Raw genomic sequence first — 229,284 nt, forward strand, 5'->3', positions numbered from 1 at the left:
TACGCCAGTATCCGCTGATACGTCAGGTAATGAGCTGGGCGGGCGTGCTGTGGCTTTCCTGGATGAGCTGGCAGCTGTTTAGCGCCCCGGCCGCGAATCTCTCCTCCAGACGCCATGTCCGGTTTACCGCGCGGGCGGCGGCGTTATTACAGGTTGTAAACCCAAAAACGTGGATGATGGCCCTGGCAGTTGTCAGCCTGTTTGCTCCGGCAAGCGACCATGCATTTCGGGATGTTGCGCTGATGGCGCTATGGTTTCTGGCGATCTCCGTGGCTTGTTTGTTGTGCTGGGCGTGGCTGGGGAAGGCGGTGAACCGGATTTTCCGCACCACCGTGGCGATGGTGCGATTTCAGCGCGCGATGGCGCTGTGCTTGTTTATTTCCGTCTGGACGGGAATGCTGGCTTAGGTCAGAGCACCACCCATACGACACTGCGCAAACCGCAAAATATCTTCCGCCAGACGGTGCGCTGTATCCACATCCGCCTGGCTACGGTTCACCAGCATGCGGCTCAGGCAACCTTCCAGCACCAGCTCCATCTGCTTCGCGACCATTGCCGGGTCATCCACTTCAAGCGTGGTCAGCAGCTCGTGTGTGAACTCGTGCGCGGCACGTTTTTGCTGATCTGCCAGTTGATGGATGGGGTGCCCGGGATCCGGATAGTAGGTGCAGGCGGCAATAAACAGACAGCCTGGGTAACGGTTGTTGGTTACACACTCCGTCAGTGCGGTATAGCGCGCCAGCAGCTTTTGCTCGGTGGTCAGCTCTTCATTCAGCATCAGCTGCCTGCGCCAGATATCCACCTGCTGGCTGAGATAGCGCAGGGCATCATACAGCAGCGCCTCTTTATCCGGCCAGAAGCGCTTAAGTTCATCCAGAGGGTAATCGATACGGTCGGCGACCATCTCAAGCGTGGTGCTGGCGATCCCTTGAATCTCAAGCAATTGCAGGGCTTGTCCCAGTACGTCTTCGCGTTGCACGGTTATCTCCTCCGCTATTCCCAACGGTTTGTCCCGTCTAAAGTGTTGTTTACGGTTGGCGATTGCGCAAATGCGTGTTGAATGTCGTCGCGTCCATAAACCCGGTTACACGCTGCGTCGGCTGTTCTTCCCCCTGTTCATTGAAGAACAGGATGGTAGGCAGCCCGAGCACATTAAGTTGCTTCAGCAGAGCCTTATCCTGCGCGCTGTTGGCGGTAACGTTCGCCTGGAGCAGAACGGTATCGCTCAGCGCATGTTGTATCTGCGGATCGCTGAAGGTGTATTTTTCAAACTCTTTGCAGGCCACGCACCAGTCGGCGTAGAGATCGAGCATGACCGGTTTGCCTTTCGCCTGCGCCAGGGCGCGGTTAAGGTCATCCACGTTCTTAATCTGTATAAAATTCAGATGAGCCTGCGTTTGACCTGCCGGGGTGCCAAACGCCCAGTCCTGTAGTGGACGGACGCTCACCAGTGCGGCCGCCAGCAGAAGGATCTGTAGCAGGCGCATCCACGGTTTCTTCGCCCCCAGACTCACGATAAACGCCCAACTGAAGAAGGCCACGCCGAGCATCGCCCACAGACGTATACCCCACACATCACCAGTGATGCGCTCAAGCAGGAATACCGGTAGCGCCAGAATGATAAAACCAAACGCGGTTTTCACCGTCTCCATCCACGGTCCGCTCTTCGGCAGCAGACGATTGCCAAACACCGTCACCAGGATCAGCGGCAGGCCCATGCCGAGCGCGTAGAGGTACAGCGTGCCGCCGCCGAGCCACAGGTTGCCGCTCTGAGCAATGTATAACAGGATGGCGCTCAACGGCGCAGTGGTGCAGGGGGAGCAAATCAGCCCGGCGATGGCACCCATGGCGAACACGCCGCCCGCAGAGCCACCCTGCTGACGGTTGCTCATTAGCGTCAGACGGGTTTGCAGGGAAGAGGGCAGTTGCAGGGTGAACAGGCCAAACATCGACAGCGCCAGCAGAATAAACACCGCTGACAGACCGATAAGCACATAAGGGTGCTGAAGGGCGGCCTGGAACTGCAATCCGGCAGCAGCGACCACGAGGCCGAGCGCCGTATAGGTTAACGCCATGCCCTGCACATAGATAAAGGCCAGCAACAGCGCGCGGGTAGTGGAAAGGCGTTGTTTACCGCCCAGCACGATGCCAGAGATAAGCGGGTACATGGGCAGTACGCAGGGCGTAAAGGCGATGCCGATACCAATCAATAACGCCCAAAGCGCTGAGAACGGAAGGTCTGAAGCGGCTTTGCCTTCACCCCTCACCCTGGCCCTCTCCCCTGAGGGGTGAGGGGAGGCCGCCGCTTTCACTTCGCTAAGCGGAACGACCTTTGTTTCAGGGGGATAGCAGAAGCCCGCATCGGCGCAGCCCTGATACGTCACCGTCAGGGTAGCGCCTTTATCCGCCTGATTCACCGTGACGGGCACGCTTAAGCGCTGACGATAAATTTCACTCTTACCGTAGAACTCGTCCTCGTGCCACTCGCCAGCGGGCATCTGCAATGCGCCGACGTTCGCCTTTGCCGGCGTGATGCTGACCTGCTTGCGATAGAGGTAGTAACCCTCTTTCACCTGCCAGGTGAGACTGAGATCGTGCTGGTTTTGCTGAAAGTCGAAAACAAACGCCTGGTCGGCAGGAATAAAGTTCGAACGGCCGGGTGCGTCAAACAACCCGGCAAAAGCTGACGTGCTGCACAGCAGCAGGATCAGCGTAATGAAGCGTTGAGCCATGAGAGATAATCGTTATCGCCGTGGACCACTGGCAGAACCAGCAGCTCCGGGGTTTGGTATGGATGATGAGACTTGAGGCAGTCGAGGAGCGCCTGCTGGTTTGTCAGGTTGGTTTTGAGCAACATCTGGACTTCGTACTCTTGCTCCAGCTTGCCTTCCCAGTAATAAAGGGAGGTGGCGCCGGGAAGAAGTGTGACACAGGCAGCCAGTTTTTCGGCCAACACTTTGGCGGCCAGATCCTGGGCAGAAGCTTCATCAGGGGCGGTGCACAGTACAACAACAGCATCAGGCGTGTTCACAAGTCGACCTCCTCATCACGAAAGTCTTCACTATATCACGCAAGGCGGTTGGTCATTAATGAAACGGGCCGCAGAGCGGCCCGATTTTAACTATTTTTACAACGGCTAATCGTTTACAGCACAATGCCGCCGATGATAAAGCCGAGGATCACGCAGAGCGTAATCGCCACCACACCCGGGATCAGGAACGCGTGGTTAAACACGTATTTACCAATACGGGTTGAGCCGGTGTCATCCATCTCAACCGCGGCCAGCAGGGTTGGGTAGGTGGGCAGAACGAACAGGGCGGAAACCGCTGCAAAAGAGGCAATCGCCGTCAGCGGCGTCACGCCCAGCATTAGTGCCGCAGGCATCAGCGCTTTGGTGGTCGCAGCCTGGGAGTACAGCAGCGTCGCGGCAAAGAACAGCACTACCGCCAGCAGCCACGGATAGTTGTGCAGCAGGTCGCCTGCAACGGTCTGGATATCGCTGATGTGCGCTTTCACAAAGGTATCGCCGAGCCACGCCACGCCCAGCACGCACACGCAGGCGCTCATACCGGATTTGAAGGTGCTGGCGTTCAGCACTTCGCTGGTGTCGATTTTACAGGTGATGCTGATCAGCGTCGCGATGGTCAGCATAAACACCACAATGGCTTCGTTACGCGGCAGAACCGGGTTCTGGATCAGACCTACCGTATCGCTGATGGCTGTCGCGTAGAACATCACGGCGACGATACCAATCAGGAACAGCAGCACGGAGCGTTTTGCATGCGGCTTCAGCTCGAAGACCTGGCTACCGCGCAGGCTCACTTCACCTTTTGCCAGACGCTCCTGGTAAACCGGATCGTCTTTCAGCTCGGCGCCGAGGAAGTTACACAGTACGGCAGTGATCATTACCGCAATCAGCGTGACCGGAATACAGATTGCCAGCAGCGTCAGGTAACTTACGCCCATCGGCTCAAGGATACCCGCGAAGAAGACCACCGCCGCGGAAATGGGCGAGGCGGTAATCGCAATCTGGGAGGCGACCACGGCAATAGAAAGAGGGCGAGACGGGCGAATACCCTGTTCTTTCGCCACTTCGGTGATTACCGGCAACGTGGAGAAAGCGGTATGGCCAGTACCGGCGAGAATGGTCATAAACCAGGTCACCAGCGGGGCAAGGAAGGTGATGTATTTCGGATGGCGACGCAGCATTCGCTCCGCCAGGCTCACCAGGTAGTCCATGCCGCCTGCGACCTGCATAGCCGCGATAGCAGCAATAACCGCCATGATGATTTCGATAACGTCAAAAGGGATTGCGCCGGGTTTAATCTGAAAGATCAGGGTAAGTACAAGCACTCCGAGACCGCCAGCAAAACCGATGCCGATACCCCCGAGTCGTGCGCCCAAATAAATCGCCAACAGGACGATGACGAGTTCTGCTCCAAACATAAAGACCTGCCTTGCTCATTAACAAGTTGATACTGAATTGTTGTGTTTTGGTAACGCCCATAAAGAAAAAAGGCACGTCACAAGTGACGTGCCTTTCGGAAGCTTAGCCTGAACGGTTACTGTTCGCTTTCATCGGTATATCGTTTCGCTTTATATGCCGGGTGCATCAGGTTCTGGGCGGAGAAGATATCGTCCAGTTCGGCTTCGGTCAACAATCCTCGCTCGAGAACAACCTCACGCACGCTCTTACCGGTTTCGGCACAAATCTTCCCGACGATATCGCCGTTGTGGTGGCCGATGAACGGGTTGAGGTAGGTGACGATGCCGATGGAGTTATAGACGTAGCCTTCACACACTTCTTTATTCGCGGTGATGCCGTTGATGCATTTTTCCAGCAGGTTGTAGCAGGCGTTGGTCAGAATATGGATAGATTCAAACATTGCCTGGCCAATCACCGGCTCCATCACGTTCAGCTGGAGCTGACCGGCTTCGGAGGCCATGGTGACGGTCGTATCGTTACCAATAACCTTGAAGCACACCTGGTTCACCACCTCTGGCACCACCGGGTTCACTTTAGCTGGCATGATGGATGAACCCGCCTGCAACTCTGGCAGGTTGATTTCATTCAGGCCAGCGCGCGGACCGGAGGAGAGCAGGCGCAGGTCGTTACAGATTTTGGACAGTTTCACCGCCAGACGTTTCAGGGCGCTGTGTACCATCACATAGGCGCCGCAGTCTGAGGTAGCTTCAATCAGGTCTTCCGCAGGCACAACCGGCAGGTTGGACACTTCAGCCAGCTTCTGTACCGCCAGCTGCTGATAGCCATCTGGCGTGTTCAGGCGTGTACCGATGGCGGTTGCGCCCAGGTTAACTTCCAGCAACAGTTCGGACGTGCGCAGCAGGTTTTTCGTCTCTTCATTCAGCAGCACGTTAAACGCGTGGAATTCCTGTCCGAGGGTCATTGGCACCGCGTCCTGCAACTGGGTACGGCCCATTTTCAGGATGTCCTGGAACTCTACGGCTTTACGCTGGAAGCCATCGCCCAGCTGATTAATCGCGTCGACCAGTTTAACGACAGAGGCATACACCGCGATGCGGAAGCCGGTTGGGTAGGCGTCGTTGGTGGACTGACATTTGTTAACGTGATCGTTCGGGTTCAGGTACTGGTATTCACCTTTCTGATGACCCATCAGCTCCAGGCCGATGTTTGCCAGCACTTCGTTGGTGTTCATGTTGACGGAGGTGCCCGCGCCGCCCTGATAGACGTCAACCGGGAACTGATCCATGCATTTACCGTTGTTCAGCACCTCATCGCACGCGGCGATAATCGCATTTGCAGCGCTTTTAGGAATGGTTTGCAGCTCTTTGTTCGCCAGAGCCGCGGCTTTTTTTACCATCACCATGCCACGCACAAATTCAGGGATGTCGCTGATTTTGCTGTTGCTGATGTAGAAGTTTTCAATCGCTCTCAGAGTGTGAACACCATAGTAGGCATCCGCTGGAACTTCCCTGGTACCCAACAAATCTTCTTCGATACGAATGTTGTTTAACATGTGAACCTTCTTTTCAAGCTGCCGATGGATTGTACTAAACACACAGTATATATGTGGTTTTGAATATTTTATGACCGACGATTATTCCCTCAATCGGCCAGATGTTCGAGATCATATGCTGATGATAGCGAATTGCCGTAAGCTGGATCACTTATTATCGACCCGATTTCATGATAATTATTAATCTGTGAAATATGTCACCGCTTTAATATTTCCAGAAAAAATATCCGTGCAAACCGATTGAATTTTGGCTAATCGTCACCATTTCTTATCTACGCGCTTCGCGAACACATTCAGTCAGGGGCCTGAAGGCACCTGCCACACAGGAGATGCCAGTGCGCTGGATACCATTTATTGCTTTCTTTCTTTATGTTTACATTGAGATTTCGATTTTCATTCAGGTTGCCCATGTGCTGGGCGTCCTGCTGACGCTGATTCTGGTGATCTTCACCTCCGTCATCGGCATGTCGCTGGTGCGCAATCAGGGTTTCAAAAATTTCCTGTTAATGCAGCAGAAGATGGCCGCAGGCGAAAGCCCGGCAGCCGAGATGATCAAAAGCGTGTCGCTGATTATTGCTGGCCTGCTGCTGATCCTGCCTGGTTTCTTCACCGACTTCCTCGGCCTGCTGTTGCTGTTGCCGCCGGTGCAGAAGCATCTGACCATGAAGCTGCTGCCGCACCTGCGTTTCAGCCGTATGCCAGGCGGTGGTTTCAGCACCGGCCCGGGGGATACCTTTGAAGGGGAATATCAGCGTAAGGATGAGCAGCGCGACCGGTTAGATCATAAAGACGATCGGTGAGTTTGTGGCCCGGTGGCGCTCGCTCACCGGGCCTGCGGCTTTTGCCGCTTCGGTAAAAACACCCACAGCCCCGCCAGCATGACGATGGCGTACACACTCTTCCATCCCACCATCGCCAGCAGCATCAGGCACAGGACACACCCGACAGCCGCCAGCGCCTTAAAGCGTCCTTTCAGTAGCCGACAGCCCGCCAGCATGCACAGCAGGTAGATCATGATGAAAATACCGTTGGCGTAGACAATCAGCGCGTCAAGGTTGATGTCGAGGAGATAAATGGCCAGGGAACTCACCACGCAGCAGCCCAGTACGCTATTCAGCGCATTCACCGGAAGCTGACGCTTTGACAGGCGTGAGAGGGGGCTGTCCGGTTTATAAAGAGCCTGAGACCACACCAGCCGGGCGAAGCTCTGAATATAGATGTTGAGGCTGGCAAAGCAGGCGAGATAGCCAATCACGCAGGCTACCCACAGGGCCTTAACGCCAAACAGCTGCACCACGATGCCTGGCAGCGACGCGGCGGCGGCTTTCTCTTCACCGAACGCGTTGAAGTGCAGCACCAGTACGGTACAGGCCCAGTACACGGTACCCGCCAGCAGCAGGCCAATCATCAGGGCGCGGGGGAAATCACGCTCGGGCTGTTTAAACTCGGATGCCAGATGAGCGAACGCCTCCAGACCGACGAAACACCAGAACATGACGGATAGTGCAGCGAAAAGGTGTGCGTGGTCGATGTCGTTAATCGCGGGGAAAGGAATATCCGCCACGGTAATGTCACCCGCAAACCAGATGGCGACGATCAGCGCGACAATTAACACGGCGACCAGCGTTTGCAGATTGGCGCTGGAGCTGGCCCCGCGTGAGCCTACCCACCAGACAATCGCCAGCGTACCGAGTTCAGCCAGCAGCAGCTGTTCATCGTGCCAGCCAAACAGCGCCTGTCCGAAGCCGGTTGCGATATGCAGGGCTGCCGGAAGGCCAACGGGTATCACCGACAAAAATAGCCAGCCGGTGACGCGCTCCATTCGCGGCCCAAACGCCATGCCGACAAAATGCGCTACGCCGCCTGCGCTCGGGAAGTGCCGCCCGAGTATGGCAAAAACAATCGCCACCGGAAACACCAGCACGATCAGCACCGGCCATGCCCAAAGACTGTTATTGCCGGCAACCAATGCCGCCAGCGCGGGAACCGCAAATACCCCCGTGCCTAATAAAGACGTTGAGAGTAAGCCAATGCCCTGCGCCAGCCCCAACTCCTGCCTGAGTCCACTCATTTACCTCGTCCCGCCACCATCAAAAGAGAGTGGATGGTAACACTTTCGCAAATTTTTTTTCGATTACCCCTTGAAGGGGTAAAAAGCTATCCCCATCTCTCAGGGCACTAGCCGGAAAACCGCATGCGGACCGGCGTCATCCATAACTGATAATGACTTTCTCAAAGGAGAGCTATCAATGAGTATTCGTCCGTTACATGATCGTGTGATCGTCAAACGTAAAGAAGTTGAAACCAAGTCTGCTGGCGGCATCGTTCTGACCGGTTCAGCAGCAGCAAAATCAACGCGTGGCGAAATCATCGCTGTCGGTAAGGGCCGCATCCTGGAAAACGGAACTGTGCAGCCACTGGACGTTAAAGTTGGTGACATCGTCATTTTCAACGATGGCTACGGCGTGAAATCCGAGAAGATCGACAATGAAGAAGTGTTGATCATGTCCGAGAGCGACATTCTGGCAATTGTTGAAGCGTAATTAACGCACGAAACTGTACGAATTTGAGGAAATAAGAACATGGCAGCTAAAGACGTAAAATTCGGTAACGACGCTCGTGTAAAAATGCTCCGCGGCGTAAACGTACTGGCAGACGCAGTGAAAGTCACTCTGGGCCCGAAAGGCCGTAACGTAGTGCTGGACAAATCCTTCGGCGCGCCAACCATCACCAAAGATGGTGTTTCTGTTGCACGTGAAATCGAGCTGGAAGACAAGTTCGAAAACATGGGCGCACAGATGGTGAAAGAAGTTGCCTCTAAAGCGAACGACGCTGCCGGTGACGGCACCACCACCGCGACCGTACTGGCGCAGGCGATCATCACCGAAGGCCTGAAAGCCGTTGCTGCGGGCATGAACCCAATGGATCTGAAACGTGGTATCGACAAAGCTGTCGCCTCTGCTGTTGAAGAACTGAAAGCGCTGTCCGTACCGTGCTCTGACTCTAAAGCCATTGCTCAGGTTGGTACTATCTCCGCTAACTCCGACGAAACCGTAGGTAAACTGATCGCTGAAGCGATGGATAAAGTCGGTAAAGAAGGCGTGATCACCGTTGAAGACGGTACTGGTCTGGAAGACGAACTGGACGTGGTTGAAGGTATGCAGTTCGATCGCGGTTACCTGTCTCCATACTTCATCAACAAGCCAGAAACTGGCGCTGTTGAGCTGGAAAGCCCGTTCATCCTGCTGGCTGACAAGAAAATCTCCAACATCCGCGAAATGCTGCCAGTGCTGGAAGCCGTTGCGAAAGCAGGCAAGCCGCTGGTAATCATTGCTGAAGACGTTGAAGGCGAAGCGCTGGCGACTCTGGTGGTTAACACCATGCGTGGCATCGTGAAAGTGGCAGCGGTTAAAGCACCTGGCTTCGGCGATCGTCGTAAAGCGATGCTTCAGGATATCGCTACCCTGACTGGCGGTACCGTGATCTCCGAAGAGATCGGTATGGAGCTGGAAAAAGCGACCCTGGAAGACCTGGGCCAGGCGAAACGCGTTGTGATCAACAAAGACACCACCACCATCATCGACGGTGTGGGTGAAGAAGCTGCTATTCAGGGCCGTGTTGGTCAGATCCGTAAGCAGATCGAAGAAGCAACTTCCGATTACGACCGTGAAAAACTCCAGGAGCGCGTAGCGAAACTGGCAGGCGGCGTAGCGGTAATCAAAGTCGGTGCGGCTACCGAAGTTGAAATGAAAGAGAAGAAAGCACGCGTTGACGATGCCCTGCACGCGACCCGTGCTGCGGTAGAAGAAGGCGTGGTTGCTGGTGGTGGTGTCGCGCTGGTGCGTGTAGCCGCTAAACTGGCTGGCCTGACTGCTCAGAACGAAGACCAGAACGTGGGTATCAAAGTTGCGCTGCGCGCGATGGAAGCTCCTCTGCGTCAGATCGTGTCCAACGCCGGTGAAGAGCCGTCTGTGGTTGCGAACAACGTGAAAGCGGGTGAAGGTAACTACGGTTACAACGCGGCAACTGAAGAATACGGCAACATGATCGACTTCGGTATCCTGGATCCAACTAAAGTGACCCGTTCTGCACTGCAATACGCGGCATCTGTAGCTGGTCTGATGATCACGACCGAGTGCATGGTGACCGACCTGCCTAAAGGCGACGCGCCTGACTTAGGTGCTGCTGGTGGTATGGGCGGCATGGGTGGCATGGGCGGCATGATGTAATCATGTTGTTCTGAACCTCTCAGAACGAACCCCGGGCAGCAATGCCCGGGGTTTTTTATTGTCTTCTACTCAAACGTGCCTTTCACGCACACAACGCCTCCACTCACCATCTGGCGGCCTTTCGCCCAGACCTCGCGGATCTTCAGATCATCGGTCAGCACCAGGACGTCGGCATCGCATCCGGGCGCGATCCGCCCTTTATGCTCCAGGCCGAGAAATTCCGCCACGTTACGCGTAAACGGCAGAAGCGCCTCCTCCAGCGGCAGGTGATACCGGCCGACCAGCTGCTGTAGCGTCTCAAGCAGGGATTCAAATCCCGCCACGCCAATGCCAACAAGATTACCATTTGCGTCAAAATTCGGCTGGCTGCCGTTGCCATCCGAGCTGAGCGTGAGCCGGTTAAACGGCACCTGTGCTTCACGGGCCGTCGCGATAGCGGTGGCGGCATCAACAGGTTCGCTGATGCTGGTGGTGATGTCGATGTACCCCCCTTCGCGGGCATAGTCCAGTGCGGCGTGGAACAGTGCCTGGGCGCGGTTGACGTGAGTTGGCAGCAGCTTCGTGCGGGGCACGTCGGCGTTATTCAGGATGTTAAGCAGCGGCTCCAGCAGTTTCGGGCTGTTGCCGAGGTGAAACACGGATATCCCCGCTTTGGCACCCAGCAGCCCGCCGACGCGTGACTGGGCGGCTATATTCGCGAGCTGGTCATCTGCCGGAGCGGAAGAGCGATGGTCGGAAATCGCGCATTTCACGCCAATGATTTTATCAATCAGCGCCACATCCTTTTCGATACTGTCGGTAATCGTCGGAGAAGGCAGGCCATACGCGCCTGTCAGCATCCACGCGCTGATCCCTTCATGCTCAAGCGCCCGCGTTTTCGCCAGCAGCGACTCGGGATGGCGGGTCACGCCGTCGGTGCCCAGCAGGCCAACAACGGAGGTGATGCCAGCCGCCACCAGCGCAGACAATCGCACCTCTGGCGTCCGGGTGTGGGGACCGGCTTCACCGCCGCCGCCAATCAGGTGTACATGCTGATCGATAAACCCCGGACAAACCACCGCTCCGGCGAGATCGCTTTCAGGACAGTCTGGCCTCGTTGTGGCGTGGCCCGCTTTTTCGACTGCGACGATTTTTCCTCCGGCAATCAGCAGATCGCAATGCCCAAGATCCTCGGGAGCGTAAAGCTGCGCATTGCGGAAAAGGTGCGGTTCCAGCACTGAAAAATCCATTTTTATCTCCTCAGAAGAGTAGCTGCATCACCCACATTGAGAGCAGGGCGTTAATGACGCAGATAGTGATGATGTGCGGATAATACTTCGGGTTGACGCCTGCGGTGCCAAGGCAACGGCCCGTGTTTTGCACCGGATTACCCATCAGATAGATGGCGGGCAGCAGGATGGTGGCATCGTGACCGTTGAGCGTGCCGGCAGCGACCAGACTGGCGCAGACCCCCACACCGCCGCCCATGCTCATTACCGAGGCCAGAAGAACCGTTGCCGCCGCACCCGGAAGCCCCCACAGGGCCATGATGGGCTCGCATACCCTGCCGACAATATCCAGCAGGCCGGTTACCTTGAGCGCCTGAATGATGACAAACGCCATGACCACGTTCGGCAGCAGGCTGGTGGTGGCGATGGTAAAGCCGCGGCGGGCGCCATCGATAAACAGGTCCATGATATTTTTACGCGGCTGGGCGATCATCTTTCCTCCTGAACGCGGCGAACTTCCATGTGGGCGATCCACAGTCGCAGGAAGTTCGCGCCAACAAATTTGAACACCAGAATGACGGCAAGCGGCGTGATCACCGGGACGGTAATAAAGGTAAAGAGTGCGGCACCGGAAGAAAAATAGTTGGTAATAATGGCGCTACCGCTGGTCTGGAAGGTGGCGAAAATGGCGCGTTCATGGTCAGTAATCGCCCCTTCGTCAGTCAACTCTTTGGTCATCCCTGCGGCTGCATCGGTATTTTGCAGGTTGGCGATAAGCGCCAGAGAGCAGATGCCCGGCACGCCGAGCAGCGGGCGCAGAATGGGCGTCATGAGCTGTTGTGCGGCGCGCAGCCCGCCCAGCCCCTCGGTAACGGCAATGATCCCGAGCGATAAAATGACCGAGGGCGCCAGTTCAAGGGCAAATAAAAAACCGTCTTTCGCTCCTGTGCCGCCCTCACCGCGAAACGTCAGCGCGCCGTTCACCGGTCCAAAGCTGCCGTTCAGGACGGTAAAATCCAGCACGCGCCACCATTCGGTACTTTTGGCGAAAAAACCTGAGAAAAATACGATGGTGAGCACGAACGCCAGATAGCCCACCCAGGTTACTTTTTCCTCTCCTGAGGATGATGCACTCATGAAACCCCCTTTTTTGAGTCGCGTACAAAAGTTGTACGTCGCATCACTAAAAACGATCGGGGGCTAAAACACGATATCCCAAAGGTTATTATCAGAATTCATTTAAGATGTCGGAGGAGTGCGAGCGGAATCTGGCTCGCAGAAATGCTCAGCATTTTTCTTTTGGTCATCTTTTTAGTATAAGGTTTACACGCGGACAACTACTGTCCAGCTTATTGAAAACGAGGAATAACATGCGCATAAAAGTCTGTGCAGGGATTGTAGGTGCAGCATTGCTGCTGGCGGGTTGTAGCACCAGCAATGAGCTGACGGCAGCGGGTCAGAGCGTTCGCTTTGTGGAAGATAAGCCGGGCAGCGAATGCCAGCTGTTAGGCACCGCCACTGGCGAGCAAAGCAACTGGATGTCGGGGCAGCACGGCGAAGAGGGCGGCTCTATGCGCGGTGCGGCCAATGCCCTGCGTAATCAGGCTGCGGCAATGGGCGGCAACGTCATTTACGGGGTGAGCAGCCCGACGCAGGGGATGCTGTCCAGCTTTGTGCCAACCGCCAGCCAGATGAACGGCCAGGTCTATAAGTGCCCGAACTGATATAACTTTTTGATGGCGCTGCCGCTTTATCTCCAGGGCAGGTAAGCGTAGCGCCACCTGCCTTTTTACTGCTGCCGCAGCTGCAAATCCAGCGGCGTCTTACTCGGCTCTCCGCCAATCTCACGTGCCAGCTTCGGCACCATATAACCCGAAACCAGCGTTAACAGCTCGCGCATAATCTTCCGGGCCTCTTCATCCGTCACCATGAAGTGCGCCGCGCCCTGGACGCGATCCAGAACATGCAGGTAATAGGGCATTACGCCCGCATCAAATAAGGCATTGCTGAGATCGGCCAGCACGCGGGCGCTGTCGTTCACGCCGCGCAGTAATACGCTCTGGTTGAGCAGCGTCACGCCTGCCTTTCGCATACGCGCCATCGCCGCACGAAAGTCCGCGTCAATTTCATTCGCGTGGTTGATATGGTTCACCAGCAGCACCTGCAAACGGGACTGATCCAGGCGCGTGACCAGGGCGTCGGTGATACGCGCCGGGATGACGATCGGTAAACGGCTGTGAATGCGCAGACGCTTAATGTGCGGGATGGTCTCAAGCTGAGTCAGCAGCCAGTCCAGCTCATGATCTTTTGCCATCAGCGGGTCGCCGCCGGAAAAGATGATTTCATCCAGCTCCGGGTGCGCCGCGATGTAGTCCAGTGCCACCTGCCAGTTGCGTTTATTGCCCTGATTTTCGGCGTACGGGAAGTGGCGACGGAAGCAATAGCGGCAATTTACCGCGCAACCACCCTTAACCAGCAGCAGGGCGCGATTACGGTATTTATGCAGCAAACCCGGTACGACACTGTTTTGCTCTTCCAGCGGATCGGTGCTGTATCCGGGGGCGGTAATAAACTCATCCTGAGAGGTAAGCGTTTGTTTTAATAATGGATCATCAGGGTTACCCTTTTCCATTCGGGCAACAAACGCGCGGGGAACGCGCAGGGCGAAAAGGCGCTTCGCCTCACGACCTGCACGCAACGCTTCGTGCTGTTCGAGGTCTAAAAGACGCAGCAATTCATCAGGACTGGTGATTACATCGGCAAGTTGCGATAACCAATCTTCTCTGGACGGGGTGTTTAGGGTTACAATATGCGCCATTTTGTGGCTTAGCTACCAGTTAACAAATTTAGAGGGCCTTATGGCAACGTACTATAGCAACGATTTTCGTGCTGGTCTTAAAATCATGATGGACGGCGAACCGTACGCGGTTGAAGCCAGCGAATTCGTTAAACCAGGTAAAGGCCAGGCATTCGCACGCGTTAAGCTGCGCCGCCTGCTGACCGGTACCCGTGTTGAGAAAACCTTCAAATCTACTGACTCCGCTGAAGGCGCTGATGTTGTCGATATGAACCTGACTTACCTGTACAACGACGGTGAGTTCTGGCACTTCATGAACAACGAAACCTTCGAGCAGCTGTCTGCGGACGCGAAAGCGATTGGCGACAACGCCAAGTGGCTGCTGGATCAGGCTGAGTGCATCGTTACCCTGTGGAACGGTCAGCCTATCGCGGTTACGCCTCCGAACTTCGTTGAGCTGGAAATCGTTGAAACCGATCCAGGTCTGAAAGGTGATACCGCAGGTACTGGCGGCAAGCCTGCCACCCTGTCTACCGGCGCGGTGGTTAAAGTGCCACTGTTCGTACAGATTGGTGAAGTGATCAAAGTGGATACCCGCTCCGGCGAATACGTATCCCGCGTGAAGTAATTTACGTCATGATTAAAGGCGCAGCGCCCGCTGCGCCTGATTTTGCAGGCAGGGAAGATGAAACGTACCGTTAAAATTCTGCTTCTGTTAGCGTTCTCCAGCGCAATTCTCTCCGGTTGTAACACCGCGCGTGGCGTGGGCGAAGATATTCAGGATCTCGGCCATATCATTTCCCATGCGGCCAGCTAATTCCGTCTAATTTTCCTAAAAATTCTTCCTTTTCCGTCAAACGACAAGATCTTGTCTATTCTTAAGTTGCTATACACAAAATAACTTTGGCTATAAAAGGAAGATATTATGGTTAAGAAAACAATTGCAGCGATCTTTTCTGTTCTGGTGCTTTCTTCGGTACTGACTGCATGTAACACCACCCGTGGCGTAGGGGAAGATATCTCCGACGGTGGTAACGCGATTTCTGGCGCAGCAACTAAAGCTCAGAACTAATGAAAGCGACGGTACGGCAGCTAACTTCACCGTACCGTCAATTCTCCACTTCCTGTAGCGATAAAAACGGGGAGTAACGCGTATCCATATGAAGCTTCATGCGGATATTGCGTTTGTACGTATACACCGTTTTTCCGTTAATGCGCAGATTGCTGGCAATTTTCTGGTTGCTCGCACCATCCATCCACAGGGTCAGTACTCTCTCTTCCTGACGCGTCAGTAACGGTGCCGCCATTTCCGGAAGCTCCGCGCTTGCGCATGTCGTTAGCGCGTCGTTTATCACCGCCGCCAGCCCTTCCAGATCGGTATTTTTGGAGAGTGAAGCCCATATCGGGAACTGCGCCAGATAATCTGTCATCTCCTGCTCCTGCCCCGATTGCAGCATAATAAAAGGCAATGTTTCGCTGGCAATAAGCAGGGAAGATAGCTGCTGAAAATGGTGTAAATCCTGCCGGAAGCCCGATAAATCAGCGATGACCAGCGCAGGTTTCCATTGCAGGATATGCTCTCTGGCGAGGAAAAGATTATTTACCCCGGTTACGACGAAATGACCCGAAAACAGGTCTGAATGATTGAGCCAGGCTTCAAATCCCGTGCGGGTGAAGTGACAACGGTCAATCAAAAGAATTTTGAACATATAATTTTCGCAGTCGGCTAGTGGTTTGGCTTCCTGCCATCAGAAAGCCTATCATCATAGAGAAGTCGGATGAGTCATAAATGCCTGAACTCCGTGCCTTACTGAGGCTATTTCTTGCCTTAACGTGTTCAGCAGAAAAAGTTTGAAAAAAAATTCCATGCTAACCAAAATATAAGGCGCAACCTCAGCCTTGCGGGACGACCCGTAAGCGCTTCATTCATCGGGGACGGCCCCAACTTGTCGTTAAGTTAAGGAGCCTGATATGTCCTGGATCGTTCTTGTTATTGCCGGTTTGCTCGAAGTGGTATGGGCAATTGGCCTGAAATATACCCACGGTTTTACCCGCCTGACGCCCAGCGTCATCACTATCGCCGCAATGATTGTCAGTATCGTCATGCTGTCATGGGCGATGCGAACCTTGCCAGTCGGAACGGCTTACGCTGTCTGGACTGGAATTGGCGCGGTAGGGGCTGCCATTACCGGCATTCTGCTGCTGGGGGAGTCTGCGAGTCTGGCGCGTATCGCCAGCCTCGCGTTAATCGTCGCGGGTATCATCGGGTTAAAACTCAGTACGCACTAATGCAGCTGTTTTACCCAGATTAATTTCGTCACGTCAAACCCTTGCCGGGTCGCTATGTCCAGCATCTGCTGTTTCATTTCCGTCGAGATCGTTGGCGTGCGGGAGAGGAGCCACAGATAGTTGCGATCCGGCCCACACACCAGCGCATGGCGGTACTCTCTGTCCAGCGCAATGACGTTATACCCGCCGTAGAATGGGCCGATGAAAGAGATTTTCATGGCCGCGCGGTTAGACGCGCCGGTGAAATAGGCCTGACCAACTGACTGCTGCCACATCTGGCGATCCGGGTTATAGCCGCGGTTAATGACCCGGATCCCGCCGTCATCCATCGCGCTGTAGCTGACCGTGACTTTTTCTAAGCCCCGTTCGAACTGATGGTCCATTCGGGCGATTTCATACCAGGTGCCGAGGAAGCGCTGTGCGTCGAAATTACTGACTACCATAACGCCAGGCGGAGGAGTAGGGGAACTGCAAGCAACCACTAAAAACGCGGCTGTTACTGCGGCAATAACAGGCAGAATGCGCATAGGAGTTTCCTTACTGTTTTTTGTTAAGTGTAGATGACAGCAAGGAAAATGCGGGAGATTGTGCAGGGTGTTTTGCCGGGTGGCGGCTTCGCCTTACCCGGCCTACAAAGTTCACGCGTTGTATAGGCCGGGTAAGCGCAGCGCCACCCGGCAATGTTTTACTGTAGCGCCTCGAGGATATGGTATGCCGCCTCAACGCGTGCCGGGTTCGGATAGCTTGTATTCGCGAGCATCACAATACCGATCTGCTTTTCAGGAATAAAGGCCACGTAGCTGCCAAACCCGCCAGTAGAGCCCGTTTTATGGACCCAGGACGCTTTGACCGGGGGAGCCGGTGGATTCACTTCTGCCACGGGCAACGGCGCCAGCGCTACCTTACTGTCGCTGCCCTCGACCACCGTGTTGGCCTCCACGGGCCAGTTGAGCATCTCCCAGCCCAGACCCTGATACATTGACCCGATACGCCAGTAGCGCGACTGCGCCAGCGCGATGCCCTGCTTAAGTGAGGCATCAGCAACGTTCTCCGGCGCCATGTTTGCCATGACCCAGTTCGCCATATCCTGCACGTTGGTTTTCACGCCATAGGCTTGTGCATCCAGCATACCCGGCGAAACGCGCACCGCTTTACCGTCACGATAGCCCCAGGCGTAATGCGCCTCTTCCGCTTTCGGCACGTTAATCCAGGTATGGTCCAGCTTGAGCGGCTTAAGGACCCGCGTCGTCATGGCCTGCTCATAGGGCATGCCAGAAGGTTTGACCGCCAGCGCACCAAAAAGACCGATGCTGGCGTTGGTGTAAAGACGCGTTGTGCCAGGCTTCCATTGCGGCTGCCAGTTTTGATAAAAGCGCAGCAGGGAGGCGTTATCCGTGACCTCATCCGGTACCTGTAGCGGCAGGCCGCCAGCGGTGTAGGTGGCGAGATCCAGCATACGAATACCCTGCCACTGCTTGCCCGTCAGCTGTGGCCAGTATCTGGTCACCGGATCGTCCAGCGAAATTTCACCGCGAGCAATGGCATCCCCACCTAAAACGCCGGTGAAGGTTTTACTTATAGAACCCAGCTCGAACAGGGTCTGAGGCGTAACGGGTTTATTCGCCGCGATATCGGCCTTGCCAAACGTGTAATAGTGCGGTTTTCCCTGATAAATAACGGCCACCGCCATGCCTGGAACAGACTGGGCTTTCATCAGCGGGGTAACCGTATTCGCGACCACCTCCGCCAGCTGTTTTTCTGACACTGGCGTGGCGAGAGCAGAGCAAGAGATGCCGAGCAGCAGGGCGCAGCAAAGGGATTTTTTCATCATCAGTAATCTTCCGTAATAGCGAGTCAAGGGGATGTCCGGGCCCGTCAGACAGGCGTAGTCTGTTGGATTTGACTGTGCCTGACAAACGGTTAAATTTAGCATTAGCTGTTAATTTTTCTAACGGAAGCGACCATGACGCGAAGCTATCTACCCCTCAATTCGCTTCGGGCTTTTGAGGCCGCCGCAAGACATCTCAGCTTTACGCATGCGGCCATTGAACTGAACGTGACGCATTCGGCTATTAGCCAGCATGTGAAAACGCTGGAGCAGCACCTGAACTGTCAGCTGTTCGTTCGCGTGTCGCGCGGGCTGATGTTGACTACCGAGGGCGAAAATTTACTGCCGGTGCTGAATGATTCGTTCGATCGTATAGCCGGAATGCTGGATCGCTTCGCTAACCATCGTGCGCAGGAGAAGCTGAAAATCGGCGTGGTGGGTACGTTTGCCACCGGGGTCTTATTCTCGCAGCTGGAGGATTTTCGCCGTGGCTATCCACACATCGATCTTCAGCTTTCCACCCATAACAACCGCGTTGATCCGGCTGCCGAAGGGCTTGACTATACGATCCGCTACGGTGGCGGGGCGTGGCACGGCACCGAGGCTGAATTTCTTTGTCATGCGCCGCTCGCGCCGCTGTGTACGCCTGATATCGCCGCCAGTCTGCACAGTCCGGCCGACATCCTCAGGTTTACGCTGCTGCGCTCCTACCGACGCGACGAGTGGACCGCGTGGATGCAGGCGGCCGGCGAGCATCCCCCTTCGCCAACGCACCGCGTGATGGTATTTGATTCGTCCGTGACCATGCTGGAGGCCGCTCAGGCAGGGGTGGGCATTGCTATTGCGCCTGTCGATATGTTTACCCATCTGTTAGCCAGCGAGCGCATTGTGCAGCCCTTTGCGACGCAGATTGAGCTCGGCAGCTACTGGCTGACCCGATTGCAGTCCCGGGCAGAAACGCCAGCCATGCGCGAATTTTCCCGGTGGCTGGTGGAGCAGATGAAAAAGTAAAAAGCCCGCCGGATGGCGGGCCTGTTCAGTCAGATGGTGACCACGGCAATCAACGTGACGACCGTCAGAATGGTCGCCAGACCGTAGAAGACCCATTTACCGCTTGGCACATGGATTTTCAGATCGTGCATCGCATGGTGGATACGGTGCAGACCACACCACAGCGGCAGGACGATCATCAGGAAGATGAACACGCGGCCAATAAAGCTGCTCGCAAAGGCCAGTACGCGCTCATAGCTCAGCGCATCGCCCGGGAACAGCCCCAGCGGCAGCATGATCCCGACCAGCAGGATAATGACCGGGGCAATAATGGCGCTCCACATGCCGCCTGCGCCAAACAGCCCCCAGAAGACCGGCTCGTCTGAACGTTTTGGATTTGGATTGATCACAGTAGTCTCCTTACCAGAACAGTGCGACAAACAGAATGACCACAGAGACAACTGCCGTCACTGCCCAGAGCCCTTTAATGACCGGCTCTGGCCCCATTTTTTCGCCTTTTACAATGATGTTCGCTGCTTTTGGCGCCAGTTCAAACCAGGTTTTGGTATGAAGCAGCGCGGCGGCGAGCACAATCAGGTTCAGCACTACGATGATTGGGTTTTGCAGGAAGCCCACAAAACTGGCCCAGGCTTCCGGGCCGTGCTTGAGGGCATAAACCCCGTACAGCAGTTCGAGGCTGAACCAGACCGCGGGAACAGCCGTGCCTTCACGCAGCATATAGAAGCGATAAAACGGCAGTTTTTTCCACCAGGTGGACGGCATTGGTCGCACGTAGGCTTTGCGTTTAGTCGTCATCTTGCACTCCTTAGCGTGGTTTCAGGGTAGCGATAAGAAAGTCTTTCGAGCTTTCCACCTTACCCTGCTGAATGGCGGCAGCCGGGTCGACATGCTTCGGACAGACTTCGGAGCAGTAACCGACAAACGTGCAGGTCCAGACCCCGTTCTGGCTGTTCAGCTGGGCCATACGTTCTTTTTTGCCGTGGTCGCGGCTGTCTTCGTTATAGCGGTGCGCCAGGGTAATGGCGGCCGGGCCGATAAACTCAGGGTTCAGGCCAAACTGCGGACAGGCGGCGTAGCACAGGCCGCAGTTGATGCAGCCGGAGAACTGATGGTATTTCGCCATCTGCGCGGGCGTTTGGGTGTTTGGCCCCTGATCCGGCGTGCGCGGGTTGCCGATGATGTACGGCTTAATCGCTTCGAGGCTTTCGATAAAGTGGGTCATGTCGACCACCAGATCGCGCTCAATCGGGAAGTTGCCCAGCGCTTCAACCTTGATACCTTTGGTGTAATCACGCAGGAAGGTTTTACACGCCAGCTTTGGCACCTTGTTGACCATCATGCCGCAGGAGCCGCAAATTGCCATGCGGCAGGACCAGCGGTAACTCAGGTCTGGGGCCAGGTTATCTTTGATATAGCCGAGCGCATCCAGCAGGGAGGTTTGCTCGTCGTAAGGGACTTCATAGAAAGCGCTGTGCGGCGCGGCGTCCACTTCCGGATTGTAGCGCACCACTTCAATTTTCAGTTTTTGCATCTCAGCCATTCGCCTTCTCCTTCTTATCGGCGGCTTCTGCTTCTGCACCGTACACGCGTTTCGCCGGTGGCAGCGTGGTGATTTTCACGTCGCTGTAGTCCAGTCGCGTAGTGCCATCCGCATCGCGCCAGGCGAGAGTGTGTTTAAGGAAATTGACGTCGTCACGTTCGGTGCAACCCTCATCCAGGCGCTGGTGCGCGCCGCGGGACTCTTTACGCGCCAGGGCGGAATGGGCCATACATTCTGCGACGTTCAGGCCGTGGCCCAGTTCAATGGTATAAAGCAGATCGGTATTGAAGACGCTGGAGGTGTCGGTGACACGCACGCGCTTGAAGCGTTCCTGGAGTTCCGCCAGCTTGTCGACGGTTTTCTGCATCAGCTCTGGCGTACGGTAGATCCCGCAGCCTTCTTCCATCGACAGCCCCATTTCGTCGCGGATCTTCGACCAGTTTTCGTTACCTTCCTGGTTCACCAGGTCTTTCAGGCGTTTTTCGACGTCTGCAACCTGCGCATCCAGCGCCGCGCTGTTAGCTTCACCTGCCGTTGCGGCACGCTCCATCGCACGTTCGCCCGCCATGCGACCAAAGACCACCAGCTCAGCCAGCGAGTTCGAGCCCAGACGGTTTGCGCCGTGCAGACCGACGGAGGAACACTCGCCCACCGCAAACAGCCCTTTGATGCGGGTTTCGCACTGCTGGTCGGTTTCGATACCGCCCATGGTGTAGTGCGCGGTTGGACGCACCGGGATCGGCTCTTTCACCGGATCGACGCCCACATAGGCTTTCGCCAGCTCGCAGATAAACGGCAGACGCTCCAGCAGTTTCTTCTCGCCGAGATGACGCAGGTCGAGATGCACCACGTCGCCGCGCGGCGTTGAGATGGTGTTGCCTTTGCGCCACTCGTGCCAGAAAGCCTGAGAAACTTTGTCGCGTGGGCCGAGTTCCATGTATTTGTTTTTCGGCTCGCCAAGCGGGGTTTCCGGACCCATGCCGTAATCCTGCAAATAGCGATAGCCGTTTTTGTTGACCAGAATACCGCCTTCACCGCGGCAGCCTTCCGTCATCAGTATGCCGGAGCCCGGCAGGCCGGTTGGGTGATACTGGACGAACTCCATATCACGCAGCGGGACGCCGTGGCTGAGCGCCATGCCCATACCGTCACCGGTGACGATGCCGCCGTTGGTGTTGTATCGGTATACGCGACCCGCACCGCCCGTTGCCATCACCACCGCCTTAGCGCGGATCTGGACAAGCGTGCCTTCCATCATGTTCATCGCCACCAGTCCGCGCGCATGACCGTCGTCGACCAGAATGTCGAGAACGAAATGTTCGTCAAAGCGCTGGATTTGTGGGAACTGGAGGGAGGTCTGGAACAGGGTGTGCAGCATGTGGAAGCCGGTCTTATCGGCGGCAAACCAGGTGCGTTCGATCTTCATGCCACCGAAGCGGCGGACGTTGACGCTCCCGTCCGGACGGCGGCTCCACGGGCATCCCCACTGTTCCAGCTGGGTCATTTCCGTTGGGCAATGGTGCACGAAGTAATCAACGACATCCTGTTCGCAAAGCCAGTCGCCCCCTGCAACCGTGTCGTGGAAATGGTATTCGAAGCTGTCATGATCCTGCGCGACGGCGGCGGATCCTCCTTCTGCGGCTACCGTGTGGCTGCGCATCGGATAGACTTTTGAAATCAATGCGATTTTAGCGTTCGGATTGGCTTGTGCCGCAGCAATTGCAGCGCGTAATCCAGCCCCGCCAGCGCCTATTACGGCAAGATCGGCTTGAAAAGTTTGCACGACATTCCTCCAGATTTTTGTTTTCCCGCAACGGGATGAACTAAAGGACGTTCACCTGCCCGAACGGGCGATTGCGGAAGCGATTCCACTGCTCCTTTATGGGTAAAACAGTATAACCGCGTAGAAGTGAGGGAAATTTGACGTGTTCGATTTTTTTGCTGTTCTGTGCGGTGATTTATCATCGTGATTAATGAATGGCGTCACAGTATTTCTCTGTGCAATGAAAAAGGACTTTTACTGTGCAAAATTTGTCTCTGCCCCGGCTTACGAGTAGACTTCGTGCCCTTGTCTGAAAACGGAGAAATAACTCATGAGCGAAACGGCCACCTGGCAGCCGAGCGCATCCATTCCAAACCTGCTAAAGCGCGCAGCAATTATGGCGGAGATCCGCCGTTTCTTTGCCGACCGCGGCGTCCTGGAGGTGGAAACGCCGTGCATGAGTCAGGCGACGGTCACGGATATTCATCTGGTCCCGTTTGAAACCCGTTTTGTTGGCCCAGGCCACTCTCAGGGCATGAATCTGTATCTGATGACCAGCCCGGAATACCATATGAAGCGTCTGCTGGCGGCCGGGTGTGGTCCGGTCTATCAGCTGTGCCGTAGCTTCCGTAATGAAGAGATGGGCCGACACCATAATCCGGAATTCACCATGCTGGAGTGGTACCGCCCGCACTACGACATGTATCGTCTGATGAACGAAGTTGACGATCTGCTGCAACAGGTGCTGGATTGCGCGGAAGCTGAAACGCTCTCCTATCAGCAGGCCTTCCAGCGCCATCTGGAAATCGATCCACTGTCGGCTGATAAAACACAGCTGCGTGAAGTGGCGGCAAAACTGGATCTGAGCAACGTGGCGGATAATGAAGAGGATCGCGACACGCTGCTGCAACTGCTGTTCACCTTTGGTGTTGAACCGCAGATTGGCAAAGATCGTCCGACGTTTGTCTATCACTTCCCGGCCAGCCAGGCCTCACTGGCGCAGATCAGCACCGAAGATCACCGCGTGGCGGAGCGTTTTGAGGTGTATTTCAAAGGCATCGAGCTGGCGAACGGTTTCCACGAGCTGACCGACGCGCGCGAACAGCAGCAGCGTTTCGAGCAGGATAACCGCAAGCGCAACGCGCGCGGTCTGCCGCAGCAGCCGATTGATACTCATCTGCTGGAAGCGCTTAAAGCCGGTCTGCCGGACTGCTCCGGCGTGGCGCTGGGTGTGGATCGCCTGGTCATGCTGGCGCTGGGTGCCGAGCACCTGGGCGATGTGATTGCCTTTACGGTCGATCGCGCCTGAAAAAATGCCGGGTGGCGCTGCGCTTACCCGGCCTACTCGGTCATTTAACTCTGCCACATTAAAAACTGCTCATTTCTCTCTATACGGGTCTTTTTCTTAATTTGACTCGGATAGCCACATTGTTTGTCTGGTCATCTGCTACCATCCGCGCAGTTTAATTCCGTTTCGGATGGTTATATGTCTCACTCACTCAAAAAAATGACCCTTACTGGGCTCATTCTGATGATTTTTACGTCAGTCTTTGGCTTTGCCAATAGCCCGTCCGCGTTTTATCTGATGGGCTACAGCGCGACGCCGTTTTATATCGTTTCCGCTCTGTTCTTCTTTATCCCGTTTGCGCTGATGATGGCGGAGATGGGCTCGGCGTACAGGAAAGAAGAAGGCGGCATCTATTCGTGGATGAACAACAGCGTCGGCCCCCGTTACGCGTTTATCGGTACGTTCATGTGGTTTTCATCCTACGTCGTCTGGATGGTCAGCACGGCGGCCAAGGTTTGGGTGCCGTTCTCAACGTTTCTCTTCGGTGCGGATAAAACGCAAGTCTGGTCTCTGGCGGGGCTGAGCTCCACGCAGGTGGTCGGTATTCTGGCAGTGTGCTGGATGGTGGTGGTCACCCTGGTGGCCTCGAAAGGCATCAACAAAATTGCCCGTATCACTGCCGTTGGCGGCATTTCCGTGATGTGCCTGAACCTGGTGCTGCTGCTGGTCAGCATCGCTATTCTGTGCCTGAACGGCGGGCATTTCGCACAGGAAGTCAACTTCGTTTCATCGCCTAATCCGGGTTACCAGTCCGGGCTGGCCATGCTCTCCTTCGTGGTGTTTGCCATCTTTGCTTACGGTGGAATTGAAGCCGTGGGCGGGCTGGTCGACAAAACCGAAAATCCGGAAAAGAACTTCGCCAAAGGTATTATCTTTGCCGCCATCGTCATTTCCATTGGCTACTCACTGGCGATTTTCCTCTGGGGCGTCAGCACCAACTGGCAGCAGATGTTAAGTAATAACACCACCAACCTCGGCAACATTACCTACGTGCTGATGAAAAGCCTGGGGGTGACGCTGGGCAACGCCATGGATCTCGCGCCGGAAACGTCGGCCACCCTGGGGATCTGGTTTGCGCGGATTACCGGTTTGTCGATGTTCCTCGCCTATACTGGCGCATTCTTCACGCTGATCTACTCGCCGCTGAAAGCGATTATTCAGGGGACGCCAAAGGCGCTGTGGCCCGCACGTATGACGCAGCTGAACGCTGCCGGTATGCCTGCCAACGCGATGTGGATGCAGTGCCTGCTGGTGTGCGTGTTCATTCTGCTGGTGTCCTTCGGCGGTGATACCGCGTCGGCGTTCTATAACAAGCTGACCCTGATGGCGAACGTATCGATGACGCTTCCGTATCTGTTCCTGACCCTGGCGTTCCCGTTCTTTAAGGCGAAGCGGGATCTGGAGCGGCCGTTTGTGATCTTCAAAACCCGCGCGGCGACGCTGCTGGCGACCACTGTTGTGGTGCTGGTCGTCGCGTTCGCCAACATCTTTACCGTCATTCAGCCCGTGGTTGAGGCAAATGACTGGAACAGCACGCTGTGGATGGTTGGCGGACCGATCTTCTTCTCGCTGCTGGCAATGGGGATTTATGAGCATTACCGTCGTCGCTCGACGGCCTGTGTAGCAGAAGTGGCGTAAAGGATTGACCCCCTCCCGACGGGGAGGGGGAAAGGATTACAAACTTCCCGCCGGGCGCGTACGCGCCGCTGACGTCAACGTTCTTCCCGTCTTACGTCCGTCCAGCGTTTCCAGACGCATCTGGAACGGCGGGAACGGCATATCAATTCCGTGCTCGCGGAAGCCAGCCAGGATCAGCTGGTGGATCTCATGGCGCAGCGGCATACGGTGTCCCATCTCGGCGGCGTAGATACGCAGCTCGAAAATCTGGATCCCCTGCTGCAAATCAACCAGGAATACTTCCGGCGGCGGGTTGTCGATTACCAGCGAACAGCGTTCAGCAGCCGTATAGAGGATCTGCGTCACCTCTTCGCTGTTGGCATCCGACGGAGCGGGTACGGTCAGCACCACACGCGTGACGGAGTCGGACAGCGACCAGTTGATAAACTGCTCGGTAATAAACGCCTTGTTCGGGACGATGATCTCTTTACGGTCCCAGTCGCTGATGGTGGTGGCGCGGGTGTTGATCCTGGTGACGCTGCCGGTGAGATCGCGGATGGTCACCGTATCGCCAATTCGAATCGGCTTTTCAAACAGAATGATCAGACCAGAAACGAAGTTGGCAAAAATCTCCTGTAAACCAAAGCCCAGGCCTACGGTCAGGGCGGCAACCAGCCATTGCAGTTTCGACCATTCGATACCAATCATCGAGAAGCCAACCAGCCCACCAAACAGCATGATTAAATACTTGGTGATGGTGGTGATCGCATAGCCTGTGCCGGGGGTTAAATCCAGATGCTGCAACAGCGCCAGCTCCAGCAGGGCAGGGAAGTTACGGATCAGCTGCGTGGTGATGATCAGCACCAGAATCGCAATCAGCACGGCCCCTAAGGTGATGGGCTCTAAGCTTTCGACTCCCTGCACCGTGGACGTCACATCCCATAAAGAGATGTTCTCCAGGAAGCCAAACGCGGAGTGGATTTCCGACCACAGGAAGATCACCGACAGCAGGGCAACCAGCATCAGAATTGAGCGTACCAGCCGCAGGGACTGGGTACTGATCGCATCCAGATCCAGTTCGACGTCATCGGCGTCTGTGGTCCCTTCGGTGCTGTTGACGTGGTTCGGCTCTTCCTCACCCCGCGCGCGCTGGGCCAGAATTTCTGCGCGACGGTGTTTGGCACGGTCAAACGCCAGACGACGACGCTGGATCAGCATGCCGCGGCGAATAACATGGTAGACCACCAGCAGCAGGAACCAGATAGCCACCGACGTTTCCAGTCGGGCGAGCAGCGCCTGCGCCGTGGCGAGATAACCGACCGCTGCCGCCAGCATCGCCGCCAGCGGCGCGCTGAGCAGCAGGTTCCACAGCAGACGGTTAAACATGTTATCACCGCTGCCGGTCTTGTCGAGATAGAGCGGGATCCCGGCGCGTTTCAGGCTGAGCGTCACTACCGCTAACGCCCCGCAGATCAGCATAAAGCACAGCCGTCCCAGCGAGCCGGAGAACTCCCGGTCATTGAGATTATCGAACATGATCAACGCCATAATCAGCGGCACAATCAGCCCGATACTCATCAGGTAGTAACGCATCGCCCGCGCAACGCGATTACGCGGCCAGCCAAAGTGAGCGATGAACAGACCATTTGGCCGCGCAAACGTGGCGCAAATCATCACCACCCACAGCAGCGGAACGGTGGCGGTCACGCCATCGCCAATCGCGACGGCAAGCGGGTAGGGCCAGGCTTCACGCAGGCCGTATCCGAGCGTCATCCACAGCACCGGCAGCGGAGACGCGACCAGAATTGACCAGAACACAGTACGCAACGTCAGCCAGAAGTGATCCTGGGTTACTTTTCCCACTCGGGCGCTGGAGCGCTCAAGGAAACGGGTGAAGTGACGACGGGAATAAATACTGAAGCCCACCAGAATCAGCGCCCCCAGCAGCGGGAAGATGGTCTCCTTGCTGGTTATCATCATTACGCTGGCGAGGCCCAGCTGGCTGAAGGTGTCCAGCGAAATGAGGCGGCGCAGATCCTGCACAATCTCAATCGGCCAGGCGAAGGTCATCGGCCGCACGTCGGACGTCCAGAAAAGGTAGCGGTGCGTGGCTTCGTTGACCTCTTTCAGCGCATCCTCCAGCTGGCTATTCGAGACTTTCAGCTTGGTCAGCTCAAGGATCAGCGTATCGCCTCCCTGCAACAGGGAATTGAGCAGTTCGCGTTGGGTGCGCAGCTGCGCTTCCAGAATACGACTTTGCTCGCCGGTGAGCGGCTGTCCGTCAGCCTGACGGATCTGGCGGATTTGCGGCTGCTTGTTGAGGAGATCTTCATAATGAAGACGCTGAACGCGCAACTGCGCCATCTCCGTATCAAGCTGCTGCGGTTTTGGCATCTCTGGCAGACGAGCCACCTGCGCGCGTAACGCTTCGCCCAACAGGTTAGACGAGCCAAGCCACTGGGACTGTTCACGCAGCGTGTTGAGCGCCTGACGAACCTGGAGGGTTTGATTGGTGGCCTGACGCTGCTGCGAGGCCACCAAATCCATGCGCTGCGCCTGCTGATTCAGCGCGGCAGAAAGCTCGCGGTTAACCTTAAACTGGGCGACGATGCTGTCGGGCAGGTTAGCACTGTTTTCGGCCAGTAACTCGGTGCTTTCCAGCGCACGTTCAGCTTCACGCTGACGCTGGCTGTTGAGTTGATTTCTCAGCGCCTGGAGATATGCATCCAGCTGCTGGCTCTGCTTCTGCGCCAGCTCGGAACGCATCCGGGACAGTTCCTGGCGGTTGTTAGCGGAAAGCTGCGCCAGCTCCAGTTCATCAACCAGCGCTTTTAGTCTGGCGGATTCCGCCTGTAACCCAAGATTTTGCGCCTGATTCTGCGGTGTGCTGCCTGTCTGCGTCCCGATGCGGCGTTCCACCTCATTTAACTGACGGCGGGCATCGGTTTGCTGCTGTGGAAGCTGACTGAGGGAATCGGCAATTTCACGCGCCCGTTCCTGCTCCTGCTGCGCCAGACGGCTTTTTTCCAGCAGCTGGCTGCTGACTTGCAGGATCTCCTGATTCAGCGCCTCGGACGTCATCCCCGCGGGGACCTGGCGTGGTTCATCGCGCAGGTTGTTTAGCTGCGAGCGCAGGGTCTGAGAGAGTTTGGGGAAGTTGTCGATAACCTGCTGATACTGCTGCGCGCGCTCAAGGGAACCCTTTCGTTCCTCAAGCGCGTTCAGTGCAGACTGGAGTGACTCAACGGTCTCCGGCTGAGCGGGTTTCGCCGCTTTTGCCTGCTCCAGCTCCTGGGTTATCTGTTTGGCGTCGGGGGCCGTCGCTGCGTACGCCCCCATGCTGAGGCACCAGGCCATCAGTAATACGATAATCGGGCGCACGTCAGCGATCCTTCTGTTGTTAGCCTTCGTCTTTTTTGTCGTCAACCAGCGGGCTGGCGTCGTGCTCGGCTTTGATCTCTTCTTCCGGCAACGGGGCAGGCGCAACCTCTGGCGTCACAAAGTCCTCCGTCGATACTGCCAGAGGCTGGCCGAGTTTGGTCACGGACAGGCTTTCCAGCTCGTCGACCAGGTTAACTTTGCCCGGTGCGAACAGGTTGATGACCGTTGAGCCCAGCTTGAAGCGGCCCATTTCCTGACCTTTCAGCAGGGCCACAGAACCTTCTTCTTCGCCGGCAGGCCAGGTCCAGCGCTTGATCACGCCTTCGCGCGGCGGCGTAATGGTGCCCGCCCAGACGGTTTCGATGCTGCCTACAATGGTAGCACCCACCAGAATCTGCGCCATTGGGCCAAACTCAGTATCAAACAGGCAGATGACGCGCTCGTTACGGGCAAACAGGTTAGGAACGTTTTGCGCCGTCAGGTGGTTTACAGAGAACAGATCCCCCGGCACGTAGATCATCTCGCGCAGAATACCATTACACGGCATATGCACGCGGTGGTAGTCGCGCGGGGAGAGATAGGTGGTCGCGAAAGTCCCGTTGCGGAACAGATCGGCCATTATGTAGTTACCGGCCAGCAGCGCTTCCAGGCTGTAGTTATGGCCTTTCGCCTGCAAAATCTTGTCGTCTTCAATTTTACCCAGCTGGCTGATCACGCCGTCCGCTGGCATCACCAGCACGTTCGGGTCGGTATTCAGCGGGCGCACTTCGTCGCGCAGCGGACGCACAAAAAATTCGTTGAAGGTGCGGTAGCTTGCCGTATCCGGCTTCTGCGCTTCTTTCATGTCGACCTTGTAGTATTTCACGAACAGGTCGATGACCAGTTTAGTCAGCCAGCCCGCTCGTTTGCTCGCGCCCCAGCCCGCCAGGCGAGTGAGCCACAGTTTCGGCAGAATGTATTGAAGCGAAAGTTTAAATGAGTTTAACAAGGTAGCCTCCAGGCCATTGTTTTGTCGTTCCTGATCCGGCATTACGCTGCCGGAACCTGAAAAAGGGGACGATTTTAGCGACGCTTAGCTTAGTTGTCAGTTATCAGAATCAGAAAAGTTTTTACGCGTTTTTACCTGGTCCATGCTTTCGAGAATACGGTGGTAATTTTCGAAACGGGTTTCCGCAATTTCTCCGTTCTCTACCGCTTCGCGGATGGCGCAGCCCGGATCGTTGTCATGTTTACAGTCGCGGTATTTGCAAGCGCCTAAATAGTCATGGAATTCGACAAATCCGTTAAAGATTTGTTCCGGCTCGAGGTGCCAGAGACCAAATTCACGCACGCCTGGGGAGTCAATCACATCGCCGCCGTGCGGGAAGTGATAGAGACGTGAGGCGGTGGTGGTGTGCTGGCCCAGGCCCGAGACGTCAGACACATCGTTGGTCAGGATCTCCTGCTGAAGGCCGAGCAGGTTGTTAAGCAGGCTCGATTTACCTACGCCGGACTGCCCCGCAAAGATGCTGATGCGGTCGGTCAGCGCATCTTCTAACGGCTTCAGGCCATCTTTGGTGCGGCTGGAAACCATCAACACGCGATAGCCAATGTTGCGGTAAATATCCATCTGCTCATTTACAAAGGCCATGGCCTCGTCATCCAGCAGATCGATTTTATTCAGCACGATGAGCGGCTCAACCTGTAGCGTTTCGCAGGCCACCAGATAACGGTCAATAATATTGAGCGAAAGCTCAGGCAAAATCGCTGAAACGATCACTATCTGGTTGATGTTGGCGGCAATAGGCTTCACGCCGTCGTAGAAATCCGGACGGGTCAGAACCGACGTGCGTTCATGCACGGCTTCAACGATGCCTTTAACCGTTACCCCTTCCGCCGCCTCTTTGCCTGGACGCCAGACCACGCGGTCACCGGTCACCAGGGAACGGATGGTGCGACGGATATTGCAACGGTGGATATCCCCGTCGGCGGATTCGACATCGGCGTGCATGCCGAAGCGGCTAATCACAACGCCTTCTGTCGCTTCGCCAAACAGGTTATCGTCGTAATCGGGCTTCTCCGTAGTGGTTTTAAGACGGCGCTGGTGATTTGCATTCACGCGGCGCTGCTGCCCTTTGGAGAGTTTATTTTTACTCAATCGCGCTGGCTCCTGGTCGCCCGTAGCGGGCAAAACCTCTATGATACACTCTAATTAATACTAGTTAACCTGCTACTGCCGGTTATGCGAGAAGGGTGGAAAATAACATGAGCGCGGACGAAAACAACCTGATTTGGATCGATCTGGAGATGACCGGCCTGGATCCCGAGCGCGATCGCATTATTGAGATCGCCACACTGGTCACCGATGCCAATCTCAATATTCTGGCGGAAGGCCCAACGATTGCCGTTCACCAGTCCGATGACCAGCTTGCGCTGATGGATGAGTGGAACGTGCGTACCCATACCGGCAGCGGACTGGTGGAACGCGTGAAGGCCAGCTCCCTGGGCGACCGCGAAGCGGAGCTGGCGACGCTTGAATTTCTGAAGCAGTGGGTGCCAGCAGGAAAATCGCCTATCTGTGGCAACAGCATTGGTCAGGATCGTCGTTTCCTGTTTAAGTACATGCCGGAGCTGGAGTCCTACTTCCACTACCGCTATCTGGATGTGAGCACCCTGAAAGAGCTGGCCCGCCGATGGAAACCGGAAATTCTCGACGGCTTCACAAAGCAGGGGACGCACCAGGCGATGGACGACATCCGTGAGTCTGTTGCGGAGCTGGCGTACTATCGCGAAAACTTTATTAAGCTCTGATTTTGCGATCCGGCGCCTTGCGTGGCCGGGTTTTTGTCGCTAAATTGTTCAGCTTGCCGATTAAATAAGCACTTGAACTGAATTTCAAAAAAATCGCTTTGAGGGGGGTTGCAGCTAAACGGATTTCTCGTATAATGCGCCTCCCGTAACGACAGAGAATTACACGTTACGACAGCAACAAAAGCAGTACAGATTTGCGGGAATAGCTCAGTTGGTAGAGCACGACCTTGCCAAGGTCGGGGTCGCGAGTTCGAGTCTCGTTTCCCGCTCCAAAATTTGAAAAGTATCGCAAGATACGCCAGCACCAGAACACCCAAGCGGGAATAGCTCAGTTGGTAGAGCACGACCTTGCCAAGGTCGGGGTCGCGAGTTCGAGTCTCGTTTCCCGCTCCAAAATTTGAAAGTATCGCAAGATACGCATAGCACCAGAACACCCAAGCGGGAATAGCTCAGTTGGTAGAGCACGACCTTGCCAAGGTCGGGGTCGCGAGTTCGAGTCTCGTTTCCCGCTCCAAATTCTTCTTCATCTCCAGATTATCCACAGCGAAGTGCTTCGTTGGGGACGTTTTCTATTATGTCTGAAATACTCTTGTGAACAGAGTTATCCACAGAAACCGTGTTAAAACCAGTCTGTACGAAATGTTAGCAGGGTGAATAATATCTTCGTAATGCACTGTAATTTATGAAGAAAATTTGATTTCAAAATGTTATTGAGATCACTTGACCTGTTTGCCAGAGCTGATGGCGCCTGAATTCTTATTTTTATTCACAGCCTGTGAATATATCACACATCCCGCGGCAGCCCTTTTTCAATCACCCTGACCAGGCGCTGTTTCTTCGGTAACTGCACTTCAACCACGCCGGCATTTCGCTTCTCAATTTGCTGCGCAATCGCCCATTCTATGTGCTCATCAAGAAGTGGGTGCTCACCTCTGCGGCTTTCGAGCGCCTGAAGATTTGCTTCATCCCACGGGGCATTCCCCAGCGCAACGGCCACATTACGCAGCCAGCGCAGGTGGCCGATACGACGTATGGCGGAACCCTCCGTCACCTTCAGGAACCAGGCTTCGCTCCAGGCGAACAGTTCGATCAACTGCGGGGCATGTAACGCCTTGCGCGGACTGAAGTCTTCTTCGTCCGTCAACTGTGAATAACGGTTCCACGGACAAATCAGCTGACAGTCATCACAGCCGTAGATGCGGTTGCCGATAAGCGGACGAAATTCCTCTGGAATGGCGCCTTCCAGCTCGATAGTGAGATAAGAGATACAGCGGCGCGCATCAACGGTATACGGTTCGACAATAGCGCCCGTTGGGCAGATGGTCATACAGGCCACACAGCGACCACAGCCTTCTTCCACCGGACCGTCTACCGGCAGGGGTAAATCAATCAGCAGTTCACCCAGGAAAAAGAATGAGCCCGCGTCGCGGCTTAAGATAAGTGAGTGCTTACCTGTCCAGCCGAGCCCGGCTTTTTCGGCGATCGGGCGCTCAAGAATAGGCGCAGAATCGACAAAGGGTCTAAAATTCAGCGAAACACAGTGCTGCTGAATGGTTTCCCCGAGCTTTTTTAGACGGTTGCGCAGAAGTTTATGGTAGTCACGTCCCAGAGCGTATCGGCTGACGTAACCCAGCGAAGGATTTTTTAGCGTGCGCGCAAAGGCCGCGTTAGCAGGCAGATAGTTCATGCGTACGCTAATAACGCGCAGCGTACCCGGCAACAGCTCGTGGGGGCGGGCACGCATCATACCGTGACGCGCCATCCACTCCATTTCGCCGTGGTATTGTTTATCCAGCCATGCCTGGAGCTTAGGCTCGCTGGCAGAGAGGTCGGTGTCAGTAATACCGACCTTCTGGAAGCCCAGTTCAGCACCCCACTGTTTTATTTTTTGCGCTAATTCATTGAGATCGAGGGGCTGTGACATGACGGACCATACTGTGAAGAAAAACCCCGCAAGTATACCACATTCCATCTGGCATGCGGATGACCTCCGTCGGGCCGAGAAAGAGGCCGCAGATAGCCTGGGCATTACCCTTTACGAACTGATGCAGCGCGCGGGCGAGGCGGCGTTTAACGTGGCGCGTACGGCTTATCCGGAGGCTTCGCACTATCTGATCCTATGCGGACACGGCAATAACGGTGGCGATGGTTATGTGGTGGCTCGTCTTGCGGTGGCGGCGGGGCTGCGCGTCACCCTGCTGGCGCTGGAGAGCGACAAGCCGTTACCGGAAGAAGCGGGCATGGCGAGAGAGGCCTGGCTGAATGCGGGGGGCATTATTCATGCGCCTGATATCGTCTGGCCCGAGGATGTCGACGTGATTGTTGACGGTCTGCTGGGGACGGGACTGATGCGCGCGCCTCGCGATGACGTCGCCGCGCTGATTACGCGCGCTAATGCGCACCCCGCCCCGGTGGTAGCGCTGGATATTCCCTCCGGCCTGATGGCGCAAACCGGCGTGACGCCGGGCGTGTCGATTGAGGCGGCGCGCACCGTGACCTTTATCGCCCTGAAGCCGGGTTTACTGACCGGTAAAGCGCGGGATGTCGTGGGCACGTTACACCACAACGCCCTGGGGCTGGAAAACTGGCTGGCCGGACAGGATACCCACATCACCCGCTTTGATGCCTCCCTGCTTGCACAGTGGCTGCCGCCGCGCCGTCCCACGTCCCATAAGGGCGACCATGGCCGACTGCTGATTATCGGCGGCGATCGCGGCACGGCAGGTGCGATTCGTATGACCGGAGAGGCCGCGTTGCGCAGCGGCGCCGGATTAATACGCGTGCTGACCCGTAGCGAAAACATCCCGCCCATTATTACCGCGCGGCCGGAGCTGATGGTCCACGAGCTTACCCCGCAGGCGATTGAAGAGGGTCTTGAGTGGGCGGACGTGGTGGTCATTGGTCCGGGCCTGGGTCAGCAGGAGTGGGGTAAACAGGCCCTGCAAAAGGCCGAGAATTTTCGTAAACCGATGCTCTGGGATGCCGACGCACTTAACCTTCTGGCAATAAACCCGGATAAGCGTCACAATCGCATTCTGACGCCGCACCCCGGCGAAGCCGCACGGCTGCTTAACTGTAGCGTGGCAGAAATTGAAAGCGATCGCTTACTTTCAGCCCAACGTCTGGTAAAACGTTACGGAGGTGTTGCCGTTTTGAAAGGGGCGGGGACCGTTATCGCCAGCGATGGTGCGATGGGCATCGTTGATGCCGGTAATGCAGGCATGGCGAGCGGCGGCATGGGCGATGTGCTCTCTGGCATCATTGGCGCATTGCTCGGACAGAAACTTCCCCTTTATGATGCAGCCTGTGCCGGCTGCGTGGCCCACGGTGCGGCGGCTGACAGGCTGGCTGCTTGTTACGGAACGCGCGGTATGCTGGCCACCGATCTTTTTTGCACGCTGCGGCGTGTTGTTAACCCGGATGTGATTGACGTAGAAAATGACTAATCGAGCGATTCCTTTACCTGATGAACAAGCCACTTTAGATCTCGGCAAGCGCGTGGCGCAGGCCTGTCAGGGGGCGACCGTCATTTATCTGTATGGTGATTTAGGCGCGGGTAAAACAACCTTCAGCCGTGGCTTTTTGCAGGCGTTAGGCCATAACGGGAACGTAAAAAGCCCGACCTACACGCTGGTAGAACCGTACACGCTTGAAAATATCATGGTGTACCACTTTGATTTATATCGTCTTGCGGATCCTGAGGAGCTGGAATTTATGGGGATCCGCGATTACTTTGCCAACGACGCCATCTGCCTGGTGGAGTGGCCGCAACAAGGTGCGGGTGTGCTGCCTGACCCGGATGTCGAAATTCACTTAGATTACCAGGCACAAGGGCGTGAGGCGCGCATCAGTGCGGTTTCCTCATCAGGCTGTTCCTTACTGGCGCGTTTAGCCGGTTGAGCGTAGGGATAACGGGATGATTAATCGCGTTAAAGGTTGGGTGCTGGCTGCCACGGTCCTGCTGTGCGCGCAGGCCGGGGCGGCCAGCCTCTCGGATATTCAGGTGTCGAATGGCGATAGCCAGGCCCGTATTACGTTCAGCTTTATGGGCGATCCTGAATATGCTTTCTCACAAATCGACAGCCGCAGCGTGGCGCTCGATATTAAACAGACCGGGGTGATCCAGGGGCTGCCGCTCCAGTTCAGCGGCAACAATCTGGTGAAAAGCATCCGTTCGGGGACGCCGAAGGATGCGCAGTCTCTGCGTCTGGTGGTCGATCTCACCGAAAAGGGCAAAACGAAGGCGGTTAAGCAGCAAAACGGCGCCAATTATACGGTGGTCTTTACCATTAATGCTGATGTTCCGCCGCCGCCACCGCCTGCACCTGTTGTAGCAAAACGCGTGGAGGCACCGGTTTATACCCCAAGGCCGTCTGAGCCAGCCCGTAATCCGTTTAAATCACAAAATGACCGACTTACCGCCGTGACCAGCAGCAACACGGTGACGCGTCCGGCGGTCAGCGCGCGGCGTACGCCGGTCAGTGGCGACAAAGTGATTATCGCCATCGACGCCGGACACGGCGGGCAAGATCCTGGCGCGATTGGCCCGGGCGGCACGCGGGAGAAAAACGTCACTATCGCCATTGCCCGTAAGCTGCGTGCGCTTCTGAATGACGATCCGATGTTTAAAGGGGTCATGACCCGCGACGGAGATTACTTTATTTCAGTGATGGGACGCTCGGATGTGGCGCGTAAGCAAAACGCCAACTTCCTGGTGTCGATTCACGCGGATGCTGCGCCGAACCGTAACGCCACCGGCGCGTCGGTATGGGTGCTGTCGAACCGTCGCGCCAACAGTGAAATGGCGAACTGGCTTGAAGAGCACGAGAAGCAGTCTGAACTGTTAGGCGGGGCAGGCGATGTGCTGGCAAACAGCCAGGCCGATCCGTATCTCAGCCAGGCGGTGTTGGATTTACAGTTCGGTCATTCTCAGCGCGTCGGGTATGATGTCGCCACTAACGTACTGAGCCAGCTGCAAAGCATTGGATCGCTGCATAAGCGTCGCCCTGAGCATGCAAGCCTCGGTGTCCTGCGTTCGCCGGATATTCCGTCGATTCTGGTAGAGACGGGCTTTATCAGTAACAACGGCGAAGAGCGCCTGTTGGGCAGCGACAGCTATCAGCAGCAAATTGCCGAAGCGATTTATAACGGTCTGCGTAAATACTTTGACGCGCATCCGCTTCAGTCTGCGCCGCAGGGCGGGGCCGCCCAGACGGCAAGCGCCGCGCTGCCGGGTGAGATGACCGCGACTAATTAAGGAGAGTTCATGCCGATTCAGGTTCTACCGCCGCAGCTCGCGAACCAAATCGCCGCCGGTGAGGTGGTGGAACGCCCTGCGTCGGTGGTGAAGGAACTGGTGGAAAACAGCCTCGATGCAGGGGCGACCCGCATTGATATTGATATCGAACGCGGGGGCGCAAAGCTTATCCGCATTCGTGATAACGGCTGTGGCATCAAAAAGGACGAGCTGGCGCTGGCGCTAGCGCGTCATGCCACCAGTAAAATTGCCTCACTTGACGATCTGGAAGCGATTATCAGCCTGGGTTTTCGCGGCGAAGCGCTGGCCAGTATCAGCTCCGTTTCCCGCTTAACGTTGACCTCCCGCACGGCCGACCAGCAGGAAGCCTGGCAGGCCTACGCCGAAGGGCGTGATATGGACGTCACGGTTAAACCTGCGGCGCACCCGGTAGGCACCACGCTTGAAGTGCTGGATCTCTTCTATAACACGCCCGCCCGGCGCAAGTTTATGCGAACCGAGAAGACCGAATTCGGACATATCGACGAGATCATCCGCCGCATCGCGCTGGCGCGCTTTGATGTCACCCTCAACCTCAGCCATAACGGTAAGGTGATGCGCCAGTACCGCGCGGTGGCGGAGGGTGGACAAAAGGAGCGTCGGTTGGGCGCCATCTGCGGCACACCGTTTCTGGAAAAAGCGCTGGCCATTGAGTGGCAGCATGGCGATCTGGCCCTGCGCGGCTGGGTTGCCGATCCGAACGCCAGCAGCGCCGCGTTCGCAGAAATCCAGTATTGCTACGTCAACGGCCGCATGATGCGCGACCGCCTGATTAACCACGCTATTCGACAGGCCTGCGAAGATAAGCTCGGCGCCGATCAACAGCCCGCCTTTGTGCTTTATCTGGAGATCGACCCGCACCAGGTTGACGTTAACGTGCACCCCGCCAAGCACGAGGTGCGTTTCCACCAGTCGCGCCTGGTGCATGATTTCATCTACCAGGGCGTTGCCGCTGTATTGCAGCAGCAGGCAGAGCCAGAGTTGCCGCTGGCAAAAGAAGAGCCCGCGCCGCGCCCACTGCCGGAAAACCGCGTGGCGGCCGGGCGTAACCATTTTGCCGAACCGGCGGTCGCGCGCGAGCCGGCTGCTCCACGTTTATCCCCGGCGGGCAACGCGCCGCGACCAACCGGTGCCAACTATCCCAACGCTCAGCCGGGCTACCACAAACAGCAGGGGGCGCTGTACCGCAAACTGCTGGATACGCCGGCGGTGGAGCATAAAGAGCACATCACGGTTTCAACCCCCTCTCTGGATGGGCATAGCCAGAGTTTTGGTCGGGTATTGACCATTATTGCTCCCGACATGGCGTTGCTTGAACGCGAAGGTAAACTGCTGTTGCTGGCGCTTTCCGTGGCGGAGCGCTGGCTCAAACAGGCGCAGTTAACCCCGGGGGTGAATGCCGCCTGCGCGCAGCCGCTGTTGATCCCCGTTCGCCTGAAAATATCCCCTGAAGAAACAGGGGTTTTGCGGCGCGTGCAGACGCAACTGGCCGAAATGGGGATTGAAATCGTACTGGACGCGCAGCATGTGACAATTCGCGCAGTGCCTTTACCCTTACGCCAACAAAATTTACAAAACTTGATTCCTGAACTGATAGGCTACCTGGCGCAGCAAACGACGTTTGATGCCGCCGATACCGCGCAGTGGATCGCCCGCCATTTGGCCAGCGAGCATGCACCGTGGAGTATGGCGCAGGCGATTACCGTTCTGGCGGAGGTGGAGCGCCTCTGTCCACAGCTGGTGAAAGCGCCTCCAGGTGGTTTGTTACAACCTGTTGATTTACAAACGGCGATGACCGCCCTGAAACATGACTGATGTAAGTAAGGCGAGCCTGCCAAAGGCGATTTTTTTAATGGGGCCAACGGCCTCCGGTAAAACGGCGTTAGCCATTGAGTTACGTAAAGTTTTGCCAGTAGAGTTGATTAGCGTTGATTCAGCCCTCATCTACCGAGGGATGGACATCGGCACGGCGAAGCCCAACGCAGACGAACTGCGTGCGGCACCGCACCGTTTACTGGATATTCTCGACCCGGCACAGGCTTACTCCGCGGCAGATTTTCGCCGCGACGCCTTAGCCGAGATGGCCGAGATTACCGCCGCGGGACGCATACCGCTGTTAGTTGGCGGCACGATGCTCTACTTTAAGGCGCTGCTGGAGGGGTTATCGCCTCTGCCATCGGCCGATCCGGAAGTGAGAGCGAAGATTGAGCGGCAGGCGGCAGAGCAGGGGTGGGACGCTTTGCACAGGCAACTGGAAGAGATTGATCCGGTTGCCGCAGCGCGGATCCACCCAAACGATCCGCAAAGGCTTTCCCGGGCACTGGAAGTTTTTTTCATTTCGGGTAAAACTTTAACGGAACTGACGCAAACGTCAGGAGACGCTCTGCCGTATCAGGTGCATCAGTTCGCCATCGCCCCGGCGAGCCGTGAACTGCTCCATCAACGAATTGAGCAGCGTTTTCATCAGATGTTGGCTTCAGATTTTGAAGCAGAAGTGCGGGCGCTTTTTGCCCGTGGAGATTTGCATACGGACATGCCTTCCATTCGTTGTGTGGGATACCGCCAGATGTGGTCGTATCTTGAAGGTGAGATTTCATACGATGAAATGGTTTATCGAGGTGTTTGCGCCACGAGACAGTTAGCGAAGCGCCAGATCACCTGGTTACGCGGTTGGGAGGGTGTTCACTGGTTAGACAGTGAAAAACCACAACAGGCGTTAAACGAAGTGATTGAGGTTATTGGTGATATCGCTGACTGAATGTGTACAATTAAGCCGTATCGTGCGCAATTTTTCAGAATCGCAAGGTTCTAAGTACAAAACAAGCATATAAGGAAAAGATAGAATGGCTAAGGGGCAATCTTTACAAGATCCGTTCCTGAACGCATTGCGTCGGGAGCGTGTTCCAGTTTCTATTTATTTGGTGAATGGTATTAAGCTGCAAGGTCAGATTGAGTCTTTCGATCAGTTCGTGATCCTGTTGAAAAACACGGTCAGCCAGATGGTCTATAAGCACGCGATTTCTACTGTTGTTCCGTCCCGTCCGGTATCTCATCACAGCAATAACGCTGGCGGCGGCACTGGCAGTAACTACCATCACGGCAGCAACGCGCAGGGTTCTTCAACACCAGCGCAGGACAGCGAAGAAACCGAATAAGGTTTTGGGCTGTTATCCACACGGGGAGCCAGGGATCCTGCGTTCCCCGCTGATCTTTTTAGAGAGGTTTACGCTTGTTTGACCGTTATGACGCCGGTGAGCAGGCGGTGCTGGTACACATCTATTTTTCGCAAGACAAAGATATGGAAGACCTCCAGGAGTTTGAATCTCTGGTCTCTTCCGCCGGTGTCGAAGCAATGCAGGTGATTACCGGTAGCCGTAAAGCGCCGCACCCGAAGTACTTTGTTGGTGAAGGTAAAGCAGTTGAAATTGCGGATGCCGTAAAAGCAACCGGCGCATCCGTTGTGCTGTTTGATCATGCGCTGTCTCCGGCTCAGGAACGTAACCTGGAAGCTCTCTGCGAATGCCGTGTAATCGATCGCACGGGGTTGATCTTAGATATTTTTGCTCAGCGTGCGCGTACCCACGAGGGTAAGTTGCAGGTTGAGCTGGCGCAGTTGCGCCATCTGGCGACGCGTCTGGTGCGTGGCTGGACACACCTTGAAAGACAAAAAGGCGGGATTGGTTTGCGCGGCCCGGGTGAAACCCAGCTCGAAACCGACCGCCGTTTGCTGCGTGGGCGTATAACCCAGATCCTTTCACGTCTGGAACGTGTAGAGAAACAGCGCGAACAGGGGCGTCGGGCGCGAACGAAAGCCGATATCCCAACGGTGTCGCTGGTGGGTTATACCAACGCCGGTAAATCCACCCTGTTTAACCAGATAACCGAGGCCCAGGTGTATGCCGCAGACCAGCTGTTTGCGACCCTGGACCCAACCCTGCGCCGTATTGACGTCGCAGACGTGGGTGAAACGGTGCTGGCGGATACCGTAGGGTTTATCCGCCATCTGCCGCACGATCTGGTCGCGGCGTTTAAAGCGACGTTGCAGGAGACGCGTCAGGCGACCCTGCTGCTGCATGTGATTGATGCGGCTGACGTACGCGTGCAGGAGAACATCGACGCGGTGAACGTGGTGCTCGAAGAGATCGACGCCCACGAAATTCCAACCCTGTTGGTGATGAACAAGATCGATATGCTGGACGATTTCGAACCGCGTATTGACCGAGACGAAGAGAACAAACCGATTCGGGTCTGGCTGTCTGCTCAGGCCGGGATTGGTGTGCCACTGCTTTTCCAGGCTTTGACAGAACGTCTTTCCGGTGAGGTAGCTCAGCACACGCTGCGACTGCCGCCACAGGAAGGCAGGCTGCGCAGCCGGTTTTATCAGCTTCAGGCGATAGAAAAAGAGTGGATGGAGGATGACGGCAGCGTGGGGATGCAGGTGCGTATGCCGATCGTTGACTGGCGTCGCCTCTGTAAACAAGAACCTGCGCTGGCGGACTATATCGTCTGATCAGAAAGGGGAAGCCTGAAAAATTCGCCCTTGCATAACAAATATGGAGCATATACATGGCGTGGAATCAGCCCGGTAATAACGGACAAGACCGCGACCCGTGGGGAAGCAGCAATAATCAAGGCGGCAACTCTGGGGGAAATGGCAACAAAGGTGGTCGCGAGCAGGGGCCGCCGGATCTGGATGATATCTTCCGCAAACTGAGCAAAAAGCTTGGTGGCCTTGGCGGAGGAAAAGGTTCTGGCTCGGGTGGCAATTCCACTCAGAGTCCGCGCCCGCCAATGGGTGGCCGCGTGGTGGGCATTGTCGCCGCTGCGGTGGTAATCATCTGGGCAGCCAGCGGGTTCTACACCATTAAAGAAGCAGAACGCGGCGTGGTCACCCGTTTCGGTAAGTTCAGCCATCTGGTTGAACCGGGCCTGAACTGGAAGCCGACCTTCATTGATGACGTGACCGCGGTTAACGTGGAGTCCGTCCGTGAACTGGCCGCCTCTGGCGTGATGTTGACCTCTGACGAGAACGTGGTGCGCGTTGAGATGAACGTACAGTACCGCGTGACCGATCCGGAACGTTATCTGTTTAGCGTGACCAGCGCCGATGACAGCCTGCGTCAGGCGACCGACAGTGCCCTGCGTGGCGTGATCGGCAAATACACCATGGACCGTATCCTGACCGAAGGTCGTACCGTTATTCGTAGCGATACCCAGCGTGAGCTGGAAGAGACCATTCGTCCGTACAACATGGGTATCACCCTGCTGGACGTCAACTTCCAGGCTGCACGTCCGCCGGAAGAGGTGAAAGCCGCGTTTGACGATGCGATTGCCGCGCGTGAAAACGAACAGCAGTACATCCGTGAAGCGGAAGCGTACACCAACGAAGTTCAGCCGCGTGCAAACGGTCAGGCGCAGCGTATTCTGGAAGAAGCGCGTGCGTATAAGACCCAGACCATCCTGGAAGCACAGGGTGAAGTGGCTCGCTTTGCGAAGATCCTGCCGGAATATAAAGCCGCGCCGGAAATTACCCGTGAGCGTCTCTATATCGAGACCATGGAAAAAGTGCTGAGCCATACGCGTAAAGTGCTGGTTAACGACAACAAAGGCGGAAACCTGATGGTCCTGCCGCTGGATCAGATGCTGAAAGGCGGTTCTGCACCGGCAGCAAAAGACAACAGCGGTGCGAACAACCTGCTGCGTCTGCCACCGGCCTCGTCTGGCAGCGCCAGCGCGAACACAACGCCTTCTTCGAACGATGGTGACATTATGGACCAACGCCGTGCTAACGCGCAGCGTAACGACTACCAGCGTCAGGGGGAATAAGGATGCGTAAGTCAGTTATTGCGATCATCATCATCGTACTGGTCGTGCTCTACACCTCCATCTTTGTGGTGAAAGAGGGCGAGCGTGGGATCAAGTTCCAGTTCAGCAGCGTCGTGCGTGATGGCGACAAGCGTCCGGTGATTTATGAGCCGGGTCTGCACTTCAAGATCCCGTTCATTCAGTCAGTGAAAACGCTCGATGCGCGTATCCAGACCATGGATAACCAGGCCGATCGTTTCGTGACTAAAGAGAAGAAAGACCTGATCGTTGATTCCTATATCAAATGGCGCATCAGCGATTTCAGCCGCTACTTCCTGGCAACCGGGGGTGGCGACGTTTCTCAGGCAGAAGTGCTGCTGAAACGTAAGTTCTCTGACCGTCTGCGTTCTGAAATTGGTCGTCTGGATGTGAAAGACATTGTGACCGACTCCCGTGGTCGTCTGACGCTGGAAGTGCGTGATGCGCTGAACTCCGGCTCTGCGGGCACCGAGGATGAAGTTGAAACCCCGGCGGCAGACGATGCGATTGCCAAAGCGGCTGAACGTGTTCAGGCTGAAACCAACGGTAAAGTGCCGGTGATCAACCCGAACAGTATGGCGGCGCTGGGCATCGAAGTGGTTGATGTGCGCATCAAACAGATCAACCTGCCAGCGGAAGTGTCCGAGGCGATCTACAACCGTATGCGCGCCGAGCGTGAAGCGGTAGCCCGTCGTCACCGTTCACAGGGTCAGGAAGAAGCGGAAAAACTGCGCGCGGCAGCGGACTATGAAGTCACCAAGACGCTGGCGGAATCTGAGCGCCAGGGTCGTATCCTGCGCGGTGAAGGTGATGCCGAAGCGGCTAAACTGTTTGCTGATGCATTCAGCCAGGATCCAGACTTCTACGCCTTCATCCGTAGCCTTCGCGCTTACGAGAATAGCTTCAAGAGCAACCAGGATGTGATGGTGCTCAGCCCGGACAGCGATTTCTTCCGTTATATGAAGACGCCGACCAACGCAACGCGATAAACTCAGGCTCGTTTGAGTATTCAAACCACCGCTCTTCACGGAGCGGTGGTTTTCTTTTATAAGGATGAAAAATGAACTCCACGATCTGGCTCGCACTGGCCCTGGTTTTGGTGCTGGAAGGCCTCGGCCCGATGCTCTATCCGCGCGCATGGCGCCGGATGATCGCGACAATGAGCCAACTCCCGGACAATATTTTGCGTCGTTTTGGCGGTGGTCTTGTGGTTGCCGGTATCGTTATCTACTACATGTTGAGGAAAACGATTGGCTGATCAAAAACTAACCGCAATTGGCATATTTTAGGGTCAAAAAGTGCTGTATATCTGAAAAAGCGATGGTAGAATCCATTTTTAAGCAAACGGTGATTTTGAAAAAATGGGTAACAACGTCGTCGTACTGGGCACCCAATGGGGTGACGAAGGTAAAGGGAAGATTGTTGATCTTCTGACTGAACGGGCTAAATATGTTGTACGCTACCAGGGCGGTCACAACGCAGGCCATACTCTCGTAATCAACGGTGAAAAAACCGTCCTCCATCTTATTCCATCAGGCATTCTTCGCGAAAACGTCACCAGCATCATCGGTAACGGCGTTGTGCTGTCTCCCGCTGCGCTGATGAAAGAGATGAAAGGTCTGGAAGACCGTGGTATCCCTGTTCGTGAGCGTCTGCTGCTCTCCGAAGCCTGCCCGCTGATCCTGGATTATCATGTGGCGCTGGACGTGGCGCGTGAAAAAGCGCGTGGCGCGAAAGCGATCGGCACCACCGGTCGTGGTATCGGCCCGGCTTACGAAGATAAAGTGGCTCGTCGCGGTCTGCGCGTGGGTGACCTCTTCGACAAAGCGACCTTCGCTGAAAAACTGAAAGAAGTGATGGAATATCACAACTTCCAGCTGGTGAACTTCTACAAAGCCGAAGCCGTTGACTACCAGAAAGTGCTGGATGACGTCATGGCGATTGCTGATATTCTGACCGGTATGGTTGTTGATGTGTCCGATCTGCTGGACCAGGCGCGCAAGCGTGGCGATTTCGTCATGTTTGAAGGTGCGCAGGGTACGCTGCTGGACATCGACCACGGTACCTATCCGTACGTAACGTCCTCTAACACCACCGCGGGTGGCGTGGCAACCGGCTCCGGTCTGGGCCCGCGTTATGTCGATTACGTTCTGGGCATCATCAAAGCGTACTCCACTCGCGTGGGTGCAGGTCCATTCCCGACCGAACTGTTTGATGAGACCGGCGAGTTCCTCTGCAAGCAGGGTAACGAGTTTGGCGCGACCACCGGTCGTCGTCGTCGTACCGGCTGGCTGGACGCCGTTGCCGTACGTCGCGCAGTGCAGATCAACTCCCTGTCTGGCTTCTGCCTGACTAAGCTGGACGTACTGGACGGCCTGAAAGAAGTAAAAATCTGCGTAGGCTACCGTATGCCTGATGGCCGCGAAGTGACCACCACTCCGCTGGCTGCTGACGACTGGGAAGGCATTGAGCCAATTTACGAAACCATGCCGGGCTGGTCTGAGACCACATTTGGTGTGAAAGAGCGTAGTGGCCTGCCAAAAGCCGCGCTGGACTACATCAAGCGCATTGAAGAACTGACCGAAGTGCCGATCGATATTATTTCTACCGGCCCGGATCGTACTGAAACGATGATCCTGCGCGACCCGTTCGACGCATAATCTTCGTGACTGCTGGCCTGCGGGGAAACCCGTAGGCCGGATAAGCGCAGCGCCATCCGGCGACCGCTCCTGGATCTCCGCTTTTTCGCCCCGTCTGTCAAATAAATTAGCCGCTAACTATCTGGCTGGTTTATCATCATTAATGAATATCTCTGCGGTTTGACCGCGTTTTCCCTTTTTCCTGAGGTTGATGTGCAGTTAACAAGTTTCACCGATTACGGCTTACGTGCGCTGATTTACATGGCGTCGTTACCCGATGGGAAGATGACCAGCATCTCTGAAGTGACAGAGGTGTACGGTGTGTCCCGTAATCATATGGTCAAAATAATCAATCAACTTAGTCGTGCCGGATACGTTGCTGCCGTCCGTGGGAAGAATGGAGGGATCCGTCTCGGTAAACCGGCGCAGAGTATCCGTATTGGCGATGTGGTACGTGAACTGGAGCCGCTCTCTCTGGTGAACTGTAGCAGCGCGTTCTGCCACATTACGCCCGCTTGCCGCCTGAAACAGGCGCTTTCAAAGGCCGTGCAAAGTTTTCTCAAGGAACTGGATAACTACACGCTGGCCGATTTGGTTGAAGAGAATCAACCGCTTTATAAATTATTGCTGGTGGAATGAAGAAAATTTCCACCGGAGCTGACAACGGAGGAACCGACATGTCACAAGATCCTTTCCAGGAACGCGAAGCCGAAAAATACGCGAATCCTATCCCCAGCCGCGAGTTCATCATTGAACACTTAACAAAACGCGAAAAACCCGCCAATCGTGAAGAACTTGCCGTTGAATTAAACATTGAAGGTGAAGAGCAAATTGAAGCCCTTCGCCGCCGCCTGCGCGCCATGGAACGTGACGGGCAACTTGTCTTTACTCGTCGCCAGTGCTACGCGCTGCCAGAACGCCTCGACCTGCTGAAAGGCACCGTTATTGGTCACCGCGATGGCTTCGGCTTCCTGCGCGTGGAAGGGCGTAAAGACGACCTGTACCTCTCATCCGAACAGATGAAGATGTGTATTCACGGCGACCAGATCCTGGCGCAGCCGCTGGGTGCAGACCGTAAAGGCCGCCGCGAAGCGCGCGTGGTCCGCGTGCTGGTGCCGAAAACCAGCCAGATCGTTGGCCGTTACTTTACCGATGCGGGCGTAGGCTTTGTGGTGCCGGACGACAGCCGTCTGAGCTTCGACATTCTCATCCCGCCTGAAGAGGTGATGGGCGCACGCATGGGCTTTGTGGTGGTGGTGGAACTCACCCAGCGCCCAACCCGTCGCACCAAAGCGGTGGGTAAAATCGTCGAAGTGCTGGGCGATAACATGGGCACCGGCATGGCCGTCGATATGGCGCTGCGTACCCATGAAATTCCGTATGTCTGGCCGAAAGCGGTTGAAGATCAGATTGAAAACCTGCGTGAAGAAGTGCCGGAAGAGTCCAAAGCAGGCCGCGTGGATCTGCGCGATCTGCCGCTGGTCACCATTGATGGTGAAGACGCCCGTGACTTCGATGATGCCGTATATTGCGAGAAAAAACGCGGTGGCGGCTGGCGTCTGTGGGTGGCCATCGCGGATGTGAGCTATTACGTGCGTCCACACACGCCGCTGGATAACGAAGCGCGCAGCCGCGGTACGTCGGTCTACTTCCCGTCGCAGGTTGTACCGATGCTGCCAGAAGTGCTCTCCAACGGCCTGTGTTCCCTCAACCCGCAGGTGGACCGCCTGTGTATGGTCTGCGAAATGACCATCTCCAGCAAGGGACGTCTGACGGGCTATAAGTTCTACGAAGCGGTGATGAGTTCTCATGCGCGCCTGACCTATACCAAGGTCTGGCATATGTTGCAGGGCGATCAGGATCTTCGCGAACAATACGCGCCGCTGGTCAAACACATCGAAGAGCTGCACAACCTCTACAAAACGCTGGATCAGGCGCGCGAAGAGCGCGGTGGGATCTCGTTTGAGAGTGAAGAGGCGAAGTTTATCTTTAACGCTGAGCGTCGTATCGAGCGTATCGAACAGACTCAGCGTAACGATGCGCACAAGCTGATTGAAGAGTGTATGATCCTGGCGAACATCTCGGCGGCACGTTTCGTTGAGAAAGCCAAAGAGCCTGCGCTGTTCCGTATTCACGACAAGCCAACCACGGAAGCCGTAACCTCGTTCCGCTCCGTGCTGGCTGAACTCGGCCTGGAGCTGCCTGGCGGTAATAAGCCTGAGCCACGCGATTACGCCGAGCTGCTGGAATCCATCAGCGATCGTCCTGACGCGGAAATGCTGCAAACCATGCTGCTGCGCTCCATGAAGCAGGCGATTTACGATCCTGAAAACCGGGGCCACTTTGGTCTGGCGTTACAGTCGTACGCGCACTTTACCTCGCCGATCCGCCGTTATCCGGATCTGTCCCTGCACCGTGCGATCAAGTATCTGCTGGCGCACGAGCAGGGTCATAAAGGCAACACGACCGAAACCGGAGGGTATCACTACTCCATGGACGAGATGCTGCAACTGGGCCAGCACTGTTCCATGACCGAGCGTCGTGCGGATGAAGCAACGCGCGACGTGGCGGACTGGCTGAAGTGTGACTTTATGCTGGATCAGGTAGGTAACGTCTTTAAAGGCGTGATTGCCAGCGTCACCGGCTTTGGCTTCTTCGTGCGTCTGGATGAGCTGTTTATCGACGGTCTGGTGCACGTTTCCAGCCTCGATAACGATTACTACCGCTTCGACCAGGTCGGACAACGTCTGATCGGCGAATCCGGTGGTCAGACCTACCGTCTGGGCGATCGGGTGGAAGTGAAGGTTGAAGCCGTGAATATGGACGACCGTAAAATCGACTTCAGCCTCATCTCCAGCGAGCGTGCTCCGCGTAACGTCGGGAAAACCGAGCGTGAGAAAGCGAAAAAAGGCGGTAACGGTAAAGCGGGCGGTAAGCGACGTCAGGCAGGTAAAAGAGTAAACTTTGAGCCAGACAGCGCTTTCCGTGGCGAGAAGAAACAGAAGCCCAAGGCGGCGAAAAAAGACGCTCGTAAACCGAAAAAACCGTCGACCAAGACCCAAAAAATAGCGGCCGCGACCAAAGCGAAGCGCGCGGCGAAGAAACAGCAGGCGGAGTAATTTCCCCTCACCCTGACCCTCTCCCCAACGGGAGAGGGAAAATATTTATTACGAGAACCATCAATGAGTGAAATGATTTACGGCATCCACGCGGTGCAGGCCCTGCTGGAGCGCGCGCCGGAGCGTTTTCAGGAAGTTTTTATTCTGAAAGGGCGTGAAGACAAACGTCTGATGCCGCTGATCCACGCGCTGGAAGCGCAGGGCGTAGTGATCCAGCTGGCGAACCGCCAGTATCTGGATGAAAAAAGCGAAGGTGCTGTACACCAGGGCATTATCGCGCGCGTGAAGCCAGGCCGTCAGTATCAGGAGAACGATCTGCCGGATCTGATCGCCGGGCTGGAGAACCCGTTCTTCCTGATCCTCGATGGCGTAACCGACCCACATAACCTGGGCGCGTGCCTGCGTAGCGCCGATGCAGCAGGCGTGCATGCGGTGATTGTGCCAAAAGATCGCTCCGCGCAGCTTAACGCTACCGCTAAAAAAGTCGCCTGCGGCGCGGCGGAAAACGTCCCGTTAATCCGCGTGACTAACCTGGCGCGCACCATGCGTCTGTTGCAGGAAGAAAATATCTGGATCGTAGGAACAGCCGGTGAAGCGGATCACACCCTGTACCAGAGCAAAATGACCGGCCGGATGGCGCTGGTGATGGGAGCGGAAGGCGAAGGTATGCGTCGTCTGACGCGCGAGCACTGCGATGAGCTGATCAGCATCCCGATGGCGGGCAGCGTATCGTCCCTGAACGTTTCTGTTGCGACGGGTATCTGCCTGTTTGAAGCGGTGCGTCAGCGCGGGTAGCCTGTTGTGCCGGGTGGCGGCTTCGCCTTACCCGGCCTACAAAAGCATGGTACCGTAGGCCCGGTAAGCGTAGCGCCACCGGGCAACAATCTCACTCCTCTAACGACCGTAAATGGTCATCCTTTCTCAGCGTCATCAGCGCGAAAATACTCACCACCGCCGTTGCCATCACGTAGTACGCCGGAATATCCAGATTGCCCGTCTCTTTAATCAGCCCGGTAATGATCAGCCCCGCACAGCCCGAGAAGATCGCATTCGACAGAGAATAGGCCAGCCCCAGCCCGGTATAACGCACGCGCGTCGGGAACATCTCAGACAGCATTGCCGGCCCCGGCCCTGCCAGCATCCCAACCAGACCCCCCGCAATCAGCACCACAATCGCTTTGACTGCCAGCGTACTGGATTCCGCCTGCAAAATTTTCAGCAGCGGCAGGGCGAGGATCAGCAGGAGCACGGTGGCGATAATCATCACCGTGCGCCGCCCGATCCTGTCGCTCAGCATGCCCGACGGAATGATCGTGAGCGCAAACCCAATGTTAGAAATCACCGCAATCAGTAACGCCTGGTTAAAACCGGTGTGCAGCGCAGATTGCAGATAGGTCGGCATAATCACCAGATAGGTATAACCCGCCGCAGACCAGACCATCACGCGGCCAATGCCCATCAGGATGGTTTTGAACGTGGCGGCGGTGCTGGCCTGAGTAACAACCGGTTTTTCCCGTTGCTGTACAAAGCTCGGCGTCTCTTCCATGCTCACCCGCAGCCATAGCGCGACCGCACCCATCGGCAACGCCAGGAAGAACGGAATGCGCCAGCCCCAGTCGTGCAAGGCTTCAGGGGAGAGAAGGGCAGAGAGCAACGCGACAATGCCTGCGCCCGCTAACAGCCCGAGCGCCACGGTAAAGGACTGCCATGCCCCGTAAAGACCGCGCTTGCCGCGCGGGGCGAACTCCGTCATCAATGAGACCGCACCGCCATACTCACCGCCCGCGAACAGTCCTTGCAGAATACGCAGGAGCGTAACGATCAGCGGCGCGGCAATCCCGATACTGGCGTAGACCGGCACAATACCGATGGCAGCGGTGGCGAGCGTCATCAATACCAGCACTATAATCAGCGTCGGTTTGCGGCCAATCCTGTCGCCAATGCGGCCAAAGACCACCGCACCCAGCGGACGGAAGAAGAAAGCGATGGCGAACGAGGCCCAGGTGAGGATCAGGCTGGTGAGCTCCGCTTCCCCCTCAAGCTGGAAGAAGTTTCTGGCAATCACCGTTGCCAGAAAACCGTAGACCGCAAATTCATACCACTCGATGAAATTACCGATGGAGCCTGCAATTAATGCACGCTTGTGCGCATCCTGTTGCATAACGATCCTCACAAAAACGGGGTAAGAATAAATTATTCAGCATTAGTGAAGTAATGAAATAGTTTATTCTTATGTTCTGTGAGCTATTTCACGAATGATATCAACACGATCGTCATCGTGTGACCCCCCTCCCATGCAGCGTGCATGCCCTCTGTCCATACTTACCTTTATTGCCAATGAAAGGAGGGAGACAGCATGCACTGGCAGACACATACCGTTTTTAATCAACCTGCACCGCTATCGAACAGCAACCTTTTTCTCTCTGATTGCGCCCTGCGCGATGCGGTAGCGCGCGAAGGGGCTGAGTGGGATGTGGATCTTCTTGCCAGCATCGGACAGCAGTTGGGTACGGCGGAGTCGCTGGAGCTGGGCAGGCTGGCGAACGTTAATCCGCCGGAGCTGCTGCGTTATGACGCCACGGGAGCGAGGCTGGATGACGTCCGCTTTCATCCGGCATGGCATCTTCTGATGCAGGGGCTTTGCGCCAACCGGGTGCACAACCTGGCGTGGGAGGAGGAGGCGCGGAAAGGATCGTTCGTCGCCCGGGCCGCGCGTTTTGTGCTGCATGCTCAGGTGGAGGCGGGAACGCTATGCCCGGTGACCATGACCTTTGCGGCCACGCCGCTGTTGCTACAGTCGCTGCCCAAACCGTTTCACGACTGGTTAACGCCGCTGATGAGCGATCGCTACGATCCCCATCTCGCACCGGGGGCGCAAAAGCGCGGCCTGCTGATCGGCATGGGGATGACGGAAAAGCAGGGCGGTTCGGACGTACTCAGTAATACCACCAAAGCAGAGAAATGCCGTGATGGTAGTTACCGGCTGGTGGGGCACAAATGGTTTTTCTCCGTGCCGCAGAGCGATGCGCATCTGGTGCTGGCGCAGGCGAAGGGCGGGCTTTCCTGCTTTTTTGTTCCGCGGTTTTTACCCGACGGGCAACGTAATGCTGTGCGCCTTGAGCGTCTGAAGGACAAGCTCGGTAACCGTTCAAATGCCAGCAGTGAGGCTGAGTTCCTGGATGCTTACGGCTGGCTGCTGGGCGAAGAGGGTGAAGGTGTCCGGCAAATTCTGAAGATGGGCGGGCTGACGCGCTTTGACTGCGCGCTTGGCAGTCACGGACTGATGCGCCGTGCGCTCTCGGTGGCGCTTTATCATGCCCATCAGCGGCAGACCTTCGGCAAAAATCTGATCGACCAGCCGTTAATGCGCGACGTGCTAAGCCGTATGGCGCTGGTGCTGGAGGGACACACGGCACTGCTGTTCCGCCTCGCCCGGGCGTGGGATAACCGCACCGACCCGCAGGAGGCCGCATGGGCGCGGCTATTCACTCCGGCGGCAAAATACAGCGTTTGCAAAGCGGGCATACCGTTTGTGGCAGAGGCAATGGAGGTGCTGGGCGGCGCAGGCTATTGCGAAGAGAGTGAGCTTCCACGGTTGTACCGTGAAATGCCCGTCAACAGCATCTGGGAAGGCTCTGGCAATATTATGTGCCTGGATGTACTGCGCGTGCTGGCGAAGCAGTCGGGCATTCTCGACCTGCTCGCCGATGATTTCGCGCAGGTCAAAGGCCAGGACAGGCATTTCGATCGCAGCTGGCGGCAGCTACAGCAGAAGCTGCGTAAACCGCAGGAAGCGCAGGGCAGGGAGATCGCGCGGCAGCTCTTTTTACTCGGGGCCGGAAGTCAGATGCTGCGGCACGCATCGCCGCCCGTGGCGCAGGCGTGGTGCCGCATGATGCTGGATACCCGAGGCGGCACGCTGATGAGCGAACAGGTGCAAACCGACCTGCTGCTGCGCGCCACCGGCCGGGTCGGTTAAGCCTTCAGCTGGAACAGGCTCACCAGCCGGGTGAGGTGTGAACCCTTCTCGCGCAGCGTCTGTGCCGTCTGCTCGCTGCGCGAGATGCGATCGGCATTGATGTGCGATGCCTCACCGATGTGCGTCATCGCCAGATTCACCTGACCAATCCCCGCAGACTGCTCGCGGGAGGCGTGGTTGATCTCGGTGACAAGCTGGCTGATGTTATCGATATGAATAATGATGGCATCCATCGCCAGACGCGTCTGCTCAGACAGCGCATGGCCTTCGCTCACCTTGTTCAGCGTGTCGCCAATCAGCTGTTCAATCTCTTTTACCGCGTTGGCGCTGCGTGCGGCCAGGGCGCGCACCTCTTGCGCCACCACTGCGAAACCTTTCCCGTGCTCGCCCGCCCGCGCCGCTTCAACCGCCGCATTGAGCGCCAGAATATTGGTCTGGAAAGCGATGGACTCAATCACGCGGGTGATGTCTTCAATGCGTTTCGATGCATCACGGATATCATCCATGGTGGAGACTGCGTGGGTCACCGTCTCTCCACCCTGATGCACCGCGCGCGAGGTTTCCCCCACCAGCTGCTGCGTTTGCTCCATGTTGGCGGCATTTTGCTGCACGGTGGCGGCTAATTGCTCCATGCTGGCAGAGGTCTCCTCAACGCTGCTGGCCTGTTTGTTGATCTGTTCAGAGATCTCGCCGGTATCTGAAGCCAGCGCGTTAGTCCCCAGATGGATTTCGCTTGCGGCCTCGCGGACTTGCAACACAATTTTTTGCAGGCCGCCCCCGATCCCGTTGATGGCATCAATCAGCTGGCCGACCTCATCCTGGCGGGTTACCGGCAGGCTGGCGCGCAGATCGCCTGCGGCATACTGCCGGGCAAGCGCGATCACTGCGCGCAGTGGGCGGGTTAGCATCCTGCGAATGAGGATAACGAACAGGCCCGCGAAGAGCGCGGATAGCACCACGCCCGCCATCAGGAAGCGATCGCGCAGCGTGGTGACGCTTGAAAGCAGTACGGCTTTATCCACTTCACCCACGATGGTCCAGTTCCAGCCCGGCAGCGGCGTGTAGGCAACTTTGAGCGTACGGCCATCTGCGCTCACGCGCTCCAGCGTGCCGGCTTTATCACTCAGAAGCTGCTGCTGTGTCGCCGTGTCCCAGTTGGGCAGTTTGCCCTCTTCGCTGGCATGGAACAGATACTGTCCGCGCGTTTTGCCGCTGCTGCGATCCAGTACAAAGAAGTGGCCGCTCTCGCCCAGACGACGGTTAAGGATTTTCTCGCGCATGACGTTCCACGAATGGGTGATGTCCACGCCGACAAAGATAATCCCGATAACCTGGCCTTCCGCATTTTTAACAGGCTGGTACTGCGTGATATAGCGCTTGCCGAACAGCAGCGCGAGGCCACGATAGACCTCCCCTTTGGTGACAGCCGCAAATGCCGGGCTGGTGGTATCAAGAACGGTTCCGATGGCGCGGTCGCCATTCTCTTTGCGCAGCGACGTGGCCACGCGGATAAAATCGTTACCGCTGCGGACAAACAGCGTCGAGATGGCGCCCGTTCGGCTCAGGAAGTCATCAGAAAGCGTATTGTTTTCATGCAACTCCGTTTCGCCGCCTTTCAGCAGAGGAACGGTAAGCCCGTTTATGGTCCGGCTCTGGCTGCTGTCGCTGTTCAGCGGCTGTGGTAAAAAGGTGGTGAACAGACGGGTATAGCTTTCAACCTCTTCGCTCAGGCTGATGTTGAACATCTCTACCATATCCACCATGCCGGTGGACTGGTTATGCAGGTCTTCAACCGCAAGATCTTCAAGCTGCTGGCTGGCGTTGTGGCTCAACAGAAAAGTGAACAGCAAAAAAAGCGTGGCGACACTTGCACCTGTTAGCAGCGATAGCTTCGTGCCCAGACCTGCCCGGCGGAAAAAGGTGATCATAAATTGCTCATTATTGAAAAGTGATGGCTGTTCAACGGCAGAGCGAAGAGAACGTTTATCTGTTTAATGTAACTGAATGTTACATATTTGTTTTTATTGGGTTTAGCGAGAGATAAAAAATTTGCAAAAGTGAAAAGCCACTAAAATTAAGTGGCTTTTATCGGAAGGGATTAGGCATAAAGAATGGCCTGCACGCGCCAGTGATTAACATGGTGATCTTCCTGCATCTGGACGATGCGATACCAGGATGCGCCCTGTTCATCGGCCTTCAGGGCGACGACACGTTCAACGTCTTGCGGACTCCCCGTGATATTATTGACGGAGATCTGACCAATCTCATTCAGGCCCGTGACGCAATCCGCGCTGGCAAATTCGGCCGACTGCGCCGTGGTGCTCAGCAGGCCCGCTGAAAGCAATAGCGTCGTTAAAGCAAGGGTTCGTTTCATCGTCAGCTCCTTTTCACGTGTCTCCGGTATCCGCCGGGCAATCCTTCGCGAATAAACTCATTTCCATTGTTGCTGGCATGGAGTTTATTGTGGACAGGAAAATGTCTACGGACGCAAAGCAGTGTAAAGGTCGTTCAAATGATGATGCTTACTTACGGTACAAAATTCCCTGCGCGTACCACTGTCCCGTAATAATGGTTTCATCAATCATCGTGATGACGTAATAATCTGCTTTTGCGGCAACGGCCTGTGCTTCAATTGCGTCTTCTGCATCATCCGGGGAACCACGAACCATCGCGGATACGGTACCCAGGCGTTGTAATCCTTCCGTCTGATTACGACGAATTTCCTGAGGATGATTGGTAACCGGCGGCGCCGGTTCTGGCGTACCCTGCAATATGGAACATCCGCTGAGCAGTGAGACCAGCAATAAAGCCGTAAGCCTGCGCATAAACCTGTCTCTTTTCCTGATAGCCATAGTGTAGTTGTCTGCGAATTTAGTTTTGGGGGAATGTTCCCGAAGTGTTATCTGGGACGTAGATTTCGAATGAAAATATCGTGAAACCGTAATCCAGCTCTCAACATTATGAATCATTCATCAGCACAGGATCGACAATGATTGAAATTGAAACTCGCCAGCTGAGTGAGCATGAAATCATCCATGCTTTTCCGGCTGGTAAAGGTGAACAGCCGCTGCCGACGGTAGTTTTCTATCATGGCTTTCTCTCCTCGAAGCTGGTCTACAGCTATTTTGCCGTCGCGCTGGCGCAGGCCGGTTTCCGGGTGGTCATGCCTGATGCGCCAAATCATGGGGCACGCTTTACGGGCGATGAGCAGGCACGGCTGGGGCTGTTCTGGCAAACGCTGCACGGCAATCTGACCGAGTTCGCCGGGCTGCGTGACGCGCTCTTGCAGGCCGGGCTGGTGGAGGGAAAACGGCTGGCGGTCGCAGGCGCATCAATGGGCGGAATGACGGCGCTGGGGATCATGGCCAGGCATCCGGAGGTGACGTCCGTGGCTTGCCTGATGGGATCGGGCTACTTTACATCACTGGCAAAGACGCTGTTCCCGCCGCAGGCCCCTCAGGAGATTGAGGCCCTGTTGTCTGAATGGGACGTAAGCCATGCGCTTTCGCAGTTGGCCGAGCGTCCGCTGCTGCTGTGGCATGGGGACGCCGATGACGTCGTACCTCCCGGTGAAACGTTCCGCCTGCAACAGGCGCTACAGCGTGAAGGGCTGGACAGCAATCTGACCTGCCTGTGGGGAGCAGGTGTCCGGCACCGTATTACCCCGGCCGCGCTGGAGTCAACCGTGGAATTCTTCCGTCAGCACCTTTAAACGCGCAGCACTGTGACACCCTGATCCTCCAGCTTGCTGAGGATCTCGGGGTTGGCGTTTTTGCCGGTGATCACCATGCTGATTTGCTCGGCGCGGCTGAAAAGCATGCCGGCGCGTTCACCGACCTTGCTGCTGTCGACCAGCACCACCAGTTTGCCCACTACGTTAAGCATGTTCTGTTCTGCCATTGCGGTGAGCATATCGGTTTTATACAGGCCATCCGCCGTCAGACCTTTGCCGCTGGTAAACATCCAGTGCCCGGCGTAGAGGCTGTTTTCACTGTCCTGCGGGCTCAGGGTGATGGACTGGCTCTTGTTATACTGGCCGCCCATGATCACCACGCTTTCATGTTCCTGGTCAATGAGATAGTTGGCCAGCGGCAAATAGTTGGTGATGATTTGCACCGGCTTGCCGCACATCTCACGGCCCAGCAGAAACGCCGTCGAACCGCAGTTGATCACCACGCTTTCTCCAGGATTTACCAGCTGTGATGCCGCTCTGGCAATCCGCACCTTTTCATCGTGATTCTGCGCCTGGTGGATGTTCATCGGCGTCCAGCGTGGACGCTGCTGGCTGATGGCCTCTGCGCCGTTGCGGACTTTTTTCAGCTTGCCGCTCTCATCCAGCTTGTTAATGTCCCGCCGCGCGGTAGCGGGGGAGATCCCTAAACGTTCGATCACTTTCTCGACGGTGATAAACCCTGTTTGCGCCAGGAGTTCCAGTAAAATTTGATGCCGTTGCGCTTCCGTCATGAGCTATTCCGATAAGAATTGATTTGAAAAGATGATATTTGAAATAGCGTGAAATTACTAAGATAAATATGACATCGCCAGACGCAAGGTCTGGCGATTGGGTCTTAGAATCAGAGGAAGGATTTGAACGGCAGATCGGGTTCAATCGTAAAGCAATCATCGAAACCACGCGGGTAGTGGTACTCAAGATTGTCTTTATCCAGCGGCCAGGTGAACTTGCCGCCAACCTGCCAGATGAACGGCTTGAAGCCATACTTGAGGCGGTCTTTTTTCATCTCCCACAGGACGCGGATCTCTTGCGGATCGGCCTGGAAGTTTGACCAGATATCGTGGTGGAACGGGATCACCACTTTGGTGTTCAGCGCTTCGGCCATACGCAGCATGTCTGCGCTGGTCATTTTGTCGGTGATCCCGCGCGGGTTTTCACCGTAAGAGCCAAGCGCCACGTCAATCTGATGCTCGTTACCGTGCTTCGCGTAATAGTTGGAGTAGTGGGAGTCACCGCTGTGATACAGGGAACCGCCAGGCGTTTTGAACAGGTAGTTCACCGCGCGCTCATCCATCCCGTCTGGCAGTACGCCTGCGGCTTTCTGGTCGGCAGGCAGGGTGATCAGCGCGGTACGGTCAAAGGCATCCAGCGCGTGTATTTCAATGTCTTTGATTTTCACTACGTCGCCCGGCTTCATCACGATGCAGCGCTCTTTTGGCACGCCCCAGCCAATCCACAAATCTACGCAGGTCTGCGGCCCAATAAACGGTACGTCGTCCGCGCAGTTTTGCATTACCGCTGCCGCCACGTTCACGTCGATATGATCGTTGTGATCGTGGGTAGAGAGTACGGCGTCGATCTGACGAATGGCAAAAGGATCCAGCACGAAAGGCGTGGTGCGCAGGTTCGGCTGGAGCTTTTCAACGCCGGCCATACGCTGCATCTGGTGGCCTTTTTTCATCAGTGGATTGCCGTGGCTCTGTTTGCCGGTGCCGCACCAGAAATCAACACAAATGTTGGCGCCGCCTTCTGATTTCAGCCAGATCCCGGTGCAGCCCAGCCACCACATCGCAAATGTGCCAGGAGCAACCTGTTCCTGCTCGATCTCTTCGTTCAGCCAGCTACCCCACTCCGGAAAGGTACTCAGAATCCATGATTCACGGGTGATGGTTTTCACTTTACTCATCGTTTGACTCCTGGTTTTAATCAAAAGTAATCATTCTGTGACTTCTTGTGATTAATGCTGGCACTGTTTGAATCGATTTGCAATGGTTGATTTGCGGAAAATTCCCCTCGCCACATCACAGAAAAAACATCATGACGTTGTTAAGATAACCGCTATAAATGATTAATATATTGAAATTTAAGAATTTATTTATTGAGTTAGATTGGTAGTGAAAATCATTACTAACACCATGGAAATAAATTGCGTGATCCGTCACAAATAATCAAATGCAATCTTGTGATGATTATTTGTGATTAATAGAGTGATGACACCAACCACACAGGGATTGCCCCTCGTGTTCTCATTTTCTGGAGAGAGTTATGGAGATCCTCTACAACGTCTTTACCGTTTTCTTTAATCAGGTAATGACCAACGCCCCGCTGTTGCTGGGTATCGTGACGTGCCTGGGGTACATCCTGCTGCGCAAAAGCGTCAGCGTGATTATCAAAGGCACCATCAAAACCATCATTGGTTTTATGCTGTTGCAGGCGGGTTCTGGCATTCTGACCAGCACGTTTAAGCCGGTTGTTGCCAAAATGTCAGAGGTGTACGGCATTAACGGCGCCATCTCTGACACTTACGCGTCCATGATGGCCACCATCGATCGTATGGGGGATGCGTACAGCTGGGTTGGGTATGCGGTACTGCTCGCGCTGGCGCTGAACATCATTTACGTGCTCCTGCGCCGCATCACCGGTATTCGCACCATCATGCTCACCGGGCACATCATGTTCCAGCAGGCGGGGCTGATTGCCGTTTCTCTCTATATCTTCGGCTACCCAATGTGGACCACCGTCATCTGCACGGCAATACTGGTCTCGCTTTACTGGGGCATCACCTCCAACATGATGTATAAGCCAACGCAGGACGTTACGGACGGCTGCGGCTTCTCCATCGGTCACCAGCAGCAGTTCGCCTCCTGGATTGCTTACAAAGTTGCGCCGTACCTGGGCAAAAAAGAGGAGAGTGTTGAAGACCTCAAATTGCCTGGCTGGCTGAATATCTTCCACGACAACATCGTCTCCACGGCAATTGTGATGACCATCTTCTTCGGTGCCATCCTGCTCTCCTTTGGCATTGACGTGGTGCAGGCGATGGCGGGTAAAACCCACTGGACGGTCTATATCCTGCAAACCGGTTTCTCCTTCGCGGTGGCCATTTTCATCATCACCCAGGGCGTGCGTATGTTCGTCGCCGAACTGTCGGAAGCGTTTAACGGCATCTCCCAGCGCCTGATCCCTGGCGCGGTGCTGGCGATTGACTGTGCGGCTATCTATAGCTTTGCGCCAAACGCCGTCGTCTGGGGCTTTATGTGGGGCACCATCGGCCAGCTGATTGCGGTCGGCATCCTGGTGGGCTGTGGCTCCTCAATCCTGATTATTCCTGGCTTTATCCCGATGTTCTTCTCCAACGCCACTATCGGCGTGTTTGCTAACCACTTCGGCGGATGGCGCGCAGCGCTCAAGATCTGCCTGGTGATGGGCATGATTGAAATCTTCGGGTGCGTGTGGGCGGTCAAGCTCACCGGCATGAGCGCCTGGATGGGCATGGCGGACTGGTCAATTCTGGCGCCGCCGATGATGCAGGGCTTTGCGTCCGTCGGGCTGGTCTTTATGGCCGTCATCATCCTGATTGCCCTGGCTTATATGTTCTTCGCTGGCCGTTCGCTGCGGGCTGAAGAAGATGCAGAAAAACAAACAGCAGAAATGTCTGCTCATTAAGGAGTTTCGATTATGACCGTACGTATCCTGGCTGTGTGTGGCAATGGGCAAGGTAGCTCCATGATCATGAAGATGAAAGTGGACCAGTTTTTAACCCAGTCAAACATTGACCACACGGTGAACAGCTGCGCAGTGGGTGAATACAAAAGTGAACTGAACGGCGCGGACATCATCATCGCCTCAACGCACATTGCCGGCGAGATTAGCGTGTCGGGCAACAAATACGTGGTAGGCGTACGCAACATGCTGTCGCCTGCGGATTTCGGACCAAAGCTGCTGGAAGTGATCAAAGAACACTTCCCACAAGACGTGAAGTAAGGATGCCACATGAAACTACGTGATTCGCTGGCAGAGAATAACTCCATCCTTTTACAGGCCGAAGCCAGCACCTGGCAGGAAGCGGTGAAGCTGGGCGTGGACCTGCTGGTTAAGGCGGACGTTGTCGAGCCGCATTATTACCAGGCCATTCTGGATGGCGTGGCGCAGTTTGGACCCTATTTTGTGATTGCCCCGGGGCTGGCAATGCCGCATGGCCGTCCCGAAGAGGGCGTCAAGAAAACCGGTTTTGCGCTGGTGACGTTGAAAAAACCACTGGTGTTCAACCACGAAGATAACGACCCGGTCGACATTTTGATCACCATGGCGGCTGTCGATGCCAACACCCACCAGGAGGTGGGGATCATGCAGATCGTCAATCTGTTTGATGATGAAGCTAATTTTGAACGTTTACGCGCCTGTTGTACCGCGCAGGACGTGCTGGATTTAATTGATAACGCCACTGCGGCGGCCGTTTAAGAGGAATTGAAAATGTCATTACCAATGTTGCAGGTCGCGCTGGATAACCAGACTCTGTCTCATGCTTACGAAACCACCCGTCTGATTGCGGAAGAAGTGGACATCATCGAAGTCGGCACCATTCTGTGCGTGGGCGAAGGCGTTCGTGCGGTTCGTGACCTGAAGGCGCTCTATCCGCATAAAATCGTGCTGGCGGATGCCAAAATCGCCGACGCGGGCAAAATCCTCTCTCGCATGTGCTTTGAAGCCAATGCCGACTGGGTCACCGTGATCTGCTGTGCGGATATTAACACCGCGAAAGGCGCGCTGGACGTGGCGAAAGAGTTCAACGGCGACGTGCAGATTGAACTGACTGGTTTCTGGACCTGGGAGCAGGCGCAGGAGTGGCGCGAAGCGGGTATCCAGCAGGTGGTTTATCACCGTAGCCGTGATGCGCAGGCCGCAGGCGTGGCGTGGGGCGAAGCCGATATCAGCGCGATCAAACGTCTGGCCGATATGGGCTTCAAAGTGACCGTCACCGGTGGCCTGGCGCTGGAGGATCTGCCGCTGTTCCAGGGTATCCCGATTCACGTCTTTATTGCCGGTCGTAGCATTCGCGATGCCGCGTCTCCGGTGGAAGCCGCGCGTCAGTTCAAACGCTCAATCGCTCAGCTTTGGGGTTAAGGAGCGGGTATGTTGTCAAAACAGGTCCCGCTTGGCATCTATGAAAAGGCACTCCCTGCGGGGGAGTGCTGGCTGGAGCGGTTACAGCTGGCGAAGCAGCTGGGTTTCGATTTTGTCGAAATGTCTGTGGATGAGACGGACGAGCGTCTTTCTCGCCTGGACTGGTGCCGCGAGCAGCGTCTGGCGCTGGTGAGCGCCATTGCCGAAACCGGCGTGCGCGTGCCATCCATGTGCCTGAGCGCTCATCGTCGTTTTCCGCTTGGCAGCGAAGATGATGCCGTACGCGCCGAAGGGCTGGAGATCATGCGTAAAGCCATTCGCTTTGCACAGGATGTCGGCATCCGCGTGATCCAACTGGCGGGTTATGATGTTTACTATCAGGAAGCCAACGATGAAACGCGCCGTCGTTTCCGGGAGGGCCTGAAAGAGAGCGTTGAGATGGCAAGCCGTGCGCAGGTGACGCTGGCGATGGAGATCATGGATTATCCGTTGATGAACTCCATCAGCAAGGCGCTGGGCTATGCGCACTATCTGAACAACCCCTGGTTCCAGCTTTATCCGGATATCGGCAACCTGTCGGCATGGGATAACGACGTACAGATGGAGCTTCAGGCGGGCATCGGGCATATCGTGGCGGTGCACGTTAAAGATACCCGTCCTGGCGTGTTTAAAAACGTACCGTTCGGCACCGGGGTGGTGGATTTCGAACGGTGCTTCCAGACGCTCAAACAGACAGGTTATTGCGGGCCTTACCTGATTGAGATGTGGAGCGAAACCGCGGACGACCCGGCGGCAGAAGTGGCGAAAGCCCGGGACTGGGTGCGCGAGCGCATGGCGCGGGCAGGGCTGATGGAGGCGGAACATGCTTAAGCTGAAACAGCAGGTCTTTGAAGCCAATATGGATCTCCCGCGCTATGGACTGGTGACGTTTACCTGGGGCAACGTAAGCGCCATCGATCGCGAGCAGGGGCTAGTGGTGATTAAGCCGAGCGGCGTGGCCTATGACGCCATGAAAGCGGACGATATGGTGGTGGTTGACCTGGAAGGACACGTCGTTGAAGGCAAATGGCGCCCTTCTTCAGATACGGCAACCCACCTGGCGCTGTATCAGCGTTACCCGTCTCTGGGTGGCGTTGTGCATACCCATTCCACGCACGCCACCGCCTGGGCACAGGCCGGGCTGGCGATCCCTGCTTTGGGTACGACGCACGCAGATTACTTCTTCGGCGATATTCCCTGCACGCGAGCGTTAACGCAGGCTGAGGTCGAAGGCGAGTACGAACTTAACACCGGCAGGGTCATTATCGAAACGCTGGGTGAGACGGAACCACTGCATACGCCGGGTATTGTGGTGTACCAGCATGGTCCGTTCTCCTGGGGTAAAGATGCGCATGACGCCGTGCATAACGCGGTGGTGATGGAAGAGGTGGCTCGAATGGCGTGGATTGCGCGCGGCATTAACCCACAGCTTCAGGGCATTGATGATTACCTGATGAACAAGCATTTCATGCGCAAGCACGGCCCGAATGCTTACTACGGGCAGAAGTGAATAAGTGCTCTGGAATACCGAAACAGTTGTAACCGGTGGTATTCCGGAGCCATTCATAAAAAAAGCCCCCGGGCAGGGGGCAAATTATATATGGCTTTGATTTTCGTTGGCTTTCCTGGTGCTAGCGATAAAGCGTTACTGGTAAATATCCGCACTGGCGTGCATATTACCGTTGCTGCCGGGCTCACGTGTCAGCATGACGTGATAGTATTTTGCGCCCTGCGCATCGGTTTCTTCATTAAGCGCCTGATCTGCTTCACTTTCAGTGGCGAAGTTATGATTGATGTAAATAACGCCTAAGCTCTGCACATCATCCATGTTTCTGGCCTGTTGGCTGTCTATTCTGATGGCTGCCATCGCGTTTGCACTGAGCAAAAGCGCAGCCAAAATGGCGATTGCGATTCTTTTCATGATATGCGCTCCACGACTGCATGCTGTGATACGGGGTAATGTTCTCCTTCTCTGTTCAGTGTCTCTGATTAAAGTGTAATCGCTACCCGGGTTGCGATGGGTGACCATTTCTGATGGTGTTGTTCAAAAAAACAGCGCTTCTGATGAGTGCGATTTTAAATCACCCACTTAGAACAGCTTTACCCTTTGTGCGAATTATTTGCGCAATCAGCTTGAGTTTCCTGGGGGGCGCAAGTATTATGACGCGTCAATTTTTCAGCCGACCTTTAACACGTTCCTTGCCTCCCCGGGCCTCGGCTGACCCAGACAGGAGGCTGAATAATCCGTAAGGAGCAATTCGATGCGTCATTACGAAATCGTTTTTATGGTCCACCCTGACCAGAGCGAACAGGTTCCGGGCATGATCGAGCGTTACTCTGCTGCCATCACTGGTGCAGAAGGCACGATCCACCGTCTGGAAGACTGGGGCCGCCGTCAGCTGGCTTACCCGATCAACAAACTGCACAAAGCACACTACGTTCTGATGAACGTTGAAGCTCCGCAGGAAGTGATCGATGAGCTGGAAACTACCTTCCGCTTCAACGATGCCGTTATCCGCAGCATGGTTATGCGTACCAAACACGCAGTGACCGAAGCATCTCCGATGGTTAAAGCGAAAGACGAGCGCCGTGAGCGTCGCGATGATTTCGCAAACGAAACCGCAGATGATTCTGATGCTGGGGATTCTGAAGAGTAATTTCTGATGACCAACCGTCTGGTGTTGTCCGGCACCGTGTGCAGGACCCCCCTTCGAAAGGTCAGCCCATCAGGAATTCCGCATTGCCAGTTCGTGCTTGAGCATCGTTCTGTGCAAGAGGAAGCCGGGTTTCACCGGCAGGCGTGGTGCCAAATGCCCGTGATTATTAGCGGACACGAAAACCAGGCCATTACTCACAGTTTAACGGTCGGTAGCGCAGTAATCGTTCAGGGGTTCATTTCTTGCCACAAGGCAAAGAACGGCCTGAGCAAAATGGTTCTGCATGCCGAGCAGATTGATTTGATAGATTCTGGAGACTAGCCATATGGCACGTTATTTCCGTCGTCGCAAGTTCTGCCGTTTCACCGCGGAAGGCGTTCAAGAGATCGACTATAAAGATATCGCAACGCTGAAAAACTACATCACCGAAAGCGGTAAGATTGTCCCAAGCCGTATCACCGGTACTCGTGCAAAATATCAGCGTCAGCTGGCTCGCGCTATCAAACGCGCTCGCTACCTGTCTCTGCTGCCGTACACTGATCGTCATCAGTAATCGGGCACGGTCCATTAATACGACTTTAAGAGGATAAGGTAATGCAAGTTATTCTGCTTGATAAAGTAGCAAACCTGGGCAGCCTGGGTGATCAGGTAAACGTTAAAGCGGGTTACGCTCGTAACTTCCTGGTTCCACAGGGTAAAGCTGTTCCAGCTACTAAGAAAAACGTAGAGTTTTTCGAAGCACGTCGTGCTGAACTGGAAGCCAAACTGGCTGACGTTCTGGCGGCTGCTAACGCTCGCGCTGAAGCAATCAACGCACTGGGCACCGTTACTATCGCGTCTAAAGCTGGCGACGAAGGTAAACTGTTCGGTTCCATCGGTACCCGCGATATCGCTGATGCAGTTACTGCGGCAGGCGTTAAAGTGGCTAAGAGCGAAGTTCGTATGCCGAACGGCGTTCTGCGTACCACTGGTGAGCACGAAGTTGACTTCCAGGTTCACAGCGAAGTGTTCGCTAAACTGGTTGTTAACGTAGTAGCTGAGTAATTTTTTTACTCTGCTCGCGTCGAAGCGCCGGCCTTGTGCCGGCGTTTTGCTTTTTAGCGTGACCCTGCGTCATCTTTTGCTCTTGTAAGGTCGCTATTCCTGACGCATTCTCTGATAATAAATTGAAACGCAATTTTATTTATGAGATTTGTCATGGATACTGCTCTGCCCACGCCCGTCTTTGCCCGTCGCAATGTGGCCTATGCCTGCGCCACGCTCTGCTGTCTGCTTTGGGGAAGCTCGTACCCGGCCATTAAAAGTGGCTACGAACTCTTTCAGATCGCGACCGATGATATCCCCTCCAAAGTCGTCTTTGCCGGATACCGTTTTCTGTTTGCCGGCGCGTTGCTGCTGCTTTTTGCCCTGGCCCAGCGAAAACCGATTGGCAGGCTCACGCCCACGCAGTTTGGCCAGCTCACGATCCTCGGACTGACCCAGACCTCCCTCCAGTACACCTTCTTTTATATCGGCCTGGCCTACACGACCGGGGTGAACGGCTCCATCATGAATGCCACCGGGACCTTCTTCAGCGTGCTGCTGGCGCACTTTATCTACCACAACGACAAACTCAGCTATAACAAAACGCTGGGGTGTGTTCTGGGCTTTGCCGGGGTGATGCTGGTGAACTTCCACAGCGGGTTAAGTGAGTTCCAGTTTGTCTGGAAAGGTGACGGATTTGTGGTGCTGGCCGCCTTTATTCTCTCTGCGGCCACGCTTTACGGGAAACGCATTTCCCAGACCGTTGACCCGACGGTGATGACTGGCTGGCAGCTGGGGATAGGCGGGGCGGCACTGGTTGCGGGAGGCTATGCCACGGGCGGGACGCTGGAGGTGCACAGCATGAAAGCCGTCGCCGTGCTGGGGTATCTGACGCTGCTCTCATCCGTGGCGTTCGCCCTGTGGAGCGCGCTGCTGAAAGTAAACCGCGTGAGTATGATTGCCCCGTTCAACTTTGTCATACCTGTAGCAGGGACGGTGCTCTCGGCCATCTTCCTCGGCGAAAACATTCTGGACATCAAATACGCGATTGCGCTGGTGCTGGTCTGCTCGGGGATCTGGTGGGTGAATAAACGGCGTGCCTGAGAACACAAGTGCCGGGCGGCGGCTTCGCCTTACCCGGCCTGGGTCATTAACGTGCTCTGATGAAACTGCCGTCCGGCTGGCGGGTAAACAGTACCTGCTGCCCGTTTCCGGTATCGATCGTTAACCCGGTCACCACCCCGCTGGCATTCTGGCGGATCTGCACCATCTGACCATTTTGCAGGTTGCTGAGCGGTTTGCCAGCCCCCTCGACTTGCGCCATGGCATACACATCCGTTGCTGGCAGATTGTGGTCGCGGAACAGCTGGGCAAGAGTTTTCCCTGGCTCTACGCGATACGAACGCCACTGCTGCTCAATGCCGGTGGGCTGTTGCGCCTGTGGCTCTGAAGGGGCGGCGGCCTGCTCCTGATCTTCCTGAACAGGTTCAGGTTCAACCGGCGCAACCTGGCCCGGATCGTTAGACGGTGTGACCAGCTGCGTCTGCATCGGCTGTGAATCAGGCTGCGGCTGGCTTTGCGACTGGATATCCAGCTCTGCATTCCGGCTGACCGGCGCGGTATCAACGTTGTCACTGCCGGAAGGAAGCAGGAAGCCGATGACAATCAGCAACGCGCCGATAATAATGCCTCTGCGGTGCAAAGGCGGCAGCGGGTCCATGATGCGAAAGTTATCCGGCGCATGCCAGATTTTCGCCAGGGTAGGTTTCAGTTCAAATCGCCCGGGCATGGCTCTCCTCCTGCTCCGCGTCTTTTTATCCTGTCCTGAGAAGTGTAGTTTGCTAACTGCCTGATGGGCGTAACAAAGCCAGCTTTCGTGACATATATTAGGGAAAATCCTGACGGCTACTATTGTTTCCGTTTCGTCGCAGTTTGTCACCTTTACTTAAGACAAAGTTTTACCCATAAGGGCATGGCTGATATGCTGCCCGCTACTTTAAATGTGATGGAAGGAAAACCCATGACCACCCCGACTTTTGACACTATCGAAGCGCAGGCAAGCTACGGCATCGGCTTGCAGGTAGGACAGCAGCTGAGCGAATCCGGCCTGGAAGGTCTGTTACCGGAAGCGCTGGTGGCGGGTATCGCTGACGCGCTGGAAGGCAAGCAGCCCGCTGTGCCGGTTGACGTTGTGCACCGTGCGCTGCGTGAAATCCACGAACGTGCTGACGCCGTACGTCGCGCGCGTTTCGAAGAGATGGCGGCAGAAGGCGTGAAATATCTGGAAGAGAACCGTGAGCGTGAAGGCGTGAACAGCACCGAGTCCGGCTTGCAGTTCCGCGTAATCAATCAGGGTGATGGCGCAATCCCGGCGCGTACCGACCACGTTCGCGTACACTACACCGGTAAGCTGATCGACGGTACCGTGTTCGACAGCTCCGTCGCGCGTGGCGAACCGGCTGAGTTCCCGGTCAACGGCGTTATCGCAGGCTGGATCGAAGCCCTGACCCTGATGCCAGTAGGTTCCAAATGGGAACTGACTATCCCGCACAACCTGGCTTACGGCGAGCGTGGCGCTGGCGCGTCCATTCCGCCATTCAGCACCCTGGTGTTTGAAGTCGAGCTGCTGGAAATCCTGTAATCGGTTTTTCTTATTTTCCTCTCTCCGATCGGGGAGAGGAAAATAGCGATAAAACCCGGAGTTACGACGGAATCAACATTTTGTATTGCAAACGAAACTGTTACGTGTATTTTTGTGAGCTGTTTCGCGCTGTATGAGTGATATGACACTCACTTTCAACATATTATTAACATAATATTCAAATCATAGTATTCATCCCGCCGATTCTTACCTACTATCGATTAGTCCTTACACAGGGGCCGTCATTTATTTGGCGTAAATAAAGGCCAGAAGAGCCTTAACAACACAGACAGGCATAAACAGGAAAATATCACATGGTAGATCAGGTCAAAGTCGCCGCCGCAGAAGAGGCGACGTCTGAACAGTCGCTACGGCGAAATCTCACGAACCGTCACATTCAGCTTATTGCCATTGGTGGAGCCATCGGCACCGGGCTGTTTATGGGCTCGGGCAAAACCATCAGTCTTGCCGGCCCGTCGATCATCTTCGTTTATATGATCATCGGTTTTATGCTCTTTTTCGTGATGCGTGCAATGGGTGAATTGCTGCTCTCGAATCTCGAATACAAATCCTTCAGCGACTTCGCGTCAGACCTGCTCGGCCCGTGGGCGGGCTATTTTACCGGCTGGACCTACTGGTTCTGCTGGGTGGTTACCGGCATGGCGGATGTTGTCGCTATTACGGCCTACGCCCAATTCTGGTTCCCCGGCCTGTCGGACTGGGTGGCTTCGCTGGCGGTGATTGTTCTGCTGCTGAGCCTGAACCTCGCCACCGTTAAAATGTTCGGTGAGATGGAGTTCTGGTTCGCGATGATCAAAATTGTCGCCATCATCGCGCTGATTGTCGTCGGGCTGGTGATGGTGCTGACGCACTTCCAGTCGCCAACCGGCGTACAGGCCTCGTTTGCCCATCTGTGGAATGACGGCGGCTGGTTCCCTAAAGGCATCAGCGGCTTCTTTGCCGGCTTCCAGATTGCGGTGTTTGCGTTTGTCGGGATTGAGCTGGTGGGCACCACGGCGGCGGAAACCAAAGATCCGGAGAAATCCCTGCCGCGCGCGATCAACTCCATTCCGCTGCGTATCATCATGTTCTACGTGTTCGCGCTGATCGTCATTATGTCCGTGACGCCATGGAGCTCGGTGGTGCCAACCAAGAGCCCGTTCGTCGAGCTGTTCGTGCTGGTGGGGCTGCCTGCTGCCGCGAGCCTGATTAACTTCGTGGTGCTGACCTCTGCGGCCTCTTCCGCGAACAGCGGCGTCTTCTCCACCAGCCGTATGCTGTTCGGCCTGGCGCAGGAGGGCGTTGCTCCGAGCGCGTTTGCCAAACTGTCTAAACGCGCGGTACCGGCGAAAGGGCTGACCTTCTCCTGCATCTGTCTGCTGGGTGGTGTGGTGATGCTCTACGTCAACCCGAGCGTAATCGGCGCGTTCACCATGATCACCACGGTGTCGGCGATCCTGTTTATGTTCGTCTGGACCATCATCCTCTGCTCGTACCTGGTGTACCGCAAGCAGCGTCCACACCTGCACGAGAAGTCGATCTACAAGATGCCGCTGGGCAAGCTGATGTGCTGGGTGTGCATGGCGTTCTTCGTCTTCGTGCTGGTGCTGCTGACGCTGGAAGAAGATACCCGGCAGGCGCTGATCGTCACGCCGCTGTGGTTTATCGCGCTGGGGCTGGGCTGGCTGTTTATCGGTAAGAAACGTATGGCGGGCATGCGCTAAGCGTGTTGCCGGGTGGCGCTGACGCTTACCCGGCCTACGTTCGCGGATGTTATAGGCCCGGTAAGCGCTAGCGCCACCGGGCTTTTTTATTTACCCGATAATGCACGCGGGAACAGAACGTTATTCTCAAGACTGATGTGTTCCATCAGATCGTCAATCATCTCGTTAATGCCGTTGTACATGGCTTTCCAGGTGGTGCACGCCTCTGGCGGCGGTGTGACGTTGTCGGTGGTGTGTTTGATCACTTCCAGCAGTTCGCCGGCGTCATCATGTTCGCTTTCCATCACGCTGATGGGCCCCATTGCCTGGCTGCCCATGCCCTGTTTGATCATCGGGAAGAGGATCTGCTCCTCTTTCATCATGTGGCTGGAAAGTTCTTCGTGCAGCATGGTCAGATATTTCGCCAGGCCGCGCGGTACGGAAGGTTTATCGGCATGAACGCGTTCAACTTTGGTCGCCTGTAAAATCAGCTCCGGCAGCTGTTCACGGTGACGGTCGTGGTAACGCACAATGATATGGTCGATGATTTCGGCCAGCGGCGCGGTGCGCCAGTCTTTGTCGACGGGCTGTTCAGCCAGCTGAGCCAGCTCCGCTTCGATAGCCTCCACATCCAGCTCTTTACGCGACGCTGCGCGCGCCAGCGTTTGCTTACCACCGCAGCAGTAATCCATATCGTATTTACGGAATAGCGCAGAAGCGCGAGGGATGGAGAGCGCCAGCTCGCCTAAGGGTTGGTCGCGGAAGGCCATAGCAGTTACCTCATTATCAGGAATATAAGATGCATTTTAAATGCATCTTTAAGTGGATACTATAATCCTTTAGAGGCAAGGGTGAAAATGAGAAGGCGATCACAAAAAAATCGTGCTTTTAACTTGCTGATTGAATGCAGAAAAGGGCTTTCGAAAGTTTTTAAAGGTGGAGAAACAGTAAACAACCTGCCGCGCGTGCCGATAGATACAGGTCAGACAATACCTGTATATAAAAAAGGCAACGCATGTTTAAACGTATAAAAGTCATTACTCTTTTGATTTCGGTGCTGCTTGTGCTCGGCATCATGCAGCTGATCTCCGCTGGCATTTTCATTAATGCGCTCAATAACGATAAAGAGAACTTCACCGTTTCTCAGCTTTCCAGCCAGAACGTCGCGGAGTTTACCGACGCCTGGATCAGCCTGAACCAGGCGCGCGTCACCCTCAACCGCGGCATGCTGCGCCTGCAAAGCAGCATGGCGTCGCAGATTAACGGCGGGCAGCTGAACGAGCTGGTCAATACCGCGAAAAACCTGCTGGCCGATGCCCAGACCCATTACGATAAATACTACGCGCTGCCGGAAACGCCGGGTATGGACGAGCACCTGGCCGATCGTCTGGAAGAGCAGTACCGCGTCTACTCCGCCACGCTGACGCAAATGAACGTTCTGCTGGGGCAGGGCAATCTGGAAGATATGTTCAAACAAAATGCCGAACAGAAGCAGACCGCGATGCAAAAGGTTTATCGCGAGTGGCGTGAGGCGCAGGCCGCGCTGACCGCCAAAGGGATCCGGGACAATGAAAGCGACTACAAACGCATTCTGTGGATCCTCTCTGCGGTGATGCTGCTGGTGATCGCGGTGATTATTTCCAGCTGGGTTGCGATGCGCCGCGTGCTGCTGCTGCCGCTGGAAGAGGTGATCAACCATATCCGCGCCATTGCCGCAGGGGATTTAACCCAGCCGATTCAGGCTGAGGGTAAAAATGAAATGGCGACCCTGGCGCGCAACGTTCAGGAGATGCAGACTGCGCTGGCCAACACGGTGGGCGTGGTGCGTGAAGGCGCAGATACCATCTACACCGGCGCGGGTGAAATCTCGGCGGGCAGTAACGATCTCTCCTCCCGTACCGAGCAACAGGCCGCTTCTCTGGAAGAGACGGCAGCCAGCATGGAACAGTTAACCGCCACCGTGAAGCAAAACGCCGATAACGCGCGTCAGGCGTCGCGTCTGGCGCTGGACGCCTCCTCCACCGCGAAGAAGGGCGGTAACGTGGTCGAGGGCGTTGTGCGCACCATGGACGAAATCGCCACCAGTTCCAGCAAAATCGCGCAAATTACTAACGTGATCGACGGCATTGCTTTCCAGACCAATATTCTGGCGCTGAACGCGGCGGTAGAAGCGGCGCGCGCGGGCGAGCAGGGACGTGGCTTCGCGGTTGTCGCGGGCGAGGTGCGTACCCTTGCCCAGCGCAGCGCGCAGGCGGCGAAAGAGATCAAAGCGCTGATCGATGATTCCGGCGAACGCGTCAACGCGGGTTCTCAGCTGGTAAATGAAGCGGGCGCGACGATGGCGGAGATCGTCAATGCGGTTACGCGCGTGACGGACATCATGGGTGAGATTGCGTCGGCCTCCGACGAACAGAGCCGCGGTATCGACCAGGTGGGTCAGGCGGTGGCGGAGATGGATCGCGTCACCCAGCAGAACGCCTCGCTGGTGGAAGAGTCTGCGGCGGCAGCGGCGGCGCTGGAAGATCAGGCTGCACGCCTGAACGACGCGGTGGCGGTGTTTAAGATCACCCGCAACCAGGCGGTGAAAGCCGCGCCGGTAAAGACCTATGCACCTAAAGCGCAGCCCGTCGCGGCGGCGTCTGAAGCGAACTGGGAAACGTTCTGATACTGTGCCGGGTGGCGCTTCGCTTACCCGGCCTACGGTTTTGTAGGCCCTGCAAGCGAAGCGCCGCTGGGCAATGCTCACCCCTCCGACGCCGGAACGACCATCGGTTTTTCCGGCTTCGCTCTCACCGCAATCACCACCCCAACGACCAGCAGCGCGATCCCGCAGGCCGTTAGCAGCGGCGGCACGCTCTGACGCATCAGGAAGGTATAGAGCAGCCCGGCCAGCGTCTCAAAGACAATCAGCGGCCCCAGTATCACCGTCGGCAGCTTCTGGCTGGCAATGTTCCAGCACAGCGCGCCCACCCACGAACAGAGCACGGCAATGGCGACCATTAACCCGACGAATACCCACGGGCGCGGTCCGAAGGGCAGGGTAAATGCCGGTTGCTGGCTACCCAGCCAGACACACGCGCCCACATAGCCCAGCAACGAGACAGGGAGGGTGACCAGCGCCTGCGCCGTCGCCCACATCATCGGATGTTTATCCGGGTTTTCCCGCAGCCAGCGTGCATTGCGCAGGGCATACCATGCCCAACAGACAACCGAGATAAACGCCAGAAAGATCCCTGAACCGTAACGCCACAAGCTGAAGTTTTCAAGGCCGTGGCGAAGCTCGGCAATATTCACGCACACCAGCCCCACAGCGATGCAGACCAGAGCGGGCGCCATTTTTGACCACGCCAGTTTGCCGTCACGCTGGCTGTAAAGCAGGTTCGCGAAAACCGGGATGACCACCGGCAGCGTGCCGATAATCATGGTGGACACCGGCGCACCGGTGCGCTGAATGGCGCTCGCCAGACAGACGTAGTAGATCAGATTACCCATCATGGTCAGCGCCAGCGCGGTGAGCCAGTCCTTGCGGCCCAGCTGACGCAGACGCGCGCGCCCCAGCCACGCCAGCGGCACGGCAATCAGCCCCAGCGCCAGGTAACGTCCGGTCGACTGCAAAATTGCCGGGTACTCCGGCACAATCAGCGGGCCGACAAAAATCAGCCCCCACATCAAACCCGCAAGCAGGGCATACAACACGCCGCTAATCATTTTTCCATCCATCTTGATTCACTTTGCGATCAGTGTAGGAGGGCAAAACGCGCGCGTATTGTATGAGGTTGCGCATTAGCGCGGCATAACCTGTTTCTGGTAGCGCACGGGCGTGATGCCGTAGCGACGGGTGAAGGCGCGGGTTAAATGCGACTGATCGGTCAGCCCGGTCGCGGCGGCCACCTCGGCGGCAGGCATGCCGTGGGTGAGGAATGCTTTTGCGCGCCACAGGCGGATGGCCATCAGCATCTGGTGGGGCGTAACGTGGAAATGGGCTTTGAACTGGCGCTGAAAATGGTACGGGCTGAGCGAGACAACGTTAGCCAGCTCGTCCAGGGTCAGCGAGCGCATATAGTTGTCGTGCAGATAGTCGCGAACGCGTTCGAAGCGGTGCGCGGCCTCCTGCACCACCGGCGCATGATGGGCCAGTGGCTGAAAAGTCTGAATCAAATCCAGTAGCAGCCCCTTCTGCGCCAGCGGATCGTTGGTGTGCCACAGGCCGTAAATTAACCGGCCAATCTGCTGCGAGCGCAAAGGGTCGTGGCGCGTGACGTCATTAAACCACCAGTGACGCAGGCCGGTGACCTCTTCCAGCAGGTCGGGTTCGATGTAGACCATTCGGTAGCGCCAGCCGTCAACGGTTGCGGATTCCCCGGTGTGGATCTCGTCCGGGTTCATGGTCACGACGGATTTTTCCGCGGCAAGATGCTGGGTACCGCGATAGCGGAAGCGTTCGGCACCGGTTTCGATGGTGCCGATACCGAAGGCTTCATGAGTGTGAGGCTCAAAGGCGTAGTCGGAGATATGGGCGTGATAAAGCTCCAGGCCGGGCAGTTGCGCCAGATGGCGAAAGCGCGCGCTGTCTCTCTCATCAGTGAACTGTTCCGGTACGCCTTGCACGGTGAGCCTCCTTGTGGGTCATCGCTTCATTATCAGAGATGACCCGAGGGGATGCCACAAAAAATAACCAATTTTTAACAACTACAGGATGGCTTTGACGCTTTCCGCCAGTGATGTGGTTGGGCGGCCGATCAGTTTGCTCAGGGTACGGCTGTCGTCGAACAGGCCGCCTTTGGACGCGCCGGTGTCGGAGTCCGCCAGCATCTCCGCCAGCCCGGCAGGCAGACCAACGCCCTTCAGCGCAGCGGCGAAATCGGCTTCGCTGAGGTTCTGATACGTTACCGGCTTACCGCTCTGCTTGCTCAGTTCCGCAGCCAGTTCGCTCAGCGTCCAGGCATTATCACCCGCCAGTTCATACACCTTGCCGGCATGACCCTCTTCAGAAATCACTTTCGCTGCCGCCGCCGCGTAATCCGCACGGGTCGCAGAGGCAATTTTGCCTTCGCCTGCGGCCCCCATAAATACGCCGTGTTCCAGCGCTGGCGGCGCGCTTGCCAGGTAGTTTTCGGTGTACCAGCCGTTGCGCAGCAGAGCGTAAGGCACGCCGGAGGCCGCCAGGGCATTTTCGGTTTCGACGTGCTCAACGTGCAGACCCAGCGGAGATTTGTCAGCATGCAGCAGGCTGGTGTAGGCGATAAACTTCACGCCCGCCGCTTTGGCGGCGTTAATGACGTTCTGGTGCTGCGAGGCGCGCTGGCCCACTTCGCTGGAGGAGATCAGCAGCAGTTTATCCACGCCGTTCAGCGCGGCAGTAAACGCGGCTTCATCGGTGTAATCCGCCTGACGCACAACGACCCCTTGCTGATGCAACGCTTCGGCTTTCGCCGGGTTACGCACAATAGCCACGATCTGGCTGGCCGGAACGGTTTTCAGCAGTTCTTCAATAACGTGTTGGCCAAGCTGGCCGGTTGCGCCGGTAATCGCGATCATGATGAATCTCCTTCGTGTTTGTCTGGTGTTGTGGCACACTATCACCATAACTAACTTTTAGTAAGTACGTACAAAAAGGTAAGTATGAAAACAACAATACCAACGCTCAGCGAGCAAATGCGCGATGGCAACCTCTTTGCGGAACAGTGCCCGTCACGGGAGGTGCTCAAACACGTAACCAGCCGCTGGGGCGTGCTGATCCTGGTGGCGTTACGTCAGGGGACGCATCGCTTCAGCGATCTGCGTCGCAAGATGGGCGGCGTCAGCGAGAAGATGCTGGCTCAGTCTTTACAGGCGCTGGAGCATGACGGGTTTGTCGATCGCGTGTCGTATCCGGTCGTGCCGCCGCATGTGGAGTATAGCCTGACGCCGCTGGGGCTGGAGGTGAGCGAGAAGGTGGCTGCGCTGGCCGACTGGATTGAGGTTAATACACCGCAGGTGCTGGCGAATAGGGACGAGCGTGCGGCGTAAACGCCGGGTATGTGCGGCCTGATGCCCTCACCCTGACCCTCTCCCACGGGGCTGAGGGTTCCCCACAAAATAATGCCTGCACAGACGGCCCCCTCTCCCTTGAGGGAGAGGGCTGGGGTGAGGGGGAACATACGGCTCTGGTGGTCATTCCGTTCACGTTATGTTCCTTGCTACTCTGTCACGATATGACCGGTGAACGTGCCAGGGTGGCTCAGTCGCCACCACCCTGGCGACCCGGGCTTCCGGCGGAAAATCGCCGCTTCGCGGTACCTTCGGCTTATTCCTTCCGGCTTATCGGGGACGGGCGGAGGTAACATCCCTGTAAAGCCCGCCCTCTCGGCGCATCCCTGCGCCTCGCCCCGGCCTACAGGAAACGCCTCAGCGATTTACAGCCGGACCGAGGCATCGCTGAAAGCCCTCAGTTTTTCTGAGGCAACGATATAGCTTTTGCTTTCAAATTACTGGGGAACCCTCAGCCCACGGGGAGAGGGAACAAACACCAAAAAAAAACGGCAACGTGCGTTGCCGTTTTGCTTTTACCTGCTCAAATCCACCTGATAAATCGCGAACCCAATATCATCCGTCGCGACCTTCTTCATCGGATACTGCGCCTTATCCTTGATAAACGCGGCTGCTTTATCGGACGGAGATGTCTCAAAGCGAATATCCAGCTTAGTGTCGCTGTGGATCGGCGCCAGACGCCAGTTGTTGTCCACTCCCGGGTGGATCTCACCGGCTTTTTTCGATTCAGCGCTGATCCACGCCGCCAGCACCGAACGGTTCTCATCCGGGGAGGCAAAGGCGATGTGGCTGTCACCCGTACCGGCAAACTTACCGCCATAGGCGCGGTAGTTGTTAGTCACCACCAGGAAAGTGGCATTCGGATCAATCGCTTTGCCGTTGAAGGTCAGGTTTTTGATGCGTTCTGCCTGCGGATTAATGGCCTGACATTCGCCGTCATATTTTGCGGGCTGGGTAACGTCAATCTGATACTCCACGCCGTCAATCACGTCGAAGTTGTAGGTGCGGAACCCGTCCCAGTTAATCAGCGACTGCGGCTTGCTGCTGTTCGGGTCGATCTGATTAAACTGGCCGGCGGAACACTCCAGCCACTCCTTCACCTCTTTCCCGGTGGCTTTCACCACCACGAGGGTGTTGGGATAGAGGTAGAGATCGGCGGCATTACGGAAGGTCAACTGGCCTTTTTCCACCTCAACGTAGCTGGCCGGATCGTTCTTACGTCCGCCCACTTTGAATGGCGCCGCGGCAGACAGTACCGGCAGATTTGCCAGATCCGGATCGCCCTGAATATAGTGCTCCGCATAGGCTTTCTGCGCCATGTTGACTACCTGCACGGTCGGGTCATCCTGTACCAGCGCGAGGAAGCTGTACATGTTATCAGCGGATTTACCGATCGGCTTGCTGACAAATTCACGCGTCGCGTCGTGGTCCTGCTTCAGGATGTCGACCAGCTTTTTATCTTCCCCTGCCAGAGATTTTTTGGCCGCTGCGTCGTAGATCGGACGCGCTTCCGCTTTCGACTGCGTGACTTTCCAGCTTCCGCTGTCGTTATTCAGCACCAGATCCACCACGCCAAGGTGGTCGCCCCACATGCCCGGCATCACCGATGGCACACCGTTGAGCGTCCCTTTTTCGATGTCCGCGCCTTTGATATCAGCGAAATCTTTGCCCGGGAAGACGGCGTGGGCGTGGCCGAACAGGATCGCATCCACGCCCGGCACCTGGCTGAGATAGTACACGGAGTTCTCAGCCATCACCTGATACGGGTCGGCCGAGAGGCCAGAGTGCGCCACGACGACGACCACATCCGCCCCTTTCGCCCGCATCTCCGGCACGTATTTGCGCGCGGTTTCGGTAATGTCGTTGACGGTCACTTTCCCGTCGAGGTTGGCTTTATCCCACGTCATGATCTGCGGCGGCACAAAACCGATATAGCCGATTTTCAGCGTCTGTTTTTTACCGTCCTGGTCGAAAACCTCGGTCTCTTTAATCAGATAAGGGGTGAAGAGCGGCTTCTTCGTCATAACGTCGATGATATTGGCGTTAACGTACGGGAATTTCGCTCCTGCCAGCGCGTCGTGCAGGTATTTCAGGCCGTAGTTAAATTCGTGGTTGCCCAGGTTGCCGACGGCATAGTCCAGCGTATTCATTGCCTTATAAACAGGATGGATCTCGCCTTTTTTCAGCCCCTTCGCCGCCATGTAGTCTCCGAGCGGGCTGCCCTGAATTAAGTCCCCGTTATCGACCAGCACGCTATTTTTCACTTCACCGCGGGCGGCGTTGATCAAACTTGCCGTGCGTACCAGTCCGAATTTTTCCGTAGGGGTATCTTTGTAGTAATCGAAGTCCATCATATTACTGTGCAGATCGGTGGTTTCCAGAATACGGAGATCCACCGTCGCTGCCTGAACGCTTGCCGCAATCAGCGTTGCCAGGAGCGTTGCGCTAAACTTAATCATCTGAGGAGTCCTTTTTTCGATCCAAGCCACAAAAGAATATGTATGTAGTATTTGTTGCTTACAGAAGTGTGAATGCTGCCAGAAAAAAGGGCGCTGAAACCAGAATTGCTTCACAGATAGCGGAATTGTTCACATTACGATATAACTAAAACAATAAGTTATGCCCACTGCGTTAACGAAGAGGTGGAGAATGTTAGATAAAATTTGTCAGCTCGCACGGGATGCGGGTGATGCCATTATGCAGGTGTACGACGGTGCGAAACCGATGGATGTTGTCAGCAAAGCGGACGACTCCCCGGTGACGGCGGCGGATATCGCGGCGCATGCGGTGATCCTGAAAGGTTTGCAGGCCCTGACGCCGGATATTCCGGTCCTTTCTGAAGAAGCGCCCCAGAGCTGGGATGAACGTCAGCACTGGCAGCGTTACTGGCTTGTCGACCCGCTGGACGGCACGAAAGAGTTTATCAAGCGTAACGGTGAATTCACCGTCAACATCGCCCTGATTGAAAAAGGAAAAGCGGTGCTTGGCGTGGTTTACGCCCCGGTGATGAAAGTAATGTACAGCGCGGCGGAAGGTAAAGCCTGGAAGGAAGAGTGCGGCGTGCGTAAGCAGATCCAGGTGCGTGATGCTCGTCCTCCGCTGGTGGTGATCAGCCGCTCGCACAGTGACAGCGAGCTGGAGGAGTATCTGCAACAGCTGGGTGAACACCAGACGACGTCGATTGGCTCGTCGCTGAAGTTCTGTCTGGTGGCGGAAGGGCAGGCGCAGCTGTACCCCCGTTTCGGGCCGACGAACGTCTGGGATACGGCGGCAGGGCATGCGGTGGCGGCGGCCGCTGGCGCGCATGTGCATGACTGGCAGGGTAAGCCACTGGACTACACCCCGCGCGAGTCATTCCTGAATCCGGGCTTCCGGGTGTCACTTTACTGAGTCAGCAGCTTATGCAGCAGGGCAACCACCTGCTGCACCTCATCCTGCGTCAGCGCGCCGTCTTTAACCCACTGTACGCGACCGTTTTTGTCCAGCACGACAATCGCTGAACTCTCTTCTTCCAGCTGCCACGCCTTACGCGTCACGCCGTTGCTGTCGACAATAAACTGCGACCAGGGATAGAGCTTCTTATTGCTCTCAAGGCTTGAGCGCACAAACATCCCGGAGCCGGGAATCGCGTCGTCGGTGTTCACGATGGTGGTGGTCTGGTAGCGATCGTGCGGGAGTTTTGCGGCTTTGATCGCTTCCACGAGGGTGGCATTTTTCTCTTTAGCGGATGTACGTCCGGCAATATGTTGTACAACTCTCACTTTGCCCGCAAGCTGCGCGCTATTCCAGGCTTTATAGCTAAACTTATCATTGTCGAGAATCAATTCTCCCCGGTCAGCAATGCCGACCGGCGGGACACGTTGTCCTTTTTCAATGTTGTGTGCGGAAGCCATCAGCGGCAGCAACAGGCAAGCTGCTGCCAGGAAGTTACGTAGGGTCATGGTGTTTCCTTATTGTTAGCAGGTGATCCGACCACTTGGTCATGCGCTTTTAATCATAAGTGCGATCAATAGGCTTTTCCCGCAATCCCGATGCCAGTTTGCGGGCGAACGCACATATCCATGCAAAAACGACGGCATATACTGCGCTGTATCACGCTTTGCAAAGATTATTCTGAATAATTGTAATCAAACGGTAAATAAACTTATGCACACTGGGTAAGTACGAGGTTCTGGTCTATAGTCATTGGGCATCAAAATTTGCGCTCAGGACAGTCGGGCCGATTGTGGCACCGCAAGAGCGTATGATTCGCAGGAGATACAAGAATGAAAATTTTCCAACGCTACAACCCGCTTCAGGTGGCGAAGTACGTGAAGATCCTGTTCCGTGGACGGTTGTACATCAAGGATGTTGGCGCTTTTGAGTTCGATAAGGGCAAAATCCTTATCCCAAAAGTGAAGGACAAACAGCACTTGTCTGTGATGTCCGAAGTCAACCGTCAGGTTATGCGTCTGCAAACTGAGATGGCTTAACCAACGTGCTATGCAGTAGTAGTTAAAAAGACGGCTCCCGATGGGAGCCGTTGATGTTTGTGGGGCATACAAAGGATTACGCCGACACCTTCTCTTCGGCATCCGGCAGTTTCGGCACCAGCACGGTCGGTTTGCTATCAATACGCGTTACCAGCAGCTGGTCGATGCGGTAGTTATCAATATCCACCACTTCAAACTTGAAGCCGGAGAACTTCACCGAGTCGGTACGTTTCGGGATTTTACGCAGCATAAACATCATAAAGCCGCCGATGGTCTCGTAGTTGCCGGACTGCGGGAACTCGTCAATGTCGAGTACGCGCATGACGTCTTCAATCGGCGTACCGCCATCGATGAGCCATGAATTTTCGTCACGCTGAACAATCTGCTCTTCCAGCCCCTGGCCGACCAGGTCGCCCATCAGGGTCGTCATAACGTCGTTGAGGGTGATAATGCCCACCACCAGCGCGTATTCGTTCATGATCACCGCGAAGTCTTCCCCGGCGGTTTTGAAACTTTCCAGCGCTTCGGAGAGCGTCAGGGTGTCCGGCACTATCAGGGTGTTGCGGATCTGCACGCCGCTGTTCAGCGCCAGGCTCTGGTTTGCCAGCACGCGGTTCAGCAGGTCTTTGGAGTCCACATAGCCGATGATATGGTCGATATCTTCGTTACAGACCAGGAACTTGGAGTGCGGATGCTGCGCCACTTTGGTCTTCAGGCTCTGCTCGTCTTCATGCAGATCGAACCAGATGATGTTTTCACGGCCGGTCATGGAGGACGGCACGGTACGGGATTCCAGTTCGAAAACGTTCTCAATCAGCTCGTGCTCCTGCTTACGCAGCACGCCTGCCAGCGCCCCGGCTTCCACCACCGCATAAATATCGTCGGAGGTGATGTCGTCTTTACGCACCATCGGCAGCTTGAAGATGCGGAAAATGACGTTCGCCAGGCCGTTAAAGAACCACACCAGCGGACGGAAGACATACAGGCAGAAGCGCATCGGGTTGATGATACGCAAAGCCACAGCTTCTGGCGCAATCATACCGATGCGTTTCGGGGTCAGGTCCGCGAATAAAATGAACAAGCCGGTGACCAGGGAGAAGGAGAGGATGAAGCTCAACTGCTCGGCCAGCTCTACGGACATGTACTTAACAAAGAGGCTATAAAACGCCGGAGAAAACGCTGCATCGCCCACGATACCGCCAAGGATGGCGACCGCGTTCAGGCCAATCTGCACCACGGTAAAGAACATGCCGGGGTTTTCCTGCATTTTCAGAATGCGTGATGCGTTGATGTTGCCCTCGTCGGCAAGCAGCTTCAGTTTGATTTTACGGGAGGCAGCCAGCGAGATCTCCGATATCGAGAAAAATGCACTGACGGCAATAAGACAAAGTATTACTAAAATACTGTTTAACATAGTTTATCCGGCTTCTCGCCAGATCCTCAGAAGGGGAGTTGATACCATTCGTGTGAAGACACATTGAACTCAGCTCGTAGCGTTGAGCCGATTATTTCAGCGGTAGTATAGCGTAAAGACGTGTAAACCTGCCAGAGGTCACGTTTTCGGCAAAAAAAGCCGGACCGGCACGGAGCCGATCCGGCGAGAAGGGCTATTTCACGATGGATAAGTTTTCGCCCACAGCCAGGCGTGTGGCATCGCCGCCCCAGACCTGATCGTACTCATAGCCTGTCAGCTGTTTGATGACCACGCGGGTGCTGGCGTCGCAGTCGCGATAGTCGCCACCGAGCTTCCGACGCGCGATCTCCTTGAGCAGCACCTTATGCGTCTCGCGGGTCAGCTTAAATTTGTAGGTCGCGAAGAAGCTCACTGCCAGCAGCGCGGCGGTGGCAAAAATCATCAGGCCAATTATTGCTCCCAGCGCGCTTTCAGGCTGTGCGCCACTGCCTTTCACAAAACCGGACTCCTGCAACACCAGGCCGATAATCATAATCGCAATGGCGACGGTGCTTTTGCGGGTCAACACCATTACGCCAGCGAAAATGCCTTCCCGGCGTTGCTGCGTGACGATCTCGTCGATATCCGGAATAAAGCTATAAATATTCCACGGAATGTAATAGAGGCCGGAACGGGCTGCACCCAGCAGGATGAAGACGGCGGAGAACAGCAGCGTTGGCACCTCTGTTTTGGTGAGATAAACCGTAAACAGGAATGCCAGCACCAGGAAAATGCAGCTATACGAAAGGCGCAGTGCGGCGGAAGGGGTCATGTTCAGCCTGTTGAGTAACAGCATAAATCCGTACGTGCCCGGCACGGAGGCAAACGCCGCAATACTTAGCCAGCCGGACACTGCTGCCGCATCCTGACTCAGGCAATACACCACGTAATAGGTAAAGACTGAACCAAATACGTCCATCGCGGTGAAGGAGAAAATATAAATAAGAATATGCAGGCGGAAAGCGCGAATACGAAAAGAAGAGAAGAGATCCAGCACCAGATATTTGAGGTGATTAATTACTCCGCTGCTGCGCTGGGTATCAACTTTGAAGTCATATTCCTGATGCACATCTTTTGCTTCCCAGGTGCTGTACCAGGTAATAAATACCGCGATGCAAAAGACGCAGGAAAATATCAGTCCGGTTAGCGTGTAGGTAAAGGAATTATCTTTGCCGGTAAATTGCATAATCACGCCCGGAACCGACACCGCAAGAAAACCGCCCAATTGCGAGCAGATCATCCGTACGCCTGACAGGCGGCTGCGCTCTTCATAGCGGTTGGTCATCTCCGCGGCGAGGGTTTCCCACGGCACCAGCACCATCGCTGAAAGCAGTTCGATGGAAAGATAGGTGCCCAGGTAATACCAGTAACCCATGTCCGTCAGCCACAGCAGAGCATAGAGGAACATTAAAGGAGAGCTGAGTAATAAGAAGAAACGACGACGGCCAAATTTACGCCCAAGCCAGGTATCGCCGAAATTGTCGGTGATGTAACCCATTATTGGGCTTAATACCGCGTCAATGACGCGGGCAATAGCAAATATAGAGCCGGCTTCCACGACGGATAATCCGCAATAGGTGGTGTAAAAAAATAACAGCCAGGTGCCGATAATGGCGAAAGCGCCTCCGCCAAAGAGGTCGGTTATGCCGTAGCCAAGCGCCACGCCATAACCCACTCTGCGTTCAGTTGGTTTAACCATAATAATATCCAGTGTAGGGTAGATGTAGAGGTTGTATTTTTATTGCACTGCTGGACTACACGTGACGTTCTAATTATTAATATCTATCCATTGTCTTAACTGAGATGACCGATAAAAAGCCTCCACAATCTTGAGTGATTTTCCGGCGGTACAAATATCGGTAAAATCCGTACTCTCCGGGTGATGAATAGCGTGATAAAAACGGCGGATCGCCTGCTGGTGTCCTAATCCCCAGTAACTTTTTGCGGTGCCATCGGGAGAGGCATCGCTTTCCAGGCGAAACCGTTCGCCGGGCGTTATGCGCCAGAGCGTGTTGTCGTTGAGCAGCAGTGAGCCGCGCTCGCAGTGGATCTCCAGACAGAGGGGGGAATCCGTGGTGTGGCAGTTGCTGGCATAAAACAGACCGCGGGCACCGTTGGTGAAGTGAAGCGTGGCCATCGCGCTGTCTTCCCCTTGCGTGACGTCAGCCAGTTCGCCGCTGTCGACTACCCCCTTCAGCCGCGTGGCGCCACCCGCAAACCACTGCATCAGATCGAGGGTATGGATCGCCTGGTTGATTAGCAGGCTTCCACCTTCCGTTGCCAGCTGCCCGCGCCAGGGGCTTTCCGTGTAATACGCCCCCGAGCGGGACCAGGTCAGCACAGCTTTGATACTTAACATCTTTCCCAGTACGCCTTCCGCCAGCTCCTTGCGAATGCGCAGGCTGGTCGGATTGAGCCGGTTCTGGTAGCAGACGCCGAGCCTGCCGGGCGCCTGCGCGGCGGCAGAGGCAATGTCGGCAAGCTCGCTGCTGTTCATGCCCACCGGTTTTTCGCAAAAGACATGTTTCCCGGCGGCCAGCGCCGCCAGAATCATGTTTTTGTGCTCGAAGTGGGGCGTGCAGATATGCACCACGTCGATGCTGTCATCCAGCAGCATTTCCCGGTAATCCTGATAAAAGCGGCACTGATAGTTCATCGCCAGCTTCAGCCCTTTGACGCTGTCGATATCGACCAGCGCGCGCAGCGCGACATTGGGGATTTGCCTCAGGGCATTCACATGGCAACTGTGAATAGCCCCGGCACCGATAATCGCCGTGTTCAGGATGTTCATGTCGTCTCCTTAGTCAGCTGCGTTTGCGAGCATTTGTGCTTTCACGCACAGTTCGGCAGCTTTGAAAGCATGCGCCTGAGTCATGGCATTTTCGGTGCGGTGCAGGCAGTCGAGGATCAGTTCGCCAAAGTACGGGAACCCAACCTGCCCGGCCACAGGATAGCGGAACTCGCCCTCGTTATTGACGAGGTAGACGACATCCTGCTCGCCCCGGGTGAGGTCGACGTATTTGCGGATTTCGATATACCCCTCGGTGCCGAGCAGCGTCAGGCGACCATCACCCCAGGTGGAGAGCCCGTCAGGAGTGAACCAGTCGCAGCGGAAATAGCCGCTGGCGCCGTTTTCACCTTTGAGCATGGCGTCGCCAAAATCTTCGAATGCGGGATACTGCGGGTGGTTAACGTTGCGCACCTGGCTGGCGACCACGGTGGCGTCGCGGTTGCCGGTATAAAACAGGAACTGCTCGATCTGGTGGCTGCCGATGTCGCAAAGGATGCCGCCGAAATAGCGGCGATCGTAGAACCAGTCCGGGCGGCCAGTCCCTTCCCGGTGCGGCCCCATGCCCAGGGTTTGCACCACGCGACCAATGGCGCCCTGCTGTACCAGCTGCCCGGCAAAGACCGCGCTTTCCACGTGCAGACGCTCGCTGTAGTAGACCGCGTATTTTTTCCCGGTTTTCTCCACCATCGCTTTGGCGTCTGCCAGCTGTTCAAGGGTGGTGAGCGGCGCTTTGTCCGTGAAGTAGTCTTTGCCAGCCGTCATCGCCTTCAGCCCCAGCGCACAGCGTTCGGAGGGGATGGCCGCCCCAGCCACCAGGCGCACGTCGTCATCGGCGAGAATAACGTCCAGGGAATCAGCCACCTTCACCTGCGGGTACTGCTGAACAAACGTGTCCACTTTCGCCGGATCGGGATCGTAAACCCACTTCAGCGTGGCGCCTGCTTCAATCAGGCCATTACACATTCCATAGATATGGCCGTGGTCGAGCGCGGCGGCGGCAAATACAAATTCACCCGCCTGCACCACCGGCTGCGGTTTGCCCACTGGCGCGTAGTTCATTCCGTCATTCTTGTTCATGGTTACAGTCCTCGATCCAGATCTTTACCCAGAGGGATAGCGCCCACTTCGCTGAAGTTGGCGACGCTTGCGGATTTTTCATAAAAACGGGGGGCGAGGGCGTTCGTCCCGCCGGTACGGTAAAACGGATCATCGCGGCCAACAGGCAGGGAAACGACACTGCGGGTAATGGCTGATTTATACATCGCGGTAATCAGCTCCAGCGAGCGCTTACCCTGCACGCCGTCCACCAGCGGGGCCGTACCGCGCTCAATGCTCTGAAGCAGGTCGTTAATCTGCCCGGTGTGCAGAGTCCATTCGAGCCTGGGCGTCGCCTGGAAAACGGCGTCAAGCTGGGCTTCTCGCTCAATATCGTTGGTCTCCTGCGGGAAGCCGTTGTCAGCACTCACGCTGGCATAAGCCTGCCATGGGGCGGAGATGCGCGCTTTATCACCCTGGATAATGATCTTCTGATCTTCCCCGTGGTGTACTACCGAGGCGGTAAGCTGGGTGAGTGCGCCGTTGGGGTATTTGAATATCGCGGCGCTAAGGTCTTCTACTTCGGCGTTGTCATGGGCCACGTTGGTCATCATCGCCACCACTTCAGACGGGAAACCGAGCATCCACTGAATGGCGTCGATATGGTGCACCGCGTGGTTCAGCGTGCAGCCGCCTCCTTCTTTTTCCCACGTGCCGCGCCACCACAGGTCGTAGTAGCAATGTCCGCGCCACCAGAAGGAATCCACCTGCGCATGGCATATTTTTCCGGCGAGGCCGGAATCCAGCGCCGCTTTTAAGCGCCAGAAGGCATCGGTAAAGCGGTTCTGGGCAATGATGGAGAGCGTTTTTCCGCTGGCCTGCTGGGCGGCGATCATCGCATCACACTCCTCCAGCGAGGCGGCCATCGGTTTTTCGCACAGCACATGGCAGCCGGCATAAAGCGCATCAATGCTGATCTCCGCATGGACATAGGGCGGGGTGCAGACGTCAACGATATCGATGGGAAGCGCATCCTCCAGCATCTGCCGGTGGCTGGCGTACACGCGGGCGTCCGTCAGGCCGTAACGCGCTTTTTTCTCTTCCGCTTTCTCCGGATAGATATCAACCAGCGCAACGATCCGGCAGCGCTGTCCAAACTGCAAATAACCCTGAATATGGTTATGGGAGATATTTCCTGTTCCCACAATGGCGACATTTAACATCGATTTTCTCCGGTGTTACCAGGTACCCGCGGCATCCAGCGTGATGCTGGTGGCCCCTTTATCTACAGAGGTGCTGATGCGCTGCTGAAGCAGGCGCAGGTATTGCTTTTCGTTCAGCGGTAGCTCAACCCAGTCGTCAGTCCAGGTGGAGAGGTGCATGGCGTTAGAGAGGGTTAAACCGTGAATGCCTTCCAGACCCGGCGCAATCAGCGGCTCGCCGCGCAGCACGGCGGCGCAGAAGTTGGCGGTGATGACGTGGTGCTCGCTGTATTCCGGGGCAACAGGGACAGAAACCTCCCAGCATTCCGGCTCACCGAAGCCATTCTGCCAGCGAGCGTTAAACTCGGTTTCCGATTCGCGCAGCCGCCAGTAGCGCAGTTTGCCCTCGTCGACGACCACTTTACCGCGATCGCCGACAATCTCCAGGCGGTTGGTGCCCGGCGTTTCCGCGACGGTGGTGATGAACACGCCGGTCGCACCGCTGGCGTATTCGGCGTAGGCGGTCACCTCGTCTTCCACTTCGATATCGCGATGCTTACCGAACTGGCAAAACGCGCGCAGACGAACCGGCATGCCCACCAGCCACTGCCAGAGATCGAGCTGATGCGGGTCCTGGTTGAGCAGCACGCCGCCGCCTTCCCCTTTCCAGGTGGCGCGCCAGCCGCCGGAGTTGTAGTAACTCTGCGAGCGATACCAGTTGGTGATGATCCAGTTGGAGCGGCGGATCTCGCCCAGCTCGCCGCTGTCGATCAGATCTTTCACTTTCTGATACAGCGGGTTGGGCCGCTGGTTATACATGATGCCGAACACCACGTCGCACTCCCGGGCGCAGGCGTTCATCTCCTGGACCTGCGCGGTGTAGACGCCTGCTGGCTTCTCACACAGGGTATGAATGCCGTGGCGCATCGCCAGCATCGACAGGCGCGGGTGATCGTAATGCGGCGTGGCGACAATGACCGCATCGATAAGCCCGCTCTGGAGCATCTCCTGCGCATCACTGAACAGCGGAATGCCGCCAACCAACTGCCGAATGGCCGGATGCTTTTCCGGCGCGTTATCGCACACCGCCGTAAGGCAGGCGTCGCTGACGGTTCCGGCCAGTAAATAGCGTGCGTGGACCGTACCGATATTACCTATACCAATAATGCCAAAACGTACCTTCTCCATGTCTCACCTTAATTTCAGCCAAAAAGCGTGATGACCGAAAAATAGGAAAGGCGAGACGTAGCGACAATGTGTTTTTGTGAGAATACTCGCAAGGTGAATAAGTAAACTCCAACCATTTTGAAATTTGGTTTTAAAATCAAAGCGCTGTTTCTGCAAATATTTGCAAAAACTGATTGAGAGCGAGGTCACACTATGCCGGGCAAGTTAAAAATGGAGGAGATCGCGTCCCTGACGGGATATTCCGTGAGCACGGTTTCCAGGGTGTTGAGCGGCAAGTCTTATACCAGCGATAAGGCCCGGGAAGCCATTGTCCGCACCGCGCGGGAGCTTGGCGTGCTGGAGTCGATGGCGAGCGGGCGGCTCTTAATTAACGGAATCGCTGTATTTGCACCTGAAAGAACGTTTCAGGGTCGTGGGGATATTTTTTATCTGGAAGTGACTAAAGGCATTGCGGAAGCCAGCGCGCCACATAATGTCTGGATCAGTTATTGCGGATTAGAGGAACAGAATGCGGACGTGAAATTATTTATGGAAAAGGCAAGCCATAAAAATATTAACGCAATAATTATCATTGGTACGGATGATTCCACCATATTTAAGCTGGCCAGCACGCTGAATAAACCCTGTGTATTAATTAATTCCGTCGACCGGGACCGGGTGCTGGATTCGGTTTCGCCCGATCACCGCGCAATCGGCTTTACCACGATGCAATATCTTTTCGAGCATGGGCATCGCCGGGTGCTGACCATTACCTGTTTGCGCCGGGACACGCTCTATGCCCGGCTGGACGGAATTAAAGAAGCGTACCGGCATTTTCACGTGGCGTTTGAGCCGCAGCGGGATTTACTGGTCACGGAGTGGTTTACCGCTGAAGAGGCTGAGCGCGAGCTGGATGCGTGGCTGTTACGTCACGACAGAGCGCAGTGGCCTGAGGTCATTTTTCCCAACAGCACCAGCATGACCGAGGGTGTGCTGAAGGCGTTACAGCGGCATGGGCTGCGCGTGCCGGAAGACATCTCCATCATCACCACCGATTTTGCGTGGAATTTAGCAAACCGGCTTGAAAAGCCCATTACGGGGATCACGGTGCCCTGTCGGGATTTGGGCATAGAAGCGGTGCATTTGCTGCAAACGCGACTAAACCGGCCACAGGCGCCGGTTTTTAACCTGCTGTTGCAGGGGAAAGTCATTGATTACGGTTCGGTGAGTAATGCCACGCGCCACGCGGCTCGCGTGGCGCTGATGCAGTAATCAGGCCTGCTGTGGAGGCAGGCAAACGCCAATGCCGCCGATACCGCAGTAGCCATACGGATTTTTATGCAGGTACTGCTGGTGGTCGTCTTCGGCATAGTAGAACGGTTTCGCGGTAGCGATTTCCGTCGTGACCTGACGTTTATCACCGGCCGCCTGCATCGCTTCCTGGAAACGCGTCAGGCTGGCGTGGGCGGCGGCCTCCTGCTCTGGGGTGAGCGGGTAGATGGCCGAACGGTATTGGGTGCCGTGATCGTTACCCTGACGCATGCCCTGCGCCGGATCATGGTTTTCCCAGAACACCTGGAGCAGCTGTTCATAGCTAATGACGCTCGGGTCATACACCACACGCACCGCTTCAGCATGACCGGTCTCACCGGAACAGACTTCGCGGTAGGTTGGGTTAGGCGTATATCCCCCGGTGTAGCCCGCAGCGGTGCTGTACACGCCCGGCAGTTGCCAGAACAGGCGTTCTACGCCCCAGAAGCAGCCCATGGCAAACAGGGCGATCTCCATTCCATCAGGAACGTTTGTCATTGAATGGTTGTTTACGGCGTGTAATGTTGCCACTGGCATAGGGGTGTTGCGTCCCGGTAACGCATCGGCTTGTGATACCAGATGCTTTTTATCGAATAAACTCACGGTGGGGCCTCCCGGGTAGCGTTGTTTCGGTTAAGGTTGTCACGAAGCGTTTAATTGAACACAATAAATGCGATGAATGAGTCTAGATTTAATCATAAGAAATATTTGGGTGTTACACCCTTTTTCAACCCGTAATTTGGGTTTTTGGCTTTCAGGCCGTATTTTGCCGCGGAGCGGCACTGCATTTGCTTCCAGGGTGGAAACAGGGATATTCAGGAGAAAACGTGACAAAGATCCGCCAGTTATGTTTAGTCAGTTTAATGCTGACCAGCGGGATTGCCAGCGCGGCGAATGTCCGTTTGCAGGTTGAGGGGTTATCCGGGGCGCTGGAAAAAAACGTGCGTGCGCAGCTTTCTACCATCCAGAGCGATGAGGTCACGCCGGATCGGCGTTTTCGCGCGCGCGTGGATGACGCCATCCGCGAAGGCTTAAAGGCGTTGGGGTACTACGAACCCACCATCGATTTCGATTTACGCCCGCCGCCGGCGAAAGGACGCCAGGTGTTGATTGCCCGCGTCTCGCCGGGCGAACCCGTCCTGATTGGCGGCACGAACGTGGTGCTGCGCGGCGGTGCGCGCACCGATCGGGACTACCTGGATCTGCTCAGCACCCGTCCGAAAGTGGGCACCGTGCTCAATCACGGGGATTACGATCGTTTTAAAAAATCCTTAACCAGCGTTTCGCTGCGCAAAGGCTACTTCGACAGCCGGTTCAACAAAAGCCAGCTGGGCGTTGCGCTTGAGCGACGTCAGGCATTCTGGGATATCGATTACGACAGCGGCGAGCGCTACCGGTTTGGCGATGTGACCTTCGAAGGATCGCAAATCCGTGACGAGTATCTGCAAAATCTGGTGCCGTTTAAAAAGGGCGACTACTACCAGTCCAGCGACCTGGGCGAGCTGAACCGTCGTTTGTCCGCGACGGGCTGGTTTAACTCCGTGGTGGTAGCGCCGGAATTTGATAAATCCCGTAAAACGAAAGTGTTACCGCTGCATGGCGTGGTCTCTCCGCGCACCGAGAACACCATTGAGACCGGTGTCGGCTACTCCACAGACGTCGGCCCGCGCGTGAAAGCCTCGTGGAAAAAACCGTGGATGAACTCCTACGGCCACAGCCTGACCACCAGCGTCAGCCTGTCTGCGCCTGAACAGCAGCTGGACTTCAGCTATAAAATGCCGCTGCTGAAAAATCCGCTTGAGCAATACTACCTCGTGCAGGGCGGCTTTAAGCGTACCGATTTGAATGATACCGAGCAGGACTCGACGACGCTTGCGGTATCACGCTTCTGGGATCTCTCCAGCGGCTGGCAGCGCGCCATTAACCTGCGCTGGAGCCTCGACCACTTTACCCAGGCAAACGTCACCAACACCACCATGCTGCTTTATCCGGGCGTGATGATCAGCCGTACCCGCTCGCGCGGTGGCCTGATGCCGACCTGGGGCGACTCTCAGCGCTACTCCATCGATTACTCCAACACCGCCTGGGGCTCCGACGTAGACTTCTCCGTCTTTCAGGCGCAAAACGTCTGGATCCGCACGCTGTACGACAAACACCGCTTTGTGATGCGCGGTAATCTCGGTTGGATCGAAACCGGTGATTTCGAACGCGTCCCGCCGGATCTGCGCTTCTTCGCGGGGGGCGACCGCAGCATTCGCGGGTATAAGTACAAATCGATCTCACCTGAAAACGACAAAGGCCAGTTGACCGGGGCGTCAAAACTGGCGACCGGCTCGCTGGAGTACCAGTACAACGTCAGCGGCAAATGGTGGGGCGCCATGTTTGTCGACGGCGGTGAAGCGGTGAACGATATCCGCCGCAGCGATTTCAAAACCGGCGCGGGTGTGGGCGTGCGATGGCAGTCACCGGTCGGGCCCATCAAGCTCGATTTCGCCGTTCCGGTGGGCGACAAAGACGAACACGGTTTACAGTTTTACATCGGTCTGGGGCCTGAATTATGAGTTTATGGAAGAAGATAAGCCTCGGGGTGCTGATTTTTATCGTATTACTGCTCGGTACGGTGGCGTTTCTGGTGGGCACCACCACGGGCCTGCATTTGCTGTTTAACGCCGCGAACCGCTGGGTGCCAGGGCTGGAAATCGGCCAGGTAACGGGCGGCTGGCGCGATCTGCGCCTGAAAAATATCCGTTATGAACAGCCCGGCGTGGCGGTGAACGCGGGCGAGTTTCATCTGGCGGTCAAGCTCGGCTGCCTGCGGGACAGCCAGCTGTGCGTAAACGATCTGTCGCTAAAAGACGTTAACGTGGCGATAGATTCCAAAAAAATGCCGAAGTCCGAGCCTGTCGAAGAAGAGGACAGCGGCCCGCTGAACCTCTCCACGCCGTACCCGATTGCGCTTTACCGGGTCGCACTGGATAACGTCAATATCAAAATCGACGACACGACGGTATCCGTGATGGATTTCACCTCCGGTCTGCGCTGGCAGGAGAAAAACCTCACCCTGACCCCAACCTCCCTGCAAGGGCTGCTGATTGCGCTACCGAAGGTGGCCGACGTGGCGCAGGAAGAGATCGTCGAGCCGAAGATCCAGAATCCGCAGCCGGAAGAAAAACCGCTGGGCGAAACGCTGAAAGATCTCTTCTCGAAACCGGTTCTGCCGGAGATGACCGACGTGCATCTGCCGCTGAACCTCAATATCGAAGAGTTTAAGGGCGAGCAGTTGCGTCTGACCGGCGATACCGATCTGACGGTCTTCAACATGCTGCTTAAAGTCAGCAGTATCGACGGCAACATGAAGCTCGACGCGCTGGATATTGATACTAACCAGGGGTCGGTCAACGCCTCAGGCAATGCGCTGCTGCGCGACAACTGGCCGGTAGATATTACGCTGAACAGCGCCCTGAACATCGAGCCGCTGAAAGGCGAAAAGGTGAAGGTGAAAGTCGGCGGCGCGCTGCGCGAGAAGCTGGAGTTCGGCGTAAACCTCTCCGGACCGGTGGATATGGTGCTGCGCGGGCAAACCCAGCTGGCAGAGGCCGGTTTACCGCTCAATCTTGAGGTTGACAGCAAGCAGCTTTACTGGCCGTTCACCGGCGAAAAACAGTTCCAGGCTGACGATCTGAAGCTGAAGCTGAGTGGCAAAATGACCGACTACACGCTGTCGTTCCGCACGGCGGTGAAGGGGCAGGGGGTACCGCCCGCCGATATCACCCTGGATGCGAAGGGTAACGAGTTGCAGGTTAACCTCGACAAGCTGACCGTGGCGGCGCTGGAAGGAAAAACCGAGCTGACCGCGCTGCTCGACTGGCAGCAGGCGATCAGCTGGCGCGGCGAGCTGAAGCTGACCGGGATCAACACCGCTAAAGAGGTCCCGGACTGGCCGTCAAAACTGGATGGCCTGATTAAAACCCGCGGTAGCCTGTACGGTGGCACCTGGCAGATGGACGTGCCGGAACTCAAGCTCACCGGCAACGTGAAGCAGAACAAAGTCAACGTAGAGGGCTCGCTTAAGGGCAACAGCTATCTCCAGTGGGTGATCCCGGGCCTGCACGTGGCGCTGGGTCGCAACACGGCGGATATCAAAGGCGAGCTGGGCGTGAAAGACCTCAATCTGGATGCCACCATCGACGCGCCAAATCTCGATAACGCCCTGCCGGGTCTTGGCGGCACGGCGAAGGGGTTAGTGAAGGTTCGCGGTACGGTGGAGGCGCCGCAGCTGCTGGCGGACATCACCGCCAATAACCTGCGCTGGCAGGAACTTTCTATTGCCCGCGTACGTGTCGAGGGAGACGTGAAATCCACCGATCAGATCGGCGGAAACCTGAATCTGCGCGTGGAGCGTATCTCTCAGCCGGACGTGAACATCAGTCTGGTCACGCTGGCGGCAAAAGGTAACGAAAAGCAGCACGATCTCCAGCTACGCGTGCAGGGCGAGCCGGTCTCCGGGCAGCTGCACCTGACGGGCAGTTTTGACCGCCAGGCGACGCGCTGGAAAGGCGTGCTGGATAACACCCGCTTCAGCACGCCGGTCGGCCCGCTGGTGCTGTCGCGGTCTGTCGCGCTGGATTACCGCAACGCGGAGCAAAAGATCAGCATTGGGCCACACTGCTGGACCAACCCGAATGCTGAGCTGTGCGTGCCGCAGACCATTGATGCAGGCGCGGAAGGACGCGCGCAGATCAACCTCAACCGTTTCGACCTGGCGATGCTGAAACCGTTTATGCCGGAAACCACCCAGGCCAGCGGGGTCTTCAGCGGTAAAGCGGACGTCGCGTGGGACACCACCAAAGAGGGACTGCCGCAGGGCAGCATTACCCTCTCCGGGCGTAACGTGAAGGTGACGCAGGAGGTCAATGACGCGCCGCTGCCGGTGGCGTTCGACACCCTGAATGTGAACGCTGACCTGCGTAACAATCGTGCGGAACTGGGATGGCTGATCCGCCTGACCAACAACGGTCAGTTTGACGGACAGGTGCAAATTACCGATCCGCAAGGGCGGCGCAATCTCGGCGGCAACGTCAATATTCGCAACTTCAACCTGGCGATGGTGAATCCGATCTTCTCGCGGGGAGAAAAGGCGGCGGGGATGCTCAGCGCCAACCTGCGTCTGGCGGGGGATGCGCAAAGCCCGCAGCTGTTTGGCCAGATGCGGTTAAACGGTGTGGACATTGACGGTAACTTTATGCCGTTCGATATGCAGCCAAGCCAGCTGGCGATGAACTTTAACGGCCAAAGCTCAACCCTCAGTGGCTCAGTGCTGACGCAGCAGGGACAAATCAACCTGAGCGGTGACGCAGACTGGAGCCAGCTCGACAACTGGCGCGCCCGTATTGCGGCCAAGGGCAGCAGGGTGCGTATCACGGTACCGCCGATGGTGCGCCTGGACGTGTCGCCAGACGTGGTCTTTGAGGCAACGCCGAGTCTCTTCACCCTGGACGGCCGTGTTGACGTACCGTGGGCGCGCATCGTGGTTCACGAGGTGCCGGAAAGCGCGGTTGGCGTCTCCAGTGACGAAGTTATGCTCAATGAAAATCTGAAACCTGTTGAACAGAAGAGCGCTGGCATACCGATCAATAGTAATCTTATCGTGCACGTGGGGAATAACGTGCGTTTGGACGCGTTTGGGCTGAAGGCGAGACTCACGGGTGACCTGAAAGTGGCGCAGGATCAACAGGGGCTTGGCCTCAATGGACAAATCAATATTCCTGAAGGGCGCTTCCATGCCTACGGTCAGGATTTGATTGTGCGTAAAGGCGAGCTGCTGTTCTCCGGTCCACCGGATCAGCCGGTACTCAATATCGAAGCGATCCGTAACCCGGAAGCCACCGAAGATGATGTGATTGCGGGCGTGCGCGTGACGGGCTCCGCCGATGAACCTAAGGCAGAGATCTTCTCTGACCCGGCCATGTCGCAACAGGAAGCGCTCTCTTACCTGCTGCGCGGCCAGGGTCTGGATAGCCAACAGGGCGATGGTGCGGCAATGACATCAATGTTAGTTGGTCTGGGGGTTGCACAAAGTGGTCAGGTTGTGGGTAAAATCGGCGAGACGTTTGGCGTAAGCAATCTGGCGCTGGACACTCAGGGCGTGGGTGACTCTTCGCAGGTAGTGGTCAGCGGCTATGTACTGCCGGGTCTACAGGTAAAATATGGCGTGGGGATCTTTGACTCACTGGCTACACTCACGTTACGTTATCGCCTGATGCCTAAGCTATATCTGGAAGCAGTGTCCGGCGTAGACCAGGCACTTGATCTGCTCTATCAGTTTGAGTTTTAGCAATGCGAATATTTGTTTACGGCAGTTTACGAACCAGGCAAGGCAACAGCCACTGGATGACCAACGCCCAGTTGCTGGGAAATTACACAATCGAAAACTACCAGTTGTACAGTCTGGGCCACTATCCAGGCGCGGTTCCGGGGAACGGAACGGTACAGGGTGAGGTTTATCGTATTGATAATGCTACGCTGGCCGAACTTGATGCCTTGCGCACCAGGGGCGGTGAATACGCTCGCCAGTTGATCCAGACGCCTTATGGCAGTGCATGGATGTACGTGTACCAACGTTCGGTCGACGGGTTAACGTTGATTGAAAGCGGTAACTGGTTAGACAGAGACCAGTTCTGAAAAACGACAACGCCACCTTACGGTGGCGTTGTCGTTTTGCGCCGTAGGCCCGAGCAAGCGAAGCGCCGCCGGGCGCATCGACAGGCACAAAAAAGCCCCGACGCGCGGGGCTTAGTCTCAGCAGTAAGAATTACTTCTTAGCAGCACGCTCGTAAGAGGCGATGATTTCTGCTTTCGCCGCTTCTGCGTTATCCCAGCCTTCAACTTTAACCCATTTGCCTTTTTCGAGATCTTTGTAGTGCTCGAAGAAGTGGGCGATCTGCGCTTTCAGCAGCTCTGGCAGGTCGTTCACATCTTTAATGTGATCGTACTCTTTGCTCAGCTTGGTGTGCGGTACGGCAACCAGTTTCGCATCTTCACCCGCTTCGTCAGTCATTTTCAGCACGCCAACAGGACGGCAGCGAATGACGGAGCCTGGCTGCAATGGGTATGGCGTTGGGACCAGTACGTCAACCGGGTCACCGTCCAGAGACAGAGTGTGGTTGATGTAGCCGTAGTTGCACGGATAGAACATGGCGGTAGACATGAAACGGTCAACGAACAGCGCACCGGTGTCTTTGTCGATTTCGTATTTGATTGGATCTGCGTTGGCCGGGATTTCGATCACAACGTAGATGTCTTCTGGCAGTTCTTTACCCGCAGGGACGTTGAGTAAGCTCATGTCGGTGTCCTTTAAAATGGATGGTAAACAAGTGGCAGGTATTATAGCCAACTGGCGCTGAAAGTCTCCGCCTGTTTTCGTCTTCTCTCCCTCGCGCCTTCACTTTTCAGACCGTTTCCATGACAGGATAATCCATAAACTCAGCCGCATTTTAAATGTTGAAATGAAAGCGATTACAAACTTGTGATTAACGTTTTATTCACTTTTCTGAAGTGTGATGTAACGCAATCCGTAACATATTCCATTGGCTATAGTTCATCCTCGGAACATCTTTTAACCAACAATAACCTACCCTACGAGGACGTTCATATGTGGAAGCGCTTACTTCTTGTTACAGCAGTTTCGGCAGCCATGTCGTCTATGGCGATGGCCGCACCCTTAACCGTTGGATTTTCGCAGGTCGGATCTGAATCTGGCTGGCGCGCCGCTGAAACGAATGTGGCGAAAAGTGAGGCCGAAAAGCGCGGTATTACGCTGAAAATCGCCGATGGTCAGCAAAAGCAAGAGAACCAGATTAAAGCGGTGCGCTCGTTTATCGCTCAGGGCGTGGATGCCATCTTTATTGCCCCGGTTGTCGCCACGGGCTGGGAGCCGGTGCTGAAGGAAGCCAAAGATGCTGAAATTCCGGTCTTCCTGCTCGACCGTTCCATCGACGTAAAAGACAAATCTCTCTATATGACCACCGTCACCGCCGATAACGTGCTGGAAGGCAAACTGATTGGTGACTGGCTGGTGAAGCAGGTGGATGGCAAGCCATGTAACGTGGTTGAGTTGCAGGGCACCGTCGGGGCAAGCGTGGCTATCGACCGTAAGAAAGGTTTCGCGGAGGCCATCGCCAAAGCACCAAACATTAAGATCATCCGTTCTCAGTCCGGCGACTTCACCCGTAGCAAGGGTAAAGAGGTCATGGAAAGCTTCATCAAGGCAGAAAATAACGGCAAAAATATCTGCATGGTTTACGCCCACAACGACGACATGGTGATCGGCGCCATCCAGGCCATCAAAGAAGCTGGCCTGAAGCCGGGCAAAGATATCCTCACCGGCTCGATCGACGGCGTACCGGACATCTACAAAGCGATGATTGACGGCGAAGCGAACGCCAGCGTGGAGCTGACGCCAAATATGGCGGGCCCGGCATTCGATGCGCTGGAGAAATTCAAGAAAGACGGCACCCAGCCTGAGAAGTTGACCATCACCAAATCCACGCTCTACCTGCCGGACACGGCGAAAGAAGAGTTAGAGAAGAAGAAAAATATGGGCTACTGATCCAGTGAAATTGCCGGGTGGCGCTGCGCTTACCCGGCCTACGATACGCTCTTTTGTAGGCCGGATAAGCGTAGCGTCATCCGGCCTGATGCAGGGGGAAACCATGACCACCGAACAACACCAGGAAATCCTCCGCACAGAGGGCCTGAGTAAATTTTTCCCTGGCGTTAAGGCGCTGGATAACGTTGATTTCAGCCTGCGGCGTGGGGAGATCATGGCGTTGCTCGGCGAAAACGGGGCGGGGAAGTCGACGCTGATTAAAACCCTGACCGGGGTCTATCACGCCGATCGCGGCGCTATCTGGCTGGAAGGTAACGCCATTTCGCCCAAAAACACCGCGCATGCCCAGCAACTGGGGATCGGCACGGTCTACCAGGAAGTGAACCTGCTGCCAAACATGTCGGTAGCGGATAACCTGTTTATTGGCCGCGAACCCAGACGTTTTGGCCTGCTGCGCCGCAAAGAGATGGAAGCGCGCGCCGCGAAGCTGATGGAATCGTATGGCTTCTCTCTCGACGTGCGCGAACCGCTGAACCGTTTTTCCGTAGCGATGCAGCAGATCGTCGCGATCTGTCGCGCTATCGATCTCTCGGCGAAAGTGCTGATCCTCGATGAACCCACCGCCAGCCTCGATACCCAGGAAGTGGAGATGCTTTTTACCCTGATGCGCCAGCTGCGTAATCAGGGCGTCAGCCTGATTTTCGTGACGCATTTCCTCGATCAGGTTTACGAGGTGAGCGACCGTATAACGGTGCTGCGCAACGGCAGCTTTGTCGGCTGCCGGGAAACCCGCGAGCTGCCGCAGATAGAGCTGGTCAAAATGATGCTGGGCCGCGAGCTCGAGACCAACGCGCTTCAGCGCGCGGGCCGTACGCTGCTGAGCGAAAAACCGATCGCCGCGTTTCACGATTACGGCAGAAAAGGGACCATCGCGCCGTTTAACCTCGAGGTACGCCCCGGTGAAATTGTGGGTCTGGCGGGGCTGTTAGGCTCCGGGCGCACCGAAACCGCCGAAGTCATCTTCGGGATCAAACCTGCCGACAGCGGAACGGCGCTGATCAAAGGCAAACCACAAACGCTACGTTCACCGCATCAGGCGTCGTGCCTCGGCGTGGGCTTCTGCCCGGAGGACAGGAAAACGGACGGGATTATTGCCGCCGCCTCGGTGCGGGAAAACATCATTCTGGCGCTACAGGCCCAGCGCGGCTGGCTGCGTCCGATCCCTAAGCGCGAGCAGAACGCGATTGCCGAGCGCTTCATCCGCCAGCTCGGTATACGTACCCCGAGCGCGGAACAGCCCATCGAGTTCCTCTCGGGCGGTAACCAGCAGAAGGTTCTCCTCTCGCGCTGGCTGCTCACCAGGCCGCAATTCCTGATCCTCGACGAGCCCACGCGCGGTATCGACGTGGGCGCGCACGCCGAAATCATCCGGCTTATCGAAACGCTCTGCGCCGACGGTCTGGCGCTGCTGGTTATCTCATCTGAGCTGGAGGAGCTGGTCGGCTATGCCGATCGCGTCATCATCATGCGCGATCGCAGGCAGGTGGCAGAGATCCCGCTGGATAAACTGTCGGTACCGGCGATCATGAATGCCATCGCGGCGTAAGGAGTCAAATGTGATGTCCCGTTCTCTTTCGCAAACTGGCGAAGCGAAGCGCCGCTTCACCTGGCCGACCGGCACGCCGCAAATCGTGGCGCTGCTGCTGGTGCTGCTGGTGGATAGCCTGGTGGCTCCGCATTTTTTCCAGATCGTCGTGCAGGATGGCCGCCTGTTTGGTAGCCCGATCGACATCTTAAACCGTGCCGCGCCAGTGGCGCTGCTGGCGATTGGTATGACGCTGGTCATTGCCACCGGCGGGATCGACCTCTCCGTCGGTGCGGTAATGGCGATTGCGGGCGCCACCGCCGCCTCGATGACCGTCGCCGGGCACAGCCTGCCGGTGGTCCTGCTGGCCGCGCTGGGTTCCGGCGTGCTTGCCGGGCTGTGGAACGGCATTCTGGTTGCGGTGCTCAAGATCCAGCCGTTTGTCGCGACGTTGATTTTGATGGTGGCCGGGCGCGGTGTGGCGCAGCTTATCACCTCCGGTCAAATCGTCACCTTTAACTCCCCAAGCCTGGCGTGGATCGGCAGCGGTAATTTTCTGTTCTTCCCGACGCCGGTGATCGTCGCGCTGGTGACGCTGGTGGTGTTCTGGCTTTTCACCCGCAAAACGGCGCTCGGGATGTTCATCGAAGCGGTGGGGATTAACATTCGGGCCGCGAAAAACGCCGGGGTAAATACGCGGCTGATGGTGATGCTGACTTACGTGCTGAGCGGCGTCTGTGCTGCGATTGCCGGGGTGATCGTGGCCGCCGATATTCGCGGAGCGGATGCCAATAACGCCGGACTCTGGCTCGAGCTGGATGCGATCCTCGCGGTGGTTATCGGCGGTGGATCGCTGATGGGCGGACGTTTTAATCTGCTGCTCTCGGTGGTGGGGGCGTTGATTATTCAGGGTATGAATACCGGTATTTTGCTCTCCGGGTTCCAGCCGGAGCTGAATCAGGTCGTCAAAGCGGTCGTGGTGCTTATCGTGCTTATCGTGCAGTCGCCGCGCTTTATCACTCTCATTAAGGGGAACCGCGGTCATGATAAAACGTAATTTGCCGTTAATGATCACGCTGGGCGTGTTCGTGCTGGGGTACCTCTATTGCCTGACCCAGTTTCCGGGCTTCGCCTCCACGCGGGTGATTTGCAACATCCTGACCGACAACGCCTTTTTAGGCATTATTGCCGTCGGCATGACGTTTGTGATCCTCTCCGGCGGGATCGATCTCTCCGTTGGGTCGGTGATCGCCTTTACCGGCGTGTTCCTTGCCAAGGCGATTGGCTTTTGGGGGATTTCGCCGCTGCTGGCTTTTCCGCTGGTGCTAGTCATGGGCTGCGCGTTCGGCGCCTTTATGGGGCTTTTGATCGATGCGCTGAAAATCCCGGCCTTTATCATCACCCTCGCCGGGATGTTCTTCCTGCGCGGCGTGAGCTATCTGGTGTCGGAGGAGTCAATTCCGATAAACCATCCGATCTACGACACGCTCTCCAGTCTGGCGTGGAAAATCCCCGGCGGGGGGCGCCTGAGCGCAATGGGGCTGCTGATGCTGGGCGTGGTGGTGATCGGGATCTTCCTCGCCCACCGTACCCGATTTGGTAACCAGGTTTATGCCATTGGCGGCAGCGCCACGTCCGCGAACCTGATGGGAATTTCCACGCGCAGCACGACTATTCGCATCTACATGCTTTCGACCGGGCTGGCCACCCTCGCGGGGATTGTATTCTCGGTTTATACCCAGGCAGGCTATGCCCTGGCGGGGGTGGGCGTTGAGCTGGACGCCATTGCCTCGGTAGTGATTGGCGGTACGCTGCTCAGCGGCGGAGTGGGGACAGTCCTCGGCACGCTGTTTGGCGTGGCGATCCAGGGGCTGATTCAGACCTATATCAACTTCGACGGCACGCTCAGCTCCTGGTGGACCAAAATCGCCATCGGCATTCTGCTGTTTATTTTTATCGCGCTCCAGCGCGGCCTGACGGTGCTGTGGGAGAACCGCCAGAGCTCGCCTGTTACCCGGGTGAATACATCTTTAACAGAGCGATAACATGCTGAAATTGCTTAAACTCTAAACATTTTCCGGTAGCGGCCGATATTCTTTTTTTATGCCCAGAAATATCTCGCTACCGGAAATAACATCATGCTTAAAACGCTATCGATTCGTACCGGCTTGCTCTCTTTACTGGCCGTTATGACCCTTCTGCTGCTGATTGTCAGCGGCATCGGCATTTATGCCCTTACACAAAGTTCCGCTTCTCTCCAGCGCATCAATCATCTTCAGGGTGAACAGATGGTGCAGCTGAATGCCGGCTATACGCTGATCCTGCGCGCGCGTAACGAAGCGGGGCAGGCCGTCCGCATGATGGAGGTCGGCCTGCTGGACGATGCGGCCAGGGCGGTCAAAACCATTAACCAGGAAGTGGCGCTGGCACAGAAAACGCTGAAGGACGTGATCGGCAGTGGCGTGGCGGATGAGCAGGGTCAAAAGCTGCTGGATAACGTTGCCGCGAGCCTGGCGGTGTACAACCAGCAGGGTATCAGCCCGATGCTGAAAGCCCTGAACGAGCAAAGCGCGGACAGCTATTACGATCTGCTGGAAAACAAGCTGGTCCCGGTGGCGAAGCAGTTTGATAACGATATGCAGGCGTTCCAGGCATGGAGCGAGGCGCGCGGCAAAGCGGAGGTGAGCGCCGTGCAGGCGAGTAAAACCCGCGTGCTGATCCTGATTATCGTCGCGGCGCTGCTGACGGCTGGCATTATCGTGCTGGCCTGGCTGGTGCTGCGCCATATGCTGCTCAAGCCGCTTTCAGCCTCGATTGCCCAGCTGGAACATGTGGCGGCCGGGGATTTAACCCATACCCTGAACGCGCCGGCGAGCCAGGAATTTAATCGCCTTAACGCGGCGATCGAAGGGATGCGCCAGTCGCTGATGGACTCGGTTCTGCGGGTGCGTGACGCCAGCTCGCAGATTGATACCGGCAGCCGCGAGCTGACGGCCGGGAATATGAACCTGGCCCAGCGCACGGAATCCACCGCCACCTCGCTGGAGCAGACGGCCGCCAGCATGGAAGAGATCACCGCCACGGTGAAACTTAACGCCGATAACGCCGAGCAGGCGCACCAACTGGCGAAGTCGGTCTCCGATACCGCCGATCACGGCAGTGAAATGGTCTGCTATGTCATTGAGAAGATGCGCGACATCTCCGGCAGTTCGGCGCGCATCGCCGATATCCTGAGCGTCATCGACGGCATTGCCTTCCAGACCAATATTCTGGCGCTGAACGCCTCCGTTGAAGCGGCGCGTGCGGGTGAGCAGGGGCGAGGTTTTGCGGTCGTGGCGGGTGAGGTGCGTAATCTCGCCAGCCGCAGTGCTGATGCGGCGAAAGAGATCCGCTCGCTTATCAGCGATTCGCAAACCCACGTGAACGAGGGCAGCGAGCTGGCGCAGCAGGCCGGTGAGACGATGGACGAGATCGCCACCGAAGTACTGCGTATGACCAAACTGATGCGTGAAATTGCGACGGCGTCCCAGGAGCAGAGCCGCGGTATTGAGCAGGTGAATATCGCCGTCAATCAGATGGATGAAACGGCGCAGCAAAATGCGGCGCTGGTCCAGCAATCATCTGCGGCTACACGTTCCCTGGAGGAACAGTCGCGCGAGCTGATGGAAGCGATGGCTTCCTTCAAGCTGACGATGCAAACGGCCTGAAAAAAAGGGAGCCTGCCTGGCTCCCCTTTTCGTGCGTTACGCGTCCGGGAATTCGCGGATCATGCGTTCAACGTCATCCACCATATGGCGGTTGCCGACGAAGAATGAACGGCGCTGGTGCAGGCTTTCCGGCACGATATCCAGAATACGCTCTTTACCGTCGCTCGCCTTGCCGCCTGCCTGTTCGGCCAGGAACGCCATCGGGTTGCACTCGTACAGCAGACGCAGTTTTCCGTCCGGGTGGCTGGCGGTGCTTGGGTAGAGGTAAATACCGCCCTTCAGCAGGTTACGGTGGAAATCCGCCACCAGCGAGCCGATGTAGCGCGAGGTGTACGGGCGCTGGGTGGCTTTATCCTCTTCCTGGCAGAATTTGATGTACTTCTTCACGCCGTTCGGGAATTTGATGTAGTTGCCTTCGTTGATGGAGTAGGTGTTGCCCTTCTCCGGGAAGCGCATACGCTCCTGGCACAGGCAGAACACGCCCAGGGACGGATCGTAGGTAAAGGCGTGTACGCCGCAGCCGGTGGTGTACACCAGCATGGTGGACGAGCCATACACCACATAACCGGCAGCAACCTGTTTACTGCCCGGTTGCAGGAAGTCTTCTTCCGTCACCGGTGTGCCAACCGGCGTGACGCGACGGTAGATGGAGAAAATGGTACCGACAGAAACGTTAACGTCGATGTTGGAGGAGCCGTCCAGCGGATCCATCAGAACAACGTATTTCGCGTGTTCACACCCTTCGAATACGACGATCTCATCTTCTTCTTCAGAGGCGATACCCGCAACGATGTCGCGCGCGCGCAGTGCAGCTTTCAGTTTTTCATTGGCGAACAGGTCGAGTTTCTGCTGAACCTCACCCTGAACGTTCTCGGCACCGCTGGCACCCAGGATATCGACCAGACCGGCCTTGTTGATATCGCGGTGGATGATCTTAGCGCCCAGCTTTATTGCCGACAGCAAAGCAGTGAGCTCACCCGTAGCATGAGAGAACTCGTGCTGCTTCTCGACAATAAATTCACCTAACGTTTTCATAACACTTTCCCTGCATCTTATGTTGAGTAAAGCGGTTGATGTCCAACAATCTTAACAAACATTCAAATATTAGCGCAGAGGTGAATCGCGCCAGCAAAATACGGATTTACCCGAAATGCGTTTCACAGCCGCTGACATGTGAGTAAAATGTGCGCCACATTGAAGAAGGATAGTGACGTATGCGCATTCATATATTGGGGATTTGTGGCACTTTCATGGGCGGACTGGCAATGCTGGCGCGCTCGCTGGGCCATGAAGTGACAGGTTCGGACGCCAATGTGTATCCGCCGATGAGCACGCTGCTCGAGAAGCAGGGAATTTCTCTGATTCAGGGATATGACGCCAGCCAGCTGGAGCCGCAGCCGGATCTGGTGATCGTGGGTAACGCCATGACCCGTGGGAATCCATGCGTTGAAGCGGTGCTGGAACGCAATATCCCGTACATGTCTGGCCCGCAGTGGCTGCATGATTTTGTCCTGCGCGACCGCTGGGTCGTCGCCGTTGCCGGGACGCACGGCAAAACCACCACCGCCGGTATGGCGACCTGGATCCTCGAAGCCTGCGGCTACAAGCCGGGCTTCGTGATCGGCGGCGTACCGGGGAATTTCGACGTCTCCGCGCGTCTGGGCGACAGCCCGTTCTTTGTGATTGAAGCGGATGAATACGACTGCGCGTTCTTCGACAAGCGCTCCAAGTTCGTGCATTACTGCCCACGCACGCTGATCCTCAACAACCTTGAGTTCGATCACGCGGATATCTTTGACGACCTGAAAGCGATTCAGAAACAATTCCACCATCTGGTGCGCATTGTTCCGGGTCAGGGCCGCATTATCCTGCCGGAGAACGACATCAACCTGAAGCAGACTATGGCGATGGGGTGCTGGAGCGAGCAGGAGCTGGTTGGCGAGCAGGGGCACTGGCAGGCGAAAAAGCTCAACGCGGATGCCTCCGAATGGGAAGTGCTGCTCGACGGTGAGAAAGTGGGCGAGGTGAAGTGGGGCCTGGTGGGCGAGCACAACATGCACAACGGCCTGATGGCAATCGCCGCGGCGCGTCACGTGGGCGTACTGCCTGCGGATGCCGCTAATGCGCTGGGCTCGTTTATCAACGCCCGTCGCCGTCTGGAGCTGCGCGGTGAAGCCCACGGCGTTACCGTGTATGACGATTTCGCGCACCACCCAACGGCCATTCTGGCGACGCTTGCCGCATTGCGTGGCAAAGTTGGCGGCACCGCGCGCATTCTGGCCGTGCTGGAACCGCGTTCGAACACCATGAAAATGGGCATCTGCAAAGACGATCTTGCGCCGTCCTTAGGACGTGCCGACGAAGTCTTCCTGCTGCAACCGCAGCATATTCCATGGCAGGTGGCCGAAGTGGCAGACGCCTGCATTCAGCCGGCGCACTGGAGTGCGGACGTGGATGTCTTAGCGGATATGGTGGTGAAAGCCGCACAGCCTGGCGATCACATTCTGGTGATGAGCAACGGTGGGTTTGGTGGGATCCATCAGAAGCTGCTGGACGGTCTGGCGAAGAAAGCCGCGGCCGCAGAGTAAAAAAAGCCCGGTGGCGCTAGCGCTTACCGGGCCTACGTTCTTCTCTTCTCCCTCTCCCCTTTGGGGAGAGGGTCAGGGTGAGGGGAACAGATTACTCTTCGTTCTCAGACAGCTCGCGCAGATACTGGAAAATCAGGCGCGCAGACTTCGGCGGCTTATTCCCTTCTTTCTCTTTCTTCGCGTTGCGGATAAGCGATCGCAGCTGCTGGCGGTCGGCATTCGGCCACAGGTTCAGCACTTCAGGTACCGCGTCATCACCTTGGTCGATCAAACGATCGCGGATCTGTTCCAGCTTATGGAACAGCGCAACCTGCTGGTTGTGGCGGTTTTTCAGTTTGTCCAGCGCCTGACGGATCGGCTCCACGTCGCGCTGACGCAGCAGTTTCCCGATAAGCTGAAGCTGGCGGCGACGCCCTTCTTTCTTGATTTTCTGTGCCAGTTCAATGGCATCACGCAGATCCTGGTCGAGCGGGATCTTATCCAGCGCGTTTTTACCCAGTTCTACCATTTCTGCGCCAAGCTGTTTTAACTCTTCGGCGTCACGTTTAATTTCACTTTTACTGACCCAGATGATCTCATCATCTTCGTCTTCGATGTCATCACCGGGAACGTCGTCGAGCCAGTCTTCGGGCTGCTTAGTCATGTCAGGCTCCTTAAAAAAAGAGGCTAATGTTACCAGTTAAGACGCGCACTGAAAAACGGTTCTCTGTTAGACTTCACTTAACTCTCTCTTACAGTATGGCATTTGCGATGAAAGTAACCTCACAAGTTGAAGCGCAGCGTAAGATCCTGGAAGAAGCCGTCTCCACCGCGCTGACGCTCGCTTCAGGTAAATCAGATGGCGCCGAAGTGGCGGTCAGCAAAACCACCGGCATTAGCGTGAGCACCCGCTATGGCGAAGTGGAGAATGTAGAATTTAACAGCGATGGCGCGCTGGGGATCACGGTGTATCACCAGAATCGTAAAGGCAGCGCGTCGTCTACCGATCTCAGCCCGGATGCCATCGCCCGTACGGTGCAGGCGGCGCTGGATATCGCGCGTTACACCTCCCCGGATCCTTACGCTGGCGTGGCTGATAAAGAGCTGCTGGCGTTTGACGTGCCGGATCTCGATCTGTTCCATCCGGCGGAAGTGACGCCGGATGAAGCCATTGAGCTGGCCGCGCGAGCCGAGCAGGCCTCTTTGCAGGCTGACAAACGCATCACCAATACCGAAGGCGGCAGCTTTAACAGCCACTACGGCATCAAAGTGTTTGGTAACTCCCATGGCATGTTGCAGGGGTACTGCTCAACCCGTCACTCGCTTTCCAGCTGCGTCATCGCCGAAGAAAACGGCGATATGGAGCGTGATTACGCGTATACCATTGGCCGCGCGCTGGGAGATTTGCAGTCTCCGGAGTGGGTGGGAAAAGCGTGCGCCGAACGCACGCTGTCACGTCTTTCGCCGCGTAAACTCTCCACCATGAAAGCGCCGGTCATTTTTGCCAACGAAGTGGCAACCGGCCTGTTTGGTCATCTGGTGGGAGCGATTGCGGGCGGTTCGGTGTACCGTAAATCGACCTTCCTGCTCGACTCGCTGGGCAAGCAGATCCTGCCGGAATGGCTGACCATCGAAGAGCACCCACACCTGCTGAAAGGGCTGGCCTCTACGCCGTTCGACAGCGAAGGCGTGCGCACGGAACGTCGTGATATCGTGAAAGACGGCATTCTGACCCAGTGGCTGCTGACCAACTACTCCGCGCGTAAGCTGGGGCTGAAAAGCACCGGGCACGCGGGCGGCATTCATAACTGGCGCATTGCCGGACAGGGCCTGAATTTTGAACAGATGCTGAAAGAGATGGGCACCGGCCTGGTGGTCACCGAGCTGATGGGGCAGGGCGTGAGCGGTATCACCGGCGACTACTCTCGCGGCGCAGCGGGCTTCTGGGTCGAAAACGGTGAAATTCAGTATCCGGTGAGCGAAATCACCATCGCCGGCAACCTCAAGGACATGTGGCGCAATATTGTTACGGTCGGTAACGATATTGAAACACGCAGCAATATTCAGTGTGGTTCTGTATTACTGCCGGAGATGAAAATCGCCGGGCAATAATCCCCGTAAGAGCGTGATTAATAATAAAAAAAGGAAGTGAGCAATGCGTAAACACCTGTTAGCGATCGTCGCGGCTTCAACGCTGGTTCTTGGCTCGTCTGCGTTTGCTGCCGATCTCGAAGACAACATGGACATCCTCAGTGAAAACCTGAAGGTGGTGCAGAAAACGGACAATGCGGCGGACATGAAAGACGCATTGACTAAAATGCGTGAAGCCGCGCTGGATGCGCAAAAAGCGACGCCGCCGAAGCTGGAAAGCAAAGCGGCAGACAGCGCCGAGATGAAAGACTACCGCCACGGTTTTGACGTGCTGGTCGGCCAGATTGACGGCGCGCTGAAGCTGGCGAACGAAGGCAAAGTGAAAGAAGCCCAGGCGGCAGCCGATCAGTTTGTCGCGACCCGCAACACGTACCACAAAAAGTATCGTTAATTGGGTGCCTGAGCTGTACGTCCTCTCCCCGTATGCGGAGGCGCATCATGCGCCCCCGCATCGTTGCTCCCTACTTGCCGGAGCGACAATCCATCCGCGCTGTCACTTCAAGCGAGCCGTTACGAAAACGGATCTCGCACAGTGTTTTCCTCGTCACCAGCGTTAAGATGATTATTGTCAAAGAAATAATCATCAAAACCCCGATACTTGGGTTTCTGCGTTTCATGGATGCCTCCTTGCTTTTAAGCGGGCGAGGTAGCGAACTCCACGGTGTGACGTGTCGTTTCGAGCCCCCGCCCTGATTTTTTATCAGGCGGGGCTTTCCACTTTCCGTCCCATGCCTGAGACGGTCAGTCTCAAGCACCCGCCGCCACTCTAGCGGATCCCCATAAGAAAACCTTATCCACGTCACATTTCTACGAGCCTGCTCGTAATCTTTTCCACTCCGCTTACCAGTCTAATGCCGCGTAATAGCGTGATATTCATCACGTAAATCCAGCGATTTATACAGATTCACCGCATTTATGTGGCACAGATCACTGCCGCTGCTCGCCTTTCCACTTCGAAGTGGAAAACAACTCGCTACAAACAATTCCCCCTCGACGTTAGTTTTATTCCAGAGCCATTAACGGGGTAAGACGAGTGATTAACGGAGCGGTAATGAACGACGTTGGGGAACAGGCGGTGCAAACAGAACAGCTCGCGAACACCATGCTTCAGCAGGTCTACGCCCTGCTGGCCCGGCACAACATCATTCCCAACGCGGTACAGGAGCAGATGCTGACCTCCCACGTTCGCGCAATGGCGCACCGGTCCGTGACCGGCGAGCCGCTGCCGGAGGTTGAAGCAGAGCTGTTCGACGAAATTTCACCAGATTCAATGCAACTCGCCCGTGAAGTGGTAGCGCAGTTCGGCAACCTTCCTGATGAAGAGGCCTGGCTGCTCTCCGTTCACTTCGAAGTCGCGAAAGACAACCTTTAAGGAGCAACACATGGAACAGATTACAGTCGTGATTGGCGATCGCCTGGGTAAAGGTCAGAAAGTGGCTGCGGGTGTGGAAAAAGCCGGCGGACGCGCGGTTGTCGTACCGGGCATGGCAGCGGATATGAAGCTCGGTGACGTGATGAAAGCAGAAAACGCCACCTTCGGGATCTCCTTCTGCGGCAGCGGCGGCGCGGGCGCCATCACCGCTCAGACCAAATATGGCTACAAGGCCAAATACGGCATGCGCTCCGTGGATGAGGGGGTGACCGCCATAAACGAAGGCTGCAACGTGCTGGGCTTTGGCTTTATGGATAAAGAAGAGCTGGGCGAGCGTCTGGTACAGGCGTGGCAGAAGAAATACGGCGCGTAAGCATGAAAGAACATTTCACAACCACGGTGAGAGTGAAGGGGAAGGGCGACGCCAAAGCGCGCGCCTTTGCCGACGCCCTCAACCACGTTCAGGCTGCGGTGATGAAAGCCTCACCGCATATCTTACTGCGTATTGAGCCACAGGATGTGCAGGTTGTTCAGGCGCAAGAAGCGGTGCGAAAAGAAGCGTTTCTGTTCTTCTTTTTGCGCCGGGAAAGACGCACCTACAGCGTGGAGCTGGATGTGACCGTCAACGTGACCGCCATCAATCTCGACCAGGTGGATTTTGTCACGCAACGCTGATTATTCATAAAAGGGCAGACTGATGTTCTTAATTATATTAATAAAATCGCTCATCATTGGCGGCCTGGTTGGCGTCGGTGTTGGCGCCGGGGCTGCACGCATGTTTCATGCGCCTACCACTCAGGGTATGGGCGCGTTTCGTACGTTGGGGGAACTGAACTCCTGCGAAGGGGATCCGGCGTCCCACTTCTCCTTTGGGTTAGGTTTCTTCTTTAACGCCTGGGCCTCTTCCGTGGCCGCAGGTGCCTTCACACAGGACGTTGACCACCGCATCATCCCCAACTGGGGTGCTGCTGCACTGATGATTAAAAACCGTAACGTCGGTGAAACGCTGCATGACCCGCGCAAAATGGCGATTGCCTGCGGCATCATCGGCATGATTGTTGTGACCTTCCTTAACCTGACCGCCTCCTCCGTTCCGGCAGCGCTTCAGGTGACCGCCGTGAAGGTGCTGGTACCGGCGGCGAACCTGCTGGTCAACACCGTGATGCCGGTGATCTTCTGGCTGGCGGCCATCGACGCGGGTAAAAAATCGGGCTTCTGGGCCACCATCTTTGGCAGCGCGGCACAGCTGATCATGGGTAACGCCGTACCGGGTCTGGTACTGGGTATTCTGATTGGTAAAGGTGTTGAAGAGAGTGGCTGGAACCACGTCACCAAAGTGATGATGGCGGCGATCGTTCTGCTCTTTGTGCTGAGCGGCTTCTTCCGCGGTTTCGACATGAAGATGATCGAATCCTTCCATCTGACCGTGCCGAACTGGCTCGACATGATCCACAACTCGCTCAGCGGTAAATAACAGGAGCCTCTAAATGGAACAGAATAAAGGTTTTTGGTATGCCGACTGGTCGTTCCCGATCTTCGTTGGCCTGCTCTCCTCCGGCGTCTTTGCCGGGACGCACATGTACTACCTCTACGGCATCGGCGCGTTTAACGAAGTGGCCTTCGTGGCGATGCTGAAAGCGGGAATCGATACCGGCGTCTACGGCGCGGTGGCGGCATTTGGCGCGAGCTTCCTGTTCGCCCGAATTATCGAAGGGTCGCTGGTGGGTATTCTTGATATCGGCGGGGCGATCCAGACTGGCGTAGGCCTCGGCGTACCGGCGCTGCTGCTGGGCGCGGGGATCATGTTCCCGGTGACCAACTTCATTGCCGCGCTGATTACCGGCCTGGTGATTGGCCTGGCGATTGGCTACGTCATCATCCTGGCGCGTAAGTTCACCATCAATCAGAGCAACTCCACCTACGGCGCAGACGTGATGATGGGCGCGGGTAACGCCTCCGGCCGCTTCCTCGGGCCGTTGATTATCCTCAGCGCCATGACCGCCTCCATTCCAATCGGCGTCGGTTCCCTGGTAGGCGCGCTGCTGTTCTACATCTGGCAGAAGCCGATTACCGGTGGCGCCATCCTCGGCGCAATGATTTTGGGCTGGCTGTTCCCGGTCGCCCTTTAATACCCGCGGGCGCTTCGGTGCCCGCCTTATCAGGAGAACCCCATGTTTGATCTACTCCTGCGCCGTGCGCGCCTCGCCGACGATACCCTGACCGATATCGCCATCCAGGACGGGAAGATTGCCGCGACAGGCGACATTGACGCTCCTGCCCGCAAAACGGTTGAGCTGAACGGTGACGTGTTCGTCAGCGCGGGCTGGATTGACTCCCACGTCCACTGCTACCCGAACTCCCCGATTTACCACGACGAGCCGGACAGCGTGGGCATTGCCACCGGCGTCACCACCGTGGTGGACGCGGGCAGTACCGGAGCCGACGACGTGGACGATTTTTACGCCATCACCCGCAAAGCCTCCACCGAGGTGTTTGTCCTGCTGAACATCTCCCGCGTGGGGCTGATCGCCCAGAACGAGCTGGCCAACATGGCGAATATTGACGCCGATGCGGTGAAGCAGGCGGTGACGCGCCACCCGGATTTTATCGTTGGCCTGAAGGCGCGCATGAGCAGCAGCGTGGTCGGTGAAAACGGCATCACCCCGCTGGAGCGCGCGAAAGCGATTCAGAAAGAGAACGGCGACCTGCCGCTGATGGTGCACATCGGCAACAACCCGCCTAACCTCGATGAGATTGCCGAACTGCTGAGCTCCGGTGACATCATCACCCACTGCTACAACGGCAAGCCTAACCGCATTCTGACGCCCTCCGGCGAGCTGCGCGCCTCCATCACCTCCGCCCTGAAGCGCGGCGTGCGCCTGGACGTCGGTCACGGCACGGCGAGCTTCAGCTTTGAGGTGGCGAAGCGCGCCATTGCGATGGGCATTCTGCCGCATACCATCAGCTCGGATATTTACTGCCGCAACCGCATCAACGGCCCGGTCGGCTCGCTGGCGAGCGTGATGTCGAAATTCCTCGCCATCGGCATGTCATTGCCGCAGGTGATTGACTGTGTCACGGCCAACGCCGCCGACGGCCTGCGCCTGACGCGCAAAGGCCGCATTCAGCCTGGCCTCGACGCCGATCTGACGCTGTTTACGCTCAAGCGCCAGCCGACGGTGCTGACGGATGCCGAAAACGACAGCCTACAGGCTGAACACATTCTGATGCCGCTTGCCGCGATCCGCGCGGGCAAGGGCTACATGACCGAACAAGGGAGCACGGAACATGCCTTCGATTTATGAGAAGTACAACTTAAAGCAGGTTATCAACACCTCTGGCCGCATGACGGCGCTGGGTGTCTCCACGCCGCGCCTGGAAGTGGTGCAGGCGGCGATGGACGGCATGAATCACTATTTCGAGATGAAGGATCTGGTCAATAAAACCGGGGAATACATCGCGAAGCTGCTGGAGGTGGAAGGGGCGACGGTGGTCTCCTGCGCGTCGGCGGGCATTGCCCAGTCCGTGGCGGCGGTGCTGGTGAAAGACAGCGACTGGCTGCTGGAAAACCTGCACGTCACACCGATAGAAAACAACGAAATCGTCCTGCCGAAAGGCCACAACGTGAACTTTGGCGCGCCGGTGGGCACCATGGTGGCGCTGGGCGGCGGCAAGCTGGTGGAGGCGGGCTACGCCAACGAATGCTCTGCCGATCAGCTGGCGGCGGCGATCACTCCGCGCACGGCGGCGATCCTCTACATCAAATCGCACCACTGTGTGCAGAAAAGCATGCTCAGCGTCGAGCAGGCGGCGGTCGTGGCGCGTAAACACGACTTACCACTGATCGTTGACGCCGCGGCGGAAGAAGATCTGCATACCTATTACCGATCCGGCGCCGATCTGGTGATCTACAGCGGCGCGAAGGCGATCGAAGGGCCAACCAGCGGGCTGGTGATCGGCAAAACCCAGTACGTTGAGTGGGTGAAGCGTCAGACGGCGGGCATTGGCCGCGCGATGAAGGTGGGCAAAGAGGGTATCCTGGGCCTGACCTGCGCCATCGAACACTACCTGACGGCGACCAAAGAGAGCGGGGCCGAGATGGTGGCGAAGATGACGCCGTTTATCGACGCGCTCAACACCCTGAACGGCGTGACCGCGCGCGTGGTCTGGGACAGCGCCGGTCGCGATATCGCCCGTACCGAGATTAAGTTCGACGAAGCCGCTACGGGCGTCGGCACGGGCGATCTGGTGGCGAAGCTGAAACAGGGCGAATACGCCATTTACTTCCGTGGCTATAAGGCCAACGAAGGGATTATCGAGGCGGACGTGCGCAGCGTGAATGCTGACCAGCTGAACATCGTGTACCGCCGCATTAGCGAAGTATTAGGACAGGAGAAAAACGCATGAAACTGACCCCCAACTTTTACCGTGACCGCGTCTGCCTGAACGTGCTGGCAGGCTCAAAGGCCAACGCCAGCGCCATTTACGAGGCGGCGGAAGGTCATGTGCTGGTGGGCGTGCTCTCCAAAAATTACCCGGACGTGGCGAGCGCGGTTGCGGACATGCGCGAATACGCCGCGCTGATTGATAATGCGCTCTCCGTGGGGCTGGGCGCGGGCGACCCGAACCAGTCGGCGATGGTGAGTGAAATCTCCCGCCAGGTGCAGCCGCAGCACGTTAACCAGGTCTTTACCGGCGTGGCCACCAGCCGCGCGCTGCTGGGGCAGAATGAGTCCGTGGTCAACGGTCTGGTCTCCCCGACCGGCACCGTCGGGATGGTGAAAATCTCCACCGGCCCGCTGAGCAGCAACGCGCCTGACGGCATCGTACCGGTTGAAACGGCTATCGCCCTGCTGAAAGATTTCGGCGGCAGCTCCATCAAGTACTTCCCGATGGGCGGCCTGAAATGCCGTGACGAATACCAGGCAGTGGCGGAAGCCTGCGCCCGTCACGACTTCTGGCTGGAGCCGACCGGGGGAATCGATCTGGAGAACTTCGAGGCGATCTTGCAGATCGCCCTGGATGCGGGCGTGAGCAAAATCATCCCGCATATCTACAGCTCGATTATCGACAAGGCCAGCGGCGACACGCGCCCGGAAGACGTGCGCACGCTGCTGGAGATGACGAAGAAGCTGGTTAAGTAGAACCTGCCCCTCACCCTAACCCTCTCCCACCGGGAGAGGGTACCTTTACCCCCTCTCCCTTTGGGAGAGGGCTGGGGTGAGGGGAAACAAACTGCACACACCCGAAGGAGCCACCATGCACACCCGTACCCTGCTTGTCGCTTCACTCTCTTTACTTGCTACCTCTGCAATCGCTCAAACCCAGTACGCCTGGGTGGGCACCTATAATCCGAACGGTGAAGGGCTGTACCGCTTTACCGTCGATCCGCAAACCGGTGCGCTGAACGATAAAACACTGGTGAGCAAACTGCCGAACGCCGCGCAGTTAACCGTCTCACACGACGGCAAAACGCTGTATCTGGCAAGCGAAGTGGAGCAGGGCGTGGTGCAGGCGCTGCGCATCGGTGATAACGGCGCGCTGAGCGAGCTGAATCAGGTGTCCTCCGGCGGCGCGGGGCCGGTGTATCTTTCCCTGACGCCGAACGGCAAACATCTGCTGGTGGCAAACTACGTCAGCGGAACTGTCGCGGTGCTGCCCGTTAACGCAGACGGCAGCCTGGGCGATGCTACGGACACCCATCAGGACAAAGGCGAACCGGGCGCGGCGAAGCCGGAAGCTGCCGTCGAAGGCAGTTTCGCCATCAGCGATCATAACGGCCCGCATGCGCACATGATCGCCGCCGATCCGGGCGGGAAATACGTTTTTTCCACCGATCTGGGGCTGGATCGCATCTATCAGTACCATTTTGACGATCAAACCGGGAAGCTGACGCCGAACGATCCGCCATTTATCAGCGTCTCCTCAAAAGGGGCCGGGCCGCGCCACTTCGTCTTTACGCCGAAAGGCGATGCCCTGTGGCTGATTAACGAAGAGGCGTCTACGCTCACCCATTATGCGCTGGACAGTAATGGCAGGCTGAAAGAGGGTAAAACGGTTTCAGCCTTGCCGGACGGTTATAAAGGCACCAGTTTTGCTGCCGGGCTGGCGCTAAGCGCCGACGGGAAACAGCTGTATGTCGCTAACCGTTTGCATAACAGCATCGGGCACTTTACCGTAACGGCAGAGGGTACGCTGACGCATCAGGATGATGTCTGGACGCGCGGCGACTATCCGCGCACCCTGACGCTCGATAAGCAGGGTCGCTGGCTGTACGTCATGAACCAGCGCAGCGACAACATTACCCGTTTCCGCGTGGCGCCGGACGGCAAGCTGAGCGCCGAGCCAGACTATACCCCGGTCGGCAGCCCATCCCAGATGGTCATTTCACCCTGAGCAGTAAGAGGACAACGACGTGCGATTTCCGAACCAACGTTTAGCGCAACTTTTCGATCTGTTGCAAAACGAGACGCTGCCACAGGATGAGCTGGCGCAGCGGCTGTCGGTCTCCACGCGAACCGTCCGGGCGGATATCACCGCCCTGAACGCGCTGCTGGCCAGCCACGGCGCGCAGTTCATTTTGAGCCGGGGCAACGGCTATCAGCTCAAAATTAATGATGTGGTGCGCTATCAACAATTGCAGGCGTCCCACCCGCGCGCGCTGCGTATTCCGCGAACCGGACCGGAGCGCGTGCACTATCTGGTGGTGCGTTTTCTGACGTCAGCCTTTTCCCTCAAGCTGGAGGATCTGGCCGATGAGTGGTTCGTCAGCCGGGCCACGTTGCAGAGCGACATGGTGGAAGTGCGTGAGTGGTTTCACCGTTACAACCTGACGCTGGAAACCCGCCCGCGCCACGGGATGAAGCTGTTTGGCAGCGAGATGGCGATCCGCGCCTGCCTGACCGACCTTCTGTGGGAGCTGGCGCAGCAGGACAGCCTGAACCCGCTGGTGACCGACGTGGCGTTGAACGCGGGCGTGGCGGAAAAGATGGTGCCGGTGCTGCACGATGCGCTGACGCGCCATCACATTCGCCTGACCGATGAAGGCGAGCTGTTCCTGCGCCTGTACTGCGCGGTGTCGGTGCGGCGCATCAGCGAGGGGTATCCGCTGCCGGAATTCCACGCGGAAGACGTGGAAGAGAACGTGCGTGAGGCGGCGAAAGATATCGCGGTGGCTATCCAGGAGCTGGCGGGCAAAGCGCTTTCGCCGTCAGAAGAGAGCTGGCTGTGCGTGCACATTGCGGCGCGGCAGATCCAGGAGATCGCCCCCAGCGCGATTAATGCCGACGACGACGAAGCGCTGGTCAACTACATTCTGCGCTACATCAACACCCACTATAACTACAACCTGCTGAGCGATGAGCAACTGCATGCAGATCTGCTCACGCACATCAAAACCATGATTACCCGCGTGCGGTATCAAATCATGATCCCCAATCCGCTGCTGGATAACATCAAGCAGCACTACCCGATGGCGTGGGATATGACCCTCGCGGCGGTGTCGAGCTGGGGCAAATACACCCCGTATGTGATCAGCGAAAACGAAATTGGTTTTCTGGTGCTGCATATCGGCGTCGGGCTGGAGCGCCATTACAATATCGGCTACCAGCGCCAGCCGCGGGTGCTGCTGGTGTGCGACGCCGGTAACGCGATGGTGCGTATGATCGAGGCGGTACTTCAGCGTAAATACCCGCAGATTGAGGTGACGCGCACGCTCACCCTTCGCGAGTACGAGCTTGCCGATGCCATTGGCGAAGACTTCGTGATCTCCACCGCCCGCGTGAGCGAAAAATCCAAACCGGTGGTGATGATCGCCCCGTTCCCGACCGATTATCAGTTGGAGCAGATCGGCAAGCTGGTGCTGGTGGATCGCACCCGCCCGTGGATGCTGGAAAAATACTTCGACGCGGCCCATTTCCGCATTCTCGACAAGCCTGTCGACCAGCAAACGCTGTTCCGCGAACTGTGCGGGCAGCTTGAAGGGGAAGGTTTTGTCGGCGCGGAGTTTCTGGAATCGGTTATCGAGCGTGAAGCCATCGTCAGCACCATGCTCGGCGACGGCATCGCGCTGCCGCACTCCCTCGGGCTGCTGGCGCAAAAAACGGTGGTCTACACCGTGCTGGCGCCGCAGGGCATTCAGTGGGGAGATGAAACCGCCCATGTCATCTTCCTGCTCGCCATCAGCAAAAGCGAGTACGAAGAGGCAATGGCGATTTACGACATCTTTGTCACCTTCCTGCGTGAACGCGCGATGGCGCGCCTGTGCCAGTGCGAGAATTTTGCGGCGTTTAAGGCTGAGGCGATGGAGAGTTTGAGTCGGTTTTGACGTTCAGGCGGACAGAGGATATCCGCCTTCATTCAACGCAGATGATGCACAACCTGGTTGCTGCTGCCGCGCCAGATAAGCATAGGATCTTTTAGATCCTGCACGAACTTGCCGTCGACCAGGACGTTAATTAGATCCACTACTTCCATCTGCTGCGCATTCAGTTCATCCAGCTTATAGCCCGTCCAGACCCAGATGTCTTTTCCCGCGCACTCGCGGCGGATGCGTTTTACCAGCTTCAGGATCTCCGGCACGTTTTGCGGATGGAGCGGGTCGCCGCCGGAGAGCGAGATCCCCTGGCGTTTGATGCGCGTGTCGTTCAGGTCGTTGATGATGCGGTCTTCCATCTCAGCGGTAAACGGCATACCCGAGTTCAGGCGCCAGGTGCTTTTGTTGTAGCAGCCGGGGCACTCGTGAACGCAGCCTGATACAAACAAGGTACAGCGGGTGCCGGGGCCGTTGACGATGTCGACGGGGTAGTACTGGTGATAGTTCATAGCGTTAACCTGATGCCCTCACCCCGGCCCTCTCCCACAGGGAGAGGGAGAAAACCGGTGGCCGGAATAACAATTTGCTCGATCGGTTCCCTCTCCCTTGAGGGAGAGGGGTAGGGTGAGGGGGAAACCCTGCGCAGAACTTACCCGATCTGCCCATTCCCCAAATGTTTCACCCTGCGCTTCACCTCTTCCTGCTTCCCGGCGTTAAACGGACGCGCATCCGGGCTGCCGAGGTAGCCGCACACGCGGCGGGTCACGGAGACGCGGGCTGCATCGTGGTTACCGCATTTCGGGCAGGTGAAGCCTTTGCTGGTGCACTCGAACTCACCGGTAAAGCCGCACTCGTAGCACTCGTCAATTGGCGTGTTGGTTCCGTAGTACGGCACGTGCTGATAGCTGTAATCCCACACGTCTTCCAGCGCCTTCAGGTTGTGCTGAATGTTCGGGTACTCGCCGTAGCAGATAAAACCGCCGTTCGCGATGGGCGGATAGGCCGCTTCAAAGTCGATCTTGTCGTACGGGTTCACCTTCTTCTCCACATCGAGGTGGAAGCTGTTGGTGTAGTAACCTTTGTCGGTCACGCCTTCCACGATGCCGAACTCGGCGGTGTCCAGACGGCAGAAGCGATCGCAGAGGTTTTCGCTCGGCGTGCTGTACAGGCTGAAACCGTAGCCAGTTTCCTCTTTCCACTGGTCTACCGCATCGCGCAGGCGCTGCACAATCGCGATACCTTTCTCACGCAGGGCGTCGTTGTCATAGATGTGCTTGTCGCCAAACAGCGCGTTAATCGTTTCGTGAATGCCGATATAGCCAAGAGAGATCGATGCGCGACCGTTTTTGAAGATCTCCGACACATCATCGTCCGCCTTCAGGCGCACGCCGCAGGCTCCTTCCATATAGAGAATTGGCGCGACGCGGGCTTTCACCCCTTCAAGACGGGCGATGCGGGTCATCAGCGCCTTACGTGCCAGCTGTAAACGTTCATCCAGCAGCGTCCAGAAGGCCGCTTCATTCCCTTTAGCTTCCAGCGCGATGCGCGGCAGGTTCAGGCTGATGACGCCCAGGTTGTTGCGCCCGTCGTGGATCTGCTCGCCGTTCTCATCTTCGTACACGCCAAGGAAACTGCGGCAGCCCATTGGCGTTTTAAACGAACCGGTGACTTTCACCACCTGGTCGTAGTTGAGGATGTCCGGGTACATACGCTTGCTCGCGCACTCCAGCGCCAGCTGCTTGATGTCATAGTTCGGATCGCCAAACTTGTGGTTCAGGCCGTCACGAATGGCGAACACCAGTTTCGGGAACACCGCCGTTTTACGGTTTTTACCGAGGCCGGAGATGCGGTTGCGCAGAATAGACTGCTGGATCAGGCGTGATTCCCAGCTGGTGCCGAGGCCAAACCCGAAGGTCACAAACGGCGTCTGGCCGTTGGCGGTGTGCAGCGTGTTTACCTCATATTCCAGCGACTGGAACGCGTCGTAGCACTCTTTCTCGGTGCGGGAACGGGCGTAACCGTCGGCATCCGGGATCTGCCACTCTTCCGCCGTTTTACGGTGTTTGTTGAAGCTCTCGGCCACGAACGGGGCCAGCACTTCATCGATGCGGTTAATGGTGGTGCCGCCATAGATGTGGCTCGCCACCTGGGCGATGATCTGCGCCGTGACCGCCGTCGCGGTGGAGATGGATTTCGGCGGCTCAATCTCGGCGTTACCCATTTTAAAACCGTGGGTCAGCATGCCTTTCAGGTCGATCAGCATGCAGTTAAACATCGGGAAGAACGGCGAGTAGTCGAGATCGTGATAGTGGATCTCACCGCGCTCGTGCGCAGACACCACGTCGCGCGGCAGCAGGTGCTGGCGGGCATAGTGCTTGGCGACGATACCGGCCAGCAGGTCGCGCTGGGTTGGGATCACTTTGCTGTCTTTGTTGGCATTTTCATTGAGCAGCGACGAGTTGGTTTGCTCCACCAGGCCGCGGATCTCCTGGTTCAGGCGACCGCGTTTCTCACGCTGGACGTCACGGTCGTGACGATACTCAATGTAGGCGCGCGCCAGCTGCTTGTACGGACCAGACATCAGCTGGTTTTCAACCGCGGTCTGGATCTCGTTGATATCCACCTGGCTGCGTTCATGCATCTGGCTGCTAACGACTTCTGCGACGGTGGCGCAGTAATCTGCGTCATCGACTCCCGCTGCTTTAGCTGCACGCAGAATGGCTTCTTTGATGCGCTCTGATTTAAACGGCACTTTACAGCCATCACGTTTCATCACATGCGGTGTCATGATCACTCCATTTTAAAAACAGGTTATCCACAAAGGTGGAGAAGTATTCACCGGACGTATTCCTCGCCGCGGCAAAGACTTCCCGCGTGCCCAGCTCGTGTTATCCACAATTCCGGCCAGCGTTCGCGCCGTCTTGTTGTTGGAATAGTAGACGATAAATACAAGATGTTGGGTCGGTGTGCATTTTAAGTGCTACATATAGTGATTTGCATCAAACAAGTTTGCGATTTTTTTGATGCAGAACAAAGTAAAAAGACGAGAGTACAAACGGCGGGCGCTGGGGCAATTGTAAAGACTCGAAGGAAAAATCTGATTAATTATTCAACAAAAACAAGCGCTCAGCAGAGCCTGTGCTGAGCGCTGCTCGATTAACTCACCCCGCAGGCCCAGCTCAACCCTGCCTGCAAAAAGGCTACGGTAACGATGCAGCCCAGTACCAACGGGATGAGAAGAGAGCTTTCGGGGGCATCGTCCTGTTTTTGAGAACCTTCATTACTCAGCGCAGACATCGCCTCTTCCCGCGTACGCGCCGCCAGCAATTGCTCACGCACCCGCTCATCCGTGAGTCTGCTGGTCAGCGTCGTCAGCAGGTGCATATGCGTACTGCCTGCTTCCGCTGGCGGAATGGCGAGCAGGAAAACCATCCTCACCTCTTCATCACCTTCCAGCCCCGGCCAGCATATCGGATCGTCAAAGAGCGCCAGACAAAATGCCGCCTGTTGCACCGCCTCGGTTTTACCGTGCGGGACGGCGAGCGCTTCACCCAGCGCGGTAGGGCCTTCACTTTCACGTTGTAAAACGCTTTCGATAAATGCCTCTCGATCGTTGATGACCTTCCGCCTGGCGAGCGGCTCGGTGAGCCAACGGATCACTGCTTCCGGCGTACGTTGGGGCGGGTTGATAAACACCAGATCGGGATGCGTCAATGCCAGCAAGTTCATATTAAGCCTCAATCAAAAAATCGCAGGTTGCGGAGGGGAGGATCGCCGTTACCGGTTGCATCGGCTCTTCCAGATAGTTGATCTGCCGTAACACTGCCAGATTTTCCGGGACGGGAGCCGGTTGTGTCCCGGCGTTAAATACGCGTAAGACGGTGCCATGCAGCAGCTGCGCATGGGGCAGAGCGGAAAGGATGAGCGGCTCCGGCACGGTCAGTAGCGAGAACTCTGCCGGAAGCCTGCGCTCGGGCAGACGCAACGAAAAACGCTCAAGACGGTGATCGAGCGTGTGTAGCGTTTGCCGTTGGTAGGTGAAGGGCTGTCCAGCCGCCTGATTTTCCAGCTGGCGCAGCGTGAGGTGGTCGGCGTTGTCGGCCAGCGCGACGGTGAATGAAAAGCGCAACGGTTTCAGCAACTGGGCATCAGGAGTCTCAACCACCGTATTATTGATGCCGGAGGCCCGACCCGGTCGCCATTCGAGATCGCTGCGTCCGAGCACGCCCGTCGATTTAAACATCGTCAGGGCAATAGCAGCGGGTTCGCTGCCGATAACCTGAAATTCTTTCATGCCACGGCTAGTCACAACCAGCGCTTTACCCGGTTCCGTGACAGCGATAATGCCCTCGCTGGTTTCGATATCCACGGGCTTCTCGCGATAGCGTTCTTGCCAGTGTTCACCGTCATATCCCGTTTCGCGCTGGATGATTGCGAAGGGCTGTGAGGCGATAGCGTGACGGGTGTGAACATCGCTGCCGATCAGTAAACGTAGCCGGTGATCGCAGTGGCTGTTTTCCAGCGAAGCCTCGACATACAGATTCGGATCGTCGTGGCGTAATTCGCAGACCAGACGAATGGATAACGGCGTTCGGGCCGTATCCTGACGGCTGGCGAGATCCTGCGGAAGACGCATTGTGGCCTCGACGGTCAGCTTTTCGACAAGCGGCGTTTTTACGCCGTCGACGAGCGTAAAATGCGAACAGCGCGTCGGCGCGTCGCCCGCAAGCGGTGAGAAATCGTAGCTGTCGCCCGCGTCCACGCAGTCTTCAAAGGTAAAGAAAGAGGGGATACGTCTGCCGCTGCGTTTGTCATGCAGGGTAAGCGTTCCGGCATCCAGCGACAGTCGATAATGCGCATTCTCAATCTCGCTGCCCTTTATCTTTTCAGACGCCAGGAAAGGCGCAGGGTCTTCTTCAACGTTAACGGTGAGATAGCCGATCGGCGGCAGAACCGGTGTCTTTACCGCAACGTGCCAGCGGTAATAAGGGAGAAGGGGCGTCTCGCACTCGCCCTCGGCGGTAAGGGAGATCGCCGTTCCGCCGGGCAGAATGTCTCTTTCCAGGACGTCGAAAGGGATGGGCTGCCCCTGATGCGTCAGGGCGATATTATCCGCCCGGCTATACAGGGTGGTTATCACCACGCGCTGCGTTGGGGTAGCCAGCGAGTTAAAGATCAGCAGGTCGCCATCCTGAACGCAGGCGGCGGCCAGGGTTTTCACCACCAGATTCCACAGGCTATGGCACAGCTGTTCGGTTTGTTCCAGTCGATGCAGAATGTCGCGGTTGGTGGCATCGCTATTACAGCCGCCAATGGAATCGTGGGCATGGTTTCGCAACAGCTTTTTCCAGAGGGTGTCGACTACCGCGAGGTTGACCGGAATCCCCTGGTGACGCGCCATTGCGATTGTCGGCTCCAGCTGTCGCAGGATGAACTGTTCAACCTCATCGTTTTTCTTTTTGATGTCGTAGCGCACGGAGCCGATCGTTTTATGGATGCGGGTGTAGCGCGGCGATTTCAGCTCCCCTTCCAGGAGCTCAAACTGTTCACGCTGCGCGCGAAGGGTTTCTACATAACGCTCCAGAGAGCTGATGAAGTAACGGTCCTGATCCGGGGACTGTGCGCTGGCGACCTCCAGGATTTTCGGCAGCGCCGGGTCGATGCTGACCTGATCGCCGCCGCAGGGCAGGAGCAGGTCGTTTAGACCGGCCCGTGAACGCAAAAGTGTGGTCATCGGGTAGATTTTTCCCCGGAGATGGGAGGCTTCCGAACGCATGTTTTTAGCCGCGCCATAACCGAGCGCCATCGCACAGGCGATGACGGTCGCACCTGAGGGTGCGCGCCAGAGGAACTGGCTGCTTTTGGCGTGCCTGTCGTGATCGATACCGCGCCAGAAGACGATATTGTCGATATTGCAGCCCTGCAAGATCGTGGGCATTTGCGCATTGTGGCCAAAGGTATCCGGAAGATACCCAACCTGCATCGCATGCCCCAGCGTCCGGGCAGAAAAAATGCCGTACTTCAGGTTGCGGATAATCGATTCGCCATGCACGTTGTAGGTGTCCGTCTGGGTATACCATGGCCCTACGAAGATCCTTTTTTCTCTGACCAGCTTTTCCAGCCTGGCGCGATAATCAGGATTGATGGCGAGAAAGTCCTCCACTACCGCCATCTGTCCGTCAAGGTGATAGCAGGTGTAAGCGGAGTCCTGCTCCAGCGTGTTGATGACGTCCGCAAAATTATATGACGCCAGCACCATGCTGTCCTGACGGGTGAAATACCACTCCTGATCCCAGTGCGTATGGGCAATGACGTGGATCTGATTCATGGCGTTCCCCTTATCTGGCGTTCTTTGGGCTGACATAGAGCACGCCCAGGGCGCAAATCAGTGCGCCAATAAAGACGCTCGCCAGGTAACCCGCTACATTAGTCGCCAGCGGCCAGCCCCAGACGGCTGGCAGAGGCAGCGTCTGCTTCACGCCAAGGGTAATGGCGACCAGCGCGCCGGCGACGGCACCGGTCATGAATACCGGGATCAGACGTGGGTTTTTCAGGATGAACGGGATCGCGCCTTCGGAGATCCCAATCACGCCCAGCAACAACGAGGTGCTACCGACGGTTTTCTCTTCCTGGCTAAAGACATCCGGTAATCCAAAGCGGCCGTTGAGGAACGCAGCAAAGCCGACGCCAATGGAGGGGATCACGATGGAGAGTTCGCGGGCGGTTAAATCAAACGTCTCGCTCATGCCATTCAGGCCGAGCGCGACCGAGCCTGCCGCCTTGTTGACCGGACCGCCCAGGTCGAACGCGGTGCCCGCGGCAATCATCGCGGAATAGAACCCGCGCCCGGTGTCACCTGCCGAGGTAAAAAAGACCACCATCAGCTGGTTAAGCGAGCCAAAAATCGGGTTAATCAAATATTCCATGACCATCACCAGCGTAATGCCGGTGATCAGCGGGACGAGCAGCATGGTTTTAATGGTGGTGAGCTGCTGGCGGACGTGAATCGAATCATTGAGCCAGCGCACCAGATAGCCCACAAAAAAGCCGATACCAATGGCGCCGAAAAAGCCGGATGGCATAAAGCCTTCGATATCAAAGAAGCGCTTATAGACTTCGTCTGACATGATGCCGCCAATAAGACCGGGGATGAGTGCCGGTTTACCGGCAATGGAAAACGCCAGATACATCGCAAAAACGGGATACATGAACTTAATAGTCATAAAGCCCACTTTATCCAGCACGCTGAACGGCGAATGTTCGATGTTAATAAACTGCCCGGTTATTTTGGCCGTCGCCATCATCAGCCCGCCCATCACCACCACCGGCAGCATATAGCTGATGGCCGCCATAATATGGCCAATAAAAATCTGGTAAGCCGAACGCTGAAGATCGTCTTCTTGTGCGACAGTGGTGACGTTTTTTTCCTTTGCCAGCGCCTGACGCAGATAGCGATCGGTATGTTTGATCAGCTCTTGTGTGCGGGTTTGAAGGTGAGGAATGTTTTCAAAACGCTCGGCATCCTGAATGGGAACGTCGGTTGCCAGAATAATGGCCGTGGCGGAGGCGATATCCTGTTTTGTTAAGCGGTTTTTAACGCCGTCGCTGCCCTGCGTTTCGACCTTTACCTCGATATTGTGCTCGTTAGCCCATGCAATAATTTTATTCGCCGCCATAAAGGTGTGTGCGATACCTGTCGGGCAGGCCGTTACCGCGACAACTTTTTGTTTCGTCATTGTCATAATTCCCTGGATGTGAAAACAGGGGAAGTATAAAGAGAACCTAAAACAGTTTTTAATGTTTGCTAATACTAATTACGTATCGTGATACGCGTAAATGCAATGTGTGAAGCGCCTTCCAGAGACTATTTCTCTGTTGTGTTAATATCATCTCGGGATTAAACGGGGCGTAATAGATGAATTCATTCCAGGGAAGTGAACGTTTGATATTTGAATACATTCAGCATCATGCGTGTAATATTTCTAATATATCGGCAAAAGAGATTGCCCGTGATACCTTTACCACGACAACATCCGTTAATCGTGTATGTAAAAAAATGGGCTATAAAAGCTATACCGAGCTTCGGTACCGTTTTTTACGCGACCATTTTACACCTGCACCTGCTACACCCGACGTGGGGCCGCAGCCGGATGATATTGTGACAGACGTGTCCAGGTTGCTTACGCATTCCAGCCATATCTATCTTTACGCACGGGGAGCCTCGCTCACCAGCCTCAACTACCTGTCGCGCTTTTTGTCGCTGGCGAGCCTGCCGCACCTTATTTTGAATGACATGCACCAGTTGACACGCGTATCGAAGGGGACGCTGGTGTTGATCAGTAAATCCGGGGAGACGCAGTCGCTGATTGAAATGGCGCGTAACGCGCTGCGCAAAGGGTTGAAGATTATTGCGATTACCCGTCAGGGGTCGACACTGGCGTCGATCTCAACGCTATGCTGGCCGTTACCAATCGACATTAACGCGGTTTCGCTGTATCAGCGGGAAGGGCAGCTTGAACTGTTAAGCGCCGTGGACCGTATCGGCTGTAGGCTGCTACAGCACGATACGGTGTAGTCAGGCCGTCAGAGCTGCTTCACTATTCCCAGACGTACGGCATAATCATTTTCATGGTTGCCGTCATTATTGATGTACGTTTTATCCAGTGAAACCAGTTCGACGTATGGCGTCCAGCCATCGTCGAGCTTGTAGTTGAACGCGACGGTATGCTCCCAGTAGGTGTCATCCCCGGTTCCCTGATCGACGTTATCCTGCCAGCGGAAGCGCGGGTTATAGGACATACCGAATTTGCCGATGTTATACGCGAACCAAATGTCGAACTGGTGTGACTGGCGGCGAGTATAACCGCTGCCGTCGAGTTCTTTATCGCTGTGCGCGTCATTGACGGTGTTATAGCGGTAACGGGCGGAGAGATTCAGACCGTTATCGAAGGCTTTCCAGCCCTGAATGAAGGGGCGGTAATGCGTATTGCTGGCGGTGAAAACCGTCACCATGCCAGGCGCAACGGCGAAACCATTTCCCAGATCGAAACGCCAGCGCGTTTCGATTTCCTGTGCCGCTTCCGTTAACCCCTTGTCGTCGGGATTATATCTGTCGGTATCACCAAAAAACGTATCATTATGGTTTTGTGCGGCTTCAACGGAGAAGTAAAAACCGTTATTCGCCTGATGCATGACCTTAATGCGTGAATCATTTACGTCTGAGCGCGTATTATGACCAAAGCGAAGGTCGACGGACGTATTCCCGCACCATCCCTGTGTGCTCAATAATAATGCGCTAATACACGTTGCTTTAATAATTATCTTTTTCATAATATCCTGCCGAGGTTATTTAATTGGCAGGCTATTTTTATTTTGAGTGCGCCATATTGTAAAAGTTATCGTCGTACATTTAGCGTATCGCTAAACATAAAAAAAGAGATACAGCATGCTGTATCTCCTGAGGTTTATTCCTGCACCCACCAGATAGCTTCAAACGGGCGCAATAGCAACGTATCGGGTCGGAAGGCAACCTCGTCATAGTTGCTGAGTGCCACCCGCCATGCTCCCTCTACGGGGGCGGGCTGCCACTGCTGGCGCGCGTGGCTCAGGTTCGCCACCACCATCAGCGTTTGTCCCTGCCACTGGCGGCGGTAGCACCACAGGGAAGGGTGATCCGGAAGCAAATCTTCATAGTCTCCCCACGTCAGTACCGACAAGGTTTTGCGCAGGCGAATCAGCGACTGATAGGTGTAAAACACCGAATCGGGGTCGTCCAGCGCCGCGCGGGCGTTCACGGTTTCGTAGTTGTCGCAGACGCCAATCCACGGCTCGGCCTCGGTAAAGCCCGCATTATGCGAGGCGTCCCACTGCATCGGCGTGCGGCCATTATCGCGTGACTTACTCGCCAGAATCGCCAGTAGTTCATCCGTATCGCGACCGTTAGCCCGCTGTTCGGCGAACATGTTCAGGCTTTCCACGTCGCGGTAGTCGGTGATACGGCTGAAATGCGGGTTGGTCATACCCAGCTCTTCACCCTGGTAGATATACGGCGTGCCCTGCATCCCGTGCAGCACCATGCCGAGCATTTTCGCCGCCGCCACGCGGTGTTCCCCTTCGTCACCAAAGCGCGACACGATGCGCGGCTGGTCATGGTTACACCAGAACAGCGCGTTCCAGGCTTTGTTGTGCATCCCCTGCTGCCAGTGGCGGAAAAGGGTTTTTAGCGCCACAAAGTCCGGCTTCGCCTTCGTCCATTTTTCGCCGCCGGGGTAGTCTACCTTGAGGTGGTGGAAGTTAAAGGTCATCGACAGCTCGCGGCCGTCAAGAGACGCGTACTGTTGGCAGTTCTCCAGCGAGGTGGAGGACATCTCGCCCACCGTCATCAGATTACGCGGCGTAAAGACGTCGCGGCTCATCTCCTGAAGATATTCGTGGATGCGCGGCCCGTCAGTGTAGAAGCGGCGACCGTCGCCGAGGGTATCGTCCGGGAAATCCTGATCTTTTGAAATCAGGTTAATCACGTCCAGACGCAAGCCGTCCACGCCGCGATCGGCCCAGAACTCGCACACTTTTTTCAGCTCGGCGCGCACCGCCGGGTTTTCCCAGTTGAGATCCGCCTGCTCCGGTGCGAACAGGTGCAGATAATACTGCTCGCTTTCGGCGTGCCAGCGCCAGGCGTTGCCGCCAAATTTGGAGCGCCAGTTGTTGGGAAGCGTATCCGGCGTACCGTCGCGCCAGATATAGAACTGGCGGTACGGACTCGCTTTATCCAGCGACTCACGGAACCAGGCGTGCTGCGTGGACGTGTGGTTAAAGACCATATCCAGCACGATGCGGATGCCGCGTTCATGCGCCCGGGCAACCAGCTCGTCAAAGTCGTCCAGCGTGCCGTAGGTCGGATCGATGGCAGTGTAGTTCGCCACGTCGTAACCGTTATCCACCTGCGGGGAGATATAAAACGGCGTCAGCCAGATGGCGTCAATGCCGAGGGTTTTCAGGTAGTCCAGGCGCTGCGTTACGCCGCGCAGATCGCCCGTGCCGCTGCCGGTGGTGTCCTGGAAACTCTTTGGGTAAATCTGATAGATGACGCCGTTCTGCCACCAGTGAGGAAGGGTATTCATAGTACGTTCCTGCAAATGCGAAGGGGCGCAACTGCGCCCCGAAAGAGAGAATTAAACAATCTGCAACGTGCCCTGACGGAACTTACGCTGGTAAACCACAGTAGTCAGCGCCATTGGGATGATAATCGCCACCGCCATCGCCAGCGCAAATACCTGCCAGAACGCGGGCTGAATGGAGAGGATACCCGGCAGGCCGCCGACGCCAATCCCGTTCGCCATCACGCTGTTCAGGCCGCACAGCAAGCCCGCCAGGCCGGAGCCGATCATCGCGCAGAGCATCGGGAAGCGGTATTTCAGGTTGATACCGTACATCGCCGGTTCAGTGACGCCGAGGTAAGCGGAGATGGCAGCCGGAACGGAGATCTCTCGCTCGTTGTGCTTACGGCTGACGATGATGATGCCGGTTACCGCCGAGGCCTGCGCAATGTTAGACAGGGCGATGATCGGCCAGACAGGCGTACCGCCGAGGCTCTGGATCATCTGCATATCAATCGCCAGCGTGGTCTGGTGCACGCCGGTGATCACCAGCGGAGCGTAGAGGAAGCCAAACAGCGCGGCACCGATTGGCGCGAAGCTGCCGGTCATCAGGTGACGGACCGCGAAGGCCACGCCGTCGCCAATCATGCGGCCAAACGGACCGATAAAGGCGTGCGCCAGGAACACCGCCAGGATCAGCGAGCAGACCGGGACCACAACCAGATAGAGGTAATCCGGCACGATGCGCTTCAGGCGCGTCTCAATAAAGCCCAGCGCCAGGCCCGCCAGCAATGCCGGGATCACCTGCGCCTGATAGCCCACTTTGGCGATGGTAAACAGGCCAAAGTTCCACACCTCTGGCGTTTGCTGACCAATTAAGTAAGCGTTCATTAACTGCGGAGAGACCAGCGTCACGCCGAGCACGATACCGAGAATTGGCGTTCCGCCCATTTTGCGCACCGCGGACCAGCAGATCCCGACCGGCAGATAGAAGAAGATCGCTTCGCCAATCAGCCACAGGAAGTCATAGATGCTTTGCAGCGCCGGGTACATCTGCGCCAGGGTTTTGCCGTCGCTTATTGGCACATCGCCGATGACGTTACGGAAGCCCAGAATTAAGCCCCCGCTGATCAGCGCTGGCAGCAGCGGGAAGAAGATCTCCGCAAAATGGGAAATCAGCTGCTCATGCCATTTCATATTCTGGCGCGCGGCCTTCTTCGCCTGCTCTTTATCGGCGGAAGAGTGCCCGGTAGTCGCCAGCAGAGCCTGATAGTAATCGCCCACTTCGGTACCAATCACCACCTGAAACTGCCCGGCGTTGGTGAAGCAGCCTTTAACCATAGAAAGCTCTTCAATGGCCTTCGGGTTGGCTTTGGCCGGATCGTTAAGCACGAAGCGCAGGCGGGTAATGCAATGGCTGACGGTGGCGATGTTATCGCGTCCGCCGACCAGGACGATCAACTGATCGATATCTGTTTGTTTGACTTTACTCATCATGAAACCTCATGACAGATGGTGATAGGGGTTATGACCTGTGCGCAAGCCTACTCCTTCAACGTGACGGCGAAAATGGGAACGTTCCCGAAATCGGGCGAAGATCACAATAATCTATTCAAAAGAATTATGAGAGATGGGCTGGGATAACGATCTGACGGGGCTCGGTTCGCCCGGTAATCTGCTCGATCAGCTGCGCGGCAGCCTGCCGGCCAGACTCGGCGTAACCCGGATCAACGCTGATAATCTCCGGGTGTAAGAACTTCATCAGCGGCGTGCTTCCCACGCTCGCTAATTGCAGTTCCCCGATGCGCTGCTCCTGCAAATATTTGCTCGCACCCAATGCAAGGGTATCGGTGGCGCATACCAGGGCGGTGGTTTGTGACGTCAGCACGCTGGCGACCTGTTCATATCCCTGTTTCATACCCAGACCGGGCAGCGCGGCCACGGCGGGGAGATTGTGTTTTTTACAAAACGCCAGGTACGCTTCGTGGCGACGCTTGCCGGTGGTGATGTCGGCATGCGGCACGCCGAGATAGCTAATATGCCGATGGCCCTGTTCATACAGGCGCTGCATCAGGATCACGATCGCCCCTTCGTCATCGTAACAGACAGAGGCAAACCCGCTGGCGTCGCGCGCCAGCAGCACCAGTGACGGCTGCCAGGGTTTAAGCACGTCCTCTTTTAGGCCGGTAAATCCGAACAGCACCACCCCATCAATATTACGGCGCTGAAGCATGCCGAGATGCTCCTCCACCATTTGCGCGGAGAACTTGCTCTCCATCATGATCGGATCGTAGCCCTGCTCGTAGAACGCGGGCAGCATCGTCTGTACGGCGAGGTTTTCGGAGAGGGAATCCAGACGCGAGACAATAATGGCGACCACTTTATCGCTCTGCCCGCGCATGGCGCGCGCGGAGCGGGAAGGGGAAAAACCATGCTGATTCATCACCGCCTCGACGCGCTCGCGTGTGCGCTCGCTGACACCGCTTTCGTTGTTCAGCACGCGTGAGACAGTCGATTTCCCCACGCCGCTTAAACGCGCGATATCTTTAATCGTAAGGCGGTTCTGCATGCTGTATTCCCTGTAACAACGATAAAATAATCAATTGAGCCTAATGCTATCCTGCGAATTCGCTATGGGCAAAGTCTGGTTTACGTTCGGTTTATTTGCAGGGCGTTATAATACCGCCCGATTAGTCACAAACGGTATGGATAAATCACTATACTGCGTGCCGATACCCAACTTTTTACTTACCGGAGGCCACATGGATCCCGATCCCACACCTCTCCTGACCAGGAGAAAACCTTCTTTCCGGTAAGCCAGCCTTTTGCTGTCTCACCGGCGTGAGGCAGCAACGTTCATACGTTCCTGCTTGATAAATTAAGTGCCTGACAGGTACGGCTTTGCCACGCCTGCGGGAAAACTGCGTCCGCCTTTGCGGATGCGGGGGAATGACTATGCTGAAGAATATCACCCGGCAGCTGCAAGCGCTGCTGAGCCGTCACCTGCCACATCGCCTGATTGCGCGCGATCCGCTGCCAAATGCCAACACCATGGCGGGAGCGGCAATCCCCGCTTCCCTGACCGAGCGCTGCCTGAACGTGGCGGCGATGGATGAAAATGAAGTCTGGCGCGCCTTTGGCGGCCACCCGGAAGGGCTGAACGCGCAAGAAGTGTTAAAAATCCGCGCGGAACATGGCGATAACCAGATCCCGGCGCAGAAACCCTCTCCCTGGTGGGTCCACCTGTGGCTCTGCTACCGCAATCCGTTCAACCTGCTGCTGACGGTGCTCGGGATTATCTCTTACGCCACTGAAGATCTGTTTGCCGCAGGCGTGATTGCCCTGATGGTGGGCATCTCCACGCTGCTGAACTTTATTCAGGAAGCGCGCTCCACCAAAGCGGCGGACGCCCTGAAAGCGATGGTCAGCAACACCGCCACCGTGTCGCGCGTGATTAACGACCTCGGCGAAAACGCCTGGATTGAGCTTCCCATTGACCAGCTGGTGCCGGGCGATCTGGTGAAGCTGGCGGCGGGGGACATGATCCCGGCGGATTTACGCGTCATCCAGGCGCGGGATCTGTTCGTCGCGCAGGCGTCACTCACCGGTGAGTCCCTGCCCGTAGAGAAGGTAGCGCGGACCCGCGATCCGCAGCAGATGAACCCGCTGGAGTGCGACACCCTGTGCTTTATGGGCACCACGGTGGTTAGCGGCACCGCGCAGGCGATTGTCACCGCCACCGGCGGCAATACCTGGTTTGGACAGCTTGCCGGACGCGTCAGCGAGCAGGAGAGCGAGCCGAATGCGTTCCAGAAAGGCATTGGCCGCGTCAGCATGCTGCTGATCCGCTTTATGATGGTCATGACGCCGATTGTCCTGCTGATCAACGGCTACACCAAAGGCGACTGGTGGGAAGCGGCGCTGTTCGCGCTCTCCGTGGCCGTTGGCTTAACGCCGGAAATGCTGCCGATGATTGTCACCTCCACGCTGGCGCGCGGGGCGGTCAAACTCTCTAAACAAAAGGTGATCGTTAAACACCTCGACGCCATCCAGAACTTTGGCGCGATGGACATCCTTTGCACCGATAAAACCGGCACCCTGACGCAGGACAAAATCGTGCTGGAGAACCACACCGACATCGCCGGAAAAACCAGCGAGCGCGTGCTCCACAGCGCCTGGCTGAACAGCCACTATCAGACCGGGCTGAAAAACCTGCTCGACGTGGCGGTGCTGGAAGGGGTGGACGAGGAGTCTGCCCGCACGCTCTCCGGTCGCTGGCAGAAGGTGGATGAAATCCCGTTCGACTTTGAGCGCCGCCGCATGTCGGTGGTGGTCAGCGAGCAGGCGGACGTACATCAGCTGATCTGCAAAGGGGCATTGCAGGAGATCCTGAATGTTTCCACGCAGGTGCGCCATAACGGCGAGATCGTGCCGTTGGATGAGACCATGCTGCGCCGCATCAAACGCGTCACCGATAACCTGAACCGTCAGGGGCTGCGCGTGGTGGCAGTAGCCAGCAAGTTCCTGCCTGCGCGGGAAGGTGACTACCAGCGTATCGATGAATCCGATTTGATCCTCGAAGGTTACATCGCATTCCTCGATCCGCCGAAAGAGACCACCGCGCCGGCGCTAAAAGCGCTGAAAGCGAGCGGTATCACCGTGAAAATCCTCACCGGCGACAGCGAGCTGGTGGCGGCGAAAGTGTGCCACGAGGTGGGGCTGGACGCGGGTGATGTGGTGGTGGGGAGCGATATTGAACTTCTCTCCGATGACGAGCTGGCGAAGCTTGCCCAGCGTACCACGCTGTTTGCCCGCCTGACGCCGATGCATAAAGAGCGCATCGTCACTCTGCTGCGTCGCGAAGGGCACGTAGTGGGCTTTATGGGCGACGGCATCAACGATGCGCCAGCCCTGCGTGCGGCGGATATCGGTATCTCCGTGGACGGCGCGGTGGATATTGCCCGCGAAGCGGCGGATATCATTCTGCTGGAAAAGAGCCTGATGGTGCTGGAGGAGGGCGTCATCGAAGGGCGTCGCACCTTCGCCAATATGCTCAAATACATCAAAATGACCGCCAGCTCCAACTTCGGCAACGTCTTCAGCGTGCTGGTGGCGAGCGCGTTTCTGCCGTTTCTGCCGATGCTGCCGCTGCACCTGCTGATCCAGAACCTGATGTACGATGTCTCTCAGGTGGCGATCCCGTTTGATAACGTGGACGACGAGCAGATCCAGAAGCCGCAGCGCTGGAACCCCGCCGATCTGGGGCGCTTTATGCTGTTCTTTGGGCCGATCAGCTCTATCTTCGACATTCTGACCTTCTGCCTGATGTGGTTTGTGTTCCATGCGAATACGCCAGAACACCAGACGCTGTTCCAGTCCGGCTGGTTCGTGGTGGGACTGCTGTCTCAGACGCTGATTGTGCACATGATCCGCACCCGTCGCATTCCGTTTATCCAGAGCCGTGCCGCGTGGCCGCTGATTGTGATGACGGGCATTGTGATGGCGCTCGGGATCGCGCTGCCGTTCTCGCCGCTGGCAAGCTACCTGCAACTTCAGGCGCTGCCGCTGAGCTACTTCCCGTGGCTGGTGGCGATCCTCGCGGGCTACATGGTGCTGACGCAGATGGTGAAAGGGTTCTATGCGCGCCGGTATGGATGGCAGTAACGGCAAGCCCGGTGGCGCTGCGCTTACCGGGCCTACGATCCGAACGTAGGCCGGGTAAGGCGAAGCCGCCACCCGGCAGCTGGCTTTCCTCCCAAATTCAACAACCTGTGATCTCCGTCGGCGCATTCGCTTGACGACAATTTGAGCGCATGTTAACAGAATGTTTTGCCTGTATTTGGCCCGTCAGATAAGGAACATTCATGTTACGGTACAGCCTCTTAACCGCCGGGCTCATGCTCGGCGCCTCCGCCTTTGCCGCCCCGGCAGGTGACCTTCCCTTAATGCCCTGGCCTGCGAAGGTTGAACGTCCGACCACTCAGGGCGCGCTGGTGCTTAACAATCAACTCTCTGTGAGCGTCAGCGGCGACGATCTGGGGGATGCGGTCAACCGCCTGCGCCAGCGCATTGCGCTGCAAACCGGCTGGACGCTACAGCCGCAGGCCGAAAAACCTGACAAGCCGACCATCCGCATCGCCATCGCCAAAAAGGTGAAGCCGCAGCCGCTGCCGGACAGCGATGAGAGCTATAAACTCACGGTGGACGCCAACGGCGTAAATATCTCTGCCAACACCCGCTTTGGCGCGCTGCGCGCCATGGAAACCTTGCTTCAGCTGATGCAGAACGGCGCCGAAAACACCTCGATCCCGTGGGTGACCATTGAAGATTCGCCGCGCTTCCCGTGGCGCGGGCTGCTGCTCGATTCGGCGCGCCACTTCCTCCCGATTCCGGATATTAAACGCCAGATCGACGGCATGGCCGCGGCCAAACTCAACGTTCTGCACTGGCATTTGACGGACGATCAGGGCTGGCGCTTTACCTCGAAGCGTTATCCAAAATTAACCCAGCTTGCCAGCGATGGGCTGCTCTACACCCCGGAGCAGATGCGCGAGATTGTGCGTTACGCTGCCGAGCGAGGCATACGCGTGGTGCCGGAAATTGATATGCCGGGCCACGCCTCGGCGATTGCCGTCGCCTACCCGGAGCTGATGAGCGCGCCGGGGCCTTACGCCATGGAGCGCCACTGGGGCGTGCTGAAGCCGGTGCTGGATCCAACCAAAGAGGCAACTTATACCTTTGCCGACGCGATGGTCAGCGAACTGGCGGCGATCTTCCCGGATCCGTATCTGCATATTGGCGGCGATGAGGTTGACGATAGCCAGTGGAAAGCGAACGCTGCGATCCAGACGTTTATGCGCGACAACAAACTGGCGGACAGCCACGCGTTGCAGGCGTATTTCAACCGCAAGCTGGAGACGATCCTTGAGAAGCACCACCGGCAGATGGTTGGCTGGGATGAGATCTACCATCCCGATCTGCCGAAAAGCATTCTGATCCAGTCCTGGCAGGGACAGGACGCGCTGGGGCAGGTGGCGCAGAACGGCTATAAGGGTATTCTCTCAACCGGTTTCTACCTCGATCAGCCGCAATCCACCGCCTACCACTACCGCAATGAAATTGTGCCGCAGGGGCTGAACGGCGTGGATGTGATAGCGGACACCGACAGCGTCCAGAGCTGGGCTTTCTCCATGCCGCGTCTGAAAGGCAAGCCGGTGGAAGGCAGCTTTACGCTGGTGAAAGGCGATGCCGGGTGGCGTGGATTTATTGATTTTGCCGGAAAATCGCGTCGGGCGGTGGATAACATTCAGTGGCGGGACGACAACCAGGTAACGTTTACCGTTGATACCTGGATGGGTGAAACGCGTCCGGTCGTTTCTGTTGAGAACGATAAGCTCAGCGGCTATTTCCTGGTGGGTAACGCCCGCTACCCGATCGACGGCACGCGTCTGGACGCGGTGCCAAAAGGCATACCGCCGGTGGTGCCGGACCCGGCGAACGAGGCCAATCTGCTCGGCGGTGAAGCCGCGCTGTGGGCGGAAAACGTGGTCGCGCCGGTGCTGGATATCCGTCTGTGGCCGCGCGCCTTTGCGGTGGCGGAGCGGCTATGGTCGGCAAAGGACGTCAACGACATCGACAACATGTATACCCGGCTCCAGGCGATGGACAGTTGGTCCACGGTGTCGGCTGGACTACAGCAGCATACCCAGCAGCAGGTGCAGTTCACGCGCCTCGCCAACAATGCGGATACCCTGCCGCTGCAAATTCTCGCCCAGGCGCTTGAACCGGCGCAGTATTACACCCGCCAGCATCTTAAGTTCCAGGCCGGAAACTATCATCAGTTTGAGCCGCTCAACCGGCTCGCTGACGCGCTAAACGCGGAAAGTGCGACCGTGCGTCAGATGAATAAATGGGCGGACCGTCTGGTGAGCGACGCGGAAGACACGGAAAGCGCCGACGCGCTGCGCCACGTCTTTAACCGCTGGCAGAACAACACCAGCGATGCGCTGGCCTTGAGTGAAAACAGCTATCAGCTGAAGGCCATTAAGCCGGTGATCCAGGAGGTGGATAAACTGGCCTCGATTGGCCTGAGGCTGACGGATCTGGTGGCGCGTCAGGGCACGCTGGACGACAACGAGATCGCGTCGATCCAGAGCGAACTGGATAACGCGGCGACGATCCAGGACGAGGTGGTAATTGCGGCGGTGTACCCGCTGGAGACGCTGCTTAGGGCGACGCGGAATCAGTAGTAAAGAACCCTCACCCTAACCCTCTCCCAAAGGGAGAGGGAATTTATACACCCTCTCCCTTTGGGAGAGGGCTGGGGTGAGGGAATCAGCCACCGGGCGTAAAGGCAACTCAGCTCTTCAGCACCCACGCCTCTTTCCAGTGCGCGCCCACGCCTGGCTCAAACTGGTTTGCGGTTGGGCTGTACTGCACGCAGTAGCCGCTATACGGGAACGGTTTACACTCGTAGGTCTTACCGTCTTTAGGCTGTAACACCACTGTGCCCGCTTTGTAGGAGGCAATGCTGTCCGGGAAGATAAAGTCATGCGGGCCGCTGCTGTCCGCCGCGTCGCTTTCCAGCATCAGGTTTAGCACGTCCTGCGCGAACAGGGTGCCGTCTTTGTTGGTGGCGTAGTATTTCAGCATATGGTGGCCCGCCGTGACGTCAGTCAGGGTCATGGTCACGTTTTGATTGACGTTATTCATATCCTGCTTCAGGTAACCTTTTTCGGCACCGTGGTGGTTCATCACGTGCGCTTCAAAATTAACGTCACCCTGCGTGTTCACATGGAAGGTCACAATCGCATTGCCATGTTCGATTTTGCTGTATTGCAGATCGGAAACGGCGATGGTCTCGCTCACCTGCGCTTTTTGCTCTTCATAAGAGATGGCAACGGATTTCAGCGTGCTGCCGTCTTTCACGAATACGCTGTTGGCGCCGTGAATCGGGCTGATTTCACCGGCTTCATCTTTCACACCGACGCGGACATCGCTATGAGTGGTGTTGATCTTCTGCGCCAGATCGTAGGACCACTGGTTAGCGTCGCCTTGTTCAGAAGAGCCGATGGTTATTTCAGTACGCAGGGCGGCAACTTCCCCGTTGGCGTCGAAGAAGCGTGCAATCACTTTATCGCCCACGTTCAGGTTATTCCCGGCAATCTGTCCGCTCAGGGTTTTACTCCACTGGGATATTACCGCTGGGGTATCGTCCGGCGTGACGTTGCCGCCGTTACCGAAATCAACGTCAATGGCCTGATAGAAACTGTTTGCGGTATCCGCAATTTCCCACACGCCATAAATAACCTGGTAGCCCGTACGTTCCGGGACATTACAGGTCATGGATTTTGTCATGGACGGTGCCTGACCATTCCCGTTAATAGTACAGAACGGCGTTAATTCGAACTGGTCACGGGTCAGCGGTTTATTGGGGTCCCAGTTTTGTTTGGTAATGTAATAACGCCAGTTGGTGGTTTTATGCGGCGCGGTATGGTGCCAGACAAATTCATGCGGGCCTGCCGTCATGGGGCTTTTGGTCCAGGCGTTCAGGCTCTGCTTATCAAGCTGGGAGTAGCTGGCAATACCGGCGCTGGCAAGCTGGCCGTCAGGCGGCATTGCGCCCGTCGGGAAGCCGGAGGTCTTTTCTACGCTCTGCGGTTCATATTGTACAGAGCCACAGTCAATATTCTGGCCGAGCTTACACATATAAGCGCGGCTGGCGGGGGATTCTATATATCCGTGTGCAAGTGCGGAAGACGCAACCGCTAATGTGGCAACGGCCAGCGCGATCTTAGAGAGTTTCATTCTTCATCCATTAATTAGAATATAACAAGGCAGCGTCAGTCTATTAATGGAGTGGGGATGCGTCATTGCCTGGAGAGAGTAAAAATGGTCGCAATAAAAAAGGCAGCCTGAGCTGCCTTCTCTTTATTGAAATAAATTAGCGACGTACGGCAATCGCTTCAATTTCAATTTTTACGTCTTTTGGCAGACGCGCCACTTCCACACAGGAGCGCGCCGGGAAGGTGGCGTTGTGCTCGGTGAAGAACGCTTCATAAGTGGCGTTAACGGTGGCGAAATCGTTCAGATCTTTCACGAACACGGTGGTTTTGACGATATCGCCCACTTTCAGACCGGCAGATTCGACGATCGCCTGCACGTTTTCCAGCGACTGACGCGCCTGCGCCGCTACGTCGGCTGGCACTTCACCGGTTTTTGGGTTCACCGGGATCTGACCAGAAGTGATGATCATGCTGCCCAGATCAACGCCCTGAACGTATGGGCCGATAGCCGCTGGTGCATTTTCCGTCGCGAGTACTTTGCTCATTTTTTCTCCAGAATTACAGCGTTAAGAATGTTCCCGGCCATTATAACAGCCGGGATTTCATTACCAACCTCAATTAGTTGGCCAGCACCACATAATGAGAAAACTCTTTTTCGCAGTATTTGCATTTGAGTGCGATGTCATTGGCGCGTTTTTTCACTGCAAAGCTGGAGGAAACCGGCTCAGCATGACTGATGCAGTTGCTGTTCGGGCAGACCAGCACGCTTTCGATGCGATCCGGCAGGCTTGGGCGGGATTTGCCCACCACGTCGTAATCGTCGATGCGGTTAACCGTGGCGTCCGGTGCGTACAGTGACAGCTGGTTAACCTGCTCGTCGGTCAGGAAAGTGTTCTCGATCTTGATCAGGTCTTTACGGCCCATTTCGCCCGACGGCAGGTTCAGGCCGATGGTGATACGCTGGTCGGTTTCAGTCAGTTTGAACAGCGTCAGCAGCTTAAAGCCCACCTGCGCAGGGATGTGGTCAATCACGGTGCCACGCTTGATGGCTTCAACCTGGAGTTTGTTATCGTGTGTCATGGTCGTCTCCCCTTACAGAGCTAATTCGCGATTCAGAACCAGTGCCAGTAACGCCTGGCGGGCGAAGATACCGTTTCCGGCCTGCTGGAAGTACCAGGCGTGCGGCGTTTTATCCACGTCTGTGGTGATCTCATCGATGCGCGGCAGCGGGTGCAGCACCTTCATGTTGTCGCGCGCGCCCTCGAGGTCGCTGGCGCGCAGTACGAACTGCGCCTTCACGTTGGCGTACTCGGATGGGTCAAGACGCTCTTTCTGCACGCGGGTCATGTAGAGAATATCCACGTTGCCCATCACCTCTTCGATGCTGGCGTGCAGGCTCCACGCGATGCCTTTTTCGTCCAGCATATCGAGAATGTACTGCGGCATCGCCAGCGCGTCCGGCGCGATGAAGAAGAAGCGGTTGCCGTTAAATTTCGCCAGCGCCTGGGTCAGGGAGTGGACGGTGCGGCCATATTTCAGGTCGCCGACCATGGCGATGTTCAGGTTCTCAAGCGTGCCCTGCGTCTCCCGAATGGTGAACAGATCCAGCAGGGTCTGCGTCGGGTGCTGGTTGGCACCGTCACCGGCGTTCAGCACCGGAATGCCGCCGGAAAACTCGGTCGCCAGACGCGCCGCGCCCTCCTGCGGGTGGCGCATCACAATCGCGTCCACGTAGGTGCTGATGACTGAAATGGTATCCGCCAGGGTCTCGCCTTTTTTGCCCAGCGACGTGTTGCTGCTGTCCGAGAAGCCCACCACGCTCGCCCCGAGGCGGTGCATGGAGGTTTCAAAGGAGAGGCGGGTGCGGGTGGAGGCTTCGAAGAAGCAGCTCGCAATCACCTTGTGCTTCAGCAGCTCCGGTTGCGGATTGGCCTTCAGTTTTGCCGCGGTTTCCAGAACCAGTTCCAGCTCTTCGCGGCTGAGGTCGTTTATGGAAATGATGTGTTTTTGATAAAGCGGATTCATGTTTATCTCCTGACGCCGGGCAAAAAAAAGCCCCTCAAATGAGGGGCTCTGGGAATAGGTTTAGCAACGGGAAGAAAAACGGCAGGCCAGCGTCTGATTTCAGACGCGGTAAGACGATATGTCGTACACGCTTGACCATGCTTCCTCCCGGCAAATTGTCGGGCATTATACGCAGCTCGCTTTTGGGATCAAGCGATTTAATGCACGCTTTACTCAATGCAAACGGTTCTTTATGAATATTAATGCGTTCTGAGTAAATAATTAATTTGCTTATGCACCAGCGCGGTGCGCTTCACCACGCGGGGCGCGACCCAGACAATACTGCTTCCGGCCACCACGCCTAAAATTTCCGGTAACTGGTGATAATCCAGAATACGCGCTACTGCGCGGCCATATCCGGCGACGGTATGGATAAGGATAAATTCGCTGTTGTGCTCCACGCTCACCACCATTTCAGAGACGGTACGCGCCGCGTCGGGGGCCGGGCGCAGCTGGGGATTCAGCGAATAAATCTTTAGCCCTTTGGCATTGCGAATTTTTATGACACCGAGCAACTTGAGCAGACGTGAAACGGTGGACTGGCTGATGGTCTCAAAACCCCGCTCCTGTAAGTCGCGGCGGATCTCCTCCTGGGAGAGATAGCTCTTTTCCGCGATCAGACGCTGGCAGACCGTTAGCTGTAGTTGCTCTTTGGGAGAGTACTCTTCGTAATCCATCATAGTTCCCATATCAGTTCCCGAAATAACCGGTGGCACCGCACCGATCCGTAGGCCGGATAAGCGCAGCGCCATCCGGCAAATTACAACAGGGCGCCCAGGCTTAACGCCACCATAATCACCACCGTTAAAATCCCCAGCAGCGGCGCGACCCATTTCAGATAGCGCACGTAGGGCACGCGGGCGATAGCCAGCCCGCCCATCACGACGGCAGAGGTGGGAGTGATCAGGTTAACGATGCCGGACGCCGACTGGTAAGCCGTAACCACCAGGTCGCGGTTGACGTTAGCGAAATCGGCAAGGGGCGCCATGATCGGCATCGTCAGAACGGCCAGGCCGGACGAAGAAGGCACAAGAAACGACAGCACCACTTCCAGCCAGTACATCACGTTGATGAACGCCACCGTCGACAATCCGGTGACTATTCCCTCGGCGCTGTGCAAAATGGTGTGGGTAATCATGCCCTTATCCATGATCACTACGATACCGCGCGCGATGCCGATAATCAGCGCGACGCCCAGCAAATCTCGCGCGCCGTTGATAAAGGTTGAGGTCAGCTCCTCTTCGCTCATGCGGGCGATCAGCCCGACGATAATCGCGCTGGCGAGGAACACCGCCGAGATCTCCGCCATCCACCAGCCCAGCACCGCCACGCCGTAGATCATCACCGCGAAGGCGAGGGCGAAGATCACCAGGATGAGTTTGCGCACCGGGGTAAACTCCAGCGACTGCTCGCCCTTGTTGCCGAGGAAGTGGGCGCGGTTCTCTTCCTGCTTATCCGCCACGATCGACAGCGACGGATCCTTGCGCACCTTGCGGGCATAGCGCATTACCCACGCCACGCAGATGATCCAGCCGATCACCAGCAGCGCGATGCGCAACATGATGCCGTTGGTGAAGGGGATCCCGGCGGCGTTGGCGGCGATCACCGTGGCGAACGGGTTGATGGTGGAGCCGAGGGTGCCGATCCCCGCGCCGAGCAGCACGGTGGACGCAGCAACCACCGGATCGAACCGCGCCGCCAGCATCACCGGCACCAGTAAGGTATAGAAGGGCAGCGACTCTTCTGCCATGCCGTAAATCGTGCCGCCTGCGGCAAACAGCGCCATCAGGATCGGGATCATCCACTCTTCGCGGCCGCGTAGTCGGGTAGTGACGCGCTCGATCCCGGCGTCTATCGCCCCGGTTTTAGTGACGATCCCGAGGAATCCCCCGATGATAAGGATAAACAGCGCCACGTCGATGGCCCCGGCCTGGCCGGATTCTGGATCGTACAGCCCGGCAATCGGCGCCATCAGCACCGAAACCAGCCCCTGCGGGTGCGCTGCCACGTGCGCGTAGGTGCCAGCAACCGGCACTTCTTTACCGAGCGCCTCGTTCAATGCCATATGGTACTGCCCGGCCGGAACAATCCACGTCAGCACGGCAACCACGGCAATCAGAAAAAAGAGAATGGTGTAAGCGGAGGGAAACTTGAACTTGCCCATGATGTTCTCCTGAACCCGGCGCACCCCGCGGCGCGCCGGGCGGTGATTAGTCGCCGAGTGTCGCCACCATGACCGCTTTAATGGTGTGCATGCGGTTCTCTGCTTCGTCGAAGACGATGGAGTTCGGTGATTCGAAGACCTCTTCCGTCACTTCCAGCCCCTTCAGGCCGTACGCCATTTCGATTTCGCGGCCCACTTTGGTGTGCTCGTTGTGGAACGCCGGCAGGCAGTGCATGAACTTGACGTTCGGGTTACCGGTGGCCTTCATCACGTCCGCGTTAATCTGATATGGCTTCATCAGGCTGACGCGCTCGGCCCAGGCCTCCTTCGGCTCACCCATGGAAACCCACACGTCGGTGTAGAGGAAATCGGTGCCCTGCACGCCTTCCTCCACGTCGTCGGTGAGGGTGATGCGCGCGCCGGTCTCTTTGGCGATGGCGCGGCACTGCTCAACCAGGCCCGCCTCCGGCCAGAAGGATTTCGGCGCCACAAGGCGGATATCCATCCCCATTTTGGCCGCGCCGACCATCAGGGAGTTACCCATGTTGTTCCGCGCATCGCCCAGGTAAGCAAAGCTCAGCTCCGGCAGGGTTTTGCCCGGAGAGTGCTCCAGCATGGTCATCAGGTCGGCGAGAATTTGGGTGGGGTGGAACTCGTCGGTCAGACCGTTCCACACCGGCACGCCCGCGTACTCGCCCAGCTCTTCAACGATGGCCTGGCCGTAGCCGCGATACTCGATGCCGTCATACATGCGGCCCAGCACGCGGGCGGTGTCCTTCATCGACTCTTTGTGGCCAATCTGCGAACCGCTTGGGCCGAGGTAGGTGACCTGCGCGCCCTGGTCGAACGCACCCACTTCGAAGGCGCAGCGGGTGCGGGTGGAGGTTTTTTCAAAGATCAGGGCGATGTTTTTCCCGACCAGGGTTTGTTTTTCGCGTCCGGCTTTTTTGGCGGCCTTCAGCTCGATGGCGAGATCGATCAGGTACTGGATCTCCGCCGGGGTGTAGTCCAGCAGTTTCAGGAAGTTGCGGTTTTTCAGGTTAATGGTCATGGGGAAATCCTTTTTAAAATTTAGCTGTCTGATGCCCTCACCCCGGCCCTCTCCCACAGGGAGAGGGGGCGTACATTCCCTCTCCCTTTGGGAGAGGGTTAGGGTGAGGGGAAAACGACTCAGTTACGAATCAATGTGCCTTTCTCGCCCGCCAGGATCTCCGCGCCGTCATTCAGCGCGCCGATCCCGGCAATGCCGTTGCAGGCCTCAACAAACTCGCGGCAGGCGGCCACTTTCGGCCCCATCGATCCGGCGTCGAACTGCATGCCTCTGAGCAGCTCCGGCGTCACCTGCGCCAGCGGGCGCTGGGTTGGCTTGCCCCAGTCGAGGTACACCGCGTCGGCATCGGTGAGGATCAGCAGGGCATCGGCCTCGATCTGGCGCGCCAGCAGGGCGGCGGAGAGGTCTTTGTCGATCACAGCCTCGATCCCGCGATAGCCGTTGGCGTTTTCCACTATCGGCACGCCACCGCCGCCGTTGCAGATCACCAGGTGGTCGCGCTGAATCAGCGCCGTGATGGCGTCGCTCTCGACGATGCGCTTCGGCTGCGGCGACGGCACCACGCGGCGGAAGTAGCTGCCGTCGGCCTTAAACACCCAGCCTTTTTCCGCGGCCAGCGCTTTAGCCTGGGCTTCGCTGTAGACCGGGCCGATGTACTTGGTCGGGTTGCTGAACGCCGGGTCGGCGGCGTCCACTTCCACCTGCGTGAGCAGGACGCTGACCTCGCGCTGGGGCAGATTGTTTTTCAGCGCCTGCTGGAGCATGTAGCCGATCATTCCCTGGCTTTCGGCGCCAAGAACGTCCAGCGGGTAGGGAGTGACTTTGTCGTAGGCGCTGTTTTGCAGCGCCAGCAGTCCGACCTGCGGGCCGTTGCCGTGCACCAGCACCACGCGCCACTGTTCCGTTAAGCCGGCGATGGTGCGGGCGGCCTGCTCAATGTTCTGGCGCTGGATGTCCGCTTCAAGCGGCTCGCCGCGCTTGAGCAGCGCGTTGCCGCCAAGGGCCACAACCAGAGTGGGTTTTCGTTCCATGATGGCTCCTTTAAATTCCGTCGCGTTCCAGTGGGCAGCTCATGCAGCGCGCGCCGCCGCGACCGCGTCCCAGCTCGTCGCCCGGGATCGGCAGCACGGTGATGCCTGCTTTGTCGTACTTCTCGTTGGTCCAGACGTTGCGCTCGTAGCCGATCACCACGCCCGGGCGGAGGGTCAGGACGTTGTTAGCGTCGTTCCACTGCTCGCGTTCGGCTTCAAAGGCGTCGCCGCCGGTGGTGATCAGGCGGACGTGGTTAATGCCGAGGGCTTTCTCGATGGCGTGCAGCAGGTCGGTTTCCTGGGTGCGCAGCAGGCCGCCGCGTCCGTCCGGGGTGAGCGTCCAGCACTGGGCGTCCTTGCGCACCACTTCCGGGTAAACGGAGAAGGTGTCCACGTCGATGTGGGTCATCACGGTGTCGAGGTGCATGCAGGAGCGGTGTTTCGGCAGCTCAACGGCAATCACGCGCTCGGCCTGGCGATGTTTAAACAGGCTGTTGGCGAGGAACTCCACGCCCTGCGGCGTCGTGCGCTCGGACATGCCGATCAATACCGCCCCGCGACCAATCACTAATACGTCGCCGCCTTCTAATGTGGCGTGGTCGTAATTAATATTCTCGTCGCCGAAATACTTAATAAACTCGCCGTCGGCAAATGCGGGGTGCCAGCGATATATTGCCCGCAGGTTATTGGTTTCACGCTGGCGGGCGGGTTTCGCCATCGGATTAATGGAGACGCCGTTATATATCCAGCAGGAGGTATCGCGGGTAAATAAGTGGTTCGGCAGCGGCTTCATAATAAAATCATTCGCCGTGTGGGTATCAACCACCATATTTTTAATAGCCGCCGGAATTTCACCGTAGGTTAATCCGCCGCTTAATCTGCGCGCCAGTTCGCGGTGCGGCATATCCGCCAGCCAGCCGCGCACGTCGGCGGCAAAGGTTGGTCCCAGGCGATAGTCGGAGATTTGTGTTTCAAGAAGCCAGGCTTTTGCTTCAGCAATATCAAGCGTTTGCGTAAGAAGGTCGGTCAACAGCAGGACTTCCACACCCTGCTCGCGCAGCGTGTTTGCGAAGATGTCATGCTCTTCACCCGCCCGTTCAACCGAGAGCACGTCATCAAATAGCAGCTCCTGACAGTTTGAGGGGGTTAACCGTTTCAGACTTAAATTAGGACGGTGCAGCATAACGCTACGCAATTGACCAATTTCAGAACCGACGTAATGCTTTTCCATAATTATTCCTTTAACTTTTTTTCAGAATAAAAAGGGCATGCGCCATGTGATGTGTTTAATTTCATGGCGGCTAAGCTCAATTGATTTCGTGATTTATAGTAGGCGCTTAAATAATGGTTATTGTGACATTGCTCACGCGAAAACCGATATTGAGCAGTTTATTTTCAATTGCATGATTCGTATCAGATAATGATTAATTTCATATTATTAAGGGATGAATAGCTAAGCAGGAACGGGTGGCAATATTTGAAGTTGTTATTATTTTGTAGAATCACACGCTTTGAAATATTTAGTTATGCTGTTGATTTTAATGGATAAAATGTTGTCACGGGAATAGCTATGCAATAATGACAGTTAACTATTTTTCACTTAAGAGAAATCAATAAATAATTATGGATTTTTAAAGGAAATAACCAAAGTGGTAAAGTGTGATACACCAACAGGTTTTGTGAGTTATGTTTTAAATTCAGTGAGTTAGATCCTGTGTGCAAAGTGCATGAAATGAGGTTATGCATAACCACTGCATAAATGCCTGTGTGCAATTAACAGTGGATTAACACATTTCCCGATAAACATGCGCTGACGCAAATCTTGTCAAAAAAGGGCTGGTATGGAAGAGGCAATTCTCGTATAAAACATAAAAATGAAACAATGTTTTAATCTGAGGGTTGTATCATGATTATTGGCAATATTCATCATCTCCAGTCCTGGTTGCCAGAAGAGCTGCGCCAGGCCATTGAGCACGTTAAGGCCCACGTCACCGACGCAACGCCGACCGGTAAGCACGACATCAATGGCAACAGCCTGTTTTATCTGGTTTCGGAGGACATGACCCAGCCGTTCGCCGAGCGTCGCGCTGAATACCATGCACGCTATCTGGATATTCAGATTGTGCTAAAAGGTCAGGAAGGGATGACCTTCAGTACCCTGCCGCACGGTACGCCGGACACCGACTGGCTGGCGGACAAAGACATCGCGTTCCTGCCGGAAGGCGAGCAGGAGAAAACCGTGGTGCTGAGCGAAGGGGATTTTGTAGTGTTCTGGCCGGGCGAAGTGCATAAGCCGCTGTGCGCGGCGGGAGCGCCGGCGCAGGTGCGTAAGGTTGTGGTGAAGATGCTGGTAGAGTAACCCCTCACCCCGGCCCTCTCCCAAGGGGAGAGGGTGTAAAAGTTCCCTCTCCCCTTGGGAGAGGGTTAGGGTAAGGGCACCAGACCGCACCCACGCATAATGTGATCCAGCTTAAACTTCCCGCACTCCCTCATCCCTTCCCATTTACCTGCGCTTTTTCTGCGTCATAGTATGATCGTTAAATTAATGAACGCTGTTCTATAATGTAGAACAAAATGATTCAGCAAGGAGATCTCATGCCGCAGTCCGCGTTGTTCACGGGTATCATTCCCCCTGTCTCCACCATTTTTACCGCCGATGGCCAGCTCGATAAACCGGGTACCGCCGCGCTGATCGACGATCTGATTAAAGCAGGCGTCGACGGCCTGTTTTTCCTGGGCAGCGGCGGCGAGTTCTCCCAGCTCAGCGCCGAAGAGCGTAAAACCATTGCCCGGTTTGCGATCGATCATGTCGATCGTCGTGTGCCGGTCCTGATCGGCACCGGCGGCACCAACGCCCGGGAAACCATTGAGCTGAGCCAGCACGCGCAGCAGGCGGGCGCGGACGGCATCGTGGTGATCAACCCTTACTACTGGAAAGTGTCGGAAGCGAACCTGATCCGCTATTTCGAGCAGGTGGCCGACAGCGTCACGCTGCCGGTGATGCTCTATAACTTCCCGGCGCTGACCGGGCAGGATCTGACCCCGGCACTGGTGAAAACCCTCGCCGACTCGCGCAGTAACATTGTCGGCATCAAAGACACCATCGACTCCGTCGCTCACCTGCGCAGCATGATCCACACCGTTAAAGGCGCCCATCCTCATTTCACGGTGCTGTGCGGCTACGACGATCATCTGTTTAATACCCTGCTGCTAGGCGGCGACGGGGCGATCTCGGCCAGCGGCAACTTTGCCCCACAGGTGTCGGTAAATCTTCTGAAAGCCTGGCGGGATAACGACGTGGCGAAAGCGGCTGAGTATCATCAGACCCTGCTGCAAATCCCGCAGATGTATCAGCTGGATACGCCGTTTGTGAACGTCATTAAAGAGGCGATCGTGCTCTGCGGTCGTCCGATTTCTACGCACGTCCTGCCGCCAGCCTCGCCGCTGGACGAGCCGCGCAAGGCGCAGCTGAAAACCCTGTTACAACAGCTCAAACTCTGCTGAGCCGGACGATAACGATGACCATTGAGAAAATTTTCACCCCACAGGACGATGCGTTTTATGCGGTGATCACCCACGCGGCGGGGCCGCAGGGCACGCTGCCGCTGACACCGCAGATGCTGATGGAATCCCCCAGCGGCAACCTGTTCGGTATGACGCAGAACGCCGGGATGGGCTGGGATGCCAACAAGCTCACCGGCAAAGAGGTGCTGATCATCGGCACCCAGGGCGGCATCCGCGCCGGAGACGGACGCCCGGTCGCGCTGGGCTACCACACCGGGCACTGGGAGATCGGCATGCAGATGCAGGCGGCGGCGAAGGAGATCACCCGCAACGGCGGGATCCCTTTCGCCGCCTTCGTCAGCGATCCGTGCGACGGTCGCTCGCAGGGCACGCACGGCATGTTCGACTCCCTGCCGTACCGCAACGACGCGGCGATCGTGTTTCGCCGCCTGATCCGCTCCCTGCCGACGCGCCGGGCGGTGATCGGCGTGGCAACCTGCGATAAAGGGCTGCCCGCCACCATGATTGCGCTGGCTTCCATGCACGATCTGCCGACCATTCTGGTGCCGGGCGGGGCGACGCTGCCGCCCACCGTGGGGGAAGATGCGGGCAAAGTGCAGACCATCGGCGCGCGCTTCGCCAACCATGAACTCTCCTTGCAGGAGGCCGCCGAGCTGGGCTGTCGCGCCTGCGCGTCGCCGGGCGGCGGGTGTCAGTTCCTCGGTACGGCGGGCACCTCGCAGGTAGTGGCGGAGGCGCTGGGTCTGGCGCTGCCGCACTCTGCACTGGCCCCGTCCGGGCAGGCGGTGTGGCTGGAGATCGCCCGCCAGTCGGCACGCGCGGTCAGTGAACTGGATAACCGCGGCATCACCACGCGCGATATCCTCACCGACAAAGCCATCGAAAACGCGATGGTGATCCACGCGGCGTTCGGCGGCTCCACTAATTTACTGCTGCACATTCCAGCCATCGCCCACGCGGCGGGCTGCACGATCCCGGACGTTGAACACTGGACGCGCGTCAACCGCAGGGTGCCGCGCCTGGTGAGCGTGCTGCCCAACGGCCCGGACTATCACCCGACCGTGCGCGCCTTCCTCGCGGGCGGCGTGCCGGAGGTGATGCTCCACCTGCGCGATCTCGGCCTGTTGCATCTGGACGCCATGACCGTCACTGGCCAGACAGTGGGCGAGAACCTCGACTGGTGGCAGAGCTCGGAGCGCCGTAAGCGCTTCCGCCAGTGCCTGCGCGAGCAGGACGGCGTGGAGCCGGATGACGTGATCCTGCCGCCGGAGAAGGCAAAAGCGAAAGGGCTGACCTCGACGGTCTGCTTCCCGACGGGCAACATCGCGCCGGAAGGATCGGTGATCAAGGCCACGGCGATCGACCCGTCGGTGGTGGGTGAAGATGGCGTTTACCGCCACACCGGCCGGGTGCGGGTGTTTGTCTCGGAGGCGCAGGCAATCAGGGCCATCAAGCGGGAAGAGATTGCGCAGGGCGATATCATGGTGGTGATCGGCGGTGGCCCGTCCGGCACCGGCATGGAAGAGACCTACCAGCTCACCTCCGCGCTGAAGCATATCTCGTGGGGCAAGACGGTGTCGTTAATCACCGATGCGCGCTTCTCGGGCGTGTCGACGGGGGCCTGCTTCGGCCACGTATCGCCGGAGGCGCTGGCGGGAGGGCCGATTGGTAAGCTGCGCGATAACGACATCATTGAGATTGCCGTGGACCGCCTGACTCTGACCGGTAGCGTGAACTTCATCGGTACCGCGGACAACCCGCTGACGCCGGAAGAGGGCGCGCGCGAGCTGGCGCGGCGGCAGACGCACCCGGACCTGCACGCTCACGACTTTTTGCCGGACGATACCCGGCTGTGGGCGGCATTACAGTCCGTGAGCGGCGGCGCCTGGAAAGGCTGTATTTATGACACCGATAAAATCATTGAGGTAATTAACGCCGGTAAAAAAGCACTCGGCCTTTAATTATTTTTTGAGAGAAAGTCGTCTGCGGAAAATATTCCGCGGACGGTTTTTGCTTGTCTTTAATTTTCTAATTTAAACAATGACTTGTGATATATCGTTGGCGTCACAAAAGCGAAATAACGTAATTCAGAAATAAGATATGACCATTGCTGGTTAATTGAGCAGCTCATTACACTCCATTAACACGATGTTGTAATTCAGCACACTACATAAGGGTGTAATTCTGATGACGCAATTAACCATGAAAGACAAAATTGGCTACGGGCTGGGTGATACCGCCTGCGGCTTCGTCTGGCAGGCCACGATGTTCCTGCTGGCCTATTTCTACACCGACGTGTTCGGTCTCTCCGCGGGCATAATGGGGACGCTGTTTTTAGTTTCCCGCGTGCTCGACGCCGTGACCGATCCGCTGATGGGGCTGCTGGTAGACCGCACCCGCACCCGCTACGGCCAGTTCCGCCCGTTCCTGCTGTGGGGCGCCATCCCGTTTGGCATCGTCTGCATGCTGACCTTCTACACGCCGGACTTCTCCGCGCAGGGCAAAATCATCTACGCCTGCGTGACCTACATTCTGCTGACTCTGGTCTACACCTTCGTTAACGTCCCGTACTGTGCCATGCCGGGGGTGATCACCGCCGACCCGAAAGAGCGTCATGCCCTTCAGTCCTGGCGTTTCTTCCTCGCCGCCGCGGGGTCGCTCGCCATCAGCGGCATCGCGCTGCCGCTGGTCAGCATCATCGGCAAAGGGAACGAGCAGGTGGGCTATTTCGGCGCCATGTGCGTGCTGGGTCTGAGCGGCGTAGTCCTGCTTTATGTCTGCTTCTTCACCACCAAAGAGCGCTACACCTTTGAGGTGCAGCCGGGTTCGTCGGTGGCGAAAGATCTTAAGCTGCTGCTGGGCAACGGTCAGTGGCGGATCATGTGCGCCTTCAAGATGATGGCGACCTGCTCTAACGTGGTGCGCGGCGGGGCAACGCTCTACTTCGTGAAATACGTGATGGATCACCCGGAGATGGCGACGCAGTTTTTACTCTACGGTAGCCTCGCCACCATGTTCGGCTCGCTCTGCTCCTCCCGTCTGCTGGGCCGATTCGACCGCGTCACCGCCTTTAAGTGGATCATCGTCGCTTACTCACTCATCAGCCTGCTGATTTTCTTCACGCCAGCAGAGCATATTGCCCTGATTTTCGCCCTCAACATCCTGTTCCTGTTTGTGTTTAACACCACCACGCCGCTGCAATGGCTGATGGCCTCTGACGTGGTGGATTACGAGGAGAGCCGCAGCGGGCGACGCCTGGACGGGCTGGTGTTCTCCACCTACCTGTTCAGCCTGAAGATTGGCCTGGCGATTGGCGGGGCGGTGGTGGGCTGGATCCTCGCATACGTGAACTACTCCGCCAGCAGCAGCGTGCAGCCGGTGGAGGTGCTCACCACCATCAAAATTCTGTTCTGCGTGGTGCCCGTGGTGCTCTATGCGGGCATGTTCATCATGCTGTCGTTTTATAAGCTCACCGACGCCCGCGTGGAGGCCATCAGCCAGCAGTTGATCAAGCACCGCGCGGCGCAGGGCGAGGCCATTCCCGACGCCGCGACAGCCGCATCCCATTAACCGGAGGCAATATGGAAATCACTAACCCAATCCTGACCGGCTTCAACCCGGACCCGTCCCTGTGCCGCCAGGGCGAGGACTACTACATCGCCACCTCGACCTTCGAGTGGTTCCCGGGCGTGCGCATCTATCACTCCCGCGACCTGAAAAACTGGACGCTGGTCAGCACGCCGCTGGACCGCGTGTCGATGCTGGACATGAAGGGCAATCCGGACTCCGGCGGCATCTGGGCGCCGTGCCTGAGCTACGCCGACGGCAAATTCTGGCTGCTCTATACCGACGTGAAGATTGTCGATTCGCCGTGGAAAAATGGCCGCAACTTCCTCGTCACCGCGCCGTCCATCGAAGGGCCATGGAGCGAGCCGATCCCGATGGGCAACGGCGGGTTCGATCCGTCCCTGTTCCACGACGACGATGGTCGCAAGTACTACCTCTACCGCCCGTGGGGGCCGCGCCACCACAGCAACCCGCACAACACCATCGTGATGCAGGCGTTTGACCCGCAGACCGGCACCCTCTCGCCCGAGCGCAAGACGCTGTTTACCGGCACGCCGCTCTGCTACACCGAAGGGGCGCATCTTTATCGCCACGCGGGATGGTACTACCTGATGGTTGCCGAGGGCGGCACCAGCTACGAGCACGCCGTCGTGGTGCTGCGTTCCAAAAATATCGACGGGCCGTACGAGCTGCACCCGGACGTGACGATGATGACCAGCTGGCACCTGCCGGAGAACCCGCTGCAAAAGAGCGGCCACGGCTCGCTGCTGCAAACCCACACAGGGGAGTGGTATATGGCCTACCTTACCAGCCGCCCGCTGCGCCTGCCCGGCGTGCCGCTGCTGGCCTCAGGCGGACGCGGTTACTGTCCGCTGGGGCGCGAGACCGGCATCGCCCGCATTGAATGGCGCGATGGCTGGCCGTACGTGGAGGGCGGTAAGCACGCGCAGCTGACCGTGAAAGGCCCGCAGGTGGCGGAGCAGCCTGGCGCCGCTCAGGGTAGCTGGCGGGATGATTTCGATGTCAGCACGCTTGACTCGGAACTGCAGACCCTGCGCATTCCGTTCGACGACACCCTCGGCTCGCTCACCGCGCGCCCCGGCTATTTACGGTTGTACGGCAACGACTCGCTCAACTCGACCTTTACCCAGTCGACCGTGGCGCGCCGCTGGCAGCACTTCATCTTCCGGGCCGAGACGCGGATGCAGTTCTCGCCGGTTCACTTCCAGCAGAGCGCGGGGCTGACCTGCTACTACAACAGCAAAAACTGGAGCTACTGCTTTGTGGACTACGAGGAGGGGCAGGGCAGAACGATTAAGGTTATTCAGCTCGACCACAACGTGCCGTCGTGGCCGCTGCACGAGCAGCCCATTCCCGTGCCGGAGAGTGCGGAGAGCGTCTGGCTAAGGGTGGATGTGGATGCGCTGGTCTACCGCTACATCTACTCGTTCGACGGCGAGACATGGCACACCGTGCCGGTGACGTATGAGGCGTGGAAGCTGTCGGATGACTATATCGGCGGGCGCGGCTTCTTCACCGGCGCGTTTGTGGGACTGCACTGCGAGGACATCAGCGGCGACGGCTGCCACGCTGACTTCGACTACTTCACCTACGAGCCGGTCTGACGGCTCAGGCCGGGTAGCCCAGCGCGCGTGAGAGCTGGAGCCCGGCCTGCTGAAGCTGCTCGCGGAAATCAGCCAGCTCTGCGTCGTCCACGCGGGAGGTCAGCGTCGACAGGCTCAGGGCAGCAATGACGCGGGACTCGTGGTTCCACACCGGCACCGCCACGCAGCGCACGCCCTGCTCGTTCTCTTCGCTATCCAGGGCATAGCCCTGCTCGCGGGTCTGCGCCAGGGCACTCATTAAGGCTTCGCGAGAGGCAAGGGTAGAAGGCGTAAAGGTAGTGTACTGATAGCCCTCCAGCAGGGCGTTCAGCTCGGCCTCGCCCAGCCAGGCAATCAACACTTTGCCGATGGCGGTGGCGTGAACCGGCAGGCGGCGGCCGATGCGCGAATAGGCGATGGCAGCGAGCTTGCCTTCAATCTTCTCGATATAGACCCCTTCACGTCCGTCCAGGATCCCCAGATGGGTAGTCTGCCCGGTTCGCCGGGACAGCTCCGTCAGCCAGCCTTTCGCCTTCTGCCGAATATCCATCGAGCCCACGACAAAATGACCGCGCTCGACCAGCTTCATGCCGAGGCGATACTTACCGTTCTCCGGGTTCTGATCGATATAGCCGTGAAGCTGGAGGGTTTTCAGCAGCGAGTGGAGGGTACTCTTGCTCAGCCCCATCAGTTTGCTGATGTCGGTGATCTTAAGCTCGGTGGCCTGCTCGTTGAACAGGTCGAGGATCTGCAACGCACGTTCAACAGACTGAATAATCGGCATAATGCTGGTATGTCCACGCTGGAATGAAGGCGAAAACGTACCTTTTTCGGGGTGAAAAATCAATGAAATGGAGCCGGTTTGCTCCCTCTCCCCGTGGGAGAGGGCCGGGGTGAGGGCATCAGGCCGCATCGTCGCCTGATTCGCCCGGCGGCGCTACGCTTGCACGGGCCTACGGGCTGGGTGTTCTCTCTCTCCCCGTGGGAGAGGGCTGGGGTGAGGGCATCAGGCCGCATCGCCGCCTGATTCGCCCGGCGGCGCTACGCTTGCACGGGCCTGCGGGCTGGGTTTTCTCCCTCTCCCTGTGGGAGAGGGCCGGGGAGAGGGCATCAGGCCGCATCGCCGCCTGATTCGCCCGGCGGCGCTACGCTTGCACGGGCCTACGGGTTGGGTGTTCTCCCTCTCGCCGTGGGTGAGGGCATCAGGCCGCATCACCGCCTGATTCGCCCGGCGGCGCTGCGCTTGCACGGGCCTACGGGCTGGGTGTTCTCCCTCTCCCTGTGGGAGAGGGCCGGGGTGAGGGCACCAGCGCTCAGAGGACCCAATCACTCCCCAAGCGTCGCCACCATCACCGCCTTAATCGTATGCATCCGGTTTTCCGCCTGGTCGAACACGATGCTCGCCGGCGACTCAAACACCTCGTCCGTCACTTCCATCCCGCCGTGCAGATCGAACTCTTTCGCCATCTGCTTGCCGAGCGTGGTCTGGTCGTCATGGAACGCCGGCAGACAGTGCAGGAACTTCACGTTCGGGTTGCCGGTCAGCGCCATCATCTGCGCGTTCACCTGATACCCGCGCAGCAGCGCGATACGCTCCGCCCACTTCTCTTTGGCTTCGCCCATCGACACCCACACGTCGGTATAGATAAAGTCCGCGCCCTTCACGCCCGCCGCCACGTCTTCCGTCAGGGTGATTTTCCCGCCGTGCTTTTCCGCCAGCGCGCTGCACTCTGCCACCAGGCTCTCTTCCGGCCAACAGGCCTTCGGGGCCACCAGGCGTAGATCCAGCCCGGTCAGCGCCGCCGCTTCCAGCATCGAGTTGCCCATGTTGTTGCGCGCGTCGCCCGCGTAGACCAGCGTCATCTCGTTAAACGCCTTGCCCGGCAGGTGCTCCTGCATGGTCAGCAGATCCGCCAGCAGCTGCGTCGGGTGGAACTCGTTGGTCAGCCCGTTCCACACCGGCACGCCAGCATACTGCGCCAGCGTCTCGACGACTTCCTGGCCGTGGCCGCGGTACTGAATGCCGTCGTACATCCGCCCGAGCACGCGCGCGGTGTCCTTAATTGATTCTTTATGCCCAATCTGGCTGCCGCTCGGCCCTAAATAGGTGACGCGCGCGCCCTGGTCAAATGCGGCAACTTCGAAAGAGCATCGTGTACGGGTTGAGTCTTTTTCGAAGATGAGCGCGATGTTTTTACCGGTAAGTTTTTGTACTTCCTTGCCCTTTTTTTTATCGGCTTTGAGTTGTGCGGCAAGGGTCAGTAGAGAAGTGAACTGTGCAGGGGTAAAGTCGAGCAATTTCAGAAAGTGTTTCTTGTACAGATCAGACATTTTATCCTCGCATGGCGAACGCCACTTATTGAATTAAAATTCACTTTATATGTGTAATTATTCATTTGCAACCCCGTTTCACAAATCTTTCCAACAAAGGTGGAGGCAAACCCGTCCGTGTGTGAAAATAGAAGTATCTGCCGCACTTTAAAGAGGATTGAGCCATGGCAAACCCGGAACACCTGGAAGAGCAACGCGAAGAGACGCGTCTGATTATTGAAGAACTGCTGGAAGACGGTAGCGATCCGGACGCGCTGTACACCATCGAGCACCATTTCTCTGCGGACGACTTTGAAGCGCTGGAAAAAATGGCCGTGGAAGCCTTCAAGCTGGGTTACGAAGTGACCGAGCCGGAAGAGCTGGAAGTGGAAGAGGGCGACACCGTCATCTGCTGCGACATCCTGAGCGAAGGCGCGCTGAAGGCGGAGCTGATCGACGCGCAGGTAGAACTGCTGATGAACCTGGCCGAGAAGTTTGAAGTGGAATACGACGGCTGGGGAACCTACTTCGAAGATCCGAACGGTGAAGACGGCGAAGAAGGCGACGACGAAGATTACATCGACGAAGACGACGACGGCGTGCGTCACTAAGCGTTTCAGGCGGTGGCGCGCGCCACCGCTTTTTTCAAGGCAGAACCATGGATTACCCGCAGATACTCGCCCCCGTACTCAACTTCCTCCAGTGCCCGACCCCGCAAGCATGGATTGATAAAGCCCGCGACCCGGCGAACCTGCCGCTGCTGCTCACCGACCACATGGTGTGCGAGCTCAAGGCCGCCCAGACCGCGCTGCTGCTGGTGCGTAAATACGTCGCCGACGAAAGCGGTGCCGATGCGCTGCTCGACTGGCTCAAGCCCTACGAACAGTTCACCTTCCGCGACGGCCCGGAGCCTGACTTCATCGCCCTGCACAGGCAGATTGGCAAAAGCGTGATGCCCAAAACCGACGACCCGTGGGGCCAGGCGCTCATCGACAGCATGGTGCTGCTGATTAAAGAGGAGCTTCACCATTTCTGGCAGGTGCGCGAGGCGATGCTGGCCCGCAATATTCCGTACGTAAAAATTACCGCCAGCCGCTACGCCAAAGGGATGCTAAAGGAAGTGCGCACCCACGAGCCGCTGACGCTGATTGACAAGCTCATCTGCGGAGCCTACATCGAAGCCCGCTCCTGCGAACGCTTCGCCGCGCTGGCCCCGTTCCTCGACGATGACTTACAGAAGTTCTATCTCTCGCTGCTGCGCTCGGAAGCGCGCCATTATCAGGACTACCTGACGCTGGCCCAGCAGGTGAGCGACGACGATATCTCACCGCGCATACAGCTTTTTGGCGAAATTGAAGCCACACTTATCTCGACACCGGACCACGAATTTCGCTTCCACAGCGGCGTGCCGGTGTAAACCGGCATAACGCAAGGATAAGGATGCGAGATGAAAAAAACGTGGATCAGTACGGTCATTGTTGTTGTCGCGGCTGCCGCCGTGGCGTTCTGGGTCTTCTTTGACAGGCAGCGCGCTCCGGAAGCGCAAATTGATACGGCCCTTAACGCGATGCCCGCCTGGCAGGTGATCAAGGAGCAGGAGCCTGTGCTGCATCAGCGTATCCTCGACCAGATGGCCGCCCTGCAAAAGGCCGGCGAGCCGGAGCAGCACATTATCGACACCATCCAGCCGCAGATCCTGCATTTGCAGATGACGCGCCTGCAAAATGCCCCGGACGCCAACGTGGTGAACTACATGACCATCAACATGGAGCAGACCGCCGCCATCCAGAAGGTGAGCGACGACGCCTGCTTCCGCTTCCTCTACCCGATGGTGAAGGGCGGCATCAACCCGATGCGCATGCTGGATAAAGACCTGATGACCCGGCGCATGCAGGCCGATGCCGACATGATGCGCGCCGCCTACGGCAAAAACCGCCACACCGTGACCCAGGCCGAGCGCGAGGCGGCTGTCGAGGATGTCCGACCGATTATGAAGGCACTTGCCGATAAGTACGGCGAGGACATCCAGCTGTTGCAGATGCCAGAGAAGGCAGAAGGCAAGGAAAAGCTCTCCTGCGATATGGTGCAGGCGATGTGGGCGAAGGTGCTGGCGCTGCCGGAGCAGAAGGCGGCGGGGGTGATTCGTCTGGCGGTGTCTGAGCTGGAGTGACGAAGGGCGCTGGTTTTTTGGGCACTTAGAGTGGGTTTCGCGCGTCGTCGCTTGCATGGCGGCGCGCGACAGGTATAATCCACAACGTTTCCGCATCCCCTTCAGTGCCGAAGTGGCGAAATCGGTAGACGCAGTTGATTCAAAATCAACCGTAGAAATACGTGCCGGTTCGAGTCCGGCCTTCGGCACCATACAAAGCTTTTTTCAAGTCTATTAACGTCTACTTTAGTCCTTAAAAACAGTAAGTTAAGCAGGTTTCTGACTTTTCTTAGTCTGTTCACGTCTACTCAATTCCTTGAACATATACCAACTGATGATGGTATAACTGATGGTATTCCCGGTTCGATTGATTTTGGTACCAACACTGGAGGTATCAACTGATGGCTCTCACCGATATCAAAGTTAGGACTACCAAGCCCTCCGACAAACCTTTCAAACTCACAGATGGGCAGGGTATGCACCTGCTGATCAACCCCAATGGTTCAAAATACTGGCGACTCCAATACCGTTTCGATGGCAAACAAAAAGTTTTAGCATTGGGTGTTTATCCAATGGTCTCTCTTGGTGAAGCTCGCAGGAAACGAGATGAAGCCAAAAAGTTGGTATCTGATGGTATCGACCCTTCTGAGAAGAAAAAAGCCGACAAAATCGAGCAGAGCGAAGCTCTTACTTTTGAATCTGTTGCCAGGGACTGGCATAAGGCTTGTAAAAGAAAATGGTCAGATTCCCACAGCGAGAGAGTTCTAAAAAGCATGGAAGATGGTCTCTTTACTGCAATCGGTAAAAGAAAAATATCCGAGCTTAAAACCAGAGATCTTCTTGCACCTATCAAGGCTGTTGAAGCTTCCGGGCGATTAGAAGTTGCTTCCCGCCTACAGCAAAGAACAACAGCAGTAATGCGATATGCGGTCCAGAATGGGCTGATAGATTACAACCCTGCTCAGGAGATGGCAGGAGCTATTGCCGTAGCCAAAAGAGCCCACAGGCCAGCTTTGCCATTCGAACGATTCTCAGAACTTTTAGAACGAATTGATAGTTTCAAGGGTAGAAAACTCACGAAGTTAGCCGTCAAGCTGACATTGCTCATTTTCATTCGTTCCAGTGAACTCAGATTCGCAAGATGGTCGGAAATCGATTTCGAGAATGCTATGTGGACTATTCCTGCAGAGCGAGAGCCATTACCCGGAGTGAAACATTCACATCGTGGTTCGAAAATGCGAACTCCACACCTTGTTCCTTTGAGTTGTCAGGTATTGGCTGTCTTGACGGAAATTAAAGAGATCAGCGGTGATCATGAACTCGTGTTCATTGGTGATCATGATTTCAGAAAGCCTATGAGTGAAAATACGGTAAACAAGGCTTTGAGGTCTATGGGCTATGACACAACCGTGGAGGTCTGTGGACATGGATTTAGGGCTATGGCTTGTAGTGCCTTAATTGAATCCGGTTTGTGGTCGAAAGATGCTGTTGAACGGCAAATGAGCCATCAGGAGCGGAACTCAGTTCGTGCTGCCTACATACATAAAGCAGAGCACCTTGATGAGAGAAAGCTTATGTTGCAGTGGTGGGCCGATTACCTTGACCTCCTTAGAATACGACAAGTTTCACCATTTGATTTTAAAAGGATTTAACTATGAATAAGTAGTTAAGTAATCGCTCTCCCTTATCAACCTTGTTAAGGGAGAATTAATTCAAATAAGCAGTGTTAACTCATTCAAGCTTTGAATACAGTGGAGGGATTAATGAAAGTAGTAAGCCCTTATGAAGAATTAAAAAGCTGGTTTAGTCTCGAAAACTATGAGCAGTTAAAATCACTTACAATCAAAGAACTGCATACTGAGCTTGCCTTTAGAGAAGCGATTTTCGACAGTGTAAATTTTGGATGGGAAGATGATAATCAAAATTTAAGGTCTATCCTTGAAGGTAATCCTATTTTAAGCAGGCAAGATAATAATCATGGTCATTTTGGCAAGGGCCAAAGACATGTTGCGCAGGTTAGCTTTGGTGATATAAAAAAATTAGAAAACAAGTTAATAATGTTTAGCATGGATTTTTTTGAAGAAAATGGCGATTTCAAAAAAGAGTTGAAAAAGAAACCAATAACAAAAACTATGAGAGACTTTTTTCTAAACCAAAATAGCAGCAAGATGTATGTTTCATTTGATTTAGGAATGTCCAGCGATGAAGAAATTATAACAGCCTTACAAACGATGCTACCAGATCTTAGGAAAGAATATGAAATTGAGCCAGTGAAAACAGAAAAAATTGGACTGGCAAAAATAAGAAAACTTGTCGATTACAATATTATCCCAATGATGGATCTATTGATTTGGGCAAAATTTAAAAAAGTAAAAATCTCAAATATGGTGTTGTCTCGTGTCTTGTATCCCGACTTTACAAGTGAGATCAGAGGAGAAGATCACATTAAAGATACAGACAGGCCTGTTGCAGAGAAGTCTTTGAATGGAGAAACAACCCGTAGTCTCGAATACTTTATCAGCAAAAACAGCCATCTCCTCAACATACCGATTTTTGAACTCGGCTCTTTCTAGTTGCAAATCATCATGTTAATTGTCAAGGGGAGGGCGAAAATATTTTTCTTCCCCGAATTTACTCTCTATTCATCCCTCATCTAAATTTTCAGTTATCAGCACTCTCTTCATAGATGCAAATCTGTGTGGCTAATATCTCCTTAACGGAAGCGGAGGAGACAGCCAAATGAATACAATCAATCAAAGCTTAATTCGTTTACCAGAAGTCTTGAAACGAACTGGTTTCGGAAAAGCCTGGATCTATCGTCTGATCAAAGATGGTAAGTTTCCTGCCCCTGTCAAGATTGGAACTCGTGCCGTAGCTTTCGTCGAAAGTGAGATTGATGCCTGGATTCAGTCTGTTATTGAAACAAGTCGAAATAATGTTGCTTAATTGAACTTAGGAGAGGTTTTATGAATATCGAAGAATTTGTGAGTGAAGAAAACTATATGTGTAATCTGGGCCAAGATCTTTTTTACAAGATCTTCGAACTCGGAGCGATTTATGATTTACCTGATAATGAATTTAACAGAAAGATTGTTTACTGGTTAAGCCAATATTTAGTAGGGAATCTAAGGGAACCGTTAGATGCGATCTCTGAGCTTAATATGTTCGATCAGTTTTACGTTTATGAGACATGGTTCTCGCTAATAAAATGTCCTATTGAGATGAAAAATCTTTCAAAGCGAGTAATCCGATACCACATTGGATTGAGAACTCTTTTGTAAAAATGTAAAGTTTGACTCTATATTTTAACTTAAAACCTTACAAAATTACTTACATTATTTTTGATGCCGTTTATTAGCAAGGCAGTGAGATAGTTTTCGAAGTATTAGGTGTACATAATTTTTATTTTCGATTGTAGACTTTGAGCCGTTTCATTTTTGATTTTTTGGTTGCCGGATGTAGAACAGCCAGAAATTGAAAAAATTGCAATAAAAAAGGATGTAACAATAAATTTATTCATTTTATCTTCCTTATTATATTTGGACAGGGTTAGCTTTTATGTGTGAAAACGGCTCTGTGTGCAAGTTTCTTACGTAAATAAAATCTTAAAAAAATTGCTGAGGCAAAATAGATAACGACAGTTAATATAAAGCTTTGACTGATAGCGAATATGAGGAAAGCAATCGCTAACAGCACAATTCCTATTAGTAAAGCAAGCCACGGTGAAACAACACCATAGTTAATTGTTGCGTGACAGCCAGTGCAGACACGGACACCAAATGGGCTTTCTTTGAAGCAAAATGGGCAATTTATAGTTTCGTTTTTCATAGCTATCCCAATCTGGAAGATTAAATGCTGTTTGTAGGGATTCTCGATGGCTGGCTGGCTAAAGTAAAATCACTTGTACCGATCGATGTTTGAATCATGATAGGTGAAAACTATCATAACTAGTTTATCGATCTGTAATAACGATCAATCTATTGTTGACTTATCCTAAATTAACAGCTACCCAAACGATATTGCTGTCAGGGATAAGTGGTAAGGTTTTGTTTATAAATGAATTTTCCTTTCTTTATGTAAAGGTCGGGTTACATAGAGATTTGAGAATCCAAGGAGGGGCTTGTGAAGAATGCTCTTACCATAGCTTCGGAGAAGCTCTGCAAGCCTTCTAAGAAATGGAAGCCAGCCGATAAGCCTGAGATGCTTTTGCTGGTTAACCGCATTCTTTTGGAGAATCTTCTCAACGATCTCGTTTCGTCTGTCTTTTCTGAGTCGCAGTTCGAGTTCAGCAATTTTTTCACTGATACTTTCCTTTTGCTCCCTGGTTTCCAAAATTGTTGCAGGAGCAGGAGCAGGAGCAGGAGCAGGAGCAGGAGCAGGAGCAGGAGCAGGAGCAGGAGCAGGAGCAGGAGCAGGAGCAGGTATTGGCATGGGAGCTTGAGAAACATCCTTTGCAGGTATGTCGATTCGCAGAGCTTCTAAGTGGCCGGGGTTATAGTTAAGACGGTTACTAAGATTTGCCCAGGAGTAACTCTTGCCTAACTGCGAAGCTTTGAAAGCTATATCGCGGTAAGAGAATGAGAAGCCGTTCATCTTACCGGTAGAAGCAATGTTAGCCGTCCAAGATACTTCGGCTTCCTCCAGTCGTTTTGTGAAGGTTAGAAGGTCAGGCGTATCTGCCAAACTTTTATCAATGATCTGTTGAAGGGATTTCTTGGGGCAGGGAACACCAGTTCGTTCTGATAGCATCTGTTCGTTGCGAGAGATTCTTTTCCGCTTCGGTGTAATGGAATGGGCTGTCTTAGTCAATGTCAGACCGTGAGCGATTTCGAGTTCACCGATTATGCGGGTACTTATGAGATTCTCATTCCTACCAAGGTAAAGCTTCCCCCCATTGAGGTCGATTCTGCTGGCGATAATGTGTATGTGCTGGCCTTCGTCGTCATGTAAGACATAGCAACGGAGATGGGTATCTCTGAATCCCATTCTTTCCATATAGTCATCTGCGATGCTGGACCACTGTTCAGCCGTTAGTGATTCACCATCGGGTAATCGAAGCGAGTTGTGCCAAACGGCTTTCTGAACATCAGGGCGAAGTTGTTTGCTGCTATCAAATTCAGCAATCAGTTCAAGGGCTGAATCTCCAAGCATATTGCCCCCGATTACGACTGGATCGCTTTTATGATGTGCTCCCGGCTTCAATGCATATTGAACAACACCAGCGAAGCTCTTACCCCTCTTGATCTTCTGCATTCCCTTCACGAGGGACACTCCAAAAATCTGTTCTTAACAAGTTGTGACGAAGCTCTTCAAGTTGTCGCTTCACCGCGAACAATTCGGTATGAGTAAGCTGACTGTCTTTGCTTTTACAATCTATATGAGCCGCAATTCGATTTAGCTTTTGTGATATGACAGTTAAGGCTTTCCAGGCTTCGGTATTAATAGCCGGTATAACAGGAGGCAAGTTTTGAAGTAATACCATACGGAGCCATTCACCTTTACTGTATATTTTACGCTGAGAGTTGAGTATATCTAATTCTTTTTCATTCAACCTTACACTAATACAGTGAGTTCTCAAACTTGTAATGCTTTTAGTCTCAATATCCTTCTCTTTTTTATCAAAGTGAAACTTTTCATTACTGTTTTTATTATTTTTATCTTGTCTCATCATATAAACTCCTTTTTATATTTTCAATAACCCCAATTAATTGTGGTGGTAATGTAAAATATAGTTTAAATAATAGCTTGTCAATAATGTGTAATTAATTATACTTAGTAATAATTTCGAATTAAGCACATAATTATTTTCATAGTATGTTATTCACAATAGAGACATATCACAGCAATCGAAAAGGTTAGTACAAGTAAAAATGTTTACCATTGATCTTAATGATGTTATAAATAATCCTCTGGATGAAAAGTGACATACTTTGATCGAAAAAGACTACGCAATATTTCTCGTTGGTAATTATTAGCTTGCTTATTGTTGTGCTTATCAAGCTATGACCTTCTACAAGGATATATAATGTACTCATTAGCCCCTTACTTTATCCGTTGCTACAACAAGAATAATGAATCGAAAAATGTTGAAGAACGTTACGATTTTTTGAACAGAATAGGCCAGTATGATTTATTCTCTTTACTCGAACAATTTATGTTGTTGCATAAAGATTTTGAAAAAATTGACGATAGCAAAGAAACATATAAGTTTCATCATGTCACTTCGAAACCTAAAGAAAGATTCATTTCGGGCTGGATGAGTTTAGGCCATTATGGTATTAAAAATGATATTATTAATACTGATGATAATCAATTAGCTTTCTCTAAGGAAGAAAATCATGCTGATGTCAAAAACTATTATTTCCGGTTTTATATTCCTTTAGAGTCAAGAAAGGGTATCTGTCTGTTATATGCTTATAAGAAGGATGGTATAAAATCGATTTTCCAGACAGAGTTCTCTAAGTTTTTCAATGCTATGACAAATAAAAACATTCAAATAAATCCACTTACATATGATAAAGCCGTGCTTCCTTGGCTGGAAGCCGAAACAAAAGAAATAAGAGTTATTGGATTTACTGCCCCCCGGTCTATTGAAGATAGTATTTCATCGCTTGGTGACATTGATAGAGAATATGTTTTAAAACCGAAAAAGAATGGTACCTTTGGTAAATTTAAAAAGTTCAAAAATAAAGGGAGTGAGCAAGGCAAACTGATCGAGATGTTGAGTGAAGAATCAACTCAAATTAAAGTTAAAGTTGTTATGGAGGGGGGGACTAAAACTTTCAATGTTGGGAAATCAGAAAGAAGCACTATGTGCCAAATTGAGATTGATTTAGAAAAGGTTAAAGTAATTGCGGGTAATCCTGAGTTTGACTCATTGGATTCCTGGGCATCTGATTTAATAAAAGACTTACGTAAACAAATTGGTCTATAAAGGGCTTCTATAATGAGTAATAAAATTAACATATTATGTATTGTGAAAGCACACTTCAATACATTGAAAGATATTTCAAAGAAAGGAATATCAAAGTTAGATATTACTACGTTTATTATTATGCCAATATCACTGTCTCTCTTTTCGGCTTATAAAAACTTCAATCTTAATAAAGACCTTGATTCCCTTTTAGTGAATTTTGGGGCTATTTTTACGGCTTTATTGCTTTCTGTTATTGTATTGATTTATGATCAAGAGAATAGAACTATAGAAAAGGTTAGAAATAATGCCGATAGTGTTGGTGAAGTTTCTCAAAATAAATTACTTTTATTGAAGGAACTATATCATAACATTTCTTATGCGATTCTATGCTCACTCGCCTTGGTAGTTTTAACTTTTATACATTCAACTCTTCCCCCAGTGACTCCAGAAATAATAGATAACAGCCGGGTTTTTATAGATTACAAGATTAGAGGTTTTAGTATAAACTTCAGTTTTACATTTACATGGGCAACAACAATAATATCTCCATTGATAATATTTGTAACTGCAAATATCGTCCTTACAATAGTAATGATAGTAAAACGGCTCTATCTTATTTTGATAAATAATACAAACTGAATTGATCTGTTTTCGATGAATATTAGAAACAAATATTGAATGGTTAAGAGGTCAAGTCATATTAATTCTACTTGTTTCTTTTTCAATCGAAGAGCAGAAAAAGCAAGGCGACCAAAAGAAGCTCGGCTTCTTTTGGTTAGCTCTTGCTTTTTTATTATTAATTATCCTTAGTGTTGACGTGTTAAGGAAAATAAATTAAATAAATAATAAACAGGAGGAATTATGAATAAATGGGTTATGGCGAAATTAGGCAAGGTTGTTGAAAGATATAAAAATGATAAAATCTTCTTGCTATTGGATCTAATACTTTTCGGTTGTGTAATAAAAATATTTATTATAATTGCAGTTGAATAACCCCCTACTTTTTAGAGGTAGGGGGTAAGATTATTTTATTCTATTATACTGACCATAATCATTTACAGGATATGAAACATGGTTATACCAAGTTTGCTTAAATTCATATGCGTTTATAAATAATAAAAAAACAAGCGCACATAAAATGCTCTTTCTAATCGATGACAGTTTATCATCGCTAAGACGTTTAATTGAGTTTATGGGTAAGAAATAATATATTAAAGAGAATGTTATTATTATCAAAATAGTAAACAAAAAGAAATGCTCTGAAAGATATTTAAAAAATACAAATTTTAATATATCAAAAAAATTCTCATTGGCACTTATTAAATTGGAACTGAACATTACAAATCTCCTTTACCGTAAAACATTTGTGTATTAACACTAAGCATTATAAATGTTCACCGCAATGTAATAAATAGGTATGCTTACATTGACCTACTGGCATTAATCCAAAATAAATTCTTGAATGGTGTTTTAAATTATCAGCAAGGTTACTTGCATTTATCTTCATATGGAACTCACAGTTGATCTGCCTTTCAGTTCCATCATCAAGTTGGATAGTAGGAAAGAGGTGTCCCTTATTTGCTCCCTGTGGAGAACATTCAAACCCTGATTCTGTATGTATCCAATGCATTGCTTCTTGAATATTTCTTATGGCTGGGTCTAATCTATTTAAGATGGTAAGAGCTTTCGTAATTGGTATAGAGAAATCAGTAATCCCCTGATTGTTACCTAAAGTTGAAAGTGTATTAGAGAAATTATCGGAGAATTTAACTTTATCAAAAATATACACACATCTTAATGCATAATCTTCATTTGATTCTGGACATAATGACAAGTGCTTTTCATGTATACGATTATAATCATCTGGTGTTGAAACAGTCTCACATTCTTCTAAGTCTTTAATGGTATCAACAGGTGATATGATAGAATAATAAAAAGAATCATCATATTTTTTTAATGCACACTCAGTAGCATTGTTATTATCAATATCATCAGTGGCATAAAGACCGAATACTTGACTTAATTTTCCAATAATAGCAGAGCGGAGTTGCATATCACTGATTTCATTTGATAAAATGTCAAAGACAGTAATTTCAGGTGCCATTTCATACCAATTAGATGTAGAAACGACTTCTGTGATATCTCGTGGAGAATGTTGTCCTATTAGCTTTTCCAAATGAAGAACATTATCTAAATCGCAAATGTCTTCGTGTTTGAGTAAAAAATTCAGAGATATAAAATTGCGACTTTTCATTATTTTCAGCCCTTGATTATCGTTTCCATATCGATAACAGTTTGATCGAAGAAACCTTCTGGCCATTGATCTAAGCTGGCTCTCTTATCCGATTTTATTTTTTTTATTATTGGTGAGATTGCATTTAATGGTTTTTCGAAATAATATATAAATAATTTATCGTGTTGCAATATATTTTTTCGAACCGCTATCCTTGCTCCATTAATGATGTGCTCACTATGGGTTTCAACTAATAATTGGATACCAGCTTCTGCTGCACAAGCTATCAACTGCCCCAGCTTGCTTTGACCTCTGGGATGAATATGAGCTTCGGGGTTTTCAATTAATAAGACATCTCCTTTTTTTGCACCTATAATAGCTGCAATAATACTTAATGAATAGCTAATTCCGAATCCTATATTACCTGCTCTATATTTTTTAGAGTCGCCTCCATAGTTGAACATTCCCCACCCTATATGAGCCTCTTTATAGACATTAATATCGAATGCTACACCAGGAGAAATTTCCCCAAGCCATGCTTCAATCGATGAAATTATCGTTGAGCTTGAAGCCTCGGCATGAATACGAGGATCGTTCTCAGGCAAGTTAATCTCGCTTGCAGTTGCTTCGTTTATCAATGAATATAAATAATCAATAAGATGCTCTCCATTCTTACCTAACCAACCCTTACGGTGACTTTGAATTACAGGAACATTATCGCGCGGTCCCCAACGTTCAGCAGATATGAATTGAAAGTTATTTTTTAATTCTTTAACCCACGAATTTTCGCCATGAAGTAACGGTAGACTGAATTTTGGCAGTCCGTTATTGACATAACCTTTTTCAAATCCCCAGGTACAAGATTCATCATTGGTTTGTATATTTATACGAATACTATCATCGGCAGCTTCGATGTTAAGTATGTCATTATGGTCACCAAGATTAATTAATGGGCCATTTAACTCTATGTCTGTATCATGGACGGATTGAAGCGGTAAAAGTATTGACTGAATAATACTACTCTTACCTACACTATTAATACCGACTAGAAAATTGAGTTGGTTAATCTCAATGTCGCAATCGATGAAACATTTGAAATTTTCTAAATGAATCCTATTAATTATCATTTTTAATAACACCCTCAATTAACACTTCTTTATTTGTAACATCTTGGATTAAAGAAATAAAGTTATCAAATCTATATAAGATAGTCGCTTTTTTACCAGTGGACTGGCTAATTGCATAATCAAAGTCTTTATCACTGTCGTTATAGCTTTCAGAAATCCAATCGACATAGCTGGGGATGTCACCACTAATTAGACCATCAAATTTGGCTATAAATTCGTTTTTAGTGCTTATTAATTCAGCTACAATATCGTCGTCGAGTAATGCAAAAACTGAAACCATCATGATTAGCAATTGTTTATTTATCGATGGAGAGTTCTTTTTCTTGAATCGATGGGTACCGAAAATATTGTTGGAAATCGAAATTCCTTTCTTGAATTTCTCGAAAAGAGTGTAAAAAACTTCCGAACACTCATCATTTTTCCATTGTGGCAGACTATGCCCTTCTTCATCAGAGAATGTCCCGTTAAGTTTAAAATTAAACTTATTTAGATATTTCATTGTATGAACAAGAAAATCATCTTCCCTGTTATATTTATAGTCTCGGTAGCTAAAAAGAATGAATGAAATAATTCCAAGAACATATTCCATATCTTTCATTCGTTTTGGATTGACTTTGCCAAAAGTTGAATCTATAAATTCTGGTGTTTCTGCTAAATATCGGATGAATGGTATCGAACTTCCGGGGTTCAATGCACATCTTATTTCTTGCGGGCTTAATGCTCGACCGTAGGTGTTTATTCTCTGGAATAATTCTCTAACCATTTCAAAATCGTTCTTTTCAACAGATATCAAATGTCCATTAATTTGATATTCACGGATCTTTCTTTGATATTGTCGAGGTAGATCTTGAAATGATTTTTTGTAAACAGAATCATTTGGGTCATTAAAATATTTTAGATCTGTTAAAATAAATTTACCGCGCATATAGTCGAAAATTGTGGTTGTTCGTTGAAGACCATCAACGATTAACCAAGTACCATTTTCCCTTTCAGCAAAGTAAAACATTGGTATTGGTAGCCCCAAAAGTATGGACTCTATAAGTAAACTTTTTTCTTTCTGGCTCCATACTCGTTCCTTTCTCTGAAAATCAGGCTGTAACTCAATTTCATTATACTGTATGCGATCATAAATTAAACTGAAGCTCATAGTGAGCTGTCTGATCTTTAAATTTTTACGATCAAAACTGGCTTTTTCGTTATAATCGGTATCATCTTCATCATTATCTAAATCCTCTTCCAAGTTATCATTGTCAGTTTGTGAATTGAGGGATAAGGAATCCTCGAATAATGGTTCTACCCTTTTATTTGTTTTGAAAAATATCTGGGAAAAACTCTCTTCAAGTAAGGTTAATGATTGTAAACATTCTGTAATTCCTTCCTGTCTAATCTCACCGGGATATTTTGTGCTGACTTCTTGCAAAGAATAACTTATTTGATTGTTAATCTGATTAAGTTTTTTGTGTATTTCATAATAATTAAGAGTGTCTTTAGCTGTTAAAGCTGCTTTAACCTTTCTTAACTCAATACCACTGGCTTCTTTTAATGTTCCATAATCATGAGTAGGATTATCTAATAAAAGAATATGTTTTTTGTTCTTATATTTAAAATGTTCTATATAAGGAAGGTTAGATAAAATTGTCTCTGGATGATGGCGACTGCTACCACTTCCTCCTAATGAAGACTCCACATTAGCATAGCCAAACTCCAAAAGATCTTTTAAAATATGCTCAAACTCATGGATGTTTCTAGATACTTTTTTTCCAGATACTGGTTTGACATAATATTTACCGGAATCTTTGTCCAGTTCAATTAAAGTAATTGTTTCTGAATTAGAGTTAACTGGGGCTAAAGTAAGCCCAATTAATTTCAAGATGTCGTTAAGTAATTCCTTTAGATTCATATCAGACTTTACTCAATGAAGTTAGATATACTTTGTGCTATTTCTTTTGCAAGAACAACAGGCACACCGTTACTGATAGTCTTAAATTTGCTTGAAAGAGTCATGTTATCAGGTAACTCAAATTTATCCGGCACAGATTGTATCCGCATGACTTCACGTACTGACAACCGTCTTGGTTTATAGGGGTGTAAATGAACCTCATTGTTACCATAAGCTGCAGTAGGGCTGAATCGCCATCTGTGTAACCGTTTAAAACTCTTGCCTGTTATATCGCCCTCATCAATTATATTGAATTTATCGCTATACGCTTTAAAAACGTCGTTTTGATTTGGAAGGTTTTCTATAGATGAGGTGAAAACGACATCTTGTACAAGCAAGCTATTAGGTAAATCATCAGGTTTGGTTGGATTTCCGCCATAAGGTGTTCTTTGGGGCCAAGGAAATCTTCCCCTTGCATTTGTATAAAGAGGATTTACAGGCCAGCTAAACCAGTTAAACTTTTCTAAACTTGAGCTTTTTTCTTTTTTTAGCTCAATTATTAGTTGTAAATTAATTTTCTCAATTTCAATCAAGCTTGCATAACCCAGTTTGTCAAAAATGAAGCTTTTTTTGAAACCAACAACAAATAGCCTTTCTCGATCTTGAGGAATGCCATAATCTAATGAGTTTAGGACCTTAATATCAAAGCAATATTCTTTAGATAGTTTATATAACAAGTCAGCAAGATATTTTCTGTGTGTGCTTTTCTGAATTAAACCTTTAACATTTTCCAATGTGAAAAATTTAGGGTGAAAATCATTTATGATATCTACAAAGATACCTGTAAGTTTCCCATTTTCACCATCCTTACCTAAGTTTTTACCTGCATTAGAGAAATCTGGGCATGGAGGGCCGCCAATGATACCAAAATCATTATTATCTATTAATCCAGACGAGACATTTTCTCTGACAATTGATTTACTTATTGTTTCTATGGAGCCCTCGAAAAGATTGATGTCTTGTGGATTAACTCCATACAGTTTGCTATGACCATGCTTAAAACCAGTGATGAAATCGGTGTTGATTTCATTATGCCAGACGATGTCAAAATCGGCTGATCGGAAACCCATATCGAGTAACCCGACACCAGTAAAAAATGAAAGAACCGATTTAGTCAATTTCTCGCCTTTAAAGATAGTTATAATACTTATCTTTATTATATCATATGTCGAACCATTTTCCTATAGGCATATGTATTTATTGTGGATTTACATATAAGTATCAATAATATTATTTGTCAAAATGTTCCTAACATGTGATTCAAGTAATATTTCATTTAATTTTTGGATAAATTATCTTGTATTTCCTTTAGTAAGTGAAGTTGGGTTTCAAAAATTCAATGAGTTATCATATGGAATAGAGAATATATTCTATACTTTATAGATGAAATTTTATCATCATAAAGAAATAAGTTGCACTTTGTTTAAGAAAGGATTAAAACAGTAACGTTGGTTATCTAAGGTGTTGTTTATAATCATTCTCATTATTGGTTGTTCATTATGAATTTTTTAAACTTTAAAATATAGGAACTACATACATGAGCTACGAGAACGAAAGTCAAGTAACCAAATGGTTAAAAGAAAATACAAAACTCTCCTGGACCCGTACTGGAAGCGACACTCCAGCAGTTAAACTTGATAGACTATATACAAATCGAAGCGAAGGTTATGAAATCCGCGATGTAATACTTCGATTTTTTAAAGATAATAATGTCGGGCATAAGGATGAACATTATAAAATTATATATGACGGCATTATTAATTACAAAAAAGGTCATCGTGTAGAAACATCAGACTTACTTGAACATTTAAAAACCTACTTGAAAAAATAACATCTACTAAATTAATATAGAGCGAGTTTATTCTCGCTCTGCTGATGCATCTTTTTCTTTTATTTTTTTCGTTAATTCAAGCACTTCTTTTAGATATTGCAAATGATTTGCAACATTTTTAAGTGCTAATGCTCCAAGTGATAACCCTAAAAGAAAAGCCAACCCAAATACAATTAGTGTATTTGTTGTGCCAGAGTTGAAGAGACCTTTTGATATGGTATCACCTAATTTGTCTAACCCACCAAAACCTTGAACTGCAGAGTATGCTAATCCAATTATTGATAAAACAGCAGTTTTTTCTCCAAAAAAATCATTTATCCTTGATTTTACTCTTTGTATCTTTATATTTAACCAATCTATTGAATAGTTTAATTCAGTCAACGAGTAAGGCATCAGTTTTTCTATGTTTTGTTCATCATTATCAATTTCACAAATCAGGTCATTGAAAATTTCCTTTTTGAAGTTGAGCATGAACTTCACGCCAGGAATTATAGGGGTAAATAAGTATATTATACCGGCAATTGAATTGAGGGCATACAGGACGAATGCAGGTAAAATAAATGGTTGTTTGGGAAGGTCAAAGACTTTGTAGATAACGGCCATTATGACCATTAAAATAAGAGAAAAGAGAGATGTAAGGAATGAATATACTTGAACCTTTCTAAGTAAGTTACTTTTTTTATGTATCTGATTATAGGGAGCATAAGAGTTCATGTTGCTTATAGTTTTGATGATTTGATTTACTCTATACATTGTTTATAATTCCATTAATAAACTATTGCTTAGGACAGTTGATTACAGTATGTATAGATTTTACACTATCAAGTCGGAATAACTAATACAGTTTGTTCGATTATCACCAATCGGGACTGATGGTATCAATGATGGTATCTAACCCACTATGTTAAGTTTTAATCTCTTAAGATCATAAGGATAGTTGCGATGTTCGAGTCCGGCCTTCGCACTCATCATCTAAACACCTCCCTACGATGCCACTCTACATATCCCTCCTTTGGATAGTTCCCTTTCACCATCGGCAACGCAATCTGCTTCCCGGCAAAATCCCAGAACAGCCGCCCAACAATCCCGCCCCCATTCACCGCCTCGGAAACCAGCACCCGCATACTCTCATCCAGCCCAATCGATCCCTTATCAAACGCCTTATGATGAATCGCACACAGTGCCAGTCCGTTCTGGATCTCACACGGTCCGCCAAACTGCTTCCACTTGATATGCGCGGCTTCAAGTCCAACAGAGGCGTTATCATGCCGCATGTTAAACCCGCAGATTGCGCACTCATAGTTATAAGCACGCAGCACCTGCTGGCGGAACAGCGGATCGCGAACCTTACGGATCTGCTGAATATCAAAACCCATCTCATCCGCGATCTCTTCCTGAATGCTTTCGGGAAAATGCGCTTCAAGGATCTGCTGCGCCAGCGAGCCTATCAGGTTTTTGTTCTTATTCAGCAGCGCAAAGTGTTCTTCATCAAACCCGCCTGCGACGTTATGTTCCACAAGTTCTTTAACGGGCGGCTGCTTACTGCCAGTGGTCAAACAAAACTCAGTATTCTTCAGATCCCAAAAGCCGTCCCCTTTGAGCCTCCAGAAGGGCATATTTGGGTAATGCGCCTTCCTCTGTGGGCCAAAGCGTTCTAGCAGGCTAAGCAACTGTTCGTGGACCTCAGTACCGTAATCAAACAGTCGTGCATGCCCCTGCTGATAGCTCGCCAGCACGTACAGAAGCAATAAAGGCTTATGCGGCGCACGCTGTTCGCCTTTGCGCCAGATGGTGATGTCGGCAATTGCCTGTTCGAGAGTTTTGCTGGAAGCCATCGCGTTACGGAAGAGGGTAAATAATTGCGATGATGCTCGCAAAACTCAGACCAATCAACCTGTAACCAACAAAAACATGACCTTACCCCACAGAACCTTATTTCCTGAATCCTCCTCGCAAATTCCAAATTTACCCCACACCAAACCGCTGTATTTATATTCAGCCTTGTATAATAGGCACCAGAAATTACGCCGAACGGCAAAGGAAGTATCAAGAAATATTTAGAGAGAGAATTCGCGATATGAAGGTGCTGCAACACCCCCATACCGCTAACCACAAACAACTTACAAGGAGTTGAAAATGGCTGCGACGAATTTTAAGCCAGAGTTTACTGTTTGCAAAACAGAATCAGACGCTTTCACCGGCATGATTGAAAACCGCGAGCTGGTGCGCAAAAACAGCGCCCGCCGACTTCACGGCGACCAGCCCAACGCGGCGCCCGTCCATCCCCGCGCCGAAACGCCGCAGGACAGTGCAGCCTGCTGCGAACTCTATTCCCGCATAGATATGAAATACCTTCTTCTGGGCGGCGAGTGGTTAACCCGTGCGGGCTTTATCGACGGCATGCCGGTGAAAATCCGCGCCATGAAAGACTGCATTGTGATTACGCCACAACATACAAGAGAATTATGGGGATGCCTGGAAGGTATGAGTGTGGTGAATATCAATAAACAGAAAGTCGCGCAGTGGTTGAAGACGTTCCCGGGAGCGCTGAATGATACTGGAGATATACCGACTGTTAAGCGTGGAACAGGGCAGGCGATATTGGAGTAACTGTGCTTCCCATCCAATGTAATCCGTGAAGCAATAAAACGGGCATGTCATCCCATGCCCGTTGTAAGTAAAAATCACTCGTGCTTTACCTGCTCTTTCACAACCTTAACCAGCACAGCGTGAAGTTCGCCGACGGTTAAATCGCGTATAACAGGTTCGGGTATGCCACGTACCCAGCGGATAAACCGACAGATGCCAAAAAAGTCTATACCTTCACCCGTAAACAGATACTCATTCTCTGCGAGAGAGAACGTTGTCATATAGCCATCTTCTTCCGTGGCAAGCTGAACGCCAAACGCTTCTTCGCAGTCTTCCAGTAGGTCTTCGCCGTCCATACCGCAAATATGTAAATCGGCCTCAATCCAGGTGTTGCTATCAATAGGTTTACGATGTATCCCAGAGGACTCACGTACGACCTCAATTACTTGTGCGAGAGTAGGTTCCATTTACAAAATATTCCGTATTCGTTAGTTTCAATTGGCTATCCGGAGCTTAACAGTCACCCGCTATTCGATAAGTTGTAAAGTAGAGTACGGATTCAGAAAGCGTGATTATCTTTGCTATGGCTTGAAACCGGGTTTGCCATTTGCGCTACGCCACTCCTTTACTTCCTGGACTACGCCCTCGGGAGTGTCTTCTCTGCCTTCTCGTGGATAGTAAATAAGATCAGAACCATCAGGGTGCTGCGTCAATCGTTTGAATTCGAGGATGTTTTTTATATCTTCAGCTTCAGTGGTACCAGATACATCAAGAATTTTTCTTACAAATTCCAAAAATTGCTCTTCTGTGTAATCTTCAATTTTATCCATTTTTAAATCGTAGATGAGATCTTTTAATGTGCCCGATAAGATTATCGGGCAATGCCTCTCACCAGTTATCCCTATAGTCGAAAGAAACCTGATAGTCATAAATAGTGGGGGTTATTTTATGTACGAAGTGGGGCTGAAGAACGGGTATCCATTCGGCTTCAACATCAAAAAAACCATTATTCACATTGTTCTTAGTCGGCATATGAAGACCTTTGGTCATGATCTCCTCATTATCGCCGAAATCGTTCGAAAATTCTGTACCTTCACCTAGTTCAGTCCTCATATCATACCATTGCAATCTAATCTTCAAACCCATGGCAGCCTTCTTTTTTAAATTATTGATTCTAAAGTTAGGTTAAATTTCCCCTCCAGAGAGCTGAAAGGTTAAATCATCAGAATAAAATTTTTTCCCAAGAAGGCTTTCTAAACGATGAGCCTGATGCTCATCGATATTATAGACGCCAATACCATGCGAAAAATCGCTTCTATCTTCAGCATTCATCTCCATAATCATACATAGATCATTGAGGTTTTGATGAGGTATTTCGATTTCGAAAAGCAAATCTTCATCTGTTTTGCTGTATGCATCAATTGTGTAAATGATCATTATTTTTCTACCTTTCTGGTTGGGTCTGCTGGTTTAGTTTGCTTACCCGTAGTGGGATCAAACTCACCGAGGTGATTGCGTCCTGAACGATCATATACCTCAACTGTACCGTGTTGAGAGTCCCATTCGTAAATTTTACCTTTTGAATCCTTCCAACGGGTACGCAGTTTTCCTCCCCCCTTAATTGGTGTTTTCGCTTGAGCTTTCTTAGCATCAGGAAATGCAGATAAAGGAGGGTTTCCTTTAGGAGGTGAATGGTATTTGTGATCTGAATTAATATAGACATAAATCGGCGGCACCCCGCCCGCCGGCAGAATCAGAATATAATCCGCAAACGTCTTCTCTTCCGGTGTCGGGCTGGTCGTCGCACCAATCCCCGTATCCTCCGGCAGCGGATCAACCACAACCGGGGTCGGTATCCGTACCGGGTTGTGATTGCCCGTATCCCAAGGCTTACTGTCTCCGGTGCGGTCCGATGTCCAGATAAGGGTGATACCGGGGTCTTCTTCGGTGGTAAAGGTGTACGCCTGGCGTCGGCTATCCCACTCCATCCTGCGAACGCGCACGCTGTCTTTGCCCGGCGGCGTATGCCAGCCGCGCGGTGTCGGGTTACCGCTGGCGTCGTTCTCCCAGGTGAAGCGAACGCGGGTAGGGGCTTCCCGCATCTGTTCGGCGCGCATCCTGTCGATAAAATCCTGCTCGCCGTCGTTCAGCTTGCCGGGATACATCCCTATCAGCAGCCCTGCGACAGGTGCACCAAGACCTCCCGTAGCTATCTCGCCAGGTGCAGCGCCGCGCACGGCCCATGTGCCGGAAGTGATGGTACGCCCGCCAACCAGTACGATTTCGCTGGCATCGGCTATCGCGTTCCGCGCGGTCCAGGCCCTTTCTTCGGCTGCAACGGCAGCCTGATAGTCCATCTCCTCGTGATGTCCATTCCACCAGAGATAAAGCGCGCTGCGTTGCTTTGGTTTTGGGATCGCCTTACGCTTTGCCGCCTGGGCGTGTTGCGGGGCATTGTTGGGTATGGCCTGGTAAAACGCCATCTCGGCGAAGTTGGTGTGCGGCTCACTTTCGGTGCCTGCATCGTTACATCCTTCACCGCGCAGGCACGATTTCGCAAAGACCCGGTTGCGATCGCGTTCTTCTGTTTGTCGCTGTGCTTCGGCCTCTTCCTCTTTTCGGCGTGCTGCGAGCATGGCCTGATGCTTTTCCTGTGCGATCTGTTCAGGAGAGGGACCGGAGCCGAGCCACTCTCCCGATGGGGCGATCACGCGGTTAGTTCCGTGCGGGCAGCCACAAATGACGACAGAACCATCGACGGCTGAGGCTTGCCCCATCCAGTTAACGCGAGGTTCGCCGTCTGCAACAAAGCCCTGCTTGCCGCATTTAGGGCATGCCGTAGTTTTATCGCCAACGCGGATAACGCCGCGACCGTGCTCGGTGCAGTTGGGCAGGGTGCTACAGCATATTGCGCCGGTAGTCGTTCTGTCGCCGTGCAGCGCCTGACCGCGGCCGTAGTTCGTGGATCGGTAGCCCATGGCCTATTCTCCGGGCCAGGTTAAGAAATCCTCTTGAGGTGGAATCCCTTCGCGGGTGACCAGATAAGTACTGCCGAGCGGTGTGCTGATAATTTCATCATCGTTATCAAGCAGGCTGCCGACCAGCGCAACGCCGTGTCCTTTCCACGTAAAAGCGGTTCCTGATGAGGTCATAATCGTGGCGAGCGTTCCATCCGGATAGGCCACACAGTCTCCTTCGACAATCGGGCTGGTGTAACTCCCATCGTCCATGAGCACTGTGGCTTCACGATCGACGGGAAGTACCATGCCGCCCATTCGGGTCTGGCTGCCAGCCGTGGCGATCCGCCAGATGGCGGTGACGGGATGTTGTCGATGAAAGGCTTCCTGTTCGGCAATGATGGCGCGCGCGTCCTCAGGCATGGCGGCCAGTTCTTCAGCGGAAAAAGGCGAACGATCTATTTCCGCTTTTAATTCAGCGGTAAATTCATTGGTATAAAGCTGCATGACAATTCCTTGTAGGAGCAGAAGAGTAAATGCAGCAATGCTAGGTTTTAGACTGTAAGGCGAATATACATAAAGTGGTTAATAAAGCGGGCTAAAATCCGAAATAAATATCCAGATTGATATTGGTCATCTTTTAAAGAAGGGATAGTAATGGTTCCTGTTAATTATAAATGTAATATTCCCTGAATTGCCGATAAATAATATTATGCAGCGCATGTTATATTTGAATACATACGCTGCATGACGTTATTTCAAAACACCGGCACCCCCAGCCCAACCTTCACCTCCCTCAACGTCGCCTGCGTCACCCCCTGCGCCCATTCGGTCCCGCGCTTCAGCATCGCCATCAGCTCCCCTTTATCCTGCATGTACATCGCCCTCCGCTCCCGCATTGGCGCAATCAGTTCCTGCAAACACGCCTCCAGCTCGTTCTTACACGCCCTGTCACCCAGCCCGCCTGCCTGATAGTGCGCCTTCATCGCCGCCACTTTCTCCTTGTCCGGATGAAAAGCGTCGAGATACGTAAACACCACGTTCCCCTCAATCTGCCCCGGGTCGCTCACCTTCAGGTGGTTCGGGTCGGTGTACATCGCGCTGACCGCACGGTGAATCGTCTCTTCGCTGGCCGAAAGGTGCAGCGTGTTGCCCAGCGATTTCGACATCTTGGCGCTGCCGTCGATGCCGGGCAGGCGGCTGGTGTCGCTCAGCATCGCCTTGCAGTGGCGCAGCACCGGGGCGGGCAGCAGGCTGTTCATCTTGTGCACAATCTCGTTGGTCTGCTCAATCATCGGCAACTGGTCGTCTCCGACGGGCACGCACTCGGCCTTGAACGCGGTGATATCCGCTGCCTGGCTGATGGGGTAGGCCATAAACCCAACCGGCAGCGAGCGGGCAAAGCCTTTCTGCGCAATCTCGTTTTTCACCGTCGGGTTACGCTCCACGCGGGCGACGGTGACGATGTTCATATACAGCATCGTCAGCTCGGCGAGGGCGGGCAGGGCGGATTGCAGGCAGATCGTGGTCAGGTTCGGGTCGATGCCCGCGGCGAGGTAGTCGGCTAGCACTTCGGGGATGTTGTCGCGAATTTTTTGCGGGTTGCTGCCGTTGTCGGTCAGCCCCTGAAGGTCAGCAATCAGCACAAACTGGTTGTGCGTCTGCTGGAGCGCCACGCGCTGGCGCAGCGAGCCGACGAAATGACCTAGGTGCAGCGGGCCGGTTGGGCGGTCGCCGGTGAGGATAGTTTGCGTATTCATAAAGACTCCTTAACCTTGTAATGCCGAAAGGGGTCTTAGATGTGAGAAAGCCGCCTTTCGGCGGCTATCTGAAAATGGGGAAAACAACTCCGGGCCGCCTTTAAGAAGGCAGCCACCAGCGTTTAATGGTGAGTACGGCGGAGCGTGTGTTCATCGAATTAACCTATCATGCAAAAACGCAGGGGTAAAGCGGCTCAGGCACCGCTGCTTGAGGCGCGCACCTTCAGCCTGCCCGCCAGCGTCACGTGCGTGGCGGCATCTTCCTGATTGCACAGGTACTCCACCGCCAGCCGTCCCAGCTCGCTGTAAGGCAACTGGATGCTGGTCAGCGGCGGGGTGAGCTGCTCGGAAATCTTCTGGTCGTCGTAGCCCGCCAGCAGCATGTCCTGCGGGATGCGCACGCCGTTCACCGCCAGCGCCTGATAGCAGCCAATCGCCAGCCAGTCGCTGGCGCAGAAGATGGCGTCCGGGCGCTCGGCCAGTTCCAGCAGCGAAGCTGTCGCGGTAAAGGACTCGCTGAACTGCCAGTTGGTCTGGCGCACCAGGCCGTCGTCGCACGCGAGTCCGGCCTGCTGTAGCGCCGCCTGGTAGCCCGCCAGACGCTGGCGCGAGGCCTCCATCCAGCTCTCGCCGGTGATATGGGCAATACGGCTGGCGCCGCAGGCGATGAGGTGTCTGGTAACCTGGAAAGCGTTGGCGTAGTCGTCCGGAATAAACGACGGCAGCAGCGGCGAGCCGGGGTCTCGCTGGTTGAGCAGCACCAGCGGGATGCGGGTGCAGTCCTGGAAGGCCGTCATATCGACGACGTTCGTGACCGGAGAGGCAAGGATAATCCCGATGCAGTTGCGCTTGTCCAGCTGGCGGATGATGTTCAGGGCCAGCTCCACGTCGTCGCCGTAGTCGTAGACGGTGAGCAGGGTCTCGTTGCGCCACGCCGCTTCCCGCGCCTGGCTGATGGCGTCGATAAACGGGTCGAAGCTCTGCATGGAGCTGACCAGCAGGGCGATCTCCTCCTGGTTGCGCGGAGCGTGAATGGCGGGGAGGCGGTCATAGCCGAGTTCGGTGGCGACGTTGATCACCCGCTGGCGGGTGTCGTCGCTGAGCTTGATGTTGCGGGACTGGTTGAGCACCAGCGATACCGTCGCCTGCGACACCCCCGCCGCCCGCGCAATATCGTTCATCGTCACTTTTGTTTTTCGCTTCATCCGTCCTCTCCCTTTCGCGAATTTGCATCATACCCTAACCGCGCGCTTCCGCGCCGTCGATCACGTTTCTCATCCATCGAAGCGTGAACTTTGTGAGAGGCGTCGCTTTTCTGAGTGCCGCGATTTGCGCATTTATTCTGCAACTAATATTTATTAGCTAAATATTATCAGCAAGAGGATGCGTAATGAAAGAGCAGTGGAGCAGGGAGCAGGCACAGGCGTGGTATCAGCAGAAAGGCTGGCTGTGCGGGTTTAACTATCTGCCGTCGACGGCGGTGAACTGGACCGATATCTGGCAGGAAGAGACCTTCGATGCCGACACCATCGACCGCGAGCTGGGCTGGGCGGCGGACGCGGGCTATAACACCCTGCGCATCAACCTGCCGTTCATCGTCTGGGAGCACGACCGCGACGGGCTGATGGCGCGCATCGACCGCTTTTTGACGATTGCCGACAGTCACGGGTTCAGCACCATGCTGACCCTGATGGACGACTGCGGCTTCTCCGGCGACGAGCCGTACCTCGGCCCGCAAAAGCCGCCCGTACCGGGCAAGCACAACAGCCAGGCGGCAGCGAGCCCGGGACGCGATAAGGTGTGCGATCGCGACTGCTGGCCACAGATTGAGCGCTATATCCGCGACGTTGTGCGCCAGTTCCGCGAGGATAAGCGCGTGCTGCTCTGGGATCTATATAACGAGCCGGGCAACCGAGGCATTTTCGCGACGGGCACCGAAGAGGTGCTGTACGACGAGAAGCTGGAAACCTGCGCGCACGAGCTGATGAAGCAGGCGTTCCGCTGGGTGCGTGAGGAAGACCCGACCCAGCCGCTCACCGTCTGCGCGTGGCGTCTGCCGGCGGAAGAAGAGGGCGAGACGTTTTACCGGCACCCGCTGGACCAGACCGCGCTGGCGCTGTCAGATGTGGTGAGCTACCACGCCTATACCAATACCGGGCGCATGACGGCGATTATCCAGCAGCTTCAGGCGCTGGGCCGCCCAATCTTCTGCACCGAATGGCTGGCGCGTCACGTGGGCGGCACCATCGAAGAGCAGCTCCCGCTGATGTACATGGCGAAGGTCGCGCCGTATCAGTGGGGGCTGGTGCGCGGTAAAACCCAGACCTGGCTGCCGTGGCCGGTAGTGATGAAGGAGTCCACGGACTACTGCCGCCTGTGGTTCCACGACGTGTTTGAGGAGAACGGTATCCCGTTCTCACGCGCTGAAATCGCGCTGATGAAGAAGCTGCGCAAAATCGCCCCGAATCCGCAGGGCTAATAATAATGACCCGGCGCGCTGTCGCCGGGCAACCAGGTACGCACTATGGCAATGACAATGAAAATACCGTCTCGCGAGTTGTGGTCTTACTTTGGCTATGGTTTAGGTCAGTGTTTTAGCTTTGGTTTAGTGGGTTCGTTTATTAACTATTTTTACACCGACGTGCTGGGGATCTCGGCGCTGGCGGCAAGTACTATCTTCCTGATTGCCCGTGCGTGGGATGCGGTTCACGATCCGCTGTTTGCCAGCATTATGGACACCATTAACAGCCGGTTCGGCAAGTTTCGCCACTTTTTACTGATCGCCCCGCTGCTGATCACCGGGGTCACCCTGCTGGCGTTCTATAAAATCGAAGCGGATATGACCACCAAAATCCTCTACGCCGGGGTGACGTATATCCTGTGGGGGACGCTGTACGCCATCTCCGATATCCCGTTCTGGTCGATGTCATCGGTGATGACCAACGACTCCGGCCAGCGCACCCGCGCGGTGACGGCGGCGATGCTCGGAGTGAACGCCGGGATTGCCTGCGCCAACATCTTCTTCCCAAAGCTGGCAGCGTTCTTCGCCCAGTACAGCAACGATAAAGGCTACTTTATGGCGGCGCTGGTGATGATGCTGGTGGGCCTGCCGTTGATGCTCAACGGCTTTATGCAGATCAAAGAGCGCGTTCCGCCGAGCCCGGAAAAGGTGACGATGCGCGACACCTTCCACAACCTGCGCCAGAACAAGCCGCTGTTTATTGTCCTGCTGTCGTTCTTTTTCTGCGTGTTCCATAACGTGGCGGGCGGTCTCTATATCTACTTCTTTATCAACAACATGGGCGACGGCAGCCTGCAAATGGCAATTGGCGTGATGGGGATAGTGGCGGCGGTGCTGTGCCTGGTCGCCCCGCTGCTGACCCGCCGGATGCAGAAGCGGAAGCTGTTTATGATCCTCTGCGGGCTGGACGTGGCGGTGCGCGTGGTGATGTGGTTCACGGGCTATCAGCACACGGCGCTGCTGTTTATCCTGCTCGGCCTGAGCACGCTGTTCGTGATGATGACCAACATCCTCACCTCTTCGATGATCGCCGACACCATCGAGTACGCGGAATACCACACCCACAAGCGCTGCGCGGCGATCACTTTCTCCGGGCAGACCTTTACCGGCAAGATGTCGGTGGCGGTAGGCGGCGGGCTAATCGGCGTGTTCCTGACGATGATCGGCTACGTGCCGCAGGCGCAGAGCCAGAGCGAAGGCGTGCTGGCGGGGCTGTTCTTCGGGATTTGTTTGTTACCGGCGATAGGCTCGCTGATCCGAATGGGGTTTATGTCGCGCTTTACCTTTACCGAAGAGAAGCATGCGGAGGTTTGTCGTCTGCTGGCGGAGCGCAGGTTGAGTAGGGAAGGGGAGCCGGGTAGCGAAGAGCACAGCGTTCGTCCTGTGCGGGTAAATTAATGCTGCCAGACACCTGCCGGGCAGGTGTCTGGCCCCTGACATTACGATGCGTGCGGCGGTTTAATCTCCTTGAGGAGATCCAGAATGCTGTTACTGCCTGTCGATTTTACTTTTTGATAAAATACAGGGTCGGAAATCGGTGAATCCCATTGATGGATCTGTTCTTTTTTGAATGGGATACATTTCATGGCTGTGCGCTTCAGCGCTTTACTGCGGAGATCGTAAGCCTCGAAATCATCCGCCGTTGTTTTCAGACTTGCCGCTCTCGCTGCGTTAATCTGGCTTGGGCATATGAGCTGAATATTACCCAGTGAAAAGATATTTACCCCAGTGATAAAAAATCGTGACGGGATTTCTTTATAGTAACGGGTGTTCCACGTTGCTCCGTCAAACATGGCGTGGGGATGCGTCTGCGTCTCGATGTAATACTGGTGAGTCCGCCAGTCACTGATGCCAGAAAGATTGAGGGTCATGTTGATAAGCAAGTTCGGCGTGGGTCTAAAGAAAATCGTCATCAGGAACACCAGGGCCGGAATGACAATCACTATTGTCGTTATCATCTGGATGATGTTTTTCTGTTCACTTACGAGGATCATACCAGGAAAAATGCCGACCACGGCCAGAACCACTGACAGCCCGGTGAAAATGGTTAATTGCGCGAGCATGCTTGTTTCACTGTTAAAATCAAGCTGGCTGGTCACGAACAGAAGTGGGAGGACCTGAACACACGCAGGAATAAGCAATAAAGCAGGTAACCCGAACTTAATCGGCCATGTTGCGAGGTATTTCTTTTCCAGCGCGTTATCAATTTTAACATATACATGGGTGAAAATTTGCCATCTCGACATACTCCAGGTCGTCAACAGAAGCAGGCCGATCGCCGTTATCGTAACGGCAAATCCATTCCAGTTGCGAAAATAATAAAGACTCATGCCGCTGATAAACACGATGCAAATCATGATGCTGTTTACCAGACTCACATTCGCGAGTCGTGAGGGTAAGCCTTCATAATGCTTTAGCGATTGTTCATTCGATAAGTAGATTAAATACAGTAAGAAAGACGAAATAAATATAACGATACTGAAGCCGAACAGGGAAAGCAGAGTGAAACCAAATATGATGCCAATAGCGCTCGTCACGCTCAACGCATCATAAAGAATATCCAGTCGGTCAATGTTAGCGAGATAGAACCATATAACGCTAAAGGTACACCCTGTCACGAAGGTGGACGAGGTTATAATGGCGATGAAAAATTTACGGTTAATGATTTTTAAAAAATCTGCCTTCATCCTGACGCCCCCTTTTGTAAAGGGGCATCATAAGACGTGATAAGCCTTAATTTCCAGCCACCAAAATGTGTGATAAATATTGAGGGCGTTCCCTTCCTGCGCCGCACAGAGCGGTGGCGATCGCTTAACTGGTAGACTCACCCACAAGCTCAATCCGGTTTCCGTCCGGATCGGCAATCACGGCTTCATAAAATCCATCTCCCGTCATCCGCGGGGCGCTGAGCAACGTTCCGCCCGAGCGTGCCTGCTCCGCCATGCTGTCCACCTTTGCTTTACTGCCAACATCAATGGCGATATGCGCCCAGCCGATAAACTCTGGATAAACGGGGGCGTCGGGCAGGTCGGGGACGGTCATCAGCTCAATGGTCGGCCCGTTGTCCAGCGTAATGAAGTGCGAGGCAAAGCCCTGGCGGTTTTTACTGAGGTAGCGCTCGTTGCTGCGCCCGCTAAAAATCGTTTCCCAGAACTTGAGCTGGGCGTCCAGATTACGGGTCCAGAGCGCGACATGTGCAATATTCATCATAACCCTCGTTGTTTGTCTTGCGCGGTTGTGCAACATTATGCGTACTGATACGCGATTATGTTTATTTAAAGGATTTGTAATGCTCGATTATGCTGCTTTTCCGGAGCAACGACAAGCTCGGATCCGTCAGATCCTGACCGAAAGTGGAAGAGTGGTGTGCGCAGAGCTGGCGGTCCAGATGGGGGTTTCAGAGCACACTATACGCCGTGATTTGCACGAGCTGAGCAAGAAGGGCATCTGTAAAAAGGTCTACGGCGGGGCGGTGCTTCAGCTGCCGGAGGCGGGGAGCTTTATCAGCCGCGAGCAGATAAACAGTGCAAAAAAAATCACAATCGCGCAGAAAGCTGCAACGCTTGTCAAGGCAGGCTGCTGCATTTTTATCGATACCGGCACGACGAATCTGGCGCTGGCGAAAGCGTTGCCTGCGGAGTTGAGCGTTACGGTGGTGACCAATTCGCCGGTTATTGCGGCGGCGCTGCTGCACCATCCGCTGTGCGAGGTAATTATGATCGGCGGGCCGATCCAGCGGGCATCCGGTGGGGCGACTGGCGCAACGGCGGTGAGCCAGATCCAGGGGATTATCTTCGATCAGGCCTTTATCGGCGGCTGCGCGATGGATCCTGATACGGGGCTGACCGGCTTTGATTTTGCCGACTGTGAGTTCAAAAAAGCGGTGATTGCCCAGAGTAACGAGACCATTGTCGCGCTGACCCCGGACAAGCTTCCCGGCGTGGCGCGCTACGTGGTGGCAAATAGCCGCGACATTGACGTGCTGGTGGTGGACGAGAATATGGAGAGGGACCTTATCGATACCTTTGTGGCACAGGATGTTCGCATTGTGTGCGCTTGAGGACTTTGACGGGTAAAACAGGCTACACTCTGGTTTTGAGCGCGACAAGCTGAGGAAACAACAATGCACTACACACTGAAAGAAAGCGACAAGGAAAAAGCGGAAGGAACAAACGGCGCGGGCGCTCTACAGCAAAAACTGCTGGAATCCCGTTCGATTGTCATCTCCGGAGAGATTAACCAGGAGCTGGCCCAGAAGGTCATCACTCAGATGATCCTGCTGCAAAGCGTCAGCAACGATCCGATCAAGCTGTACATCAACAGTCAGGGCGGCCACGTGGAAGCGGGCGACACCATCCACGACTTCATTAAGTTTATCCGTCCGGAAGTGCATGTGATCGGCACCGGCTGGGTGGCGAGCGCCGGGATCACCATCTTCCTGGCGGCGAAAAAAGAGCACCGCTACGCTCTGCCGAATACCCGCTTTATGATCCACCAGCCGCTGGGCGGCGTGCGCGGTCAGGCAACGGATATCGAAATCGAAGCGCGCGAGATCATCCGCATGCTGGAACGCGTGAACAAGCTGATTGCTGACGCCACCGGCCAGCCGCTGGAGAAAGTGAAGAAAGACACCGACCGTAACTTCTGGATGTCACCGGCGGAAGCGCTGGACTACGGCATCGTGGGCAAACTGATCACCCATTATGACGAGCTGAACCTGGATTAAGTTTAAGCCCGCGTGTGCGTCGGGTGACGGCTTCGCCTTACCCGACCTACGCGCGCTCGATTGACCCATGACAAGTTCCCCCCTGGCTGTCTCTTCTATAATCGCGCCTGTCTCCCCTCTCACTGGTGCTACCCATGGCGTATCAACTGAACCTGAACTGGCCGGAATTTCTTGAAAAATACTGGCAAAAACAACCCGTTGTGCTGAAAAATGCCTTCCCGAATTTTGTGGACCCCATTACCCCTGATGAACTGGCGGGTCTGGCGATGGAGCCGGAAGTTGATAGCCGCCTGGTAAGCCATGCTAACGGCAAGTGGCAGGCGAGCAATGGCCCGTTTGAGCATTTCGATAACCTCGGTGAAACCGGCTGGTCCCTGCTGGCGCAGGCGGTGAACCACTGGCATATGCCCGCAGCAGAGCTGGTGCGTCCGTTCCGCGTCCTGCCGGACTGGCGTCTTGATGACCTGATGATCTCCTTCTCCGTCCCGGGTGGCGGCGTTGGGCCGCATATCGATCAGTACGATGTGTTTATTATCCAGGGGATGGGCAGCCGCCGCTGGCGCGTGGGGGACAAGCTGCCGATGCGTCAGTTCTGTCCGCATCCGGCCCTGCTGCATGTCGATCCGTTTGAGCCGATCATCGACGAAGATCTGGCGCCGGGCGATATCCTTTACATTCCGCCTGGATTCCCGCATGACGGCTTCACCCATGAAACCGCGCTCAACTACTCTGTCGGTTTCCGCGGGCCGAACGGTCGCGATCTGATTAGCAGCTTTGCCGACTACGCGCTGGAGAACGATCTGGGTGGCGAACACTACAGCGATCCGGATCTGACCTGCCGCGAACACCCTGGTCGCGTGGAGCAGTACGAGCTCGAACGCATTCGCCAGATGATGATCGACATGATTAGCAAGCCAGATGATTTTACGAAATGGTTTGGCAGCTTCGTCTCCACGCCGCGTCACGAGCTGGATATTGCCGCCGCCGAGCCGCCGTATTCCGCAGAAGAGGTGCTCGACGCGCTGCAAGGGGGCGAAACGCTCTCCCGCCTGAGCGGACTGCGCGTGCTGAACATCAACGGCAGCGTCTTTATCAACAGCGAACAGCTGGAAACGGCGGATGTGAACGGGGCGGACGCGCTGTGCCGCTTCACCGAGCTCGGCCAGGCTGAGCTGGGCGATGCGCTGAATAATCCTGCGTTTGTGGAAGAGCTGACCGGTTTGATTAACCAGGGCTACTGGTTCTTCGACGAGTAACAGCAGGCGGCGTTTAGTCAGGCTAAACGCCGCCAGGTTCAAACCAGCATATTACAGGCCTTCCAGTAGTTAAGAAGCCGCTCATCGTCGCGCTCTTTCTCCGCTTTGATTTTCATCGCCTGGGCGAGATTTTCTCGCGATACTTCATGGCCTTTTTGCACGATGTCTAAAACCGCTTCACCAAGAGCCAGTGAAATTTCTGCCCGATTATTGCGAATCGTCATAAATACCTCCTCGTTGGTTGCGATAATCTAATTATGAACGGGAAATAATCAGTCGGTAATAATTCATCTCATTCTTATTTTTCCATTTCGGCATTAAGTAGACTTAATATTCAGTTCTGTCAATGATGTTTCAAAATGCTAACAGGATGTTTAAGCCTGAATTTATGCGCTACAGTTAATTTCGTGCAACAGGCAAATAACCGAAACAGGAGAATAATTATGGTAGATAAAAGCGCAATTAAGGATCACACTCAGGTTGTCGCCAGCTGCGGAACGCACGTCGGGGTTGTGGACCATCTTGATGGTGAGCGTATCAAGCTTGCGAAGAGCGATCCGGAATCGGGTGGCAAACACCACTTTATTCCTCTCGGCTGGGTTGATAAGGTCGAAGATAATAAAGTTGTCCTGACCAAAAACCATAAAGAGGTTTTTGCTGAGTGGCAGGAAGCATAAATATATTTCTCGCAAGGAAATATATGCCTTCGCTCCGGCTTCGTCCGGAGCGTAATAGTGTCTGCGCCCGGTGATTGCTGCCATTACAAATGGATGATACTGTTTTGCCTGTCCTTTCCCCGATGCAGGCCCCGAATGATGCTCCAGAGTGAAAATAGATCAGCGAAACGCATATTTTTTGTTGAAGATTTTCAGGTATTCGGCGAGCGCTACGGCATCGACTACCGTTTCCCCCAGTTAAAAGAGGCGCAGGTCAGCGGTAGCCCCGTGTTGCAGGGGAATGTTGAAGAGATGATGCTCTCGTCCGGCATTTCGCTGACCCACTCCGACGTACGTGTATTACAGCCCTATGAAACCACCTCTCGCCACAGCAGCCCGCTCTATATGCTGGTGGTGCTGGAAGGGTGCGTGACGCTCACACTCAATGGTATCAATTATCCCGTCCGCCCGGGCATGGCGTTCAGCTCACGTCTGAGTGAAGATCAGGTGATGAGCGCGCGTCACGATGCCGATAGCACGCTGAAAACGCTCTCGTTTGGCGTCTACCCGCACGATGCCGGACGTGAAGCCCTGCTTGAGTCATTGCTTCTGGAATGGCAAAGCCTGAATGCACCCGCGTTTGTCTGGCAGGTTCCCGAGTTTGTGATGTCAGGTATTCTGCATGCGCAGCGGCAGGGGGGAAGCGTGCTCTCACGCAAGCTGTTGCTGGAGGGGCTGATGTATCAGCTGCTCGGCCATGGCCTCAACCAGCGCCAGCAGCCTTGCCCGCGCCGGCCTGAGCATGCGCGTCTTGAACGCGTGCGGAGCCTGCTGGAACAGTCTCCTGAACGGGATCATACTCTCGCGCAGCTGGCAGCCCTTGCCGCAATGAGCCCAAGCAGCCTGCGCAGCAAGTTCCGTCAGCGCTACGGCTGCACGCTTTTCGATTACCTTCGCGACTGTCGCCTTGCGCTGGCGCGCCGCTATCTGCTGGAAGGCCACAGCGTGCAGCAGGCGGCTTGGATGTGCGGGTATCAGCATGCCACCAACTTTGCCACCGCGTTTCGTCGTCATTACGGGATTTCACCGGGGGACGTGCGCAAACTCCGCTAACGTAATTTCTCCTGTCGCGCGAATGCATTCCGTGTGGTTTAGCATCGCGCATACGTAACCTGGCGGCACGCATAGCCGTTTGCACTCTCAAAAAGGTAATAATTCTTATTAACAATAAGAAATATCTCTGGAGAGGGTTATGTTTGCTAAATCGCGTCTGGCACTGCTGGTGGGATGGGTTACCGGTAGCGTTGCTTTTCCTTTACTGGCGCAGGATGCCCAAAAAACTGACACCGTGGTGGTGACCTCGCAGATGCAGTCTGCGGCCACCAAGCTTGAAACACCGGATATTGAAACCCCGCAGTCGGTCTCTATCGTCACTCGCGAGCAGTTCGAAGAGCAGGGCGCAACCAGCGTGCGTCAGGCCGTGAGCTACACGCCGGGGGTCTACAGCAACCAGATCGGGGCGTCAAACCGCTTTGACTACATGGTGCTGCGCGGCTTCTCGGACGGCAGCCTGGACAACGTCTACCTCGACGGCCTGAAGATGATGGGCGACACCAACTCCCACAGCTCGCTGGTGGTTGACCCGTGGTTCCTGGACAGTATCGAAGTCGTGCGCGGTCCGGCCTCCGTGCTCTATGGCCGCTCATCGCCGGGCGGGATTGTGGCGCTCACCTCCCGTAAGCCATCGTTCGATCCTGGCGGGGAGATCAAGCTCTTCGCCGGTAACAATAACCAGCGTGGGGCGATGTTCGACGTCACTGGCCCGGTTGATGATAACGACCGCGTGGCGGTGCGCCTCAGCGGGATGACCCGCTATGCCGATTCCCAGTTCGATCCGCTGAAGGAAGAGCGTTACGCCCTGATGCCGAGCCTGACCTGGCGTATCACCGACAACACCCGTCTGGATCTGATGGCCTACCTGCACCGCGATCCGGAAGGCGGCAGCCACTCCGGCCTGCCATATGAGGGCACCGTTGTACCGCACAGCGGTAAGAAAATCTCCAACACCTTCTTCGAGGGCGAGGACGATTACGACAAGTACGATCGTCGGGAAAACATGGTCGGCTATAACATTGAGCACCTGTTTGACAGCGGCTGGTCCGTGCGCCAGAAGCTGCGCTACCTGCACACCAAAGTCGAGCTGAACCAGGTGTATGCCGCAGGCTGGCTGAATGACACCGAGCTGAACCGCGGCTATTCCGGCTCTGACGAGAAGATGAACGCCATCACCCTGGATAACCAGGTCGACGGCAGCTTCGATACCGGGGCGGTAAACCACCGCGTGCTGATCGGCATGGACTACCAGGACCGCACCAACAACGTCACCGGCTACTACGGCGGCTTCCCGCCGATTGACGCTTTCCATCCTGTTTACGGCGCAAAGCCGGACTACATCACCCAGTACAGCAGGGAAAAACACAAGCTGCGCCAGACCGGCTACTACCTACAGGATCAGATGTCCATTGACCGCTGGCGCCTCACGCTGGGCGGGCGTTACGACCAGGTGAGCGTGTCGAACGTCGACAACTTCAACCACACCCGCAGCGATCTGGATAAAAACAACTTCAGCAGCCGTGCGGCGCTGCTGTATCTGTTTGATAACGGCGTCGCGCCGTACGTCAGTTACTCTACCGCCTTTACGCCGACCAGCTTTGCCGACGAGCAGGGCAACATTTTGGATCCGATGAAGGGCAAGCAGTGGGAAGCGGGTGTGAAGTATGAGCCGGAGGGGTTGAACAGCCAGTTCAGCGCCTCGGTGTTCCGCATTAACCAGAAGAACATTGCCACTAAAGAGGAGCCGACCGATCCGTACCGTTCCATCGGTGAAATCGAATCCGAAGGCGTTGAACTGGAGGCGATTGGTCAGCTGACCGACAGCCTGCGTATGCAGGCCGCGTACACCTACACGGATATTCGCTACAAGAAGAGCAGCCCGGAAGAGGAGGGCAAGCGCGCCGTTTATGCCCCGCGTAACATGGCCAGCGCCTGGCTGAGCTACGACGTCAAAACCGGCCCTCTGGACGGCCTGACCGTCGGCTCCGGCGTGCGCTATGTCAACGGGATCGCCAGCGATCGCCAGAACACCCATACGCTTCCGTCGTACACGCTGGTGGATATGACCGTGGGGTATGACCTGTCGAAAGTGGGGCTCACGGGCGTGAGCGCGCAGTTGAACGTCAATAACCTGACGGACAGAAGCTACGTCGCGGCGTGTAACTCGCTCTCTTACTGCTACTTCGGTGCAGAACGCAGCATTGTTGGCAGCGTTTCGTGGAAGTTCTGAGTCGTTGACCATTGCCCGGTGGCGGTTTCCACCCTCTCCCTTTGGGAGAGGGTTGGGGTGAGGGCAACAGGTCGCACTACTCCTCCATCGCAATCACAATTGCCTCGCCCATCTTCCTCAGCGCTTCGCGGTTCTTCTCCGTCGGCGGCAACGCCACGTTGATCCGCAGGCAGTTGCGGTACTTCCCGGAGGCAGAAAACAGCGACCCGGCCGCAGCCTGGATCTTCAGACGGCACAGCTGCTTGCTGACGCACACCATATCGACCGTCTCCGGCAGCTCAACCCACAGCAGGAAGCTTCCCTGCGGGCGGGTGACGCATATCTCTGCCGGAAAATACTGCCGCACCCAGCAGGTATAGGTTTCCATATTCTGCTGATAAATCTGACGCATACGGCGCACGTGGCGATGGTAATGGCCGTCGCGAATAAACGCCGCCACCGCCATCTGCGTGCCCGGCACGTTAAACCCGCCCGCGGCGTACTTCATGTGCATCACCCGGTCGTAATAGCGTCCCGGCACGATCCAGCCGACCCGCAGGCCCGGCGCCACGGTTTTGGTAAACGAGCTGCATAAGAGCACGCGGCCATCTATGTCCATAGAATGAATGGTGCGTGGACGCGGGTACTCCGCCGCCAGCTCGCCGTAAATGTCATCCTCAACAATCACGATATCGTGCCGCTGTGCCAGGGCTAAGGCCTGCTTCTTGCGAGACTCCGGCATGATAAACCCGAGCGGGTTATTGCAGTTCGGCACCAGGATCACCGCCTTGATCGGCCATTGCTCCAGCGCCAGCTCTAACGCCTCGATGCTGATCCCGGTCTCGGGATCGGTGGGAATTTCAATGGCCTTGATGTCAAAGCCGCGCAGCATCTGCATGGTGCCGTGAAACGATGGTGACTCGACCGCCACGATGTCACCCGGCTTGCACACCGAGAGCAGGGCGATCGACAGCGCGCCGTGGCAGCCGTTGGTGATGACAATCTCGTTTGCCGCCACGGTGGAGCCGCCATCCAGCATCAGGCGGGCGATTTGCTCGCGTAGCTCCAGGCGCCCGTCGAGCACGTCATAGCTCAGCATTTCGCCCGGATTATGCTGCGCAATGCGGCTCATCTCACGCCACAGCGGCTTCAGGCTCGGTTGGTTAATGTCCGGTGAGCCGCCGCCAAAGGAGATCATCTCTTTGTCGGCGCGGGCGTCCAGCAGCATCATCACTTCGTCCCACTGGGTGACGTCCACGGGGCGCTGTACCGGGCGCGTCATCGCCGGGACGGGCGGCTGGGCTTTGCGTTTCGAGACAAAATAGCCGGAGCGCGGCTGAGGCGTAATCAGCTGGCGGTTTTCGAGGATCTGGTAGGCCTGCTGTATGGTGCTGATGCTCACGCCGTGCTCCTGGCTCAGCGTGCGTACCGACGGCAGACGTTCACCGCTGCGATACAGCCCTTGTTCGATACGTTCCGCCAGGAGGTTGGCCAGATGTTGATAGCGCGTCATGCTGTATCCTTTTTTTTCACCATACAGAGCATTAAACCAGTACAGATTGATGGCTAAACCACCATGCAGATACCGTTTTAGCGGATCTGTATGGTAAACAAAAGCAGTTTTTGAATCTGTATTGTACTGGCCGTTTTCCATGATGATAACTCCACTGGCACAGCGAGGAGAGCATCATGGAATTCTACGAGAATCGTTCAAAACGTCCGTTTATCGCGTTTGTCTGGGTAGCGAAAACGCTGCGTAACTGGTATCGCATCAACCGTACCCGCCGTATTCTGAGCCAGATGAGCGACGAGCAACTCAAGGACGTCGGGTTATCGCGATATGATGTATGAGCATAGGGTTGCCCGGTGGCGCTACGCTTACCGGGCCTACAGGAGACCGTAGGCCGGGTAAGGCGCAGCCGCCACCCGGCGGTTTTCAGCTCAACAGCGCAAGCGTCTGCCGTTTCGGCCTTTCAAGCAGCTCAACCGCCTCCTGATATGACCGCACGTTGTTATAGCCCATCACCAGCCCGTAGCGTTTGCCCGACCCGCGATACCACGCCGAAAGCGCATTGACCTGCAATTGCTGTTCCTGCCAGCAGCGGGCGATCTCCCGGTCAGCGCTTCCCTTTGCGAGGAACGCGACAATATGCATTCCACCGTCGTTTTGCTCGGTGAAGAACAGATCACCATAGACCTCACGCAGGGCGGCAATCATCCAGTCGCGGCGGGTTTGATAGAGCGCGCGCATCTTTTTCAGATGACGGAAAAAATGCCCCTCGTTGAGAAACGTGGTGAGGATTTTTTGCGTCAGCACCGGCTGGCCGCTGGTGAGGATGTCCGCGCTGTCGGTAAACGCGCCGACGGTGCTGGCGGGCATCACCACGTAGCCCATGCGCAGTGAAGGCATGATGGTTTTGCTGAAGGTGCCCATAAAGATCACCCTGTCATGCTGGTCGAGGCTTTTCAGCGACGGCAGCACTTTGCGGGTGTAGTGAAATTCGCCGTCATAATCATCTTCGATAATCCATGCCTCGTTTTGTGACGCCCAGTCGAGCAGCTGCTGCTTGCGCGGCAGGGAGAGCGTCACCGCCAGCGGGCTCTGGTGCGACGGGGTAACGATGGCGAAGCGGGCATCGTGGTGATTACGCAGCAGGTAGTCCGTATCCATCCCTGCGCGATCGACCGGCACGGTGTGCAGGCGGGGCACAATGCGTTTGAGCAACTGCTGGCCCATAAAGTAGCCCGGATCCTCAAATACCACCTTATCGCTGCGGCTGGCGAGCGTGTCGAGGATCAGGCGCAGGCTGCCGCTGTAGCCGCTGGTGATCAGCACCTGTTCTGCGGTGCAGGACAACCCGCGCGAGATATTGAGATAGCGGGCAATTGCCTCGCGCAGCGGATACCAGCCCAGCACCGGCGGGTTGAGCATTTCATCCTGTCGCATGGCGCGCGTCGCCTGGCCTGCCAGCAGCAGCCATTTTTTATAGGGGAAGCTGTCGAGCGCGGGAATGCCGGGGCGCAGAAAACCGGCCCGTTCGCGCTGGCTAATCAACGACGCCGGCAGCGTGCCGGTCGCTTGTTCTGCCGGGGCGTTTTGCGCGGGTAGCAGAAGATCCGGATTCACCCGCGTCCCGCGCGCGCCCTGGCTTACCAGATATCCTTCCCCAGTCAGAATGGCATAGGCTGTTTCAACGGTTTTTCGCGCGACCTTAAGCTCTTCAGCCAGCACGCGGATGGCAGGCACTTTGTCGCCGGGCTTCAGTACGCCGCGCGTGATGTTATCGCGATAGCGGGTATAAATGTCGTGATAGCCCGGCTTCATGTCCTACCTCATTTCAGGTTTTTTGTGTCTTTTTACTATGTCATTAACGGCGTAGATTTGCCTCATCGCATGATAAAAACCGCACAAAAAAGAGGAAAGACAATGAGCACCCGCGTAAACCACCACAAAGCCACACCTGCACTCGCCAACGCGCTTTCCGCCCTGAGCATGGAAGTGGCGAAAACCTCCATTGATCCGGCGCTAAAGCACCTGATCGACATTCGCGTCTCGCAGCTGAACGGCTGTACCTTCTGCCTGGATATGCATTCGAAAGAGGCCAAAATTGCCGGCGAGCGCGAGCTGCGCCTGTACCATCTGGCGGCGTGGCGGGAGTCCCCGCTGTTCAGCGCCCGCGAGAAAGCCGCGCTGGCCTTCACCGAAGCGCTGACCCAGATTGGCGTTCACGGCGTGAGCGACGCGCTGTACCGCAGCGTGGCGGAGCATTTCTCGGACGTGGAAATTTCAGAGCTGAACTTCGCCATCGTAGCGATCAACGCCTGGAACCGCCTGGGCATTACCTCCCGCATGGAGCCGGGCTCGCTGGATGCGGCATATGGGCTGAACAAGGCTAACCTGGAGTAATCCCGCGCTCGCGGATTATCGCCACCTGCGCCCGTAAGCCTGGCGGGACGTGACGATGGGGAGTGGGGGATTCGGGCGTTTATGGAGCCGAGGTCGATTGTGGGTTAAACCCTGCCCGGTGGCGCTACGCTTACCGGGCCTATAAAACACCGTAGGCCGGATAAGCGCAGCGCCATCCGGCAAACACTTCGCTCCATACCGAAGCATTGTATCTCTTCATTCTGCATTCTCTCCCCAACATCACAACGGAGAGAAAACCATGATCGCAGTCCTTTTCGAAGCCAAAGCCGAACCCGCTTATCAGGCGCGCTATCTGCAACTGGCCGCAGAGCTTAAGCCTTTACTGGCCGACATCGACGGCTTTATTGATATCGAACGGTTCCAGAGCCTGACGACCGACGGCAAAATCCTGTCCCTTTCCTGGTGGCGGGATGAAGAGGCCGTCCGCCGCTGGAAGCAGAACGTCTTTCATCAGGCGGCGCAGGCCGAAGGACGGGAGTCGATTTTTTCTTTCTACCGTATTCGCGTGGCGCAGCTGATGCGGGAGTACAGCTCCGAAACGGGAGGGCACGCGGATGTATGACGTTCATGTGATTTTTAGCGACAGGCCCGGCGAGCAGGGTGAAATTGCGGCGGCGCTGGAACAGGCCATTGCCGCTGTAGCGGCTACAATGGCCGATCCGTCGCGCGTGAAGATGCTCTGTGCTCTGATGGACGGGCGGACGTGGACGGCTACAGAGCTGAGCGTGGCGGCAGACGTTGCGCCGTCGACCGCCAGTGGGCATCTCGCGCGGCTGGTGGAGGGAAAGTTGATTACCTGCCTGTCTCAGGGGCGGCATCGCTACTATCGCCTGGCGGGACACGACGTGGCGGCGCTTGTCGAGCAGATGATGGGGCTCTCCTGGAGCCGCATCACGCCGCCGGAAACCTCCGCGCCAAAAGCCCTGCGCGAAGCACGAACCTGCTACGACCATCTTGCCGGAACGGTGGCGGTGCATATCTATGAATTCATGCAGGCGGAAGGCTGGCTTGAGGCAGACGGTTCAGCGCTCACGCTACATGGCCGCGAGCAGTTTCTGAAGCTTGGTATTCCGTTAAATCCCAATACCCGTCGCAAGGCGTGCTGCGCCTGCCTGGACTGGAGCGAGCGGCGGTTTCATCTGGGGGGAGAGGCCGGCGCGGCGCTGCTCATCCACATGGAAAGCAAAGGTTGGATCCAGCGGGTGGCGGGGTACAGGGAGGTGGCGGTGACGGCTTCGGGGAAAAGTGCCGTCAGGAAGCATTTTAGCCGCTAAACGCCGCTGAGGGCTGATGCCCTCACCCCGACCCTCTCCCACAGGGAGAGGGAGAACATCGTTTCGCAATTCCTGCGCTTTAACTTCTCGTTTCTTGATACTTACCCTGATAACTATTATCGTAATGGCGTACTTCGAGAGGATTCCCCATGAGTGAAGAAGATCTGTTTAGCCGCAGGCCGATGGGCATGCGGATGGCGATGATCGTGCGTCAGTGGCGCGCAGTCATCGACGACGCCATTCTCGACACCGGGTTAACCCAGTCGAGCTGGACGGTGATGATGCAGCTTCATCAACTCGGGGATAACGTCTCGGTCAGCGAGCTGGCGGAAGTGCAGGGGATTGAACTGCCTCCGCTAATGCGTACGCTGACACAGCTGGAAAAGCAGGGCTACCTGCTGCGCACCGTCTCGCCGTATGACAAGCGTATCCGGCTGCTGACGCTGACGCCTGAGGGAAAAGCCATTCTTGAAAGGCTCTCTCAGGTGATTGAGACGTATCAGGCGCGCGTATCGCAAAACATCGCGCCGGAACATCTCGATATTTTCAGCGCCACACTCAATCAAATCGCCTGCAATTTGCGGACAATCCGCGAAGAAGATAATAAGACCGAAAAATAATGACTCCTGAACAAAAGTTTGCCCGCTGGGTAAGGGTGAGTATTGCCTCTTTCCTGCTGATGTTTGTCTACTTTATCGTCGCGGATATCTGGATCCCGCTGACGCCGGACTCCACCGTGATGCGCGTGGTGACCCCGGTGTCTGCCCGCGTCTCCGGGTATGTGGCGGCGGTACATGTCCACAACAATAGCCAGGTTAAGAGAGGCGATCTGCTGTTTGAGCTCGACGCCACGCCGTTTCGCAATAAGGTCGAAGCGGCGCAGATTGCGCTGGAACAGGCGCGTCTGTCTAACGATCAGCTGGACGCGCAGATTGCCGCGGCGCAGGCCAGCCTGAAAACCGCGGTGCTGACGGCGCGTAATGACAAAGTGACCTTCGACCGCTACCAGAAACTGAGTACCTTGCAGAACGTGTCGCAGGCGGATCTGGATAAGGTCCGTACCACCTGGCAGAGCAGCGAGCAGTCCGTCAGCTCGATTCAGGCGAATATTCATAACCTGCGCATTCAGCGCGGCGAGCGGGATGAGCACCGCAACGTGACGCTGCAAAAATACCGTAACGCGCTGGATGAAGCGGAGCTGAATCTTGGCTGGACGAAGGTCTACGCCGAGGCGGACGGCACGGTCAGTAACCTGCAATTAAGCCCCGGTTTTTACGCCTCGTCCGGTTCGGCTGCGCTGGCGCTGGTGAACACCCGGATCGATATCGTGGCGGATTTCCGCGAGAAGAGCCTGCGGCATACCCACCAGGGGACCGACGCCGCCGTGGTGTTTGACGCCTTCCCGGGGCAAGTTTTCCGTGCCCACGTCACCAGCAGCGACGCGGGGATCCTCGCCGGACAGGAGGCCGTAAACGGTCAACTTTCTGAACCGGAAACCTCCAACCGCTGGGTGCGTGATGCCCAGCGTATGCGCATTCACGTGGCGCTGGACGAAGCCTTACCGAAGTCGCTGCCGACCGGCGCGCGCGCCACCGTGCAGCTCTACAATAGCGAAGGGCCGTTTGCGCGATTCTTCTCCGGGATGCAAATCCATCTGGTGAGCCTGCTTCACTATGTCTATTAGCACCCTGGCGCGGGTATTTACCCCGCACGGCAACATCGTCTATACGGCAAACGACTTTCGCCAGACCCTGCGTATCGTCTTTGCCGGGATGATTGCGCTCAGTATTTCGAGTTTCTACAACACCAGCTACGGCGTGTTTTTTGTGGTCTATCCGATCATGCTGCTCTCGCTGGTGCCGGTGTTTAACCGCCACGTGGCGAAGCAGTTTATCTTCAGCGCCTCGCTGAACTGCATCGAAATGGTGTTTATCATCGGCTATCTGTCCCAGTGGCCGGTCATTATGACGCTGGTGGTGTTTGCCCTGTACGTGATGCGTTTTCGCTTTATGAGTAAGGGGCCGCTGTTCCTGTTCGGCTCGATGGGCGTGGTTTGCCAGAGCGTGATGCTCAACTTTATGAGCTACCCCACCACCAACTGGCACACGCTTTTATTCTCTAACATCGAAGCGAGCGTGATGGCGGTGTGCCTGAGCGCGCTGATGAACTACCTGCTGCCGGACGTGGAGCCGCGTAAGCCGCCGCCGCTGATCGAGAAAGATGACGCCCGCGTGCGCCACGAGTCTCTGCTCTCGGGCACCGTGGCGACGCTGATTTTCGTGGTGTTCCAGATGAGCGACTTAAGCGATTCGCTTTCGGCGCTGATGGCGGGCATTCTGATCCTGTTCCCGATGCACTATCGCGGATCGGTTATCAGCTCCATCTGGCGCGTGGTCGGCGTGGTGCTGGGGTGTCTCTATATCCTTGTCGTCCAGCTTATCCTCTACGATCACAGCAGCCATATGCTGCTGATGATGCCGCTGATTGGTCTTGGACTGGCGTTTGGCGCGCGTCTGCACGTAATGGAGAAGGTCGGCGCCGGGGTAGGCTTCGCCAGTATCACCACCATCGGCATTATGTTCGGGCAGAACATGCATCCGGACAGCGACCTGGTGTTCAGCGATCTGTACCGCATCACCTCCGTCACCTTCGCGCTGGTGGTCACGCTGACGATGGTCTTTCTGGTGCACCTGATCCTGAACCGCTTCGAGGCGACGCGCTACGTTATCGCGCCGTCAAAAGCAGATTAATGCCCCAGCACGGCGGGCAACTGCGAGAGCAGAAACAGGATCAGGCCAATTGTTCCGCCCACCAGGGTACCGTTAACGCGAATGAACTGAAGATCTTTACCGATATTGAGTTCTATCTGGCGTGACATGTCTTTGGCATCCCAGCTTTTCACCGTGTCGCTGATATGTCGCGTCAGGAACGCGGCGAAATCAGGCGCCACGCGGTGCGCGGCCTGCTCCAGATGCTCATTCAGCGACGCCCGCAGGCTGGCGTCGTTGGTCAGCGTTTCGCCAAACCACAGCCCGGCGTTGGCGATACGCTGCTTCACGCGGGAATCATCGCTCTGCATGTCATTTTTCAGCCACTGGCGCAGGTCAGCCCACATTTCCCCCAGATAGCGGTTAAAGGCTTCGTCATTCTTCAGATAGTGTTTGATATTCTCGGCTTTCGCCGTCATCTCCGGATCGTTTTTCAGATTGTCGATGAACTTGATCGTGGCGCGGTCAAACGCCTGACGGATCTGGTGCGTGCGGTCGTGGCTGATATCGTCCAGCAGCGTGTTCACCGCGTTCGACACCATCTCCGCGCTTTGATCGCCCAGCCACTCGGTGGGCAGCACCATCGCCTTGCGCGGATGCTCGGTCTTAAGCCAGTGGACGATCTGGTCGGCAATAAATTCCCGCGTGCTTTCCCGCTGAATCAGGGTAATGAGGCGGTTGATGATGGCGTCCAGCAGCACCTGGTGACGGTTGTTTTTGGTCATGCTTTCCAGCATGACGGCGCTGGTTTCGGTTAAATCAACCTTGTCGATAGCCTTGTGAACGGCGCGTTTGAGCAGGCGCTGAATGCGCCCATCGTCGGTAAGTTCCAGAAAACCGCTCATCACCTGCACCAGATGCTGCCCCACGCGCCGGGCGTTATCGGGCTGGCTGAACCAGGTCCCAATCATCTGTGCGGGCTCGTAGCGACGGATAAGATCGACAAGGGATTGCGTATCGAGAAACTTTTCCTGCACGAACTGGCCGAGATTGTCGCCGATGCGGTCTTTATTGCGCGGGATAATCGCCGTATGGCGCGAGATAAAGGGAATTGGCACCCGGCGGAACAGCGCGACAACGGCAAACCAGTCCGCCAGCGCGCCGACCATCGCCGCTTCGGCAATGGCCTTTACGCCGCGCACCCAGAAGGTTTGCGGCAGGAACAGAGTGGTGATAAACGCTGCGACGGCAATCAGCAGCAGCGACAGCGCAAGAAGCTTGGCGCGTTTGAGTTCGGTATGTTTTTCCATGGGTTAAGGATAGAGGGATACGGGGGGAATGTGCAAAGCCCTTAGCTAAACAAAGATTAGTCATTATCATTTAACATATTTTCTTTAATTTTATATGATACAGGCAGCATAACGGCATACTTTATGATGTCGTCAATCTCCTCGATTTTTTGGTTGCTATTATTGTGAATGTAACCTTCAAAATATTCATAGGCTTTTTTATCAGTAGGTGAAAGTTTCTTTTTTTTGTCTGGAAGTAATGAGCTTGAATAAGAAATAACATCAAACTTTGTTTTTCCTTTTGTTGATATTTGATAAATGGCGGTGCTAAGGAGTTTTTCCCGCAGCATATCTAGTTTTCCGAGGATGGTTTGCTTTTGTGCTACAACAAGATCTCTGTTTAATTTATCAAGAAAATTTTGCTTCTCTAACAGAACGGTATTTGTTTTGTTAAGTTTTTCATTGAGTTCATTCAAACGATTGCTCGATGCTATGAATTTATTTTTCAATAAGAGATTGTCAGTACTTAATCTACTCTTCTCTGATTCAAGACTAAGCTTTTCTGCTCTTAAGCCTTGCAACTCTTTTTCTTTTTCAAATACGGGGTGTATCGTATTAAAGTAGGCATAAATGCCGAAGGCTAACGTTCCTGTAGTAGCAAATATTGTGCTAATTTTTGATACTCTATCGAAGAAAGCATCGTCATTTTTGAATAGTTTCACTATGTTACCTTGATGGTCTAAATAACTATTGTCAGTAATTAGTAGGTTTCGGATTAATCGATTGATAGTAGTTAATGCCATTATCTATCTCAAGAAGAAAATGGCGAGGCGGGAACTTCGAGTCAGCATACATACCAAACTTTACTTTTACTTTCAGTCAGATTGACTACCCTTAATACCCTAAGCGGTAAAACAAGGAGATTCGATATGGCTTACCAGACAGTAAATCCTGCCACGAACCAGCTCATCAAAGAATATCCCTCTCACACTGACGCAGACGTTGAAGCGGCGCTGAAGGCAGCCGATGCGCTCTATCATTCCGACTGGGCGAAAGGCGACATAAGCCAGCGCCTGCCGGTGCTGCATAAGCTGGCGGACCTGATCGACGAACGCGTGGAGGATCTGGCGAAAATCGCCAGTCAGGAGATGGGTAAGCTCATCGAACAAAGCCGCGGCGAAGTGAAGCTGTGCGCGCAAATCGCCCGCTACTATGCGGACAACGCGAAGCAGTTCCTGGCCCCGGTGAAGTATGACTCTGAACTCGGGGAAGCATGGGTTGAACATCACCCCATCGGCGTGCTGATGGCCGTCGAGCCATGGAACTTCCCGTACTATCAGCTGATGCGCGTTCTGGCGCCAAACCTGGCAGCGGGCAACCCGGTGATCGCCAAGCACGCCAGCATCGTGCCGCACTGTGCAGAGACCTTTGCACAGCTGGTACGTGAAGCGGGCGCGCCGGAAGGGGCGTGGACCAACCTGTTTATCTCGTCCGAACAGGTGGCGAACATTATCGCCGACGATCGCGTACAGGGGGCGGCGCTGACCGGTTCAGAAAAAGCGGGTAGCGTGGTTGCGGCACAGGCTGCGAAGCACCTCAAAAAATCGACCCTGGAACTGGGCGGGAACGACGTGTTCGTGGTGCTGGACGATGCCGACCTGGATAAAGCCGTGAAGATCGGCGTTAACGCGCGGCTGAACAATGCCGGGCAGGTCTGTACCGCGGCGAAGCGCTTTATCCTGCATGAAAAGATTGCAGACGCCTTCCTGAGCAAATTCACCGAGGCGTTTAAGCAGGTGAAAATTGGCGATCCGCTGGACGAAAGCACCACGCTGGGGCCTTTGTCGTCCAAAGACGCGCTGGAGACGCTAACTAAACAGGTTAACGAGGCGGTGAAAAATGGCGCGAAGCTGCACCATGGCGGCAAGCCGGTTCAGCGTGACGGAAGCTTCTTTGAGCCGACCATCCTGACGCATATCTCGCGTGATAACCCGGCGTACTTCGAGGAGTTCTTCGGTCCGGTAGCGCAGGTTTACGTGGTGAAAAGCGACGACGAAGCGGTCGCACTGGCTAACGATTCCCACTACGGTCTGGGCGGCGCGGTGTTCAGCCAGAACATCGAGCGCGCGAAGAAAATGGCGTCGCGCATTGAGACCGGGATGGTGTACATCAACTGGCTCACCGACACTGCGGCAGAGCTGCCGTTCGGCGGCGTAAAACGTTCGGGTTACGGACGCGAGCTGTCGGACCTGGGGATCAAAGAGTTTGTGAACCAGAAGCTGGTGGTCGTTCGCAAGTAATGCGGTAATAAAAAAAACCTGCCATCCGGCAGGTTTTTTATTAACGGTCGCATCGCCTTTCTTGCCGGGTGGCGCTGCGCTTACCCGGCCTACAATGTGCAATAATTTTAATACATTGCACCCTTCATTGTAGGCCCGTGCAAGCGTAGCGCCGCCGGGCGAAACGCGCAAACAGGCTTAGAAGGACACTCCACCGCCTACATATGCACCGTCGATCAGCGTGTGGTTTGGACGACCGTCTTTACCGTCTACGCTCACGTGGCGATAGCCCACTTTCAGCGTGACAGGTTTGACTGGCGTCCAGCTTACGCCGCCGTTAGCTTCAACATAGTTCTTCACGCTGTTGTTCAGGCCGTCTGGCGCCACATAACCTTCACCAAACACGTGAATGCTGTCCGTAAGCGCAACGTTAACGCCGCCGCCAATCGGGAATGCTACGCCGTTATCGCCTTTTTTCGGGCCGATGTAGATGGCTTTCGCGCCAGCGTTCAGCATCACCGGACCCACTTCCAGGTTGTAGCCTGCCCCAACGCCGCCGGTCTGGGTGCCGTCATCGGTGTTTTTCAGCCAGTTGCTCTCCGCATACAGGCCGGATGAGGATTTCCCCATTTCCAGATTGAGGTTAGTAAAGTTTTTACCCTGCTCAATGCTGCCACCCATGGCCAGTGCGGAGCCCGATACGGCGGTCAGAGCAGAAAGGATCAGGATGTTAAGTTTTTTCATGAGTGTTTCCTCGTCATTAAAATAATCTGAGGGCACCTTAACAAGCGATGTTTATGACTGCAAATGTGATAGGTCTCGCATTTATATGCTGTTTGAGTTGGGTTTTTGAATGGTAAATGTTGATGAATTGTTTATATGGCAAATCGTCAATGTCCAATACATTCGCGTTTAGGGACAGTTTACATTCCTGGCTAAACGTAAAATGAACGAGGTGCAAATAGTCCTTCGCCATGAATTAATTGGGTTTCTAATAATTTCCAAAAGTATTTCAGCTGACACAGATAAAGACAGAGGTTTACATTTCTGGTGATTGATATACGTCCGTACGCGCCGCTTCGTTGACATTACATGTCATTTTTCTGACACGTTTCTTCATTACGTTGTTGGCTTCACTTACTGGATGCTAACAATATGAAAAGAAAAATTATTCCTGTGCTAGTCGGTTGTGCGCTCTCTTTCTCTGGCCTGGCGGCACAGCCAACCGCGGAGCGCTATGTCGTCAGCTTTCCCGAAGGCGCGCATGTCAAATACAGCGGTGCGTTTGCCAGCACATTCCCGAACGGGCTCCCGGTGGGGATTGGTTCGGGTTTGTTGTTCACGGGCAAGCAGGGCGATGCGCTGACGTTTGCGACCGTGACCGATCGCGGTCCTAACGCGGATTCGCCAAAAATGGGGGAAAACGATGCCAAAATCTTTGTTACCCCGGATTTCGCCCCGCTGCTGATGACGATCCGCGTGCGAAACGGTAAAGCGGAGGCCGTGGACGCGCGACCGCTGCATGACGATAAAGGCGAGATCAACGGCCTGCCGCTGCAAAGCGGCGTGATTGGATCTACCAATGAAGTCGCGCTAAGCGACACCTTAAAAGTGCTGAAAGGTGATAACCGCGGGCTGGATACGGAAGGCATCACGCCGGACGGGAAGGGCGGTTACTGGCTGTGCGATGAGTATGGCCCGTTCCTGATTAACGTCGACAGTAAAGGGAAAATCCTCGCGATCCACGGTCCGCAGGCGACGGAAGGGGAGAAAGCCATCGCAGGTGGTCTGCCAAACGTTATCAAATGGCGTCAGGCAAACCGGGGCTTTGAAGGGCTGACCCGCATGCCGGACGGACGCATTATCGCCGCCGTGCAAAGCACACTGGATATCGACGGGAAGAGCAAAAAACAGGCGCTGTTTACGCGTCTGGTGAGCTTCGATCCGGCGACCGGGAAAACCGCGATGTACGGCTACCCTGTCGACAGCGCGGCCTACAGCAAAAACAGCGACGCCAAAATCGGCGACATAGTGGCGCTGGATAACCACACCATTCTGCTGATTGAACAGGGCGAGGATAAAAATGACGCAATGCGTAACCTCATCTACAGGGTTGATCTGAGCAAGGCGAGCGATCTGGCGGCCTTCGACAAGCCGGGCGAATACCCGGAGTTTGATGATGAGAAAACGCTGGCGCAGCGCGGCATCACGCTTGCGGAAAAAACGCAGGTGGTCGATCTGCGTGCGCTGGGCTGGCAGCAGGAAAAGGCCGAAGGGCTGGCGCTGATTGACAGCAAAACGCTGGCAGTGGCGAACGATAATGACTTTGGCGTGAAGGTGGCGATGCAGAAGCCAGTCGAAGGCAAGAAGCTCAAGGATTATCGGGTGAACGCGCAGGGGGCACTGACGCTGGATGAGAAACCGGTTGAAACCACTCTCAGCGTGAAGCCGTTGAAGAAACCGGAGTCCGACAGCGAGCTGTGGATTGTGACGCTGACGGAGGCGTTGAACCAGGGCTGAGCCACTTACCCTCTCCCCGCGGGGGGAGAGGGGAGGTAGAGCTAGATCGTTTTAGCACTCCTTTCCCAGGTTTCGACCAGATGATCTCGCAGGTTTCCGGTTCCGTGCATTGTCACCAGAAGATTCTGTCGCGCGCGGGTAAAACCGACGTAAAGGCGTTTGATATCGTCACTCAGATCTTCGCTGTCCCTTTCCTTTGCCGCATCCATAATGGCGACCGAGTTAAACTCAAGCCCCTTGCTGCTAGGCAGCGGCATGACGCAGAGGAAATCATTCTGCGGGGACCAGTGCTTTTTATCATCACTTGAGACAATCATCTGATATGGGATCTTGCGGGCTTCAAGCCGTGGCGCGAGCATACCTGAAATGCTGTACGTTGAGGGGCACAGTATGGCGATTTCCGACCATGCAACACCCTCCTGTCGCTGCTCTGTGACCCAATCAAGGACGCGTGTAATCTCCTCGTCCTGATTATCAAAGCTGGCCAGCGCCGGATACTTCCCGGACAGACCTCCTGCGGCAGGCTGCTGGTATTTGAGTGAAGCTTCTATGTGATTATTGAGATAATTAAATGCTACGCTGCTGGCAAAATGGAGTATTTGTCGGGTGTTACGATAATTGGTATCCAGGATAGTTGTGCGGCCCTGAGCCTTTATATCGACGCTGGACAGGGTAAAATCGAGAGCTTTCTTTTTCTGATAAATTGATTGAGCATCGTCGTACAGGAAAAGCAGGGAGCTATCTTTATTGTCCGGCATCTTAGCGAGAATTCTGAGCCATTCCGGCTTAAAATCGTGTCCTTCATCGATCAAAACGGCGCTGTACTGCTCCGGTTTGATCACTCCCTCTTCAAATGCCACCGTTAGCGCATTCTCCATCAGTTCAATAAAGTTTTTGCTCCTGGGGGGAAGACGCCGATGCGCGTTTAATTGTTGATAACACCAGGCGTGAAAATGGGTGACGTCGACGGGAAGGCGGAGAGTGTGTTGCTCCAGTTGTGCTTTGAGTTTTTTGGCCAACGTAATGTTGTAACAAATCACCAGTATCGGTTTGGTGTTTTCAATGTTGTTAGCAAGCTCAATACATCGGTGGTGCAAAATGAGCGTTTTGCCAGAGCCTGCCACGCCATGAATAACACGGTGTCCCGACCCCATACTTCTGGCAAGTTGTTCCTGGTTCCTGTCCATCATGCATACCACATCAGGAGTGTGGAACGTAAAATTATCCAGATCAACCCGCGTCACGGATGAGTTAATACGTGCATCGGGATAAAGATGCCACCGAATGCGGTCAAGTTGTTGTGGGGTAGCATGATGGGCGAAGCGATGTCTCAGAAGGGATTCGAGCCGAACGGAGATTTGTTCTCGGGTCATAAACTCGGTCAGCTCATCTTTGCAAATTACCTGGCTGGTGGGCAATATCTCATTCAACTCTTCGGGTGTAAAATTCTTTTCTAACTGTGCTCGGGTGATGTTGCTCAAATAAACACCATACCCATACGGCATAATAAAACCGCCCTCATGCTCTCCCTGTTGCTGGCGAAGCAGAGGATCTTTTTTCAGGCTGTTAATGATATGAAAGGTATATTGTCGAACCTGTTCGAGTGGGTTCTTCAACGGCTCTATGCCGTTTTTGGTTTCATAATTAATATGGGTTTTATTAGCTGATTTTATTTTGGTGATAAACCAATCTTTCACTTCTATAAACAGCAGCCCTTTATCGGGGGCCAGAATCACAAAATCAGGATGATCGTCTTTGTCACCCATTCGGGTATCATACCAGCAGGTAAACTGTTCGCTGAGCCCACCCTCCAGAAGCCTTGCCAGCCTTTTTTCTCCGGCCGTAATTTTCTCGCTACAGCTGCTAATTGTGGGAATAATGATTGCCATATTACGCCTACCAATTGATGAAAATTATACAAATCCAATTAATTAATATTGTAAGGTATATTAATCAAAGCATGATTTCATTATTGGTAAGAACATAACAGACAATATTGCAAACAGAAAGGGCGAAACCCGCATTTTACTTCAATGAAATACGCTCCCTTTTTTGTTTAAAAGGGAGCGGCGATTTACTTTTTCAGCCCCGCAAACGCTGCCCGAATTTCCTCTTCCGGCAGCTGTATTCCAATAAACACCATCACGCTGTGCGGCGCTTCATCGCCCCACGGGCGATCCCAGTCGGCGCTGTACAGGCGCTGCACGCCCTGGAACAACAGGCGGTTCGGCTCGCCGTCGATCCACAGCATCCCTTTATAGCGCAGCAGCTTGTCGGCAAATGACAGCAGCAGGTTCTCCATCACGCGGGAGACCTCGCTGATGTCTACCGGATAATCCAGCTCCACCACAATCGACGCCACGTCGTTTTGCTTGTCGGACATAAAGTGGAAGCGCGGTTTCGCGGTGACGTTCTCTTCCAGCATAAAGCCGTTGGTGTTGAACAGCTGAGCGAGATCGATATCGCCATGCGTCACCGTGTAAATGGGCGCACGCGAGTTGATGCGCGTCAGGCGCTCGCGCAGTTTTTCACTTTCACCCGCCACGTCGGTTTTGGTCAGCAGGATGCGGTCGGCGTAGCCAACCTGGGACTGGGCGATGGTGAACTGGTTCATCTGCTCGTCGGCATGGACCGCATCCACCAGAGCGATGACGCCGTCCAGCAGGTAGCGCTGGCAAATGATCTCATGGGAGAAAAAGGTTTGAATAATCGGGCCGGGGTCGGCCATGCCGGTGCACTCGATCACCAGTCGGTCGAAGTCGATGTCACCGCGATCGCGGCTGTCGAGCAGGTCCAGCAGGGCGTCTTCTAATTCGTTAGAGCGGGTGCAGCAGATGCAGCCGTTGGTCAGGGTTTTGATCTGGGTGGCGCGGTCGCCAATCAGCTGATCGTCAACGGAGACTTCGCCAAATTCGTTTTCGATGACGGCGATTTTGAAGCCGTGCTGCTCGTTCAGAATGTGGCGCAGCAGGGTGGTTTTACCGGCGCCGAGGAAACCGGTCAGCAGGGTAACGGCAATCGGGGTCATGGTTTCTCCTTTAGCAGCAGCGGACGCCGCCTTCTCCACTTCCGCCGTAGCGCGCTTCCTGGCGCTCGCGGAAGAATTCAGTGTAGGTCATGTACGGCTTATCCGGATGGTTGGTCTTCATATGCTCAACGTAGTTGTCATAGTCCGGAATGCCAATCAGCATTTTCGCCGCCTGACCGAGGTATTTTTTTGCTTCGCCTAAGTTACCAAACATTGAGGGTTCCAGATAGAAGAAGCCCGGTGGCGCTACGCTTACCGGGCCTACAGTAACATGCTTAATTAATGGTGTGAGGAGGTCTTCACGCCGCCTTCCGGCACCGGTACGTACGGGGTCTCTTTGTCCGTACGGCCCTCAACGTTACGCACTTTCATCCAGGTTTTGATGCCGTAGAAGATAATGCTGTACACCACCACCAGGAACAGAATGCTCAGACCCGCGTTGGTGTAGTTATTCACCACGATATGGTTCATGTTGGCAATCTGCTGCGCGGTCAGATCCGCGCCGCCTGCGGCAATCTTCTCTTTGTACTGGTTAGCCATGAAGAAGAAGCCTTCCAGCTGCGGGTTGGTGCTGAACAGTTTCAGACCCAGCGCCCAGGTGGTGCAGAGCAGCAGCCACAGCGCAGGCACCACGGTGACCCAGATGTATTTGGTGCGTTTCATCTTCACGAGGACAACGGTACCGAGCACCAGGGCCACAGCCGCCAGCATCTGGTTAGAGATACCGAACAGCGGCCACAGGCTCTTCACGCCGCCCAGCGGGTCAACAACGCCCTGATACAGCAGATAACCCCACAGGCCTACGCAGCCCGCAGTGCCCAGAACGCCGGCCACCAGCGAGTCGGTTTTCTTCAGGAATGGCACGAAGTTACCCAGCAGATCCTGCAACATGAAGCGGCCTGCACGCGTACCGGCATCCAGCGCGGTGAGGATGAACAGCGCTTCAAAAAGAATACCGAAGTGGTACCAGAAGCCCATGTCCGCCCACGGCAGCACTTTGTGGAACACGTGTGCGATACCCACGGCCAGCGTTGGTGCACCACCTGCGCGGTTCAGCACGGACGGTTCGCCGATGTCTTTCGCGGTCTGCATGATCTGCTCAGGCGAAATCACGAAGCCCCAGGAGCTGACGGTCGCCGCCGCGTGTGCGCTGGCGTCTTTCAGCTGCGCCAGGATCAGCGCGGTATTTTCGCCGCCCATCTCATGCAGGTTTGGCATGGTAATGCCGAGACCCGCCGGCGGTGTGTTCATCGCAAAGTACAGGCCAGGCTCGATAATCGACGCCGCAACCAGCGCCATGATCGCCACGAAGGACTCCATCAGCATCGCGCCGTAACCGATAAAGCGCGCGTCGGTTTCGTTGGCCATCAGCTTCGGCGTGGTGCCGGAGGCGATCAGCGCGTGGAAGCCAGACACGGCACCGCAGGCAATGGTGATAAACAGGAACGGGAACAGGGCGCCTTTCCACAGCGGACCGGTACCGTCAATGTACTGCGTCACCGCCGGCATTTTCAGCTCCGGGTTGATGATCACAATACCAATGGCCAGCCCGACGATAACGCCGATTTTCAGGAAGGTTGCCAGGTAGTCACGCGGAGCCAGAATCAGCCACACCGGCAGCAGCGCTGAGATGAATGCGTAGCCGATCAGCGCGAAGGTGATGGTGGTGTCTTTAAAGGTCAGCGCCGGGCCCCAGTACGGGTCGTGTGCAATCACGCCGCCGAAGTAGATGGAGGCGACCAGCAGCACGATACCGATGACCGACACCTCGCCAACGCGGCCAGGGCGCAGGAAGCGCATGTAGATGCCCATGAACAGCGCAATCGGTACGGTAGAGCAGACGGTGAAGACGCCCCACGGACTTTCGGCCAGCGCTTTCACCACGATCAGGGCCAGCACTGCCAGGATGATGATCATGATCAGGAAGCAGCCGAACAGGGCGATCGTGCCTGGCACGCGGCCCATCTCCTCTTTGATCATCTCGCCCAGCGACGAACCGTTACGGCGTGAGGAGATAAACAGCACCATAAAGTCCTGCACCGCTCCCGCCAGCACTACGCCCGCCAGCAGCCAGAGCGTACCCGGCAGGTAGCCCATCTGCGCAGCCAGCACCGGACCGACCAGCGGACCCGCGCCTGCAATGGCGGCGAAGTGGTGACCAAACAGCACGTAACGGTTGGTTGGCACGTAGTTCAGGCCGTCGTTGTTAATAACCGCCGGGGTGGCGCGCGTCGGGTCGAGCTTCATAACCTTCTGCGCGATGTACAAGCTGTAGTAGCGATAAGCCACAAGGTAGACGGAAACCGACGCGACCACGATCCACAGGGCGCTGACGTGCTCGCCCCGGCGTAATGCGACAACCGCCAGACAGAAAGCACCGATGATCCCGAGGATGGCCCAGGGCACGTGCTTAAGTAGTTTTTTAGTATCCATAATAAGACCTGGTTTTTTATGTAAAGAAAAAAGGGTCAGGGTTCGTTGTGAGGAGGTATTGATTAATGCTGGAGCGATCGTGCCAGATCCTCGCGCGTGTAAAGCACGGTAAATGGGTGAGTGGTTGAAAGCGATGCGTGAGCGGTCAAAAGCGAGGGTGAGTGGTTAAGGCTCACCCCCGGTGGGAGAAATTATGTGATTGAGATCACTGAGAATAATCTAGCCCTGTGGGCTTTTGTCGTTCGCTTCAGGGCAGTGCACGCAGCGGCAGGGCTGATACGCGGGCAGCAGCTGATAGCGCCCTTTGCCGTCGTGTTCAATAATCGGGGAAAGCGCCTGTAAATCGCGGTACACCGTGCGTTCGGTAATGCCAAATTTTTGCATCAGATCGCGGCGATTAACGCTTCCGTTGCGGTGCAGGGCAATAATGATTTCAACCAGACGTTCAGCCGAGCGGCTGCGGGGTGAAGGGGCCATAAGACTTTCCAGCGTTAAGGGGGCGGCTGACGACGTCGCCAGCCGCCCCGGAAAATTTATCTTATGGATAGTTAACGGCGCACCTTTGCGGAAACCTTAGCGTTTTTTTGTGCAACGGGATCAAATCGCGGCTTCCATCTCCATCATCACCGGGTGGAAACGGCGTTTGAAGTAGATCAGGCCGTGCCCCTCGCTGCTGAGGATGATGTTCTTAATCTCCACAAGGTAGACCAGATGGGTGCCGATGGTTTGCACCTGGGTTATCTCACCTTCCAGGCTTGCCAGAGCGCCTTTCAGCACCGGCTGCGCCAGCGGTCCTTTCTGCCAGCAGGAGAGAGCAAAGCGCTCCTCCATTGCCATGCCGGTCATCCCGGCAAAGTGGCGGGCCATGATCTCCTGCTCGTGGTTCAGCACGTTGACGCACAGTTTGCCGTTGCCCTGGAAGACCGGGTTCATGGCGCTGTTGGCGTTGATGCAAACCATGACCGAGGGCGGAGTGTCCGTGACCGAACAGACGGCGGTGGCGGTAATGCCGCAGCGACCCGCATCGCCCTCGGTGGTGACCACATTCACCGCCGCCGACAGGCTGGCCATCGCGTCGCGAAAACGCAGGCGTTCTTCAGATTGCATTGAAACCTCCCGCTGCGTTATTTCAGCAGCTTATCCAGCATGTTGATATCAGTGTTGTTGTGCAGGTGCGGTACGGTCCAGCCGTGCTGGTCGTACTCGGACATGCAGCGGTCAACCATCGCCATCATCTTGTCCATGTTGCCGGAGCTTTGCGCCTGACGCAGGCATTGCAGGCGGATCTCATCCTGGCTACCGGAGTAGTTGATTTCGTACAGCTCGTGACGTCCGCCAAACTCGCTGCCGATGGCATCCCACATCAGTTTCAGAATCTTGATGCGTTCGACATGATCCATCCCGTTGGAGCCGCGCACGTACTTCGCCAGGTACTGGTCGATCTGCGGGTTGTTCAGGTCCCGCGCGCTGGACGGCAGGTAGATCAGCCCGGAGGTCACGTTACGTTCGATGATGTTCTTGATCTTCGCATAGGCCATTGGCGCCATCACGCGGTAGGTCTGTAACGCCGCGTGGTCAGGCAGATACGCGCCGTTTACCCACGGAGTGGCTTCGGAGCACATGGAGTCGCTCAGCGCCCAGAACATGTTGCGCCACGCCACCACTTCGCCGAGATCCGCCTGCACGCCGCGGAACTCGAGGGTGCCGGTACACTCCAGCGACTTCTTCAGCAGAGCGGTGATGAAGTCGAGCTTCACTGCCAGACGCACGCAGGCCTGAAGCGGGTACATGCGGGCGAAGCCACCTTCCATCGTCCAGCGACGGCAGCGGTCAAAATCGCGGTAGATCAGCACGTTTTCCCACGGGATCAGCACATGATCCATTACCAGAATGGCGTCGTTCTCGTCAAAGCGGCTGGAGAGCGGGTAGTCGTACGGAGAGCCTGTCGCCCCTGCCACCATCTCGTATGAGGCGCGGGAGATCAGCTTCACCCCTTCGGCATCCATCGGCGCGACGAACATCAGCGCGAAGTCCGGATTTTCCCCCATCACCTGCGCGGAGCCGAAGCCGATCATGTTGTAGTGGGTCAATGCCGAGTTGGTGGCCACCACTTTCGCGCCGCTGACGATGATCCCGGCGTCGGTCTCTTTCTCCAGCTTGATGTAAACGTCTTTCACCTCGTCCGCCGGTTTATGGCGATCGATCGGCGGGTTGACGATGGCGTGGTTAAAGTACAGGCCGGTTTCCTGAATACGGGTGTACCAGTTGCGGGCGTTCTGCTCGAACTGACCGTAGAAGGCATGGTTAGCGCCGAGCGCGCAGCCGAACGCGGCTTTGTAGTCCGGCGTACGCCCCATCCAGCCGTAGCTCAGGCGCGACCACTCGGCGATGGCGTCACGCTGCTGGCGCAGATCGTCGGCACTTTTCGCCACGCGGAAGAATTTATGGGTGTAGCCGCCGCTGCCGGTATCGGTACCCCAGCAGAGGGTATCCTGCATGTCTGGCTTGTGCAGGGCATCGTACATCTGGGCGATGGACGCCGCCGCATTGCGAAATGCCGGGTGGGTAGTGACGTCCTTAACGCGCTCGCCGTAGATATAAATCTCACGGCCATCTTGCAGGCTTTTTAAATACTCTTCACCGGTTAACGGACGTTTGGCATCAGCGCGGAAATCTTCAGGCTTCATAGGGACCTCGTATCGGAATAGGGTTGTTAAATTTATGTTTTGTTTTTGTTGTTTAATTGAAGCGTGAGAGGGGCGGAACGTGAAGGGACGATTGGGACAACGGCAGGTACTTTTCGGGTGAGATCGCAGAGTGTGATTTCCCTCACCCTAACCCTCTCCCAAAGGGAGAGGGGACGGTTACTCCCTCTCCCTTTGGGAGAGGGCAGGGGTGAGGGGAACAGGCGATACCGGTACTTTCTGCGCCCGATACGCGCTCGGCGAGCACCCCACTAAGCGGTTAAAAAACCGGGCAAAATAGGCCGGGTCCTTAAACCCCAGCTGCCAGGCAATCTCGCTGACCGCGCTGTCGGAAAACAGCAGCAAACGCCTGGCTTCCCGCAGCTGGCGGTCGAAGATCAGCCGTTTCGGCGAGCGGTTGGCGAAGCGGCGACAGATATCGGTCAGGCGAGATTCGGTGAGATGCAATTCGCTGGCATACTCCGGAACCGTCCAGTGCTCGTGGTAATGAGCATCTGTCAGCTGGTTAAAGCGCTGAAAAAGCTTCAGCTCACCGCGCATGCCGCCTGACGCGTGGTCGTCGAGCTTCGCGTTGCGCAGCAGCAGGGTAAAAACGGCCTGGGCCAGCAGGACCAGCGTATGCTCGCGACCGGGCAGTTGTTCCGTGGATTCCCGGGCAATCAGCTGCCAGTAGTGCTTCAGCGCCGCCAGCTCGTCAGGTCTGTCGGCAAGCGACAGGCAGATCCCCGGCAGGCCGAACGCTTCCCGCGTACCGGGGTAGAGCACTTCTAACAGCGGCCAGATGAGATCCTCGCGCACCGTCAGCACGTGGCCGTCGCTGTCGGATTCGGTGATAAACGCGTGCGGCACCGACGGCGGCGTTAGCACGAACAGCGGCGCCTGCACCGAGTAACGGTGGTCGTCGAGCTGGAGCTCAATCTGCCCGGTGTCGAGAAAATGCATCTGAAAATACTGGTCGTGGCGGTGCGCCTGCATGTCGCGGCCAAAAAAGGCCGCCATGCGGGCAAACGACTGGTAGTGCACATCGTCGGTGCCCAGACTTTCGTCGTACTCCTTGCTGATATCAATGTTGGCGATGGGGCTCTGGCACATGATCATTCCTCTGTTGATCCCGCTGCGTCATCGGAATGCGCGTCAGCACCAGCGCGCCCACCACCAGCAGACCCGCCACGAACCACAGTCCCGAGCTGAAGCTGCCGGTCGCGTCGCGCAAAATACCTATCAGCAATGGGCTGACGGCAGACCCGAAGTTGCCGATGGCGTTGATCACCGCCAGCGCCACCGCGCGGGATTGCAGGCTAATAACCTGATCCGGCGTGGTCCAGAATATCGCCATGGCGGTAAACGATCCGGTTGAGGCCATGATGATGCCAAGCAGCTGGATCAGGCTGTGATCGGTCGCCGAGGCCAGCATCCATCCCGCCGCTGCAAACAGATACGGCAGGATGGTGTGCTTTTTTCGCTCTTTCAGCCTGTCGGAGCGGCGGCTCCACCAGATCATCCCGAGGATGGTGCAAAACTGCGGGATCGCCGCCAGCAGGCCAATCACGATATTGCTGCTGCCGGTGTTGAAGCTTTGCAGGATCTGCGGCGTCCAGATGTTGATTGCGCTCAGCGTATTCGTCAGGCAGAAGTAGGCCAGCGTGTAGAGCAGCACGGCGGGCGTCAGCACCTCGCGCAGCGTCGATCGCGGCGTGGCGGCGTGCGCAATGGTCAGCTCCTGCTCGCGGGCGATCATCGTTTTGAGTGCCTGCTTTTCGTCATCATCCAGCCAGGTGGCCTGATCCGGGGTGTCGTTAAGGTAGAACCAGGTCACCACGCCGAGCACCACCGACGGCAGCCCCTCCAGCAGGAACAGCCACTGCCAGCCCTTCAGGTTCCACAGCCCGTCCATCGCCAGAATGTACCCGGAGAGGATCGAGCCGAGCATCATGGTCACCGGCATGGCGATCATAAACAGCGCGTTGGCGCGGGCGCGGTGATACGCCGGGAACCACCAGGTGAGATAGACCAGAATGCCTGGCAGGAAACCGGCTTCGGCAATGCCCACCAGCATGCGCAGGACATAAAGCGTTTCGGGGCTGGTGGCGAACATGGTGCAGGTAGAGGCGATGCCCCACACCACCATGATCCCGGCGATCCAGCGGCGGGCGCCGACCTTCGCCAGCATGATGTTGCTGGGGATACCGCACAGCACGTAGGTCACGTAAAACAGCGTCGCGGCCAGGCCAAACATGGTCGACGTGAGGCCCAGATCTTTGCCCATCGTCAGCCCGGCAAAGCCGATGTTGATGCGATCCAGAAACGAGAAAACAAACAGGATAAAAAGAAACACGATCAAACGACGGAACAGCTTATTAATAACGCGATGTTCAACAGCTTTATTATGCAGGGTTGAGGTCGTCATGTTGCGCTCCACATCGTACGTTTAGTAGACGGATTTATTGTTATCAACTGCTGTGGTGACGTCGGTAAAGCGGGACGCCAGCGCTTCGGCGCTGCGAGCGAGCAGGGTGGTATCCACGCCGACTGCGACAAACAACGCGCCGAGGCTGAGATAGCGTTTTGCCAGCTGTTCATTCGCCATCAGGATGCCGGGCGCTTTGCCCGCGCTGAGGATCTGCGCGATCGCCTGTTCGATGGCGGCCTGCACCTCCGGGTGCTGCGGGTTGCCGGCGAAGCCCATGTCGGCGCTCAGATCCGCCGGGCCGATAAACACGCCGTCCACACCTTCCACGTCCAGGATCTGCGGCAGGTTTTTCAGCGCCTCGCGAGTTTCGATTTGCACCAGCACGCACATGGCGTCGTTAGCCTGATGCAGATACTCCGGGATGCGGTTCCAGCGCGACGCCCGCGCCAGTGCGCTGCCGACGCCGCGAATGCCGGCAGGCGGATAGCGGGTGGCGCTGACCGCCAGACGGGCTTCGTCGGCGTTTTGCACCATCGGCACCAGCAGGGTTTGCGCCCCCACGTCCAGCAGCTGCTTGATCTGCACCGGATCGTTCCACGATGGGCGCACCACCGGCTGGCTGGGATAAGGGGCGATGGCCTGGAGCTGAGTCAGGACGGTCTGCACGCTGTTCGGCGCGTGCTCCCCGTCGATCAGCAGCCAGTCAAAACCGGCCCCGGCCAGTAGCTCAGCGCTGTAGCTGCTGGTCAGCCCCAGCCACAGGCCGATTTGCGGTTTTCCGGCTTTCAGCGCGGTCTTAAATGCGTTTTCCATGGTGCACTCCTACACAAAGCGGCAGCTAATCGAGCCCATGTTGCCGTAGTCGACGTGGAAGGTGTCGCCTCTGCTGGCGGCAACCGGGCGGGTAAACGAGCCGCCGAGGATGATCTGGCCTGGCTCAAGCTGCACGTCGTATGGCGCGAGTTTGTTCGCCAGCCACGCCACGCCGTTTGCCGGGTGGTTAAGCACGCCTGCGGCGACCCCGGTCTCTTCGATCACACCGTTGCGGTAGAGCAGGGCGGAGATCCAGCGCAGATCCAGTTCGTCGGGTTTAATCGGGCGGCCGCCGAGGATCACGCCCGCGTTGGCGGCGTTATCGGAGATGGTGTCGAACACCTTGCGCGGGCGCTGGGTTTCCGGGTCAACGTTATGGCAGCGGGCGTCGATCAGCTCCAGGGCAGGGATGACGTAATCCGTGGCGTTGTAGACGTCGAAGATCGTGCAGTTCGGGCCGCGCAGCGGTTTTGCCAGCACGAAGGCCAGCTCCACTTCGATGCGCGGGACGATAAAGCGATCCACGGGGATGTCGCTGCCGTCGTGGAAGAACATATCGTCCAGCAGCGCGCCGTAGTCCGGCTCGCTGATCTGCGAGCTGGCCTGCATCGCTTTGGAGGTGAGGCCGATCTTGTGGCCTTTCAGCACGCGGCCTTCGGCGATTTTCAGGCTCACCCATTCGCGCTGGACGGCGTAGGCGTCTTCAATGGTGATCTCCGGGTACTCCAGCGAGATCGCGCGGATCTGCTCCCGGGATTGTTCCGCCTGATGCAGGCGGTGGGCGATCAGGGTATGGGTGTGTTTGTCGAGCATGGCGATATCCTGTTTTTATTTGTTTTCTCCCTCTCCCTGTGGGAGAGGGCCGGGGTGAGGGCATCAGGCCGCAGAGATTTCCCCTCACCCTAACCCTCTCCCGGAGGGAGAGGGGACAGACCGTGCGGTATTACTTAAACAACGCGTGCACGTTGTTTTGTTTGTAGTTCAGCGTCGGATCGAGTTCTTCCATGGCGAAAGAGAGCGCCAGATAGCGGCCCGCCATCATTTCCGCGAAGTGAGCGTTGATCAGCGCAAACAGCATTTCACCGACCTCTTTCCGGCTTTCCAGGCTGCGCCCCGCGCCAATCTTCAGCGTCATATGCACAAAGGCGTAATCGTGCTTACCGTCTGCCATCTGCCAGGTGTCCAGCCAGTGGGCGCGGCTGCGGATACCGCCGATGGGGAAGATGCCCGTGGCGGCGAGCGCCTCGTTCACTTTGGCGAACAGCCCCGGAAGGTCGGCCTCTTCGCGGATGTTGTCGGTACATTCAGCAATAAAGTGCGGCATGGTGGCTCCTTACGCGGGCAGCGGGAAAACGGCGTTGACCTGGCCGGTGCCGGAGCTGGCGAACAGCTCGGTGAGAAACTCCACCTTACCGTCGTATTTGTCCCAGCCGAGCATCCCCAGCAGCATCACCGTGTCGTGCATATTGCCCTCGCCGTAGCAGTAGTCGGCGTACTCCGGCAGCATGCTGCAAAACTCCTTGAACTGACCCTCGCGCCACAGCTTCACCACGCGCTCGTCCATCTGACGGTCAAACTCGCGGGTGTAGCTGTTCATCCCTTCCTCCGCACGCTGGTCGTCGATAAAGCGGTGCGAGAGCGAGCCGCTGGCAAGCACCGCCACGGTGCCGTCGTATTTTTCGATGGCACTGATGATGGCCTCGCCCAGCCTGCGGCTGTCGGCGAAGTCGTGAACCGTGCAGAACGCCGAGATGGAGATCACTTTGAAGTGCTTATCCGCGTTCATGTAGCGCATCGGCACCAGCGTGCCGTACTCCAGCTTCAGGCTCGGGATGTTGTGCGCCTTGGCGCGAACGCCAAGCTTCACCGCTTCGTCGGCAATCAGCTGGCCGAGTTCCGGGTTGCCGTCGTAGTCGTAGGTCATGTCGCGAATAAAATGCGGCAGCTCGTTGCTGGTGTAGACGCCCGAAAAATGGTCCGCGCAGTTGATGTGATACGCGCTGTTCACCAGCCAGTGGGTGTCGAAGACGATAATGGTGTCCACGCCCAGCTCGCGGCAGCGCTTGCTGATCTCTTTATGCCCGTCGATGGCCGACTGGCGGCAGCCGTGGTTTTTGCCCGGCAGTTCAGAGAGATACATTGACGGAACGTGTGTGATTTTTGCTGCTAAGGCTAATTTTCCCATGATCAGATCCCCCACTTTGGAATCGGATGGTCGCCCATGGAGATACAGACGTTCTTCATCTCCGCGAAGACCTCGAAGCTGTACTCGCCGCCCTCACGCCCGGTGCCGGAGGCCTTCACGCCGCCAAACGGCTGGCGCAGGTCGCGCACGTTCTGGGTGTTGACGAACACCATGCCCGCTTCGATGCTGCGCGCCAGACGCAGCACTTTGCTGACGTCCTGGGTCCAGATGTAAGATGCCAGACCGTACTCCACGTCGTTCGCCAGGCGCAGGCCTTCCGCTTCATCCTTAAACGGCAGCAGGCAGGCCACTGGCCCGAAGATCTCCTCCTGCGCCACGCGCATGCGGTTATCGACATCCGCCAGCACGGTCGGGCGCAGGAAGTTGCCGCCTTTCAGGTGCGCAGGCAGATCGGTCGGTTTGTCCGGGCCGCCCGCCAGCAGGGTTGCCCCCTCTTCAATGCCGAGGCGGATATAGCCGGAGACTTTTTCCCAGTGCTGCTGGCTGATGAGCGCGCCAATCTGGGTGTTCGGATCGGTCGGGTCGCCCACGCGCAGGCGGTTGGCGCGCTCGGCAAAGCGTTTGACGAACTCCGGGTAGATGCTCTGCTGGATGAAGATGCGCGAGCCGGCGGTGCAGCGTTCGCCGTTGATGGAGAAAATGGTGAACAGGGCGGCGTCCAGCGCGCGCTCGATGTCTGCGTCTTCGAAAATCAGCACCGGCGATTTGCCGCCCAGCTCCATGGAATACTTCTTCAGCCCGGCGTTTTTCATGATGTTGCGCCCGGTGGCGGTACCGCCGGTGAAGGAGACGGCGCGCACGTCGTGATGGCGCACCAGCGCGTCGCCTGCCGTCGCACCGTAGCCCTGCACCACGTTGAGCACGCCCGCCGGAATGCCCGCCTCCAGCGCCAGCTCGCCCAGACGGTCAGCGGTCAGCGGGGAGAGTTCAGACATCTTCAGCACCGCGGTATTCCCTAAGGCCAGGCACGGCGCGACCTTCCAGGTGGCGGTCATAAACGGCACGTTCCACGGCGACACCAGCGCGCAGACACCCACCGGCTGCACCAGGGTGTAGTTGAGCATCTTGTCGTCGACCGGGTAGGTTTTGCCGTTCATCTGCTGGCACACCTCGGCGAAGAACTCGAAGTTGTGCGAGGCGCGCGGAATGAGCACGTTTTTGGTCTGGTGGATCGGCAGGCCGGTGTCGGCGGTTTCCATCGCGGCAATGTCCGGCACGTTCTGGTCAATCAGATCCCCCAGGCGACGCATCAGGCGCGCGCGCTCCTTCATCGGCAGGTTGGCCCATTTCGGGAACGCCTCTTTGGCGGCGGCAACGGCCTGATGGATTTCGGCTTCGCCGCCGGAGGCCACTTCTGCCAGCACCTCGCCGGAGGCCGGGTTGGTGGTGTGGAAGTACTCACTTCCGGCGACGTTTTTACCGTTGATCCAGTGGTTAATCTTTTTCATTTTGCAGTCTCCTCACTGACAATTCGGTTTACCAGACGGCCTACGCCTTCCACTTCCACCACCACCTCATCGCCCGGCACCACGTCGGACAGCCCCTTCGGCGTGCCGGTGGCAATCATGTCGCCCGGTTGCAGGGTCATAAAATCGCTCAGATACGCAATCAGGTAGGGGATGCTGAAGATCAGGTCTGCCGTGGTGCCTTCCTGACGCAGTTCACCGTTGACGTAGGTGCGAAGACGAAGGTTGTGCGGGTCAGGAATGGCTTCTTTTGGCACTACGTTCGGGCTGATGGGGGTCAGCCCGTCGCGGCTTTTCACCCGCAGGTTCGGGCGATAGTAGTTTTCGAGATAATCGCGGATGGCGTAATCGTTGCACACCGTATAGCCCGCCACGTAGTCCATCGCCTCGGCTTCGCTGACCTTGCGCGCGGTTTTGCCGATGACCACCACTAGCTCGGCTTCGTAATGCATGTATTCAATGTTGTTTGGGCGCACCGAGGTCTGGTTATCGCCGTTAAAGGTGTTTGGCGCTTTGATAAACACCAGCGGCTCGGTGGGCGGTTTGAAGTCCAGCTCGCTGGCGTGATCGGCGTAGTTCAGGCCGAGGGCGAACAGCGTGGCGTGCGGCGGCGTGCGCGAAGCGATGGCAACGTCGCGTTCCTCCACCACCGGGTTTTCCAGCGGCGGAAATCCTTCTGCCAGAATACGTACCCGATCGCCCGGGCGAACTTCGACGCGGCTTTGCGGAGTGCCGAGCAATATCGCATCGCCGGGGTTCAGGGTGGCAAATTCGCTCAGGGCGCTCAGCAGTTCGGCGGCGTTGCGGTGCAGATCGGCCGTGTTCCAGTGGTCCGCTTCGCGGCCGTTGATCTCGGTGATGATGGTCAGATTATCCACGTTATCAACGGCGACAGGTTCGCCGAGCGGGCAAAATCCATCCCGACATTTGGCCTTGATCGCCGGACGGTAGAAGCTCTCTTCCGGCAGGCTGATTTCGTTAGCCAGCGCGTAGCCGGCGATGTACGCCGCCGCTTCTTCAACGCGTACTTTGCTGGCGGTTTTGCCCACCACCAGCGCCACCGTCGCGCCGCTTAACACGGTTTCTCCCTGCGGGAAGGGGATCGGTTCGCCTGCGCGGATAACAGTGTTATGTGGCTTGATAAACCACACCGCCGTTTTTGGCGGCGCGTTATAGGGGGCTTTTTCAAACGCCTCAGCCCAGGCCACACGCTGGCTTTGGTGGTTTAGCGCTACGGCAAAAACAGTACCTTTCATTCCCATACTCCTCAAACCGGCTGTCCGGTTTTGATTTCATTAATATGTTAATGATCTGGTTTTATGCTTTTGCTGTTCGTTTCGCAATCAGAAGTGAATAATTTGTGATGCAAATAACAATAAATTTACATAAAAGGGTGAATTGATATTTAAATCAATAAGTTAAAAAAATAGCTTTGTTTCTGTTAGACTTTTTGGGTTAAAACGTGTTGTCTATAAAAGCATCTTTTTTTAATTGTTTATTTGTTAATGATGTAAGGGGTAGATGATGCATGACTCATTAACCATCGCGCTGTTGCAGGCGCGTGAAGCGGCGATGGGCTACTTCCGCCCGATAGTGAAGCGGCATAATCTGACCGAGCAGCAGTGGCGTATCGTCCGCGTGCTGGCCGAGCATCCCTCCATGGATTTTCACGATCTGGCGTTCCGCACCTGTATTTTGCGCCCAAGCCTGACCGGCATTCTGACGCGGATGGAGCGCGACGGTCTGGTGCTGCGCTTAAAACCGGTGACTGACCAGCGCAAGCTGTACGTGTCGCTGACGAAAGAAGGCAACGCGCTGTACCAGCGTGCTCAGGCTCAGGTGGAAGAGGCGTACCAGCAGATAGAGGCGGAATATACGCCTGAGAAGATGAAGCAGCTCACGGCGCTGCTGGAAGAGTTTATTGAACTTGGAAACCGACATATCGCCGCGAGGGACGAAGCGTAAAAACCCTAAATTCCAGGATGATTTTCGTAAAGTTTTCTCATGCCAGGCCGAATATTCTGTATCTGCCTGAGGAAAGAGAAAACATGTTAAACCGAATCAAGATTGTCACCAGCTTACTGCTGGTTTTAGCGATATTTGGCCTTTTACAACTCACGTCTGGTGGTCTTTTCTTCAATGCCCTGAAGCATGACAAAGAGAATTTCACCATCCTGCAAACCATTCGCCAGCAACAATCCACCCTGAACGGTAGCTGGGTGGCGCTGCTGCAAACCCGTAACACCCTGAACCGCGCGGGTATCCGCTATATGATGGATCAGAACAATATCGGCAGCGGCTCAACCGTCGCCGAGCTGATGCAGATTGCCTCTGCGTCTCTGAAACAGGCGGAAAAAAACTGGGCGGATTACGAAGCGCTGCCGCGCGACCCGCGTCAGAGCGACGCTGCGGCACTGGAAATCAAACGTAATTACGATATTTACCATGGCGCGCTGGCTGAGCTGATCCAGCTGCTGGGGGCGGGCAAAATCAATGAGTTCTTCGACCAGCCGACCCAGAGCTATCAGGATGGCTTTGAGAAGCAGTACGTCAACTACCTGCAACAGAACGACGCGCTGTATCAGACCGCGGTTGAAGACAGCAACAGCTCTTACCGCCAGGCTATCTGGGTGCTGATTAGCGTGCTGGCTGCGGTGCTGGTGGTGATTGTTGCCGTCTGGCTGGGTATTCGTCAGGCGCTAATTTCGCCGCTGAACCGTCTGATTGACAGCATTCGTCATATCGCCAGCGGCGACCTGGTGAAGCGCATCGACGTGGAAGGCTCCAACGAGATGGGTGTACTGGCTGACTCCCTGCGCCATATGCAGGGCGAGCTGGTGCGTACCGTGGGTGACGTGCGTAACGGCGCCAACGCCATTTACAGCGGTGCGAGCGAAATCTCGATGGGCAATAACGATCTCTCATCCCGTACCGAACAGCAGGCTGCCTCTCTGGAAGAGACCGCCGCCAGCATGGAACAGCTGACTGCCACCGTGAAGCAGAACGCCGAGAACGCCCGTCAGGCGAGCAACCTGGCGCTGAGCGCGTCTGAAACCGCGCAGAAAGGCGGCAAGGTGGTGGATAACGTGGTGCAGACCATGCGTGACATCGCCGGCAGTTCGCAGAAAATCGCCGATATCATCAGCGTGATCGACGGGATTGCCTTCCAGACCAATATTCTGGCGCTGAACGCGGCGGTAGAAGCGGCGCGTGCGGGCGAGCAGGGGCGTGGTTTTGCGGTGGTTGCAGGTGAAGTCCGAAACCTGGCGCAGCGCAGCGCCCAGGCGGCTCGCGAGATCAAGAGCCTGATTGAAGACTCCGTGGGGCGCGTGGAAATTGGTTCAACGCTTGTTGAAAGCGCGGGTGAAACCATGGGTGAGATCGTGAATGCGGTAACGCGCGTGACGGATATCATGGGCGAAATCGCGTCTGCGTCTGACGAGCAGAGCCGCGGTATCGACCAGGTTGGGCTGGCGGTGGCTGAGATGGATCGCGTGACCCAGCAGAACGCCTCGCTGGTGGAAGAGTCTGCGGCGGCGGCCGCGGCACTGGAAGAGCAGGCGAGCCGTCTGACGCAGGCCGTTGCGGTGTTCCGTATTCAGCAGGAACAGATGAAGGCGCGCGAGTTCGCCTCGGCGAAAAGCGTTGCCGCACCGGTAGTGGCGCGTAAACCGGCGACCGCAGACGCGGGCGATAACTGGGAAACGTTCTGACGCTGTGCGTTTTGCCGGGTGGCGGCTGCGCCTGACCCGGCCTACGGGATGTGCGTTTTGCCGGGTGGCGGCTGCGCCTGACCCGGCCTACGGATTGTGCGTTTCGCCGGGTGGCGGCTACGCCTGACCCGGCCTACGGGATGTGCGTTTTGGCGGGGGCGGCTGCGCCTGACCCGGCCTACGGATTGTGCGTTTCGCCGGGGGGCGGCTACGCCTTACCCGGCCTACGGGATGTGCGTTTTGGCGGGGGCGGCTGCGCCTGACCCGGCCTGCGGATTGTGCAATTTGCCGGGTGGCGGCTGCGCCTTACCCGGCCGGCGGAATTGGGTTTTGTAGGCCCGGTAAGCGCAGCGCCACCGGGCGATCTTACAGAGGCAGGCGCATGGCGCAGCGGGAACCATACGCTAAACCGTGCGCCGTCTCTTCCTCGCGTTTCTGGCGCAGTTCCGGCGTCAGCGTCGTCATCATTTCAAACCCTAATCGCCTGTAGAAGGGCGCATTCCACGGGACATCACGAAACGTCGTTAACGTCAGCGAGTTCAGCCCCAGACTGCGGGCATGCGCGGCGGCACGGGCGATTAACTGGCGTCCAAGACCTCGTCCCTGCCAGTCCAGGTGAACCGACAGTTCCACAATAAACAGCGACGATGGATGAGCTTCGGCGAGGATAAAACCCACGGGCCTGTCGTCAGCCAGCGCCAGCCAGCTTAATCCGCGTCCGGCGTAACCGAGGTGATCTTCAACAGAAATAACCTCATTGTCTGCCAGCCAGGCCAGCTCAGGAACGTCGCGAAACCGCTGCCCCGCCGCACGTTCGATGGCGGGCAGGGCAGCGACGTCGTCGATGCGCGTCGGGCGAAGAGTGAACGCCGTCATCAGCCAGCGCTGCTCACAATTTTAATCTCCACCATGCCGATCCCCAGCTTGCGCGGAGCGTGACCGAGAATATTCCCTTCGTTAGTGGACTGCGGATCGGGTGGCACAATGACCAGCGTATTGCTGCGCGTTGGGTTATCGAAGTGCAGCGTGCTGGTGGTGACGTCATTGCTCAGCGTCAGCGTCTGTTCTTTATCACCGACGCGCACCGGTATAGGACGGTTTGCGTTGGGACCAAATGCCCTGGCGGTGATCACCAGATCGAATTTCTCCGGCAGCGGATGGGTATACTCAATTTTCACCTCATCGCCCAACTGCGCGTTAGACCAGCGCCCCCAGGATTCCGGCCGTGAAATACCGCTGAACTGCTTCACCTCTTCCGGTGCGCCGGCAACATTAAAGATGAAGCTGTCTGCTTTATAACGAATGTCGTTGTCGACGATTTTCAGCAGGTCTACGTTGCGTTGATAGCGTGCGGTATCAATAACCGTATCTTTAAACGCGGTTTTTCCCTGCCACTGCGGTTTGTCAACGTGTTGCACGGTCTGCTCGCCGCCGAGTTGCCCCTGAGAGACGCACCAGTCGGTGGACAGCGACAGCTGTTGCGACCAGAGCTGGCCCATTTTGTAGCATTTGTCGACCCAGACGAAATTATCGCGCGGGGCAAATTCCGCCAGCTGGAAGCGCAGTGGCGCGGAGTATTCGCTTTCCGGCAGCGGCTCGACGCGGTTATCCGACACGCGCAGCAGCAGCGGCAGGCGGAAATGGCTGCCGGAGAACGCGATCATTTTTTTATCCTGATCGATGGTGAAGTCTTTTATCTCTTTCGGGAAGTTCCACAGACGAATGATATCCGGCTTCCAGGCGAGGATTTTTTCCTTCATGTTGAGGAAGATTTCCGACAGGGACTGGCCCGACAGCGTACTGCGGCCCAGGCCAATGAAGTTATCGCCACCCAGAATATCCAGCACGGTAGCGCCGTTATCCATCGAGTTACGTTTAGCGGCAATGATCTCCTGCTGCGGTTTATCGCCGCGCAGCACAAAGAACAGGTTGCTGCGATCCAGCTTATTCAGCTCATCCCAGGCGCTGTTTTTCATCGCCAGATGGTCAGATGAGACGACGATGACCGTATTTTTGAAATACGGCGACGCTTTGATTTTCTCGATTAACGCCGCGATATGCTCCTGGCTACAGGTAACGGCGCTGAACGACTTGTTGTTTTTACCGTCAATGTCGTAGCCCTGACGTTTACAGGTGCGTGAGACGAAACCATCCGGATGATGCGTGTCAACGGTCAACGCAAACAGCGAGAAGCGTTTACCGGCGCGGGAAAGCTCCTCGAATTTCTTCCAGGTTTCATCCAGAACGGTATCGTCGTAAAAGCCCCAGTCGTTGCGGTAGGCCGGATCGGCCACCGTGGTTTTCAGCTCTTCGGAACCATACAGGTGATCGAAACCGTGGGATTTCAGGAACACATCTTTCCCGGCAAAGCGCAGGTTAGCGCCCTGCATAAAGTAGTTTTCATAGCCCGAATTTTTCAGGATATCGCCGAGGCAAATGTTCTGCGGGAAGAAGCTCGACATTGAGGCGGAGGCGTTGCCTTCAAACGGAGCGAACAGTGGAATGCCGCACTGAGAGGCCACCATCCCGGCGATGGTGTAATCCGTGCCAGGGAGCTGCATGGTGTGGCTGAAGTCGAGGCCCTGGTCTTTCAGCGCGCCAAGCTCTGGCGTCAGGTTCGGGAAAGCATCGTTATCAAAATAGGTGCGTTCCAGACTTTCGCCGTAGATATAGACCAGGTTGAGTCTGGGATTGTCGATCTTCTTCGAGGGTTCTTTGTAATAGGCCGCAAAGTCCGGATCGCCATCGCGCGACTGGGATTTTACCAGCTCGGTAATTTGATGGAATGCCGGGCTGGCATCCACGGAGGCCAGCGCCAGGCACAGCGCCAGCAGGCTGTAGCCATGATGATGCGGACGGTGACGGCGACGGCGCAGAACCCAGGCCAGCGCGGCGAAGATGCCCACCAGGGCGACCACCAGCCCCAGACCCGGAAGGATGTACTTACCTACACCAGCGCCGGTCAGGCTGTTGGTCAACGTGTAGAGCACCGCGTCGTTAATACCGTCGCCGGTAAAGTAATCGCTGGCATATAACGTAATGTTTAAAACAATAAAAATGCCGAGCACCACCAGGGTGGCCACAAACCACCAGGTGTGACGACCAGCTTTCCAGGCATAAACGCCGATGGAAGCCAGGAAAAGGACAAGGGACATTAACTCTGACAACAGCAGATCCTCATCATGCCGGACGCTTAGCCGGCTAATTGCTTATTTTTTGGGTAATACAATGTAATTGCGATGTCGCTTAGCTGCAATTTTAGTGTCACGAAAGTGTGCTGTTGTTAGGATTTGGTTTATAAAATCGGATTTTTGAGTACAGTCGCATCGTGGCATACGGAGGCTGAGGTGGTGGCAGGGGGTAAAAAAACGCACTTCACGCCGCGGTGTAAGACTAACGTAATAAACCCGGCGTGTTGTGGCAGAAAATGGGAGGCGATCAGGAGAGGAAATTAACACCTTGTTTCAGCACCAGATCGCAGGCTTTCGTTTTCACCTGTTTCGCCAGAGATGAATTTCCAAGGGTGCTGAGGTTCAGCTGCTGGCCATTTTGCGCGTTCAGCAGACCCTGAATACCGTCCATATAGTTGGTGTCCGCTTTCTGCTCCTGGGTGTCCAGACCCAGTTTACCCAGCACCTGGTTTTTGATGTTTTCGGTATCGGTGACGGAAGCCAGTTTCTGCTTCGCGCAGTATTCCAGAATGCCCGCCGCGTTGTTCATCGTTCCGGCGCTCAGGCTTTGGGAGCTGTTACTCAGCAGGCCGGTGAGGGACGAGGCTGACAGCCCGCCCTGGGAAGTACCGCTCTCTTTGGTTAACTCACTTGCTGCGCTGGAGAGCGACTCCTGCCATGATGCGGCCTGCGCTGCGCCAGTCACCAGCAGGGCGCCAGTAAGGATGCTGATAAGAAACTGTTTTTTCATAATGATTTACTCAACAAGGTCCGTTTTGGGCCAAAAGTGGGTTCAGTATATACCTCTGCTCTTCCGGTGCTCCCTGGAAATATCTTAATACTCTTTGCCGGTGACGCGGCTGCGATAGCTGTCCCAGTCGAAGATGACGTACAGGCTGTTACCCAGCTTCATGCGATCCATCACCCGCTCGCCAAGAAGTCGGGTCATCTCCTCGATATTGTGGTTCGTCAGCATACCGGTTGGGCGTTTTGACGACGAACGGCGATCGACAATCTGGTTGATGATCACTTTTTCGTAGCGGGACTCCGTCTGGACGCCGATCTCGTCGATGACCAGCAAATCCACGTTACTCAAATCATTCAGCAGCTGTTCTTCGCTGGTTTCGCGGTTACTGAAGGTGTCCTTCATGGCGGACATAATATCGGCCACGGTGATAATCAGCACTGACTTCCCGCGCAGCAGCAGCTCGTTGCAGATAGCGGCCGCAAGGTGATTTTTCCCCGTGCCGGGTTTTCCGCTAAAGATGAAGCTGGCAATGTTGCCGTCAAATTCATCCACGTACTGGCGCGCCTGGTTGAGGGCGTTCATCTGCCCCTGTGACTCGACCTTATAATTCTCGAAGGAACAGTTCTGGTGCAGAGGGCGAATGCCCGAGCGGTTAAAGGTGCGCTGCATTTTCATCGCGCGGTTTTCGCGGGCGAGGGCAGCCGCGCGAATTTTACCTTGCTCTTTTTGCCATGCCAGCAGCTCTTCACCGGTGGTGAAGGCGGGCTTCACGTTTGCGGGCATCATCTTCTGCAAACGTTTCATCAGGTCGCCGACGTTTTTCATTTCGCACCTCGGAATCCATCAGGGATTTTTTTGTCCGGTTCTGAAAAGGCATTGATATCACGTTTTGGCTGGCCATTGTTGCTGGCGCGGTTGATTTGCAGACTGCGCGCGAACTTTTGCTGCCACTGAACATGGTGGAAGACTTTTCCTTCAGCCTGCCAATAAGCGGTAAAGGCCGCCAGCTCTTCTGGCGTCGCGGGCTGCGCGAGGGCTATTCCCCATAAGGCCG

Annotated in this window: 220 protein-coding genes, 4 tRNA genes and 1 pseudogene (2 of these 225 only partly in view); 112 read left to right on the plus strand and 113 right to left on the minus strand. The window is 55.2% G+C overall.

Going from position 1 to position 229,284, the window contains the following annotated elements; translation table 11 throughout:
* Window positions 1–407 carry the 3' portion of a LysE family translocator gene (locus tag RS584_RS01920; protein ID WP_193042242.1) on the plus strand. 184 nt of this gene lie to the left of the window's left edge, so 407 of the gene's 591 nt are visible here — the last part of the coding sequence; its start codon lies off the left edge, out of view; the stop codon is at window positions 405–407.
* Here the strand turns inward: RS584_RS01920 and RS584_RS01925 are convergent.
* The 5 genes from RS584_RS01925 to aspA all read right to left on the minus strand — a co-directional run bounded on the left by RS584_RS01925 (window position 404) and on the right by aspA (window position 5,999).
* Window positions 404–979, minus strand: coding sequence for a transcriptional regulator (locus RS584_RS01925; protein ID WP_017383972.1), 576 nt, complete (start codon window positions 977–979; stop codon window positions 404–406). The two genes, RS584_RS01920 and RS584_RS01925, sit on opposite strands and share 4 nt — an antisense overlap.
* Before the next feature lie 49 nt (window positions 980–1,028).
* Window positions 1,029–2,732 carry a protein-disulfide reductase DsbD gene (locus RS584_RS01930; protein WP_315748852.1) on the minus strand — a complete coding sequence of 568 codons (1,704 nt, stop codon included), beginning with the start codon at window positions 2,730–2,732 and terminating at the stop codon, window positions 1,029–1,031.
* On the minus strand, window positions 2,708–3,031 hold the full coding sequence (cutA, locus tag RS584_RS01935) for a divalent cation tolerance protein CutA (RefSeq protein WP_003855908.1): 324 nt from the start codon (window positions 3,029–3,031) through the stop codon (window positions 2,708–2,710). The genes RS584_RS01930 and cutA overlap by 25 nt, the downstream gene beginning before the upstream one ends.
* Window positions 3,032–3,144: 113 nt before the next feature.
* Entirely contained in the window at window positions 3,145–4,446 is a 1,302-nt protein-coding gene (locus RS584_RS01940) for an anaerobic C4-dicarboxylate transporter (RefSeq protein ID WP_003855921.1), read from the minus strand.
* Window positions 4,447–4,562: 116 nt separating this feature from the next.
* On the minus strand, window positions 4,563–5,999 hold the full coding sequence (gene aspA, locus RS584_RS01945; protein ID WP_003855923.1) for an aspartate ammonia-lyase: 1,437 nt from the start codon (window positions 5,997–5,999) through the stop codon (window positions 4,563–4,565).
* Window positions 6,000–6,334: 335 nt separating this feature from the next.
* On the opposite strand from aspA, the gene RS584_RS01950 reads away from it, so the two are divergent.
* The gene (locus RS584_RS01950) at window positions 6,335–6,799 is read left to right on the plus strand and encodes an FxsA family protein (RefSeq protein WP_003855925.1); all 465 of its coding nucleotides are present in this window, start codon (window positions 6,335–6,337) and stop codon (window positions 6,797–6,799) included.
* A 23-nt stretch (window positions 6,800–6,822) separates the two neighbouring features.
* Here RS584_RS01950 and yjeH read toward each other — a convergent pair whose 3' ends face one another.
* The gene (yjeH, locus tag RS584_RS01955; RefSeq protein ID WP_315748853.1) at window positions 6,823–8,070 is read right to left on the minus strand and encodes an L-methionine/branched-chain amino acid transporter; all 1,248 of its coding nucleotides are present in this window, start codon (window positions 8,068–8,070) and stop codon (window positions 6,823–6,825) included.
* A 178-nt stretch (window positions 8,071–8,248) separates the two neighbouring features.
* Between yjeH and RS584_RS01960 the strand changes: the two genes are divergently transcribed.
* The gene (locus RS584_RS01960) at window positions 8,249–8,542 is read left to right on the plus strand and encodes a co-chaperone GroES (protein ID WP_003855929.1); all 294 of its coding nucleotides are present in this window, start codon (window positions 8,249–8,251) and stop codon (window positions 8,540–8,542) included.
* Window positions 8,543–8,581: 39 nt separating this feature from the next.
* Window positions 8,582–10,228 (plus strand): chaperonin GroEL, encoded by a 1,647-nt coding sequence (groL, locus tag RS584_RS01965; protein ID WP_015572446.1) that lies wholly within the window; start codon window positions 8,582–8,584, stop codon window positions 10,226–10,228.
* 65 nt (window positions 10,229–10,293) lie between these two features.
* Here the strand turns inward: groL and iadA are convergent, their stop codons facing one another.
* The 3 genes from iadA to RS584_RS01980 are packed head-to-tail and all read right to left on the minus strand — an operon-like array spanning window position 10,294 to window position 12,573.
* On the minus strand, window positions 10,294–11,457 hold the full coding sequence (gene iadA / locus RS584_RS01970) for a beta-aspartyl-peptidase (protein WP_032652267.1): 1,164 nt from the start codon (window positions 11,455–11,457) through the stop codon (window positions 10,294–10,296).
* A 10-nt stretch (window positions 11,458–11,467) separates the two neighbouring features.
* Window positions 11,468–11,929 (minus strand): YjiG family protein, encoded by a 462-nt coding sequence (locus tag RS584_RS01975; protein WP_015572448.1) that lies wholly within the window; start codon window positions 11,927–11,929, stop codon window positions 11,468–11,470.
* A complete protein-coding gene (locus RS584_RS01980; protein WP_015572449.1) occupies window positions 11,926–12,573 on the minus strand; it encodes a nucleoside recognition domain-containing protein in 648 nt (215 codons plus the stop codon). Before RS584_RS01980 ends, RS584_RS01975 begins: the two co-directional genes overlap by 4 nt.
* 233 nt (window positions 12,574–12,806) lie before the next feature.
* Here RS584_RS01980 and RS584_RS01985 point away from each other — a divergent pair, with 233 nt between their 5' ends.
* Window positions 12,807–13,160, plus strand: coding sequence for a DUF4156 domain-containing protein (locus RS584_RS01985; RefSeq protein ID WP_003855938.1), 354 nt, complete (start codon window positions 12,807–12,809; stop codon window positions 13,158–13,160).
* Window positions 13,161–13,225: 65 nt separating this feature from the next.
* On the opposite strand, the gene epmB is transcribed toward RS584_RS01985, so the two are convergent.
* A complete protein-coding gene (epmB, locus tag RS584_RS01990) occupies window positions 13,226–14,254 on the minus strand; it encodes an EF-P beta-lysylation protein EpmB (protein WP_032652269.1) in 1,029 nt (342 codons plus the stop codon).
* 40 nt (window positions 14,255–14,294) lie between these two features.
* Between epmB and efp the strand changes: the two genes are divergently transcribed.
* The 3 genes from efp to ecnB all read left to right on the plus strand — a co-directional run bounded on the left by efp (window position 14,295) and on the right by ecnB (window position 15,305).
* Complete coding sequence (gene efp, locus RS584_RS01995; protein WP_003855940.1) at window positions 14,295–14,861, plus strand: elongation factor P; 567 nt, start codon at window positions 14,295–14,297, stop codon at window positions 14,859–14,861.
* 57 nt (window positions 14,862–14,918) lie between these two features.
* On the plus strand, window positions 14,919–15,050 hold the full coding sequence (locus RS584_RS02000; protein ID WP_015572451.1) for an entericidin A/B family lipoprotein: 132 nt from the start codon (window positions 14,919–14,921) through the stop codon (window positions 15,048–15,050).
* 108 nt (window positions 15,051–15,158) lie between these two features.
* On the plus strand, window positions 15,159–15,305 hold the full coding sequence (ecnB, locus tag RS584_RS02005) for a lipoprotein toxin entericidin B (RefSeq protein WP_003855942.1): 147 nt from the start codon (window positions 15,159–15,161) through the stop codon (window positions 15,303–15,305).
* 37 nt (window positions 15,306–15,342) lie between these two features.
* On the opposite strand, the gene RS584_RS02010 is transcribed toward ecnB, so the two are convergent.
* Window positions 15,343–15,942, minus strand: a complete 600-nt coding sequence (locus RS584_RS02010) for a response regulator transcription factor (protein ID WP_315748854.1) — start codon at window positions 15,940–15,942, stop codon at window positions 15,343–15,345.
* Between the two features lie 262 nt (window positions 15,943–16,204).
* On the opposite strand from RS584_RS02010, the gene sugE reads away from it, so the two are divergent.
* Window positions 16,205–16,522 (plus strand): quaternary ammonium compound efflux SMR transporter SugE, encoded by a 318-nt coding sequence (sugE, locus tag RS584_RS02015; protein ID WP_015572453.1) that lies wholly within the window; start codon window positions 16,205–16,207, stop codon window positions 16,520–16,522.
* On the opposite strand, the gene RS584_RS02020 is transcribed toward sugE, so the two are convergent.
* Window positions 16,519–17,049, minus strand: coding sequence for a lipocalin family protein (locus tag RS584_RS02020; RefSeq protein WP_315748855.1), 531 nt, complete (start codon window positions 17,047–17,049; stop codon window positions 16,519–16,521). The two genes, sugE and RS584_RS02020, sit on opposite strands and share 4 nt — an antisense overlap.
* A 158-nt stretch (window positions 17,050–17,207) precedes the next feature.
* Window positions 17,208–18,353, minus strand: a complete 1,146-nt coding sequence (blaACT, locus tag RS584_RS02025; RefSeq protein WP_315748856.1) for an ACT family cephalosporin-hydrolyzing class C beta-lactamase — start codon at window positions 18,351–18,353, stop codon at window positions 17,208–17,210.
* A gap of 132 nt (window positions 18,354–18,485) precedes the next feature.
* On the opposite strand from blaACT, the gene ampR reads away from it, so the two are divergent.
* Window positions 18,486–19,361 carry a LysR family transcriptional regulator AmpR gene (gene ampR / locus RS584_RS02030; RefSeq protein ID WP_315748857.1) on the plus strand — a complete coding sequence of 292 codons (876 nt, stop codon included), beginning with the start codon at window positions 18,486–18,488 and terminating at the stop codon, window positions 19,359–19,361.
* A 29-nt stretch (window positions 19,362–19,390) separates the two neighbouring features.
* Here ampR and frdD read toward each other — a convergent pair whose 3' ends face one another.
* The 4 genes from frdD to frdA are packed head-to-tail and all read right to left on the minus strand — an operon-like array spanning window position 19,391 to window position 22,684.
* The gene (gene frdD / locus RS584_RS02035) at window positions 19,391–19,750 is read right to left on the minus strand and encodes a fumarate reductase subunit FrdD (protein ID WP_000609653.1); all 360 of its coding nucleotides are present in this window, start codon (window positions 19,748–19,750) and stop codon (window positions 19,391–19,393) included.
* A gap of 10 nt (window positions 19,751–19,760) precedes the next feature.
* Window positions 19,761–20,156 carry a fumarate reductase subunit FrdC gene (gene frdC / locus RS584_RS02040; RefSeq protein ID WP_017383964.1) on the minus strand — a complete coding sequence of 132 codons (396 nt, stop codon included), beginning with the start codon at window positions 20,154–20,156 and terminating at the stop codon, window positions 19,761–19,763.
* 10 nt (window positions 20,157–20,166) lie between these two features.
* On the minus strand, window positions 20,167–20,901 hold the full coding sequence (frdB, locus tag RS584_RS02045; protein WP_006810403.1) for a fumarate reductase iron-sulfur protein: 735 nt from the start codon (window positions 20,899–20,901) through the stop codon (window positions 20,167–20,169).
* On the minus strand, window positions 20,894–22,684 hold the full coding sequence (gene frdA, locus RS584_RS02050) for a fumarate reductase (quinol) flavoprotein subunit (RefSeq protein WP_110871181.1): 1,791 nt from the start codon (window positions 22,682–22,684) through the stop codon (window positions 20,894–20,896). The genes frdB and frdA overlap by 8 nt, the downstream gene beginning before the upstream one ends.
* 310 nt (window positions 22,685–22,994) lie before the next feature.
* Between frdA and epmA the strand changes: the two genes are divergently transcribed.
* Window positions 22,995–23,972 (plus strand): elongation factor P--(R)-beta-lysine ligase, encoded by a 978-nt coding sequence (epmA, locus tag RS584_RS02055; RefSeq protein ID WP_015572459.1) that lies wholly within the window; start codon window positions 22,995–22,997, stop codon window positions 23,970–23,972.
* Between the two features lie 177 nt (window positions 23,973–24,149).
* Window positions 24,150–25,649 carry a glutamate/gamma-aminobutyrate family transporter YjeM gene (gene yjeM / locus RS584_RS02060; protein WP_015572460.1) on the plus strand — a complete coding sequence of 500 codons (1,500 nt, stop codon included), beginning with the start codon at window positions 24,150–24,152 and terminating at the stop codon, window positions 25,647–25,649.
* Window positions 25,650–25,685: 36 nt separating this feature from the next.
* Here the strand turns inward: yjeM and mscM are convergent, their stop codons facing one another.
* The 3 genes from mscM to rsgA all read right to left on the minus strand — a co-directional run bounded on the left by mscM (window position 25,686) and on the right by rsgA (window position 31,146).
* Complete coding sequence (gene mscM, locus RS584_RS02065) at window positions 25,686–29,009, minus strand: miniconductance mechanosensitive channel MscM (protein WP_017694680.1); 3,324 nt, start codon at window positions 29,007–29,009, stop codon at window positions 25,686–25,688.
* Between the two features lie 19 nt (window positions 29,010–29,028).
* Window positions 29,029–29,997 carry an archaetidylserine decarboxylase gene (gene asd / locus RS584_RS02070; RefSeq protein ID WP_203436066.1) on the minus strand — a complete coding sequence of 323 codons (969 nt, stop codon included), beginning with the start codon at window positions 29,995–29,997 and terminating at the stop codon, window positions 29,029–29,031.
* Window positions 29,998–30,093: 96 nt separating this feature from the next.
* Entirely contained in the window at window positions 30,094–31,146 is a 1,053-nt protein-coding gene (gene rsgA / locus RS584_RS02075) for a small ribosomal subunit biogenesis GTPase RsgA (RefSeq protein WP_003855964.1), read from the minus strand.
* Window positions 31,147–31,253: 107 nt separating this feature from the next.
* Here rsgA and orn point away from each other — a divergent pair, with 107 nt between their 5' ends.
* The 4 genes from orn (at window position 31,254) to RS584_RS02095 (ending at window position 32,313) form a co-directional block, all read left to right on the plus strand.
* Entirely contained in the window at window positions 31,254–31,799 is a 546-nt protein-coding gene (orn, locus tag RS584_RS02080) for an oligoribonuclease (protein WP_015572462.1), read from the plus strand.
* A 196-nt stretch (window positions 31,800–31,995) separates the two neighbouring features.
* Window positions 31,996–32,071, plus strand: a tRNA-Gly gene (locus tag RS584_RS02085).
* 45 nt (window positions 32,072–32,116) lie between these two features.
* Window positions 32,117–32,192: transfer RNA gene (locus tag RS584_RS02090), tRNA-Gly, on the plus strand.
* A gap of 45 nt (window positions 32,193–32,237) precedes the next feature.
* Window positions 32,238–32,313: transfer RNA gene (locus RS584_RS02095), tRNA-Gly, on the plus strand.
* 270 nt (window positions 32,314–32,583) lie between these two features.
* Here the strand turns inward: RS584_RS02095 and queG are convergent.
* Window positions 32,584–33,723 (minus strand): tRNA epoxyqueuosine(34) reductase QueG, encoded by a 1,140-nt coding sequence (gene queG / locus RS584_RS02100; RefSeq protein WP_015572463.1) that lies wholly within the window; start codon window positions 33,721–33,723, stop codon window positions 32,584–32,586.
* Here queG and nnr point away from each other — a divergent pair.
* From nnr to rlmB, 14 genes are all read left to right on the plus strand, one after another.
* Window positions 33,722–35,245: a bifunctional ADP-dependent NAD(P)H-hydrate dehydratase/NAD(P)H-hydrate epimerase gene (nnr, locus tag RS584_RS02105; protein WP_045350213.1), complete on the plus strand. Its 1,524-nt coding sequence runs from the start codon at window positions 33,722–33,724 to the stop codon at window positions 35,243–35,245. The two genes, queG and nnr, sit on opposite strands and share 2 nt — an antisense overlap.
* Window positions 35,238–35,699, plus strand: a complete 462-nt coding sequence (gene tsaE / locus RS584_RS02110; RefSeq protein WP_003855970.1) for a tRNA (adenosine(37)-N6)-threonylcarbamoyltransferase complex ATPase subunit type 1 TsaE — start codon at window positions 35,238–35,240, stop codon at window positions 35,697–35,699. The genes nnr and tsaE overlap by 8 nt, the downstream gene beginning before the upstream one ends.
* A gap of 16 nt (window positions 35,700–35,715) precedes the next feature.
* On the plus strand, window positions 35,716–37,056 hold the full coding sequence (gene amiB / locus RS584_RS02115; RefSeq protein WP_023295800.1) for an N-acetylmuramoyl-L-alanine amidase AmiB: 1,341 nt from the start codon (window positions 35,716–35,718) through the stop codon (window positions 37,054–37,056).
* Window positions 37,057–37,065: 9 nt separating this feature from the next.
* Window positions 37,066–38,910, plus strand: coding sequence for a DNA mismatch repair endonuclease MutL (gene mutL, locus RS584_RS02120; RefSeq protein ID WP_022650252.1), 1,845 nt, complete (start codon window positions 37,066–37,068; stop codon window positions 38,908–38,910).
* The gene (gene miaA, locus RS584_RS02125) at window positions 38,903–39,853 is read left to right on the plus strand and encodes a tRNA (adenosine(37)-N6)-dimethylallyltransferase MiaA (RefSeq protein ID WP_017383956.1); all 951 of its coding nucleotides are present in this window, start codon (window positions 38,903–38,905) and stop codon (window positions 39,851–39,853) included. Before mutL ends, miaA begins: the two co-directional genes overlap by 8 nt.
* Window positions 39,854–39,938: 85 nt before the next feature.
* A complete protein-coding gene (gene hfq, locus RS584_RS02130) occupies window positions 39,939–40,250 on the plus strand; it encodes an RNA chaperone Hfq (RefSeq protein WP_003855990.1) in 312 nt (103 codons plus the stop codon).
* A gap of 74 nt (window positions 40,251–40,324) precedes the next feature.
* Window positions 40,325–41,605 carry a ribosome rescue GTPase HflX gene (hflX, locus tag RS584_RS02135; RefSeq protein ID WP_003855991.1) on the plus strand — a complete coding sequence of 427 codons (1,281 nt, stop codon included), beginning with the start codon at window positions 40,325–40,327 and terminating at the stop codon, window positions 41,603–41,605.
* A gap of 56 nt (window positions 41,606–41,661) precedes the next feature.
* Window positions 41,662–42,921, plus strand: coding sequence for an FtsH protease activity modulator HflK (gene hflK / locus RS584_RS02140; protein WP_003855992.1), 1,260 nt, complete (start codon window positions 41,662–41,664; stop codon window positions 42,919–42,921).
* 2 nt (window positions 42,922–42,923) lie between these two features.
* Entirely contained in the window at window positions 42,924–43,928 is a 1,005-nt protein-coding gene (hflC, locus tag RS584_RS02145; RefSeq protein ID WP_003855994.1) for a protease modulator HflC, read from the plus strand.
* A gap of 71 nt (window positions 43,929–43,999) precedes the next feature.
* Complete coding sequence (locus tag RS584_RS02150) at window positions 44,000–44,197, plus strand: DUF2065 domain-containing protein (protein ID WP_003855996.1); 198 nt, start codon at window positions 44,000–44,002, stop codon at window positions 44,195–44,197.
* 103 nt (window positions 44,198–44,300) lie between these two features.
* Complete coding sequence (locus RS584_RS02155) at window positions 44,301–45,599, plus strand: adenylosuccinate synthase (RefSeq protein WP_003855997.1); 1,299 nt, start codon at window positions 44,301–44,303, stop codon at window positions 45,597–45,599.
* 192 nt (window positions 45,600–45,791) lie between these two features.
* Window positions 45,792–46,217, plus strand: coding sequence for a nitric oxide-sensing transcriptional repressor NsrR (gene nsrR, locus RS584_RS02160; protein ID WP_003855998.1), 426 nt, complete (start codon window positions 45,792–45,794; stop codon window positions 46,215–46,217).
* A 38-nt stretch (window positions 46,218–46,255) separates the two neighbouring features.
* On the plus strand, window positions 46,256–48,697 hold the full coding sequence (gene rnr, locus RS584_RS02165) for a ribonuclease R (RefSeq protein WP_315748858.1): 2,442 nt from the start codon (window positions 46,256–46,258) through the stop codon (window positions 48,695–48,697).
* Window positions 48,698–48,760: 63 nt separating this feature from the next.
* Window positions 48,761–49,492, plus strand: a complete 732-nt coding sequence (rlmB, locus tag RS584_RS02170; RefSeq protein WP_015572470.1) for a 23S rRNA (guanosine(2251)-2'-O)-methyltransferase RlmB — start codon at window positions 48,761–48,763, stop codon at window positions 49,490–49,492.
* 91 nt (window positions 49,493–49,583) lie between these two features.
* On the opposite strand, the gene RS584_RS02175 is transcribed toward rlmB, so the two are convergent.
* Window positions 49,584–50,858, minus strand: coding sequence for an MFS transporter (locus RS584_RS02175; RefSeq protein ID WP_015572471.1), 1,275 nt, complete (start codon window positions 50,856–50,858; stop codon window positions 49,584–49,586).
* 195 nt (window positions 50,859–51,053) lie between these two features.
* Here RS584_RS02175 and RS584_RS02180 point away from each other — a divergent pair, with 195 nt between their 5' ends.
* Window positions 51,054–52,676 (plus strand): isovaleryl-CoA dehydrogenase, encoded by a 1,623-nt coding sequence (locus RS584_RS02180; RefSeq protein ID WP_315748859.1) that lies wholly within the window; start codon window positions 51,054–51,056, stop codon window positions 52,674–52,676.
* Here the strand turns inward: RS584_RS02180 and RS584_RS02185 are convergent.
* The 3 genes from RS584_RS02185 to bsmA form a co-directional block, all read right to left on the minus strand.
* Entirely contained in the window at window positions 52,673–54,604 is a 1,932-nt protein-coding gene (locus RS584_RS02185) for a methyl-accepting chemotaxis protein (RefSeq protein WP_315748861.1), read from the minus strand. The two genes, RS584_RS02180 and RS584_RS02185, sit on opposite strands and share 4 nt — an antisense overlap.
* Before the next feature lie 170 nt (window positions 54,605–54,774).
* Window positions 54,775–55,050, minus strand: a complete 276-nt coding sequence (yjfN, locus tag RS584_RS02190; protein ID WP_003856009.1) for a DUF1471 family protease activator YjfN — start codon at window positions 55,048–55,050, stop codon at window positions 54,775–54,777.
* Between the two features lie 148 nt (window positions 55,051–55,198).
* A complete protein-coding gene (gene bsmA, locus RS584_RS02195) occupies window positions 55,199–55,528 on the minus strand; it encodes a biofilm peroxide resistance protein BsmA (RefSeq protein ID WP_193042253.1) in 330 nt (109 codons plus the stop codon).
* A gap of 137 nt (window positions 55,529–55,665) precedes the next feature.
* Between bsmA and yjfP the strand changes: the two genes are divergently transcribed.
* A complete protein-coding gene (gene yjfP / locus RS584_RS02200) occupies window positions 55,666–56,388 on the plus strand; it encodes an esterase (protein ID WP_193042254.1) in 723 nt (240 codons plus the stop codon).
* Here yjfP and ulaR read toward each other — a convergent pair.
* Together ulaR and ulaG are read right to left on the minus strand one after the other, a co-directional pair.
* Window positions 56,385–57,140, minus strand: coding sequence for an HTH-type transcriptional regulator UlaR (ulaR, locus tag RS584_RS02205; protein ID WP_003856014.1), 756 nt, complete (start codon window positions 57,138–57,140; stop codon window positions 56,385–56,387). The genes yjfP and ulaR overlap by 4 nt on opposite strands.
* A 110-nt stretch (window positions 57,141–57,250) precedes the next feature.
* On the minus strand, window positions 57,251–58,315 hold the full coding sequence (gene ulaG / locus RS584_RS02210; protein WP_006810379.1) for an L-ascorbate 6-phosphate lactonase: 1,065 nt from the start codon (window positions 58,313–58,315) through the stop codon (window positions 57,251–57,253).
* 359 nt (window positions 58,316–58,674) lie between these two features.
* Between ulaG and ulaA the strand changes: the two genes are divergently transcribed.
* From ulaA to RS584_RS02240, 6 genes are read left to right on the plus strand one after another with little or no spacing between them, the layout of a single operon-like run.
* On the plus strand, window positions 58,675–60,075 hold the full coding sequence (gene ulaA / locus RS584_RS02215; protein WP_315748862.1) for a PTS ascorbate transporter subunit IIC: 1,401 nt from the start codon (window positions 58,675–58,677) through the stop codon (window positions 60,073–60,075).
* Between the two features lie 12 nt (window positions 60,076–60,087).
* Window positions 60,088–60,393, plus strand: a complete 306-nt coding sequence (ulaB, locus tag RS584_RS02220; protein WP_003856022.1) for a PTS ascorbate transporter subunit IIB — start codon at window positions 60,088–60,090, stop codon at window positions 60,391–60,393.
* A gap of 9 nt (window positions 60,394–60,402) precedes the next feature.
* The gene (gene ulaC, locus RS584_RS02225) at window positions 60,403–60,870 is read left to right on the plus strand and encodes a PTS ascorbate transporter subunit IIA (protein WP_193042256.1); all 468 of its coding nucleotides are present in this window, start codon (window positions 60,403–60,405) and stop codon (window positions 60,868–60,870) included.
* 12 nt (window positions 60,871–60,882) lie between these two features.
* Window positions 60,883–61,533, plus strand: coding sequence for a 3-keto-L-gulonate-6-phosphate decarboxylase UlaD (ulaD, locus tag RS584_RS02230; RefSeq protein ID WP_017694667.1), 651 nt, complete (start codon window positions 60,883–60,885; stop codon window positions 61,531–61,533).
* Window positions 61,534–61,542: 9 nt separating this feature from the next.
* Entirely contained in the window at window positions 61,543–62,403 is an 861-nt protein-coding gene (locus RS584_RS02235) for an L-ribulose-5-phosphate 3-epimerase (protein WP_315748863.1), read from the plus strand.
* Window positions 62,396–63,082: an L-ribulose-5-phosphate 4-epimerase gene (locus RS584_RS02240; RefSeq protein ID WP_017383945.1), complete on the plus strand. Its 687-nt coding sequence runs from the start codon at window positions 62,396–62,398 to the stop codon at window positions 63,080–63,082. The genes RS584_RS02235 and RS584_RS02240 overlap by 8 nt, the downstream gene beginning before the upstream one ends.
* Before the next feature lie 135 nt (window positions 63,083–63,217).
* On the opposite strand, the gene yjfY is transcribed toward RS584_RS02240, so the two are convergent.
* Window positions 63,218–63,493: a DUF1471 family protein YjfY gene (gene yjfY, locus RS584_RS02245; protein WP_017383944.1), complete on the minus strand. Its 276-nt coding sequence runs from the start codon at window positions 63,491–63,493 to the stop codon at window positions 63,218–63,220.
* A gap of 340 nt (window positions 63,494–63,833) precedes the next feature.
* On the opposite strand from yjfY, the gene rpsF reads away from it, so the two are divergent.
* The 5 genes from rpsF to RS584_RS02270 all read left to right on the plus strand — a co-directional run bounded on the left by rpsF (window position 63,834) and on the right by RS584_RS02270 (window position 66,356).
* Entirely contained in the window at window positions 63,834–64,229 is a 396-nt protein-coding gene (gene rpsF / locus RS584_RS02250) for a 30S ribosomal protein S6 (protein ID WP_003856034.1), read from the plus strand.
* Window positions 64,230–64,235: 6 nt separating this feature from the next.
* A complete protein-coding gene (gene priB, locus RS584_RS02255; RefSeq protein WP_003856035.1) occupies window positions 64,236–64,550 on the plus strand; it encodes a primosomal replication protein N in 315 nt (104 codons plus the stop codon).
* 4 nt (window positions 64,551–64,554) lie between these two features.
* Window positions 64,555–64,782 (plus strand): 30S ribosomal protein S18, encoded by a 228-nt coding sequence (rpsR, locus tag RS584_RS02260; RefSeq protein WP_000135199.1) that lies wholly within the window; start codon window positions 64,555–64,557, stop codon window positions 64,780–64,782.
* 41 nt (window positions 64,783–64,823) lie between these two features.
* Window positions 64,824–65,273 (plus strand): 50S ribosomal protein L9, encoded by a 450-nt coding sequence (rplI, locus tag RS584_RS02265; protein WP_006810372.1) that lies wholly within the window; start codon window positions 64,824–64,826, stop codon window positions 65,271–65,273.
* A 153-nt stretch (window positions 65,274–65,426) separates the two neighbouring features.
* Window positions 65,427–66,356 (plus strand): DMT family transporter, encoded by a 930-nt coding sequence (locus RS584_RS02270; RefSeq protein WP_017383942.1) that lies wholly within the window; start codon window positions 65,427–65,429, stop codon window positions 66,354–66,356.
* 46 nt (window positions 66,357–66,402) lie between these two features.
* Here RS584_RS02270 and RS584_RS02275 read toward each other — a convergent pair whose 3' ends face one another.
* Window positions 66,403–67,041 carry an OapA family protein gene (locus RS584_RS02275; RefSeq protein WP_015572481.1) on the minus strand — a complete coding sequence of 213 codons (639 nt, stop codon included), beginning with the start codon at window positions 67,039–67,041 and terminating at the stop codon, window positions 66,403–66,405.
* 231 nt (window positions 67,042–67,272) lie between these two features.
* On the opposite strand from RS584_RS02275, the gene fklB reads away from it, so the two are divergent.
* The gene (gene fklB, locus RS584_RS02280; protein WP_008502892.1) at window positions 67,273–67,893 is read left to right on the plus strand and encodes an FKBP-type peptidyl-prolyl cis-trans isomerase; all 621 of its coding nucleotides are present in this window, start codon (window positions 67,273–67,275) and stop codon (window positions 67,891–67,893) included.
* Window positions 67,894–68,207: 314 nt separating this feature from the next.
* Window positions 68,208–69,617: a D-serine/D-alanine/glycine transporter gene (cycA, locus tag RS584_RS02285; RefSeq protein ID WP_045336773.1), complete on the plus strand. Its 1,410-nt coding sequence runs from the start codon at window positions 68,208–68,210 to the stop codon at window positions 69,615–69,617.
* A gap of 86 nt (window positions 69,618–69,703) precedes the next feature.
* Here cycA and ytfE read toward each other — a convergent pair whose 3' ends face one another.
* Entirely contained in the window at window positions 69,704–70,366 is a 663-nt protein-coding gene (gene ytfE / locus RS584_RS02290) for an iron-sulfur cluster repair protein YtfE (RefSeq protein WP_017383941.1), read from the minus strand.
* A gap of 245 nt (window positions 70,367–70,611) precedes the next feature.
* On the opposite strand from ytfE, the gene RS584_RS02295 reads away from it, so the two are divergent.
* The gene (locus tag RS584_RS02295) at window positions 70,612–72,261 is read left to right on the plus strand and encodes a methyl-accepting chemotaxis protein (protein WP_193042258.1); all 1,650 of its coding nucleotides are present in this window, start codon (window positions 70,612–70,614) and stop codon (window positions 72,259–72,261) included.
* A gap of 77 nt (window positions 72,262–72,338) precedes the next feature.
* On the opposite strand, the gene RS584_RS02300 is transcribed toward RS584_RS02295, so the two are convergent.
* The 3 genes from RS584_RS02300 to RS584_RS02310 form a co-directional block, all read right to left on the minus strand.
* On the minus strand, window positions 72,339–73,304 hold the full coding sequence (locus RS584_RS02300; RefSeq protein ID WP_032646992.1) for a DMT family transporter: 966 nt from the start codon (window positions 73,302–73,304) through the stop codon (window positions 72,339–72,341).
* Between the two features lie 75 nt (window positions 73,305–73,379).
* Window positions 73,380–74,204, minus strand: coding sequence for an AraC family ligand binding domain-containing protein (locus RS584_RS02305; RefSeq protein ID WP_193042259.1), 825 nt, complete (start codon window positions 74,202–74,204; stop codon window positions 73,380–73,382).
* 81 nt (window positions 74,205–74,285) lie between these two features.
* Window positions 74,286–75,134: an SDR family oxidoreductase gene (locus RS584_RS02310; protein ID WP_315748864.1), complete on the minus strand. Its 849-nt coding sequence runs from the start codon at window positions 75,132–75,134 to the stop codon at window positions 74,286–74,288.
* Window positions 75,135–75,218: 84 nt separating this feature from the next.
* On the opposite strand from RS584_RS02310, the gene RS584_RS02315 reads away from it, so the two are divergent.
* Window positions 75,219–75,605: a winged helix-turn-helix transcriptional regulator gene (locus RS584_RS02315; protein ID WP_058648488.1), complete on the plus strand. Its 387-nt coding sequence runs from the start codon at window positions 75,219–75,221 to the stop codon at window positions 75,603–75,605.
* A gap of 536 nt (window positions 75,606–76,141) precedes the next feature.
* On the opposite strand, the gene RS584_RS02320 is transcribed toward RS584_RS02315, so the two are convergent.
* Complete coding sequence (locus RS584_RS02320; protein WP_315748865.1) at window positions 76,142–78,085, minus strand: bifunctional 2',3'-cyclic-nucleotide 2'-phosphodiesterase/3'-nucleotidase; 1,944 nt, start codon at window positions 78,083–78,085, stop codon at window positions 76,142–76,144.
* A 190-nt stretch (window positions 78,086–78,275) separates the two neighbouring features.
* Between RS584_RS02320 and cysQ the strand changes: the two genes are divergently transcribed.
* Window positions 78,276–79,016: a 3'(2'),5'-bisphosphate nucleotidase CysQ gene (gene cysQ / locus RS584_RS02325; protein ID WP_015572488.1), complete on the plus strand. Its 741-nt coding sequence runs from the start codon at window positions 78,276–78,278 to the stop codon at window positions 79,014–79,016.
* Here cysQ and RS584_RS02330 read toward each other — a convergent pair.
* On the minus strand, window positions 79,010–79,567 hold the full coding sequence (locus tag RS584_RS02330) for a YtfJ family protein (protein WP_315748866.1): 558 nt from the start codon (window positions 79,565–79,567) through the stop codon (window positions 79,010–79,012). The genes cysQ and RS584_RS02330 overlap by 7 nt on opposite strands.
* A 324-nt stretch (window positions 79,568–79,891) precedes the next feature.
* On the opposite strand from RS584_RS02330, the gene RS584_RS02335 reads away from it, so the two are divergent.
* A complete protein-coding gene (locus tag RS584_RS02335) occupies window positions 79,892–80,098 on the plus strand; it encodes a DUF1107 domain-containing protein (RefSeq protein WP_003856054.1) in 207 nt (68 codons plus the stop codon).
* Between the two features lie 76 nt (window positions 80,099–80,174).
* Here the strand turns inward: RS584_RS02335 and RS584_RS02340 are convergent, their stop codons facing one another.
* The 6 genes from RS584_RS02340 to RS584_RS02365 form a co-directional block, all read right to left on the minus strand.
* Complete coding sequence (locus RS584_RS02340; RefSeq protein ID WP_006810357.1) at window positions 80,175–81,512, minus strand: hemolysin family protein; 1,338 nt, start codon at window positions 81,510–81,512, stop codon at window positions 80,175–80,177.
* A 193-nt stretch (window positions 81,513–81,705) separates the two neighbouring features.
* Window positions 81,706–83,250 carry an MFS transporter gene (locus tag RS584_RS02345; protein ID WP_032652309.1) on the minus strand — a complete coding sequence of 515 codons (1,545 nt, stop codon included), beginning with the start codon at window positions 83,248–83,250 and terminating at the stop codon, window positions 81,706–81,708.
* A gap of 69 nt (window positions 83,251–83,319) precedes the next feature.
* Window positions 83,320–84,342 (minus strand): Gfo/Idh/MocA family protein, encoded by a 1,023-nt coding sequence (locus RS584_RS02350; protein WP_045907035.1) that lies wholly within the window; start codon window positions 84,340–84,342, stop codon window positions 83,320–83,322.
* A gap of 9 nt (window positions 84,343–84,351) precedes the next feature.
* Window positions 84,352–85,419: a Gfo/Idh/MocA family protein gene (locus tag RS584_RS02355; RefSeq protein ID WP_023302970.1), complete on the minus strand. Its 1,068-nt coding sequence runs from the start codon at window positions 85,417–85,419 to the stop codon at window positions 84,352–84,354.
* Between the two features lie 2 nt (window positions 85,420–85,421).
* Window positions 85,422–86,600 (minus strand): Gfo/Idh/MocA family protein, encoded by a 1,179-nt coding sequence (locus tag RS584_RS02360; protein ID WP_193042264.1) that lies wholly within the window; start codon window positions 86,598–86,600, stop codon window positions 85,422–85,424.
* A 15-nt stretch (window positions 86,601–86,615) separates the two neighbouring features.
* A complete protein-coding gene (locus tag RS584_RS02365) occupies window positions 86,616–87,767 on the minus strand; it encodes a Gfo/Idh/MocA family protein (RefSeq protein WP_058687197.1) in 1,152 nt (383 codons plus the stop codon).
* A 192-nt stretch (window positions 87,768–87,959) separates the two neighbouring features.
* Between RS584_RS02365 and RS584_RS02370 the strand changes: the two genes are divergently transcribed.
* Window positions 87,960–89,018, plus strand: coding sequence for a LacI family DNA-binding transcriptional regulator (locus RS584_RS02370; RefSeq protein ID WP_058687198.1), 1,059 nt, complete (start codon window positions 87,960–87,962; stop codon window positions 89,016–89,018).
* Here RS584_RS02370 and msrA read toward each other — a convergent pair whose 3' ends face one another.
* Complete coding sequence (gene msrA / locus RS584_RS02375; RefSeq protein WP_006810351.1) at window positions 89,019–89,660, minus strand: peptide-methionine (S)-S-oxide reductase MsrA; 642 nt, start codon at window positions 89,658–89,660, stop codon at window positions 89,019–89,021.
* Between the two features lie 224 nt (window positions 89,661–89,884).
* Between msrA and tamA the strand changes: the two genes are divergently transcribed.
* Genes tamA through RS584_RS02390 form a run of 3 tightly spaced genes read left to right on the plus strand, consistent with a single transcriptional unit; the run spans window position 89,885 to window position 95,738 of the window.
* Window positions 89,885–91,618, plus strand: coding sequence for an autotransporter assembly complex protein TamA (tamA, locus tag RS584_RS02380; protein WP_017694656.1), 1,734 nt, complete (start codon window positions 89,885–89,887; stop codon window positions 91,616–91,618).
* On the plus strand, window positions 91,615–95,391 hold the full coding sequence (gene tamB / locus RS584_RS02385) for an autotransporter assembly complex protein TamB (protein ID WP_315748868.1): 3,777 nt from the start codon (window positions 91,615–91,617) through the stop codon (window positions 95,389–95,391). Before tamA ends, tamB begins: the two co-directional genes overlap by 4 nt.
* 2 nt (window positions 95,392–95,393) lie before the next feature.
* Complete coding sequence (locus RS584_RS02390; protein WP_017383925.1) at window positions 95,394–95,738, plus strand: gamma-glutamylcyclotransferase; 345 nt, start codon at window positions 95,394–95,396, stop codon at window positions 95,736–95,738.
* A gap of 130 nt (window positions 95,739–95,868) precedes the next feature.
* On the opposite strand, the gene ppa is transcribed toward RS584_RS02390, so the two are convergent.
* Window positions 95,869–96,399: an inorganic diphosphatase gene (ppa, locus tag RS584_RS02395; protein WP_047364829.1), complete on the minus strand. Its 531-nt coding sequence runs from the start codon at window positions 96,397–96,399 to the stop codon at window positions 95,869–95,871.
* Window positions 96,400–96,708: 309 nt separating this feature from the next.
* Here ppa and ytfQ point away from each other — a divergent pair, with 309 nt between their 5' ends.
* The 5 genes from ytfQ to RS584_RS02420 all read left to right on the plus strand — a co-directional run bounded on the left by ytfQ (window position 96,709) and on the right by RS584_RS02420 (window position 102,957).
* Window positions 96,709–97,665, plus strand: coding sequence for a galactofuranose ABC transporter substrate-binding protein YtfQ (gene ytfQ / locus RS584_RS02400; protein WP_017383924.1), 957 nt, complete (start codon window positions 96,709–96,711; stop codon window positions 97,663–97,665).
* Between the two features lie 103 nt (window positions 97,666–97,768).
* Window positions 97,769–99,271: a galactofuranose ABC transporter, ATP-binding protein YtfR gene (gene ytfR, locus RS584_RS02405; protein ID WP_047637823.1), complete on the plus strand. Its 1,503-nt coding sequence runs from the start codon at window positions 97,769–97,771 to the stop codon at window positions 99,269–99,271.
* A gap of 10 nt (window positions 99,272–99,281) precedes the next feature.
* Window positions 99,282–100,307, plus strand: a complete 1,026-nt coding sequence (gene ytfT / locus RS584_RS02410) for a galactofuranose ABC transporter, ATP-binding protein YtfT (protein WP_017383922.1) — start codon at window positions 99,282–99,284, stop codon at window positions 100,305–100,307.
* On the plus strand, window positions 100,294–101,295 hold the full coding sequence (yjfF, locus tag RS584_RS02415; RefSeq protein ID WP_017383921.1) for a galactofuranose ABC transporter, permease protein YjfF: 1,002 nt from the start codon (window positions 100,294–100,296) through the stop codon (window positions 101,293–101,295). The genes ytfT and yjfF overlap by 14 nt, the downstream gene beginning before the upstream one ends.
* 93 nt (window positions 101,296–101,388) lie before the next feature.
* A complete protein-coding gene (locus tag RS584_RS02420; protein ID WP_015572503.1) occupies window positions 101,389–102,957 on the plus strand; it encodes a methyl-accepting chemotaxis protein in 1,569 nt (522 codons plus the stop codon).
* 36 nt (window positions 102,958–102,993) lie between these two features.
* Here the strand turns inward: RS584_RS02420 and fbp are convergent, their stop codons facing one another.
* Window positions 102,994–103,992: a class 1 fructose-bisphosphatase gene (gene fbp, locus RS584_RS02425; RefSeq protein WP_003856070.1), complete on the minus strand. Its 999-nt coding sequence runs from the start codon at window positions 103,990–103,992 to the stop codon at window positions 102,994–102,996.
* 179 nt (window positions 103,993–104,171) lie between these two features.
* On the opposite strand from fbp, the gene mpl reads away from it, so the two are divergent.
* Window positions 104,172–105,545, plus strand: coding sequence for a UDP-N-acetylmuramate:L-alanyl-gamma-D-glutamyl-meso-diaminopimelate ligase (mpl, locus tag RS584_RS02430; RefSeq protein WP_017694649.1), 1,374 nt, complete (start codon window positions 104,172–104,174; stop codon window positions 105,543–105,545).
* 91 nt (window positions 105,546–105,636) lie between these two features.
* Here mpl and yjgA read toward each other — a convergent pair whose 3' ends face one another.
* Window positions 105,637–106,188, minus strand: a complete 552-nt coding sequence (yjgA, locus tag RS584_RS02435; RefSeq protein WP_017383918.1) for a ribosome biogenesis factor YjgA — start codon at window positions 106,186–106,188, stop codon at window positions 105,637–105,639.
* A 95-nt stretch (window positions 106,189–106,283) separates the two neighbouring features.
* Here yjgA and pmbA point away from each other — a divergent pair, with 95 nt between their 5' ends.
* Both pmbA and cybC read left to right on the plus strand, forming a co-directional pair.
* Window positions 106,284–107,636: a metalloprotease PmbA gene (gene pmbA, locus RS584_RS02440; protein ID WP_315748870.1), complete on the plus strand. Its 1,353-nt coding sequence runs from the start codon at window positions 106,284–106,286 to the stop codon at window positions 107,634–107,636.
* A gap of 43 nt (window positions 107,637–107,679) precedes the next feature.
* Window positions 107,680–108,066: a cytochrome b562 gene (gene cybC, locus RS584_RS02445; RefSeq protein WP_010427378.1), complete on the plus strand. Its 387-nt coding sequence runs from the start codon at window positions 107,680–107,682 to the stop codon at window positions 108,064–108,066.
* A gap of 70 nt (window positions 108,067–108,136) precedes the next feature.
* Here the strand turns inward: cybC and RS584_RS02450 are convergent, their stop codons facing one another.
* Window positions 108,137–108,292 (minus strand): Hok/Gef family protein, encoded by a 156-nt coding sequence (locus RS584_RS02450; protein WP_017383916.1) that lies wholly within the window; start codon window positions 108,290–108,292, stop codon window positions 108,137–108,139.
* 416 nt (window positions 108,293–108,708) lie between these two features.
* Here RS584_RS02450 and RS584_RS02455 point away from each other — a divergent pair, with 416 nt between their 5' ends.
* The 10 genes from RS584_RS02455 (at window position 108,709) to RS584_RS02500 (ending at window position 117,373) form a co-directional block, all read left to right on the plus strand.
* Window positions 108,709–109,047 (plus strand): PRD domain-containing protein, encoded by a 339-nt coding sequence (locus RS584_RS02455; protein ID WP_026080657.1) that lies wholly within the window; start codon window positions 108,709–108,711, stop codon window positions 109,045–109,047.
* A gap of 10 nt (window positions 109,048–109,057) precedes the next feature.
* Window positions 109,058–109,420 (plus strand): SFCGS family glycine-rich protein, encoded by a 363-nt coding sequence (locus RS584_RS02460; RefSeq protein ID WP_006810339.1) that lies wholly within the window; start codon window positions 109,058–109,060, stop codon window positions 109,418–109,420.
* 2 nt (window positions 109,421–109,422) lie between these two features.
* The gene (locus RS584_RS02465; protein WP_108367487.1) at window positions 109,423–109,722 is read left to right on the plus strand and encodes a DUF4312 family protein; all 300 of its coding nucleotides are present in this window, start codon (window positions 109,423–109,425) and stop codon (window positions 109,720–109,722) included.
* 22 nt (window positions 109,723–109,744) lie between these two features.
* On the plus strand, window positions 109,745–110,521 hold the full coding sequence (locus RS584_RS02470; RefSeq protein ID WP_315748871.1) for a DUF4311 domain-containing protein: 777 nt from the start codon (window positions 109,745–109,747) through the stop codon (window positions 110,519–110,521).
* Window positions 110,522–110,534: 13 nt separating this feature from the next.
* On the plus strand, window positions 110,535–111,176 hold the full coding sequence (locus RS584_RS02475; RefSeq protein WP_015572508.1) for a DUF4310 family protein: 642 nt from the start codon (window positions 110,535–110,537) through the stop codon (window positions 111,174–111,176).
* 42 nt (window positions 111,177–111,218) lie between these two features.
* Window positions 111,219–112,352, plus strand: coding sequence for an amidohydrolase/deacetylase family metallohydrolase (locus RS584_RS02480; protein ID WP_315748872.1), 1,134 nt, complete (start codon window positions 111,219–111,221; stop codon window positions 112,350–112,352).
* Entirely contained in the window at window positions 112,336–113,454 is a 1,119-nt protein-coding gene (locus RS584_RS02485) for a DgaE family pyridoxal phosphate-dependent ammonia lyase (RefSeq protein WP_315748873.1), read from the plus strand. The genes RS584_RS02480 and RS584_RS02485 overlap by 17 nt, the downstream gene beginning before the upstream one ends.
* Window positions 113,451–114,191: a 2-dehydro-3-deoxy-phosphogluconate aldolase gene (gene dagF, locus RS584_RS02490; RefSeq protein ID WP_058687202.1), complete on the plus strand. Its 741-nt coding sequence runs from the start codon at window positions 113,451–113,453 to the stop codon at window positions 114,189–114,191. The genes RS584_RS02485 and dagF overlap by 4 nt, the downstream gene beginning before the upstream one ends.
* Window positions 114,192–114,306: 115 nt before the next feature.
* Window positions 114,307–115,443, plus strand: a complete 1,137-nt coding sequence (locus tag RS584_RS02495; RefSeq protein ID WP_315748874.1) for a lactonase family protein — start codon at window positions 114,307–114,309, stop codon at window positions 115,441–115,443.
* 19 nt (window positions 115,444–115,462) lie between these two features.
* Complete coding sequence (locus RS584_RS02500) at window positions 115,463–117,373, plus strand: BglG family transcription antiterminator (protein WP_017383912.1); 1,911 nt, start codon at window positions 115,463–115,465, stop codon at window positions 117,371–117,373.
* Between the two features lie 32 nt (window positions 117,374–117,405).
* On the opposite strand, the gene nrdG is transcribed toward RS584_RS02500, so the two are convergent.
* The 5 genes from nrdG to RS584_RS02525 form a co-directional block, all read right to left on the minus strand.
* Window positions 117,406–117,870, minus strand: coding sequence for an anaerobic ribonucleoside-triphosphate reductase-activating protein (nrdG, locus tag RS584_RS02505; protein ID WP_045344392.1), 465 nt, complete (start codon window positions 117,868–117,870; stop codon window positions 117,406–117,408).
* Window positions 117,871–118,010: 140 nt separating this feature from the next.
* On the minus strand, window positions 118,011–120,149 hold the full coding sequence (nrdD, locus tag RS584_RS02510; protein WP_015572514.1) for an anaerobic ribonucleoside-triphosphate reductase: 2,139 nt from the start codon (window positions 120,147–120,149) through the stop codon (window positions 118,011–118,013).
* 368 nt (window positions 120,150–120,517) lie between these two features.
* Entirely contained in the window at window positions 120,518–121,090 is a 573-nt protein-coding gene (locus tag RS584_RS02515; protein WP_015572515.1) for a PTS sugar transporter subunit IIA, read from the minus strand.
* A gap of 1 nt (window position 121,091) precedes the next feature.
* Window positions 121,092–123,689: a glycoside hydrolase family 38 C-terminal domain-containing protein gene (locus tag RS584_RS02520; protein WP_315748875.1), complete on the minus strand. Its 2,598-nt coding sequence runs from the start codon at window positions 123,687–123,689 to the stop codon at window positions 121,092–121,094.
* A gap of 10 nt (window positions 123,690–123,699) precedes the next feature.
* Window positions 123,700–125,097: a PTS fructose transporter subunit IIC gene (locus RS584_RS02525; protein ID WP_071842881.1), complete on the minus strand. Its 1,398-nt coding sequence runs from the start codon at window positions 125,095–125,097 to the stop codon at window positions 123,700–123,702.
* Between the two features lie 179 nt (window positions 125,098–125,276).
* Here RS584_RS02525 and RS584_RS02530 point away from each other — a divergent pair, with 179 nt between their 5' ends.
* On the plus strand, window positions 125,277–125,936 hold the full coding sequence (locus RS584_RS02530; protein WP_015572516.1) for a MurR/RpiR family transcriptional regulator: 660 nt from the start codon (window positions 125,277–125,279) through the stop codon (window positions 125,934–125,936).
* A gap of 8 nt (window positions 125,937–125,944) precedes the next feature.
* On the opposite strand, the gene RS584_RS02535 is transcribed toward RS584_RS02530, so the two are convergent.
* From RS584_RS02535 to treR, 4 genes are all read right to left on the minus strand, one after another.
* A complete protein-coding gene (locus RS584_RS02535) occupies window positions 125,945–126,691 on the minus strand; it encodes an oligogalacturonate-specific porin KdgM family protein (RefSeq protein WP_017694639.1) in 747 nt (248 codons plus the stop codon).
* A 134-nt stretch (window positions 126,692–126,825) separates the two neighbouring features.
* Complete coding sequence (gene treC, locus RS584_RS02540; protein ID WP_017383909.1) at window positions 126,826–128,481, minus strand: alpha,alpha-phosphotrehalase; 1,656 nt, start codon at window positions 128,479–128,481, stop codon at window positions 126,826–126,828.
* A gap of 51 nt (window positions 128,482–128,532) precedes the next feature.
* On the minus strand, window positions 128,533–129,951 hold the full coding sequence (gene treB / locus RS584_RS02545; RefSeq protein ID WP_315749906.1) for a PTS trehalose transporter subunit IIBC: 1,419 nt from the start codon (window positions 129,949–129,951) through the stop codon (window positions 128,533–128,535).
* 127 nt (window positions 129,952–130,078) lie between these two features.
* Complete coding sequence (gene treR / locus RS584_RS02550) at window positions 130,079–131,026, minus strand: trehalose operon repressor TreR (RefSeq protein WP_017383908.1); 948 nt, start codon at window positions 131,024–131,026, stop codon at window positions 130,079–130,081.
* A gap of 386 nt (window positions 131,027–131,412) precedes the next feature.
* On the opposite strand from treR, the gene mgtA reads away from it, so the two are divergent.
* Together mgtA and RS584_RS02560 are read left to right on the plus strand one after the other, a co-directional pair.
* Window positions 131,413–134,121 (plus strand): magnesium-translocating P-type ATPase, encoded by a 2,709-nt coding sequence (mgtA, locus tag RS584_RS02555; protein WP_315748876.1) that lies wholly within the window; start codon window positions 131,413–131,415, stop codon window positions 134,119–134,121.
* Window positions 134,122–134,321: 200 nt separating this feature from the next.
* Window positions 134,322–136,706: a beta-N-acetylhexosaminidase gene (locus RS584_RS02560; RefSeq protein WP_315748878.1), complete on the plus strand. Its 2,385-nt coding sequence runs from the start codon at window positions 134,322–134,324 to the stop codon at window positions 136,704–136,706.
* Between the two features lie 109 nt (window positions 136,707–136,815).
* Here the strand turns inward: RS584_RS02560 and gbpA are convergent, their stop codons facing one another.
* The 5 genes from gbpA to RS584_RS02585 all read right to left on the minus strand — a co-directional run bounded on the left by gbpA (window position 136,816) and on the right by RS584_RS02585 (window position 140,406).
* Window positions 136,816–138,264 (minus strand): N-acetylglucosamine-binding protein GbpA, encoded by a 1,449-nt coding sequence (gbpA, locus tag RS584_RS02565; protein WP_315748879.1) that lies wholly within the window; start codon window positions 138,262–138,264, stop codon window positions 136,816–136,818.
* A 136-nt stretch (window positions 138,265–138,400) separates the two neighbouring features.
* The gene (ridA, locus tag RS584_RS02570; RefSeq protein WP_003863373.1) at window positions 138,401–138,787 is read right to left on the minus strand and encodes a 2-iminobutanoate/2-iminopropanoate deaminase; all 387 of its coding nucleotides are present in this window, start codon (window positions 138,785–138,787) and stop codon (window positions 138,401–138,403) included.
* A gap of 73 nt (window positions 138,788–138,860) precedes the next feature.
* The gene (pyrI, locus tag RS584_RS02575; protein WP_003863370.1) at window positions 138,861–139,322 is read right to left on the minus strand and encodes an aspartate carbamoyltransferase regulatory subunit; all 462 of its coding nucleotides are present in this window, start codon (window positions 139,320–139,322) and stop codon (window positions 138,861–138,863) included.
* Between the two features lie 12 nt (window positions 139,323–139,334).
* The gene (gene pyrB, locus RS584_RS02580) at window positions 139,335–140,267 is read right to left on the minus strand and encodes an aspartate carbamoyltransferase (RefSeq protein ID WP_033487898.1); all 933 of its coding nucleotides are present in this window, start codon (window positions 140,265–140,267) and stop codon (window positions 139,335–139,337) included.
* A 34-nt stretch (window positions 140,268–140,301) separates the two neighbouring features.
* Entirely contained in the window at window positions 140,302–140,406 is a 105-nt protein-coding gene (locus tag RS584_RS02585) for a pyrBI operon leader peptide (protein ID WP_071524139.1), read from the minus strand.
* On the opposite strand from RS584_RS02585, the pseudogene RS584_RS02590 reads away from it, so the two are divergent.
* Window positions 140,386–140,503 (plus strand): annotated as a pseudogene (locus tag RS584_RS02590) (hypothetical protein). The gene RS584_RS02585 and the pseudogene RS584_RS02590 sit on opposite strands and share 21 nt — an antisense overlap.
* Window positions 140,504–140,506: 3 nt before the next feature.
* Here the strand turns inward: RS584_RS02590 and RS584_RS02595 are convergent.
* The 5 genes from RS584_RS02595 to arcA form a co-directional block, all read right to left on the minus strand.
* Window positions 140,507–140,986 (minus strand): arginine repressor, encoded by a 480-nt coding sequence (locus RS584_RS02595; protein ID WP_003863366.1) that lies wholly within the window; start codon window positions 140,984–140,986, stop codon window positions 140,507–140,509.
* An 80-nt stretch (window positions 140,987–141,066) separates the two neighbouring features.
* Window positions 141,067–142,470 (minus strand): YfcC family protein, encoded by a 1,404-nt coding sequence (locus RS584_RS02600; RefSeq protein WP_077580391.1) that lies wholly within the window; start codon window positions 142,468–142,470, stop codon window positions 141,067–141,069.
* Window positions 142,471–142,516: 46 nt separating this feature from the next.
* Window positions 142,517–143,521, minus strand: a complete 1,005-nt coding sequence (argF, locus tag RS584_RS02605; RefSeq protein WP_003863360.1) for an ornithine carbamoyltransferase — start codon at window positions 143,519–143,521, stop codon at window positions 142,517–142,519.
* 119 nt (window positions 143,522–143,640) lie between these two features.
* Window positions 143,641–144,552: a carbamate kinase gene (arcC, locus tag RS584_RS02610; RefSeq protein ID WP_315748880.1), complete on the minus strand. Its 912-nt coding sequence runs from the start codon at window positions 144,550–144,552 to the stop codon at window positions 143,641–143,643.
* Window positions 144,553–144,562: 10 nt separating this feature from the next.
* The gene (arcA, locus tag RS584_RS02615) at window positions 144,563–145,783 is read right to left on the minus strand and encodes an arginine deiminase (protein ID WP_017383903.1); all 1,221 of its coding nucleotides are present in this window, start codon (window positions 145,781–145,783) and stop codon (window positions 144,563–144,565) included.
* 675 nt (window positions 145,784–146,458) lie between these two features.
* Here arcA and RS584_RS02620 point away from each other — a divergent pair.
* The 5 genes from RS584_RS02620 to RS584_RS02640 all read left to right on the plus strand — a co-directional run bounded on the left by RS584_RS02620 (window position 146,459) and on the right by RS584_RS02640 (window position 153,269).
* Window positions 146,459–146,911: a YhcH/YjgK/YiaL family protein gene (locus RS584_RS02620; protein WP_015572526.1), complete on the plus strand. Its 453-nt coding sequence runs from the start codon at window positions 146,459–146,461 to the stop codon at window positions 146,909–146,911.
* Between the two features lie 236 nt (window positions 146,912–147,147).
* On the plus strand, window positions 147,148–148,056 hold the full coding sequence (yagE, locus tag RS584_RS02625; protein WP_032647056.1) for a 2-keto-3-deoxygluconate aldolase: 909 nt from the start codon (window positions 147,148–147,150) through the stop codon (window positions 148,054–148,056).
* A 14-nt stretch (window positions 148,057–148,070) separates the two neighbouring features.
* Window positions 148,071–150,038, plus strand: a complete 1,968-nt coding sequence (yagF, locus tag RS584_RS02630) for a xylonate dehydratase YagF (protein WP_259385188.1) — start codon at window positions 148,071–148,073, stop codon at window positions 150,036–150,038.
* 226 nt (window positions 150,039–150,264) lie between these two features.
* The gene (locus RS584_RS02635; RefSeq protein ID WP_017694629.1) at window positions 150,265–151,647 is read left to right on the plus strand and encodes an MFS transporter; all 1,383 of its coding nucleotides are present in this window, start codon (window positions 150,265–150,267) and stop codon (window positions 151,645–151,647) included.
* Window positions 151,648–151,658: 11 nt separating this feature from the next.
* A complete protein-coding gene (locus RS584_RS02640) occupies window positions 151,659–153,269 on the plus strand; it encodes a glycoside hydrolase family 43 protein (RefSeq protein ID WP_315748881.1) in 1,611 nt (536 codons plus the stop codon).
* Window positions 153,270–153,273: 4 nt separating this feature from the next.
* On the opposite strand, the gene xynR is transcribed toward RS584_RS02640, so the two are convergent.
* The 3 genes from xynR to argL all read right to left on the minus strand — a co-directional run bounded on the left by xynR (window position 153,274) and on the right by argL (window position 155,644).
* A complete protein-coding gene (xynR, locus tag RS584_RS02645) occupies window positions 153,274–154,032 on the minus strand; it encodes a DNA-binding transcriptional repressor XynR (protein ID WP_059295243.1) in 759 nt (252 codons plus the stop codon).
* A 542-nt stretch (window positions 154,033–154,574) separates the two neighbouring features.
* On the minus strand, window positions 154,575–155,579 hold the full coding sequence (gene argF / locus RS584_RS02650; RefSeq protein ID WP_045350171.1) for an ornithine carbamoyltransferase: 1,005 nt from the start codon (window positions 155,577–155,579) through the stop codon (window positions 154,575–154,577).
* A complete protein-coding gene (gene argL, locus RS584_RS02655; RefSeq protein WP_213083700.1) occupies window positions 155,549–155,644 on the minus strand; it encodes a putative translational regulatory protein ArgL in 96 nt (31 codons plus the stop codon). Before argL ends, argF (RS584_RS02650) begins: the two co-directional genes overlap by 31 nt.
* Window positions 155,645–155,743: 99 nt before the next feature.
* Here argL and rraB point away from each other — a divergent pair, with 99 nt between their 5' ends.
* From rraB to RS584_RS02695, 8 genes are all read left to right on the plus strand, one after another.
* Window positions 155,744–156,169, plus strand: coding sequence for a ribonuclease E inhibitor RraB (gene rraB / locus RS584_RS02660; protein ID WP_315748882.1), 426 nt, complete (start codon window positions 155,744–155,746; stop codon window positions 156,167–156,169).
* Window positions 156,170–156,216: 47 nt separating this feature from the next.
* On the plus strand, window positions 156,217–156,975 hold the full coding sequence (gene miaE / locus RS584_RS02665; RefSeq protein ID WP_017694624.1) for a tRNA isopentenyl-2-thiomethyl-A-37 hydroxylase MiaE: 759 nt from the start codon (window positions 156,217–156,219) through the stop codon (window positions 156,973–156,975).
* Window positions 156,976–157,005: 30 nt separating this feature from the next.
* The gene (locus RS584_RS02670) at window positions 157,006–157,728 is read left to right on the plus strand and encodes a hypothetical protein (protein ID WP_063867263.1); all 723 of its coding nucleotides are present in this window, start codon (window positions 157,006–157,008) and stop codon (window positions 157,726–157,728) included.
* A gap of 106 nt (window positions 157,729–157,834) precedes the next feature.
* Window positions 157,835–157,919: transfer RNA gene (locus RS584_RS02675), tRNA-Leu, on the plus strand.
* Window positions 157,920–158,108: 189 nt separating this feature from the next.
* The gene (locus RS584_RS02680) at window positions 158,109–159,359 is read left to right on the plus strand and encodes a tyrosine-type recombinase/integrase (RefSeq protein WP_315748884.1); all 1,251 of its coding nucleotides are present in this window, start codon (window positions 158,109–158,111) and stop codon (window positions 159,357–159,359) included.
* A gap of 111 nt (window positions 159,360–159,470) precedes the next feature.
* The gene (locus RS584_RS02685; protein ID WP_315748885.1) at window positions 159,471–160,280 is read left to right on the plus strand and encodes a DUF6387 family protein; all 810 of its coding nucleotides are present in this window, start codon (window positions 159,471–159,473) and stop codon (window positions 160,278–160,280) included.
* A gap of 166 nt (window positions 160,281–160,446) precedes the next feature.
* Window positions 160,447–160,653, plus strand: coding sequence for a helix-turn-helix transcriptional regulator (locus tag RS584_RS02690; protein WP_079796238.1), 207 nt, complete (start codon window positions 160,447–160,449; stop codon window positions 160,651–160,653).
* A gap of 20 nt (window positions 160,654–160,673) precedes the next feature.
* Window positions 160,674–160,988: a hypothetical protein gene (locus RS584_RS02695; RefSeq protein ID WP_315748886.1), complete on the plus strand. Its 315-nt coding sequence runs from the start codon at window positions 160,674–160,676 to the stop codon at window positions 160,986–160,988.
* Window positions 160,989–161,256: 268 nt separating this feature from the next.
* Here the strand turns inward: RS584_RS02695 and RS584_RS02700 are convergent, their stop codons facing one another.
* From RS584_RS02700 to RS584_RS02710, 3 genes are all read right to left on the minus strand, one after another.
* Window positions 161,257–161,535 (minus strand): hypothetical protein, encoded by a 279-nt coding sequence (locus RS584_RS02700; RefSeq protein WP_315748887.1) that lies wholly within the window; start codon window positions 161,533–161,535, stop codon window positions 161,257–161,259.
* A gap of 222 nt (window positions 161,536–161,757) precedes the next feature.
* A complete protein-coding gene (locus RS584_RS02705; protein ID WP_315748888.1) occupies window positions 161,758–162,969 on the minus strand; it encodes a relaxase/mobilization nuclease domain-containing protein in 1,212 nt (403 codons plus the stop codon).
* Window positions 162,938–163,378 carry a hypothetical protein gene (locus tag RS584_RS02710; RefSeq protein ID WP_315748889.1) on the minus strand — a complete coding sequence of 147 codons (441 nt, stop codon included), beginning with the start codon at window positions 163,376–163,378 and terminating at the stop codon, window positions 162,938–162,940. The genes RS584_RS02705 and RS584_RS02710 overlap by 32 nt, the downstream gene beginning before the upstream one ends.
* Before the next feature lie 354 nt (window positions 163,379–163,732).
* On the opposite strand from RS584_RS02710, the gene RS584_RS02715 reads away from it, so the two are divergent.
* The 3 genes from RS584_RS02715 (at window position 163,733) to RS584_RS02725 (ending at window position 165,616) form a co-directional block, all read left to right on the plus strand.
* Window positions 163,733–164,641: a hypothetical protein gene (locus RS584_RS02715; RefSeq protein ID WP_024623163.1), complete on the plus strand. Its 909-nt coding sequence runs from the start codon at window positions 163,733–163,735 to the stop codon at window positions 164,639–164,641.
* 12 nt (window positions 164,642–164,653) lie between these two features.
* Entirely contained in the window at window positions 164,654–165,262 is a 609-nt protein-coding gene (locus RS584_RS02720) for a hypothetical protein (RefSeq protein WP_049102081.1), read from the plus strand.
* A gap of 222 nt (window positions 165,263–165,484) precedes the next feature.
* Window positions 165,485–165,616 carry a hypothetical protein gene (locus RS584_RS02725; protein WP_258231263.1) on the plus strand — a complete coding sequence of 44 codons (132 nt, stop codon included), beginning with the start codon at window positions 165,485–165,487 and terminating at the stop codon, window positions 165,614–165,616.
* Between the two features lie 391 nt (window positions 165,617–166,007).
* Here the strand turns inward: RS584_RS02725 and RS584_RS02730 are convergent, their stop codons facing one another.
* The 4 genes from RS584_RS02730 to RS584_RS02745 are packed head-to-tail and all read right to left on the minus strand — an operon-like array spanning window position 166,008 to window position 171,040.
* Window positions 166,008–166,877, minus strand: a complete 870-nt coding sequence (locus RS584_RS02730; protein ID WP_315748890.1) for a hypothetical protein — start codon at window positions 166,875–166,877, stop codon at window positions 166,008–166,010.
* Between the two features lie 5 nt (window positions 166,878–166,882).
* Window positions 166,883–167,983, minus strand: coding sequence for a DUF3696 domain-containing protein (locus RS584_RS02735; RefSeq protein WP_315748891.1), 1,101 nt, complete (start codon window positions 167,981–167,983; stop codon window positions 166,883–166,885).
* Window positions 167,973–169,883: a DUF262 domain-containing protein gene (locus RS584_RS02740; RefSeq protein ID WP_315748892.1), complete on the minus strand. Its 1,911-nt coding sequence runs from the start codon at window positions 169,881–169,883 to the stop codon at window positions 167,973–167,975. The genes RS584_RS02735 and RS584_RS02740 overlap by 11 nt, the downstream gene beginning before the upstream one ends.
* Before the next feature lie 8 nt (window positions 169,884–169,891).
* Window positions 169,892–171,040: a DNA cytosine methyltransferase gene (locus tag RS584_RS02745; protein ID WP_000167562.1), complete on the minus strand. Its 1,149-nt coding sequence runs from the start codon at window positions 171,038–171,040 to the stop codon at window positions 169,892–169,894.
* Window positions 171,041–171,459: 419 nt separating this feature from the next.
* Between RS584_RS02745 and RS584_RS02750 the strand changes: the two genes are divergently transcribed.
* The gene (locus RS584_RS02750) at window positions 171,460–171,753 is read left to right on the plus strand and encodes a hypothetical protein (RefSeq protein ID WP_000119679.1); all 294 of its coding nucleotides are present in this window, start codon (window positions 171,460–171,462) and stop codon (window positions 171,751–171,753) included.
* 27 nt (window positions 171,754–171,780) lie between these two features.
* Here RS584_RS02750 and RS584_RS02755 read toward each other — a convergent pair whose 3' ends face one another.
* Together RS584_RS02755 and RS584_RS02760 are read right to left on the minus strand one after the other, a co-directional pair.
* Window positions 171,781–172,356: a hypothetical protein gene (locus RS584_RS02755; RefSeq protein WP_001532657.1), complete on the minus strand. Its 576-nt coding sequence runs from the start codon at window positions 172,354–172,356 to the stop codon at window positions 171,781–171,783.
* Window positions 172,357–172,721: 365 nt separating this feature from the next.
* Window positions 172,722–173,588: a phosphorothioated DNA-binding restriction endonuclease gene (locus tag RS584_RS02760; RefSeq protein ID WP_045339567.1), complete on the minus strand. Its 867-nt coding sequence runs from the start codon at window positions 173,586–173,588 to the stop codon at window positions 172,722–172,724.
* A 301-nt stretch (window positions 173,589–173,889) separates the two neighbouring features.
* On the opposite strand from RS584_RS02760, the gene RS584_RS02765 reads away from it, so the two are divergent.
* Window positions 173,890–174,363: a SymE family type I addiction module toxin gene (locus tag RS584_RS02765; RefSeq protein ID WP_315748894.1), complete on the plus strand. Its 474-nt coding sequence runs from the start codon at window positions 173,890–173,892 to the stop codon at window positions 174,361–174,363.
* Between the two features lie 74 nt (window positions 174,364–174,437).
* On the opposite strand, the gene RS584_RS02770 is transcribed toward RS584_RS02765, so the two are convergent.
* The 8 genes from RS584_RS02770 to RS584_RS02805 form a co-directional block, all read right to left on the minus strand.
* Window positions 174,438–174,809, minus strand: coding sequence for a hypothetical protein (locus tag RS584_RS02770; RefSeq protein WP_045339569.1), 372 nt, complete (start codon window positions 174,807–174,809; stop codon window positions 174,438–174,440).
* Window positions 174,810–174,923: 114 nt separating this feature from the next.
* On the minus strand, window positions 174,924–175,172 hold the full coding sequence (locus tag RS584_RS02775) for a bacteriocin immunity protein (RefSeq protein ID WP_128772010.1): 249 nt from the start codon (window positions 175,170–175,172) through the stop codon (window positions 174,924–174,926).
* A 58-nt stretch (window positions 175,173–175,230) separates the two neighbouring features.
* Complete coding sequence (locus tag RS584_RS02780) at window positions 175,231–175,488, minus strand: colicin E3-like toxin immunity protein (RefSeq protein WP_045339573.1); 258 nt, start codon at window positions 175,486–175,488, stop codon at window positions 175,231–175,233.
* A gap of 39 nt (window positions 175,489–175,527) precedes the next feature.
* Entirely contained in the window at window positions 175,528–175,779 is a 252-nt protein-coding gene (locus RS584_RS02785; RefSeq protein WP_128772009.1) for a hypothetical protein, read from the minus strand.
* Complete coding sequence (locus tag RS584_RS02790) at window positions 175,779–177,320, minus strand: colicin E3/pyocin S6 family cytotoxin (RefSeq protein WP_315748896.1); 1,542 nt, start codon at window positions 177,318–177,320, stop codon at window positions 175,779–175,781. The genes RS584_RS02785 and RS584_RS02790 overlap by 1 nt, the downstream gene beginning before the upstream one ends.
* Before the next feature lie 3 nt (window positions 177,321–177,323).
* A complete protein-coding gene (locus RS584_RS02795; RefSeq protein ID WP_315748897.1) occupies window positions 177,324–177,806 on the minus strand; it encodes a hypothetical protein in 483 nt (160 codons plus the stop codon).
* 251 nt (window positions 177,807–178,057) lie between these two features.
* Window positions 178,058–179,059, minus strand: coding sequence for a tryptophan--tRNA ligase (gene trpS, locus RS584_RS02800; protein ID WP_315748898.1), 1,002 nt, complete (start codon window positions 179,057–179,059; stop codon window positions 178,058–178,060).
* A 194-nt stretch (window positions 179,060–179,253) separates the two neighbouring features.
* Window positions 179,254–180,264 carry a LacI family DNA-binding transcriptional regulator gene (locus RS584_RS02805; protein WP_315748899.1) on the minus strand — a complete coding sequence of 337 codons (1,011 nt, stop codon included), beginning with the start codon at window positions 180,262–180,264 and terminating at the stop codon, window positions 179,254–179,256.
* Window positions 180,265–180,449: 185 nt separating this feature from the next.
* Here RS584_RS02805 and RS584_RS02810 point away from each other — a divergent pair, with 185 nt between their 5' ends.
* Window positions 180,450–181,538 (plus strand): cellulase family glycosylhydrolase, encoded by a 1,089-nt coding sequence (locus RS584_RS02810; protein WP_315748900.1) that lies wholly within the window; start codon window positions 180,450–180,452, stop codon window positions 181,536–181,538.
* Window positions 181,539–181,583: 45 nt separating this feature from the next.
* Window positions 181,584–182,978, plus strand: a complete 1,395-nt coding sequence (locus RS584_RS02815; RefSeq protein WP_315748901.1) for an MFS transporter — start codon at window positions 181,584–181,586, stop codon at window positions 182,976–182,978.
* A gap of 41 nt (window positions 182,979–183,019) precedes the next feature.
* On the opposite strand, the gene RS584_RS02820 is transcribed toward RS584_RS02815, so the two are convergent.
* On the minus strand, window positions 183,020–184,267 hold the full coding sequence (locus RS584_RS02820) for a hypothetical protein (RefSeq protein ID WP_315748902.1): 1,248 nt from the start codon (window positions 184,265–184,267) through the stop codon (window positions 183,020–183,022).
* Window positions 184,268–184,391: 124 nt separating this feature from the next.
* Window positions 184,392–184,787: a VOC family protein gene (locus RS584_RS02825; protein WP_315749908.1), complete on the minus strand. Its 396-nt coding sequence runs from the start codon at window positions 184,785–184,787 to the stop codon at window positions 184,392–184,394.
* Between the two features lie 82 nt (window positions 184,788–184,869).
* On the opposite strand from RS584_RS02825, the gene RS584_RS02830 reads away from it, so the two are divergent.
* From RS584_RS02830 to RS584_RS02840, 3 genes are all read left to right on the plus strand, one after another.
* Window positions 184,870–185,640, plus strand: a complete 771-nt coding sequence (locus RS584_RS02830) for a DeoR/GlpR family DNA-binding transcription regulator (protein WP_315748903.1) — start codon at window positions 184,870–184,872, stop codon at window positions 185,638–185,640.
* A 63-nt stretch (window positions 185,641–185,703) separates the two neighbouring features.
* On the plus strand, window positions 185,704–186,306 hold the full coding sequence (locus RS584_RS02835) for an ATP-dependent Clp protease proteolytic subunit (RefSeq protein ID WP_015572566.1): 603 nt from the start codon (window positions 185,704–185,706) through the stop codon (window positions 186,304–186,306).
* Between the two features lie 134 nt (window positions 186,307–186,440).
* Window positions 186,441–187,562, plus strand: coding sequence for a cupin domain-containing protein (locus RS584_RS02840; RefSeq protein WP_193042016.1), 1,122 nt, complete (start codon window positions 186,441–186,443; stop codon window positions 187,560–187,562).
* A gap of 38 nt (window positions 187,563–187,600) precedes the next feature.
* On the opposite strand, the gene RS584_RS02845 is transcribed toward RS584_RS02840, so the two are convergent.
* The gene (locus RS584_RS02845) at window positions 187,601–187,786 is read right to left on the minus strand and encodes a hypothetical protein (RefSeq protein ID WP_023295865.1); all 186 of its coding nucleotides are present in this window, start codon (window positions 187,784–187,786) and stop codon (window positions 187,601–187,603) included.
* A gap of 219 nt (window positions 187,787–188,005) precedes the next feature.
* Between RS584_RS02845 and RS584_RS02850 the strand changes: the two genes are divergently transcribed.
* The 3 genes from RS584_RS02850 (at window position 188,006) to foxA (ending at window position 191,561) form a co-directional block, all read left to right on the plus strand.
* Window positions 188,006–188,239: a DUF2171 domain-containing protein gene (locus RS584_RS02850; RefSeq protein ID WP_003863067.1), complete on the plus strand. Its 234-nt coding sequence runs from the start codon at window positions 188,006–188,008 to the stop codon at window positions 188,237–188,239.
* Window positions 188,240–188,374: 135 nt separating this feature from the next.
* The gene (locus RS584_RS02855; protein WP_017694577.1) at window positions 188,375–189,331 is read left to right on the plus strand and encodes a helix-turn-helix domain-containing protein; all 957 of its coding nucleotides are present in this window, start codon (window positions 188,375–188,377) and stop codon (window positions 189,329–189,331) included.
* Window positions 189,332–189,452: 121 nt separating this feature from the next.
* Window positions 189,453–191,561: a ferrioxamine B receptor FoxA gene (foxA, locus tag RS584_RS02860; RefSeq protein ID WP_315749911.1), complete on the plus strand. Its 2,109-nt coding sequence runs from the start codon at window positions 189,453–189,455 to the stop codon at window positions 191,559–191,561.
* A 76-nt stretch (window positions 191,562–191,637) separates the two neighbouring features.
* Here the strand turns inward: foxA and RS584_RS02865 are convergent, their stop codons facing one another.
* Window positions 191,638–193,053 (minus strand): PLP-dependent aminotransferase family protein, encoded by a 1,416-nt coding sequence (locus RS584_RS02865; RefSeq protein ID WP_315748904.1) that lies wholly within the window; start codon window positions 193,051–193,053, stop codon window positions 191,638–191,640.
* A 176-nt stretch (window positions 193,054–193,229) separates the two neighbouring features.
* Between RS584_RS02865 and RS584_RS02870 the strand changes: the two genes are divergently transcribed.
* On the plus strand, window positions 193,230–193,391 hold the full coding sequence (locus RS584_RS02870; RefSeq protein WP_003863073.1) for a DUF1127 domain-containing protein: 162 nt from the start codon (window positions 193,230–193,232) through the stop codon (window positions 193,389–193,391).
* An 85-nt stretch (window positions 193,392–193,476) separates the two neighbouring features.
* On the opposite strand, the gene RS584_RS02875 is transcribed toward RS584_RS02870, so the two are convergent.
* The gene (locus RS584_RS02875; RefSeq protein ID WP_015572573.1) at window positions 193,477–194,865 is read right to left on the minus strand and encodes a PLP-dependent aminotransferase family protein; all 1,389 of its coding nucleotides are present in this window, start codon (window positions 194,863–194,865) and stop codon (window positions 193,477–193,479) included.
* A 102-nt stretch (window positions 194,866–194,967) separates the two neighbouring features.
* On the opposite strand from RS584_RS02875, the gene RS584_RS02880 reads away from it, so the two are divergent.
* The 6 genes from RS584_RS02880 to RS584_RS02905 all read left to right on the plus strand — a co-directional run bounded on the left by RS584_RS02880 (window position 194,968) and on the right by RS584_RS02905 (window position 199,492).
* The gene (locus RS584_RS02880; protein WP_010427243.1) at window positions 194,968–195,447 is read left to right on the plus strand and encodes a carboxymuconolactone decarboxylase family protein; all 480 of its coding nucleotides are present in this window, start codon (window positions 194,968–194,970) and stop codon (window positions 195,445–195,447) included.
* A gap of 259 nt (window positions 195,448–195,706) precedes the next feature.
* Window positions 195,707–196,030: an antibiotic biosynthesis monooxygenase gene (locus RS584_RS02885; RefSeq protein ID WP_315748905.1), complete on the plus strand. Its 324-nt coding sequence runs from the start codon at window positions 195,707–195,709 to the stop codon at window positions 196,028–196,030.
* Window positions 196,023–196,742: a winged helix-turn-helix domain-containing protein gene (locus RS584_RS02890; RefSeq protein ID WP_315748906.1), complete on the plus strand. Its 720-nt coding sequence runs from the start codon at window positions 196,023–196,025 to the stop codon at window positions 196,740–196,742. Before RS584_RS02885 ends, RS584_RS02890 begins: the two co-directional genes overlap by 8 nt.
* A 149-nt stretch (window positions 196,743–196,891) precedes the next feature.
* The gene (locus tag RS584_RS02895) at window positions 196,892–197,362 is read left to right on the plus strand and encodes a MarR family winged helix-turn-helix transcriptional regulator (protein WP_015572576.1); all 471 of its coding nucleotides are present in this window, start codon (window positions 196,892–196,894) and stop codon (window positions 197,360–197,362) included.
* Entirely contained in the window at window positions 197,359–198,426 is a 1,068-nt protein-coding gene (locus RS584_RS02900) for an HlyD family secretion protein (RefSeq protein ID WP_026094404.1), read from the plus strand. Before RS584_RS02895 ends, RS584_RS02900 begins: the two co-directional genes overlap by 4 nt.
* Window positions 198,416–199,492: a DUF2955 domain-containing protein gene (locus RS584_RS02905; RefSeq protein ID WP_315748907.1), complete on the plus strand. Its 1,077-nt coding sequence runs from the start codon at window positions 198,416–198,418 to the stop codon at window positions 199,490–199,492. Before RS584_RS02900 ends, RS584_RS02905 begins: the two co-directional genes overlap by 11 nt.
* On the opposite strand, the gene RS584_RS02910 is transcribed toward RS584_RS02905, so the two are convergent.
* Together RS584_RS02910 and RS584_RS02915 are read right to left on the minus strand one after the other, a co-directional pair.
* Window positions 199,489–200,760: a DUF445 domain-containing protein gene (locus RS584_RS02910; protein ID WP_015572579.1), complete on the minus strand. Its 1,272-nt coding sequence runs from the start codon at window positions 200,758–200,760 to the stop codon at window positions 199,489–199,491. The genes RS584_RS02905 and RS584_RS02910 overlap by 4 nt on opposite strands.
* A gap of 56 nt (window positions 200,761–200,816) precedes the next feature.
* Entirely contained in the window at window positions 200,817–201,461 is a 645-nt protein-coding gene (locus RS584_RS02915; protein ID WP_315748908.1) for a hypothetical protein, read from the minus strand.
* Between the two features lie 207 nt (window positions 201,462–201,668).
* Between RS584_RS02915 and RS584_RS02920 the strand changes: the two genes are divergently transcribed.
* A complete protein-coding gene (locus tag RS584_RS02920; protein WP_017694568.1) occupies window positions 201,669–203,039 on the plus strand; it encodes an NAD-dependent succinate-semialdehyde dehydrogenase in 1,371 nt (456 codons plus the stop codon).
* A gap of 177 nt (window positions 203,040–203,216) precedes the next feature.
* On the opposite strand, the gene RS584_RS02925 is transcribed toward RS584_RS02920, so the two are convergent.
* Window positions 203,217–203,762, minus strand: coding sequence for a YfaZ family outer membrane protein (locus RS584_RS02925; protein ID WP_006810254.1), 546 nt, complete (start codon window positions 203,760–203,762; stop codon window positions 203,217–203,219).
* Window positions 203,763–204,173: 411 nt separating this feature from the next.
* Between RS584_RS02925 and RS584_RS02930 the strand changes: the two genes are divergently transcribed.
* Window positions 204,174–205,538, plus strand: a complete 1,365-nt coding sequence (locus RS584_RS02930; RefSeq protein ID WP_315748909.1) for an esterase-like activity of phytase family protein — start codon at window positions 204,174–204,176, stop codon at window positions 205,536–205,538.
* Between the two features lie 41 nt (window positions 205,539–205,579).
* On the opposite strand, the gene RS584_RS02935 is transcribed toward RS584_RS02930, so the two are convergent.
* The 15 genes from RS584_RS02935 to hpaG form a co-directional block, all read right to left on the minus strand.
* On the minus strand, window positions 205,580–207,427 hold the full coding sequence (locus RS584_RS02935) for a 3'-5' exonuclease (RefSeq protein WP_126543223.1): 1,848 nt from the start codon (window positions 207,425–207,427) through the stop codon (window positions 205,580–205,582).
* Window positions 207,428–207,612: 185 nt separating this feature from the next.
* Window positions 207,613–208,566: a GTPase gene (gene yjiA, locus RS584_RS02940; protein ID WP_213813181.1), complete on the minus strand. Its 954-nt coding sequence runs from the start codon at window positions 208,564–208,566 to the stop codon at window positions 207,613–207,615.
* A gap of 10 nt (window positions 208,567–208,576) precedes the next feature.
* Window positions 208,577–208,780 (minus strand): YbdD/YjiX family protein, encoded by a 204-nt coding sequence (locus RS584_RS02945; protein WP_003856610.1) that lies wholly within the window; start codon window positions 208,778–208,780, stop codon window positions 208,577–208,579.
* 65 nt (window positions 208,781–208,845) lie between these two features.
* Complete coding sequence (locus RS584_RS02950) at window positions 208,846–210,999, minus strand: carbon starvation CstA family protein (protein WP_003856608.1); 2,154 nt, start codon at window positions 210,997–210,999, stop codon at window positions 208,846–208,848.
* 219 nt (window positions 211,000–211,218) lie between these two features.
* Window positions 211,219–211,476 carry an HTH domain-containing protein gene (locus tag RS584_RS02955; protein WP_017383855.1) on the minus strand — a complete coding sequence of 86 codons (258 nt, stop codon included), beginning with the start codon at window positions 211,474–211,476 and terminating at the stop codon, window positions 211,219–211,221.
* A 120-nt stretch (window positions 211,477–211,596) separates the two neighbouring features.
* Entirely contained in the window at window positions 211,597–212,106 is a 510-nt protein-coding gene (locus RS584_RS02960; RefSeq protein ID WP_017383854.1) for a 4-hydroxyphenylacetate 3-monooxygenase reductase subunit, read from the minus strand.
* A 17-nt stretch (window positions 212,107–212,123) separates the two neighbouring features.
* Window positions 212,124–213,686, minus strand: a complete 1,563-nt coding sequence (hpaB, locus tag RS584_RS02965) for a 4-hydroxyphenylacetate 3-monooxygenase, oxygenase component (RefSeq protein ID WP_315748911.1) — start codon at window positions 213,684–213,686, stop codon at window positions 212,124–212,126.
* 177 nt (window positions 213,687–213,863) lie between these two features.
* The gene (hpaA, locus tag RS584_RS02970; protein WP_315748912.1) at window positions 213,864–214,796 is read right to left on the minus strand and encodes a 4-hydroxyphenylacetate catabolism regulatory protein HpaA; all 933 of its coding nucleotides are present in this window, start codon (window positions 214,794–214,796) and stop codon (window positions 213,864–213,866) included.
* Window positions 214,768–216,111: a 4-hydroxyphenylacetate permease gene (gene hpaX / locus RS584_RS02975; protein WP_315748913.1), complete on the minus strand. Its 1,344-nt coding sequence runs from the start codon at window positions 216,109–216,111 to the stop codon at window positions 214,768–214,770. The genes hpaA and hpaX overlap by 29 nt, the downstream gene beginning before the upstream one ends.
* Before the next feature lie 21 nt (window positions 216,112–216,132).
* A complete protein-coding gene (gene hpaI / locus RS584_RS02980; RefSeq protein WP_315748914.1) occupies window positions 216,133–216,927 on the minus strand; it encodes a 4-hydroxy-2-oxoheptanedioate aldolase in 795 nt (264 codons plus the stop codon).
* 9 nt (window positions 216,928–216,936) lie between these two features.
* Window positions 216,937–217,740, minus strand: coding sequence for a 2-oxo-hept-4-ene-1,7-dioate hydratase (gene hpaH, locus RS584_RS02985; RefSeq protein WP_015572593.1), 804 nt, complete (start codon window positions 217,738–217,740; stop codon window positions 216,937–216,939).
* 130 nt (window positions 217,741–217,870) lie between these two features.
* On the minus strand, window positions 217,871–218,251 hold the full coding sequence (locus RS584_RS02990) for a 5-carboxymethyl-2-hydroxymuconate Delta-isomerase (RefSeq protein WP_315748915.1): 381 nt from the start codon (window positions 218,249–218,251) through the stop codon (window positions 217,871–217,873).
* A gap of 9 nt (window positions 218,252–218,260) precedes the next feature.
* Entirely contained in the window at window positions 218,261–219,112 is an 852-nt protein-coding gene (gene hpaD / locus RS584_RS02995; RefSeq protein WP_033486716.1) for a 3,4-dihydroxyphenylacetate 2,3-dioxygenase, read from the minus strand.
* A gap of 2 nt (window positions 219,113–219,114) precedes the next feature.
* Entirely contained in the window at window positions 219,115–220,581 is a 1,467-nt protein-coding gene (gene hpaE / locus RS584_RS03000; RefSeq protein WP_023303046.1) for a 5-carboxymethyl-2-hydroxymuconate semialdehyde dehydrogenase, read from the minus strand.
* On the minus strand, window positions 220,578–221,855 hold the full coding sequence (gene hpaG / locus RS584_RS03005; protein WP_032670602.1) for a 4-hydroxyphenylacetate degradation bifunctional isomerase/decarboxylase: 1,278 nt from the start codon (window positions 221,853–221,855) through the stop codon (window positions 220,578–220,580). The genes hpaE and hpaG overlap by 4 nt, the downstream gene beginning before the upstream one ends.
* Before the next feature lie 268 nt (window positions 221,856–222,123).
* Here hpaG and hpaR point away from each other — a divergent pair, with 268 nt between their 5' ends.
* On the plus strand, window positions 222,124–222,564 hold the full coding sequence (gene hpaR / locus RS584_RS03010; protein ID WP_017383846.1) for a homoprotocatechuate degradation operon regulator HpaR: 441 nt from the start codon (window positions 222,124–222,126) through the stop codon (window positions 222,562–222,564).
* Window positions 222,565–222,647: 83 nt separating this feature from the next.
* Entirely contained in the window at window positions 222,648–224,312 is a 1,665-nt protein-coding gene (tsr, locus tag RS584_RS03015) for a methyl-accepting chemotaxis protein (protein ID WP_017383845.1), read from the plus strand.
* A gap of 366 nt (window positions 224,313–224,678) precedes the next feature.
* Here tsr and RS584_RS03020 read toward each other — a convergent pair whose 3' ends face one another.
* The 5 genes from RS584_RS03020 to dnaT form a co-directional block, all read right to left on the minus strand.
* Window positions 224,679–225,188 (minus strand): GNAT family N-acetyltransferase, encoded by a 510-nt coding sequence (locus RS584_RS03020; RefSeq protein ID WP_032103061.1) that lies wholly within the window; start codon window positions 225,186–225,188, stop codon window positions 224,679–224,681.
* Window positions 225,188–227,479 (minus strand): phosphatidylglycerol--membrane-oligosaccharide glycerophosphotransferase, encoded by a 2,292-nt coding sequence (gene opgB, locus RS584_RS03025; RefSeq protein WP_047726414.1) that lies wholly within the window; start codon window positions 227,477–227,479, stop codon window positions 225,188–225,190. The genes RS584_RS03020 and opgB overlap by 1 nt, the downstream gene beginning before the upstream one ends.
* A gap of 271 nt (window positions 227,480–227,750) precedes the next feature.
* Window positions 227,751–228,233 (minus strand): DUF2501 domain-containing protein, encoded by a 483-nt coding sequence (locus RS584_RS03030; RefSeq protein WP_015572603.1) that lies wholly within the window; start codon window positions 228,231–228,233, stop codon window positions 227,751–227,753.
* Between the two features lie 84 nt (window positions 228,234–228,317).
* Window positions 228,318–229,055, minus strand: coding sequence for a DNA replication protein DnaC (gene dnaC, locus RS584_RS03035; protein ID WP_315748917.1), 738 nt, complete (start codon window positions 229,053–229,055; stop codon window positions 228,318–228,320).
* On the minus strand, window positions 229,052–229,284 hold the end of the coding sequence (gene dnaT / locus RS584_RS03040) for a primosomal protein DnaT (RefSeq protein ID WP_003856579.1). Its footprint extends 313 nt past the window's final position; only the last 233 of its 546 coding nucleotides appear in the window; the start codon falls outside the window, past its right edge — the gene reads right to left on this strand; its stop codon occupies window positions 229,052–229,054. Before dnaT ends, dnaC begins: the two co-directional genes overlap by 4 nt.

It is taken from the genome of Enterobacter sp. DTU_2021_1002640_1_SI_PRY_ASU_LCPMC_013, from assembly GCF_032389435.1.
In the GTDB taxonomy this organism is placed as follows: domain Bacteria; phylum Pseudomonadota; class Gammaproteobacteria; order Enterobacterales; family Enterobacteriaceae; genus Enterobacter; species Enterobacter hormaechei_C.

Bases quoted from the DNA above. Each gene is read 5' to 3' on its own strand.
- RS584_RS01930 (WP_315748852.1), bottom strand. From the start codon at position 2,732: ATGGCTCAACGCTTCATTACGCTGATCCTGCTGCTGTGCAGCACGTCA.
- RS584_RS01940 (WP_003855921.1), bottom strand. From the start codon at position 4,446: ATGTTTGGAGCAGAACTCGTCATCGTCCTGTTGGCGATTTATTTGGGC.
- aspA (WP_003855923.1), bottom strand. From the start codon at position 5,999: ATGTTAAACAACATTCGTATCGAAGAAGATTTGTTGGGTACCAGGGAA.
- yjeH (WP_315748853.1), bottom strand. From the start codon at position 8,070: ATGAGTGGACTCAGGCAGGAGTTGGGGCTGGCGCAGGGCATTGGCTTA.
- RS584_RS01960 (WP_003855929.1), top strand. From the start codon at position 8,249: ATGAGTATTCGTCCGTTACATGATCGTGTGATCGTCAAACGTAAAGAA.
- groL (WP_015572446.1), top strand. From the start codon at position 8,582: ATGGCAGCTAAAGACGTAAAATTCGGTAACGACGCTCGTGTAAAAATG.
- iadA (WP_032652267.1), bottom strand. From the start codon at position 11,457: ATGGATTTTTCAGTGCTGGAACCGCACCTTTTCCGCAATGCGCAGCTT.
- RS584_RS01975 (WP_015572448.1), bottom strand. From the start codon at position 11,929: ATGATCGCCCAGCCGCGTAAAAATATCATGGACCTGTTTATCGATGGC.
- RS584_RS01980 (WP_015572449.1), bottom strand. From the start codon at position 12,573: ATGAGTGCATCATCCTCAGGAGAGGAAAAAGTAACCTGGGTGGGCTAT.
- RS584_RS01985 (WP_003855938.1), top strand. From the start codon at position 12,807: ATGCGCATAAAAGTCTGTGCAGGGATTGTAGGTGCAGCATTGCTGCTG.
- epmB (WP_032652269.1), bottom strand. From the start codon at position 14,254: ATGGCGCATATTGTAACCCTAAACACCCCGTCCAGAGAAGATTGGTTA.
- efp (WP_003855940.1), top strand. From the start codon at position 14,295: ATGGCAACGTACTATAGCAACGATTTTCGTGCTGGTCTTAAAATCATG.
- RS584_RS02000 (WP_015572451.1), top strand. From the start codon at position 14,919: ATGAAACGTACCGTTAAAATTCTGCTTCTGTTAGCGTTCTCCAGCGCA.
- ecnB (WP_003855942.1), top strand. From the start codon at position 15,159: ATGGTTAAGAAAACAATTGCAGCGATCTTTTCTGTTCTGGTGCTTTCT.
- RS584_RS02010 (WP_315748854.1), bottom strand. From the start codon at position 15,942: ATGTTCAAAATTCTTTTGATTGACCGTTGTCACTTCACCCGCACGGGA.
- sugE (WP_015572453.1), top strand. From the start codon at position 16,205: ATGTCCTGGATCGTTCTTGTTATTGCCGGTTTGCTCGAAGTGGTATGG.
- RS584_RS02020 (WP_315748855.1), bottom strand. From the start codon at position 17,049: ATGCGCATTCTGCCTGTTATTGCCGCAGTAACAGCCGCGTTTTTAGTG.
- blaACT (WP_315748856.1), bottom strand. From the start codon at position 18,353: ATGATGAAAAAATCCCTTTGCTGCGCCCTGCTGCTCGGCATCTCTTGC.
- ampR (WP_315748857.1), top strand. From the start codon at position 18,486: ATGACGCGAAGCTATCTACCCCTCAATTCGCTTCGGGCTTTTGAGGCC.
- frdC (WP_017383964.1), bottom strand. From the start codon at position 20,156: ATGACGACTAAACGCAAAGCCTACGTGCGACCAATGCCGTCCACCTGG.
- frdB (WP_006810403.1), bottom strand. From the start codon at position 20,901: ATGGCTGAGATGCAAAAACTGAAAATTGAAGTGGTGCGCTACAATCCG.
- epmA (WP_015572459.1), top strand. From the start codon at position 22,995: ATGAGCGAAACGGCCACCTGGCAGCCGAGCGCATCCATTCCAAACCTG.
- yjeM (WP_015572460.1), top strand. From the start codon at position 24,150: ATGTCTCACTCACTCAAAAAAATGACCCTTACTGGGCTCATTCTGATG.
- orn (WP_015572462.1), top strand. From the start codon at position 31,254: ATGAGCGCGGACGAAAACAACCTGATTTGGATCGATCTGGAGATGACC.
- nnr (WP_045350213.1), top strand. From the start codon at position 33,722: ATGACGGACCATACTGTGAAGAAAAACCCCGCAAGTATACCACATTCC.
- queG (WP_015572463.1), bottom strand. From the start codon at position 33,723: ATGTCACAGCCCCTCGATCTCAATGAATTAGCGCAAAAAATAAAACAG.
- tsaE (WP_003855970.1), top strand. From the start codon at position 35,238: ATGACTAATCGAGCGATTCCTTTACCTGATGAACAAGCCACTTTAGAT.
- amiB (WP_023295800.1), top strand. From the start codon at position 35,716: ATGATTAATCGCGTTAAAGGTTGGGTGCTGGCTGCCACGGTCCTGCTG.
- mutL (WP_022650252.1), top strand. From the start codon at position 37,066: ATGCCGATTCAGGTTCTACCGCCGCAGCTCGCGAACCAAATCGCCGCC.
- miaA (WP_017383956.1), top strand. From the start codon at position 38,903: ATGACTGATGTAAGTAAGGCGAGCCTGCCAAAGGCGATTTTTTTAATG.
- hfq (WP_003855990.1), top strand. From the start codon at position 39,939: ATGGCTAAGGGGCAATCTTTACAAGATCCGTTCCTGAACGCATTGCGT.
- hflK (WP_003855992.1), top strand. From the start codon at position 41,662: ATGGCGTGGAATCAGCCCGGTAATAACGGACAAGACCGCGACCCGTGG.
- hflC (WP_003855994.1), top strand. From the start codon at position 42,924: ATGCGTAAGTCAGTTATTGCGATCATCATCATCGTACTGGTCGTGCTC.
- RS584_RS02150 (WP_003855996.1), top strand. From the start codon at position 44,000: ATGAACTCCACGATCTGGCTCGCACTGGCCCTGGTTTTGGTGCTGGAA.
- RS584_RS02155 (WP_003855997.1), top strand. From the start codon at position 44,301: ATGGGTAACAACGTCGTCGTACTGGGCACCCAATGGGGTGACGAAGGT.
- rnr (WP_315748858.1), top strand. From the start codon at position 46,256: ATGTCACAAGATCCTTTCCAGGAACGCGAAGCCGAAAAATACGCGAAT.
- rlmB (WP_015572470.1), top strand. From the start codon at position 48,761: ATGAGTGAAATGATTTACGGCATCCACGCGGTGCAGGCCCTGCTGGAG.
- RS584_RS02175 (WP_015572471.1), bottom strand. From the start codon at position 50,858: ATGCAACAGGATGCGCACAAGCGTGCATTAATTGCAGGCTCCATCGGT.
- RS584_RS02180 (WP_315748859.1), top strand. From the start codon at position 51,054: ATGCACTGGCAGACACATACCGTTTTTAATCAACCTGCACCGCTATCG.
- RS584_RS02185 (WP_315748861.1), bottom strand. From the start codon at position 54,604: ATGATCACCTTTTTCCGCCGGGCAGGTCTGGGCACGAAGCTATCGCTG.
- yjfN (WP_003856009.1), bottom strand. From the start codon at position 55,050: ATGAAACGAACCCTTGCTTTAACGACGCTATTGCTTTCAGCGGGCCTG.
- bsmA (WP_193042253.1), bottom strand. From the start codon at position 55,528: ATGGCTATCAGGAAAAGAGACAGGTTTATGCGCAGGCTTACGGCTTTA.
- yjfP (WP_193042254.1), top strand. From the start codon at position 55,666: ATGATTGAAATTGAAACTCGCCAGCTGAGTGAGCATGAAATCATCCAT.
- ulaR (WP_003856014.1), bottom strand. From the start codon at position 57,140: ATGACGGAAGCGCAACGGCATCAAATTTTACTGGAACTCCTGGCGCAA.
- ulaG (WP_006810379.1), bottom strand. From the start codon at position 58,315: ATGAGTAAAGTGAAAACCATCACCCGTGAATCATGGATTCTGAGTACC.
- ulaA (WP_315748862.1), top strand. From the start codon at position 58,675: ATGGAGATCCTCTACAACGTCTTTACCGTTTTCTTTAATCAGGTAATG.
- ulaB (WP_003856022.1), top strand. From the start codon at position 60,088: ATGACCGTACGTATCCTGGCTGTGTGTGGCAATGGGCAAGGTAGCTCC.
- ulaC (WP_193042256.1), top strand. From the start codon at position 60,403: ATGAAACTACGTGATTCGCTGGCAGAGAATAACTCCATCCTTTTACAG.
- ulaD (WP_017694667.1), top strand. From the start codon at position 60,883: ATGTCATTACCAATGTTGCAGGTCGCGCTGGATAACCAGACTCTGTCT.
- RS584_RS02235 (WP_315748863.1), top strand. From the start codon at position 61,543: ATGTTGTCAAAACAGGTCCCGCTTGGCATCTATGAAAAGGCACTCCCT.
- RS584_RS02240 (WP_017383945.1), top strand. From the start codon at position 62,396: ATGCTTAAGCTGAAACAGCAGGTCTTTGAAGCCAATATGGATCTCCCG.
- yjfY (WP_017383944.1), bottom strand. From the start codon at position 63,493: ATGAAAAGAATCGCAATCGCCATTTTGGCTGCGCTTTTGCTCAGTGCA.
- rpsF (WP_003856034.1), top strand. From the start codon at position 63,834: ATGCGTCATTACGAAATCGTTTTTATGGTCCACCCTGACCAGAGCGAA.
- priB (WP_003856035.1), top strand. From the start codon at position 64,236: ATGACCAACCGTCTGGTGTTGTCCGGCACCGTGTGCAGGACCCCCCTT.
- rpsR (WP_000135199.1), top strand. From the start codon at position 64,555: ATGGCACGTTATTTCCGTCGTCGCAAGTTCTGCCGTTTCACCGCGGAA.
- rplI (WP_006810372.1), top strand. From the start codon at position 64,824: ATGCAAGTTATTCTGCTTGATAAAGTAGCAAACCTGGGCAGCCTGGGT.
- RS584_RS02270 (WP_017383942.1), top strand. From the start codon at position 65,427: ATGGATACTGCTCTGCCCACGCCCGTCTTTGCCCGTCGCAATGTGGCC.
- RS584_RS02275 (WP_015572481.1), bottom strand. From the start codon at position 67,041: ATGCCCGGGCGATTTGAACTGAAACCTACCCTGGCGAAAATCTGGCAT.
- fklB (WP_008502892.1), top strand. From the start codon at position 67,273: ATGACCACCCCGACTTTTGACACTATCGAAGCGCAGGCAAGCTACGGC.
- cycA (WP_045336773.1), top strand. From the start codon at position 68,208: ATGGTAGATCAGGTCAAAGTCGCCGCCGCAGAAGAGGCGACGTCTGAA.
- ytfE (WP_017383941.1), bottom strand. From the start codon at position 70,366: ATGGCCTTCCGCGACCAACCCTTAGGCGAGCTGGCGCTCTCCATCCCT.
- RS584_RS02295 (WP_193042258.1), top strand. From the start codon at position 70,612: ATGTTTAAACGTATAAAAGTCATTACTCTTTTGATTTCGGTGCTGCTT.
- RS584_RS02300 (WP_032646992.1), bottom strand. From the start codon at position 73,304: ATGATTAGCGGCGTGTTGTATGCCCTGCTTGCGGGTTTGATGTGGGGG.
- RS584_RS02310 (WP_315748864.1), bottom strand. From the start codon at position 75,134: ATGATCGCGATTACCGGCGCAACCGGCCAGCTTGGCCAACACGTTATT.
- RS584_RS02315 (WP_058648488.1), top strand. From the start codon at position 75,219: ATGAAAACAACAATACCAACGCTCAGCGAGCAAATGCGCGATGGCAAC.
- RS584_RS02320 (WP_315748865.1), bottom strand. From the start codon at position 78,085: ATGATTAAGTTTAGCGCAACGCTCCTGGCAACGCTGATTGCGGCAAGC.
- cysQ (WP_015572488.1), top strand. From the start codon at position 78,276: ATGTTAGATAAAATTTGTCAGCTCGCACGGGATGCGGGTGATGCCATT.
- RS584_RS02330 (WP_315748866.1), bottom strand. From the start codon at position 79,567: ATGACCCTACGTAACTTCCTGGCAGCAGCTTGCCTGTTGCTGCCGCTG.
- RS584_RS02335 (WP_003856054.1), top strand. From the start codon at position 79,892: ATGAAAATTTTCCAACGCTACAACCCGCTTCAGGTGGCGAAGTACGTG.
- RS584_RS02340 (WP_006810357.1), bottom strand. From the start codon at position 81,512: ATGTTAAACAGTATTTTAGTAATACTTTGTCTTATTGCCGTCAGTGCA.
- RS584_RS02345 (WP_032652309.1), bottom strand. From the start codon at position 83,250: ATGGTTAAACCAACTGAACGCAGAGTGGGTTATGGCGTGGCGCTTGGC.
- RS584_RS02350 (WP_045907035.1), bottom strand. From the start codon at position 84,342: ATGAACATCCTGAACACGGCGATTATCGGTGCCGGGGCTATTCACAGT.
- RS584_RS02355 (WP_023302970.1), bottom strand. From the start codon at position 85,419: ATGAACAAGAATGACGGAATGAACTACGCGCCAGTGGGCAAACCGCAG.
- RS584_RS02360 (WP_193042264.1), bottom strand. From the start codon at position 86,600: ATGTTAAATGTCGCCATTGTGGGAACAGGAAATATCTCCCATAACCAT.
- RS584_RS02365 (WP_058687197.1), bottom strand. From the start codon at position 87,767: ATGGAGAAGGTACGTTTTGGCATTATTGGTATAGGTAATATCGGTACG.
- RS584_RS02370 (WP_058687198.1), top strand. From the start codon at position 87,960: ATGCCGGGCAAGTTAAAAATGGAGGAGATCGCGTCCCTGACGGGATAT.
- tamB (WP_315748868.1), top strand. From the start codon at position 91,615: ATGAGTTTATGGAAGAAGATAAGCCTCGGGGTGCTGATTTTTATCGTA.
- RS584_RS02390 (WP_017383925.1), top strand. From the start codon at position 95,394: ATGCGAATATTTGTTTACGGCAGTTTACGAACCAGGCAAGGCAACAGC.
- ppa (WP_047364829.1), bottom strand. From the start codon at position 96,399: ATGAGCTTACTCAACGTCCCTGCGGGTAAAGAACTGCCAGAAGACATC.
- ytfQ (WP_017383924.1), top strand. From the start codon at position 96,709: ATGTGGAAGCGCTTACTTCTTGTTACAGCAGTTTCGGCAGCCATGTCG.
- ytfR (WP_047637823.1), top strand. From the start codon at position 97,769: ATGACCACCGAACAACACCAGGAAATCCTCCGCACAGAGGGCCTGAGT.
- yjfF (WP_017383921.1), top strand. From the start codon at position 100,294: ATGATAAAACGTAATTTGCCGTTAATGATCACGCTGGGCGTGTTCGTG.
- RS584_RS02420 (WP_015572503.1), top strand. From the start codon at position 101,389: ATGCTTAAAACGCTATCGATTCGTACCGGCTTGCTCTCTTTACTGGCC.
- fbp (WP_003856070.1), bottom strand. From the start codon at position 103,992: ATGAAAACGTTAGGTGAATTTATTGTCGAGAAGCAGCACGAGTTCTCT.
- mpl (WP_017694649.1), top strand. From the start codon at position 104,172: ATGCGCATTCATATATTGGGGATTTGTGGCACTTTCATGGGCGGACTG.
- yjgA (WP_017383918.1), bottom strand. From the start codon at position 106,188: ATGACTAAGCAGCCCGAAGACTGGCTCGACGACGTTCCCGGTGATGAC.
- pmbA (WP_315748870.1), top strand. From the start codon at position 106,284: ATGGCATTTGCGATGAAAGTAACCTCACAAGTTGAAGCGCAGCGTAAG.
- cybC (WP_010427378.1), top strand. From the start codon at position 107,680: ATGCGTAAACACCTGTTAGCGATCGTCGCGGCTTCAACGCTGGTTCTT.
- RS584_RS02450 (WP_017383916.1), bottom strand. From the start codon at position 108,292: ATGAAACGCAGAAACCCAAGTATCGGGGTTTTGATGATTATTTCTTTG.
- RS584_RS02460 (WP_006810339.1), top strand. From the start codon at position 109,058: ATGGAACAGATTACAGTCGTGATTGGCGATCGCCTGGGTAAAGGTCAG.
- RS584_RS02465 (WP_108367487.1), top strand. From the start codon at position 109,423: ATGAAAGAACATTTCACAACCACGGTGAGAGTGAAGGGGAAGGGCGAC.
- RS584_RS02470 (WP_315748871.1), top strand. From the start codon at position 109,745: ATGTTCTTAATTATATTAATAAAATCGCTCATCATTGGCGGCCTGGTT.
- RS584_RS02475 (WP_015572508.1), top strand. From the start codon at position 110,535: ATGGAACAGAATAAAGGTTTTTGGTATGCCGACTGGTCGTTCCCGATC.
- RS584_RS02480 (WP_315748872.1), top strand. From the start codon at position 111,219: ATGTTTGATCTACTCCTGCGCCGTGCGCGCCTCGCCGACGATACCCTG.
- RS584_RS02485 (WP_315748873.1), top strand. From the start codon at position 112,336: ATGCCTTCGATTTATGAGAAGTACAACTTAAAGCAGGTTATCAACACC.
- dagF (WP_058687202.1), top strand. From the start codon at position 113,451: ATGAAACTGACCCCCAACTTTTACCGTGACCGCGTCTGCCTGAACGTG.
- RS584_RS02495 (WP_315748874.1), top strand. From the start codon at position 114,307: ATGCACACCCGTACCCTGCTTGTCGCTTCACTCTCTTTACTTGCTACC.
- nrdG (WP_045344392.1), bottom strand. From the start codon at position 117,870: ATGAACTATCACCAGTACTACCCCGTCGACATCGTCAACGGCCCCGGC.
- nrdD (WP_015572514.1), bottom strand. From the start codon at position 120,149: ATGACACCGCATGTGATGAAACGTGATGGCTGTAAAGTGCCGTTTAAA.
- RS584_RS02515 (WP_015572515.1), bottom strand. From the start codon at position 121,090: ATGAACTTGCTGGCATTGACGCATCCCGATCTGGTGTTTATCAACCCG.
- RS584_RS02520 (WP_315748875.1), bottom strand. From the start codon at position 123,689: ATGAATCAGATCCACGTCATTGCCCATACGCACTGGGATCAGGAGTGG.
- RS584_RS02525 (WP_071842881.1), bottom strand. From the start codon at position 125,097: ATGACGAAACAAAAAGTTGTCGCGGTAACGGCCTGCCCGACAGGTATC.
- RS584_RS02530 (WP_015572516.1), top strand. From the start codon at position 125,277: ATGAATTCATTCCAGGGAAGTGAACGTTTGATATTTGAATACATTCAG.
- RS584_RS02535 (WP_017694639.1), bottom strand. From the start codon at position 126,691: ATGAAAAAGATAATTATTAAAGCAACGTGTATTAGCGCATTATTATTG.
- treC (WP_017383909.1), bottom strand. From the start codon at position 128,481: ATGAATACCCTTCCTCACTGGTGGCAGAACGGCGTCATCTATCAGATT.
- treB (WP_315749906.1), bottom strand. From the start codon at position 129,951: ATGAGTAAAGTCAAACAAACAGATATCGATCAGTTGATCGTCCTGGTC.
- treR (WP_017383908.1), bottom strand. From the start codon at position 131,026: ATGCAGAACCGCCTTACGATTAAAGATATCGCGCGTTTAAGCGGCGTG.
- mgtA (WP_315748876.1), top strand. From the start codon at position 131,413: ATGCTGAAGAATATCACCCGGCAGCTGCAAGCGCTGCTGAGCCGTCAC.
- RS584_RS02560 (WP_315748878.1), top strand. From the start codon at position 134,322: ATGTTACGGTACAGCCTCTTAACCGCCGGGCTCATGCTCGGCGCCTCC.
- gbpA (WP_315748879.1), bottom strand. From the start codon at position 138,264: ATGAAACTCTCTAAGATCGCGCTGGCCGTTGCCACATTAGCGGTTGCG.
- ridA (WP_003863373.1), bottom strand. From the start codon at position 138,787: ATGAGCAAAGTACTCGCGACGGAAAATGCACCAGCGGCTATCGGCCCA.
- pyrI (WP_003863370.1), bottom strand. From the start codon at position 139,322: ATGACACACGATAACAAACTCCAGGTTGAAGCCATCAAGCGTGGCACC.
- pyrB (WP_033487898.1), bottom strand. From the start codon at position 140,267: ATGAATCCGCTTTATCAAAAACACATCATTTCCATAAACGACCTCAGC.
- RS584_RS02585 (WP_071524139.1), bottom strand. From the start codon at position 140,406: ATGGTCAAGCGTGTACGACATATCGTCTTACCGCGTCTGAAATCAGAC.
- RS584_RS02595 (WP_003863366.1), bottom strand. From the start codon at position 140,986: ATGATGGATTACGAAGAGTACTCTCCCAAAGAGCAACTACAGCTAACG.
- RS584_RS02600 (WP_077580391.1), bottom strand. From the start codon at position 142,470: ATGGGCAAGTTCAAGTTTCCCTCCGCTTACACCATTCTCTTTTTTCTG.
- argF (WP_003863360.1), bottom strand. From the start codon at position 143,521: ATGACCATTAACCTGAAAAACCGCAACTTCCTGAAACTGCTGGACTAC.
- arcC (WP_315748880.1), bottom strand. From the start codon at position 144,552: ATGGAACGAAAACCCACTCTGGTTGTGGCCCTTGGCGGCAACGCGCTG.
- arcA (WP_017383903.1), bottom strand. From the start codon at position 145,783: ATGGAAAAGCATTACGTCGGTTCTGAAATTGGTCAATTGCGTAGCGTT.
- RS584_RS02620 (WP_015572526.1), top strand. From the start codon at position 146,459: ATGATTATTGGCAATATTCATCATCTCCAGTCCTGGTTGCCAGAAGAG.
- yagE (WP_032647056.1), top strand. From the start codon at position 147,148: ATGCCGCAGTCCGCGTTGTTCACGGGTATCATTCCCCCTGTCTCCACC.
- yagF (WP_259385188.1), top strand. From the start codon at position 148,071: ATGACCATTGAGAAAATTTTCACCCCACAGGACGATGCGTTTTATGCG.
- RS584_RS02635 (WP_017694629.1), top strand. From the start codon at position 150,265: ATGACGCAATTAACCATGAAAGACAAAATTGGCTACGGGCTGGGTGAT.
- RS584_RS02640 (WP_315748881.1), top strand. From the start codon at position 151,659: ATGGAAATCACTAACCCAATCCTGACCGGCTTCAACCCGGACCCGTCC.
- xynR (WP_059295243.1), bottom strand. From the start codon at position 154,032: ATGCCGATTATTCAGTCTGTTGAACGTGCGTTGCAGATCCTCGACCTG.
- argF (WP_045350171.1), bottom strand. From the start codon at position 155,579: ATGTCTGATCTGTACAAGAAACACTTTCTGAAATTGCTCGACTTTACC.
- argL (WP_213083700.1), bottom strand. From the start codon at position 155,644: ATGAATAATTACACATATAAAGTGAATTTTAATTCAATAAGTGGCGTT.
- rraB (WP_315748882.1), top strand. From the start codon at position 155,744: ATGGCAAACCCGGAACACCTGGAAGAGCAACGCGAAGAGACGCGTCTG.
- miaE (WP_017694624.1), top strand. From the start codon at position 156,217: ATGGATTACCCGCAGATACTCGCCCCCGTACTCAACTTCCTCCAGTGC.
- RS584_RS02670 (WP_063867263.1), top strand. From the start codon at position 157,006: ATGAAAAAAACGTGGATCAGTACGGTCATTGTTGTTGTCGCGGCTGCC.
- RS584_RS02680 (WP_315748884.1), top strand. From the start codon at position 158,109: ATGGCTCTCACCGATATCAAAGTTAGGACTACCAAGCCCTCCGACAAA.
- RS584_RS02685 (WP_315748885.1), top strand. From the start codon at position 159,471: ATGAAAGTAGTAAGCCCTTATGAAGAATTAAAAAGCTGGTTTAGTCTC.
- RS584_RS02690 (WP_079796238.1), top strand. From the start codon at position 160,447: ATGAATACAATCAATCAAAGCTTAATTCGTTTACCAGAAGTCTTGAAA.
- RS584_RS02695 (WP_315748886.1), top strand. From the start codon at position 160,674: ATGAATATCGAAGAATTTGTGAGTGAAGAAAACTATATGTGTAATCTG.
- RS584_RS02700 (WP_315748887.1), bottom strand. From the start codon at position 161,535: ATGAAAAACGAAACTATAAATTGCCCATTTTGCTTCAAAGAAAGCCCA.
- RS584_RS02710 (WP_315748889.1), bottom strand. From the start codon at position 163,378: ATGATGAGACAAGATAAAAATAATAAAAACAGTAATGAAAAGTTTCAC.
- RS584_RS02715 (WP_024623163.1), top strand. From the start codon at position 163,733: ATGTACTCATTAGCCCCTTACTTTATCCGTTGCTACAACAAGAATAAT.
- RS584_RS02720 (WP_049102081.1), top strand. From the start codon at position 164,654: ATGAGTAATAAAATTAACATATTATGTATTGTGAAAGCACACTTCAAT.
- RS584_RS02725 (WP_258231263.1), top strand. From the start codon at position 165,485: ATGAATAAATGGGTTATGGCGAAATTAGGCAAGGTTGTTGAAAGATAT.
- RS584_RS02730 (WP_315748890.1), bottom strand. From the start codon at position 166,877: ATGAAAAGTCGCAATTTTATATCTCTGAATTTTTTACTCAAACACGAA.
- RS584_RS02735 (WP_315748891.1), bottom strand. From the start codon at position 167,983: ATGATAATTAATAGGATTCATTTAGAAAATTTCAAATGTTTCATCGAT.
- RS584_RS02740 (WP_315748892.1), bottom strand. From the start codon at position 169,883: ATGAATCTAAAGGAATTACTTAACGACATCTTGAAATTAATTGGGCTT.
- RS584_RS02750 (WP_000119679.1), top strand. From the start codon at position 171,460: ATGAGCTACGAGAACGAAAGTCAAGTAACCAAATGGTTAAAAGAAAAT.
- RS584_RS02755 (WP_001532657.1), bottom strand. From the start codon at position 172,356: ATGGCCGTTATCTACAAAGTCTTTGACCTTCCCAAACAACCATTTATT.
- RS584_RS02760 (WP_045339567.1), bottom strand. From the start codon at position 173,588: ATGGCTTCCAGCAAAACTCTCGAACAGGCAATTGCCGACATCACCATC.
- RS584_RS02765 (WP_315748894.1), top strand. From the start codon at position 173,890: ATGGCTGCGACGAATTTTAAGCCAGAGTTTACTGTTTGCAAAACAGAA.
- RS584_RS02770 (WP_045339569.1), bottom strand. From the start codon at position 174,809: ATGGAACCTACTCTCGCACAAGTAATTGAGGTCGTACGTGAGTCCTCT.
- RS584_RS02775 (WP_128772010.1), bottom strand. From the start codon at position 175,172: ATGGATAAAATTGAAGATTACACAGAAGAGCAATTTTTGGAATTTGTA.
- RS584_RS02780 (WP_045339573.1), bottom strand. From the start codon at position 175,488: ATGGGTTTGAAGATTAGATTGCAATGGTATGATATGAGGACTGAACTA.
- RS584_RS02785 (WP_128772009.1), bottom strand. From the start codon at position 175,779: ATGATCATTTACACAATTGATGCATACAGCAAAACAGATGAAGATTTG.
- RS584_RS02790 (WP_315748896.1), bottom strand. From the start codon at position 177,320: ATGGGCTACCGATCCACGAACTACGGCCGCGGTCAGGCGCTGCACGGC.
- RS584_RS02795 (WP_315748897.1), bottom strand. From the start codon at position 177,806: ATGCAGCTTTATACCAATGAATTTACCGCTGAATTAAAAGCGGAAATA.
- trpS (WP_315748898.1), bottom strand. From the start codon at position 179,059: ATGAATACGCAAACTATCCTCACCGGCGACCGCCCAACCGGCCCGCTG.
- RS584_RS02805 (WP_315748899.1), bottom strand. From the start codon at position 180,264: ATGAAGCGAAAAACAAAAGTGACGATGAACGATATTGCGCGGGCGGCG.
- RS584_RS02810 (WP_315748900.1), top strand. From the start codon at position 180,450: ATGAAAGAGCAGTGGAGCAGGGAGCAGGCACAGGCGTGGTATCAGCAG.
- RS584_RS02815 (WP_315748901.1), top strand. From the start codon at position 181,584: ATGGCAATGACAATGAAAATACCGTCTCGCGAGTTGTGGTCTTACTTT.
- RS584_RS02820 (WP_315748902.1), bottom strand. From the start codon at position 184,267: ATGAAGGCAGATTTTTTAAAAATCATTAACCGTAAATTTTTCATCGCC.
- RS584_RS02825 (WP_315749908.1), bottom strand. From the start codon at position 184,787: ATGAATATTGCACATGTCGCGCTCTGGACCCGTAATCTGGACGCCCAG.
- RS584_RS02830 (WP_315748903.1), top strand. From the start codon at position 184,870: ATGCTCGATTATGCTGCTTTTCCGGAGCAACGACAAGCTCGGATCCGT.
- RS584_RS02835 (WP_015572566.1), top strand. From the start codon at position 185,704: ATGCACTACACACTGAAAGAAAGCGACAAGGAAAAAGCGGAAGGAACA.
- RS584_RS02840 (WP_193042016.1), top strand. From the start codon at position 186,441: ATGGCGTATCAACTGAACCTGAACTGGCCGGAATTTCTTGAAAAATAC.
- RS584_RS02845 (WP_023295865.1), bottom strand. From the start codon at position 187,786: ATGACGATTCGCAATAATCGGGCAGAAATTTCACTGGCTCTTGGTGAA.
- RS584_RS02850 (WP_003863067.1), top strand. From the start codon at position 188,006: ATGGTAGATAAAAGCGCAATTAAGGATCACACTCAGGTTGTCGCCAGC.
- RS584_RS02855 (WP_017694577.1), top strand. From the start codon at position 188,375: ATGATGCTCCAGAGTGAAAATAGATCAGCGAAACGCATATTTTTTGTT.
- RS584_RS02865 (WP_315748904.1), bottom strand. From the start codon at position 193,053: ATGACGCGCTATCAACATCTGGCCAACCTCCTGGCGGAACGTATCGAA.
- RS584_RS02870 (WP_003863073.1), top strand. From the start codon at position 193,230: ATGGAATTCTACGAGAATCGTTCAAAACGTCCGTTTATCGCGTTTGTC.
- RS584_RS02875 (WP_015572573.1), bottom strand. From the start codon at position 194,865: ATGAAGCCGGGCTATCACGACATTTATACCCGCTATCGCGATAACATC.
- RS584_RS02880 (WP_010427243.1), top strand. From the start codon at position 194,968: ATGAGCACCCGCGTAAACCACCACAAAGCCACACCTGCACTCGCCAAC.
- RS584_RS02885 (WP_315748905.1), top strand. From the start codon at position 195,707: ATGATCGCAGTCCTTTTCGAAGCCAAAGCCGAACCCGCTTATCAGGCG.
- RS584_RS02890 (WP_315748906.1), top strand. From the start codon at position 196,023: ATGTATGACGTTCATGTGATTTTTAGCGACAGGCCCGGCGAGCAGGGT.
- RS584_RS02895 (WP_015572576.1), top strand. From the start codon at position 196,892: ATGAGTGAAGAAGATCTGTTTAGCCGCAGGCCGATGGGCATGCGGATG.
- RS584_RS02905 (WP_315748907.1), top strand. From the start codon at position 198,416: ATGTCTATTAGCACCCTGGCGCGGGTATTTACCCCGCACGGCAACATC.
- RS584_RS02910 (WP_015572579.1), bottom strand. From the start codon at position 200,760: ATGGAAAAACATACCGAACTCAAACGCGCCAAGCTTCTTGCGCTGTCG.
- RS584_RS02920 (WP_017694568.1), top strand. From the start codon at position 201,669: ATGGCTTACCAGACAGTAAATCCTGCCACGAACCAGCTCATCAAAGAA.
- RS584_RS02925 (WP_006810254.1), bottom strand. From the start codon at position 203,762: ATGAAAAAACTTAACATCCTGATCCTTTCTGCTCTGACCGCCGTATCG.
- RS584_RS02930 (WP_315748909.1), top strand. From the start codon at position 204,174: ATGAAAAGAAAAATTATTCCTGTGCTAGTCGGTTGTGCGCTCTCTTTC.
- RS584_RS02935 (WP_126543223.1), bottom strand. From the start codon at position 207,427: ATGGCAATCATTATTCCCACAATTAGCAGCTGTAGCGAGAAAATTACG.
- yjiA (WP_213813181.1), bottom strand. From the start codon at position 208,566: ATGACCCCGATTGCCGTTACCCTGCTGACCGGTTTCCTCGGCGCCGGT.
- RS584_RS02945 (WP_003856610.1), bottom strand. From the start codon at position 208,780: ATGTTTGGTAACTTAGGCGAAGCAAAAAAATACCTCGGTCAGGCGGCG.
- RS584_RS02950 (WP_003856608.1), bottom strand. From the start codon at position 210,999: ATGGATACTAAAAAACTACTTAAGCACGTGCCCTGGGCCATCCTCGGG.
- RS584_RS02955 (WP_017383855.1), bottom strand. From the start codon at position 211,476: ATGGCCCCTTCACCCCGCAGCCGCTCGGCTGAACGTCTGGTTGAAATC.
- RS584_RS02960 (WP_017383854.1), bottom strand. From the start codon at position 212,106: ATGCAATCTGAAGAACGCCTGCGTTTTCGCGACGCGATGGCCAGCCTG.
- hpaB (WP_315748911.1), bottom strand. From the start codon at position 213,686: ATGAAGCCTGAAGATTTCCGCGCTGATGCCAAACGTCCGTTAACCGGT.
- hpaA (WP_315748912.1), bottom strand. From the start codon at position 214,796: ATGTGCCAGAGCCCCATCGCCAACATTGATATCAGCAAGGAGTACGAC.
- hpaX (WP_315748913.1), bottom strand. From the start codon at position 216,111: ATGACGACCTCAACCCTGCATAATAAAGCTGTTGAACATCGCGTTATT.
- hpaI (WP_315748914.1), bottom strand. From the start codon at position 216,927: ATGGAAAACGCATTTAAGACCGCGCTGAAAGCCGGAAAACCGCAAATC.
- hpaH (WP_015572593.1), bottom strand. From the start codon at position 217,740: ATGCTCGACAAACACACCCATACCCTGATCGCCCACCGCCTGCATCAG.
- RS584_RS02990 (WP_315748915.1), bottom strand. From the start codon at position 218,251: ATGCCGCACTTTATTGCTGAATGTACCGACAACATCCGCGAAGAGGCC.
- hpaD (WP_033486716.1), bottom strand. From the start codon at position 219,112: ATGGGAAAATTAGCCTTAGCAGCAAAAATCACACACGTTCCGTCAATG.
- hpaE (WP_023303046.1), bottom strand. From the start codon at position 220,581: ATGAAAAAGATTAACCACTGGATCAACGGTAAAAACGTCGCCGGAAGT.
- hpaG (WP_032670602.1), bottom strand. From the start codon at position 221,855: ATGAAAGGTACTGTTTTTGCCGTAGCGCTAAACCACCAAAGCCAGCGT.
- hpaR (WP_017383846.1), top strand. From the start codon at position 222,124: ATGCATGACTCATTAACCATCGCGCTGTTGCAGGCGCGTGAAGCGGCG.
- tsr (WP_017383845.1), top strand. From the start codon at position 222,648: ATGTTAAACCGAATCAAGATTGTCACCAGCTTACTGCTGGTTTTAGCG.
- RS584_RS03020 (WP_032103061.1), bottom strand. From the start codon at position 225,188: ATGACGGCGTTCACTCTTCGCCCGACGCGCATCGACGACGTCGCTGCC.
- RS584_RS03030 (WP_015572603.1), bottom strand. From the start codon at position 228,233: ATGAAAAAACAGTTTCTTATCAGCATCCTTACTGGCGCCCTGCTGGTG.
- dnaC (WP_315748917.1), bottom strand. From the start codon at position 229,055: ATGAAAAACGTCGGCGACCTGATGAAACGTTTGCAGAAGATGATGCCC.